The sequence below is a fragment of the Acidovorax sp. BL-A-41-H1 genome (assembly GCF_051942715.1).
The window spans coordinates 796,131-1,025,614 of sequence record NZ_JBPVJQ010000003.1 but is presented as its reverse complement, the minus strand read 5'-3'; the positions used below and the strand labels follow the sequence as shown (position 1 = coordinate 1,025,614).

The window sequence follows — 229,484 nt, the reverse complement described above, 5'->3', positions numbered from 1 at the left end:
CTTGGCAGTCTCCGGGTCCAGGCCAAGGTTGAACTGGTCCTGCCAGCGAAAATCGAAACGCGCCTGGCTCAGCGCGTCGTCGCGCGCCCGGGCACCCGGGTGACCCTTCGCCACGTCGGCCGCGTGGGCGGCGATCTTGTACGCGATGATCCCCTGCTTCACATCGTCACGGTCGGGCAGGCCCAGGTGTTCCTTGGGCGTCACGTAGCACAGCATGGCCGTGCCCATCCAGCCGATCATGGCCGCGCCGATCGCGCTGGCAATGTGGTCGTAGCCGGGCGCGATGTCGATGGTCAGCGGGCCCAGGGTGTAGAACGGCGCTTCGTGGCAGGTCTTGAGCTGCTCGGTCATGTTGGCCTGGATCATGTGCATGGGCACATGGCCGGGGCCTTCGATCATGGTCTGTACGTCGTGCTTCCAGGCAATCTGCGTCAGCTCGCCCAGCGTGTGCAGCTCGGCAAACTGCGCTTCGTCGTTGGCGTCCGATGCGCAGCCGGGGCGCAGGCCATCGCCCAGGCTGAACGACACATCGTAGGCCTTCATGATGTCGCAGATGTCCTCGAAGTGCTCGTACAAAAAGCTCTCGCGGTGGTGCGCCATGCACCACTTGGCCATGATGGAGCCGCCGCGCGAGACAATGCCGGTGCGGCGCTGGGCCGTGAGGTGGATGTACGCCAGACGCACTCCGGCGTGGATGGTGAAGTAGTCCACGCCCTGCTCAGCCTGCTCGATGAGGGTGTCGCGGAAGATTTCCCAGGTCAGGTCTTCGGCCACACCGCCCACCTTCTCCAGCGCCTGGTAGATCGGCACGGTGCCGATCGGCACGGGGCTGTTACGCACGATCCAGTCGCGCGTGGTGTGAATGTTCTTGCCGGTCGAGAGATCCATCACGTTGTCGGCGCCCCAGCGGATGGCCCACACCAGCTTTTCCACCTCTTCCTCAATGCTGGACGTGACGGCCGAGTTGCCAATGTTCGCGTTGATCTTCACCAGGAAGTTGCGGCCGATCGCCATCGGCTCCACCTCGGGGTGGTTGATGTTGGCGGGGATGATGGCCCGGCCGCGGGCCACTTCATCGCGCACGAACTCGGGGGTGATGATGCGCGGGATGCTCGCCCCCATGGGGTTGCCCATCAGGCGCTTTTCACGAGCCTCATCGGCCATGTACTGCTGCATCCACTCGCGCTTGCCGTTTTCGCGGATGGCCACGTATTCCATCTCGGGCGTGATGATGCCCTTGCGGGCGTAGTGCATTTGCGTGACGTTGGCGCCGGCCCTGGCACGCATGGGCTTGCGCTGCAGGGCGGCAGCCTCGGCGCGCAGTTGCGCCAGGCGGGTGGCGTCTTCGCTTTTTTGCCCGTCATCGAGCGCCACGGGTGCACGGCCCTCATAGTGCTCCACATCGCCTCGGCCGCTGATCCAGCCGCCGCGCACGCTGGGCAGGCCTTGGCGCACGTCGATCGTTGCATTCGGGTCGGTGTATGGGCCCGAGGTGTCGTACACACTGACGTGTTCGCCGTTGGTCAGCGCAATGTCGCGCACGGGTACGCGAATGTCCGGCCGGGTGCCGACAAGGTAGCTCTTGGTGGATGCGGGGAAGGGTTCGCGGGTACGCGCGAGCAGCTGGGCAAACTTGTCAGGAGCGTGGATGGGGGCATTCATGGCGGGCACTTTCCTATCGTGGTGGATGGATACGTGCTCCGCAATCGGCCCGATGGTCCGCAAGGCGAAGGGCCGGAGGGCCCCGCCCCATTCGCGTCCGTGGTGAACGCATGGGGTGCCATGGCCAGAGGGCTGCGCATGCGCGCGTGCCTCCTGGGCGGAAATCATGACTGCAGCTCTTCTTACGCTGGTACTAACCAGATCAAGTTCGCGGTTCCGGCGGTAAGGTCCGCCGTCTCAGCACGCCCAAAACCCAAAAAGGTTCTACGTGCACCCCGGAGCAGGCCGGAGTATAGGGCAGGGCAATCCGCACCCGCCCGGGGGCTTTTAGCGCAGCCGCTCGATCAGCAGGACCGTGAAAAATCCCACGCCAGCAATCACCGTCCACTTGAAGATGGCAAAACCGATCCGCTTGTAGCGCGCCTGGCCCGTGAGTGCATAAAGGCCAAAGCAGACCGCAGCGGCAAGCAGCAGCGCCAGGGCAAACCACCGGATGATCAGCATGTCACCAGGCCCGCACTGGCTGGGCAAAGCCGCCCGGCGCCCGGCGCTCGTCTTCAAACGTCACCTCTTCCCAGGCGTCACGCTGCGAAAGCAGTTCGCGCAGGAGCAGGTTGTTCATGCCGTGGCCCGACCGGAAGGCGCTGTAGGCGGCCAGCAATGGCCTGCCGACGAGGTACAGGTCGCCCATCGCATCCAGGATCTTGTGCTTGACGAACTCGTCGTCGTAGCGCAGCCCGTCGCTGTTGAGCACCTTGTAGTCGTCCATGACGATAGCATTGTCGAGGCCCCCACCCAGGGCCAGGCCGTTCGAACGCATCATTTCCACGTCGCGCGTGAAGCCGAAGGTGCGTGCGCGGGCAATGTCCCGGCTGTAGTTGCCGGTCCCCATATCGAACTCGACGCGCTGGCCGGTGGAGTCCACGGCCGGGTGGTCAAAGTCGATCTCAAAGCTCAGTTTGTAGCCGTGATACGGCACAAGACGCGCCCACTTGGCGTTGGCGCCCTCGCCTTCGCGCACTTCCACGGGCCGCAGGACGCGGATGAACCGCTTGGGCGCTTTTTGCAGCTCGATCCCTGCGCTTTGTAGCAGGAACACGAATGAAGCCGACGAGCCATCGAGGATGGGCACTTCCTCCGCCGTGATGTCCACGTACAGGTTGTCAATACCGAGGCCCGCACAGGCTGACATGAGGTGCTCGACGGTGTGGACCTTGGCGTTGCCCACGGCAATGGTCGACGCCAGCCGCGTGTCGGTGACGGCCTCTGCCCGGATGGGGATGTCTACCGGCTGAGGTAAATCGACGCGTCGGAACACGATGCCGGTATCGGGCTGGGCGGGCCGCAACGTCAGCTCCACCCGCTGTCCGCTGTGCAGGCCGACGCCTACGGCGCGGGTCAGAGTCTTGAGGGTGCGTTGCTGGAGCATCCGCGCATTTTAGTTGCCCCGTCGCAGACGCGCCTGAAGCAGGCCTCCCGTTGACATTCATCAAGTCCGACGAGCGGTCGCACCTCCGTTACACCAGGGCCGTGTTTTTACCTACAGTAACCCTGCAATATGCCGAAGCACAATGACACGGTAGCGTCGGCCTATCAGGGGGGCAAACACCCCGTCGGCCACGCATTCATATCGCAGGGGACAAGACTATGAACAAGCTCAGCTTCAAGATGAAAATCATGCTCATGATCGGCACGGCCCTTGCGGCCCTGGTGATCATGGCCCTCGCGTCACTGCTGAACGAGCGCCGGTTGATCATCGAATCGCGGCGGGAACTGCTCACCACGGCCGTGCAGTCGGCACACAGCGTCGTGACCGGCTTCCAGGCCAAGGCTGCCAGTGGCGCCATGAGCGTGGACGACGCACAAAAAGCCGCCAAGGACGCACTGCGGCTGTCCCGCTTCGGCGGACCCGAGGGCAAGACGGAATACTTCTACATCTGGACGCTGGACTCCAAAGGGGTGATGCACCCCATCAAGCCCGAATGGGAAGGCCAGGACATGGCGGGCAAGGTCAAGGACGGCTCGGGGACCGACATCCTCAAGCAGATCTCGGATGCCCTGCGCGCCAGCCCCAACGGCCGCGTGTTTGTCCCCACCATGTTCGCCCGCCCCGGCCAGCAGGAGCTGGTGCCCAAGCTGCAGTACGTGATCCGGGTGGATGGCTGGAACTGGATGGTGGGCTCGGGCCTGTACACCGACGACATCGACGCCATCGTGCGCAAGACGCTGCTCTCGGGCCTGGTCGCCATCCTGGCCGTATTTGCGGTGGTGGGCGGCATCGGCATGGTCGTGGCCCGCTCGGTGTTGCGCCAGATCGGCGGCGAGCCGACCGAAGCGATCGGCATCATGTCGCAGGTGGCAGAAGGCAATCTGGACACTCCAATGCCCAACGCCCCCGAGGGCTCGATGCTGGACGGCCTGTCCAAGATGGTGACGTCGTTGCGGCAGCTGGTGACCGAAGTGCGCACCGCCACCGACAGTATTGCCACCGCCTCCAGTGAAATCGCTCAGGGCAACAACGACCTGGCGCACCGCACCGAAGACACGGCCAGCAACCTGCAGTCCACCGCAAGCTCGATGGAAGAGCTGACCAGCACTGTCAAGCAGACATCGGATTCGGCGCACACCGCCAACCAGATGGCCAATTCGGCCGCCGAAGTGGCAGCGCGCGGCGGCGAGGTGGTATCCAAAGTCGTGGCGACCATGCAGGACATCAACGCCAGCAGCAACCGCATCAGCGACATCATCGGCGTGATTGATGGCATTGCCTTTCAGACCAACATCCTGGCGCTGAATGCCGCGGTGGAAGCCGCGCGCGCGGGCGAGCAGGGTCGTGGCTTTGCCGTGGTGGCGGGCGAGGTGCGCAGTCTGGCCGGTCGCAGTGCTGAAGCTGCCAAGGAGATCAAGTCGCTGATCGGCGCATCGGTCGAGAAGGTCGAATCGGGCACCCAGCTGGTCGGCAATGCAGGCGCCACCATGACGGAAATCGTGGCCAGCGTGCAACGCGTGACGGACATCATCGGCGAGATCCGCGCCGCTACCTCGGAGCAGAGCCAAGGCATTGCGCAGGTCAACACCGCCATGAACCAGCTCGACCAGATGACCCAGCAAAACTCTGCGCTGGTGGAGGAATCCACCGCGGCGGCCGACAGCCTGCGCGAGCAGGCCATGCGCTTGACCCAGGTGGTGGCCCGCTTCCGGGTGAACGGCAGCAACGCCTCTGCGCAGAGCTCGGGGGCCGCCGGCTGGAGCAACGGCCCCGCGCCTTCGCCAGCGGCGCTCCCGGCCCGCGCGGCTGCGCGCGCACCGGCGCCCGCTGCACGGTCCGCCCTGCCCAAGGCTGCGCCGCGGCCTGCAGCTCCCGCAGCGCAGCGCCCCGCGGCAGCAGCCCTGCCCCGCGAGGCCAAGCCTGCGACGAGCGCCCCAGCCGCTGCCCCTGCCAAGGCTGGCGGCGACGACAACGGCGACTGGGAATCCTTCTGAGATCGCTGCGCCTGCTGCGCAGGGGCCCCGCGCAGCCCCATCACCGGTCCTTTCAGTAACGGCGGCTGCGCACCGAGGGCTGCCAGCTTGCCCGATGGACGCAGCCACCAACGACCCGCGCTCCGTCGCACGCTCCTTCAAGGCAACAAAAAACCCTGCCAGTTCGCACTGGCAGGGTTTTTTGTGAGGGTACCGATCTTCGCGCGGCACCTGGGCTGCGCCCTACCGGAACTTGCCGTAGCGTCGGCCCGGCCGCGCAGGCCGGTCCAGATCAGTCCGCCTGTTTGCGCAGGAAAGCCGGGATCTCCAGATCGTCCATGCCGCCGGACGAGAGCGCGTCCACACGGGCCGCGGCCTGGGTGCGGTTGGTGCGCCACACACTCGGCACCGACATGCTGCCGTAGTCGGTTTGCGAACCGCCAACGTGGCCACCTGGCACGCCAGCGGCTACGCCCATCGCGCCGACGCCCGACACGGGGATCTGATAAGCCATGTTGTCGGTGCCGGTACGCAGGCCACCCTGCACCACGGAAATGGGCTGGCGGCGTGCGCTGGCACGCGACAGGCCGGTGGCCACCACGGTCACGCGGATTTCGTCGCCCAGGTTCTCGTCGTAGGCTGCGCCGAAGATGACATGTGCGTCGGTGGATGCGTAGGCATTGATGGTGTTCATGGCCTGGCGCGACTCGGACAGCTTGAGGCTGCCCTTGCTCGCCGTGACCAGCACCAGCACGCCCTTGGCACCCGACAGGTCGATGCCTTCCAGCAGCGGGCAGGCAATGGCCTGCTCTGCAGCAATGCGGGCGCGGTCGGGGCCGCTGGCGGTGGCCGTGCCCATCATGGCCTTGCCGGGCTCGCCCATCACGGTGCGCACGTCTTCAAAGTCGACGTTCACCTGGCCGTATTCGTTGATGATTTCAGCGATGCCGCCCACTGCGTTCTTGAGCACGTCGTTGGCGTGCGCAAAGGCTTCGTCCTGGGTGATGTCGTCGCCCAGCACATCCAGCAGCTTTTCGTTGAGCACCACGATCAGCGAGTCAACGTTGGCTTCCAGCTCGGCCAGGCCTTCGTCGGCGTTCTTCATGCGGCGGCCGCCTTCCCAGTCGAAAGGCTTGGTGACCACGCCCACGGTGAGGATGCCCATCTCCTTGGCCACGCGCGCAATCACAGGCGCGGCGCCGGTGCCGGTGCCGCCGCCCATGCCGGCCGTGATGAACAGCATGTGCGCGCCCTGGATGGCGTCGCGGATGTCTTCCACGGCGGCCTCGGCGGCATCACGTGCCTTTTCGGGTTTGCCGCCTGCGCCCAGGCCACTGCCACCGAGCTGGATGACGCGGTGGGCCGAGCTGCGCGTCAAGGCCTGAGCGTCGGTGTTGGCACTGACGAATTCCACGCCCTGCACAGAGCGCGCAATCATGTGCTCGACGGCATTGCTGCCGCCGCCGCCCACGCCGATCACCTTGATCTGGGTGCCCTGGTTGAATTCTTCGGCTTCGATCATTTCGATGGTCATCTTGGAGCTCCTGGTTCTAGATACTGTTGCAATTGCCAAATGTTGGAGGTGTGTCTTGGAGGTCGGGCGCGTGGCGGGCCAGTGCACCGCCATCGCTCCCGCGGTTGGTGCGGGCTGCCACGGGCAAGCCAGAGGGGATGTTTCATGGCTAGAAATTCCCCACGATGAAGTCTTTGAAGCGGCCAAAGGCGGTCTTCATGGAGCCGCTCTTTTGCGCCACCTTGAAGCCGCGCAGCCGTGCCAGGCGGGCTTCTTCGAGCAGGCCCATGACGGTGGCTGCACGGGGCTGTGCCACCATGTCCGACAGGGCGCTGGAATACTTGGGGATGCCGCGGCGCACGGGCTTGAGGAAGATGTCCTCGCCGAGTTCGATCATGCCGGGCATGACCGAGCTGCCGCCCGTGAGCACGATGCCCGACGACAGCACTTCCTCGTAGCCCGACTCGCGGATCACCTGCTGCACGAGCGAAAAGATTTCTTCCACGCGGGGCTCGATCACGCCCGCCAGTGCCTGCTTGCTCAGCATGCGCGGGCTGCGGTCGCCCAGCCCCGGCACCTCGACCTGGCTCTCGGGGTCGGCCAGCAACTGCTTGGCGTAGCCGCTTTCGACCTTGATGTCCTCGGCGTCCTTGGTGGGGGTGCGCAGCGCCATGGCGATGTCGCTGGTGATGAGGTCGCCCGCGATCGGGATCACCGCCGTGTGGCGGATGGCGCCCCCGGTGAAGATGGCCACGTCCGTCGTGCCTGCACCAATGTCCACCACCACCACGCCGAGCTCGCGCTCGTCGTCGGTCAGCACAGCCTGGCTGCTGGCCAGCGGGTTCAGCATGAGCTGCTCGACCTCCAGGCCGCAGCGGCGCACGCACTTGATGATGTTCTCGGCCGCGCTCTGCGCACCGGTCACGATGTGGATCTTGGCCTCCAGGCGGATGCCGCTCATGCCGATGGGCTCTTTCACATCCTGCCCGTCGATCACAAACTCTTGGGGCTCCACCAGCAACAGGCGCTGGTCGCTGCTGATGTTGATGGCCTTGGCCGTCTCCACCACGCGTGCCACGTCGGCCGAGGTGACTTCCTTGTCCTTGACGGCGACCATGCCGCTTGAGTTGAGGCCGCGAATGTGGCTGCCCGTGATGCCGGTGTAGACGCGCTGGATCTTGCAGTCGGCCATCAGCTCGGCTTCTTTCAGCGCCTGCTGGATGCTCTGCACGGTGGCGTCGATGTTGACCACCACGCCGCGCTTGAGGCCGTTGCTCGGGGCCACGCCAAGACCAGCCAGCTTGAGCTCGCCATTGGGCAGCACCTCTGCCACCACAGCCATCACCTTGGCCGTGCCAATGTCCAGCCCCACCACGACGTCTTTGTATTCTCTTGCCATATTCAGCCTCTGCACTTGTCTGTTCTGTCCGGCTGCGCCGTGGGCGCAGGTACCCGGAAGCCCTGCGAGCGGATCGTCTGCCGGGCGTCAGCGCCACCCCGCGTTGTGTGTTGTGGTCTCATCGCCATCACCTCCTGCGCACTCCGGCCACGGCAGCGGGCGCATCGCCCACCGTCACGGTGGTCACGCCGCGCATGCGCAAGGCGTATCCGCCGGCATGGCGCAAATCGGCCGATTCCAGCGCGTCCACCCGGCGGCCATACTGGGCCGCCACCTGCGTCAGCGTGCGCGTGAAGCGCTGGGTGCGCTGCACCACTTCTTGCGGTGTGCCGCCGCCCAGCTCCACCACGGCATCAGTGTCCAGCGTGACGCGCCAGCCGCCGCGGCCGGTGAGCTCCAGCGTCTCGACCACCAGTCCGAGCGACTTGAACACGGGCCTGAGCAAGCCGTGCATTTCCAGCACGTCCATCGAGCTGCCCGCCGGCCCCAGCAAGCGCGGCAGGCCTTCCTGCTCCACATCGCCGGTGTTGGCCTCAAACACCTCGCCAAAGCGGTTGACCAGTGCCGAGCCCGACTCGGGGCCCCAATACGCCACGGCTTCGTGCTCCTGCAACTGCACCGCCAGGCTGCCGGGGTACACGCGGCGCACTTCGGCGCGGCGCACCCATGGCACCTGCTCGAAGGCATCGCGCGCGGCGCGCAGGTCCACCGTAAAGAAGTTGCCTGCCAGGTGTGGTGCCACGTTGGCACGCAGCGTGACGGCGTTGTTGTGAACCAGATCCCCATGCACCACGATGCGCGCCACGGCAAAGCCCGGGTAGCGCAGCACCCACCAGGCGCCCGCTGCCAGCACGAGCAGGACGCCGCCCACGAACAGGACCGAAGCAGTCAGGTTCATGAGCTTGACGTCCAGCGGTGCGGGCAGCGTATGGGCCATCAGGCAGCCTTTGGCCTTGCGGGCGTGTCGAGGGCGGCATCCGCCAGGATGCGCAGGCACAGTTCCTCGTAGCTGATGCCCGAGGCACGCGCCGACATGGGCACCAGCGAATGGCCCGTCATGCCCGGCGACGTGTTCATCTCCAGCAGAAAGGGCTTGCGGTCGCTGGCGCGAATCATCAGGTCGGCGCGGCCCCAGCCGCGGCAGCCCAGCGTGCGGTAGGCCTCCAGCACGATGCGCTGGATCTCGCGCTCCTCGGCTTCGGGTAGCCCGCTCGGGCACTGGTACTTCACGTCGTCGGTGAAATACTTGTTCTGGTAGTCGTATGCGCCGTCGGGGGCCACGATGCGGATGACCGGCAGCGCGCGCGCCTGGGCGCCATGGCCCAGCACCGGGCAGGTCACTTCCTCGCCGTCAATGAACTCTTCACACAGCACATCGGCGTCGTACCTGGCAGACAGGTCTACCGCAGCCTGCATGTCGGACGGGCCGCGCACCTTGGTCACGCCGATGGACGAACCCTCCCGAGGGGGCTTCACGATCAGCGGCAGGCCCAGCTCATCAGGCACTGTACGCACCACTTCAGGCTGCTGGCGCTCAGGGGCCAGCCAGACGTAGCGCGGCGTGGGCAGGCCTTCTGCCAGCCACACCCGCTTTGTCATGACCTTGTCCATGGCGATGGCCGATGCCATCACGCCCGGGCCGGTGTACGGAATACCCAGCAGTTCGAGCGCGCCCTGTACGGTGCCGTCTTCGCCATGGCGGCCATGCAACGCGATGAAGCAGCGCGCATAGCCATCGCGCTTGAGGTCGCTCAGCGCATGGGTGGCAGGGTCGAACGCATGGGCGTCCACGCCGCTGGCACGCAGGGCCTGCAGCACACCGCTGCCGGACATGAGCGACACCTCGCGCTCGGCCGACTCGCCGCCCATCAGCACGGCCACCTTGCCCAGGGCCTTGATGTCAATTTTGGATTCTGGAAGGGTCATAGCGCGCTCCCTTCAAGCGCTTTCAGCTCACTATTTTGTAGCATTTCAACCACCTTGCCGGGCACCGCACCGATGGAGCCTGCGCCCATGCACATCACCACGTCGCCGTCACGCGCGTTGTCGGCAATGGCCTGGGGCAGATCCGCCACGTTGTCCACAAACATGGGCTCCACGCGACCCGCCACACGCAGGGCGCGGGCCAGCGAACGGCCGTCGGCGGCCACCACGGGCGCCTCGCCAGCGGCGTACACCTCGGTCAGCAGCACGGCGTCGGCATTGCCGATGACCTTGACGAAGTCCTCGAAACAGTCGCGCGTGCGGCTGTAGCGGTGCGGCTGGAACGCCAGCACCAGGCGGCGGCCCGGAAACGCCCCGCGCGCCGCAGCCAGCGTGGCGGCCATCTCGACCGGGTGGTGGCCGTAGTCGTCGATCACGGTGAACTGGCCACCGCCCTTGGCAGGCAGCTCGCCATAGCGCTGGAAGCGCCGTCCCACGCCCTTGAAGCTGGCCAGTGCGCGCTGCACGGCTTCATCGGGAATGTTCAGTTCCACCGCCACCGCAATGGCCGAGAGCGCGTTGAGCACGTTGTGCTCGCCCGCCAGGTTGAGCACGATATCCATGTCAGGCAGCGTGACGCCGTTGCGGCGCTGCACCGTGAAGTGCATCTGGCCGGCCTGGGCACGCACGTTGATGGCGCGCACCTGCGCGTCTTCCGAAAAGCCGTAGCTGGTGATGGGGCAGGTGACGCTTTGCAGGATGTCGCGCACCGCGGGGCTGTCCACGCACAGCACGGCCGTGCCATAGAACGGCATGCGGTGCAGGAAGTCCACGAACGCGCCCTTGAGCCGGTTGAAATCGTGCCCGTAGGTTTCCATGTGGTCGGCGTCGATGTTGGTCACCACGGCCATCACGGGCAGCAGGTTCAAGAACGACGCGTCCGACTCGTCGGCCTCGACCACGATGTAGTCGCCGCTGCCCAGCTTGGCATTGGCGCCCGCGCTGTTGAGCTTGCCACCGATGACGAAGGTCGGGTCGAGACCCGCCTCGGCCAGCACGCAGGTCACCAGGCTGGTGGTGGTGGTCTTGCCGTGGGTGCCGGCAATGGCGATGCCCTGCTTGAGTCGCATGAGCTCGGCCAGCATCAGCGCACGTGGCACCACCGGAATTTTCTTGGCACGGGCCGCCATCACCTCGGGGTTGTCGGGGGTGACTGCGGTGGACGTGACCACGGCATCAGCGTCCTCGATGTGGCTTGCGGCGTGGCCCAGGCAGGTCTTGATGCCCAGGTCTTTCAGGCGACGCAGCGTGGCGCTGTCGGCCAGGTCAGAACCCGAGATGCGGTAGCCCAGGTTGAACAGCACCTCGGCGATGCCGCTCATGCCTGCGCCGCCAATGCCGACGAAGTGGATGTGGCGAATCGCGTGTTTCATGAACCCACCTTTGCAAGGCACGAGTCGTCGGCAGGCTTCATGGCCGCGACGAAGTGGATGTGGCGAATGGCGTGCTTCATGGTTGTGCCAGCTCCTCGCAGGCAGTCACCACTTCGCGGGTGGCGTTGATTTTTTGCATGTTTTTGGCCTTGAGCGCTTTATCCATAAGGGTAGATCGCTCTGTATTCAATAGCATATCTGCCAGCATCGCGGCAGTCAGGTCGCGCTGCTGCACCAGCCAGCCGCCACCCGCGTCCACCAGGAACTGCGCGTTGGTGGTCTGGTGGTCATCCACCGCGGACGGGAAGGGCACGAACACGGCCGCCGCACCCACGGCGGCGATTTCGGTCACCGTGCTGGCACCGGCGCGGCAGACGATGATGTCCGCCGTGGCAAAGGCACTGGCGGTGTCTTCGATGAAGGGCGTCAGTTCGGCATGGACGCCCGCAGCGGTGTAGTTGGCGCGCAGCGCATCGATCTGGGTGGCGCCACTCTGGTGAACGACCAGCGGGCGACGGTCGGCAGGCATCAGTGCGATGGCCTGGGGCACGATCTCGTTGAGGGCACGTGCGCCCAGGCTGCCACCCACCACGAGCAGGCGTAGCGGGCCACTGCGGCCGGCAAAGCGTTCGGCCGGACCGGACTGCTGGGTGAACGCCGCGCGCAACGGGTTACCCACCCACTGGCCCTTGGGGAACACGTTGGGGAACGCGGTGAACACGCGGTCGGCCACACCAGCCAGCACCTTGTTGGCCATGCCCGCCACGGAATTTTGCTCGTGCAGCACCAGTGGCTTGCCGGCAAGTACCCCCATCATCCCGCCCGGAAAGGTGATGTAGCCGCCCAGGCCCACCACCACGTCGGGCTTGACGCGGCGCACCACCTGCAGGGCTTGCCAGAAAGCGCGCAGCAGCCGCATGGGCAGCAGCGCCAGCGTGACGATACCCTTGCCACGCACGCCGCCAAAGTCGATCAGTTCCAGCGGGAAGCCGTGCGTCGGAACGATGCGCGATTCCATGCTGCCGGGCGCGCCAAGCCAGTGCACGCGCCAGCCGCGGGCACGCAGCTCCTCGGCCACAGCCAGGCCCGGGAAGATATGGCCGCCGGTGCCGCCGGCCATGATCAGCGCCGTCTTCGGAGTCATACGCGGCCTCCGCGCATGAGCAGCTTGTTTTCGTAATCCACTCTGAGCACCACCGCCAACGCCACCAGGTTCATCAGGATCGCTGACCCCCCAAAGCTCATCAGCGGCAGGGTGAGGCCCTTGGTGGGCAGCGCGCCCAGGTTCACGCCCATGTTGATGAACGCCTGAAACCCGATCCAGATGGCCACGCCCTGCGCCACCAGGCCCGAGAACACGCGGTCCAGCGCAATGGCCTGGCGGCCGATGTGCATGATGCGGCGGGTCATCCACAGGAACAGCACGATCAGTGTGAGCACGCCGACCAGGCCGAACTCTTCGCCGATAACCGCAAGCAGGAAGTCGGTGTGGGCCTCGGGCAACCAATGAAGCTTCTCGACGCTGCCGCCCAGGCCCACGCCAAAAATCTCACCGCGGCCAATCGCAATCAGCGAGTGCGACAGCTGGTAGCCCTTGCCGAGCGCATGCGCCTCGCTGAACGGGTCGAGATAGGCAAACACGCGTTCCCGCCGCCAGGGCGAGCTGGCAATCATCAGCGCGAAGGCGCCGACCAGGATGGCCGCGATCAGGAAGAACATGCGCGCGTTGACGCCGCCCAGGAACAGGATGCCCATGGCAATGACGGCTACCACCATGAAGGCGCCCATGTCGGGCTCGGCCAGCAGCAGCACGCCCACGATGGCCACGGCAGCGCCCATGGGCAGTACAGCGCGGAAGAACCGTTCCTTCACTTCCATCTTGCGCACCATGTAGTCGGCAGCGTAGATGAGCACGGCGAACTTGGCGATCTCGGACGGCTGGAAGCCGATGGGGCCAAACGACAGCCAGCGGCGCGCGCCGTTGACGACCTTGCCCACGCCGGGGATCAGCACCGCCACCAGCAGCAGCAGCGCCACGATGAAGAGCCACGGCGCCACGCGCTCCCACAGCGCCATCGGCACCTGAAACGCCAGGAGCGCCGCCACAAAGCCCACCACCAGGTACATCATGTGCCGGGTCAGGAAGTGCGTGGAGGCGTAGTTGGCAAAGCGCGGGTTGTCCGGCATCGCGATCGATGCGGAATACACCATGACCAGGCCCCAGGCCAGCAGCGCCACGACCACCCATAGCAGGGCCTGGTCAAAGCCCAGCACGCTCGCGGGCGTGGTGCCGGTGGCGCGGCGGTATTCGGTGCCCCCCACGCGCACGGGCAGCACTTCGCCGCCCTGGCCCGTGAGTGCAGAGAACCACGCGCTGGTGCGTTGCATGAAGTTGCCCTGGCTGGCGGGAGCGGTCATGCCCTGCCCTCCAGCGAAACGCCTGCATCGTCTGCCAGGCTGCGTACCGTGTCGCAGAAGACCTGGGCACGGTGTTCGTAATCCCTGAACATGTCAAAACTGGCGCAGGCGGGCGACATGAGCACAGCATCGCCATGGTGGGCGTGCCGGGATGCCAGCTGCACGGCCTCGGGCAGCGTGGCTGCATCGACGAGGGCCACGCCGGCATCGGCCAGCGCGGCTCGGATCAGCGGCGCGTCGCGCCCTATCAGCACCACGGCCCGCGCAAAGCGCGCCACAGGCGCGGCCAGCGGGGCAAAGTCCTGACCCTTGCCTTCGCCACCCAGGATGACCACCACGCGGCGCTCGGCGCCCAGACCGTTGAGGGCCGCCACGGTTGCGCCCACATTGGTGCCCTTGCTGTCGTCGAAGTACTCCACGCCGTTGATGATGGCGACGGGCTCCACACGGTGCGGCTCGCCGCGGTATTCACGCAGGCCATACAGCATGGGGGCCAGCGTGCAGCCGGCGGCAGACGCCAGCGCGAGCGCGGCCAGGGCGTTGACCGCGTTGTGCCGACCGCGGATGCGCAGCGCATCGGCGGGCATGAGGCGCTGGATGTGCAGGTCTTCGTCCTGCGCCTGGCGGCTGCGCTTGCGGGTTTCATCGGCATCCATGGCACGCACCAGCCAGGGCATGCCGCTGACCACCTCGATGCCGAAGTCGCCGGGTCGGCGGGGCATGTCGGCACCGAAGGTGATGTGCTCGCGCACCTGGGGCTTTTGCAGCTTGACCTTCAACGGTGGCGGTGATCTTTGCGCCCCCACGCTCGCCACTGCGTGTGCTTCGCTGCCCCCCGAGGGGGCCGCTGCCGCCTTCGGGCGGCCGTGCGGCGGCAACATCTTCATCACCTCGGCATCCTCGCGGTTGAGGATCATCAGCCCGGTTTCGCCAAAGATGCGCGCCTTGGCTGCGGCATAGGCGGCCATGTCGCCATGCCAGTCCAGGTGGTCTTGGGTGATGTTGAGTACCGTGGCGGCCGTGGGCTCAAAGCCTTTGATCTCGTCGAGCTGAAAACTGGAGAGCTCCAGCACCCATGCGTCGGGCAACGTCCCTGCGTCGATGCGGCCTGCCAGTGTGTCGAGCAGCGTGGGGCCAATGTTGCCGGCCACCGCCACACGCTTGCCGGAGCGCTCGACCAGCTGCCCGGTGAGCGAGGTCACCGTGGTCTTGCCGTTGGTGCCAGTGATGGCCAGCACCGCCGGGGCGTAGCCATGCGATGCACGCAGGAAGGCCAGGCCCGCAGAAAACAGGCTCAATTCGCCGCCAGTGCTTATTCCACTTTCCCTTGCCGCTATCAATACAGGAGCAATCACTGCTGGACTGAGGCCTGGCGAGCGGTAGATGGCGTGCAGCTCCCGCCCATCCACCAGGGCAGCGTCAAACGCGCCAGGCACGAAGCGCACCTGCGGCATCTCCTGCTGCAGGGCAGGCAACTGGGGCGGCGCCGCGCGCGTGTCGGCCACCGTGACCTGGCGGGCACCACAGCGCACGCACCAGCGCGCCATCGCCACGCCCGAGGCCCCCAGGCCCAGGATGAGGATGTTCTGCCCTTCGAGCGGGGTCATGCCCTCGCCGGGGCGGCCCACGGGCTGCGGGGGTGCGTCCGGCACTTCGGTTTCGTCCGCAGCGGCATCGCTATCGGGTGGCAGTTCGGGCGGCGCGGCCACATCAGGTGCAGCCACGTCGGCAAAGATCTGTGCCACGAACGCTGCAGCATCCCGCGCCGCTGTCAGCGGTGACTGGGCGACTGCAAACGCGGCCTCTGCAACCGCGGGTTCGGGTTGAGCCACAGGGTCGGCTGGCGTCCCGGGCTCGTCATTCGCGAGCGTGCCTGCTGCGGTGTCTGGAGAGGCGGCGACTTCCACCGCGGCATCGAAGCCCTCTGTCGCGGGTTGATCGGCATGGACCATCTTCGCGTCATCCACGCCGGCTGCCGAATCCACCGCACCGCCATCTTCTGCGCGCTGCAGTTCGCCCGCGTCGATGACCGCGGGCGCAGGCGTGACTACACCCTCGGGCACGGCGGCGCCAAGAGGCGGCAGGGGACGGAGGGAGTCGCCAGCGTTCATCGCAGTTTCAGGGTCGACAGGCCCACCAGGCACAGCAGCATGGTGATGATCCAGAAGCGCACGACGACCTGCGTTTCCTTCCATCCGCTCTTTTCGAAGTGGTGGTGCAGGGGCGCCATCTTGAGCAAACGACGGCCCTCGCCGTAACGGCGCTTGGTGTACTTGAACCACATCACCTGCAGCATCACCGACAGTGCCTCGACCACGAAGATGCCGCCCATGATCGCCAGCACGATCTCCTGGCGCACGATGACGGCAATGGTGCCCAGCGCCGCGCCCAGAGCCAGCGCACCCACGTCGCCCATGAAGACCTGCGCAGGATGTGCGTTGAACCACAGGAAAGCCAGCCCCGCACCGGCCATGGCCGCGCAGAAGATCAGCAGTTCGCCCGAGCCGGGAATGTGCGGGAAGAACAGGTACTTGGAATACACCGAGCTGCCCGTGACGTACGCGAACACGCCCAGGGCCGAGCCGACCATCACCACCGGCATGATGGCCAGGCCATCCAGGCCGTCGGTCAGGTTCACGGCGTTGCTCGAACCCACAATGACCAGGTAGGTCAGGATCACGAAACCGAGCACGCCCAGCGGGTAGCTGATCTCCTTGAAAAACGGCAGCTGCAGGCCGGCCTTGGGCGGCAGGTCGAGCGAGAAGCCCGACTGCACCCAGCTGACGAACAGTTCGAACACGCGGGCATTGGAGTTCTCGGAAATGCTGAACACCAGGTAGAGCGCCGCCACCAGCCCGATCACGGACTGCCAGAAATACTTCTCGCGCGACCGCATGCCCTCAGGGTCCTTGTTGACCACCTTGCGCCAGTCGTCCACCCAGCCAATCGCGCCAAAGCCCAGCGTGACGATGAGTACGATCCACACGAACCGGTTGGACAGGTCAAACCACAGCAGGGTCGAGATGGCGATCGACAGCAAAATGAGCACACCACCCATGGTGGGCGTGCCGCTCTTGGAGAGATGCGTCTGCATCGCATAGCCGCGGATGGGCTGGCCGATCTTGAGCGACGTGAGCACGCGGATCACCTTGGGGCCCGCCACCAGGCCGATGAGCAGCGCCGTCACCGCAGCCATGAGCGCGCGGAACGTGAGGTACTGGAACACCCGGAAGAAACCGAATTCGGGCGACAGGCCCTGCAGCCATTGCGACAGCATCAGCAGCATGCGTCACCTCGCAGGTCAGTCGTCAACGCGCTGCGGCGGATCGTGTCAGTGGGGTGTGCCATGGGTTCCCTCCAGCGTCTTTTTCTGATCGTTGTTGTTGTTCTGTTGTGCGCTCGTGGTGCCCTGCGGCTGCGCGGTGCAGGCGGCGATCGCCTCGACCACCCGTTCCATCGCCATGAAGCGCGAGCCCTTGACGAGCACGCTGCCGGCATGGGGCAAAACTTCCTTCACGGCGGCCAGTAAGGCATCCATGCTGTCGAAGTGGCGGGCAGCGGGTCCGAAAGAAGCTGCGGTGTGGGCTGATAAGGCACCCATCGCAAACAACTGGTGGATGCCCGCGCCGCGCGCATGCTCACCAGCCTCGGCATGAAACTGCGGGCCCTGGTCGCCCACCTCGCCCATGTCGCCCACCACCAGCCATTGCGGAGCGGGCAGCTCGGCCAGCACGTCGATGGCAGCGCGCATGGAGTCGGGGTTGGCGTTGTAGGTGTCGTCCACCACGGTGATCTCGCGGCCCGCGCACTGCACGCTGAAAGCGCGTGAGCGGCCCTTGACGGGTGCAAAGCAGCCCAGCCCTTCAGCAATGGCGGCAAGCGGCACGCCCGCAGCCAGCGCACAGGTCGCGGCGGCCATGGCGTTGGTCACGTTGTGCCGGCCGGCGATGTGCAGGCGCACGTCCACGTCGCCCTGCGGCGTGCCCAGGGTGGCGGCCCACGCGCCGTTGTTCCACACTGCGCTGCGGCAGGTCACATCGCCGCCCGCACCAAAAGTCATGCAGCGGCGACCCTGCGCCAGGCCGCGCCAAAGTGCGGTGTATTCATCGCCCGCAGGGAACACGGCCACGCCATGGGCAGGCAGGCTCGCAAACACCGAACCGTTCTCGCGCGCCACGGCTTCCACCGTGTGCATGAACTCCAGATGCTCGCGCTGTGCGTTGTTGACCAGCGCCACCGTAGGCTGGGCCATGGCGGCCAGACGGGCAATTTCGCCCGGGTGGTTCATGCCCATCTCGATCACGGCCGCGGTGTGTGCGGCGCGCAGGCGCATCAGCATCAGCGGCACACCGATGTCGTTGTTGAAATTGCCCTGCGTGGCAAAGGCTGCATCGCCCTTCCAGGCTTTGAGAATGGACGCCACCATCTGCGTCACGGTGGTCTTGCCATTGCTGCCGGTCACGCCGATCAGCGGCAGGCTGAAACCGGCACGCCAGCCGGTGGCCAGGGCGCCAAGCGCGGCCAGCGTATCGGGCAACTCAATACCTGCCAGCCCTGCCGCCTCCAGGCCGCCGTGGGCGATGGCTGCCGAAGCACCGCCCGCGCGGGCGTCGGCCAAAAACGCGTTGGCATCGAAGCGTTCACCCTTGAGTGCCACGAACAGGTCGCCGGCTTGCAGGCTGCGCGTGTCGGTGTGCACGCGCGCAAGGGGCGTCGCGCCGTCACCCACCAGCCGCGCGGCGGGCACGCGCTGGCGCACCAGGGCCAGGGCTTCGTTCAGGGTCATCATGTTCATCGCTGCGATTGGGGTCATGCCCATGAGGTGGCTCCCCGGGCACGCAGTGCGGCCTGCGCGTGGGCCATGTCCGAGAACGGCTGGCGCACGCCTGCGGTTTCCTGTGTGTCTTCGTGGCCCTTGCCGGCGATCAGGACCACGTCGTGCGGCGCCGCGGCCGCCACGGCCTGCGCAATGGCGCGGGCGCGGTCCAGCTCGGCACTGACGGTGGTGCCGGCAATCGTGCCCTGCAGCACCTGGTGCACGATGGCAGCCGGGTCTTCGCTGCGCGGGTTGTCGCTGGTCACCAGCACCCGGTCGGCATGCTGCTGCGCCACCGCACCCATCAGCGGGCGCTTGCCGGCATCGCGGTCGCCACCACAGCCGAACACGCACCACAGCTGGCCGCCGCGCTCCTGCGCCAGGGGGCGCAGCGCCTGCAAGGCCTTGTCGAGTGCATCGGGCGTGTGGGCGTAGTCCACTGCCACCAGGGGCTGGCCCGGTGCCACCAGGCGCTGCATGCGCCCGGGTACGGGTTCCAGGCCTGCGCACGCCTGGACGGCAGCATCCAGCGGCACGCCGCGGCTGCGCAGTGTGGCGATCACGCCCAGCAGGTTCTGAACGTTGTAGTGGCCGATGACCTGCGTCTGCAGCAGATGCTGGCCAGCGCCTTCCTCGACCACGGTGAATTTCAGGCCCTGCGCGCCCAGCGTGATGTCTCGCGCCATGAGGCGCGCGGCGCCCTGGGCCGACACGGACCAGAGGTCCAGGCTGCCACCGCGCAACTCGCCATGCAGCTGCAACCCGGCAGCGTCGTCAATGTTGATCACCGCCGCCTGCAAGCCCGGCCAGTCGAACAGCGCGCGCTTGGCCAGCCAGTAGTCGGCCATGGTGCCGTGGTAGTCCAGGTGGTCTTGCGTGAAGTTCGTGAAAACCGCCACGCGGATCTGGCTGCCATCGAGCCGCGCCTCGGCCAGGCCGATGGACGATGCCTCGATGGCGCAGGCCGACAGCCCGGCGACCGCGAACGTGCTGAACGCCCGCTGCAGACGCACCGGGTCGGGCGTGGTCATGCCGGTGGATTCGAGCGCAGGTGGCACCCCAGTGCCCAAAGTGCCTACCAGCGCACATCCATTCTGCCCTGGCAGCTCTGATTTTGATAGCGTATTAATGGCACCAGCGAGCCACCATGCGGTGCTGGTCTTGCCGTTGGTGCCCGTGACCGCGAGCACATCCAGGCGATGGGTGGGGGCGCCGAACCACTGCGCAGCAATGGGGCCCGTGGCCGCCTTCAGGCCGTGCAGCGCAGCCAGGTGGTCGCCCGCAAAACCAAAGGCTTCCACGCCGGACTGCTCTACCAGGCAGGCCGTCGCGCCGCGCACCAAGGCGTCAGTCACGTGAGCACGCCCGTCGGTGGCGGCGCCCGGCCAGGCGATGAAGCCATCACCGGGCCGGATGTGGCGGCTGTCGGTGTGCAGGGTGCCGGTGACGCGTGCGCGCAGCCAGTCGACGGCCGCAGCTGCAGAGCCAAGCGTCGCGATGGCAGGTGCGGCGAGGGTCACAGCGACTCCTCCACGGCGTTGGCGACGATCTGCGGCTTGACCGCCATGTCGGGCTGCACGCCCATCATGCGCAGCGTCTGCTGCACCACCTCGCTGAAAACGGGCGCCGCCACAGCACCGCCGTAATACACGCCGTTGCTGGGCTCGTCGATCATCACCGCCACGATGATGCGAGGCTTGTCGATGGGTGCCATGCCCGTGAACCATGCGCGGTACTTGCCGACGGCGTAGCTCTTGCCCACCTGCTTGCGCGCCGTGCCCGACTTGCCGCCCACCGAGTATCCAAGGGTCTGCGCCTTCTGGCCGGTGCCGCCCGGACCGGCGGCCATCTGCAGCATCTTGCGCACCTGGTCGGCCGTGCGCTCGGAAAACACGGGGACGCCCACGGCCGGCTGGTCGGTCTTGAGCATGGTGGCAGGGATCACGCGGCCGCCGTTGGCGAACACGGTGTACGAGCGCGCCATCTGGAACAGGCTGGCCGACAGGCCATAGCCGTAGGACATGGTGGCCTGCTCTACCGGGCGCCAGCTTTTGTAGGGGCGCAGCCGGCCGCTGACGGCACCGGGGAAGTCGATCTGCGGCTTCTGGCCGAAGCCAGCGGCCGAGAAGGTCTCCCACATCTCGCGCGCGGGCATCTGCATGGCCAGCTTGGTCGTGCCCACGTTGCTCGACTTCTGGATCACGCCCTCCACCGTCAGCACGCCGTAGTTATGCGTATCGCTGATGGTGGAGCCGGTGATGTTGATGCGGCCGGGGTTGGTATCCACGATGGACTCGGGCCGCACGCGGCCGGATTCGAGCGCCAGGCCGATGGTGATGGGCTTCATGGTGGAGCCCGGCTCGAAGGTATCGGTGAGCGCGCGGTTGCGCAGCTGCTCGCCGGTGAGATTCTGGCGCTTGTCGGGCACGTAGCTCGGGTAGTTGGCCAGGGCCAACACTTCGCCGGTGTGGGCATCGAGCACCACCACGCTGCCGGCCTTGGCCTTGTGCGCCGCCACCTGGTCGCGCAGCTTCTGGTAGGCAAAGAACTGCACCTTGCTGTCGATGGACAGCTGCATGTCCTTGCCGTCCACCGGGGGCACGGTTTCGCCCACACCCTCGACCACGCGGCCCAGGCGGTCCTTGATCACGCGGCGCGAACCGGGCTTGCCCCCCAGCGCCTTGTTGAAGGCCAGCTCCATGCCCTCCTGGCCCTGGTCTTCCACATTGGTGAAGCCCACCACGTGCGCGGCGGCCTCGCCCTCGGGATACTGGCGCTTGTACTCCTTGCGCTGGTAGATGCCCTTGATGTCCAGTGCGGTGATCTTCTGGCCCACGTCCCAGTCGAGCTGGCGCTTGATCCAGACAAAGGTCTTGTCCTCGTCGGCCAACTTCTTGTTCAGGTCCGCCAGGGGCATGTCGAGCAGCTTGGCCAGCTGCTTGAGCTTGGCCCGCACCTCGGGCTTGTCCTGGTCCACGTCTTCGGGAATGGCCCAGATACTGGCCGCCGGCACGCTGGAGGCCAGTATCAGCCCATTGCGGTCCAGGATCTTGCCGCGGTTGGCCGGCAGCTCCAGCGTGCGGGCAAAACGCACTTCGCCCTGGCGCTGGAAGAAGTCGTTGCCGATCACCTGCACGTACGCCGCCCGTCCGCCCAGGCCCAGAAAGCCCAGCGCAATCACAGCCACGATGAACTTGCTGCGCCACACAGGCGTCTTGCTGGCCAGCAGCGGGCTGGCGGTGTAGACCACGCTGCGGCTCATGGCTGCGCTGCTCCGTCCGGCCGCGCGGTGGTAGCGGCGGCCGCAGACGACGCCGTGGCCGCGCCCAGCGGGTCGGACACATATTGCGTGATGGCCGGGGTGGCCGTGCGCATGTTGAGCTGGGCACGGGCAATCTTTTCCACCCGCAAAGGGGTGGCCTGCGCGCGCTTTTCGACCTGCAGGCGCTGGTGCTCGGTTTCCAGCCTGCGCGCCTCGGCGGTAGTGCGGTCCAGTTCCGTAAAGAGGCGACGCGACTCGTACTGCACGTGTACCAGGTACAGCGCACTGGCCATCACGGCCATCAGCAGGACGATGTTCAACCGGGTCATTTCAGGCGACTGCCGTGCGTTCGGCCACACGCATGATGGCGCTGCGCGAGCGCGGGTTGCCAGCGACCTCGGCGGCACCGGGCTTGATGCGGTCCAGCGCCACGAGCTTCATCGCCTGGGGGGCGGCAAAGGGCGCGCGCCGGTCGTAGACCTCCTTGGAGTGCTTGGCGATGAACTGCTTGACGATGCGGTCTTCCAGTGAGTGGAAGCTGATCACCACCAGCCGCCCGCCCGGCGCCAGCACCGAAAGGCTGGCATCTAGCGCCTGTTGCAGCTCTTCAAGCTCGGCGTTGATGAAAATCCGAAGAGCTTGAAATGTGCGCGTTGCAGGGTTCTGGCCCGCTTCGCGGGTTTTGACCGCGCCAGCCACGAGGTCGGCCAGTTCGGCGGTGGTGGCAAGAGGACCCCGTTCTTCGCGCCAAGCAACAATCGCCTTTGCAATGGGGCCAGCAAACCGTTCTTCACCGTAGTCACGTATCACCTCTGCAATCTGACCGACTTCGGCCGTGGCCAACCATTCGGCAACACTGGTTCCGCGCGTGGTGTCCATGCGCATGTCCAGAGGGCCGTCGAAACGGAAACTGAATCCCCGCAGCGGGCTGTCGATCTGGGGCGAGCTCACCCCCAGGTCCATCAGCACGCCCGCAGCGCTGCCAGCAGGCAGTTCGGACAGGTTGCGAAAGCCTTCGTGCCGAATGGAAAAACGCGCATCGGTGATGCGCGTTGCTTCGGCGATGGCTTCCGGGTCCTTGTCGAAGGCGACCAGGCGACCCTCGGACCCCAGCCGCATGAGGATCAGCCGCGAATGCCCGCCCCGGCCAAAGGTCGCATCGACAAACGTCCCCGCAGGTTGCGGTCCGGCCCCGCCCAGCAGGGCGTCGACGGCTTCATCCAGCAGGACGGTGGTGTGTTGAAGGGTGCCTGATGTCACTGCGCGCGCCTTAGAAGGAGAAGTCCTTGAAGACATCCGGCATGTCGCCCTGCATGGCCTTGGCCTCCTGCTCGTCGTAGGTGGCCTTGTCCCAGAGTTCGAAATGGTTGCCCATGCCCAGCAGCATGGTGTCTTTGGAAATGCCGGCGGCTTCGCGCAGTTCGGGGGAAATCAGCACGCGGCCGGTGGCGTCCATGTCCACATCCATGGCGTTGCCCAGGAAGATCCGCTTCCACCACTGGGCCGACATCGGCAGCTGGGCGATGCGCTCGCGGAATTTTTCCCATTCAGGCCGGGGGAACACCATCAGGCAGCCGTGGGGGTGCTTGGTGATCGTGAGCTGGCCCGCCGCGGTGGCCGTCAGCACGTCACGATGCCGGGTCGGCACAGATAGCCGACCCTTCGCATCGAGACTGAGCGACGAGGCACCTTGGAACACGGACGGAATCCCCAATCGGTTACTGCCTTCTGACGCCTCCAGACGAGGTCATCAAGGCACTTTTCACCACTTAATTGCACTTTTTTGCACTGTAGCAGGAAAAGACCTTCGGACAAGGGGGTGTCCTACAAACTTTTGCAATGAAATCAAGGACTTAGGCGCTGATCCGGAAGCCAGAACGCGCCAAAAGTCCTTGCAAAAGAAGCACTTACGGAAGCCTATGAATGTGACCTCTCAAGGCTCATCCGTATGGTCACAGGATGTAGCGCGAAAGGTCCTCATCCTGGCTCAAGGTAGCCAGGCGTGCATCCACGTAAGCGGCATCTATCGTGACCGTCTGGCCCTCCAGCCGGGTAGCGTCAAAGCTGACCTCGTCGAGCAGACGCTCCATCACGGTAGACAGGCGACGCGCACCGATGTTTTCGGTGCGCTCGTTGACCTCGAAGGCAATGCGCGCAAGGCGGGTGATGCCTTCGGGCGTGAAGGTCAGTGTGACGCCTTCGGTGGCCAGCAGTGCCTGGTACTGCTTGACCAGCGAAGCATGGGTCTGGGTGAGGATGGCCTCGAAGTCCTGCACAGAGAGCGAACCCAGCTCGACCCGGATCGGAAAGCGCCCCTGCAGCTCGGGGATGAGATCGCTGGGCTTGGACAGGTGAAACGCGCCCGAGGCGATGAACAGGATGTGATCGGTCTTGATCATCCCGTACTTGGTGGACACCGTGGTGCCCTCGACCAGCGGCAGCAGGTCGCGCTGCACGCCCTGGCGGGATACGTCGGCGCCGCTGCTTTCCTGGCGCGCAGCCACCTTGTCGATCTCATCGATGAAGACGATGCCGTTCTGCTCGGCGTTGGCCACCGCGCGGGTCTTGATCTCTTCCTCATTCACCAGCTTGCCGGCCTCTTCCTCGACGAGGAGCTTCATCGCCTCGGCAATTCGCAGCTTGCGCGTCTTGCGCCGGTCCTGGCCCATCTGGCTGAACATGCCGCGCAGCTGCTCGGTCATCTCCTCCATGCCCTGCGGGCCCATGATCTCCAGCGAGGGCTTGGCGTCTGCGACGTCGATCTCGATTTCCTTGTCGGCCAGGGTGCCTTCACGCAGCTTCTTGCGAAACACCTGCCGGGCGGTGTTGTCACCGGCCGGCTCCGCACCGGCAGCCGTGCGGGCGGGCGGGATCAGGGCGTCCAGGATGCGCTCTTCGGCGGCATCCTCGGCGCGCGTGCGCACCTTTTTCATCTCGGCTTCGCGCGTCTGCTTGACGGCCATCTCGGCCAGATCGCGGATGATCGAATCCACATCCTTGCCCACATAGCCCACCTCGGTGAACTTGGTGGCCTCGACCTTGATGAACGGCGCATCGGCCAGTCGCGCCAGGCGGCGCGCGATCTCGGTCTTGCCCACGCCGGTCGGCCCGATCATGAGGATGTTCTTGGGCGTGATTTCCTGGCGCAGGCTGCCCTCGACCTGCTGGCGGCGCCAGCGGTTGCGCAGCGCAATGGCGACGGCGCGCTTGGCACCGGCCTGACCCACGATGTGGTTGTCGAGTTCGGAGACGATTTCCTGGGGGGTCATGGACGACATGCGTGGCCTGCCTTCAAAATCAAAGCGAAATCAGCTGCAAGCGCCTGATGGTCATGCACAAGCAGCTATTAAAAAAATAGCAATCAACCACCGGCGCTCAAAGCGTCTCAATGGTGTGGTTCATGTTGGTGTAGATGCACAGCTCGCCCGCGATCTCCAGAGATTTCTTGACGATCTCCTGCGCCGAAAGGTCGGTGTGGCCCAGCAGTGCCTTGGCGGCCGAGTGGGCATACGCTCCGCCGGAGCCAATCGCAACGATGCCTTGCTCGGGCTCCAGCACGTCGCCATTGCCGGTGATGATCAGCGAAGCACTGGCGTCTGCCACGGCCAGCATGGCTTCCAGGCGGCGCAGCACCCGGTCGGTGCGCCAGTCCTTGGTGAGTTCGATGGCAGCGCGGGTCAGGTGGCCCTGGTGCTTTTCCAGCTTGGCCTCGAAGCGCTCGAACAGCGTGAACGCATCAGCTGTAGCGCCCGCAAACCCGGCCAGGACCTTGCCGTGGTAGAGCTTGCGCACCTTGCGCGCCGTGCCCTTGACCACAATATTGCCCAGCGTGACCTGACCGTCACCGCCAATGGCCACTTGCACGCCCTGCGGGGTTTCGCGGCGCACGCTGATGATGGTGGTGCCGTGAAACACCGGATGGTTGTCGTGTGAAGAGGAATCCATAGCTGCGGCACATGGGGGTTGCGCAGCTATTTGCAAGCGGGAGTATCGCGTGTGCTGGATCGACGCCAGCAGGTCAGCAGGTCCAGGCACTCATCACCGCCGTGCCACGACCGCAGCAGCCGTGCAGCGTTCACTACATACCCCGCATCGCGTTGGACAGCCACCAGCAGGCTGCCCGGCAACCCGCCAGAAATCAGTTCTTGCGGGGCACAACCCGGGCGTGCTCGTTGATGCCGATCACGTTGAAGAACACGGCCACCAGGCGCTGCAGGTTCTGGAACTGGACCACATGACCTGCGCCCTGCTGCGCAGCCGCCCAGTTCAACACCGAGCCAGCGGCTGCAAAGTCCACGCGGATCAGCTTGTCGCACGAAATGGCCAGGGGCATCCCGGGCCGCAGCAGGGCCTCGAAGGGTTCGAGCAGCGACGCTGCGTCACCCTCGATATGCCCGCTCAGTTCGGCCACGGGCGTGGTGTCCAGGGTGCCAATGATCGAATCAAACGTTTCGGACGGACCAAAGTCGCTCTCGACCGCCAGCGGTGCCGAGCCCGAACTAACGCCTTCATTGTCCGAATAGCCACAACGCGGAGACACCCACGACGGGGGCGACACCTCGTAGGTGACGCAATAGTCCAGCGCCACGAGCTCGAACTCGTCGGGCTTGCCCATCAGCCGCATCGCGGCCATGCGCAGTCGCCACCACTCGGGGCTGGTAGACCTGTCGCCCGACTGCGCCCTGGCCTCCAGCAGGGCGTTCAGTTTCTCGACCCCTGAAAACACAAACTGGCCTTCGCGTTCGGCCCACTGGGTGAACTGGTCGGCCAGCAGCGGCACCGCAGCCTCATCGATCGACACCAGGCGGGACCACGAAAGCGTCCAGGGCGATGCCGAGCGTGCCAGCGACGCCTGCAGGGCTGCCACAGAAGATACGGCCAGCGTACCGGGTGCGTTCCAGCTGAAATCGCGGCGTACCGGGGCACCTGGCACGGCTGCGGCGTCACCGGCAGCAGCGGGGCTTGCCGACACCATGCCCAGCAAGGCCGGCATGGAGAACCACAGCGGCGCCGAGCGACCGTACTGGGCGGCAAAGTCGATGGCCAGCGTATCAAAACGATCATGCTGGCCCGTGGCGCGATACAGGTCGAACAGCGTCATCCAGATGTCGAACTGATCCTCCGGAGCATCCTGCTGGTGCTGGGAGAGCACATCCAGCAAACCGGACTCTGCACCTGCATGATCGCCGTTGGCAAACCGGATCGCCGCTTCTTCGAGGTCGGGTTCGTGCACAAATTCCTCCGGTTCGGAGAGTGTCATCGGCACCGTATGGTCGCCCAGGGATGGGGCCGCGGGCAGCAGCGGTTCACGGCCCGCAGGGTGGCCGGGCTGCATCTGCGCATCGGTCCCGCCAAACTGGGCCACGGTCATGCTGTCATCGGCAAACAGCGACTGGACCGCAGGCTTGCCCTGGAGCGGCGCTGGCAGACTGGCAGGTGCCGTGGGCGCGAATGCGCGCGCGTTGGCAGCAGCCGCATCCTCACCCGCCTGTTCACCGGCGATACCGGCGGGCATGGCGCCCACCACCGTGGGCGCATCGGAGCCCTGCTTGCTTTTCCACCATTGCTGCGACATCTGCGCCTCGATCTCGTTGATCTTCTTGAGCGTAACGGCGCGCTCGTCGGGCGAGGCCATGCTGCTCTGGAAGAACGAGGGGCGGGCGGTAGGGTCTTCAGTGCGCTGGCCCTGCAGGGCCTCGCGCTGGCGCAGCTTGCGCAACTGATCGAACTCGCGGCGGCGCACGAAGTCGTTACGCCGCTTGCGCTCGATCATCTCCTTGAGCATCTGCTTGCTGTACTGGCTCTCACGGTCGTCCGTCAGCGAGTCCAGCTCGGTCCAGTTGACCGTGGGATTGCGCACAAACCGCACCACCTTTGACAGCAGCCCGGGAGTGGTTTCTTCCTTGCTCATGGCGTGAATGGGAAGGATGTGCGCATGGGGTGGAGTCCATCAGCCAGGCCGCGGCGCTGGCTGTTGTGCTCAGTCACCAAACATCTTCTGCTTGAGTTCGCGGCGTTGCTGCGCTTCCAGCGACAGCGTGGCCGTGGGCCGCGCAATCAGGCGGCCAACGCCAATGGGCTCACCAGTCTCGTCGCAGTACCCATAGTCGCCCGAGTCGATGCGAGCGATGGATTGCTCGATCTTCTTGAGCAGCTTGCGCTCGCGGTCGCGGGTGCGCAGCTCAAGCGCGTGCTCTTCTTCAATGGTGGCGCGGTCGGCCGGGTCGGGCACCACCACGGTGTCTTCACGCAGGTGCTCGGTGGTTTCACCGGCGCTGTTGTGGATTTCCTGCTTGAGCTGAACGAGCTTGAGGCGAAAGAACGCCATCTGCTTTTCGTTCATGTATTCGCTCTCAGGCATGGCGATCACTTCGGCATCGGTCAGCTCGGCGGCCGACTTGGTCTTCCAGTTGTTCGCCAGCTTGGGGTCTTTTTTCGCAGCGGTGAACGTGGGCTGCGCTTGCACGGTCGTGGGCATGGTGTGTAGGTAACTGGCTTTGGCGGCTGTGGAAGCCACCGACTGGGCCATGGATGGTACGGTCAATTGGGCCAACCGTGAAGAAGGCCGGGTCGTGCGCACAGGTACCTCGGAGCCAGGGCGAAGCACCTGGGCCGGAGCCGGCGCTTCTGCCACGGCAGCCGCTGCGGGTGCCGATGCAACCTTGGCAGCTGCGGCAACGGCAGCTTTGGCGGGAGCCTTGGCAGCAGCTTTGGGCGCCGCTGCGGCACTCTTGGCTGCGGCTGGGGCGGCCTTGGTGGCTGTCCCCTTGGATTTGCTGGTGTCGGCTTTCACTTCCTGGTCTCCTCGCTATACGGGCAGGCCCTGGCGCATGTGCAGCCAAGGGCGGGTGGCAAGCCTTCCGGGGTCTCGAACCCGTTCAGTGTCTGTTGGGAAGTCGTAATTGGGTACAAAGCAGGTTCAGAGGATGCCACGGATGGGCAACCCGACGCCAAAAGCACCTTGCACGACCTCAAAAGGCATTGAACAGGTTCTTGCCGGGGCGCGATTGTATCGACCTGGGCTGACGCAAACGGAAACGTTGCAGATACAACACAAACGGGGCGGATTCGCCCGGAAACTGGTGCGGCACTGCCGGAATTTCACGCTCAGGCCAGGCTCTGCTCCAGCCCTTGCAGGAAGATGTCCTTGGGCAGGTCAATGCCGATGAACACCATCTTGCTGTTGCGCACTTCGCCCTCGGCCCACTGGGGACCCAGGTCGCTGCCCATGAGCTGGTGCACGCCCTGGAAGATGACCTTGCGCTCGGTGCCCTTCATGTACAGGACGCCCTTGTAGCGCAGCATGCGGGGTCCGTAAATGTTGACGATGGCGCCCAGGAAGTCCTCAAGCTTGGCCGGGTCGAACGGGCGGTCCGAGCGGTAGACAAAGCTCTTGACATCATCATCGTGGTGATGGTGGTGGCCGTGACCGCCGTCGCCGTGCTTGTGCGAGGGGTGGTCGCAATGCTCGCCGTGCGCGTGGTCGTGATCATGGCCGTGGTCGTGGTGGTCATGGCCGCCCTCTTCCTTGAGGAAGTCCGGGTCGATGTCGAGCTTGGCGTTCAGATTGAAGCCGCGCAGGTCCAGCACCTCGGCCAGCGGCACCTCGCCAAAATGCACCGCCTTCATGGGTGCGCGGGGGTTCATGTGCTTGAGGCGGTGGATCAGCGCATCCGTTTCCTCGGCACTGACCAGGTCGGTCTTGGACAGGAAGATCTGGTCGGCAAAACCCACCTGGCGGCGCGCTTCCTGGCGGTCGTTGAGCTGCTGGGGCGCGTGCTTGGCATCCACCAGGGTAATGATCGAGTCGATGAGGTACGTTTCGGCGATCTCTTCGTCCATGAAGAACGTCTGCGCCACCGGGCCCGGATCCGCCACGCCCGTGGTCTCGATCACGATGCGGTCGAAGTCGAGCAGGCCCTTGCGCTTTTTGGCCGCCAGCAGCTGCAAGGTTTCGCGCAGGTCTTCGCGGATGGTGCAGCAGATGCAGCCGTTGCTCATCTGCACGATCTGCTCCTTGGACTCGGTCACCAAGATGTCGTTGTCGATGTTCTCTTCGCCAAATTCGTTTTCAATCACGGCGATCTTCTGGCCGTGGGCCTCGCTGAGCAGGCGCTTGAGCAGGGTGGTCTTGCCCGAGCCCAGGAAGCCGGTGAGGATGGTGACGGGAATCAGTGCCATGGAAACGCTCTCTCCAAGAAAACAAATCAGAACCAGAACAGGGGAAGGCAGCCCGGTGGGCAGCCAGCGCCGCAACCAGGCGCGCGGGTGTCGAATTTCAGTGTACAGATCGTGTCAAGCCCCCGCAGGGGCCGGCCGCAATGCCCCGGCCTGTCGAGGTCAGGGCCGGCGGCCATCAGCCCTTGCGCATCACCACGAGGCCCTTGAGGTACTCGCCCTCGGGGAATTCGAGCGTCATCGGGTGGTCCTGCGCACCGCCCAGGCGCTCCAGGATGTAGCCATCGACCCCGGCATCCGCGCCGGCCGATGCCACGATCTTGTGGAACAAATCGGCACTGATGCCGCCCGAGCACGAGAAGGTGAACAGCACCCCGCCCGGCGACAGCAATTGCAGCGCAAGCCGGTTGATGTCCTTGTAGGCCCGGGCCGCGCGTTCGGCGTGGGCCGCAGTCGGTGCGAACTTGGGCGGATCCAGCACGATGGCGTCAAAGCGCTGCCCGTCTTTCAGGAACTGGCGCAGCGATGCGTTCACATCGGCATCCATGAACTGCGCCCGGGCAGGGTCAAAGCCGTTGAGCAACACATGCGCCCGTGCCCGCTCCAGCGCAGGGCCCGATGAGTCGATGGAAACCACCTCGCCGCCGCCCTGCCCGCCCGCCTGCTCTGCAGCCGCCATGCCGGCCAGCGCCGCCACGCTGAAGCCGCCGGTGTAGCAAAAGCAGTTGAGCACACGGCGCAGGTTCAAGCGCTGCACGTAGTCGGCAAAACGCTTGCGGCTGTCGCGCTGGTCCAGGTAGAAGCCGGTCTTGTGGCCTTCGGCAATGTTGAGCGTCAGCTGCCACTGGTGCTCGCGGATGGTGAGTTCCAGCGGTGGCGCGTCCTGCCCTGCCGCGGCCGTGCCACCGCGCAGCCAGCCCGTGGCGGGTTCCAGCCCTTCGAGGGCGCGAACGCTGGCATCCGACCGCTCGTACAGGTGCGCCAGACCAGTTTCCGCAAGCAGCGCGTCCGCAATCACATCCTTCCAGCGCTCGGTGCCGGCACTGGTGAACTGGGCCACGAGGGTGTCACCGTAGCGGTCCACGATAAGGCCCGGCAGGCCGTCCGATTCGCCGTGGATCAGCCGCACACCGTCACTTTTAAGGTCAAAAAGGCCCCTTGCGCTTATTGCATTTGCACATGCAGCTATAAAAAAAGTAGCATCGATGCGCTGTGCCTCGTCAAAGCTCCACACACGGGCCCGGATGCGCGAGGCCGGGCTGAACGCCGCCCAGGCCAGAAACTTCCCGTCGCTGGATTCCACGCGCACGGTCTCGCCGCTGTCGCCGCCACCTTTGGCGATGGCCGACTCGAAGATCCAGGGATGGCGACGCAGGAGCGAGCGCTCCTTGCCAGGGCGAAGTCTGAGGGTTTTCATGCGCAGGATTGTCGCGGCTGGCTGGCAGCGCCTGTGCAGCCCCCGGCAAAAAATCGCCATCGCGAGCGACGCCGGCCCAGCAGTCAGAAACCACGAGCCCCAACGAAATCGGTATTTGCCACACAGCTTGGGCCCCTCAACGCCCTGCTGCACCCTGACCCTGCGCGGTGCATAGCCCCGTCACAAACACCAAAGCCCCCGTGTCCAGGAAAGCCCACGCCCCACGCCACGAAGGGAAATAACGCACTATTGACAAAAATGATTACAAAAACATAGAATTCATCAAACTATCATTTTTATCAAACAAATATGGCATCGCACCCTACCCCCTCTGCCGCTTCGCTTGCCCATGCGGGTTCACGGGGTGCGCAGGTCGGGCTTACCGACATCCGGGAGTTTCTGGCGTTCAAGATCGGCAACGAGGAATACGGCGTCGACATCCTGCGTGTGCAGGAAATCCGCTCGTATGAAAAGCCCACCACCATCGCGAATGCCACAGGCGAACTGAAAGGCGTGGTCAACCTGCGCGGCGTGATCGTGCCGATCATTGACCTGCGCGTGAAGCTGGGCCTGACCGAGGTGCAGTACGACCACCTTACCGTCGTCATCGTCCTGAACATCGGCCACCGCGTGGTTGGCGCAGTGGTGGACGGCGTGTCCGATGTGCTCACTCTGGAGCGCGAGCAGCTGCGCCCCGTGCCCGCCCTGCGCGGCGGTTTTGATCCCGAACACCTGCTGGCCATCGGCTCGGTGGGCGACCGCATGCTCATCCTGCTGGACATTGAGAAGTTCCTGGCGAACACTGCAGCGGCGGAAGTTACATCCGCTCACTAACGGCACTACGCCCGGAGGAACACGCCATGAATTTCAGTGACCTGAAGATTTCGACGCGGATGACACTGGGCTTCGGCCTGATGAGCCTCCTGATCTGCATCATGGGCGGGCTCTCGCTCACCCTGTCCAAGCGCGCCGATTCGGCGTTCCACACCATCATCGACGACCGCTACCCGAAGGTGCTGCACCTGCATGTGGCCAAGGAAGACGTGATAGCCGTGGAACTGGCGCTCACGCAGATCGTGCTTGACCCGCGCCCCGACAACGTGCGCGAGCAGGAATCCCTGATCGGTGCCAAGCGCAAGGAAATCACCCACCTGCTGGAAGACCTCGGCCGGCAGATCACTTCCGACAAGGGCAAGGCTGCGCTGGCTGAAACACTGCGTGCACGCGCTGTGTATGCCCAGCAGATGGAACGCTTCTTTGATCTGTCGCACGCAGGCAAGATTGACGAGGCGCGCAGCGTGCTCACCGGCCCGATGGTGGCGCCACGCAAGGCGTATTTCGACTCACTGAGTGCACTCATCGCATACCAGGAAAAGCTGGCGGACACCGCACAGGCCGAAGCCGTGGCAGCCGGCACGCAGCTGAACGTGCTGGTGCTGGCCCTGACGGCCGTCGCACTGGTGCTGAGCATCCTGCTGGCGGTGCTGATCGTGCGCTCTACTACGCGCCCCCTGCGCCAGGCCGTGGCAGCAGCCCGTGCGGTAGCAGCAGGCGACCTGAGCCAACACATCGCTTTCCGCGGTACCAACGAAACCGCACAGCTGCTGGAGGCACTGCACTCCATGCAGGCATCGCTGGTGCGCTTAGTCGGCCAGGTGCGCCAAAGCTGCCACAGCGTGGCCAACTCGTCGGCCGAAATCGCACAGGGCAACAACGACCTATCGATGCGCACCGAAGAACAAGCCAGCGCGCTGGAAGAAACCGCCGCGTCCATGGAGCAGCTTGCGGCCACGGTGCATACCAGCACCGACAGCGCCCGCCAGGCCAACGCCCTGGCGCTCGAAGCCTCCAACGTCGCCACACGCGGCGGCGAGGTGGTCGCAGAAGTGGTTAGCACCATGAAGGGTATCAACGACGGCTCGCGCCGCATCAGCGACATCATCGGCGTGATTGACTCCATCGCCTTCCAGACCAACATCCTGGCGCTGAACGCCGCGGTCGAGGCTGCACGTGCCGGCGAGCAGGGCCGCGGCTTTGCGGTAGTGGCCACCGAGGTACGTCACCTCGCCGGGCGCTCGGCCGAGGCGGCCCGCGAGATCAAGAGCCTGATTGTCAGCAGCGTGGAACGCGTGGAGGCTGGCACCGTTTTGGTAGACCGCGCCGGGCAGACCATGACCGAAGTGGTCCAGGCCATCCGCCGGGTAACGCAGGTGGTGAGCGAGATCACCGCAGCCAGTGGCGAACAGAGCCAGGGCATGGACCAGATCAATGAAGCGGTGATGCAGATCGACCAGACCACCCAGCAAAACGCCGCCTTGGTCGAGGAAATGGCCGCAGCCGCAGCCAGCCTCAACCAGCAGGCAAACGCGCTCGTGCAAACGGTGGCCGTCTTTCACCTGCCCCACGATGCACCGCTGGACAACGCAGCACACCAGCGCCCTGGCCGAGCCACAGCGGCTGCAGCGCCTGGACCGGCCTTGCCCGCCCCGCGCGCACCCGGGCTTTTGCCTGCCAGCGCCTGAAACTCCGCTCCCATCCACCACGTCGGGCCGGTTCGCACACCACCAACACCATTGAGGGCATCATGAACTTCTTCGCTTCCATCGGTATCGGCAAACGTCTGTATCTGCTTTCATCCCTGCTGGTGGTTGCGCTGGTGCTGGTCACCGCACTGGCTTGGTCCAAGCTGTCGCACGTCAACCTCGAGATGGAGAATGTGGCGTCGGAGCTGGTGCCGCAGCAGCAGCGCCTGGCACTGATCGAGCTGAATGTCACCCGCTCGTCGCTGCAGGTACGCCATGCGCTGCTGGTGCGCACGCCTGCCGATCTAGCGTCGACCCTCGCCGACATTGGTGCGAAAAGGCAAGCCATCGATGCCGACCGCTCGGCGCTGGCAAAGACCGCCATCACCGATGAGGACAAGGCCCAGTTCAATGCGCTGGCGAAGGCGCTCGACAACTTCTGGCTGGTGGCAGGTGAGAACGTCAAGCTGATCGAGCAGAGTCGTAAGGACGAAGCGTTTGACATGCTCGTGGACAAGACCATCCCAGCCCGTAACGTAGTGCTGGAGATGGTGGCCAAGAAAAAGAATCACCAGACCGAGCTGCTGGATGAACACTTGGTGGCTGTCAAAACCGATGTGCGCCAGACGCTGCTGGCGCTCGTGGCCGCCGTCGTGGGTGTGACTGTGGGGCTGATTCTGTTCTCATGGCATATCGCCAGCACATTGCAGGCGCGTGTGTCGCAGGCCCAGCTGGTCGCGGCCCGCGTGCGCGACGGCGATCTGACCGGCATCATCACGGACAAAGCCCGTGATGAGTTCAGCCCGCTGCTGGCCTCGCTGGACGCCATGCAGACTGCGCTGACGCATGTGGTCGCCCGTGTACGCCAGGGCTCTGACAGCGTCGCCAGCGCCAGCGGCCAGATCGCCGGCGGCAACAGCGACCTGTCTACGCGCACCGAAACGCAGGCGTCGGCCCTGGAGGAAACGGCCGCATCCATGGAAGAGCTGAGCTCCACCGTGCGCATGAATGCCGACAACGCACGCCAGGCCAACGAGCTGGCGCAAACAGCCTCCAGCGTGGCCACGCAGGGTGGCGCCGTTGTGGCCGACGTGGTGCGCACCATGAAAGGCATCAACGACAGCTCGCGCAAGATCTCCGACATCATCGGCGTGATCGACGGCATTGCCTTCCAGACCAACATCCTCGCACTGAATGCCGCCGTGGAAGCCGCCCGCGCCGGCGAGCAGGGCCGCGGCTTTGCCGTGGTGGCGGGCGAGGTGCGCAGCCTGGCAAGCCGTTCGGCAGAGGCCGCACGCGAGATCAAGTCGCTGATCGGCGCCAGCGTGCAACAGGTGGAGGCGGGCTCTTCGCTGGTAGACCGCGCGGGCCAGACGATGACCGATGTGGTGGACGCCATCCACCGCGTGACCGACATCATGGGCGCCATCAGCGCGGCCAGCAGCGAGCAAAGCCAGGGCGTGAGCCAGGTCAATGAAGCCGTGACCCAGATGGACCAGGCCACACAGCAGAACGCAGCACTGGTTGAAGAAATGGCGGCGGCCGCCAGCAGCCTCAACACCCAGGCCTCTGAGCTGGTGGAGGTGGTGGCGGCATTCCGTATCAACGGCGACGGGCAACAGCTTGCGCAGCTCCGCGGCCCCACAGACGGAAAGAACGGCCAGGCCCGCGCCCTGCCCCGCGCTGCCCCGCGGCTGGCGCTGGGTTCACGCTAGAACAGCCGGCAAAGAGCCCGTGCGACTGAGGCTGGCAGCCCGGAGCATCAACACGTGGCGCAACTCTTGCATGGCAGCTGATAACGATCAACGAAGAATTTTCTCTCTCCAATTTTTGCGATCAAGAAGGAAAGACCATGGGTTTCGCCCGCCTCAAAATTTCGACCCGCCTTGCGTTCCTGCTGGCGGCAATGGTGCTGCTCACCGTCGCTATCGGCGTCGTGGGACTGTCGGGAATGCGGCAGGCGAACGCGGGCCTCAACACGGTCTACCTGGACCGCGTGATTCCGCTCAAGCAGATCAAGCTGGTATCGGACGCCTATGCGGTCGACGTGGTGGACGCCGCGCACAAGGTACGCGACGGCGGCTTCACCCAGCAGCAGGCACTCGCATCGCTGGAGAAGGCCAAGAAGGACATTGCCGACAACTGGTCGGCATACCTTGCGACCGAACTGGTGCCCACAGAAGTGCACCTGGTCAAGCAGTTCCAGCAGCTCAAGGCCCCCGCCGACAAGGCCGTGCAGACCATTGAGGCACTGGTGCGCGCCAACGATACAGCCGGCCTTACCGCCTACGCCGCCAACGATATGTACCCCGCCATCGACCCGCTGCAGGAAGTGCTGGGCGCCCTGGTGCAGGTGCAGCTTGATACCGCGCGCGCCGAGTACGAAAGCGCCGTCAGCATGTACCAGAGCATCAAGCTCTTCATGATGCTGGCGATTGCATCGGGCGTGGCCTTTGCGCTCGGTTTTGGCTACTACGTGGCGCGCAGCATCATCCGCCAGCTTGGCACAGAGCCTGCCATTGCGGCGGCCCTGGCTACCAGCGTTGCCCAGGGTGACCTGACCGTCGCCATCGACTTGCGGCCCGGCGACGGCACCAGCCTGATGGCGCAGCTCAAGCGCATGCAGCAAAGCCTGGTGCAAATGGTAGGTACGGTGCATGAAAGCTCGGTCAGCGTGGCCAGCGCGTCGCAACAGATCGCGCAGGGCAACAACGACTTGTCAGCCCGCACCGAGGAACAGGCCAGCGCGCTGCAACAGACGGCGGCCTCGATGGAGGAGCTCAATTCCACCGTCCGTCAGAACGCCGACAACTCCCGCAAGGCCAACGAACTGGCCGCGGCCGCGACCGCAGTGGCCATCGAGGGCGGCGCCGCGGTGGCCGATGTGGTGCGCACCATGAAAGCCATGGACGAGAGCAGCGGGAAGATCTCGGACATCATCGGGGTCATTGACAGCATTGCCTTCCAGACCAACATCCTGGCGCTGAACGCCGCTGTGGAGGCGGCCAGGGCAGGCGAACAGGGCCGCGGGTTTGCTGTGGTGGCCTCTGAAGTGCGTAACCTGGCAGGCCGCTCGGCAGACGCCGCGCACGAAATCAAAAAGCTCATCAGCGGCAGCGTCGAGAGGGTCAAGGACGGTACCGCACTGGTAGACCGTGCGGGCGCCAAGATGCATGACGTGGTCGACTCCATCCGCCGGGTCACCGAGATCGTGGGAAAGATCACATCGGCCAGCGGCGAGCAAAGCCAGGGCATGGACCAGATCAACGTGGCTGTCAGCCAGATGGACCAGGCCACCCAGCAAAACGCTGCGCTGGTCGAGGAAATGGCGGCGGCAGCAGCATCGCTCAACCAGCAGGCATCGGAGCTTGTGGCAACGGTCGATACCTTCAAACTGCCGCCTGAGCGCCTGACCCTTGAAGGCGGTGGGCACTTTGCTCCACGGATCGCAGGGGCGCTCTCCTACGCTGGCTGACCGGCTGAGCGAGCCCTGTTACAAAGCCCGCAGCCGTCCGTGCAAGCCCGTGGCGGGGCGGCCCGAGTCCCTGACGACTTGGCAGCGCCTTGCGGCAAGCGGGTCGTGTTCCGTACTCTGTTCTGAAGGCGAGGCGCCCAGCCCTGCCTTTGAGACAGCGTCGTCCTCCCTGGCTGGTGTGTGCACGCCGCCCAATTGCAGCGGGCAGGGCAGCCGCCTAGCGACGCAAGCGGGAGTGTCCGAACGCGAACGCACCCATGAGCATCGACAGGATGATCAGGCCCCATTCAGACAGTGTCGGAATGGACGCCGGCGAGGAAGCAGCCACGGCAGCGACCTGAACAGCAGGGCCGCAGACTTCGGCACCGGGAGACAGGCCGGTGACTGCCACGGGCGTCACGCAGAAGAAAAGGAAGCTGCCGCCATCCGCTGCCACCGTGGTGTAGGAAGTGGCATTGCCCACATCCACTCCGCCCGCCACGCTGTTCGTGGGGCTGCGCACCCACCGGAAGACCGATATGCCTTCCAGATCCGCATTCACATCGCTGTAGGTGTAGTTGCCCGTCAACGACTGGCCGACGGTGGCTGTTCCGCTGACCGACACGCTGGAGGCAACCGGCACGGCTTGCGGAGTCACGGTGATGGTCGCCGTGGCGTTGTCGCACAGCGCGGCATTGGGGGCCGGCAGACACACGCGGTACACGAATGTGTCGGTACCTGCATACCCGGCATTGGGCGTGTAGGTGTACGCACCCGTGGCGGCATTCAGAACCAGATTGCCGTTGGTCGGCGCCGAAATGGTCGAGAACGTCGAGCCAGCCAGTATGAAGTCGTTCGTTGCCACCGAGGCGCTGAGCGGTGTGTTGGTCGCCGTGACCCCGGTATCGTTGACCGCCCGGGGTGCCACCGTCACCTTGACGGAGGCCGATACACACACGGTCTGGTCGGGCGCCGGCTTGCATTGCTGGTAGGTGAAAGTGTCTGCACCCGCGAAGCCGGCATTGGGGGTGTACGTGTAGGCGCCCGTGGACGCATTCAGGGAGACAACGCCATTGGCGGGCGACGAGGTGATCGTGAAGGTCGCGCCAGGCACCGTGGTGTCATTCGTCGCAACATTGCCAGAGACCGCAGTGTCGCGCGCCGTGCTGGCCGTATCGTCCGCGGCTCCGATGGCCCCCGGAGGCAAACTGACGGTGATGGTTCCGTAGTTCACCCACGGGCCGGGCACTGTGGCCGAGTCGCTCACGGCCAGATTGTCCAGCTCGAAACCTCCACCGCCTGCGTGCCGGATGACAATCCGCCGGAAGCTGACCGTTGTACCCTGCAGCAGCAAATTCACGTAGCCGTAGGGCTCGCTGGTGTTGCGCCCTGCCGGAGGATTGGGATTGCCGAAATACGCCGCCTTTGCATACTGGCTGCCATTGATGGCAGTGATGTTGCCGCCGCCGCCAAGCAGCGTGGTCAACGAGTTGGTGGTGAAGGTTGCCAGCAGCGTGTTGGTGTCGTCGTAGAACTCGATGGTGTTCCCGGAGTTTCCCGCGGACCACCAGAACCCTACGTACTTTCGGTCCCCCGTCAGGGTGATGGAGACCTGGCTGCCGGTCGACAGCGCCAGATATGTTCCGGATCCGCCCGCTCCACCAAAGCTGTTGGCGGCAGCCCGCGTGACGCCAGCGGTCGCGCCAGACCAGGGCCCCACGGCAAAATTGCCTGTCGCGCCAATCGCCCCTGTGGCGCCAGAGAAGCCCTCCACGATCGCGCCGGGCCGGGTGGTGTTCTGTTCGCCCGGCGGCGAAAGGAACATGCCCAGGGACTGGGCAGTGACGGCGCTGCTTGCAAGCAGCGCGGCTGCGCCCAACAGCATGGCGGGCACGGCGGCCCTGAAACACGGGACTTTGAAACAGGGCATAAGCGAGGGAAGAAGGGGGTGAATCGAGCGCCTCGGGAAGCTACCCCCTGGCCTGCGCCGAACGTTGGCGCCCTGCGCCCGGTCTTTCGGTCGGGCGCGATTCTATGGACGCCCGTCCTCGCATTCGGGTGTCGCGGCGCCGCCTGACAATTGTTGACAAATCCAGTGGGTTAAACCCAAAAATGGAGGCTCGCCAGGCCGCCTGGACATCGGTCGCAGAGGCAGTGCAGCCCAGGCGTGCCACCCGCATGCCCTTGCGGGACAAGCGCCTCGTTCAGTCAGCCGGGCTTCTTGCGAGCGCGGGGATGTGCCGCGTCGTACACCTTGGCCAGGTGCTGGAAATCCAGCCGGGTGTAGACCTGCGTGGTGGTGATGTTGGCGTGGCCCAGCAGCTCCTGCACCGCGCGCAGGTCGCCGCTGCTTTGCAGCAGGTGGCTGGCAAACGAGTGGCGCAGCATGTGCGGATGCACGGGCGTGGTCAGCCCGGCCTGCTGGCTGCGCTGGCGCAGGCGCAGCCAGATGGACTGCGCGGTCAGGCGCTTGCCGCGCTGGCCTACAAACATCGCTACGTCCAGCCGGGGCGACGCATCGCCACCAAAAGGCGCAGCGCGCTGCGCAAGCCACGCGCGCAGGGCAGTCGTTGCCGCCACGCCCACGGGCACGCTGCGCCGCTTGCTGCCCTTGCCGAACACGTGCGCCTCGCCCGCGTCCAGGTCTACCCAGCCACGGCCCAGGCGCTGGGTGTCTGCGTTCGGAATCGCATCCAGCCCCGCCAGCTCGCCCACGCGCAGCCCGCAGCCGTACAGCAGCTCGACCATGGCGGCGTCGCGCGCCTCCAGCCACGGGTCGCCGCCGGCGTGTTCAAACTCGGCCAGGCGCACGGCATCGTCCACGCCCAGCGCCTTGGGCAGCGGCTTGGGCGCCTTGGGAGCGCGCACGTCTTGCACCGGGTTGTGGCTGATAAGCCCCTGGCGCCCTGCCCACACATAGAACCCGCGCCAGCCTGACAGGATGAGCGCAATGCCCCGCGCGCTGCGCCCCGCGCCGTGCATCTGCGCCGCAAAGCGGCGGATGTGCGCAGTCTGCAATTGCAAGAGCGGAAGGTTCACGCCCGCAGCCATCTGCGCCAGCCGCTGCAGATCCAGCGTGTAGAGCGTGACCGTGCGGTCGGCCAGCCGCTTTTCGACCCGCACATGCTCCAGGTAGCGCAGGACGTGGGGGTCCGTGGGGAGCTGCTCGATGGCGGCGTCGGGCATGGCGTCAGTGGCGCACGGGGTGCCGCGCGCGGCAGCGAAGTGCAATACAACAGCCAGGCGACTGAAACCCGCACGCAGCAGGCGCGGGACGCCGGGCAAGGGCCGCCCCGCAGCGAGGGCGTCGTCCCCCTGCCCGCGCAGCACCGCGAAGCGAGAGCGGGGGGAAGGCGCGCAGCGCCTCAGGGGGGTGTCTCACATCAGGCTGAGGGGGGATCTCATTTCAGGCGGATCAGCGCTGCACTGGCCAGCTCGGCCATGCGCGCCAGGAAGTCGGTGCCCATCGTCGCGTCAAAGCGCTGCGGGTCGGGCGAGCCAAGCACCAGCAGACCAAACGCTGGCGTGGCGCTGTCGATGGCACCCGCGCGCAGCGGCAGCAGGGCGATGGACTGGGCAGGCTCGCCCGCCTCGGCCACCAGCCAGCCGGCAGGCTCGAAACCCAGATTCGGGCCGCAGAACGGCATGGTCAGCGACGAGGCAAAGGCGCGCGCATCGTCGCTGGCACCCTGGGTGAAGTCGGCGTCGATGTACGGCGCAGCCACTTCCCACACGCGCACGGCGGCCTGCGGCACGTCGAACAGGATGCGGATGCCATCCACCACCGCTTGGGGCAGGTCGAACGGGTCCTTGACCTGCAGCAGCGCGCTGGTCCACTGGTGCACCTTCTGTGCAATGGCCGCGTTTTCGGTGCTGTTGCGCACCATGTCCATGATGCGGTGCTCCAGCCCCTTGATCTTCTCGCGCAGCATTTCGGCCTGGCGCTCCTGCAGGCTCACGGCGCGGGCGCCGTGCGGGCTGGTGATCTGCACGCTGGCCAGCACCTCGGCGTGGCGCTCGAAAAAGCCCGGCGTGTTCGTCAGGAAGTGGGCGATGTCGTCTTCGGTGATCGGAGCAATGGAGGACGGAGTGGACGTGGTCATGAGAGGGTGTCAGGTAAATCGATCTGGCCTTCGAACACGGTGGTGGCCGGGCCGGTCATGAAAACGGAGTCGGCCTCGTCGCCGCTCCAGGCGATGGTCAGGCGGCCGCCGCGCGTGTCGACCTGCACGGTGGCGTCCAGCAGGCCCAGGCGGATGCCCGATGCCACGGCTGCACAGGCGCCCGTGCCGCAGGCCAGCGTCTCGCCAGAGCCGCGCTCGAACACGCGCAGCCGCACATGGCCACGGTCCACCACCTGCAGGTAGCCGGCGTTCACGCGCTGGGGAAAGCGCGGGTGGTTTTCTATCAGCGGGCCGGTGAGCGCCACGGGGGCGGTGTCCACATCGTCGACCAGCTGCACGGCGTGCGGGTTGCCCATGGAAGCAACTGCTACTAATACAGTAGCATCAGAGGCAATTAAATCAAGCGCCAGGGGCCATTTCTGTCCTGAGCCATGATCCACGGGCACCAAGCCGGCGGTATCGAACGGCACGCGCGCCGGGTCAAACACCGGGCGGCCCATGTCGACCGTGACCCGGCCATCAGGCGTCAGGCGCGGGGCGATCACGCCACTTTTCGTCTGCACACGGATGGTGTCGCTGGCGGTCAGGCCCTTGTCGCGTACGAAACGTGCGAAGCAGCGTGCGCCGTTGCCGCACTGCTCCACCTCCCCGCCATCAGCGTTGTGGATGACGTATTCAAAATCAAGGCCCTCTGCGGGTGACGGACGTACGGTGAGGATCTGGTCGGCGCCCACACCAAAGTGTCGGTCAGCCAGAAAGCGGTAGTGCGCAGCCGTCAGGCCCAGGCGGCCCGCCGTTTCGTCGAGCACCACGAAGTCGTTCCCGGCACCCTGCATTTTGGTGAAGTGAATCTGCATGGCCGGATTATGGCCGTTGGTGCCTGGAAAGGCATGCCGGGCGGCGCGGCTCGATAATGGCCTGATGCCCCGCACCACCCAACAACTGCACCCCCACCGCGAACCCGTAGCCACCCGCGCGGCTGCCACCGTGCTGCTGCTGCGCGATGCCCCCGCCAGCCCGGGCTCGCCTGGCGGGCTGGAGGTCTTGATGACCCGGCGCTCGGCCACTGCCAGCTTTGCGCCCAATGCCTATGTGTTCCCCGGCGGCGGCATCGACGCGCTGGATGCCGCGCCCGCCACGCACGCCGCGGCCGACCGCCGCCCCACGCAGGACGACCTGCACCTCACGCAGGCCATCGCCGCCATCCGCGAGAGCTTCGAAGAGCTGGGCGTGCTGCTGGCCCGCCACGCCGACGGCGCGCGCAAGGGCCAGTGGGCCGATACCGCAGACATCGCCGCCATCGACCGCCACCAGCCGTTTGTGGCCCAGTGCCAGGCCCGGGGCCTGCGCCCGGCGGCGGACGCCGTGTTCTTGCTGGCGCACTGGACGGCCGACCGCGACCTGGCGCGGCGCTTCGAAGTGCCGTTTCTCGTCGCCCGCATGCCCGAGGGCCAGGAGCCCGTGGCCGACGAGGCCGAGCAGTTCGAGCCCGTGTGGGTGCGCCCGGCCGATGCGCTGGCGCGGCACGAGGCGGGGCAATTCTTCATGATCTTCCCCACCATCCGCACGCTGCGGCGGCTGGCGGCCTTTGCCCGCACGCAGGATGTGTTTGACGCGCTGGCCGATGAGCAACCGCTGTGGGTGAGCTGCCCGCGCGCTGGCATCCTGGCGGGCAAGGAAGCGCGCTACATGGAAGACGAAACGCCCTTTGGCGAGCTGGCCATGGTGTGCCCCGACGGGCAGATCGTGCACCCGCTGGACTGGCAGGCAGAACGCCCCGTGCCGCTGCTGCGCAACGTGCAGCGCCTGACTGCGCCCAACCCCGGGGTGATGACCGGCCCCGGCACCAACAGCTACCTGGTGGGCGACCCCGCCACCGGCTTCATCGCCATCGACCCCGGCCCGGCCGACCCGGCGCACCTGGACAAGCTGTGGCGCGCCGCAGGGGGCGACATCCGCATGATCGTGTGCACGCACTCGCACCCCGACCATTCGCCCGGCGCGGCGCCCCTGCAGGCGATGTGCGAGCAGGCTGGCAGGCCGCGCCCCCCGGTGCTGGGCCTGCCATCGGCCCCCACCGCCCGCGCGGCCAGCGAATTCACACCCGACCGTGCGCTACAAAATGATGAGCTGCTGGTGCTTGCTGGACTTGCGCCAGATGGCCCCGTGACCCATACCCTGCAGGTCATCCACACCCCCGGGCACGCGGCCAACCATCTGTGCCTGCTGCTGATCGAAGACGGACTGCTGTTCAGTGGCGACCACATCCTGAACGGCAGCACCACCGTGATCGACCCGCCCGACGGCAACATGGCCGACTACCTCGATTCGCTCGACCGGCTCGACGCCGCCTGCGCGCTGCACGGTGTGGAATTCATTCTGCCGGCCCACGGCTACGTGCTGGGCGGCCCCTTGCTGGGGGCGCGCCAGTCAATTGCCAAACTCAAGGCGCACCGGCTGGCGCGCGAGGCCAAGGTCATGGCCGCCATGCAGGCCCAGCCCGAGGGCACCATGGAAGACTGGGTGCGCCACGCCTACGACGACGTGCCGCCGCGCATGTGGCCAGTGGCACAGCGCTCGCTGCTGGCACATGTGGAACGAATAAGAACGCTCGCCCCCTGAGTCGCCTGCGGCGCCTTCCCCCACCCGGGGGACGACGCCCTCGCTGCGGGGCGGCCCTTGCTTGGCGTCCCTGGCGAAGAGAGCGCCCACTGCATGCGCAGCGCACAGCAAGCGCCTTTGCCAACCCCATCCATCCAAGACGCATCAAAGAAAACCGCCGCCCACCCATGACCGACAAGCACTCTGACCCTTCCCACATCCGCCTGGCCAAACGCGTGGCCGATCAGCTGAACTGCTCGCGCAGCACCGCCGAACAGTTCATTGAGGGGGGTTTTGTCAGCGTGGACTCCAAGGTGGTCGAGCTGCCCGGCGCCCGTGTGCGCCCCGACCAGGCCGTGGCGGTGGACCCCGATGCCAGCCTTCTGGCGCTCACCCCCGTCACGCTGCTGCTGCACAAGCCGCCGGGGTTTGAAGCCGGGCTGGCCCAGCCCGCCGGCCCGGCAGGTACAGCCGCGCACGGCAGCCGCAGCCAGGGCGCGCCGCAGGCCGTCACGCTGCTTGGGGCGCAGTCGCACCTGGCTGAAGACGCCTCGGGCATCCGGCTGCTGCAGCGGCACTTCCGGCAGCTGGAGTGCTTTACGCCGCTGCCCACCGAGGCCAGCGGTCTGGTGGTGTACACGCAGGACAAGCGCATCGCCCGCAAGCTGGCCGAAGACATCGAGTCGCTGGAGCAGGAGTGCATTGTCGAAGTAGCGGGCACCATTGCGCCCCACGGCCTGCAGCGCCTGTGCCACGGGCTGTCGTTCAACGGCCGGCCGCTGCCCCCCGTCAAGGTGAGCTGGCAAAGCGAGACCAAGCTGCGCTTTGCGCTCAAGGGCATCCGGCCCGGCCAGGTACCGGCCATGTGCGAGGCAGTGGGCCTGCAAGTGGTGGCCATGAAGCGCATCCGCATCGGCCGTGTGCCGCTGTCCAAGGTGCCCGAGGGGCAGTGGCGCTACCTGCAGCCCTGGGAAAAGTTCTAGAAACCTGCCGAGGCCCTGCCGCTGCACTATCAAATAGATAGCTATCCAGGCAATTGAACAAAGGACCCCCGGCCACTTTGATGCCAAAACCCGCCGTCGGGGCTACACTGCGCCCAAAACAGGAGGGAGAGTTCATGCAACAGCAGCCCGCGGCCGGTCAGCCGGCCGGCCCGATGTCGACCTTTGTGCCGCAGAACATCGACGCACACCCCATGGAATTCACCGGCAGCGGTGGCGAGTACTTCCGGGTGTGGATCGTCAACGTGCTGCTTTCCATCGTCACGCTGGGCATCTACACGCCCTGGGCCCGGCGCCGCACGGCGCAGTACTTCTACAGCCACTCGCTCGTGGCCGGCAGCCCGCTTGAATTCACCGCGCAGCAGCGCAAGATGGTGATGGGCTTTGTGCTGCTGATGCTGCTCACCGTTGCCTACAACATCGCGGCCAACACCGGGCAGGACCTGGCCGTGGGGCTGTTCCTGCTGGGTGGCGCGGCGCTGGCGCCCTTCATCTGGGCCAGCGCCATGCGTTTTCGGCTGGGCGCCACGCGCTGGCGCGGCCTGCGGCTGCAATTCACCGCCAGCTGGAAAGAGGTGTACCTGGCCAGCTGGCCCGTGTTTGCGCTGGCCGCCGTGTGGTTTGGCGTGTTCACCGGGCTGCAGGTGCTGTCGCCCGAATTGGCCCAGGCGCTTGACGCTGGCGACGCCCCCCCTGCCGCCAAGATGCCCGCTTTCACGGCCGCCATGGGTGCGCTGGTGACCCTGGGCGTGGTGTTGTCCATCCTGTGCTTCATCGGGCTCGAATACAACTTCAAGAGCCTGCTGGTGCGCAAGGCGCGCATCGGCACCGAAGGGGGCCGCTGGAAGCCGGTGTACATGGATTTCGTGAAAATCTGGCTGGCCACCGTGGCCGTCTTTGTGGTGACGGTGGTGGGCCTGAGCCTGGTGCTCACTGCGCTGGCCGGCGGCTCGCTGGCGTTCTTCGGCAAACCGGGCGGCAACCTGGGCCTGTGGCTGTTCTTGTTGATCATCGTGGCGTTCGTCGGCGTCGTGATCCTGATGTTCCTGGCGTCGGCACCGGCCCGCGCCTACCGCGAGGCGCGCATGTTCCAGCTGATGTGGAGCAACGTGGGCGTGAGCCATGTGGCGCGCTTCCGGTGCCGCCTGCGCACGGGTCGGTACGTGGCGCTGCGCATCAAGAACATGCTGCTCACGCTGTTCACCCTGGGCCTGTACCGGCCGTTTGCCCTGGTGAGCGAGTACCGCATGAAGTTCGAGTCGGTCACGCTGCACGTCAAGGGCGGCGTGGACCAGATCGCCGGCGCCATGGCGCGCCAGCAGCAGGGCGCGCTGGGCGATGCGCTGGCGGATGCGGCCGGGCTTGACCTGATCGGCTGACGTGCAGAGGCATCCCCCTGAGCGGCTTCACCGCTTCCCCCTTCTCTCGCGCTGCGCGCGGGAAGGGGGACACCGCCCGTGCGGCGGGGCGGCCCTTGCACGGCGGCCCGCGCTACGAGCACGCCGGTTGCAAGCCCCGGCAACGGGGCAAGGCATAGCGGGGCAGCGAGCATGAACGTCGCCGCTGCTGCACCCGGCAATCTGCTGCCGGGCCGCTGGTTTGACGGGCGCAGCAGCCAGGCACAGCCGGTGCTGGTGAGTCTGCAGCCCACGGCACAGGGGCCTTCGCTCAGGCTGCACTCTCTGTCGGCGCCAGGCACAGCGCCCGTCGTCTTTGCGTATGGCGACGTCGGCTGGCCCGAGGCCTGGAACGACAAGCGCCCGCAAGTGCGTGTGGTGGTGGACCTGCGGGACCATGGCAGCCTGGAAATCGACGCCGTGGGCCCCTGGCGCGCCGCGCTGGCCGCAGCGGGCGACCGCCCGGGCATCGCCCAGCGCATGCAGACGCGCTGGCCCATGCTGCTGGGCGTCACGCTTGCAGCCGTGGTGGGCCTGGGCCTGTTCTATCGCTATGGCACGCCGTGGGCGGCCACCCAGCTGACGCAGTTCGTGCCGCTGGGCTGGGAAACCAGCATGGCCGACAACGCAATGCGGCAGATGGACCAGGGCACCCTCAAGCCCAGCAAGCTGCCCGCCGCCCGGCAGCAAGAACTGCGGGCGCGGTTTGACGCGCTGGTGCAGCAGGCCTCCGCCACGTCGCACCGCTACCCGGGCTACCGCCCCGCGCTGTCGCTCGATTTCCGCTCGGGCATGGGGGCCAATGCCTTTGCCCTGCCCGGTGGCCGCGTCGTGATGACCGACGGCATGGTCAAGGCCGCTGCCGAAAAGAACCTGCCCGACGAGGCCCTGGTGGGAGTGCTGGCCCACGAGATCGGCCATGTGATGCACCGTCACAGCACGCGCATGGTGGTCGAGCAGGGCGTGCTTAACGTGGGCCTGGGGCTGGCGCTGGGGGATGTGTCTTCAGTCGTGTCCACCGGCGCATCGCTGCTGACCGGGCTGGCCTATAGCCGCAACCACGAGCGCGAGGCCGACTGCTACGCCATTGCCGCCATGCAACAGGCCGGAATGCCCACCGTACCCATGGCGCAGCTGCTGCTGGCCGTGGCGCGGGATGAGGACAGCAAGGCAGGCAAGGATGACAAGGGCAACAAGGGCAACAAGGGCAACAAGGGCTCTGCAGAAAAACAGGGCAGTACGGGCGGTACCGCCGGCAAGCCGAAAACCGGCGATGCACACCCGGTGTGGTCGCTGCTGAGCAGCCACCCCGACACCGTGGAGCGGGCCACCGAACTGGAGCGTGGGCACGCCCCGCATTGCGCCAGAAGCTGAGAGCCTGGCCCGCCCGCATCACCACCGGGGCGGCATGGCAGGCAGGCTGCCGTCGCGAAAAGATAGTGTGAAGCGCGCCGATAAGCCGGATTCTGTGCACCACGGTTGCCCGCAGTGTGACCGCCATTAATCTGGGCCGGGTGTCGCCACCACGGCTCGGTGCTACCTACCCGCCAACTCTGCGGAACCACATCAACGTTGGCCTACTTGGTATTGCTGCGCGTAGAGATTGCCCGTTTCACCCGAAGCGGGCGCCGCCCGCTTCGGGTGGCTATCGTCTTTGCGGCTTTCGCCGCAAACCGTCTGGCTTGCGCCAGCCGTGCCCGCTTGCGCGGGCAACCGATAGAACACCTTCGGTGGCTTGCTGCCTGTTCCGACTCGTCTCTGTTGCTCTGATCCTCACCTCACGGTGGGCAGCCGTTAGCTGCTACGCTGTCCTGTGCAGTCCGGACGTTCCTCCAGTGCCTGGTTTCCCAGATTGCACCAGCGGCGGTCTGGCGTGCTTCACGGGGCGGATTATCGCCCACGGGCTGCACGGGCTGCATATGGATATGCGGCAGCGCACTGAACAGGTAGTTCAGAATGTGCTGACGACCGGGCCACGACGCGCGCCATAGCATCGCAGCCTCCCTTCTTCCCTCTTCCCGCTTCAGGAGACGCCATGAAAGTTGACAGCATTCTGCAGACCATCGGCAACACGCCCCACGTGCGTATCAACCGCCTGTTTGGCGCGGGCGCCAATGTGTGGGTGAAGTCCGAGCGCAGCAACCCCGGTGGCTCCATCAAAGACCGCATCGCGCTGGCCATGGTGGAAGATGCCGAGAAGTCGGGTGCCCTCAAGCCCGGCGGGACCATCATCGAGCCCACCAGTGGCAACACGGGCATTGGCCTGGCGCTGGTGGCGGCTGTGAAGGGCTACCGCCTGATCCTCGTGATGCCCGACAGCATGAGCATCGAGCGCCGCCGCCTGATGCTGGCCTACGGCGCGCAGTTTGACCTGACGCCGCGCGAAAAGGGCATGAAGGGCGCCATCGCCCGTGCGCAGGAGCTGCAGGCGCAAACGCCCGGCGCGTGGATTCCCCAGCAGTTTGAAAACCCCGCCAACATCGACATCCACGTACGCACCACCGCGCAGGAAATCCTGGCGGACTTCCCGGATGGGCTGGACGCGCTCATCACCGGCGTGGGCACGGGCGGCCACCTGACCGGCGCGGCGCGCGTGCTCAAGGCGAAGTTTCCGCAACTGAAGGTGTTTGCGGTGGAGCCTGCGGCCTCGCCCGTGATTTCCGGTGGTGCGCCCTCGCCCCACCCCATCCAGGGCATTGGCGCCGGCTTTGTGCCCAAGAACCTCGACACCAGCCTGCTCGACGGCGTGATCCAGGTCGATGCCGAACCGGCGCGTGAATACGCCCGCCGCTGCGCGCGTGAGGAGGGCATGCTGGTAGGCATTTCGTCAGGCGCTACGCTGGCGGCCATTGCGCAGAAGCTGCCCGAGCTGCCCGCCGGCGCGCGCGTGCTCGGATTCAACTACGACACGGGCGAGCGCTACCTGTCGGTCGAGGGATTCCTGCCGGCCTGACCATGCGTGCGGCGCGCCGGTCAGTCCGGTTTGTGCCGCATTTCCCTCCCAGTGTCGGGGCCCGCCGGCAGGGCCCTTTTCCTTCTTCGGCCACGGCAGCACATGCCAACGGCCCGGCGTCCTACAGCACAGGCCACACGCCGCCAGAACAATCAATGAAGCACCCGGCCCGTCCTTCGCGGCGGCTTCTGGTGCCCTCACAAAGATTGTCTGTCCATGGCCCAAAACCCCTCCCAGCCCATTGCGTTCAAGGTCCTTACCGTGAACGTGCACAAGGGCTTCACCACCTTCAATCGCCGCTTCATCCTGCATGAGCTGCGCGATGCGGTGCGCGCGGTGGGGCCCGACCTGGTGTTCCTTCAGGAAGTGCTGGGCACCCACCACCGCCACGCCAGCCGGTTTGCCAACTTTCCGCAGGTGCCGCACTACGAGTTCCTGGCCGACACCATCTGGCATCAGCATGCCTACGGACGCAACGCGGTGTACGACAACGGCGATCACGGCAATGCGCTGCTGTCCAAATTTCCGATCACGCACTACGAGAACCACGACATCTCCATCAGCGGTCCCGAGCGCCGCGGCATGCTGCACTGCGTGCTGCAGCCCCCGGGCCACCACCTGCCTGTACATGCCATCTGCGTACACCTGGGCCTGCAGGAATCGCACCGCCAGCAGCAGCTCAAGCGCGTGGCGGCGCTGGTGCGCAGCTTTCCGGCCAACGAGGCCGTGGTGCTGGCCGGCGACTTCAACGACTGGCGCCAGCGTGCCCATGGTGTGCTGCAGCGCGATGCGGGCATGCAGGAAGTGTTTGTGCAGGCCTTTGGCCGCGCGGTGCGCACTTTCCCGGCGTCGATGCCGCTGCTGGCGCTGGACCGCATCTACGTGCGCAACGCCGCGGTGCACACGCCGCTGTCGCTGCCCAAAAAGCCGTGGGACAAGCTCTCGGACCACGCCCCGCTGGCGGCGGAGATCCTGCTGTGAACCGCCGCTTCATGCCGCAGCGCTCGTCCCGCTGGGTCCCGGGCAACCATTTCGAGCTGCTGGAAAACGGCGAGGAATTCTTTCCGCGCGTCTTCAGTGCCATCGAATCGGCCCGGCACGAGGTGATGCTGGAAACCTTCATCCTGTGGGAGGACAAGATCGGCCAGGCGCTGCACGCCGCCATGCTGGCGGCCTCCCGCCGTGGCGTGCAGGTGCATGCGCTGGTCGATGGCTTTGGCTCGGCCGGACTGTCGAAGGATTTTGTGGGGAGCCTGGTGGAGGCCGGCGTGCAGCTGCGCATCTTCGACCCCGGCCGAACCATCATGGGCCAGCGGCTGAACCTGCTGCGGCGCATGCACCGCAAGATTGTGGTGGTGGACGGCGAGGTCGGCTTCATCGGCGGCATCAACTACTCGGCCGACCATGTGGCTGACTATGGCCCCGAGGCCAAGCAGGACTACGCCGTGCAGGTGCGCGGGCCCATCGTGGCGCAGCTGCGCCAGTTCACGCACGACGCGGTGCTGGGCCGCGTGCCACGCTGGCGGCGCCCGGCGAAGGCGGCGGCGGTGCCCCAGCCCATGCCAGGCTCCGCTGCACAACCGCCGCACGCAGGGGCCGCCGACGCAATCTTCGTCACGCGCGACAACCACCACCACACCAACGACATCGAACGCCACTACCGCGTCGCCCTGCGCGCGGCGCGCCACCGGGTGGTGATTGCCAATGCGTATTTCTTCCCGGGCTACCGCTTCATCCGCGAGATCCGTCGCGCGGCACGGCGCGGGGTAGACGTGCAGCTGATCCTGCAAGGCCAGCCCGACATGGCCATCGTGCGCACCGCGGCGAGCATGCTGTACGACCACCTGCTGCGGGCCGGTGTGCGCATTTATGAATACTGCGACCGCCCCCTGCACGGCAAGGTGGCCCTGGTGGACGACGAATGGGCCACCGTGGGGTCGAGCAACCTTGACCCGCTGAGCCTGTCGCTGAACCTGGAGGCCAACGTGGTCATCCGCGACCGCGCCTTCAATGCGCACCTGATGTCGCGCCTGTCGCACCTGATGGACAACAGCTGCAAGCAGGTGGAGGTGCCCACGCCCAGCCGGTGGGACGGCCTGCGCCTGCTGCGCAGCTATGCCATGTTCCACCTGATGCGCTGGTTCCCCACCTGGGCTGGCTGGCTGCCACGGCACGAGCCGGTGATCCAGCTGGCGCGCCCCGGCGACGGGGACGAGACCGCGAGCACGGGCGGTGTGCCCCGGGGCGGCGAAGGCAAGCACAACCCGGATACCGGTGCGATGGCCTGACGGTGCTTTGCGCTCAACCCCCAGCCTATCACCCTGCCGTTTTCCACCGCCTGCCGTCGCCGCCTCCTGTTACGCATGGCCGCCCACACTCCCCACGTAAGCCCTGCCCTCGCCGATAACGGCATGGATGGAGCCACACCTGCACGCGGCTGGCGCGGCATCACGCAACGCCCTTGGTGGCCCTGGGTCTCGCGCGGGTTTGCCGTGGCGTTCTTCCTGCTGGTGGCGGGCTTGCTGTTTCGGCAGGCGCGCACGGTGGAATGGTCCGAAGTGCTACAGGCCCTGCGCGCCCTGCCCCCCGGCGCGCTGGCCGTGGCGGGCGCGCTGGCGCTGCTCAGCCACTGCGCGTACGGCACGTTTGACCTGATTGGCCGGCATTGCACCGGCCACCGGCTGGGCCGCAGCACCACGCTGGGCATCGCTATGACCAGCTACGCCTTCACGCTCAACCTGGGCTCGCTGATTGGCGGCGTGGGCGTGCGCTACCGCCTGTATGCGCGCCGCAAGGTGGACCCCGGCACCATCGGCCAGGTGGTGGCCACCAGCGTGCTGACCAACTGGGTGGGCTACCTGCTGCTGGCTGCTGTGCTGCCGTGGGTGTGGCAGCCGCCGCCGCTGGCGGGCTGGACCACAGCGCAGTGGCACTGGCAGGCCGGCGGTGCGGCGCTGGGGGCTGTGGCGCTGGCGTACCTGGGGCTGTGCGCGGTGCGCAGCGGGCGCGCGCTCATGCTGCGGGGCCACGCGTTTCCGCTGCCGCGCTGGCCGGTGGCGCTGTGGCAGCTGGCCATATCCGCCGCCAACTGGATGCTGATGGGCGCCGCGCTGTGGACGGTACTGCAAGGCCAGGTGAGCTACCCGGCGGCGCTGGCCACCGTGCAGCTGGGCGCGGTGGCGGGGCTGGTGCTGCGCATACCCGCAGGCTTGGGGGTGCTGGAGGCCGTGGGTGTGGCGCTGCTGGCAGGCGATGCGCTGGGCCAGGACAAGGTGCTCGCCGCGCTGCTGGCCTACCGCGCGCTGTATTACTTTGTACCGCTGGTGCTGGCCGCCGCCGCCTTTGGCATGGCCGAGCTGCGCTGGCGCGACCGTGAAGCCCATCCCAAGGCACCGCCAGAGGCCTTGGAGGGGTGATTTGGAGCCAAAACGGCCTGTAGCGCTTGCAGAATAATGCCTTGCAGCTATCAAATAAATAGCAATTATCTGACAGGCATCGCTGCAAGCCGCTGAGGGCCGGCGCACGCACTGGCCACGCACCGGGCACTCCCCGTATCATCGTGGCCCTCTGCCATTGCCCTTCGCCCGATAACCACGGGCCTGCAAGACCATGATCCGCCTCTCCGAAATCCGGCTGCCCTTCACCGTGGCCGAAGCGCCCGAAGCGCCCCTGCGCGCTGCCGTCACGCAACTGATGGGCCTCGCGCCCGCAGACATTGCCCACCTCCACGTCTTCAAGCGCAGCTTTGACGCCCGCAAGGCCGACCTGCTGGCGGTGTACATCGTCGACGTGACGCTGGCGCAGCCCGGGCGCGAAGCCGCGCTGCTGGCAAAGTTTGCGGGCAGCCCGCACATCCAGCCCACGCCCGACATGGCTTGGCACCCGGTGGGCCAGGCGCCTGCCGATCTGCCCCTGCGCCCGGTGGTGGTGGGCTTTGGGCCCTGCGGCATCTTTGCCGCGCTGGTGCTGGCGCAAATGGGCTTCAGGCCCATCGTGCTCGAACGTGGCAAGACGGTGCGCGAGCGCACCAAGGACACCTGGGGCCTGTGGCGCAAGCGCGAGCTGCATGCCGAGAGCAACGTGCAGTTTGGCGAAGGCGGTGCTGGCACGTTCAGCGACGGCAAGCTCTACAGCCAGATCAAGGACCCGCGCCACCTGGGCCGCAAGGTGATGAACGAGTTTGTGAAGGCCGGCGCGCCCGACGAAATCCTGTACGCAGCGCACCCGCACATCGGCACCTTCAAGCTGGTGAAGGTGGTGGAGAACCTGCGCGAGCAGATCATTGCGCTGGGCGGCGAGATCCGCTTCGAGCAGCGCGTGACCGACGTGATCGTGGAAGGCACCGGGGCAAACCGCCACCTGCGCGGCCTGAAGGTGCTGAACCAGGCCACGGGCGAAACGACCGAGCTGCGCGCAGACCATGTGGTGATGGCACTGGGCCACAGCTCGCGCGACACGTTTGCCATGCTGTACCAGCGCGGCGTGGCCATGGAGGCCAAGCCGTTTTCCATCGGCTTTCGCATCGAACACCCGCAGGGCGTCATCGACCGTGCCCGCTGGGGCCGCCATGCGGGCCACCCGCTGCTGGGCGCGGCCGACTACAAGCTGGTGCACCACGCCGCCAATGGCCGCGCGGTGTACAGCTTTTGCATGTGCCCCGGCGGCACGGTGGTGGCCGCCACCAGCGAACCGAACCGCGTGGTCACCAACGGCATGAGCCAGTATTCGCGCAACGAGCGCAACGCCAACGCCGGCATGGTGGTGGGGATCGATCCGCGCGACTACCCCACCGACCCCGCCGCATTCGAGGAGCACCTGGGCCAGACCTATGGCGCAGAAAACCTGCCTGCCGGGCAGTTCCACCCGCTGGCGGGCAGCGTGCTGCAGCGCCAGCTCGAATCCAACGCCTTCGTGCTGGGCGGGCGCGACTACAGCGCGCCGGGCCAGCTGGTGGGCGAGTTCATTGCGGGCAAGCCATCGACCCAGCTGGGCAGTGTGGAGCCGTCGTACAAGCCCGGCGTGGCGCTGGGCGACCTGCACGCCGCCCTGCCCGGCTACGCCATCGAGGCGCTGCGCGAGGCGCTGCCGGTGTTCGGCCGCAAGATCAAGGGCTTTGACATGCACGACGCGGTGCTGACGGGCGTGGAGACACGCACCTCGTCGCCGCTCAAGATCCCCCGCGGGGAGAACCTGCAGAGCCTGAACACTGTCGGCCTGTACCCGGCGGGTGAAGGCGCCAGCTACGCGGGCGGCATTCTGTCGGCCGGCGTGGACGGCATCAAGGTAGGCGAAGCGGTGGCGCGCAGCCTGCTGGGCACACGGGCCTGAGCACAGTGTTCAGGCGCTGATCGTCACCTCGGGCCGCAGCGCGGCCTGCGGCAGGTGGCGCACCACGGCGTCTTCAAACGCGCGTGCGGCCACGCTCTGCGGCCGGTCGCGGCGGCGCATGACGAACAGCTCGCGCTCCACCTGCGGCTGCAACGGCACAAAGCGCATGCCGCGCGCCAGCGGGTGCGATGCGCCCAGCGCCGACAGCACGGCCACGCCCACACCGGCATCGGCCAGCGCCAGCTGTATGGCCAGGCTCGATACCTCCACCCCCTGCGACATGGGCGCCAGCAGCGCCGAGCCGTGCATGCGCAGCAGCTGCATGATGCTGGTGTCGGCACTCTCGCGCAGCAGCGGCAGGCGCGGCACGCCCTGCGCATCGGCGTCCGTGATGTCGAAGTGCCCGGGCGGTGCCAGCAGGCCAAGCGGCGCCGTCAGCAGGCGACGGCAGGCCAGCGCATCCACATCGCCCACAGCGGAGCCGATGCCCAGGTCCACATCCGCCAGCCGCACCTTGCGCGCGATGCCTTCGCTGTTGTCGTCCACCACGCGCAGCCGCACACCCGGGTACGCCGCCTGAAACGCAGCGATGGCCCCGGGCAGCACGATGGAGCCAAACGAGCTGCCCACCGCCACGGTCACCTGCCCTTTGATGCCCTGGCCCTGCGGCGCAAACATGCGACCCGCCTCGGCCAGGTCTTCCAGCAGGCGCTTGGCAGTGGGCAGGAACGCCTCGCCCTCGGGCGTGAGCACCACCCGCCGCGTGGTGCGTAGAAACAGCGGCGCCCCCATCTGCGACTCGAACACGGCAATGGCGCGGGTGAGCGCCGGCTGGCTGATGTGCAGCGCCTCGCTCGCCCGCGAGATGTTGCCCAGCGCTGCGGTGGTGACAAACAGGCGCAACTGGCGTTCGCTGAGATTCATGCGTCTGGATTATGAATGCGGCCGCAGTATTCATTGGACGCATCAAATGCGCCTGCCTACATTCGGCCGCAGGAGGAACCCACCATGAACATGACGATGAAGATGACCACCCGCTGGCTCTGCCTGCCCCTGGCGGCAGCCCTTTTCTCAGCCGCATGGGCGCAAGCGCCCGCGGGCAGCACGCAGGGCACAGCTGTAGTGCACACGGCGGAATCGGCCCGCGCCGTCATGGACCGCGCCGCCGTGGTGCTACCGGCCCGGGTGACAGGCGGCGAGGTGTTTACCGGGCTGTGGAAGGACGCCCCCGCCAGCGTGCGCGAGCGCGCCCCGGTGGTGGTGTTCATGCACGGCTCGTCAGGTCTGGCGCTCAAGGCCATTAGCGAATGGCAGCAGTGGCTGGCCACGCAGGGCATTGCCAGCGTGGCGCCCGATTCGTTCGCGCTGCCAGACCGGCTCACCTACAAGTCACCCGTGTCGGCCGAGGTGTACGAGCGCATCCATGCGCTGCGGCTGTCGGAGGTATCACTGGCCGTGCAGGCGCTGGCACAGGCCCCGTGGGCCGACCCCGCACGCTGGGTGCTGGCGGGCACCAGCGAAGGCGCCACGGCCGTGGCGCGCTACCGCGGCAACGAGTTTGCGGGCCGCATCGTGTTCTCGTGGAGCTGCGAGAACAACTACTTCGTGGCCAGCCACAACACGGCGCTGCCCGAAGACAAGCCGGTGCTCAACGTCATCAGCTCGACCGATCCGTTCTTCTCACCCGCCAACAGCTGGGTGGGCAACCCCGCCGCGGCCGGGCATTGCGGCGCTGCGCTGCGCAACCACAAGCAGGCCAGCATCGTGCTGATTCCGGGCGGGCCACATACGGTCATCAACCTGCCCGCGGCGCGCCACCCGGTGGCGGGCTTTCTGCGCGACGTGTTCAAGCTGCCCTGACGCTGCGCGGTGGCTGCCCCGCGCAACGACCTCAGGGCCGCTTCAGGAAATCCACCGCCAGGGCCGCCAGGCTGCGCGCGCCCACCGGGAACTGGTCTTCGTCCACATCGAACAGCGCCGAGTGGTTGGGCGGGGCCTTGGTGAATTCCTTGCCCTTGGGCGGCGCACCCAGGAAGTAGAAGAACCCCGGCGTCACCTTCTGGAACTCCGAGAAGTCTTCTGAGCCGCTGACCTTGGGGATGACCATGGTCTTGCCGCCCATGGCCAGGTTCAGCGCGGGCAATGATGCCTGCGTGAGCGCGGCAGGGTTGGTGGTCACCGGGTAGGCCACCGGCCCAAAGCGCACCTTGGCTTTCGCGCCGCTGGACGCCGCAATGGATTCCGCCGTGGTGGTGATGCGCTGGATGGCCTCCTGGCGCATGCCTTCATCAAACGTGCGCAGGGTGCCCAGCATCTCCACGTTGTCCGGGATGATGTTGTAGCGGGTGCCGCCCTGGATCTGGCCGATGGTGATGACCGCGGGCTCCTGGCTGATGTTGAGCTGGCGGCTGACCACCGTCTGCAGGCCCAGCACCACCTGGCTGGCCGCCACGATGGGGTCGATGGCCGACCACGGCGACGAGCCGTGACCCCCGCGGCCCTCGATCTGGATGGTGATGTTGTCCGACCCCGCCATCAGCGGGCCACTGCGGTAGCCCACCACGCCCGAAGGCATGTTGGCGGTGATGTGCAGGCCGTAGATGGCCTGCACGTCTTTGAGCGCACCGGCTTCAATCATGGCCTTGGCGCCAAAGCTGGGCACCTTGCCGTTGGCATCCGCCTCCACCGGCGCGCCCTCTTCGGCGGGCTGGAAGATGAACTTGACGGTGCCCGGCAGCTGCGCCTTCATGCCCGCCAGCGCCTCGGCCGCGCCCATCAGCATGGCCACATGCGCATCGTGGCCGCAGGCGTGCATCACGGGCACCTCCTTGCCCAGGTAATTCGCCTTCGCCTTGCTGGCAAACGGCAGGCCGGTACCCTCCTGCACCGGCAGCGCATCCATATCGGCACGCAGGGCCACCACCTTGCCCGGCAGGCCGCCGCGCAGGGTGCCCACCACGCCGGTGCCGCCCACGCCGGTCTGCACGTCCATGCCCAGCTTCTTCAGGTGCTCGGCCACCAGCCGGGCGGTGCGCACTTCTTGACCGGACAGCTCGGGATGCTGGTGGATATCGCGGCGCCACTGCACCATCTTGGGCGCCACGGCGCTTACGGCCGCATCCAGGGCCTTGAGGCCCTCGGCATCAAGCCCCTGGGCATGGGCGGGTAGCGCAAGGGACGCAGCAGCGGCCACCAGGCTCGCAGCAATCGACAGGGCAGACAGGACAGGACGCATGGCAACACCGCAAGGTAGTAAGGGAAGCCCCATGCTAGGAGCGACACATCGGTGTCATACAAGCCAAAATGGCCATTAAAAAAGCCAATAACGCCAAGCGCATACGCACACTTCATCCCGCCCCCGCTGCTACCGATGCCTTCAACACCGCCCTGCCACATCGACATCCCGCTGCTGCCCCAGACCGCGCTGGGCCACGCGCTGCACCTGGTGGAGTGCCTGCGCAGTGCCAACCTGCTGGCGAGGTTGCGCAGCGGCTCGGCAGCGCCGGGCATTCGCTGGCGCTTTTGCGATGCGCGCGGCGAGCCCATGGCGCCCGACAGCCTGGGCCCCTTCATGGCGCCCTTGGCCCACGAGGGCGCGTTCACGGGCCCGGCCACCGCACTGCTGCTGGCGCCACTGCATTGCCCCGACATCCCGGCCGTGCGCGCCGCCACGCAGGCGCACACAGCGCTGGTGCGGCGCATCGGTATTGCGGTGGACCAGGGCCAGAAGGTGATCTCGGTGAGCAACGGCGCATGGCTGGCGGCTGCCAGCGCGCGGCTGGACGGCCGCCGCGTGGCGCTGCCCTGGTACTACGTGGCCGGATTTGTGCGTGACTTTCCGGGCATCCAGCCCGCACCCGCGCAATCGCTGGTGGAAGACGGCCCCTGGCTCAGCGCCGATGTGGCCACCGGGTCCATCGGCATTGCGCTGGCCCTTACGCGCGAGGCTATCGGCCCGGAAACTGCCGAGGCCCTGTCTGCCGCGGCCGTGGCCGACCCGGCCCGTTCGCACGCGGCGCACAGCGCAGCGGGGCAGATCCCGAACACGCGTGACAGCACGCTGGCCCGCGCCATCACGCACCTGGAGAAAACGCTGGACCAGCCCTACTGCCTGGCAGACGTGGCGCTGGCCGCCGCCGTGAGCCCGCGCACGCTGCTGCGGCATTTTCGGGAGGCACTGGGCTATTCGCCGCTGGACCACCTGCACGGCCTGCGCTGCGCGCGAGCCCGGGTGCTGCTGGAGATCACGCTGGAGAGCATCCCCAGCATCGCCCAGGCCTGCGGCTACAGCGACCCGGCGGCGTTCCGCCGTGTGTTTGCGCGGCACGCGGGCATGGCGCCCAGCGCCTACCGCGAGCGCCACACCCTGCGTGCGCCGCGCCAGCGCTGGCGGGTAACGCCCCCATTGCCCTGAGGCGCGAAGCAGCCTGCTTCGCAGCGTGGCTGGCTATCCCGACCGGATCATGTCTGCCGCCTTCTCGGCAATCATGATGGTGGGCGCATTGGTGTTGGCCGACGTGATCTGCGGCATGACGGATGCATCTACCACCCGCAGCCCCCGTACGCCATGGACGCGCAGCTGGTTGTCCACCACGGCGTCGGCACCCGGGCCCATGCGGCAGGTGCCCACCGGGTGAAAGATGGTGGCGCTGCTCGCACGGATGTACTGGGTGAGCGCCGCGGGGTCGGTGACGTTCAGGCCAGGCATGGCTTCGGCCGCGAGCAGTTCCCGCAGAGGCGACTGCGCGGCAATGTCGCGCGCGGCCAGCAGGCCCTCCAGCTGCAGCGCCATGTCGGCCGGATGGGTGAGGTAGCGCGGGTCGATCACGGGCGCATCCATCGGGTCGGTCGACCGCAGACGCACCGAGCCGCGGCTCTGCGGACGGCAGGCCTGCACGCTCAGCGCTGCCAGCTTGGCGGTACCCTGCGCACCAGGCAGCAGCGGCGCATACGGCACGGCAAAAAACTGGATGTCCGCCGCGTAGCCGCTGGGTGTACACATGGCGCTCTTCATGAACAGGCCGCCCTCCGCCAGGTTGCTGTGGTGCGCTGGCACCTGGGGCTGCGCGGGCCGGTAAAGCACCGTGGTCATGGGGTGGTCGCACAGGTTGGCGCCCACGCCGGGCAGCGCCACCTGCACCGGCACGCCGTGTTCGGCCAGCTGCGCGGGGTCGCCAATGCCCGACAGCATCAGCAGCTTGGGCGAATCGATGGCGCCCGCGCAGACGATGACCTCGCGCGCGGCCTGCAGGCGCACCACGCCAGCACCGTCAAAGTAGTCGATGCCCGCAGCCCGCCCGGCCTCCAGCACCACGCGCAGCGTGCGCGCGCCGGTGATGACGTGCAGGTTGGGCCGGTGGCGGGCCGGCTCCAGAAACGCCACATCGGTGCTGCACCGCTCCCCGTTGCGCACCGTGACCTGGTAGAGCCCTGCACCCGCAGGGGTGCCGGTATTGAAGTCGGGCGAAGCCGGGTGGCCTGCTTCCACGGCTGCATCGACAAACGCGCGCGCCAGCGGGCTGGGCGACTGCTGGTCTTCCACCCGCAGGCCGCCCCCCACGGCGTGAAACGCGCTGGCGCCGTGCTGCTGGTCTTCGGACTTGAGAAAGTACGGCAGCACATCGCGCCAGCCCCAGCCCGGGTTGCCCTGGGCTTCCCAGTGGTCGAAATCCTGCGCATCGCCCCGCATGTAAATCATGCCGTTGATCGCGCTGGTCCCGCCCAGCACCTTGCCGCGCGGATAGGCGATGGTGCGCAGCGCGTAGCCGGCCTGGAGCGTGGTGGCATAGCCCCAGTTCTCGGGGCCATCCCACAGCACCGGCCACTGGCTGGGCTGGCGTGAGGCCGGCGAACGCTGGGCGCCGCCAGCTTCAAGCAGCGCCACCGTGCAGCCCGAGTCTTCCGACAGACGGGCAGCCAGCACGCAACCGGCAGAGCCGGCACCGACGATGAGGTAGTCGTAGGTCATGCGGCCGCTCCCTGGAGCGCGGCAGAAGCCACCGGGGACCGCGGCGCGCTGCCCGCCAGAAACGTCGCAGCGGCATCCTGCGCCCCAGGATGCACCGCCAGCATGAAGTGATCTGCACCGGCGATCTCCAGGTACTGCCCCCGTGGCAGCGCGCCCGCCAGCACAGGCCCGCGTCCCAGCACCAGATCGCGCTCGCCGCTGATCACCAGCACATCGCTCTGCACACGCCCTGCTTCGGCGGTCGTGCAAGGCGGGTAGGCGGCTTTGGCCGCGGCAGCGCTGGCGGCCCTGTCACCACCGATGGAGGTAGCGAGAGTCCAGTACATGCCAATGTGATCTGGCAGGTCGGCCGGGTGCGCCGGGCGCTCCAGTGCTTCCACCAGCCGGGGGGTGATCTGCGCCATGGAGTGCGGCGGGTGGCCTAGCAACCCATCGCCTGCCGCCACCAGGACGGCGCGGTGGCACCGCGCTGGCTGGTTGTGCAGCAGGTGCAGCGCCACCACGCTGCCCATCGAGTAGCCCAGCAGCGCCGCGCGCGGGATCTGCAGATGATCGAGCAGCGCCAGCGCGTGGCTGGCCAGCTGCACGGTACCGTAGGCGGCAGGGTCGTGCGGCTTGTCGCTCAGGCCATGCCCGGGAAAATCGAGACCCACCACCTGGAATCCGTGGCGGACCAGCGCGGCGACCCAGCCGGGCCGTTCGAAATTACCCTTGAAGCTCACGGTGAGGCCATGGAGCATGAGCACGGGCTGGCCCGTGCCGTGGACTTCGTAGTGGAGCGTGGTGTGGTTGTGCGTGAAAGAGGGCATGGGCGGGGCCTTGTGTGGGTGGCAGTACGGCGGCTGCACACACCGTGGTGTGCTGCAGCCGCAAACCCACGATAGGCCTGCCCGTCCAAGTACGCCGCTGGGCCTGCTACGGTAGTGCGCGGGTGCGCCTACGGGGTGCATACCGTAGTGACGCTCCACGGCTGAGCACACAGCGGCCCAAAGCGTGCTTGGCGGGTACTGCGGCAGCCCGCACCGGGCGACTCACCCGCGCAGCAGGCCCAGCGCACCCGCGCGGTGCACTGCCTCGGCGCGGGTGGCGCAATGCAGGGCTTTGAGCGCACCCGATACGTGCATCTCCACCGTGCGCGGGCTCAGGTCCAGCGCCTTGGCGATGAGCTTGTCGGTATGCCCCTGCGCCACCATGCGCAGTACCTCCGCCTGCCGGACCGTGAGCTGCGCCCGCCCTGCACCCGTGCCCAGGAAGGCCGCCACCTCGGCGCGAAACACCTGCATGGCCGGTTCGGTGGACAGCAGGATGTGCCCCTGGGCCTCCAGGGGCACAAAGCGCGCACCCGGTATCAGCGAGGCGATGCGCAGCCCCTGGTCGAAGCGGATGGTCTCGTCCTGCCGGCAGTGGAAGATCAGCGTGGGCACCTTCACCTGCGCGCACAGGCCCACCACGTCGATCGAATAGTTGGCCCGCAGGTAGGCCGCCGCCACATCGGCCGTCATCGACAGCTGCATGCGCTCTTCCAGCTCGGCTTGCTGGGCCGCGGTAGGGTTGCCCAGCAGCTGCGCCACGAACAGCTTGCGAAAGATGGACTTGACGCTGCCCCACCCGACTTCCGCGCCACGGATCACCAGCTCGGCTTCGTCGATCGCTTTCTGGCTGGCGCCCGGCGTACTGAACACGGAGGCGGCAAACCCGCCCAGCAAGACGAGGTGCGTGACCCGCTCCGGGTGACGCACCGCATAGGCCACCGAGGTAGCCGCCCCCATGGAGATGCCCAGCAGCGCGAACCGCTCCAGGCCCTGTGCGTCCACCACAGCCTCCAGATCGCGCACACCGTCTTCGAAAGTCATGGACGGCGGCTTGCGATCAGACAGGCCACAGCCGCGGGAGTCGTAGCGCACATACGTATGCGACTCGCTCAGGGCACGGATGTAGGCCAGCGGCTCCGAATGCCGGGCGTCGCAGTCCAGATGGCTGAGCCAGGTACCCGCGCGCACCAGTGGTGGCCCCGTGCCCGAGGCGGTATGGGCAATCCGCACGCCATCATGGCTGGTGCAGTACCGGATGTCTTGTGCAAAGGTCATGGATCGCCCGCGTGAAGCAGCGCGCAGTCTGACGCCAAACGGGTCTCACCACGGCTAGTGCGAACCCCAAGCGCCAGCCTCGCCCTGCAACCGTGCGCGCACAAAAAAGCCACCTTCGCTGTGGAGCGAGGCGGCTTGTGTGCACTGCAACCGGGGGCCGGGCGGCAGCCCCGGCACCGTTGTTTCAGCCTTGCTGCTGCGCGTTTTGCAGCCTGGCGATGCGCTCTTCGATGGGCGGGTGGGTGCTGAAGAACTTGCCGATGCCACCGGCAATGCCCATCGCGGCCATGCTCTTGGGCAGCTCGGCGGGGTGCATGCCGCCCAGGCGGGCCAGGGCGTTGATCATGGGCTGGCGGCGGCCCATGAGCTGTGCAGCACCTGCGTCGGCGCGGAACTCGCGCTGGCGGCTGAACCAGGCCACGATCATCGCCGCCACAAAGCCCAGCAGGATGTCGAGCACGATGGTCGTCACGTAGTAGCCAATGCCAGGGCCCGAACTGTTTTCGTCGTTCTTGCGCAGGAAGCTGTCCACCGCGTAGCCAATGACGCGCGACAGGAACACCACAAACGTGTTCATCACGCCCTGGATCAGCGTCATGGTGACCATGTCGCCATTGGCAATGTGGGCCACCTCGTGGCCGATCACGGCCTCGACCTCGTCGCGTGTCATGCCTTGCAGCAGGCCGGTAGAAACGGCCACCAGCGCGTTGTTCTTGAAGGCGCCCGTGGCAAATGCATTGGGGTCGCCTTCGAAGATGCCGACTTCCGGCATGCCGATACCGGCCTGGTCGGCAAACTTGCGCACGGTTTCGACGATCCAGCGCTCGTCAGGCGAACCCGAGCCGTCGATCACGCGCACGCCCGAGCTCCACTTGGCCACGGGCTTGCTGATCAGCAGCGAGATGATGGCGCCGCCAAAACCCATGATGAGTGCGAAGCCGAGCAACGCGCCCAGGTTCAGTCCGTTGGCCGTGAGGAAACGGTTGACCCCGAGCAGGCTCGCAACCACCCCCAGCACCAGCACGACGGCCAGGTTGGTCATCACAAACAAAAGGATCCGCTTCATATGTTCTCCGTGGGGTAAGCATCGACAACTGTCGGTCTGGACCAGATGGGGGCCGCAAGCGGCGCTTCAAGCACCGCAGTGGCAGCCCGGCAGCGCGTGATTTGCCTGCACTGTCTTATCCGGCCAGACCCGTTTACAGCGCGTTATGGTAGGTGCAAACCTGTGTGGCGGTCCTATCACACAGGGCTTGACGGGGATTATTGCGCCGGCCCGCGATGCGCCCGGGCCCACCCACCGGTGCCGTGCATCATCTGCCGACGCCAGCCCGTGGCACCGGTGGCGGGCGAAACACCTGCGCATCGTCATAGAAGTTGGCTTCCGCGTTCGCAGGCCACCAGCCGGGCACGCCCAGCACCGGTAGCGGCGCAAACGGCTTGGCCACCCAGGTGTCCGCCTGCATCGCCGTGGCGAGCCAGCGGTCGATGCATGCTACTGAATCCATAGCATCAGGGGCAGCAAAGACATGCGCCACCATGGGTTTTCGGGGCAAAACCAGCTTTTCCATCAGCGCATGGCCAAAGAGCACAAGGCGGGCCTCGCCCCACAGCGGCCGCAGCTCGACAAAAAGCCGGTGCCAGTCCCGCGCACGCAGCGCGTCCCACAAGGGCGACGGCGCGCACAGTACGGCACCGTTTTCATCGAACACCGTCAGTGCATCGCGCAGCGGGCCGCGCACCGGCTGCACGCCATCGGCGGCAATGGCCTGCGCCTGCAGCTGGTTCAGCCGCCGCTTGGCCTGCGGGAACTGCAGCCACACCAGGCCGTTGAAAAAATCGTGCAGGTTGTCGCGCGTGGGAACGCGGCGCTGGTCAAAGATGAACTGTTCGTAGGCGGTGCCTGCGGGCAGGTCGGACTGGGGACCGAAGCACACTGGCCGCTCTGCTGCCGCGTTCGATGCCGCTGCAGACTGCAGCACCGCATGCACCGCCGCATCGTGCGCCACCGCCCGTTGTGCCAGCGGCTCCCCCAGCTGGCGCCAGGGTTGCAGCCAGGGCGCGCCCCAGTCAACGGCGCTCAGCGGATTTACGCCACCAGCCGCCACGGCAGCGCTTCGCCCGAGCGCAGGGGCTTGAGGTTGGCTTCGCCAAAGGCAAAGCTCTCGGGTGGTGTCCACGATTCGCGGCGCAGGGTGACGGTGCCGGTGTTGCGCGGCAGGCTGTAGAAGTCCGGGCCGTGGAAGCTGGCAAAGCCTTCGAGCTTGTCGAGCGCGCCCACGCTGTCAAACGCCTCGGCATACATCTCGATGGCAGCGTGCGCCGTGTAGCAACCTGCGCAGCCGGTGGCGTGCTCCTTGAGGTGCGCGGGGTGCGGCGCGCTGTCGGTACCCAGGAAGAACTTGGCCGATCCGCCCGTGGCGGCCTGCACCAGCGCCACGCGGTGCGTTTCGCGCTTGAGTACCGGCAGGCAGTAGTAGTGGGGGCGGATGCCGCCGGTGAAGATGGCGTTGCGGTTGTACAGCAGGTGGTGCGCGGTGATGGTGGCGGCCGTGAAGCGGTCGGCGCTGGCCACGTAGTCGGCCGCATCCTTGGTGGTGATGTGCTCGAACACGATCTTGAGCTCGGGGAAGTCGCGGCGCAGCGGGATGAGCTGTTGGTCGATGAACGCGGCCTCGCGGTCAAACAGGTCGATGTCGCTGCTGGTCACCTCGCCGTGTACCAGCAGCAGGATGCCGGCCTTTTGCATGGCTTCCAGCGTCTTGTACGTCTTGCGGATGTCGGTCACGCCCGCGTCGCTGTTGGTGGTGGCACCAGCCGGGTAGAGCTTGCAGGCCACCACGCCCGCATCCTTGGCGCGCGCGATCTCGTCGGCGGGCAGGTTGTCGGTGAGGTACAGCGTCATCAGCGGCTCGAACTGCATGCCCGCAGGCACGGCGGCCAGGATGCGCTGCTTGTACGCCAGCGCCTGCTCGGCCGTGGTGACCGGGGGGCGCAGGTTGGGCATGATGATCGCCCGGCCAAACTGGGCGGCCGTATGCGGCACCACGGTGTGCAGCGCTTCCCCGTCGCGCACATGCAGGTGCCAGTCGTCAGGGCGGGTGATGGTGAGGGTGTCGGTGGGGGTGGAGGTTGCGGCGGTCATGGGCAGCATTGTCCCATCGCGGCAATTACTATTAATTTCATAGCAATCCAGGCATATGAAACGTGCGCCAGAGGCCGTTATGAGTCGAAAATGCCGAAAAAGCGCTCCTGGGAGCGTCGGGACGGACGGCCGATGACTGATACCGGTGTGTCCGCCACCCGCAAAAGAAAAAGCGCCGCAGAGGGCGCTTTCATCGGACCTTAACCTGGGCCCGGGTCAGCCTGGCTCGCGGCGGTTGCAACCGGCGCGGCCCATGCCAGCGGCCGCCGCGCAAGGGCCGCCCCGCCGCGCTGGCGGCGTCCCCCGTGGGGGAAGGCGCCGCAGGCGACTCAGGGGGCAACGTCAGTGCTGCAGGATCTTGTTCAGGAAATCCTTGGTGCGCGGCTGGCGTGCATCCGGATTGTTGAAGAAGTCTTCCTTGGAGCAGTCTTCCAGGATCTTGCCGCCCACGTCCATGAAGATCACGCGGTTGCTCACCTTGCGGGCAAAGCCCATTTCGTGGGTCACGCACATCATGGTCATACCTTCGTTGGCCAGGCCCACCATCACGTCCAGCACCTCGCCCACCATTTCGGGGTCGAGGGCCGACGTGGGTTCGTCGAACAGCATCACGATGGGGTCCATGCTCAGCGCACGGGCAATCGCCACGCGCTGCTGCTGGCCGCCCGAGAGCTGCCCGGGGAACTTGTCCTTGTGCGCCATCAGGCCAACGCGTTCCAGCATCTTCAGGCCGCGCTTCTTGGCGTCGTCCGCGCTGCGGCCTAGCACCTTGATCTGCGCGATGGTCAGGTTGTCCGTGACCGACAGGTGCGGGAACAGCTCGAAGTGCTGGAACACCATGCCCACGCGGCTGCGCAGCTTGGGCAGGTCGGTCTTGGGGTCGTGCAGCGCAATCCCATCGACCGTGATCTCGCCCTTCTGGAAGGGCTCCAGCGCGTTGATGGTCTTGATCAGGGTGGACTTGCCCGAGCCCGAGGGCCCGCACACCACCACGACTTCGCCCTTCTGGATGCTGGCCGTGCACTCGTTGAGCACCTGCACCGGGCCATACCACTTGGATACGTTCTTGAGTTCGATCATTTGTTATTCCTCAATCCAATCTCTTTAGCCTGTACTACCAGTCGCATCAGCGAATGATCGCGATCTTCTGGTGCAGTCGCTTGACCATCCAGGACAGCGCGAAGCACATCGCGAAGTACAGCACCGCCGCAGCCAGGTAGGCCTCAATCGGGCGGCCGAAGTTCTTGCCCGCCACTTCAAAGCCCTTGAGCATGTCGTAGGCCCCGATGGCGTAGACCAGCGACGTGTCCTGGAACAGGATGATGGTCTGCGTGAGCAGCACCGGCAGCATGTTGCGGAACGCCTGGGGCAGCACCACCAGCTTCATGTTCTGGCCATACGTCATGCCCAGCGCCTGGCCGGCATGGACCTGCCCCTTGGGGATGGACTGGATGCCGGCGCGCATGATTTCGCTGAAGTAAGCGGCCTCGAACGCAATGAAGGTGATGACCGCCGACATCTCAGCACCAATGGGTTTGCCAATGATGGCGGGCACCAGCAGGAAGAACCACAGGATCACCATGACCAGCGGAATGCTGCGCATGCCGTTGACGTAGATGGTGGCGGGCACCACCAGCCACTGCTTGCCCGACAGGCGCATGAGCGCCAGCACGGTGCCAAACAGCACGCCGCCAATCGTGGCAACCACCGTGAGCACAAGGCTGAAGTACAGCCCCTTGAGCACGAAGTTGCTGATCAGGTCCCAGTTGTAGAACGAAAAATCGATACTCATCTCAGTGACCTCCCCCGCCTGCGCTGGCCAGGGCCATGCCCGGGATGCGGGCGCGCTTTTCAATGAAGGCCATGATGCGGTTGATGGCAAATGCCGACGCAATGTAGAGCGCCGTCACGGCAAGGTACACCTCGATGCCGCGTGAGGTTTCTTCCTGGGCCTGCATGGCGAACATGGTGAGCTCTGCCACCGACACGGCGAACGCCACGGACGAGTTCTTGAAGATGTTCATCGTCTCGCTGGTCAGCGGCGGAATGATGATGCGAAACGCCATGGGCAGCAGCACATAGCGGTAGGTCTGGAAGGTGGTGAACCCCATGGCCATGCCGGCATAGCGCTGGCCGCGCGGCAGCGCCTGGATGCCGGAACGAACCTGTTCGGCAATACGTGCCGACGTGAAAAACCCGAGGGCAAACACCACCAGAGCGAAGCCTGGCACGCCCTGCAGCACCGGGAAAAAGCTGGGCAGCACGTGGTACCAGAGAAAGATCTGTACCAGCAGCGGAATGTTGCGGAACAGTTCGACCCAGGCGTTGCCCAGCCGAACGATCATCGGGCGGTCCTGCAAGGTGCGCAGCGTGCCGATGACTGAACCAATTACAAGCGCCAGCACCAGGGCCAGCAACGATACGGAAACCGTCCAGCCCCAGGCCGACAGCATCCAGTCCAGGTACGTGATGTCGCCGCCCTTGCCGAAGCAGCTCTGCACGACTTCCCGGTCCATGGTGTCCTGGCAGAACACCTGCCAATCCCAACTCATAGGAGCACCCCTTCACTTCTAGATATACCGGTGGGCGCAACCCTTTGCGAACCCAACAAAAAAGCCCCCTCGAACCGTTTGGCCGAAGGGGCGCAAGCGTCTACAGGATTACTTCTTTGCGTAGTCTTCCATGGGCTTGTCGTTGGGCGCAGCCCATGCAGCCTTGGTAGCGTCAGACAGTGGCAGGCCGATCTTGGTGTTGGTCGGGGGTACAGGCTGCATGAACCACTTGTCGTACAGCTTGGCCAGCGAACCATCCGCGATCTGGCGCTTGATGGAATCGTCCACAGCCTTCTTGAAAGCCGGGTCGTCCTTGCGCATCATGCAGGCAATCGGTTCCACGTTCAGGACTTCGCCCACGATCTTGTAGTCGGCGGGGCTCTTGGACTTGGAAATGTTGGCAGCCAGGATGGAGCCGTCCATCACGAATGCATCGGCACGGCCGGTTTCAAGCATCAGGAAACTGTCAGCATGGTCCTTGCCGAAGACTTCCTTGAAGTCGATGCCGCCAGCGCGCTCATGCTTGCGCAGCGTCTGCACCGAGGTCGTGCCCGTGGTGGTGGCCACGGTCTTGTTGGCCAGGTCCTTCACCGAGGCAATGCCCGATGCGGCCTTGGTGGCAATGCGCACTTCTTCCACGTAGGTGGTGATAGCAAACGCCACGTCCTTCTGGCGGGCGGCGTTGTTGGTGGTGGAGCCGCACTCCAGGTCCACCGTGCCGTTGGTCACCAGCGGAATACGGTTTTGCGACGTGACGGGCTGGTACTTCACTTCCAGCTTGGGCAGGCCCAGCTGCTTCTGGATGTCAGCCAGAACGATTTCGCCCATTTCGGTGTGAAAACCGACGAACTTGCCGTTGCCCAGCGTGTAAGACAGGCCAGAGGATTCACGCACGCCCAGCGTCACGCTACCCGAGGCCTTGATCTTGGCCAGCGTGTCGGTGGCTTGAGCGAAGGCGCTGCCTGCGGCCAGGGCGGTCACAGCAATCGCCAGCAAATGCTTCTTCATCGGTATCTCCTTGAGTATTGAAACGGATAGGGAACAGGGGGATTCTAGGTATTGGCAGGCCGCGCGGTGCCAGCCTGCCAACGCCAAAGAAAGGGGACGCGACCAGGCATTGTTAGTCAGAACGGAACCTGGTCTGTAGGGTATTTCCAGAAGTCGCGCAGCAGATAGCTGACGGGAAGGTTCAGCACGGTGTTATTCGGCGGAATCGGCTTCTGGAACCACTTCTCGTAGATGGGATAGATCTCGCGGCTGGTGATCAGGCGGCGCATTTCCTCGTCGATCAGCTTCTTGAACTCGGGGTCGTTCTTGGGAAGCATGATCGCCAGGGGCTCGGTGGTAATGAAGCGACCCACCACCTTCAGCGCCTTGGGATCGGGGCGGCCAGCGGCCAGGCCGTACAGCAGCACGTCGTCCATCACAAAGGCATCGGCCTCGCCTTTTTCGACCATGTCCACGCCGCGTGCATGGTCCGGCGCTTCGACGATGGTGATGCCCATCAGCCGCTCGCGATTCGCCTGGTCTGCAGCCTTCAGCGGTGTGGTGCCCTTGGTAGATACCAGCTTCTTGCCGTTGAGGTCTTCCACGCGGTCGATGGGGCTCGAAGCCTTCACCAGCAGGCGTGCGCCGGTAATGAAATGCGGGATGGTGAAGGCCACCTTCTGGCGGCGCTCGGCATTGTTGGTGGTCGAGCCACACTCCAGGTCAGCCTTGCCCTGCTCGATCATGGTGATGCGGTTGGCCGGGGTCACGGCCATGAACTCGACTTCCATGTCCTTCTTGCCGGTCTTCTTGCGCACCACGTCGGCCAGGCGCAGGCACAGGTCCAAGGCATAGCCAACTGGCTTGCCAGACTTTGAATCGATGTACGAGAACGGCACCGATGACTCGCGATGCGCGATCACGAGTTTGCCCCCGGCATTGATGCGCTCCAGGACCGATGCCTGGACGGGTAGCGCGATCGCGCAGCACAGGGCAAAAATGCCTTGGCCAAATCGGGTGGAAAAATCGTTCATGCGAACTTTCGGTGGGGTGGGGCGTAAACGGGTTTGCAAGCTTCATGCCATCTCAGCTCGGACCAAGGCGACGCAGCACTGACTCAACCTGTTGACGCCGCGACTGTACGTGTCGTTACGGTGAAACTCCAATGCCGTTTGGGCGCACAACTATGCAAATCGTTTATATCCGTAGTTACCCTTAGCATGGGTTTGCCTGTGCATGGAGGTAGGTCCACAGTGCCTGCGCTGTGCCCTTGGGGGCCTCCTTGCCCGATGGCTTTTCGCGGTACGCGCGCACGTCCATGGTCATTTGCAACGACTCGGCCCCGGGCGGTGCGGCGCTGACCAGCCTGCGCGCACGCAGCTCCTTCTTGACCGCACTGTGCGGCAGGAATGCCACTCCGTGGCCCTCCAGGGCCATGGCCTTGAGGCCCTCGGCCATGTCTGTCTCGTACACGCGCTCCAGGTGAATAGGCGTGCCCGATTCCTTGAGGATGAGTTCCGTCACCCGCCCCAGGTAGGCGCCCGGCGCGTAGCCCAGGTAGGGCAGCGGCTGCCCGGCGCGCCCGGGCAGGCGGTGCACAGGCTGGCCGTCGGCGTCGGCCTTGCTGTAGGGCGAGAGAACCTCCTGCCCCAGGCTCACCATTTCGTAGCGGTCCGCATCGAGCTGAAACGGCTGGGACGGGTGGTGGTAGGCAATGAGCAGATCACACCCGCCTTCCACCAGCCGCATGACGGCGTCATGCACATTGAGCGCAATGAGCCGGCTTTTGAAGGGGCCGAACTTGTCGTGCAGGCTGGAAACCCACGCGGGAAAGAACGTGAACGCCAGCGTGTGCGGTACGGCGAACTCGATCATGTCCTTGCCGGCGCTGGTGTGCGCGCGCAGCATGGCCCGGGTGTTCTGCAGTGCCTGCAGCATTTCAAGGGCCTGGTCGTACAGCGTCTTGCCGGCAGGGGTGAGGCGCGTGGGGTACGAGCTGCGGTCCACCAGATCGGTGCCGGCCCATGCCTCCAGTGCCTGGATGCGCCGCGAGAACGCGGGCTGTGTCACGTGCCGCAGCTGCGCGGAGCGGCTGAAACTGCGCGTTTCCGCAAGACTGACGAAATCTTCAAGCCACTTGGTTTCCATCCCGGGCATTATCCGCGGGGGCCTTTTTTTGTGCTCGCGGCGGCCTCAGGGTTTACACAGGCAGGTAACGACCTCGGCGCGGGTGTTCAGGAAGCCGTCAGCTCCGTAACGCGACGCGCCAGCGCACGGCGCAGATACTGTGCGTGCTTACCATCCAGACGCATAATGCAGGCCGCTGCCCACCACCGCGCGGCACTGTCGCAGCCAACGGTCCACAACGCCGCACGGCCCGCGACACACCCCCTGGCTGCCCACCCGGACACCCTTCGCCGGACAGCCCCGTGACCGACACGTCCGGCGTGTGGTTGCGTGCCTGCCCCCCGCTCTCCTGATTGACCACCCGATGTCCTCACCCCCCCTTCCCGGGCCTGACGAAGGCTCCGCGACGCCGACCGCCAACGGCGGCGCGCCCCGCTCCCTGTGCATTGAAGACTGGCTGACGGTGCTCATCATGGCGGCGCTGGCGCTGATCACCTTTGCCAATGTGCTGGTGCGCTACTTCACCAGTTCATCGTTTGCCTGGACGGAAGAAATCTCGATCTTCCTGATGATCGTGCTGGCCCTGGTGGCCGGCTCGGGCGCCGTGGCGCGTGACCAGCACATCCGCATCGAATACTTTGCCGAAGGCGGCTCTGCGCTGCGCCGCCGGCGCCTGGCGCAACTGGGCGCAGTGGCCGTGGCCGTGCTCTTCGGCCTGATCGCCGTACTGAGCGTGCGCGTGGTGTGGGACGACTATCGCTTTGGCGAAACCTCACCCGGCATCGGCGTGCCGCAGTGGTGGTATTCCATGTGGATGCCGGTGATCTCCGCCCTGATCTGCGCGCGCGCAGTCGGTCTGCTGGTGCGCCGCACCCGCGAGCCGCTGGGGAATGACGATGCCGGGGCCGCCACCGCAGCCGCCGTCAAGGAGCCCCAGCCATGATCGCCACGCTGCTTTTCGTGGCCTTTCTGGGTCTGATGTTCGTGGGTGTGCCCATCGGCGCCGCACTGGGCCTGGCGGGCGCAGCGGCCATTGCCATGGCCAATGCCGACAGCCAGTGGTTCGGGCTGCTGGCCGTGCCGCAGAACTTCTATGCCGGGCTGGGCAAATACCCGCTGCTGGCCATTCCCATGTTCGTGCTGGTCGGGTCGATTTTTGACCGCTCGGGCGTGGCGCTGCGGCTGGTGAACTTTGCAGTGGCCATCGTGGGCCGCGGCCCGGGCATGCTGCCGCTGGTGGCGATTGCAGTGGCCATGTTCCTGGGCGGCATCTCGGGCTCGGGCCCGGCCAACGCGGCTGCCGTGGGTGGCGTGATGATCGCGGCCATGTCGCGTGCGGGCTATCCGCCGTCGTTTTCGGCCAGCGTGGTGGGCGCTGCTGCTGCCACTGACATCCTGATCCCGCCCTCTGTGGCGTTCATCATCTATTCGGTGCTGGTGCCCGGCGCGTCGGTGCCCGCCTTGTTTGCCGCGGGCATGATCCCCGGCATCTTGGCCGGCATCGCGCTGATCGTCCCGGCCGTATGGTTGGCCCGCTCGCACAAAATGGGGGCTCTGGAGGCAGAAATGCCCCGCCCTCCGTTCTGGAAAAGCCTGCGCGAAGCGACCTGGGGCCTGGCCGCGCCAGTGCTGATCCTGGGCGGCATGCGGGCGGGCTGGTTCACCCCCACCGAGGCTGCCGTGGTGGCCGTGTTCTATGGCCTGTTCGTGGGCATGGTGATCCATCGCACGATCTCTGTGCGCGACCTGTTCCCCATCCTGCGCGAGTCCGGCGAGCTGTCGGCAGTGATCCTCATCGTGGTATCGCTCGCGGGCATCTTTGCGTACTCGCTGTCCACACTGGGTGTCATCGACCCGGTGGCCAAGGCCATCGTGAACTCGGGCCTGGGCGAGTACGGCGTGCTGGCCCTGCTCATCGTGCTGCTGATCACCGTGGGCATGTTCCTCGACGGGATCTCGATCTTCCTCATCTTCGTGCCACTGCTGCTGCCCATCATGCAGCACTACAACTGGGACCCGGTGTGGTTCGGCGTCATCCTCACGCTCAAGGTGGCGCTGGGCCAGTTCACCCCGCCGCTGGCGGTGAACCTGATGGTCTCGTGCCGCATTGCCGGCGTGCGCATGGAGTCCACCGTGCGCTGGGTGGGCTGGATGCTGTTTGCCATGTTCCTGGTGATGCTGCTGGTGATTGCCTTCCCGCAGCTGGCGCTGTGGCTGCCGGCGCAGCTGGGTTACTAGGGCCCCATCGATGACTGACTGACCAACCGTTTTCAACAAGGAGACTGAAAAAATGAAACTGCGTACGTTCCTGACCTCTACCGTGGCCGCCGCTGCCGCGCTGGCCTTCTCGGTGCCCGCCGCCATGGCCCAGACCCTGCCTGCAGGCTACAAGGCCGAATACCGCATGTCGCTGGTGCTGGGCCCTGCGTTCCCGTGGGGCAAGGGCGGCGAGCTGTGGGCCAACAAGGTGCGCGAGCGCACCCAGGGCCGCATCAACATCAAGCTGTACCCCGGCGTCTCGCTGATCCAGGGCGACCAGACGCGCGAATTCAGCGCGCTGCGCCAGGGCGTGATCGACATGGCCGTAGGCTCCACCATCAACTGGTCGCCCCAGGTCAAGCAGCTCAACCTGTTCTCGCTGCCCTTCCTTTTCCCTGACTACAAAGCGGTGGACGCTGTCACGCAGGGTGACGTGGGCAAGCAGATCTTTGCCACGCTCGACAAGGCCGGCGTGATGCCGCTGGCCTGGGGCGAAAACGGCTACCGCGAGATCTCCAACTCCAAGAAGGCGATCAAGACCCCGGCAGACCTCAAGGGCCTGAAGATCCGCGTGGTGGGCTCGCCCCTGTTCCTGGACACCTTCACCGCGCTGGGCGCCAACCCCACGCAAATGAGCTGGGCCGACGCACAGCCCGCATTTGCCAGCGGCGCCGTGGACGGCCAGGAAAACCCGCTGGCCATCTTCACTGCTGCCAAGCTGCACACCGTGGCACAGAAGCACCTGACCCTGTGGGGCTACGTGAACGACCCGCTGATCTTCGTGGTCAACAAGGAAATCTGGAACAGCTGGACCCCCGCCGACCGCGAGATCGTCAAGCAGGCCGCCATCGACGCCGGCAAGGAAGAAATCGCCATCGCGCGCAAGGGCGTGATCGAAGCCGACCGGCCTCTGCTCAAGGACATCACAGCGTTGGGCGTGACGGTGACCGAACTGAATGCCGACGAGCGCGCCGCGTTCGTGAAGGCCACCCGCCCCGTCTACGAAAAGTGGAAGGGCCAGATCGGCGCTGACCTGGTGGTGGCGGCTGAAAAGGCGATTGCGGCACGTAAGTAAAAGGTCACTTCAAAAATGAGAGCTGTCAGCGCTTTACGCATAAGCGCTGACAGATCTTTCCACTTATAACTTTGGATATGTAACGCCTTTGCCATCAGGCGACAACACCACGTCCTTGCGCGCCTCCAGCAAGGCGCAAACCTGCTGCGCTATGGACCTCTGGTCGGCGGCCTTGATGGCATGCGTCTCAATGAACTTGAGCAAACCCGTTCGACGCGTGGGCTTGTTCTTGGGCATTTTTTTTAAGCTGGCCAGCACGGCAATGGCAATTTGCGCTGCCGTGGGCTTTGGGGCCACTTTGGCCGGATCCGCCTTTATCGGTGCAGCCACCTTCTTTGCTGCGCTCGCTGGCTTCTTTACGGCTGAGGTGGCGGGCGGGGTGACTGGTGTTGAGGGATTGGGCGGATAACTCGCGCCATTTCCCTTGCGAGTGGTTTTTGCTTTGGAACTGCCGGGTTGTGCGAGCGCCTTGGCGGGTACCTTGCTTTGTACCGGCGACCGTCGGACCGCTTGCCCAACAGGCACGGCGGAGGTGTATTTCTTGTTTGCGGCCGCAGTGTCGGGAGGCAATGCAGGCGGGGAGGTAACGGGTGCCACGACTTGATTGACCAGCAGGTCGCCGCGATCAAGCAGCAGCTTCCAAGCCAGCCGGGCAAGCCACTCTTTGTCCTTTGCATCCATCGGAATGAAAAGTCGCAAATAGGCGAATACTGCATTCTGTTCCCGAGGACGGTTGGCAATGGGCATGAGTCGCAGGTTCGAGAATGCGTTTTCAGCGACTTGTTTCGCCAAGGCTGTGTCCCGTGCGGTAGGTGCAATCGGGGCTTGCACAGAAGACGCCAGGTCTATCGGTAGGGGCGCGGGCGGCACCGCGGTGCGGGGTTTTGGCTTTGCCACAGTCTGCGACCTACGAAACTCGCATCGCTTTGCATCAAAGCCCAACTCGCGCGCATGCTCCAGCATCGGGTCGAAGCCCGTGTCATTCGACACCACAACGAACCGCCCCTGCGGCTGGCGGGCCGAGATGTAGCCGATGTAATAGCTCAGCTGAAAATCCAGTGCGTTCTTCTTGCCCGCGTCTGACCGGGAAATCAAAGTCACATTCTTCGCGCCATACGCCAGCCAATGGCCTGAAGCATCCACTTTCTGTTTCGGGCCGTGGAACAGCCAGACATCGGTTCCCTCGGGCACCAGCGTGCGCAGTTCTTCCCCGCGCGGCTGCACATTTTCCCAATCGATGAGCAGATGCCCCTTCGGTACGGGCACTGGTTTCTCGGGGAGCTTGGCAGGATACTTTTCTGCGTTCTTGCGCAGTTTCCGCTCCACAGCTTCTTCTACATCTACGCCCGTGCTATCCGCCAATTGCAACAGGTACAGCAGCACGTCAGCGATCTCATCGCCCACTCGCTCCTTGTCCGCGGCATCCCGCGTGAGCGTGTTGGACTGCTCTGTGGTTAGCCACTGGAAAAGCTCCAGCAATTCGGCCGATTCCACCATCAACGCCATCGCCAAGTTTTTGGGCGAGTGGAATGGTTGCCAATCACGCGCAGTAGCAAAGTCGCGCAGGCGCGCCTGGAGAGCTTTCAAATCCATAGCCGCCCCCGATTACTTCCGTTTTTATAGCTGCTAGCGCCTAGCGAATAAGCGCAAGAGGCACATTTCACTAATGTCTTTCAGATCAGCGACACCGGGGCCTCGCCCGCCAGGTGGCGCCGGGCGTTCTCCAGGAATCGGTCCACCGAGTTCTGCACCGCCTCGGGCGACCAGCCCGCCACATGGGGTGTGAGGACCACGTTGTCCAGGTCGAGCAGCGCGGCCGGGGGGGCAGGCTCGCTTTCGTACACGTCCAGCCCCGCAGCGGCGATGCGGCCTTCGCGCAGCGCTGCGGCCAGCGCAGCGGTGTCGATGACGCTGCCGCGCGCGATGTTGACCACCACACCGCGCGGGCCCAGCGCATCCAGCACGGCAGCATTGACCAGGTGTTTGGTGCCAGCACCACCGGGGGTGGCAACAACGAGGAAGTCTGCCCACCCGGCCAGCGCCGTCACATCGGCAAAGTAGCGGTACGGAACGTCGGTGCGCGCACTGCGGTTGTGGTAACCCACCTCGATCTCGAAACCCAGCGCGCGCTGCGCGATCTTCTTGCCGATGGTGCCCAGTCCGATGATGCCCAGCCGCTTGTGCGACACGTTGGGCGACAGGGGTAGCGCCGTGCGCCAGACGCCCGCGCGCGTGGCCTTGTCCAGCGGCAGGATGCGGCGTTGCGCCGCAATCAGCAGGCCCCAGGTGTGGTCGGCCACGCAGTCGTCGTTGGTGCCCGCGCCGGTAGCCACCACGATGCCGCGGGCCTTGGCGTGGTCAATGGCTACGTTTTCATACCCCGCACCAAGAACGCATATCAGCGTGAGGGCAGGCAGTGCATCGATCTGCGCTGGCGACAGGCCCGTGGCCCCGATGGTGAGCACCACCCGCGCGCGGTTGCCGTGCTGCGCAATGGCGGCGGCGGCCTGCGCGGCGTCGGGGGCGTAGAGGACTTCAAAGGTCTGCGCCATCTGGACGCGGTGTTCTTCAGACAGGAACGACAGGGCAAGCAGGACGGGTTTCATGGGTTCAGGTTTCGTACGACAGGTTTGTTCAGACGGGGCGCCTACGGCGCACCACTACAGCCACGCATTTCATTGCCTCTATCCAGACCGTTAGCGCTGAACCCGTTGACGCGTTGTGCAGCGCTTCGACAGGCTCAGCGTGAAAGGGTGGGGGTGGGGGTGTACGGCAGGCTGATTTCACACAGGAAGGGCACGACTCACGCCGAAGGGTCGCTTTGCTGCAGTGCCCACATGCTGGCGTAGCGACCGCCTTGCGCCAGCAGTTGCCCATGCGTGCCACGCTCAATGATGCGGCCCGCATCCATCACCAGGATCTCGTGCGCGTCCACCACCGTGGACAGGCGGTGCGCGATCACCAGCGTGGTCTTGTTCTGCGCCACGCCCTGCAGCTCGGCCTGGATGGCGCGCTCGTTGGCCGAGTCCAACGCGCTGGTGGCCTCGTCAAAGATCAGGATGGGCGGGTTCTTGAGCAGGGTGCGGGCGATGGCCACGCGCTGCTTTTCACCGCCCGACAGCTTCAGGCCGCGCTCACCCACGGTGGTGTCGTAGCCCCTCGGCGTGGAGGCGATGAAGTCGTGGATGCGCGCGGACTTCGCCGCTGCTTCCACCTCGGCCTGCGAGGCGCCGGTGCGGCCGTAGGCAATGTTGTAGGCCACGGTGTCGTTGAAGAGCACGGTGTCCTGCGGCACGATGCCGATGGCCTGGCGCACGCTGGCCTGCGTGACAGAGCGGATCTCCTGCCCCGCAATGGTGATGCGGCCGCGCTGCACGTCGTAGAAGCGAAACAGCAGCCGCGCCAGCGTGGACTTGCCCGAGCCCGAGGGCCCCACCACCGCCACCGTCTTGCCTGCCGGAATCTCGAAGCTGATGCCCTGCAGGATGGGCCGCGCCGCGGCGTTGGCGGCGTCGTACGCGAAGTGCACATCCTCGAAGCGCACGGTGGGCTGGTCCAGCCCCGACAGCGGCTGCGCGCCAGGGGCGTCGGCCACCTCGCGTTCCTTGTCCATCAGGGTGAACATCTTGTCCAGATCGGTCAGGCTCTGCTTGATCTCGCGGTAGATCACGCCCAGAAAGTTGAGCGGGATGTACAGCTGGATCATGAAGGCGTTGACCATGACGAGGTCGCCCAGCGTCATGCGGCCATCGACCACGCCCTGCGTGGCGCGCCACAGCATGGCCACCAGGCCCACGGCGATGATGAGCTGCTGGCCAGTGTTGAGCATCGACAGCGTGCTCTGGCTTTTGAGGCGCGCCAGGCGCAGGCGCTCCAGGCTCTCGTCGTAGCGGCGGGCCTCAAAGCCTTCGTTGTTGAAGTACTTCACCGTTTCGTAGTTGAGCAGCGAATCCACCGCCTTGGTGTGCGCGGCCGAGTCGAACTCGTTGGCCTCGCGGCGGAACTTGGTGCGCCACTCGGTCACCAGCACGGTGTAGGCGATGTACAGCACCAGCGCGCCCAGCGTGATCCAGGCAAACCACATGTCGAACTTGGCGCCCAGCACGCTCAGCACCAGGATCACTTCAATCAGCGTGGCGAACACGTTGAACAGCGAGAACGAGATCAGCGACTCGATGCCGCGCACCCCGCGCTCGATGTCGCGCGTCATGCCGCCCGTTTGCCGCTCCAGGTGGAAGCGCAGGCTGAGCGCGTGCAGGTGCTGAAACGTCTGCAGCGCAATCGAGCGCGCCGCACCTTGCGTGGCCTTGGCAAACACCAGTTCGCGCAGCTCGGTAAAGAGCGACGTGGACAGCCGCAGCGCACCGTACGCCAGCAGCAGGCCCACGGGTACCACCAGCAGCGCGGCGGCATCGCCCGGCTTGAAATTCATCGCATCGACCAGCGTCTTGAGCAGCAGCGGCACGCCCACGTTGGCCAGCTTGGCACCCACCATGAAGACGATGGCCGCAACCACGCGCCACTTGTATTGCCACAGGTAAGGCATGAGCCGCCCGAGGGTGGCCCAGTCAGACGGACGGGGAGCGTTGGCGGTGCCTGCGACAGCAGGCGGGGTGGCTTCGCCAAGGTGGCGCATGAGGGACAATTCCTGTTGTTGTAGTTCTACCGACCCGGCTGGCGCCAGGTGGTTTGGCCGGGGCCACGAGCCCGACGAAACGCATGGCGTTTCCCCAAAGCACCCGGTGGCCCGGCCCCAACCCGAGATTGTGCCCATGTCTGCCGTTTTCAGCCCGCCACCCGCCGCATTGCCGACCGACAAGGAGCTGGTGCTCAAGGTGATCCCCATGCCCGCCGACACCAACGGCAATGGCGACATCTTCGGCGGCTGGGTAATGGCGCAGGTCGACCTGGCGGGCTCCGTGCTGCCGGCCCGCTACATCCAGGGCCGCATGGCCACGGTGGCGGTCAATGAATTCATCTTCAAGCAGCCGGTGCGCGTGGGCGACATCCTGTCGTTTTTCTCGTCGATCACGCGCGTGGGCAACACGTCCGTCACCGTGGAGGTCGAGGTGTATGCCGAGCGCTTTTCGGCCCAGGGGCAGTACGTGAAGGTGACCGAAGCCCGGCTGACCTATGTCGCCATCGACGAGCAGGGGCGCCCGCGCCCGGTGCCGCGGCGCACGGCCGCAGACGCCTGAAACGGCGCGGGCCATACATCCCGAATCCAGTAAAAAAGCGGCCCATCCGGGCCGCTTTTGGTGGGGTGGCGATGGGTGATCGCCTGGGTGTCGCAGCCCCTGCCTGGATCAGGCCGCCATGGCCGTGGGCTCGGCCCGCAACGGCGCGTTGCTGCGCTGCGCGGTGCCAGCCGATGAAGATGCCGACGAAAAACCGGATTCGATCTCGCCCGCCAGCTGGCCGCCCTCTTCCACCACCAGCTTGCCGTAGCGGATCTTGCCGTTGACGCGGCCGGTGCTGTAGATCACGAGCTTCTGGCGCACCGTCAGGCTGCCGTTGAACTCGCCATGGATCTCGGCGATGTCGATCTCGGCCGAGCCGCGGAAGGCGCCGTTTTCCGAAATCTGGATCACGCGGGAATCCATGGTGGCCTCGACCGTGCCTTCGACCACGAGCGTGTCGCAGTCGGTGATCTCCACGCCCTTGAGCTTGATGTTGGGGCCCACCGTCAGCTTGCTGCCGGTGCTCTCGCCCGCGGGTTTGGCGGCTGCCTGCGCCGTGGCGGTGCTGCCCGCAGTGGTGGAAGTGGTCGTGGTGCCCAGACCGTTGCTGCCCAGCACGCTGGACGCAGTGGTGGTGTTGCGGGGCTGGAAAGACTCGGGTTCACGCTTGCCAAAGAACGGGTTTTGCACGGCCATCAGATCTCCTTGAAAAGAAGCCATGCTAGGTTTCAGGCGTCAGAAAAGATGCCGTGGTTGCGCAAGAACGGTAACCAAACGGTTCCCCCGTTGCAGCCACTTGCAATGCTTGCCGTACCACACACGCTGGCACCGGTGCACACATTTGCACGCGCCTATGGCGCCGCCACCGTCAGGAGACGATGTAAGCCCCCGCGCCTGCCGACATGATCATGCCGTCAGGCCCCAGGAACTCCATGCGCGTGCTGGCCACGCGCGAGCCCAGCCGCAGCACCTGCGCGCGCAGCTCGAAATGCGTGCCGATACCCGGGCGCAGGTAGTCGATGCGCAGGTCGATGGTGCCCAGCTTGGCGAAGCGGTGCAGGCGCTGCTCGGGGGCCTCGTCCATGTGCCGCGCGCCAATGGCCGCCATCACGGCCAGGCCACCCATCGCATCGAGCCCGGCGCTGATCACCCCGCCGTGGATGCGGTTGTAGGCGTAGTGCCCCACCAGCTCGGGCTTCATGTCGATGCGGCCGACCACGCTGTCGGGCGCAAGGTGGGTGACCTTCAGGCCCAGCACCTGGTTGAACACGATCTTCTCTTCAAAGATGGACTTGAGCCCCGCGATGAACTCGGGCTCGAAGGGCATGGGCTGTGGTGTCGTCGTGGTGGATTTGCTCATGGGGTTCCGGGCAGTTGATGCCGCTTCAGGATGCACGCGCGCCAGACGCTATTTTTTTCATAGCTGTGACGGCAATTGGAACAAGCGCTACCGGCCATTTTGGCTCAAAAGTGCCCCCCATGCGTGTGCTGGGAGTCTGCTGGCACATGCACGCCCTCAGGGCAACAGTCCAGACCGCGGCCTTCCAGGCACGCGGGGAACGAAACCACCGGGTTCCGTCCCGTTCGGCCGCGCCCAGCTACCTCGGGCTGCGCGCAACGCCAGCGCCGTCCAGCACATCCACAGCAGGCCGGCACTCCCAGCGAATAGGGCAGGCTGCGCCCCTCCAAAACCGCCGGCCCATCTAGTCGCCCATGACCTCCTGCACCGTGGGTTCATATGTCGCACCCGCGACAGCGTCGAGCGCAGCGCCACACTGGCAGCCGCTGCGCCGCACGCCGCCCCGACTTCAGAAGGGCGGGTTCATCCGCTGCAACCCTTATTGCGCACGACCGTTCGCTCGTTCAATATCCGCTCGCCTCCGATACCGGGGCGCTCAGGGTTAGCCCCGAGTGCGGTCGGGACCAGGCCCATGCAACATGATTTAAGCAAAGCATTTGCTTTGTAAAAATATTTCGGGGAGCCAGGGTGCAATTTGTGCAACTGTTGATCAGCGGTATCGCCCAGGGGTGCATCTATGGGTTGATCGCGCTCGGTTTCGTGCTTATCTACAAGGCGACCGAGACCGTGAGCTTCGCGCAGGGCGAGCTGATGATGCTGGGGGCCTTTTGCGGGCTGGCGCTGATGACGGTGCTGGGCTTCCCGTTCTGGGTCGCGGTGCTGGCCAGCATCCTGGCCATGGGCATCTTCGGCACCCTGCTGGAGCGTGCGGTCATCCGCCCCATCCTCGGCCAGCCCGCATTCTCCATCGTCATGCTGACCATCGGCATCGGCTACGTGCTGCGCGGGCTCATCACCATGGTGCCCAACATCGGCACCGACACGCACACGCTGCCCGTTCCGTACAAGGACATGTCGCTGCGCCTGGGCGCGCTGGTGCTCAGCGCCGAGCAGCTGGTGGTGATTGGCGCCACCGCCGTGCTGTGCCTGCTGCTGTTTGCCATGTTCCGCTACAGCAAGCTGGGCATTGCCATGCAGGCCTCGTCGCAAAACCAGCTGGCGGCGTACTACATGGGCATTCCGGTGCAGCGCCTCAACGGCTTGGCCTGGGGCCTGGCCGCTGCGGTGGCGGCCGTCGCCGGGCTGCTGCTGGCGCCCATTACCTTCGTGCACGCCAACATGGGGCTCATCGGGCTCAAGGCCTTCCCGGCTGCGGTGGTGGGCGGCTTTGGAAGCCTGCCCGGCGCCATCGTGGGCGGGCTGGTGATCGGTATCGTCGAATCGCTATCGGGCTTTTACCTGCCCGACGGCTTCAAGGACACCGCCGCGTACATCGTGGTACTGGTAATGCTGATGGTGAAGCCCAACGGGCTGTTCGGCGAAAAGCTGCGCAAGAAGGTGTAACCCCATGAGATTCATCTTCAAGACCAGCTACGAGCAAGACCTGCGCCTGGCCAAGCACGGCGGGCACATCTTCTGGTACAGCCTGCTGTGCCTGGCGTTGGTGGCAGCGCCCTGGGTGGCGCCCGAATACTGGCTGGCGCAGCTCACCTTTGTGCTCATCTATTCCATCGTGGGGCTGGGGCTGATGCTGCTGGCAGGCTTCACGGGCCAGTTCTCGCTGGGGCACGCTGCGTTCCTCGGGGTCGGGGCCTACACGCAAGCGGTCCTCACGGGCATGGGCTGGCCATTCATGCTGTCGCTGGCCTGCGCGGCAGGGCTGTCGGCTGCCGTCGGGATCATCGTCGGCCTGCCTGCCTTGCGCCTGAAGGGCATCTACCTGGGCATGGCCACGCTGTCGTTCGGCTTCATCGTCGAGGAAGTATTTGCGCGCTGGGAGTCGGTCACGGGCGGCAACTCGGGCAAACACCTGGTGCCGCCAGAGATTTTTGGCTACTCGTTCGACTCCACGGCCTCGTTTTACTTTCTGTGCCTGGTCATCACGGTGCTGGCCACGCTGGGCATCCTGAACCTGCTGCGCTCGCCCACCGGGCGTGCCTTTGTCGCCATTCGCGATTCGGAAATTTCAGCGCAAAGCATGGGCATCCACCTGGCGCACTACAAGACGCTGTCGTTCGCGCTGTCGGCTGCGCTGGCGGGCGTGGGCGGAGCGCTGTATGCGCACAAGCTGCAGTTCATCTCGCCCGACCAGTTCAACATCCTGCAGTCCATCGACCTGCTGCTGATGATCGTGATTGGCGGCCTGGGCTCGGTACACGGCGCGTTCCTGGGGGCCATCTTCCTCATCTCCATGCCACAGATGATCTCGCTGTCCAAGGACTTCCTTCCCGCCGCCATCGGCCAGGCGCCTGGCCTGCAGGCGGTGGTGTACGGGGCGGTGCTGATTGCGTTTGTGCTGTTCGAGCCCATGGGGCTGTATGGCCGCTGGCTCAAGGTGCGCACCTGGCTGCAGATGTTCCCGTTCTACCGCAAGGGCATGTTCAAGCGGCAGAAGTCCTTTCAAAAGTCTGATCGTCTGAAATGAACGCCATGACCCATGACGTGCTGCTTTCAGCCAAAAACCTCAGCGTGCGCTTCGGTGGCGTGCTGGCGGTCAACAACGTGTCGTTCGACGTGCGCCGCGGCGAGGTGTTCACCCTCATCGGCCCTAACGGTGCTGGCAAGACGACGGTGTTCAACCTCATCAGCCGCATCTACACGCCCACGCAGGGCACCATTGCCTACGCCGGCCCCGGCGGCGCCATGCTGCCGCTGACGGATCTGCCGCCCCACAAGGTGGCGGGCCTGGGCATTGCGCGCACGTTCCAGAACATCGAACTCTTCGAGCATGCCAGCGTGCTGCACAACCTGCTGATCGGCCGCCACACCCGCCGCGAGACGGGCCTGTGGGCTGACATGTTCTTTACCGGCAAGGTGCGCAACGCCGAGATCCGGGCACGCGAGAAGGCCGAGGAGATCATCGACTTCCTGGACTTGCAGCACTACCGCGACACCATGGTGGCAGGCCTGCCCTACGGCGTGCGCAAGGTGGTGGAGCTGGCCCGCGCGCTGTGCACCGAGCCGCAGCTGCTGCTGCTCGATGAACCATCGTCGGGCCTGAACGTGGAAGAAACCGACGACATGGCTTTCTGGATCCAGGACATCCAGCACGAGCTGGGCATCACGGTGCTGATGGTCGAGCATGACATGTCGCTGGTGTCCAAGGTGTCGGACCGGGTGCTGGCCATGAACCAGGGCGAGCTGGTGGCCATGGGCACGCCGCGCGAGGTGCAGTCGCACCCCGGCGTGATCGAGGCTTACCTCGGCACTATCGACGACGTCAGCAACCTGCGCCGCCCGCCGGGCAGCCAGGTCGGAAGGACCGCCGCATGACCACAATGCCCACGGGCCAGCCCGCTGCCGCCAGCGCGGCCAATGACGAAACCCCCATGCTGCGGCTGCAGAACGTGGAAAGCGCCTATGGCCCCATCAAGGCCATCCGCGGCGTGAGCCTGCAGGTGCGCCGCGGCGAAATAGCAGCCGTGCTGGGCAGCAACGGCGCCGGCAAGACCACCATCCTCAAGACCATCTCCGGCATCATCGACCCGCGCAAGGGCACGGTCGAATTCAAGGGCGAGGACATCACCGCCAACGACCCGTCGGCCATCGTGCGCCGCGGCCTCATGCATGTGCCCGAAGGGCGCGAAGTGTTCCCGCTGCTGTCGGTGCGCGATAACCTGCTGATGGGCGCCTACACCCGCCGCGATGGCGATGCGGTGGCGCGCGACATCGAAACCGTGTTCGGCTACTTCCCCATCCTGCGGGAGCGGGCGGCGCAGGACGCGGGCCTGCTCTCGGGCGGGCAGCAGCAGATGCTGGCCATATCGCGCGCTCTGATGGCCAACCCCGAACTCATCCTGCTGGACGAGCCCAGCCTGGGCCTGTCTCCGAAGCTCACCAAGGAGATCTTCGAGATCGTGGTGCGCATCAACCGCGAGCGCGGCACCACCATCTTGCTGGTGGAGCAGAACGCCAACATGGCCCTGAATGCATCCGACTACGGCTACGTGCTGGAGAACGGCCGCATCGTGATGGAAGACAGCTGCGACCGCCTGCGCGAGAAGGACGACATCAAGGAGTTCTACCTGGGCATGAAGGACGAGGGCGTGCGGGGTGAACGGCGCTGGAAGAAGAAGAAAACATGGCGATGAGGACGGTATGAGCAATCTCTGGGACCTCTCTCAAATTCAGCCTTCCGGCACCGACGTGCTGGCGGGCGACACCATTCCCGCCATGTTCTGGAACGCGGTGCAAGCCCGCGGCCCCAACGTGTGGATGCGCCAGAAGGAACTGGGCATCTGGAAAAGCTGGACCTGGAACCAGACCGCCGAGGCCGTGCGCGAAATCGGCGGCGGCCTGATGTCGCTCGGTTTCGAGCCCGGCGAATGCGCGTCCATCCTGTCGAGCACCAACATCGAATGGGTGCTGGCCGACCTGGCCGTGCTCAGCTGCGGCGGCGTGGCCAACGGCATCTACCCCACCGATGCCGCCGCGCAGGTGCAGTACCTGAGCGAAGACTCTGCTACCCGCGTGCTGTTTGTGGAAGACGACGAGCAGCTGGACAAGGCGCTGGAGGTGCGCGACGCCCTGCCCCTGCTGCGCAAGATCGTGGTGTTCGACATGGAGGGCCTGCGCGGCCTGAACGACCCGGGCGTCATCGGCCTGGCGGCACTGCGTGAACTGGGCCGCGCCTGGAACCAGCAAAACCCCGACGCGCTAATGCGCCGTGTGCAGGCCTGCAGCCCGGATGACCTGGCCATCCTGGTCTACACATCGGGCACCACCGGGAAGCCCAAGGGCGCCATGCACACGCATGCGGCCCTGACCTACACGGTGCGCGGCTACAACACGCTGATTTCGCGCAGCGAGGCCGACGAGACGATGTGCTTTCTGCCGCTGTGCCACATTGCCGAGCGCATGGGCGGCGAGTATTTTTCGCTCTACACCGGGGCGAAGCTCAACTTTGTGGAGAACCCCGACACCGTGCCCGAGAACGTGCGCGAGATCGCACCCACGGTATTCACCGCCGTGCCGCGCGTGTGGGAGAAGTTCTATTCGGGCGTGATGATCACGCTCAAGGAATCCACCCGCATGCAGCAGGCGGCCTACGCATGGTCCATCGGCGTGGGCACGCGCATTGCCGACCTGGTGCTGGCCGGCCAGCCGGTGGGCGGGCTGCTGAAGGCGCAGTTCATGCTGGCGCGCTTTCTGGCGCTTAACAACGTGCGCAAGCTCATCGGCATACACCGTGCGCGGTTCCTCGTTACCGGCGCTGCACCCATATCGCCCGACCTGGTGCGCTGGTACCTGGCGCTGGGCCTGCCCATGCTCGAGGTGTGGGGCATGACGGAGACTTGCGGTGCATCCACCGGCGTGCCCGCCACGCGCATGAAGCCGGGCTCCATCGGCCCGGCCGCCAGCTACAACGAGGTGCGCATCGACCCGGCCACCGGCGAGATCCTGGTGCGGGGCCCCAACGTGTTCAAGGGCTACCTCAACCTGCCCGAGAAAACGGCTGAAACCATAGACGCCGATGGCTGGCTGCACACGGGTGATGTGGGCGTGATCGATACCGATGGCTACCTGCGCATCACCGACCGCATGAAGGACATCATCATCACCGCGGGCGGCAAGAACATCACGCCGAGCGAGCTGGAAAACGAGCTCAAGTTCAGCCCCTACGTGACTGACGCCGTGGTCATTGGCGACAAGCTTCCCTATCTCACGGTCATCATCATGATCGACCAGGAGAACGTGGAGAAGTTTGCGCAGGACAACGACGTGCCGTTCAGTAACTACGCCAGCCTGACCCGCACACGCGAGGTGCAGGAGCTGATCCAGGCCGAGATCGACCGCGTGAACGCCAAATTCGCGCGGGTCGAGCAGATCAAGAAGTTCTTCCTGCTGGACACGCAGCTCACGGCGGAAGACGAAGAACTCACGCCCACCATGAAGCTCAAGCGCAAGCTGGTGCAGCAAAAGTACGCGCCGCAGATCGAGGCGATGTATCGCTAGCCGAAGCAGCGGCAGCAGGGGCGTGGCGCGCAGCCCGCATGCCGCCCAAGATAGGGAAAGTGCTGGTGCCCCACCCCGGGCATCGTTCTATAACGAGTGATCGTATTGCGATCCAACCGAAGGAGACGTGCCATGAAACTTCATCACATTGCCGCACTGGCCCTCGTGGCCACGGCCGGTAGTGCCGCGCAGGCGCAACCCAGCCAGGGCGTCAGCAAGGACACCATCACGCTGGGCTCCATCCAGGATCTGTCGGGCCCGCTGGCGGGCTTTGGCAAGCAGATCCGGCTGGGCATGATGCTGCGCGTGGACGAGGCCAACGAGCAGGGCGGCGTCAACGGTCGCAAGCTCGACCTGAAGGTGGAAGACTCTGGCTACGACCCCAAGAAGGCCGTGCTGGCCGCGCAGAAGCTCGTGAACCAGGACAAGATCTTCATGATGATCGGCCACCTGGGCACGGCGCAGAACCTGGCCGCCATGCCGGTGCAGTTCAGCAAGAACGTCATCAACTTCTTCCCCGTGACGGCCGCGCGCGAAATGTACGAGCCCTTCCACAAGCTCAAGTACTCGTTTGCTGCCACCTACTACGACCAGATTCGCCTGGCCGCGCCCAAGCTGATCAAGGAAAAGAACGCCAAGAAGGTCTGCACCATTTACCAGGACGACGAGTTCGGCCTGGAAGTGATGCGCGGCGGCGAGGCCGCATTGAAGACGATGGGCATGGAGTTTGCCGAGAAGACTTCGTACAAGCGCGGTGCCACCGACTTCTCCTCGCAAGTCGCCAAGATGAAGTCGTCCGAGTGCGACTTCGTGATCCTGGGCACCATCATCCGCGAGACCATCGGCACCATTGGCGAGTCGCGCAAGACGGGTTTCAACCCGACCTTCCTGGGCTCCAGCGCTGCCTACACCGACCTGATCCACAAGCTGGGCGGCAAGCCCATGGACGGCCTGTACGCCACCATGACGGTGCAGCACCCCTACCTGGATGAGGCCAGCCAGCCGATCCGCTTCTGGGCCAACAAGTACAAGACCAAGTTCAACGACGACCCGACGGTGTTCTCGGTGTACGGCTACAGCGCCATCGATTCCTTCATCAAGGCAGCGCAAAAGGCCGGCACCAACCTCAACACCGAGAGCTTCATCAAGGCAATGGACACCATGGTCATCCCGCCGGACATGTTCGGCAGCGCGCAGGCCACCTACGGCCCGCAAAAGCGCCTGGGCAGCGACCTCTCGCGCCTGTCGCAGATCACCGACGGCAAGTGGAAGGTGGTGTCGGATTACGTGAAGCCCTGAACCCGCAAGTCTGAACATTGCAACTTCCAAAGCCGCCTCCGGGCGGCTTTGGTGTTTCTGGGGGGTGCATACAGCCGCAACAAGTGGCAGAATTTAACCAAGCAGTCACTTTGTATAAATAGCCGCCCGCCACTGGGCTGACCGACCGAGCCACCGCCATGATCGAACGCACCCTGTACCAGCCCGACCACCAGGCCTTTGCCGACAGCTTTCGCCGCTTTATCGACAAGGAAGTGATGCCCCACCACGCCGAGTGGGAAGACCAGGGCTACGTGGCCCGCGAGGTGTGGAACGCCGCCGGTGCCAACGGCTTTCTGTGCATGAGCCTGCCCGAGGAGTACGGCGGCGCCGGGGCCGACAAGCTGTACTCAGTGGCCCAGATGGAAGAGATCGCCCGCGCAGGGTGCACCGGCATCGGCTTCGGGCTGCACAGCGAGATAGTGGCACCGTACATCCTGCACTACGGCACCGAAGCGCAAAAACAAAAGTACCTGCCCCAGATGGCCACCGGCGCCGTGGTGGGCGCCATTGCCATGAGCGAGCCTGCTGCCGGCAGCGACCTGCAGGGCATCAAGACCAGCGCCGTGAAAAGTGCGGACGGTTCGCACTATGTGCTCAACGGCAGCAAGACCTTCATCACCAACGGCTGGCACGCCGACCTGGTGATCGTGGTGGCCAAGACCGACCCGGCCGCCGGGGCCAAGGGCACCAGCCTGTTCCTGGTGGAGCGCGGCATGCCCGGCTTTGAAAAGGGCCAGCGCCTGAAAAAGGTGGGCATGAAGGCACAGGACACCTCCGAGCTTTTCTTCAACGACGTGAAGGTGCCGGCGGACAACCTGCTGGGCGGCCCCGCCATGGAGGGCCGCGGCTTCATCTGCCTGATGGAGCAGCTGCCGTGGGAACGCCTGCAGATCGCCATCACCGCCGTGGCCGCCGCGCAGGCCGCCATCGACTGGACGGTGGACTACGTCAAGGACCGCAAGGTCTTCGGCCAGGCCGTGGCCTCGTTCCAGAACACGCGCTACACGCTCGCCGAGCTGCAGACCGAAGTGCAGGTGGCCCGCGTGTTTGTGGACAAGTGCTGCGAGCTGGTTTTGAAAGACCAGCTGGACACCCAGACCGCCAGCATGGCCAAGTACTGGACCACCGACCTGCAGTGCAAGGTGATGGACGAGTGCGTGCAGCTGTTTGGCGGCTACGGCTACATGTGGGAATACCCCATCGCCCGCGCCTATGCCGATGCGCGCGTGCAGCGCATCTACGGCGGCACGAACGAGATCATGAAAGAGGTGATCTCGCGCGGCATGGGGCTGGCTGCACGATGAACCCCGCCCCGAACCCGTTCAGGCTGAGCCTGTCGGAGCCAGAGCCTAATCGCACGCAGCCCTTCGAGATGCTCAGGGCGAACGGTTGGACGCGAACGCCTGCGATTCTCTTCAAGCCTTTTCACTACTGAATTCATAGCTGCTTACGCTTATCCATCAAGCGCTAGGGCCACATTTCACTCAAATTTGGAGCCAAACCATGACCGAAGCCTACGTATTCGCCGCGCTGCGCACCCCGCGCGGCAAGGGCAAGAAGGACGGCAGCCTGCACGAGGTCAAGCCGATTGACCTGCTTGCAGGCCTGCTCACCGAGCTACAGGCACGCCACCGCTTTGACACCGCGGCGGTGGACGACGTGGTCATGGGCATCGTCTCGCCCGTGGGCGAACAGGGCTCTGTTTTACCGAAGGTAGCGGCGCTCAAGGCCGGGTGGGACTTTCGCTGCGCGGGCGTGCAGGTCAACCGCTTTTGCGCATCGGGCCTGGAGGCCGTCAACATGGCCGCGCAGAAAGTGCGCAGCGGGTTTGAAGACCTGGTGGTGGCGGGCGGCGTGGAGAGTATGAGCCGCGTGCCCATCGGGTCTGATGGCGGCGCCTGGGCGCAAGACCCCGCCACCAACTCCGCCACGCTGTTCGTGCCCCAGGGCATCGGCGCCGACCTGATCGCCACGCTGGACGGATATACCCGTGCCGACGTGGACGCCTTCGCGCTCGAATCCCAGCGCCGCGCCACCGCGGCGCGTGCAGCGGGCTACTTCAAGAACTCCGTCGTGCCCGTGCGCGACTTCATCGGCCAGACCATTCTGGAAGAAGACGAGTTCATCAAGCCCCACACCACGCTCGAAGGCCTGGGCGCGCTCAAGGCCTCGTTCGAGCAGCTGGGCGGCATGGGCTTTGACGCGGTGGCGCTGCAGCGCTACCCGCAGGTGGAACGCATCCACCATGTGCACCACGCGGGCAACTCGTCGGGCATCGTGGATGGCGCCGCCGCTGTGCTCATCGGCAACGAGGCCGCCGCCAAGGCCCACGGCCTTACGCCCCGCGCACGCATCGTGGCCACGGCACTCAGTGGGGCCGACCCCACCATCATGCTCACCGGCCCCGTGCCCGCCGCGCAAAAGGCACTGGCCCGCGCGGGCATGACCATCGACCAGATCGACCTGTTCGAAGTGAACGAGGCCTTTGCCGCCGTGCCCATGCGCTTCATGCGCGAGCTGGGCGTGCCGCACGACAAGGTCAACGTGAACGGCGGCGCCATCGCCATGGGCCACCCACTGGGCGCCACGGGCGCCATGATCCTCGGCACGCTGATTGACGAGCTGCACCGCCGCCAGCTGCGCTATGGCCTGGCCACGCTGTGCGTGGGCGGCGGCATGGGCATTGCCACCATCGTTGAACGCGTATGAGAAACAACCCCCTGAGCGGCTGCGCCGCTTCCCCCTTCTCTGATCGCTGCGCGAAGGGAACGGGGACGACGCCACTGGCCTGGCAAAGCCAGTTCCACGGCGTCCGCTGGCCTCGGCCACGCTTCTTCTAAGGCCGCGCCCCACAGCTGCGCCATGGCGCATTACAGATTCGGAGACATCAGCATGCAAACCATCCGCTACGAACTCATCCCCGCCCAGGGCACCGAAGGCCAGGTCGCCGTCATCACGTTTGACGAAACCAACTCCCCCGTCAACACCATGTGCCGCACCTGGCAGGACGAGCTGGCGCAGGTCACCGCCCAGGTGGTCGCAGACCACGGCAACGCGGGTACGGCGCTCAAGGGCATCGTGCTGGCATCGGCCAAGACGAGCTTTTTTGCCGGCGCCGACCTCAAGGCCACCATGCGCCTGACGCCCGCCGACGCACCGGCCGCGTTCGCAGAAATCGAGCGCATGAAAAAGCAGTTCCGCACGCTCGAAACGCTGGGTATCCCGGTGGTGGCCTGCCTCAACGGCGCAGCGCTGGGCGGTGGCTGGGAAGTGGCGCTGATTGCACATTACCGCATCGCCGTGGCCGACCCCAAGATCCAGTTCGGCCTGCCCGAAGTGACCCTGGGCCTGATGCCCGGCGCCACCGGCATGACCAAGATGACGCGCCTGCTGGGCCTGTTGGGCGCGCAGCCCTACATCCTGGAGGGCAAGCTCTTCAACCCCGCCGAGGCGCTGGAACTGCAACTGGTGCACGAGCTGGTGGCCACGCGCGATCAACTGCTGCCCGCCGCCCTGGCCCACATCGCCACCCACCCGCACGCCGTGCAGCCGTGGGACGACAAGAACTACAAAATGCCCGGCGGCACGCCCGCCAACCCCAAGATCGCGGGCGCCCTCACCGTGGCCCCCGCCATGCTCAAGAAGACCACCCGCGGCCGCTACCCCGCGCCCGAGGCGGCCCTGGCCGCCATGGTCGAGGGCGCGATGGTGGACTACGACACCGCCCTGCGCATTGAAAGCCGCTATCTCGCCCGCCTGATGACCGGCCCCGTGGCGCGCAACATGATCAACACGTTCTTCTTCGACATGAACGCGATCAAGAGCGGCAAGTCGCGCCCCGGCTCGGCCCCACGCTACAAACCGCAAAAAGTCGGCATCCTGGGCGCTGGCATGATGGGTGCGGGCATCGCCTATGCGCAGGCCAGCCGGGGCATCGCCACGGTGCTGAAAGACGTGAGTGCGGAAAAGGCCGAGGCTGGCAAGGCCTACAGCGCCAAGCTCACCCAGGCCCGCGTGGACAAAGGCCGCATGACAGCCGAGGCGCAGCAAGCCCTGCTGGCCCGCATCACGCCCACCGCCAGCGCGGCCGACCTGGCAGGCTGCGACCTCATCATCGAAGCCGTGTTCGAAAGCCGCGACCTCAAAGCCAAGGTCACGCAAGAAGCCGAGCCGCAACTGGCGCCCGGCGGCTTCTTTGCCAGCAACACCTCCACCCTGCCCATCAGCGGCCTAGCCACGGCCAGCAGCAAACCTGAGAAGTTTGTCGGCATCCACTTCTTCAGCCCGGTGGACAAGATGAAGCTTGTCGAGATCATTCGCGGCAAGCAGACGGATGACGAAACCGTAGCCCGCGCCTTCGACTACGTGCAGGCCCTGGGCAAGGTGCCCATCGTGGTCAACGACTCACGCGGCTTCTACACCAGCCGCACCTTCGGCACCTTTGTGATGGAAGGCGCCGCCATGCTGGGCGAAGGCATCCCCGCCGCCGCCATTGAAAACGCCGCCATGCAGGCCGGCCTGCCCGTGGGCCCCCTGGCCGTGATGGACGAAACCGCGCTGACCCTGAGCGTGCACGTGCTGGACCAGACCCGCGCCGACTACGCCGCCGAAGGCAAGACCTACACCGCTACCCCCGGCGAGCTGCTGGTGGAGCGCATGGTCAAGGAACTGAAGCGCCCCGGCCGCGCCGGTGGCGGCGGCTTTTACGACTACCCCGCAGGCGCCAAGAAGCACCTGTGGCCGGAGCTGAAACCTCTGTTCGAAAAGCCCGGCGTGGCATGGAGCGTGCAGGAGATCCAGGACCGCCTGCTCTACCGCCAAGCCATCGAAACCGCGCGCTGCCTGGCCGAGGGCGTGCTGACCAGCGTGCATGACGCGAACATCGGGTCGATTTTTGGGATTGGGTTTCCGGCTTGGACGGGGGGGGCGATGCAGTTCATCTATGGGACTGGGGTGGAGGCGTTCCTTCAGCGTGCTGATGAACTGGCGGTGAAGTACGGGGCGGGATTTGTTCTGGACGCAAAAACCCGAGATGCCATTCGAGATTTTCAGCCGGCCTATTGACTGACCATAGTTCAGTCAAACCGGATAGCTAAAGGAGCTCGCTTCTGGCACACCCAGCACATCCCCGACCAGCTGCCATATTTGCTGGTTGGGTGTTGTGGAGAACAAAAACCACAGCTCTGCGATGCGCAGAGCGGGAAGCATCAAATCTTCCAGCGAGAAGCGTCCGTCTCTATTGAGAAAGACAGCCACCACCAAATCGTCACCAGAGTATTTGCTCAGTCCATCGACCAACGCCTGGACTGTGGCGCTTGCGTTCAAATGGTCAGGCACCAGCTCTTTGAGCTGGACCGGCGCAAAGTGCCGAACATCAGCGATCTCCCACGTGGCAACGAAGTCATAGTCGCTTGACTCCACGGGAGAAAACAAGACCTGGTGCCCGATGCGCAATGACATGCCATGGCAAAAAAGTGCAGCTTGGCGAAACTCGCGTATGTGTTTGAGGTCATTGGTTCGCAGGTTACGGACTTGTGGAGACAGGTCTGCATCGACGATTTGCATTTCGATTTGCCGGAGCTCTCTCAGTACCGCGACCGGATCACGATACGCCAACGACGCAAATGCTTTCAACGCTGATCGGGACTGTTCCACTCCGTTAATCTTTCCTACCCATTGAGGGCGATAGTCGCACTGTCACCAGCGTCACGCCGCCGAGACTCAAAACCGTAGGGGGTTCTATATCGTCCTTGCAAACTGATCGCTCGGCGATCAATTTGCGAGGATAACGACGCCGCAGGGGAACGCTGATGCTCCCACCAGAGCACATCAGACCATCGTGGGGACCTCAACCGTCGCTTTCAACCCCAACATCCCCCGCGCCTCCTGCGGCGAAGCCACCTCCCGGCCCGCGTTGCGCGCGTACTCCGCCAGTTTCTCAATCAACGGCCCGTTGGACGCCGCCTTCGTCCCATCCGGCAGATAGAACGTGTCCTCCAGCCCCGTGCGCAGGTGCCCGCCCAGCTCGGCCACGCGCTGGTGCACGGGCCAGATCTCGCTGCGGCCGATGACGGTGGCTTGCCAGGGGGCGTCCTTGATCTTCAGCTTGAGCAGGATGGGCAGCAGATCCGGGTCGGCGGGCATGCCGGATTCGACGCCCATCACAAAGTTGTATTCGGGCAGGCGCTCGGTGTACATGCCGGTCTGCACATACATTTCCACGCAGCGCACGATGCCCACGTCAAAGCATTCAAACTCGGGCAGCGTGCCGGTCTCCAGCATCACGTCGATGAAGTCCTTGACCTTGGCGGGCTGGTTGTCAAAGAGCATGGGCGGCCAGGCCCAGGTGCCGTTGCTGCGCACCTTCAGGTAGTTGAGCGAGCCGGCGTTGCACGCGGCCATCTCGGGGCGGGTGGCGCGCAGGCAATCCAGCGGCCCCTGGTAGTGGGGGCCGACGACGCCGGTGGTCTGGTTGATGATCAAACCCGGGCAGGCCTCGCGCATGGCTTGCACGCAGTCGCGTGCGACCTGCGGGTCCCAGCTGGGCAGGTGGCCCTTGCCGGGCTCCTGGTTGCGAAAGTGCACGTGGACGACGGCGGCGCCTGCGTCATAAGCGCGGCGGGCTTCTTTGGCCAGCTGCTCGGGCGTGACGGGCACATGGTGCTGACCGGGGTCCGTCAGCACGCCGGTGATGGCGCAGGTGATGATGGCTTTGTTGCCGTGGTGGGCGCTGTGCATGGGGCCTGTCTCCTTCAAATGCCGAGCTGACGTGCAGCCAGGTCTTTCATGATTTCTTCTGCACCGCCGCCGATCATCATGACCTTGACCTCGCGGTACATGCGTTCACTGACGGTGCCCCGCATAAAGCCCATGCCGCCCAGGATCTGCACGGCCTGGTCGGCGCAGAACTGCATGGTCTGGGTGGCGTGGTTCTTCAGCATGCAGATGTTGGCCACCCATTCCGGCCCGGTGCGGCTCGCATCGGCTTGCGCAGCCACGGATTCGCACCACGCGGCGGTGGACTGGATGCGCATCTGCATGTCCACCAGCTTGTGGCGGATGACCTGGTGCTCCACCAGCGCGGAGCCAAAGGTCTTGCGCTGGCGGGCCCAGGCCAGGGCTTCGTCGTAGCAGGCCTCGGCAAAGCCCAGGGCCGATGCAGCCAGGCCGAAGCGCTCGCCGTTGAAGTTGCCCATGATGATGCGAAAGCCCGCGCCCTCTTCACCCAGCAGGTAGCGGGCGGGCACGCGCACGTTGTCGAAGCGCAGGTGGGCGGTGTCGGAGCAGAGCCAGCCCATCTTGTCGAGCCTGCTGCGCGAGAGGCCTGAACTGTGGCCGGGCATGAGCAGCATGGAGATGCCGCCGCTGCCCTTGCTGCCTGCTTCTCCCGTTCTGACAGCTACCGTGATCCAATCCGCGCGCATGCCCGAGGTGATGAACACCTTTTCGCCGTTGACAAAGTAGTCATCGCCCTGGCGCCGCGCGGTGGTCCGGAGCTGCGCGACGTCGGACCCGCCACCGGGTTCGGTGATCGCCAGTGCGGCGATCTGCTCGCCCGCCAGCACGGGTGGGATGACCTCGGCCCGCACAGCGTCGCTGCCATGCGTCAGCACGGGCGGCAGGCCGATGTTGTGCGAGAGCAGGCTGGCCAGCACGCCTCCGCTGGCACCGTGGCGGCTGAGCGCGCGCCACAGCGGCAGGCGCAGCTGGTAGCTGGCGGGGGTGCCGCCGTACTGCTCAGGGTAGCCCAGGCCCAGCAGGCCCAGCTCCGCCGCGCGGCGGTACAGGCTGCGCGGGAATTCACCGGCTGCATCCCACGCATCCACATGCGGCGCGATCTCGGTGCGGGCAAAGCGGGTGACGGTATCGGTGAGCACGGTGCGGTCCTGCTCGGTTTCGTGGATAGCTGTAGTAGTTGCGGTCATGCGGGGGCTCCTTGCGCGGCGGCTGCAAAGCGCACCAGCACCTGGCCCGGCGACACCTGCTGGCCGGTCGCCACCAGCAGCTCGGCCACGGTGGCGACTGCGGGGCTGGCCAGGCTGTGTTCGAGCTTCATGGATTCGATGACGACCACGGTTTGGCCCGCCGCCAGCGCCTGGCCTGCCGCCACCGGTAGCGCGATGACCTTGCCGTTGAACGGCGCGCGCAGCTCGGTGGCGCCGCCCGCGGCACCTATGCGTGTGGCGGGCTCCCAAGAGGCGTCTTCCACCCAGCCGTCCACACCACCGGCCTGCCAGTGCCAGCGCAGCGGGGCCACGCGCACGGCATGTACGGTGTGGTCGGCCAGCACGCTGCCTTCCGCATCGTCGTGCGTGGTCACCCGCACAGCACCGCCAGGTTGGGGCGTGAGATGTACGGTGGTGATGGCCGTTTCCACCGCACCGGTGGCTGCGTTGGCAGCACCCGTGCGCTCCACACGCAGACGCCCTGCCCCCAGCTCGCGCACGGCCAGCGCCAGCACATTGCCCTGGTGCCGCAGGCGCAGGGGGCGTGCCAGCGGGCACGGCAGGCTCGCGGAGGCTCGCAGAGGCTCTTCTGAAGCAAAAATAGCCGCTAGTCCAGCAGGAATAATGCCCGATAGCTCTCTTTTTGATAGCAAATCCTGCAACTCTCCAGCATGCTCCGCCAGAAACGGCACCAGCGCCTTGCCATCGCGGAACAGCGGGTGGGCCAGGCACGCTGCCAGAAACGCGCGGTTGGTGGGCAGGCCCAGCACGCGGGTGCTGTGCAGCGCGCGCACCAGCGCATCGATGGCTTCCGCCCGCGTGGGCGCATGCACGATGAGCTTGCCCAGCATGGCGTCATAGTGGGGCGTGACCTCGGCGCACTCTTCCAGCGCGTGGTCAAACCGCAGGGCGCCCGGTGCTGCTGCTTCAAACGTCGTGGCCTGCGGCGCGCTGAAATGCAGCACGCGGCCGGTGTGGGGGCGAAAGTGCGCGTCTTCCGCGCACAGGCGCACCTCGATGGCATGGCCTTGCAGATGCACCTGGTCTTGCGCGAGCGGCAGCGGCTCGCCACGCGCCACGCGGATCTGCCATTCCACCAGGTCCAGGCCGGTGAGCGCTTCGGTCACCGGGTGCTCCACCTGCAGGCGGGTGTTCATTTCCATGAGGTAGAAATCGTCCCCGTCGAGCAGAAACTCCACCGTGCCCGCACCGACATACCCAGCGGACTGGGCCAGCGCCACCGCGCAGGTGCCCATGCGCTCGCGCAGCGCGGCATCCACCGCCGGGCTGGGGGACTCTTCAATGATCTTCTGGTGACGGCGCTGCACCGAGCAATCGCGCTCGCCCAGGTGGATGCAGGCGCCGTGCGCGTCGGCAAAGACTTGCACCTCTATATGGCGGGGCTGCAGCAAGGCGCGTTCGATCAGCAGGTCGCCACAGCCAAAGCCCGCCAGCGCCTCTGACCGAGCGCTGGCCAGCGCGGCAGGCAACTGCGCCAGGTCGGTCACCAGCCGCATGCCGCGCCCGCCCCCGCCTGCCACCGCCTTGACCATGAGGGGTGTACCGATGCGCGAGCCCTCTGCCACAAAGCGCTGCTCGCTCTGGTCATCACCCGCGTAGCCGGGCAGGCAGGGCACGCCCTGTGCCACCGCCAACGCCTTGGCCCCGGCCTTGCTGCCCAGCGCGCGGATGGCTTCAGGCGGCGGGCCGATCCACGCCAGCCCGGCATCGACTACGGCCTGGGCAAAGTCGGCGTTCTCGCTAAGGAAGCCATAGCCGGGGTGCACGGCGTCGGCGCCGGTGGCACGCGCCGCGGCCAACAGCTTGTCGGTGCGCAGGTAGGTGTCAGCGCTGGCCGCTCCGCCTAACGCCACCGCCTGCGTGGCTTCGCGCACATGCAGGGCATGGGCATCGGGGTCGGAATAGACGGCGACGGTGTCGATGCCCATGCGGTGGGCGGTGTGGATGATGCGGCGGGCGATCTCGCCGCGGTTGGCGATCAGAATCTTTTTCATACGCTGTGCCCTCGCGGCTCCATCGCCCGCCTGCCCTCTGCGCGTGCACAGGCAATCTGCTTCGCCATGATTTCAGCATGACCGCCTCGGTTAGCAATCAGGATCTTTTTCATCAGGTCGCACTCCACGGCGGTGCCATGCGCGCAGCAAATGCCGCCAGCCCTTGCGGCGCCTCGGGCCCCCGCAGCGCTTGCGCAAAGGCGATAGCCGCGTCATCCAGCAGCGCGGGCAGCGGCATTTCGGGCTGGGCCAGCAACAGGCGCTTGGTCGCGGCAACGGCCTGCGGTGCGGCTGCGGCATGGCGGGCGATAGCGGCCTGCACCGCGCCATCCATGTCGCCCGCGACCACTTCATCGACCAGACCCAAGCGCAGTGCTGCAGTAGCGTCCCACCGTTCGCCCGTCAGCAAACAACGCCGTGCAACCGCAGATCCCAGGCGCCGCACTACAAACGGCGCGATCTGCGCGGGCACGATGCCCAGCGTGACCTCGGGCGTGCCGAACTGGGCGCCGGTGTGGGCCAGCACATGGTCGGCACAGCACACCAGGCCAAAACCACCGCCCATGGCCGCGCCCTCCACCGCCACGATCAGCCACTGCGGCAGCGCACACAGGGCCTGCAGCAGTGCGCCGAAGCGGCGGTTGAGCGGCATGAGCGGGTCAGCCTCACCGGCAGCCAGCGGCTGGCCGATGGTCCTGGCAAAACCACCCAGGCTACCCCCTGCGCAGAAGTGCCCGCCCGCGCCGCGCAGCACCACGCCGCGCAGGCCGGTATCTGCAGCGGCGCGCTCGCACGCGACCAGCAGTGCATCCACCATGGCCTCCGACAGCGCATTGCGGCTGCCGGGGTCGTTCAATGTCCATGTCTCCACACAGCCGCTTGCGAGCGGCGCGCGATGGATCAGCAGCGCATCAGCCATGGGCGTCAGTGCACAGGCCGCTTGGCGATGCCCATAAGTTTTGAGAGGATGCCGAGCATCACCTCATCGGCCCCACCGCCAATGGAAGCCAGCCGTCCGTCGCGGTACATGCGCGAGACCTTGTTCTCCAGCGTAAAGCCCATGCCGCCCCAGAACTGCAGGCACATGTCGGGCACCTCGCGGTTCAGGCGGCCAGCCTTGAGCTTGGCCATGCTGGCAAGCTCCAGCACATCCTGCCCGTTCACGTACAGGTCGCAGGCGCGGTAGGTGAGCGCGCGCAGGCACTCCACCTCGGTCTTGAGCTCGGCCAGCTTGAACTGCACCCACTGCTGGTCGGCCAGCGTGCTGCCAAACAGCTTGCGCTCCTGCGCGTAGTCGATGGTCCACTGGATGCAGTTGTTCAGCGATTCGAGCGTGCTGGCGGCGCACCACAGGCGCTCTTCCTGGAACTGCTGCATCTGGTAGATGAAGCCCTGGCCTTCGGCGCCAATGCGGTAGCGCTGCGGCACACGCACTTCGTCAAAGTAGATCAGGCCGGTATCGCTGCTGTGCATGCCGATCTTGCGGATCTTCTGCGCCACCTCGATGCCCTTGGTGAGCTTGCCGCCGGGGCCGTCACGCATGGGCACCATCACCAGGCTCTTGTTCTTGTGCACCGGGCCTTCGCCCGTGTTGACCAGCATGCACATCCAGTCGGCCTGCAGGCTGTTGGTGATCCACATCTTCTGGCCGGTGATCACGTAGTCGTCGCCATCCTTGCGCGCCACGCTCTTGATGCCCGATACATCGCTGCCCGCCGCAGGCTCGCTCACGCCGATGCAGCCCACCATGTCGCCCGCAATCGCCGGGGCCAGGAAGTCGCGCTTGAGTTCTTCGCTGCCGTAGCGGGCCAGTGCCGGTGTGCACATGTCGGTCTGCACGCCGATGGCCATGGGTACGCCGCCGCAGTGGATCTGACCCAGCGCCTCGGCCATGGCCAGGCTGTACGAATAGTCCAGCCCCTGCCCGCCGTATTCCTCGGGCTTGCACAGGCCTAGCAGGCCCAGGTTGCCCATCTTCTTGAAGACCTCGTGCGCGGGGAAGATCTCGGCCGCCTCCCACTCGTCCACATGGGGGTTGATCTCTTCGTCGATGAAACGCCTCAAGGTTTTCTGGATCTCGCGGTGCTCGTGCGTGAATTGCATGGTGCTTGTCTCCGTGATGGTTTTGGTTTGCGAGCGGGCCGGGTGCGGTGGGCGGCTACATGCGCGCCACCCCGAACTGCATGGGCCGGGGCGTGCGCGCCGCGCCTTCGGCCACGGTGTCGAGGCAAAACGCCAGCACGGCGCGGGTGTCGCGCGGGTCGATCACGCCGTCGTCCAGCAGCAGGCCGCTGGTGGTGAACGCGTCGGCCTGGGCCTCGAACATGGCGACGATCTTGTCGAACTGGGCCTGCGATTCGACCGGGTCGGGCGTGATGCCTTTGCGCGCGAGCGCCGCCTCGGTCACGATCTGCATGGTGCGTGCGGCCTGCTCGCCGCCCATCACCGCCGTCTTGGCACCAGGCCAGCTGAACAGAAAGCGCGGCGCATAGCCCCGGCCGCACATGCCGTAGTTGCCCGCGCCAAAGCTGGCGCCGCACTGGATGGTGATCTGCGGCACGGTGGCGTTGGTCACGGCCTGGATCATCTTGCTGCCGTGCTTGATCATGCCGCCCTGCTCGCTGTCCTTGCCCACCATGAAGCCCGTGGTGTTCTGCAGATAGATGATGGGGTGGCCCAGCTGGCACATCCACTGGATGAAGTGCGTGGCCTTGTTGGCGCCCGCCACATCGATGGGGCCGTTGTTGCTGATGAAGCCCACGGCGTGGCCCTGGATACGCCCCTGGGCGCACAGCGTGGCCATGCCGTAGCGGGCCTTGAACTCCAGCAGCTCTGACCCATCGGCCAGCCGCGCCATCACCTCGCGCATGTCCACGGGCTGGCGCAGGTCGCCCCCCATCAGGGCCAGCAGGTCGTCAGCGGGCAGCGTGGGCGGTGGTGCACTTGCGCGGGGTGCTGCGGCCCAGCCGGTCTGCGCGATCACGTCGCGCGCCATGCCAATGGCCTCGCGGTCGTCCTGCGCCAGATATTCACCCAGGCCAGAGACGGCCGTGTGCATTTCGGCGCCGCCCAGTTCTTCTTCGGTGGCCACCTCGCCGGTGGCGGCCATCAGCAGCGGCGGCCCGGCCAGGAAGGCGCGTGATCGGCCCTGCACCATGATGACCACGTCTGACAGCCCCGGCATGTAGGCCCCGCCGGCCGTGCCCGAGCCGTGCTGCACGGTGATGACGGGCAGACCCGCCGCCGACAGCCGCGCCAGGTTGCGAAACAGGCTGCCGCCATGCACAAAGCCCTCGACCCGGTAGCGCATGAGGTTGGCGCCGGCGCTCTCCACCAGGTGCACGAAGGGCAGGCGCTCCTGTAGCGCGATCTCCTGCACGCGCAGGATTTTCTCCAGCCCCATGGGCTGCACGGCCCCGGCCTCGATGCCGGAATCGCTGGCCACCACCATGCAGCGCACGCCCGCCACAAAGCCGATGCCCGCAATCACGCCGCCGCCCGGCACGGATTTGGCTGGGTCCTTCACGTCTTGCAGGTAGCCCGCCAGGCTGCACAGCGGCAGCCAGGGCGCGCCGGCATCCAGCAGCAGCGCCACACGCTGGCGCGGCAGCAGCTGGCCGCGCTTTTCAAACTGGGGGAGCGAGCGGGCCGACGCAGCCGCGGCGCGGTCTTCCAGCGCGCGCAGGGCATCCAGGCGCGCGGCCAGTGCGGTGCGGCGCCTTTGCGCATCGGGCGCGCCGGGGTTGAAGCGCGAGGTGAACGTGGCGGTCATGCAGCCCCCTGGGTGCTGACGTGTCCACCCGCTGCACCGCTGCCTGCCTGAGGCACAGCGAACACCCGCGGCACCTCGGCGCGGTGAAAGCCGCCGTAGGGCTGGACGGCGGCGCGCTGCTGCGTGGCGGCATCGGGTACGCGCATGGGCCAGCCCATGCGCACCTGCGGCCGTGCGCCGTCTACCCGCAGCGTGGTGCCGCTGATGAAGCTGGCCGCCGGGCTGAGCAGGAAGGCAATGGCCGCCGACACCTCGGCCTCATTGCCAAAACGGCCCAGCGGCACGGTCTGCGGCATGGCGCGCAGCATGTGCGCTGCCTCGGGCGGGTAGTTGTCCATACCGCTGGATGCGATGTAGCCGGGCGCCACGGCGTTCACGCGCACACCGTTGCCAGCCCACTCCAGCGCAGCGGTTTCGGTGAAGCTGACCATGCCTGCACGCGCCGCGCCGCTGTGCCCCATGCCGGGCATCGAGCCCCACATGTCGGCCACGATGTTGACGATGGAGCCGCCGTGCGCGGCCATCCACTGCCGGTAGCACTCGCGCGCCATCAAGAAGCCGCCGGTGAGGTTGGTGTGGAGCACGGCCTCCCAGCCCTTGGCACTGATGGATTCGAGCGGCGCCATGAACTGCCCGCCTGCGTTGTTGACCAGCGCGGCGATGCGGCCCTGCGCGGCCAGCACGTGCTGCACCAGCAGCGCCACAGCGTCTTCAGAGCGGATGTCGCCGGCCTGCCAGCTGGCCTGCCCGCCATCGGCCGCGATCTCGGTCTGCACGGCCTGCAGCTTCTCGGCCTTGCGCCCGACCAGCACCACATGGGCACCCAGGCGCGCCAGTTCGTGCGCCGTGCAGCGGCCAATGCCCGAACCGCCGCCCGTGACGATCACCACCTGCCCGGCAAAGAGGCCGTCGGCAAAGACCGAGGTGTAGCGGCTGTGGGGTTGCACTGCGGTCATTTCGCCTCGTCTTTCTGGATGAACAGCGCCAGCGCCTCGTCGGTCAGCGCATCGAGCGACTTGCCCTTCTTGGGCGAGAACCACTGCACTGCCCAGTTGAGCGCACCAAAGATGAACAGCCGCGCCACGCCAGGGTCCGCCTGCAGCGCGCCCTGGCGGGCAAGCGCCTGCAGAGCGGGCATCCAGGCTGCCTCGTACTCGTCCTTGATGCGCCCGATGGCCTTGCGCTGCGCCGGTGTGAGTGAGCGCCACTCATACAGCATCACCGGGATGAAGCTGCTGCGCGGGCCGAGCAGGATCTCGAAGTGGTGGCGGATGAGCGTGCGCAGCTGCGCACGCGGCGTGGCGGTGGCTGGCAGCGCCTGGAGCGCCGTTTGCTGGCTCTGCACGGCCATGGTCATGCCCTCGCTCATCACCGCAAAGAGCAGCGCATTCTTGCTTTCGAAGTGATAGAAGGGCGAGCCGCTGTGCATGCCCGCGGCCGAGGCAATGTCGCGCGTGCTGGTGGCCGCAAAGCCTTGGGTGCGAAAGAGCTTGGCAGCGCCGTCCATGAGCTTGCGGCGGCGGTTGCCGTCGTCCAGTTCCTCGGCCGTCTTGCGCGGGCGGCCACGGGGGCGGCGGGCGGGTTCGTCAGGGGTTGGGGCTGCGTTGGCTGGGGCGGTGGCGCGGGTGGAGCGGACAGGCGCGGCGGTGGCCTTGCGGGTGGGCCGGGGCGTGGGTTGTATTGGCGCCTCTGGCGCAGATACAGGGGGGCGGGTGCGGGGCACGGGGGAGTCCATGCGGGCACGATAGCAAAGGCGGTTATTTTTAGCAAGCGTGTGCTTGGTGAAAATAGTCTGGGTGCTTTCTTCAGGTGATCTGGTGCTTTTTGATGGATTTTTGGGCTGTAGCGCCGGTTGAATAAGCGATCGGCGCTATCACTTTTGTAGTTTTTTTGCTTTGGCAGGGTTGGGGGTTCGGCGCTGGAAGAGTGGTCGGAGATTCTGAGTGGACGTGCCAGAGGTCCGTCGTCCGCGCCCCGACCGGGTGGGCTGCGCTTGTCGAAGCCTGGTTTTGTTGTGGCTGCCGCGTGCCCTTGCTGAGGGCGGAGGCCGGGAGTCGCCCGGCAGGCGAGTCCCTTTCTTTCGCGTCGCCGAAAGAAAGTCACCAAAGAAAGGGCGACCCCACTGTCTGCGTCCCCAGCGCTGCGCGCCGGGGCAACCTGCGGTGCTCGCGGGCAGGGTGCGCCGCAGAACTCGCTGCGCTGCGTTGCAGCTCCGCTCAAACAGCTGCGGCAAGTCAGTTCACGAAGCGCGTGTGTCCTGCGGCACACGCGCCACCCCGCCCGCTGTGCTCCTCGGCGCATACAGAGGGGATGGGGAGCGGACATCCATTCGGGCCTTTGCTTCGCTCGGCCCCGTCTCGCGGGCGCAGGCGCCTCGCGCTGGGCGCCACCGCTGGCGCCGGGCGCGGCCGCTGCCGGGGTCGAGCGCAGCGACGACCCGTATGGATGTTCGGCTGTTCGGCACCCCACCCCTTCTGGCTGCGCCTGCGCCGGGGCGGTTGCGGGGTGGCAGTCGCGCAGGTGCGCGGCTGCTTCGTGATCTGACTCGCCGTGGCTGTCCGAGCGGCGCGCGCAGCGCAAAGCGAGTTCCACGGCGCACCCCGCAACCGCCCCGGCGCAGGTCTGCCCCCACGCACCGCGTGGGGGTCGCAGACTGAGGGTCGCCTTTTCTTTGCTTACTTTCTTTTGGCGAAGCAAAAGAAAGTGAGTCGCTCGCCGGGCGACTCCCGGCTCCCGCCCTGAATACGGGCATGCCGTAGCCACTGCCAAGCCGCGCTTCGACAAAGCTCAGCACGAACAGATAGCGGTGACAGCAAGGCGTCAACGCGCTCAGCACCGGTAACAGGCCGCACGCCAGTGACTACAAAAACAATAGCTACCAGCGCTTTATATACAAGCGCTAGCGGCCAAAACCATCCAAATCCTGAGCATTGGACCAGCCCTGAATCCGAAACTGCGTTTCGCAGTCCGCACCGCTACGCGGCGACGAGATCTCGGCTCTTGCTGAAATCTGGCTTTCTCTTTTACAGAAAGACCATTCAGCCCGCTTCGCAGTCCGCGCCGCTAACGCGGCTACCCACTTCAGACTGCGCTGAAGTCGGGACGGCGCTTTTAACGAAAGATCATTCAGCCCGCTGCGCGGCCTGCGCCGCTACGCAGCGGCCAGTTTTCAGCTCTTGCTGAAATCTGGCTTTCTCTTTTACCGAAAGCCCGCCGGTCCTGCTTCGCAGTCCGCGCCGCTAACGCGGCTACCCACTTCAGACTGCGCTGAAGTCGGGACGGCGCTTTTCCATAAACGCCGAGAACGCTTCCCGCGCCGCGGGCTCCCGCAGCATCCGCCCAAAGCTCTCCCCCTCTTCCGCCATCACCTCCAGCACCTTCGCCGTCTGCCCGCCCTTCATCAAGCGCTTGGTCTCGATCAGCGACGACAGGGGCTTGGCCGCCAGCTTGCGGGCCTGGGCTTGGGCCACGCCGTTGCATTCGGTGGGCGGCACCACACGGTTGACCAGGCCCACTTCCAACGCGGCTTCGGCCATGAAGGGCTCGCCCAGCAGCAGGGCTTCGGCGGCGCGGTGGTAGCCCATCATCTGCGGCACCAGCAGGCTCGAAGCGGCCTCGGGGCACAGGCCCAGGTTGACAAAGGGCATGGAGAACGCGGCGTTGTCGCCCGCGTAGACCAGGTCGCAATGGAACAGCATGGTGGTGCCAATGCCCACAGCCGGGCCGCAGACGGACGCGATCACGGGCTTGGGAAAGGCCGCGATGCCGCGCAGAAAGCGGAACACGGGCGAATCCTGCGTGGCGGGGGGCTGTTGCAGGAAGTCGCCAATGTCATTGCCGGCGCTGAAGATGGCCACATCGCCCTGGAACACCACCACGCGCACGGCGGCGTCTTCCTTGGCCGCAACCAAGGCGTCGGCCATGGCGGCGTACATGTCGCGGGTGATGGAATTCTTCTTGTCCACGCGGTTGAAGGTGATGGTCGTTACCCCCGCTTCGGTGTGGACGAGGATGTCTTGCGTGGCGACGCTAGTGCTGGTGGCTTCGGTCATGGTGGTCAGTGGGTGAAGATGAAGGTTCGCGAAGGGGAGGTGATGGAAAGGCAACAGTCGCAGCCGCAAGAGCGGGCCGCAGAGCGCGGCTCATTCCTTGTAATAGACGATCTGGTGGCTGGTCGCCAGCATGGTGCCCGCTTCGTTCCAAAGCTGCGCGCTCTGGTCGAAAAACCCGTTGCGGAATTCCTGCCCGCGGGCCTGGCCCAGCAGGTAGCCGGTGCCGGTGGCCTGCAGTTGTGCGCTGCTGGCATGAAAGTACACCGTGATCGACACCGTGCCGGCCGGCACGCGCTGGGCGCGGCGCAGCCAGACGCGGGGGAAGAACACATCCGCCAGCGCGGCCAGTGCACAGAAGTCCAGCGGGCGTGGGGGCGCGTCGCGCATCCACAGCTGGGTGAGGCTGTGGTCGCCTGTGCCGTCCCACTGGCGCGGGATGGCACCAGCCACCGGGCGCATTTCATAGCGGTCGAGCCACTCCACGCCCACGCCACGCGGCATGGCGGGCTGCTCGTCAGGAGCAGGCACAGCGGGCATGGGCACGTCGCCCACGCTCCAGGTTTCGCGGCGCACCGCCGTTACAGCCGTTGCGGTGGTGGTCACCACCGGGGCGCCATCGGCATCGGCCTGCAGGATGGACAAGGTCCAGTGCTGCGTGGAGCGGTTGGTGCGCACTGGCGTGGCCTGCACGGTGAACGGCCCGGTCGCCACAGCGCCGGCGTAGTTGACGGTGAGCGACAGGGGCTCACCGAGCAGGTCGGGGTGGTCCAGCACCGCGCGCAGCAGCGTGGCGGCCGTGACGCCGCCAAAAGGGCCCACCATGTTCCAGTAGCCCGCATGCGTCTGCCCGCCGTACTGGCCGGGCGCGTCGGGAAGCGCAGTCAGCTGGAGCGCTTCGTCCAGCGCGTGCAGAGAGGTCGGGTGCGAGTCCACAGGCGAAGAAGCGAAAGAGGAAAGAGAAGTGTCGGACGGCAAGGGGGTACGGCCGGGGTTGGCAGAATCGGAAGAACGGTTCATTGCGCCAAGTGTGCCGCCAATGTGCCGGTCAGGCCGTCGTACCGGTGACTGGCACCACAGTCGTAGCGGCGGCCCCCAGGCCTGCCAGCGCTGCCGCAGCACGCGGCCAAAGGCTCTGGCGGAACTGGTCGCGAAAGAAGCCGAAGTGCCCGATGCGCCGCACCTGCACGTCGGCGGGGTTGATGCTCTCCACACGCCGCTCGGCATTGGCGTACAGGTTGACCAGGTTGTGCGTGCCGCGCAGCGTCATCAGTTCGTCGTCGGCCATCGACAGCGCCAGCACCGGAAACCGCACCGCCCCGTAGCTTTGTGCCACGCCCGCCCCTTCGGCACCCACGCTGTAGGCAGGATCGAGGCACCAGCGGCGCCACTGCAGGATGACGCCCGCAGGCAGGTCGCCCACCTTCTTCAGCGCCCGCCCCGGAAAGTACCCGCACAGCCGCGTGGCCAGCGGCACCAGCACCCACCAGAAATACGGAACGATGCGCTTGAGCTGCGGCGCGTTGTCGCGCCAGTAGCCGCTTCCAGCCGCCACGCTGAGCAGGCCCGCCACCTGCCCGGGATTTTTGAGCAGCCCCGGCAACTGCGCGCCCAGGCTGTGCCCCAGCAGGTACAGCGGCTGCGACGGCAGCGCAGCCTTGGCAGCAGAGATCACCGCTTCGTAATCGGCGGCCCAGTCAAACAGGTCGGCCTTCACATCGCGCATCGCGCCCTGCAGCGAATCGCCATGGCCCCGGTAGTCAAACGTGGTGACACGAAAGCCCTGCTGCGCCAGCCACAGCGCAAAGGCCTCGTAGAACGACTGCCGCACCCCCATTGCGCCGCCGATGACAACACTGGCGCGTGGCGCGCCTTGGGGTTCATAGACACGCAGTGCCAACGACACGCCACCGTTGGTCACCTGCAGGGTTTGCTTGTCCATGTCTGTCTCCTTGTGTCGAAACCGGTCTGCGCCGGCTTGAATGGAAAACAAAAACAGGCAGTCCACTTCCCCTGCCCCCACACCCCGCCCTTGAGGGCGTAGCGAGCGGGTCAGCTGCTAGGCGGACGGAGCGCAGGAACCGGAACGTACTTGCAGTACGTGAGGATTCCGAGCACCGCCCAACGACGCAGATGGCCCGCGCAGTAGCCAGTTACAACGCCTCGATGATGCCGGCGGCGCCTTGTCCTGTACCTACACACATCGTGACCATCCCGTACTTCAGCTTGTGCCGGCGCAGCGCATGCACCACCGTCGCAGCACGGATCGCACCGGTCGCACCCAGCGGATGCCCCAACGCAATCGCGCCACCCATCGGGTTCACATTCGCAGGGTTCAGCCCCAGCGTGTTGATCACCGCCAGCGACTGCGCCGCAAACGCTTCGTTCAGCTCGTACCAGCCAATGTCATCGCTCTTGAGGCCCGCATACCGCAGCGCTGCAGGGATGGCCTCGATGGGACCAATGCCCATGATTTCGGGCGGCACACCGCGTGCGGCGTAGCTCACAAAGCGCGCCAGCGGCGTCAGGCCAAACTGCTTCACGGCCTTTTCGCTGGCCACGATGAGCGCACCCGCGCCATCGCTGGTCTGCGAGCTGTTGCCCGCTGTGACGCTGCCGCGTGCCGCAAACACGGGCTTGAGCTTGGCCAGGCCTTCGAGCGATGTGTCAGGGCGCGGGCCTTCGTCCAGGCTCACGGTGCGGCGCTTTTCCACCACTTCGCCAGTGGCGAGGTTGGGCGAACGCTCCACGATTTCGAAGGGCGTGATTTCGTCGCTGAACTCACCGGCCTTTTGCGCCTTGATGGCGCGCAGGTGGGATTCGAGTGCGAAGGCGTCTTGCGCCTCGCGGCTCACCTTCCATTGCTGGGCCACCTTCTCGGCCGTCAGGCCCATGCCGTAGGCGATGCCCACGTCTTCGTCGCGCGCAAACACTTCAGGGTTGAAGGACGGCTTGTTGCCGCCCATGGGCACCAGGCTCATGGACTCGGCACCGCCGGCGATCAGCACATCGGCCTCGCCCACGCGAATGCGGTCGGCAGCCATCTGCAACGCGGTGATGCCGGATGCGCAAAAGCGGTTCACCGTAACGCCGCCCACGGGGTGGTTGAACGCCAGGCCCACGGCAATGCGCGCCATGTTCATGCCCTGCTCGCCCTCAGGGAACGAGCAACCGATGATGGCGTCTTCGATCGCCTTCGGGTCCAGCGTGGGCACCTGCAGCATGGCGCTCTTGAGGGCGGCGACCAGCAGATCGTCAGGCCGGGTGTTCTTGAAATAGCCGCGGCCCGAGCGCCCGATGGGCGTGCGCGTGGCGGCAACGATGTAGGCGTCCTGGACTTGTTTTTGAGCCATGGTGGTGAAACTCCTTCAATTCTTGGCGGGGCGGCTGGATGGAACCCAGGCCCACGTAAATGCACATTCGACCGGCTCGATGCCGGCTTCGTCGGTCACGGTGACCTGAACCTGAACCTCACCCTTGTCGCTGGCCTGCATGGCCGCGCGCTGCTCGGCGGTGAGCGTGGCCACGGCCTTCAGGCCGCCCGTGGCCCGCTTCCTGAACGCCATGGTCAGCTCCTTGGCCAGCGGGATGCAGTCGTCGCGCACGTTCATGCCCACAACCATGCCGGTGGCCGTTTCGGCCAGCAGGTTCATGGCCGAGGCATGCACTCCACCGATGTGGTTTTGCACGCGGGGCTGGTTGGAGAGGTGCACCTCGACCCGCTCGGGCGTGAGCGACACGAACCGCACCCCGGCCGTGCCGGTGAAGGGCACAGCCCGGCGCAGGATGATGTTCTGCACGAAGCCGCGCATGAAGGCGGGGGCCTCGTCCAGGCGCATCAGCGAGCGCTGGAGTTTGTTGGGGGCCTGGCTCGTCATGGCGAGGCGGTCAGTTGCGAACCGGCTTGCCGGTCGAGAGCATGCCCAGGATGCGCTCGTGCGTCTTGGGCTGGGCAATCAGGTGGCAGAACACCTTGCGCTCCAGGGTGAGCAGGTATTCCTCGCTCACCAGTGCGCCCGCGTCCACATCACCACCACAGACCACCTCGGCGATCATGGCGCCGATCTTGAAGTCGTAGGCGCTGATGAAGCCGCCGTCGCGCATGTTGACCAGCTGGGCCTTGATGGTGGCCAGGCCGCTGCGGCCCGCCACGGGGAACAGGCGCTTGTGGGGCGCGCGCCAGCCGCTTGTCGCCATCGACTTGGCTTCGTTGATGGCCACAAACAGCAACTCGTCCTTGTGCGGCACGACGATGTCGCTGTCCAGCAGAAAGCCCAGCTTGCGCGATTCCAGCGCGCTGGTGCCCACCTTGGCCATGGCCGCTGCGGTGAAGCCCTCAGTCAGGAAGGGCAGGATGTCCTTGCCGGTGGAGGCCGCCATGTTCTCGGCCGCGCGGCGGGCGATGTAGGTCAGGCCACCGGCGCCGGGCACCAGGCCCACGCCCACTTCCACCAGGCCGATGTAGCTTTCCATGTGGGCCACGCGCTTGGCCGAGTACACGGCCAGCTCGCAACCACCGCCCAGCGCCATGCCGTGGATAGCCGCGACCACGGGTACCTGGGCATAGCGGATGCGCAGCATCAGGTTTTGCAGCTCCTGCTCGATGCTTTCGACCGCAGGGGCGCCACCGACCATGAAGGCGGGCATCGTGGCTTCCAGGTCCGCACCCACGCTGAAAGGCGCGTCGCCGGACCAGATCACCATGCCCTGGTATTCGGACTCGGCCAGTTCCAGCGCTTCCATCAGCGCTTCCATCACCTCGGGGCTGATGGCGTGCATCTTGTTCTTGATGCTGGCAATGAGCACCTGGCCATCCAAAGTCCAGGTGCGCAGGGCTTTCGATTCCGCAATGGTCGTGCCAGCGGTACGCCAGTCGGGCAGGCTGGTTTCACCCAACAGGGCCTCGGGGAAGATCTGGCGCTCGTACACAGGCAGCTGGCGGCGGGCCACAAACTTGCCTTGAGACGCGCTCCACGAGCCTTGCGCCGTGTGCACGCCACCGGCTTCGGCCACAGGGCCCTTGAAGACCCACTCCGGCAGCGGCGCCTTGCACAGCGCCTTGCCGGCGTCGATGTCTTCCTGGATCATCTTCGCCACTTCAAGCCAGCCAGCTTCCTGCCACAGCTCAAAGGGGCCCTGCTTCATGCCAAAGCCCCAGCGCATGGCCTGGTCCACGTCGCGGGCGTTGTCGGCAATGGTGCCCAGGTGCACGGCGGCGTAGTGAAAACTGTTGCGCAGGATGGCCCAGAGGAACTGGCCCGGCGCGCCTTCGGCGTTGCGCAGCAGGCGCAGACGCTCGGCAGCGGGCTTCTTGAGCATGCGGCCGTACACCTCGTCAGCCTTCTGGCCAGCGGGCACGTACTCTTCGCTGTCGAGCTCGAAGCGCATCACCTCGCGGCCCACCTTCTTGAAGAAGCCGGCCTTGGTCTTCTGGCCCAGGTTGCCCAGCTCCAGCAGCTTTTTCAGCACCGCGGGTGTGCCAAAGCTTTCGTAGAACGGGTCGGTCTCCAGGCTCAGGTTGTCCTGCAGCGTCTTGATCACGTGGGCCATGGTGTCCAGGCCCACCACGTCAGCCGTGCGGAAGGTGCCGCTCGATGCACGGCCGAGCTTCTTGCCCGTGAGGTCGTCCACCACATCGTAGGTCAGGCCGAAGTTCTCGACCTCTTTCATCGTGGCCAGCATGCCGGCGATGCCGACGCGGTTGGCGATGAAGTTGGGCGTATCGTGCGCGCGCACCACGCCCTTGCCCAGGCCGCTGGTCACAAAGGCTTCGAGCTGGTCCAGCACTTCGGGCTGGGTGGTGGGGGTGTTGATCAGCTCCACCAGCGTCATGTAGCGCGGGGGGTTGAAGAAGTGGATGCCGCAAAAGCGCGGCTTGATGCTCTCTGGGAGCACTTCGGAGAGCTTGGTGATCGACAGGCCCGAGGTGTTGGACGCCAGGATGGCGTGCTTGGCCACGTGGGGAGCGATCTTGGTGTACAGGTCCAGCTTCCAGTCCATGCGCTCGGCAATGGCCTCGATCACGAGGTCGCATTCCTTGAGCAGGTGCATGTGCTCTTCGTAGTTGGCCTGCTGGATCAGTGCCGCATCATCGGCCACGCCCAGGGGCGATGGCTTGAGCTTCTTGAGGCCTTCGACGGCCTTGGTGACGATGCCGTTCTTGGGGCCTTCCTTGGCGGGCAGGTCGAACAGCACCACGGGCACCTTGACGTTGACCAGGTGCGCAGCAATCTGCGCGCCCATCACGCCTGCGCCGAGCACGGCGACTTTCTTGACTTGGAATCGGGACATGGGATGAATTCGGTTGTTTCAATCCGTTCGGGCTGAGCTTGTCGAAGCCGTGGCGAGGGGTGGTTCGAGGCCCTGCGACAAGCTCAGGGCGAACGGGTGTTGGATGGGAGTTGCGACTACTGGATGCGGACCCAGGTCTGCGTGCGGCCAAACGGCCCGATGGAGCCGCGCACTTCCAGCTTCTTGCCGCCTTCGATGGGGGTCATGCGCAGGGTGTAGTTGCGGCCGTTCTCGGGGTCGAGAATCTTGCCGCCTTCCCACACATCCTTGCCGTCGGCCTTTTTGGCGCCACGGATGATCTCCAGCCCCAGAATGGGCTTGCCCTTGCGGTCATCCGAGCATTCATTGCACACCTCATCGGGCTTGGCATCCTTGGCCAGACGCTTTTCCAGCGCGCCATGCAGCACTCCGCCGCCGATGTCACGGATGCGGATTTCAGCCTTGGCCTCGCCCGTCTTGTCGTCCACATTGCGCCACAACCCCTCGGGAGTCGTTTGCGCGAGGGCAGATACCGATGATGCTACAAAAATAATAGCTGCGACGGATTTCAACATGTGGGCTCCAGGGCAAAAAGGCTTGAAATCTGCATCCAGGGGACCGGATCAGGCGAGCGCCAGGTCTGTGTCCATCAGCACCTTGCTGCCGCTGCGCGCCGTGCGCATCAGCGTCGCGGTCTCGGGGAACAGCTTGGCAAAGTAAAAGCGTGCCGTCTGCAGCTTGGCACCGTAGAAGGGGTCGGTGTTGCCAGCCGCGATTTCGCGCAGGGCCACCTGGGCCATGCGGGCAAACAGGTAGCCGAACACCAGGTGGCCGGCCACACGCAGGTAGTCCACAGCGGCAGCGCCCACTTCGTCGGGGTTCTGCATGCCCTTGAAGCCGATCTCGGTGGTGAACTTGGTCATCTGGTCACCCAGCATCGCCACGGGGTTGATGAACTCGGCCATCTTCTCGTTCACGCCTTCTTCTTCCACCAGCTGGCCGATCAGCTTGCCCAGCTTCTTCAGCGTGGCGCCGTTGTTGCCCAGCACCTTGCGGCCCAGCAGGTCCAGCGACTGCACGGTGTTCGTGCCTTCGTAGATCATGTTGATGCGGTTGTCGCGCACGTACTGCTCCATGCCCCATTCCTTGATGAAGCCGTGGCCGCCGAAGACCTGCAGGCACGCGTTGGTGCTGATGTGGCCGTTGTCGGTGATGAAGGCCTTGACGATGGGCGTGAGCAGCGCCACGAGTTCTTCGGAGTCCTTGCGCACCTTTTCATCAGGGTGGCTGTGCACCTTGTCGAGCAGCAGCGTGCAGTACAGCTGCAGCGCGCGGGCGCCTTCGGCGTAGGCCTTGGCCGTCAGCAGCATCTTGCGCACGTCGGGGTGCACGATGATCGGGTCGGCGTCCTTGTCCTTGGCCTTGGTGCCCGACAGGCTCCGGGACTGGATGCGGTCCTTGGCGTAGGCCAGGGCGTTCTGGTAGGCCACTTCGGTCAGGCCCAGCGACTGGTTGCCCACGCCCAGGCGGGCGGCGTTCATCATCACGAACATGGCGGCCAGGCCCTTGTTGGGCTGGCCCACCATGGTGCCGATGGCGCCGTCCAGCGCGATCTGCGCCGTGGCGTTGCCGTGGATGCCCATCTTGTGCTCCAGGCCCGTGCAGAAGATCGGGTTGCGCTCGCCCAGCGAGCCGTCGGCCTTGACGTGGAACTTGGGCACCACGAACAGGCTGATGCCCTTGCTGCCCTTGGGCGCATCGGGCAGGCGTGCCAGCACCAGGTGCACGATGTTGGCGGCCATGTCATGCTCGCCCGCGCTGATGAAGATCTTGTTGCCGGTGATCTTGTAGGTGCCGTCGGCCTGGGGCTCGGCGCGGGTGCGCATCATGCCCAGGTCGGTCCCGCAATGGGGTTCGGTCAGGCACATGGTGCCGGTCCACTCGCCGCTGGTGAGCTTGGGCAGGTACAGGGCCTTCTGGTCATCGGTGCCGTGGGCATGCAGGGCCTCGTAGGCGCCGTGCGACAGGCCGGGGTACATCGTCCAGGCCTGATTGGCCGAGTTCAGCATTTCGTACAAGCACTGGTTCAGCACGAAGGGCAGGCCCTGGCCACCGTAGGCAGGGTCGCAAGACAGCGCCGCCCAGCCACCTTCGACGTACTTGGCATAGGCATCCTTGAAGCCCGTGGGGGTCTTCACTTCGTGCGTGGTCTTGTCGAGCACGCAGCCTTCGGTGTCGCCGCTGATGTTCAGCGGAAACGCCACTTCAGCCGCAAACTTGCCGGCTTCTTCGATCACGGCGTTGATGGTGTCCACATCCACTTCGGCGTGGGCGGGCAAGGCCTTGAATTCATCACTGACCTTGAGCACTTCGTGCATGACGAATTGCATGTCGCGCAGGGGCGGCGTGTAGGTAGGCATGGGTTTACTCCTTGGATGTGGTGGTTTGGGTGGAAACTTTGCGGCGCCCGGCCGCAGCGGCCCGGGCGACAGGTGCAGGGGCGGCCATCGCAGGCGCGCCGTAGCGCGACAGGATGTTGTGAAAACCGGTCACGGCGCGGGACAGCGAACCGGGGTTGCGCAGGAAACGGGCTTCGTAGTGCAGGGCCAGGATGAGGCCGTGGATCTCGAACAGCATCTGCTCGGCATTGACGTCGGCCTGGATCTCGCCGATCTCCTTGCACTGCTCGATGGCGCGGCGCATGGCACCGTGCCAGGTCATCACCGAGCTGGCCAGCGCATCGCGTACGGGGCCGGTGCGGTCGTCAAACTCGACGGCGCCGCTGATGTAGATGCAGCCCGAGTCGATTTCGATCGAGGTACGCTTCATCCAGTTGTCAAACAGCGCATGCAGGCGCGGCAGGCCCCGCGCGGCGGACATGGCGGGGTAGAAGACTTCCTGCTCAAAGCGGGTGTGGTATTCGCGGATGACCGATATCTGGAGTTCTTCCCGCGAGCCAAAATGGGCGAACACTCCCGATTTGCTCATGCCGGTAACATCGGCCAGCGCGCCAATGGACAGCCCCTCCAGCCCGATGTGCGTGGCCAGGCCCAGCGCCGCCTCGACGATGGCGGCCTTGGTCTGCTGGCCCTTTTGCAAGGCCCGGCCAGTGCCGCTGCGGGATCGCGGGATGCGGGTGACCAGGGATTCGGAGGAAGCGGGCATGTGCACAAATAAAAACGAACGTTCGTTCTATTCTGCAACAGATTCGCGCTGCGGCCAAAATCCACTCAAAAAATAGGGAGCCCCACCCAAGGGTTACGTTGCTGCCTTGCAACCGCGCTTGCGGCGCCCGGGCTTGGCAGGGCGGCCGCCGTGGCGACCGTACCCATCACCCCTACAGGATGCGCGCCAGGCTTGCCTCAAGGTGCTCTGTGGGCAACCGGCGAAACCCCGAGCGTGCGTAGCGCTGCAACCGCCCCACTGCAAACGACGTGAGCACGCTGGCAGCCACCTGTGCATCCACGGTGGGCGTACCGGACTGCGCGGTCACCAGCCGCAGGGACTGGCGCAGCGTGGACTCGATGCGGTCGAAGAACTGGTTCATGCGCTGCTGCAGCCGTTCGTGTTCGAACACCAGCGCATCACCCACCATCACGCGCACCATGCCGGGGTTGCGCTCGCCAAACTGCAGCACCAGCGCCACGATGCGCGCGGCCTCGCGGGTGCCCTCTTCGGCCGACTGGGCCGCGGCGGGGTCTGGCAACTCACGTCCGGTGATCTGCTGCACCAGCGAAAAAACCGTGTGCTCGATGAAGTCGATCAGGCCTTCGAACATCTGCGCCTTGCTCGCAAAGTGGCGGTACAGAGCCGCCTCGCTCACCGAAAGACGTGCAGCCAGCGCCGCGGTGGTGATGCGCTCTGCGCCTGGCTGCTCCAGCATGGCAGCCAGCGCCTGCAATATTTGCTCGCGCCGCTCGCCGGGCTTGGGGCGTTTGCGCCCTGCCGCGGGCGCGTCATCTGACGCAGGGACAGCCACGGCGGCGGATTCGGGATCGGTCGAAGCGTCGGACATGCGGGCAGTGCCTTGTGAGTGAAGACGGGGCGGCGTCACCGGTTTCGCCCCGCTGCGCAGGCGTAAATCATGTGTGCAAAAGATTCTCGCACAGGGTCCGCAGGCGATTTGACGGTCGGCAACCAGTCTACCCCCCCCGGCTGCTGCACATGCTGCGTACGCAATCTGCACGCCCATGCGCGGTTCAGAAGGGAAAGACTACCGTGACACGCAGCCCCCGGTCCTGCGGCCCTGTGCCGAGTGTGAGCGCAGCGCGGTGCACGCGGGCAATCTCATCGGCAATCGCCAGGCCCAGCCCCGTGCCCTCGCCCACCGTACCGGGCACGCGGTAGAACCGCTGCATCACTCGCGCGCGCTCCGGGACCGGAACGCCCGGCCCATCGTCTTCCACCTCGAGAAACACGCGCGCGGGCCCGGAGCTGGCCGTACGGATGCCGCAGCGGATGGTGACCACCCCGCCCGGGGGCGTGTACTTGATGGCGTTGTCGACCAGATTGGACAGCAGCTCACGCACCAGCCAGCCATGGCCAGTCACGTGTACGGGCTCAACCTCCAGCCCCAGATCCAGCCCCTTTCCGGTGGCGGCGTCCAGAAAGGACTCCAGCAACGTCTCACACAGGTCCTTCAGATCCACGCGCTGGGAAGGCTGGGCGTCCAGGCTGCGCGCATCGGCCCGCGACAGTGCAAGCAGCTGGTGTGCCAGCTGCGAGGTGCGTCGCGTAGCATTGCGCAGCTTCTCGATCTGCTCGACGCTGAGCATGATGGCACCCGGGGCTGTGCCTTCTGGAGCGGGTGTCATGGCATGTCCGTCGCTGCGCGCTGCGGCTGGGCTGCGGGGCGGGGCCAGTGCCTTGGCCATCATGGCCCAGGCTTCCACCTGGGCCTGCAGCCCGGCCAGGGGCGTCCGCAACTGGTGGGCGGCATCCGCCACGAACCGGCGCTGCCCCTCGGCCTGCGCGTTGACCAGAGCAAAAAGCCGGTTGAGCGAATGCACCAGCGGGCGCACCTCGGCGGGCGAAGATGCTTCATCAATGGGGCTCAGGTCACGCGGCGAGCGGTGTTCCACCGCATCGGCCAGGTCCACCAGCGGCTTGAAAGCGCGGCGCACCGCCCAGTGAATGGCCAGCGCCGCAGCGCCCACCAGCACCAGGTTGGGCAGCAGCACGCGCATCAGCAACTGCTGCGCCCATTGCTGGCGCGGATCAGAGCCATCGGCCAGCGCCACCACGAGCTCGCCAGCCCCCGTACGACCACGCTGCACGGCGACCCGGTATGTCACGCCATTGAATTCGACGCTGTGAAACTCCGGCGCGCTGGTGGTCGGTACGGCCTCGTGTACCCAGGCATTGCCCAGCAGCAGCCGGCCCTTGGGGTCCCGCACGCTGAAGCCCGCAAAACCAGCGTTCTGTCGCAAAAAATCCTCGATGGGTGGCGCCATCAGCAGCAAGGGCGGCTCGTTTTCGCGCAGGGGCGGCGCCAGCACTGAATCGGCCAGTGCGGGCAGCAGACGCACCAGGCGCTGGTCGTGCTGGGCGGCAGCCTCGTCGGCCGAGCGGTAGTCCAACCACACTCCGACCATCGCCAGCGCACACAGCGGGAGTACCAGCAACAGCAGCAGCCGGTTGCGCAGATCGGAGGTCATGAGCACCAAACCAGGGCGCTGGCGTGCGGCAGGCTGGTCTGGCATGGCTGTCTGTCGGTGCAAAAGAGCGCTGCGTGCGGCGCCAGCTAGCCGCCCTGCAACTCCAGCCGGTAGCCAAATCCGCGGATCGACCGCAGCGCCACGCCATGCGGCTCCAGCTTGCCCCGCAGCCGCGATACATACACCTCGACCGCGTTGGGCGTGATCTCCTTGTCCCAGCCGGTCAGGGCCTGCAGGAGCTTGTCCTTGCTGGCAGGCTTGGGGGCGTTGATGAGCAGGTATTCGAGTACGGTCCACTCGCGCGGACCCAGCTCGATCACCTGCTCGCCTTCGGCCGTGCGGATGCTGGCGCGTCGGCCTGCCGTGTCCAGCTCCAGCGGACCAAAGCTCAGCACCGCCGATGTCGCAGCTTGCGACCGACGCAGCAACGCGCGCAGCCGGGCCAGCAGTTCAGGCAGTTCAAAAGGCTTGACCATGTAGTCATCTGCCCCCAGGTCCAGCCCCTGCACCCGGTCGTGCAAGGCATCGCGCGCCGTGAGGATGAGCACCGGCATCGCAGGGCTGGCCATCTGCGGGCGGCGCAAACGGCGCGTCAGCTCCAGGCCATCCATGCCCGGCAGGCCGATGTCAATGATGGCCGCATCAAACGTCTCAGCGCGCAAGACCTCTTCGGCACGCTCGCCGCTGCCCACCCAATCCACGGCATAGCCCGCATCGGCCAGGCCGAGCTTGATCCCGCTGGCGACCATCAGGTCGTCTTCCACCACAAGCAATCTCATGAAACCTCCCGGTGTGGCGTGGCTGAACATGGCACCGCGGCGCATGCTGACCATGCAGCGCAGTGCAAGGGCCGCTGTGTAGGCACGAAAGATGCCAAAGCCATGGTGCGACTGCCCTGAGTACAGATAGGTTGTGGTCGGGTGCGAACAGCGCCGCAGTGCGATGCCGCGCGGTGGCCGCTCAGTGCGACCGGATCATCGTGCCGTAGGCCTGCTCCGTCAGGATCTCCAGCAGCATGGCATGGGGCACGCGGCCATCAATGATGTGTACCGCATTGACGCCAGCCTTGGCCGCGTCAAGGGCACCGGCAATCTTGGGCAACATGCCGCCCGAGATGGTGCCATCGGCAAACAGTTCATCAATGCGGCGCGCCGTCAGGTCGGTCAGCAGGTTGCCCGCCTTGTCGAGCACGCCGGGCGTGTTGGTCAGCAGCATCAGCTTCTCGGCCTTGAGCACTTCGGCCAGCTTGCTGGCCACCACATCGGCGTTGATGTTGTAGCTCTCGTTGTTTTCACCGAAACCGATGGGGCTGATGACGGGAATGAAAGCATCGTCCTGCAGCGCCTTGACCACACTGGGGTCGATGGAAACGATGTCGCCCACCTGCCCCACGTCGTGTTCGATGCTCGGGTCCTTGCTGTCCACCATCTTGAGCTTGCGCGCGCGGATCATGCCGCCGTCGCGGCCCGTCAGGCCCACAGCCTTGCCGCCCGCCTGGTTGATGAGGCCCACGATGTCCTGCTGCACCTCGCCTGCCAGCACCCACTCGACGACCTCCATTGTCTCGGCATCGGTCACGCGCATGCCCTGGATGAACTGGCCCTTCTTGCCCAGGCGGTTCAGGGCTGTTTCGATCTGGGGGCCGCCGCCATGCACCACCACCGGGTTCATGCCCACCAGCTTGAGCAGCACGACGTCTTCGGCAAAGTCAGCCTGCAACGCGGGGTCGGTCATGGCGTTGCCGCCGTATTTGATCACCATGGTCTTGCCATGGAACTTGCGGATGTAGGGCAGCGCCTGGGCCAGGATTTCAGCCTTGTCGCGTGGTGCAATCGAAAGAAGGTCGGTCATGGGGGCGGGCTACCGGAGAAAACTGTAAGGGGCAAATTGTGCCGCATCCCGCGCGCACTCTGCCGCCCTCCGGCATGACAGCCAGTCAGTGGCGCAACCAGGGCGGCACCTTGAACCGCACAATGGCAAAGTACGCCATCACATAGCTGACGACAAACAGGCCGCAGAACGCCATCAGCAACGCAGTGTTGCTCCAGAAGAGCACAGCTGGCACCACCGTCAGCAGCGTAAAACCCCAGAGATAGGGCGACGTGCGGTTGTTGCGCATCAGCACGCGGCGTGACTCATCGTCGTGGAACACCCCCCGCACAATGCGGCGGTAGATGAGCTGGTGGAAATGCAGCGCATCGGCAACGCCGGGCGAAACGCCGCGCACTGCCTTTCGGTAGATAGAAAAGATCGTCTCCCACACGGGGTAGATGAGCAGCAGCATCGGGAACCAGGGCGAGACCTCCGCATTGCGCTGGACCAGCGAGATGCTGGCAACGGCAATGATCACGCCCCATATATAGGCCCCGCCATCGCCCGCAAACAGCATGCCCCGAGGGTAGTTCCAGATCAGAAACCCTGCAGTGGCCGCCGCGGTAGACACCAGCAACGCCGCCAGAGCCCGGTCGCCCACCTGCAGGGCCACATGCGCCAGCGCCAGACAGACGATCAGTGCCACCATGCCTGCGAGGCCGTTGTAGCCGTCGATGATGTTGAAGGCATGGGGGAGTCCAGCCACGGCCAGAACCACAATCGCAGCGCCAATCCATGGGGCCGCCTCCATCAGGCCATCCAGCCACGCCCAGCCGGTGCGCGGCACACCCAGATTCAGCAACAGCAGCGCCAGCCCGCCCGATGCGCCTGTCAGCATCAAGCGGTAACGCACGGCCAGACGCTGCGTCATGTCCTCGGCGATGCCGCCCAGGGCGGCGGGCAGCAAGACCAGCAGCCAGCTGCCGACCCACCCGCCCAGACGCAGCGAACCAGGATCGCCCCACTGCGTGGATTGCAAAACGCCCAGCCCCCAGCTCACCGCAGCACCAGCCAGCACCGCGGCGCCGCCCAGGCGCGGAATGTCACCCAGATGAAAGCGCTGGGGCATCCCATCGCCATAGGCAGCCGCGTGCTCGCGGCCCCAGCGAACGATGAGGCCGGCCACTATCGTCGCTATCAAAAAACCAAGCACAGACAACCAGATCATTGGGGGCCGATGGTACCTGCGCCACCTGACGGGGCCGTTAGCAACTGTTGCGCCTGGCGATACACCGGCGAACGCCACAACCGCCACAGGCTGCGCACATGCCAAAGCAGATGCTGCAGCCTGCGGTGGCTGGCGCGCTGTCCCGCATGGACCACCTTCACCGGCGCCCGTACCAGCCGGAGCCCTTGCAGCCGCACCCTGAGACAGATATCCACATCCTCGCAATACATGAAGTAGCGCTCGTCAAACCCGCCAACGGCGCGCCAGACCTCCACTGGCAGCACGATGCATGCCGCGTTCACCCAGTCGACCCGCTGCTCCCGCGCCCCCAGGAACCGCCGGCGAAAAAGGGCTGCCGGCGACGGGATTTCGCGCTCGCTGTCTTGTACAGAACCATCCGGCGCCGTTTGAGCAGGGTATGCGCAACCGCTGCCCGGACCCTGGCAAGACTGCACCAGCGCGTCGAAGGGGGGTTGGCCAGGGATCAGCTCCACGTCCGGGTTGATGACACACACATGGCTTTCGCTGACGTTTGCCAAGGCCTGGTTGTGGTTGGCACCGAAACCCACCGGTGTAGCATTCACCGCCACCTCCAGCTCAAAAGGCCAGCCGCCAGACGGCGCGCGCGGGTGCGGTTCGGGAATGTTCTGGGTTAGCACCACCCGCGAAACCACGGGCTCCCCAGCGCCCGCAATCTGCTCCAGCAGCCGCTGCACCAGTTCACCATGGCCATGACTGACAACGGAAACCACAAGGCGGGCGGGTGGAAAATGGGGGTGGTTCATCGGCCCGTATTGTCGCCGCAGCCCCTGCAGTGACGCCAAACAGCCCCGTCATAATCGGTGGATGACGAATTCAATCGACGACCTGCATGTCTACCTGCGCTCCATCGCCGAGGGCGAACGCACGTCGCTGTCGGTCCTGGCAGGCCTGGTGCTTCCGGGTGCGACGGTACTTGATCTGGGCTGCGGCAGCGGCGCACTGGGGCAGTTCCTCAAGGAAACACGGCAGTGCACGGCCGATGGCGTCACGCTGAGCCAGGCAGAGGCCCGGATCGCGTCACCGCACTATCGCCAGGTGGAAGTGGCAGATCTTGAAACGGCAGATCTGCCTGCAATGTTTCCAGAGCGACGGTATGACTTTATCGTGTGCGCAGACGTGCTGGAGCATCTGAAGCACCCGGAACAAGTGCTGAAGGCTTGCCGCGAGTTGCTCGTACCAGACGGCAAAGTTCTGATCTCCGTACCCAACGCGGGCTACAGCGGGTTGGTGGCCGAATTGCTGGAGGGGGAGTTCCGCTATCGCGAAGAGGGCCTGCTCGACCGCACGCATCTGCGTTTTTTCACACGCCGGTCTCTCGTTCGCTTCATGTCGGAACAGCGGTGGCAAATCAACAGCCTTGACACCATCACCCGTGAGCTGCCCGAGTCCGAATTCAAGGTCGCATTCGACAGCTTGCCCGCAGGGGTTGCCCGATATCTTCTGGGCGCAAACGATGCGCTCACGTACCAGTTCATTTGCGCCGCAAGTCCTGCAGAGCAAGCCCTCAACCATGCGTTTGAGCCCGTATCTGCCGCCACCGATGAGCCGCAGGCCCGGTTTACGGCGCAGCTGTACCTGGGGCGTGCCGCTGGGTATGAGGAAGCGAGCAAGCTCACGGCCACAGGCATCATCGGCCACGAACGCCAGACCCTTGTGTTTCGCCTTCCGGCCCGCGCGGAGCCGCTCACACGCTTGCGGCTGGACCCTGCAGACCGCCCCGGGTTTCTCCATCTCTATGGCCTGAGCCTGCGCGACAGCGCTGGGCATTCCATCTGGCACTGGGCGGCAGACCACGACAGCCGTTCGCTGCTGGCCGGTGCGCCACACAGCCAGATCGTGTGGAACGCCCCCCTGCCCCCAGCAGCAGGCGCCACGCTGCTGTTGCTGGCGGGCACCGACCCCTGGTTCACGCTGCCCATTCCGGAAGAAGTGCTCCAGAAACTGGCTGCGGCCGAAGCGTTTCTTGACGTCGAGCTGGGCTGGCCGATGTCGGCGGACTACCTTGCCCTGGCAGGTACAGTGCGCCCGCTCGGCGACCGCATCGACCAGCTCGAACGCGACGCGCGCGAGACCCAGTCGCTGCTGGAAGACCAGCTACAGCACGCCCGCGCCAGCCTTTCATCCACCAATGCACGCAACAGCCTGCTGGAAGAAAACAACACCGCGCTGGCCCGCCAACGCGCCATGTGGCAGCAGGAAGCCACCCGCGTCCAGAAAGACTATGCCGAGCTTGCGGCGCACCTCAAGACCATAGAAAACTCCACCGTGTTCCGTGCTACCCGCCCTCTCGTCCATGCCAAGATGCGGCTGGACCGCCTGCTCGGTCGCGGCCCCGCCGCGACGGCAGCGCCAGCCGCCCTACCTGTGCCATTAGCCGCGCCACCTCATCCGGTGGATGTGATCGTCCCCGTTTACCGGGGCCTGGCCGACACGCGCCTGTGCATCGACTCGGCCCTGGCGAGCACCTGCCAGACACCGTGGCGGCTCATCGTCATCAACGACGCCAGCCCGGAGCCCGAAGTGACCGCCTGGCTGCGCGAGCGCGCGCAGCAGGACAGCCGCATCACCCTGCTGGAAAACGCTGAAAACCTCGGCTTCGTGGGTACCGTGAACCGCGGCATGGCCCTGAGCAGCAGCAACGACGTATTGCTGTTGAACAGCGATACCGAAGTGGCCAACGACTGGCTCGACCGCATCCGCCGTGCGGCCTACTGCGACCAGAAGGTGGCATCCGTCACGCCGTTCTCCAACAACGCCACCATCTGCAGCTACCCCCGGTTTTGCAAGGACAACGATCTGCCCGAGGGGTACGACACGGCCCGCCTGGACGCCCTGTGCGCCAGCACCAACCCCGGCGCGGTGGTGGATGTGCCCACGGGCGTGGGCTTTTGCATGTACATCCGTCGCGACAGCCTCACCGCCGTAGGCCTGTTCGACACCGAAAACTTTGGCAAGGGCTACGGCGAAGAAAACGATTTTTGCCAGCGGGCTGCAGCCGCCGGGTGGCGCAACCTGCATCTGCTCGACACCTTCGTGCTCCACACCGGGGGCGTGAGCTTTGGCGACAGCAAGAGCCCGCGCGAGCGCGCCGCCATGGAGACGCTGCGCCGCCTGCACCCGAGGTACGAACGCGAGGTGATGGCATTCGTCCAGGCAGATCCCGCCCAGCCCTACCGGCTGGCACTGGACATTGCACGTCTGCAGCAAGCCCACCTGCCTGTGGTGCTGGCAGTGCTCCACGACCGTGCGGGCGGTACCCTGCGGCATGTACGAGAGCTGGCCGAACACCTGCGTTCCCAAGCCCGATTCCTGGTGCTCACACCCGCGCCCGACCAATCGGTGAGCCTGCGCATGGCGGGCGAGCATGACGCCTTTGAACTCCGGTTTTCGATCGCCACGCAATACGATGCACTGGTAGAGGCCTTACGGCACCTGGGCGTGGCGCACATCCACTACCACCACCTGCTGGGCCATGACGAACGCATTCTGGACCTGCCCTCCCAGCTGGGTGTGGACTACGACTTCACCGCCCACGACTTCTACAGCTACTGCACCCACATCTCGCTGACCGGGCGTGACAACCGTTACCAGGCAGACCGTGCACCCGGTGAATGCCACTGCTGCGCGCCGGACGATCCGGCGCCGTATGGCGGCTCGGTCCGGCAGTGGCGCCATCGCAACCGCCATTTCCTGACGGGCGCGCGCCAGGTGTTCGCGCCTAGCCACGACACTGCCGCCCGCATTGCGGGTCTGGCGCCCGGCGCGCGGCTTCGCGTCGTCCCCCATACCGATCTGGTCGACGCATCGGGCGACGGTGCGGTGCAAGGCCCGCCTGCCCTGCCCGAACCTCAAGCCAGCCCGCTGCCAAGTGCCAGCGCGCCATTGAAGGTGGTGGTGCTGGGCGCCCTCAGCGCCATCAAGGGCGCGGATCTGCTGGAAGCAGCGGCCACAGAGGCTGCACGACGCAATGCCCCGGTGGAGTTCCATCTGCTGGGCTACGGGTACCGGCATCTGCTGACACAGCCACGCGCACGCCTGACGGTGCACGGCGCTTACGACGAAGCCGATCTGCCACGGCTGCTGGAATGGCTACAGCCAGACATTGCGTGGTTTCCAGCACTCTGGCCCGAGACCTACAGCTATACGCTCAGCGCCTGCCTGCAGGCCGGGCTCCCTGTGTTGGCCCCTGATCTGGGCGCGTTCCCCGAGCGGCTGGCGGGCCGTGCACGGAGCTGGGTGGCGCCATGGGATCAGACTGCGGGGCAGTGGCTGGACAGCATGATGCACCTCCGGGCGAACTTCTTCACGCCCGATGCGGGCAAGTCGCAGGAACCGTCAGGCGCTATGGTGTTTTCACCGCAGCATGCCGCCGCCATGCCGGAAGGTGCGGCCTGGACATATCGCACGGATTACCCGGCAGGCGTTTTGGTTCATCCGCCCATAGAGGTTTCCATCGATTTTCTGCGTACCTATGCTCCCTGCCTGCGCTCCAGCGGAAACGCACGCGGCGTCATGCTGAACGGGTTGGCCCACTTGCGCTCCATGCCGGTGTTGCGCGGACTTGCGCGTGCAATCCCTCCCCACTGGCAGAGAAAAGTTAAAAACTGGCTGCAAGCCTAGATACACACATCATGAACATTACCGCTGATCCAAACCTGCCGCTGATTGAAGCGGCCCGCACGTTTATCGACAACGGCCAACTGGCCGAAGCGGCTGCGGCCTTGAACCAGGCACGCGCGCAAATTCCCTCTGATCCCCGGGTCTACATGATGGCAGGGCTCATGGCAGAAAAGGCGGGAAATGTCGACGGCGCATTCCAGCTCATGCAGCAAGGGCTGACATTGGCGCCAGAGTGGGCTCCCGGAATCATCGTGCTGGCTCAGCTTCAAGTGCGGCAGGGGCAGTTCCCCGAAGCCAGCGAGAACGCCGAGCTTGCGTTGCAACTTGATTCCAGGAGTCGTGTAGTGCGGGCCGGTGCGATTGAGGTGGCGCATGCGGTCGGAGCCTTGGAGTTGGCGGTTCGCCACTTGAAGGAGGGTCTGGCTCAGGAACCGCAAGACAAAGAGTGGAGGCTATTGCTCGCCAACGATCTAAATCAGCTTGGCAAGTACGAAGATGCCCTTGCTGCGTGGGGCAATCTGGTGGAGGAGTTTCCTGAGGATGAACAGGTGCTCAAGGGCCAGATGCACACGCTCCTGGCTGCTGGCAAGCTGGACGAAGCTGCCGTGGTCACGAGAACGCTTTTGTCGCTTGTACCAGGTGATCCAATCTACATGTACTACGACGCCCGGGCACGTGGTCAGACGCCAGCCCACCAGCCTCCGGAGTTGAACCGTGCACTCTTCGACAGGGCCGCGCAGCTTTTCGACCAGCAGTTGGTGTCCGGCCTTCGTTACCGGCTTCCGCACCTGACAGCTCAGAAGATTCAAAAAAGATACCCGAATCGGCAACTGAGCCTGCTCGACCTTGGCTGCGGCACCGGGCTGCTGGCAGCGCAACTCGGGAAGATCAGTGGACGACTGGTGGGTGTTGACGTTTCTCCAAAGATGCTTGACCAGGCAAAGCGCCTCGGCCTCTACGACTCGCTCGAAGTTGGGGATCTTCACGAGACGCTCCGCGACACGCCCGCGGCTTCGTATGACATCGTTGCTGCGTTGGAGGTGTTCGTCTACATCGGCGATCTGAGTGAGGCCATTCCAGCTTCATGCAAGGTTCTCGTGCCCGGCGGGTATCTGGTGCTTTCGTGCGAGATCGGCGCAGACAATGGCCCGGATCTGTACCTTGACCCACTGACCGAACGGTACGTGCACAAGCGCAGCGCTGTCGAGGCTCTTTGCCGGGCATCCGGCTTTGTGATCGAGACCGAGCTGGCGGTCTTGCGCTATCAGAAGGGAAAGCCTGTCCAGGGGTTCGTGGTGTGGGCGCGTAAGCCTGCCTGAACGCCAGGGATAGACCTGACCGAGCCCGGCTAGGGTCTCTGCAAGAGCAAGAAGATCTCGTTGTTCAGCAGTAGCTCTTCCGGGTAACGCCCCTTCAATGGTTCAGGGATGGGCAAATCCACCTGACGGCGCTCTTGGCGAACCACGTTGAAGCCCGCCGCCACGGCAAGGTCCAGCAGCTCGTCGGCCGTGAGCCGGTTCAGTGCCTGGTATTCCTTGAACACAAACCGCTTGTACCCCTCCACGCCGAAGTCAGCAAAGCCGAAGTCGACCTCGGCGGCGTCGATGGGGCCCTCGTGGTCCCGGACAATCTTCCAAAGTTCGTCCTCGCTCACCAGCAGATGGTGCCAGGGCACGTCGTCGTAGCGTTTGAGGTGTGAACCGAAGGGCGAGAAAAACAGCGGCTCGATCTGGATGAAAAAGTAGCCACCCGGGCGCAGGCAATCCCGCAGGTCAGCCAGGATGGGGGCCAGCTGGTCCCGCTGCACATGCTCGAAGGTGGACCAGCTCATGATGCCGTCCACCGGCTTGCGCCGCCCTGCGAGCGGGCTACCCGGCTGGATGGTTTCAAACGTGAGTGCAGCCGGAATGCGGGCCATGCCCAGTTGCTCGCGTGCAATGCGCGGCAGCTTTGCATACTCCTGCCGAATGTCCACGCCGTGGATGGCCGTGGCCCCGTAGCGCAGCACCAGCGACAAGTCGGTAATGCCGTCGCCGCAGCCGAAGTTCAGGAGCCGTGCCGTGCGCACGTCCAGCACGTCGCCCACCCAGTGGTTCACCACGTCTGCAGCGTAATCAAAATGCGCACGGAACCACTCGTCCGAAATGTGGCGTGCGTCCCACGGGGCAAGCCCGCGAAAGCGTTCCTGCAAAGCTGTCCACCAGTGAGCGCTCATGGGTGTGTGGTTGTGTTGGGTAAAGGATGCCCCCGCAGGGGATGGGTAGATGGGCGTCGATTCAACCGCTAGCGGCACGGGGAGCCGTTGCACCGGCCGCCATGCGGCAAGGGCAGCAAGGGCAGCAGGCGCATTAAGGCTTTCGCAGGACGTACGCGTCCTGATGGTTCCAGAAATGCGTTTCCGCCTGGTGCGCAAGGTTCTCTGCACCCGCCACTTCTGCGATGCGGGCCAGCACGAATTCGGGTGCGGTGAACGTGGTCCCGTACTCATGCACATCAATGGCATGGGATTCGCTGGAAGGCGCAAAGAAGAATCCTTCAGCATCGAGCGTGACGTTGTCAAAGCGCGCCGCCTTGTGCCCATGCGTGCTGAACACCAGCAGCCCACCGGGCGCCACTGCCCCATACAGCGCCTGCAGCCAGCGGCCCCAGGTCGAGCGCGGCAGGTGGCTGAACAGTGACAGCACGAACACCAGGTCGTACTGGCGTGGCCACTGCACGCTTTCGGGCGCGCTGGCCGACAGAAAGCCTTGCACTCCAAACGTCTGGCGTGAGAACTCCACCGCGCTCGGCACCACGTCAGACACCACCACCCGCTCGGGCCCCAGGGCTTTGACCAAGTGCCTGGTAAACCGGCCATGGCCACTGGCGAACTCCAGCACGCTGGCGGTGTGCAGCAGCGGCCGGTTGACTGCCTCAAGCAGCAGCATCAGTTCTGACAAGGTGCGCCAGCCGTCTGCCAGGTAGTCGCGCAGGGGGTTGCGGCTGGAGTGGTGGCCGCGAAAGAAACCAAAGATATCGTCCTGGTCCGAAATGCTGCAGTTCAACCCCATGACGTTGTGGAAGGAGCCCACCAGGTCGTACTGTTCGATCAGCGCATGGGCGGCTAGCACCACGTCGCGCTCGTCGCGGGCGCGTACCAGTACCTGCGCGGCCGCGGTGCGGTTCCCGGCGGCCAGCAGGTCCCGACCTTCCTGCAGCAGTTGCTGGCCTAGCGTGGGCAATGTATCTGTCTTGACGTTCATGGTGACTCGGTGATCCAGAAGGCAGGATTATCCGTTCTTGGGCGGCTGCACTGCCGAAGCGGGACCGGGGCGCGGCGTTGTGCACGGCTTCGACAAGTTCAGCCCGAATGGGGGACCCGGCGCCCAGTTCGTCTCGGCCTGAATGGGAGATGTGGTTGGAGGGCGTTCAAGCCCAGTGGTGCGGCAACCGCACCAGGCCGGGTAGCGGCTTGGGGAAAATGAAACGGAAATGCATGAACTGGAACCACTCGTCGTACACCGCCAGACCCGTTTCATCGAACAGGAAGGCGCTGATGACGTAGTCGCCGCTGTGCAGGGGCAGGTCGGGAAACGTCAGCACCGAGCGCCAGGTTCCATCGCCCTGTTGCACGGGGTGCGCGCCATCCTCATGGGTGGCCAGTGACGTGATGCCCACACCTTTCGACTGTTCGATCATGAACCCGATGTGCGGGCGCTCCGTGCCACGGCCCCGGGCGGTGATGGTGACCACGAGGTCCTGCCCCTGCAACACGGGTGGCTGGGAACCCTCTGGCTCCGCCAGATTGGCAACGTCCACCGAGAGGATGCAGGCCGCACCACCATCGTGACTGGCGGCGGCGGATGTCGTAGCGCTCGCACCTGGTGGTGCCGTGGCGGCATCGGCGCCAGCAGCTGCTTCTGCAACGGCTGTGGCCGTGGTGTTCTCGGGGGCATCCGCATGAAAGGCGTGCTGGGCAGCCGCTTCACGATCGCGGGTGTGCACGTCGTAGGCGGCAAGCACCGCTTCGGTGTCGCCAAACTGCTCTACACGCCCACCCTTGAGCCACAGGGCGCGGTCGCACAGGTGCCGCACGTGGTACGGGCTGTGCGAGCAAAACAAAATGGTGCAGCCGTTGTTGCGAAACGCGGTGATGCGCTCCACACACTTCTTCTGGAAGTTCTGGTCGCCTACCGCCAGGGCTTCGTCGATGATGAGTACGTCAGGCTGCACGGCGGTAACGAGCGCAAACGCCAGGCGGACCGTCATACCCGATGAATAGGTCTTCACCGGCCTGTCGAGTGCCTCGCCCAGTTCGCAAAACGCGATGATTTCAGGCTCCAGGCGCGCCATTTCGTCGCGGTGAATGCCGATCAGGCTGCCTGCAAAGTACAGGTTGTCGCGCCCGCTGAAATCGGGGTGGAAGCCGGCCCCCAGCTCCAGAATGGCCGTGACGCGACCTACCCGGTCTATCCGGCCATGGCTGGGCTGCAGGGTGCCCGCCAGCAACTTCAACAGGGTGCTTTTGCCCGCGCCGTTGTCACCAATGACGCCAATGCATTCGCCGCGCGTCAGTTCAAACGACACATCGTTCAAAGCCCAGTGGCTGCGGTGGGTGGCCTTGCCCGTGACCAGCGCCTTGAGGCGCGCGCGTGGCGTGGGGTACAGCTTGTATTCCTTGCCAACGGCCTGCACGCGGAGTACGGGGGCAGGGGCTGCCGGTGCAATGCCCGCAGGGGGCGTGGGTGCAGGGTGCGTCATAGCCAATCCACCAGCTGGTCACGGCTGCGGGATACCGCCACATTGAGCAGCACCGCTGCCAGCGCAATCCACGCGATGGTGGCCCACCAGACCCCGGCAGAGGGCCAGGCGCCCTGCAGCAGCACCTGCTGGTAGCCCTGCACCAGCCCTGTCATAGGGTTGAGCCACAGCACCCAGCGCCAGCGCTCGGGGAACAGGGTGATGGGGAACAGGATGGGCGACAGGTAAATGCCGACCGACAGCAGAAAGCCCACCAGTTGCACCGTGTCGCGCAATGCTGCTGCCAGTATGGCGAGCAGATAGCCCATCAGCAGGCACAGTACCAACTGCAGTGCGAGAAGCGGCACCATGCTGAGCACCGCCGGCGCAAAGCCGTGCAATGGCGCATAGGCCACTGCCACCAGCGCAAGCAAGGGGCCGTAGATGAGGGCGCTGGCCAGCACGGCACGTGCGGTAAACAGTACGGCGGGCAGCGGGTTTTTCTGCAAGAGGCCGCCCGCATCCAGCAAGCTGCCCATGCCGCGGGACACGGCATCGCAGAACGCCATCCAAGGCAGCGCCCCGACGATGAGGTAGGTGCCCACCGCATGGGTGGGCGCGCCTTCGCCCAGCCGCATCGCAAACACGATGTCAAACACCAGGTAGAACGCAGCCACGGTGAGCAGCGGCTGCAGGTAGGGCCACACCACCCCGGCAGCGGTACCGCTGTGACGTGCGGCCAGCTCGCGCTGCGTGAGCACCCATACCAACGCATGTGCGCTCACGGCCGCTTTCACCTCACATAGCAATGCACGCATCGAGGCTCCGAAGGTGACTTACAGCCCCGAGTGCTTCTCCTAAGAAGCCGTGATGTGGATCAGCTATCAGCCTCAAGCTAGCGCATTTCAAAGCGCTACTTGGTAGCGGGCTTGTATCCCGACGAAAACGCTTCAATCGCGGCTTGATTGAACTTTGCATTGGCTTGAAATTTTTGTGCCTCGGCTGCGCGGGCGTCTTGGAGCACGCTGGCTGTCAGCTCTTTCACGATCTCGGCCTTCACTTCGCTAAAGTCTCGCAAACGTGGCAGGCGTCGATCATTCAATTTTATTATGTGAAATCCAAATTTGGTCTGAATGACATCGCTCACCGATCCCGGGCGATCTAACTGAAATGCTGCAACTTCGAATTCGGGAACCATACGCCCTCTTCCGAAAAATCCCAAGTCGCCACCTTTGCTGGCCGTTGCAGCATCAGTCGAGTTGTCTTTCGCGAGCCGAGCAAAGTCTTCGCCCCCTCGGATCTGCTTCAGCAAAGCCTCTGCTTTGCTGCGTGCTTCAGCATCAGATCCACCGATCAAGATATGACTAATTCCTACTTCCTCAGAAGTCTTGTATTTTTCGGGATTGGTTTTATAGACGTTTAGCGCCATTCGCTCCAAAGCGGATGGATTGGGCATCGATTGCTTGTCGATAGCCTCAAGCATCGCATCCGACAGTACCTTGTCACGCGCCACCTTCAACAGCGCCTGTACGGATGGTTGTTTGTCCAGCCCTTGCTCCTCCGCGCGGACTGCCAAGGCGCGACGTGCGTAAAGATTGCTGGCGATCTGAGACACCGTTTGCGGTTTTGATAGTACCAGCCCCTGCATTTCCGGAGGCATTCGCTGTGCGTCTGCCCGCATGTCATCAGCAGTAATAACGATGCCTGCACCCTCCACTAACGGCGCCTGCTCCGCATGGACGCTGACAGCAGAAAAGGCTCCCAAAGCCACAACAGCGGCGAGTTGAATAAAAGTCTGGTTAGCTTGTTTCATATGCGGATTAGAAAAAGAAAAAGCGGGGACAACCCCGCTTTTTCTGATCGCCTAGCGGCGATTAAGTGCCACGAATTACTTCGTGAAACGGTGTGGCCAAGTGATACCGTACGTACCGGACATGCCTGCTGCAGCTTGGGGGTTGCTCAACTTGATGAAAGAAGAACCCAGAATTGGCAGACCCAGACCAGCGTTGGTGGTATCCAGCACGCCCCAACCGTTTTGATACGTACCGGTCGTCACAGTGCGACGAGCAACGGAAGCACCCAGCACTGAAGTACCAGTATCAGCAAAAGCCAACACACTCACTTCACCGCAGAACTGTACGGAAGTAGCAGTGCCTGGAGAGAACACTGGGGTGGTGCCGCCCGTAGTTTCTTCACGGTCAAAGAAACGCTGGCCGTCTGCACGCACGCAGATGTTACCGTTGGCATCAACAGTGGTGTTGCCTTGGGCAAGCGATGCACCCACAACGGTACCGGCAGGGTAGAACTGATCGTTAGCATGGCCAGCCGTGCCCAAGTCCGTAAACAGACGGTAGGCGACAGTAGCTGCTGCAGTTGCAGTGGTCAGGCTCGTCGCTGCTGCGTAGTTCGCCGCAACGTTATAGCGACGGGTAGGCATGGAGAACACCCAGTCGGTCTTAGCCGAGATCGAGGCGTCGTTGGCATACTGGTTCGTGACCGACTTAACCTGCAGTGCCGCTGCCAGGCGCTGAGCTTGGTCAAGAGGCGTAGCAACCGCAGCTGCGCCGTTGTAAGGCGTCGACAAGTCTGGCACGTCGAAGTTCAGCAGACCAATCGAAGCGGTGGTCACGGCGGTACCGGCAGCGTTGAAGACGTTTGCCGTACGGAACAGCGGGTCAGCTGTCAGGTCGTTGGCGTTGCCTGCAGCAGCGGTGTCCAGTTGTGGGAAGTGCACGAAGTTGCCGCGCAAATTGCCGCCTGTAGCGCGCACAGCAGTTGCCGCACCGGAGAAAGTGGTCGTCTGGGCAACGTTGATGATGTACCAGTCGCCCATCAGGCCGGTGGTTGGCGTTTGCAGACCAGCTTCAGCACCAGTCGCCTCGGTGAACGTCGTGGTTGCGACAGTGTTCACGCGAGTGCGAGCGGCAGAGCCAGCAACCGAGCAAGGCGCAACCGCATTCACGTGCTTAACAGCCGTGAACAGGGGAGACTTTTGCGTGTCGCCAGTAGCAGACGTACCATCCGTACCCCAGGCGTTAGTGCCAGTGATATCAGCCATGTTGAAAATCTCAACATAACCTTCGCGGGTCAGGTTAGCGCGAGCAGCAGCATCCAGATAGGAAGGCAGACGATTCTGCACGAAAGGCTGAGCAACGTCCTTGGTCAGCGCAGGCACAGTGCAAGTGTTGTCGCTGGTAGTCAGCTGAGCAACGCCGTCGGCGCCGGCCGTGACAGCAGCGGTCCAAACGTCACCGGGCGACATGAACACTTGGAAGTCCAGCACGTCGTCAGAGTTGGCAGCACTGCGGAAGCGAACCTTCACCAGCTTACCGTTCGTTTGATCAGTGTTGGTAACGTGCAGAACGGTCATGTTGCCGTTTTGAGCGTTGTAGTAAGGCACCACAAGCGCGTGACCCACGCCGCCTTCGGAAACAGCCAGGTCAGTGCTGGTGGACTTAACAAATGTACCCGCGTCAATGATAGCTGCACCAACTGCATCGCCAGCGGCACCAGCAGCACCAGCACCGACGATCACAGCCGCAGAAGCAGCACCTGCAAAGCCCAGGCCACCAATCATGGCAGCAATGCTCAAGGCCATCACATTTTTCTTCATATCAAGAACTCCAGTTAAAAAGTTTGTAAGCGCAACTACCACGATTGATTACGCTTAGGCATCGTAGCACAGCGCATAAGGGGCTTGTACAGCGGGCGGCCGGTGAAACCGCCTGTTGTTGATGAAAAGCAACAGTTGTCAGAGCGGTGTGGCAGAACCTCCTTCGCAGGGACCAGCAACAGCGCAGAAGAACCTTTTTGCAATCACAGGTCCTGGTGGCGCCACCACTTGCCGTCTTCGAGCAACCATGTCTCGTCCACGTACGTGTCAATCGTACCCAGTTTCATACCCAAAAGGGCAGGCGTTGCGCTCAATTTCATGCGGGCCGTGCACTTTTCGCCACTCTCGCAAGTCACCTTGAAAGGCGTTGCTGCCTCTACCGTTGCGCCCGAGCCAAACTGCATGCGGAACTGCTCGGCCGTCTTGATGGACCGGTAAGCAGGCGTGGACAGGGCCCAGGCCTTTTCGTACTGCCCGGCGATGCGCGCCTTCCAATACTCGGTGGCCCGCTGGCCAACGATTTCTTCGGGGGTGGATGCGCCCAAGCTTGCGCAACCAGCAACAAGCATGGCCGCCGACAGAGCGATGGCGGCCGCGCCCAGGCGGCGGGTGGTCTGATAGATTGGCATGGTGTTTTGAAGGTCCTTCAAATAAAACGCTACTGAAAATTTGCCGCCACCGCCCCCGGCGTACCGGGGGCGAACGCCTGGCGGTGCAACCGGGGGCAGCGCAGAGACACGGACTAGCCTGGCCGGGCCTTAGTTCCTGTCGGCGGTGCCCACGCCACGCAAACCACGCAGCCGGTCGCGCAGGTCTTCGCTGACTTCGCGGATGTCGATGTCGGTACGCACCACGCGGGGTGTCAGCACCACGAGCAGTTCGGTCCGCGTGTTTTCGGCCCGGTTGGTACCAAACAGTTTGCCCACCAGGGGCACATCCTGCAGCAACGGGACGCCGGTTTTGCCCGAGGTGCTGTTGTCGCGGATCAACCCGCCCAGAACGATCGAATCACCGGAGCGCACGGCCACCTTGCTGCTGATCTGGCGCTGCAGAAAGGCTGGCTGGTTGTTGGCGCTACCGCGGTTGTCGCCCCTTTGCGTCACGGTCTGGTCCACCTGCATGGTGACGAGGTTGCCCGAATTGACCGAAGGGGTCACCGTAAGGCCCACGCCGGTATCCTTGTACTGGATGGTGTTGGTGGTGGTGTTGTTGGCGTTGTCGCTGGTGATGGTGGCCGTGGCAATGGGCTCCTGGTCGCCCACGGTGATCGCAGCGGTGTGGTTGTCAAGCACCATCAACGATGGGCTTGAAATGACCTTGAGTTGCGACTTGTCGGCCAGCGCCTGGAGAACGGCGCGCGGGCTGCCGCCCTTGCTCAGGATGTAAGAGAAGCCCTGGGCCACACCGCCCAGTGCTCCGCCTTCGAGGCCACTGATCCGGCCAGCCCCGGTAAAACTGCTGCTTTCGGAGCCATCCTTGAAGCCCCACTGCACGCCGTACTTGAGTGTGTCGCCCAGCGTCACCTCCACGATGGTGGCCTCGATCAGCACCTGGGTGGGCGGCAGATCCAGACGCTTGAGCGTCGCCTCCAGTTTGTTGTATTCAGCACGTGTGGCCCAGACCAGGATGGAGTTGTTCAGCTCGTCGGCCATAACCCGGATGTTGCCGATGGCGGCAACGGCCGGACCAACCGCCTGCTGGCCCACCTGCTGGCCCTGGCCGATGCCACCGATTTGCCCGGTGGTACGCCCGCCGATGCCGCCCAGCGCAGAAGAACCGCCCAGGCCTGTGCCCAGGCCGGTTCCGGTACGGTTGTTACCCAGCGCACCGCCCAGCAGCGACCCGGAGTTGCCAAACGCGTTGGGCACACCACCCTGCCCATATGTGTTACCCACGGCGGAGGTCAACCCCGGCGCAATGCCCGTGCCGCCCACTGGCGATGCGCCCCCGGCCATGCCGCCAAAGATGCCACTGAGCACGGACGCCAGGTGGCGCGCATTGCCGTTTTGGACCTTGAAGATATGCAACTGCGCCTCGGCACCGTTGTCGCTGGGCTGGTCCAGCCGCTCGATCCAGCGGCGGGCTTCCTCCAGATACGAAGCGCGCGGGGTGACCACCAGGATGCTGTTGAGCCGCTCGATGGGCATGACACGCAGGGCACCAAAGAGCGGATTGCCCTCGGCCAGCGCTGCTGCCGTAGCAGCACGGGCACCACCTGCGGCGTTGGGCGTGGTGGCGGTGGCAGTACCGGGGCGGGCTGCGTTGTTGCCCTGCGCTGCAGGCGCCGCTGCGCCACTGCCGCCGCCAACCAATGCCAGGGCGGCCTCGACCTCCTGGATGGATGCGTGCTTGAGCGGGAACACGCCAACGGACATGCCCTTGAGCAGGTCCACATCAAAGGTGTTGACCATGTCGAGCCACCCCTCTGCCTGGGTGCGCGTGCCCGACAGCACCAGCAGGTTGCGCAGGTTGTCCACGCGCACGATGGCATCGGGCGGCATCATGGGCCGCAGGATGGTGGCCATTTCTGCGGCGCCAATGTACTGCAAAGGCACCACGATGGCACCCTGGCCTGGCGACATGCTCGCGCCGGCGGTAGCCTGGCGCACCGCACCCATGCCGATGGCGCGCAGCGCCTCCGGGCGGCCCACCTGGTAAACACCCCGCGCGTCGCGAACCATGCTCAGGCCATTGGCCTGCAGCGCGCTTTCAAGCAGGAAGGCCGCCTGGTCTGGAGACACCGCATTGCGGGTGGCCAGCGTCACGGTGCCCGCCAAGGGCGGGTGCAGAACATAGTCGAGCTTGAGGATGTCGCCCAACACGGTCCTCACGACCTGGGCCACGGGCGCTTCTTCGAAATTGAGGGAGACAGGCGGGCCTTCGAGCGCTGGAGTGGCCTTGGGGGCATTGGTCACGCGGTCGTTGCCCCGGATGATCCTGGGCTCGTTGGCAGAAGGCGCATCGTCGGGCCTGCTGCGCAAGGATGGGTCGGCAGCAGGCGCTGCAGCAGCAGCGGCAGGCGCAGAAACATTGGGCGCAGGAATGGGCGCAGCCTGCGGCTGAACCACGGTGCCGGTAGCAGGCGCGCCGAATGTGACCTGGGGCTGCCCCGGGCTTTGGGCGAAGCCGATGGATGCGTGGCACAGCGCCAATGCCGTTGCGGTGAATGCGTGTTGGTATCTTTTCATGATGGGCTGCTGTTCGGCGAAATCACAGGATGCGAATGCACCCGCAACTCCGGCACGGTTTGCTGAGCGTGTAACGGCCTGGCGGCCATGGCCAGGTCCGGATTCAAATCCACTGCAAAGTGGCGCATGGCGATCATCGCGCGCTGCCGCCGAACACGGCACGTGGCGCCGCGGGTCGTGCGGCACCGGCCGCGCCCGTGGGCGCAGGGGCGGTGCCCGCTTCGGCTGCCGGTGGCAGGCTCGGAGCCCTGGGCGGCTGGACATCGGGCGGTGGCGGAGCCACAGCAGGAGACGGGGCCGGCGCTGCGGCTGGCGGCAGCCCCCCTCCGCCTGTGGTCAGGCTGGCGCGTTGCAGGGTGAGCGTACGTGTCTGCCCCTGGCCAGCAAACGTCACGGTGTTGCCCGCAATGGACTGCAGTGTCCAGCCTTCGATGGATTCGTTGACGCGCAGGCGCTTGTCGGCACCGCCCATCTTGATGATGACGCCACCCCCGCCCGAAGACTGGAAGACGCCCATGAGTCTGGCTGTGCTCAGGTTGTCCACCAGCGCAGCCACGACAGGCTCGGGCGGTGGAGGCGGAGGTGGCGGGCGTCGGTTGGCAGCGAAGAGAGGGCGCTCGAGCAGCACCACAAACTGGCTGGTGTTCACGGGCAGGCTGTCGCCCACTGGCGGGAGCATGGCCCGGTAGTCTGTTTTTTGTGGCCGCGGGGGTTCCCAGTGGCTGTTGCGCAGCCCACCACCCGGGTTGTACCAAAGCGCCGCCAGCAGGGCGACAAGCGCTGCATTGAGCAACAACAGGGTCAGAAAGGTGGCACGCCTCATGGTTTCTCTTTCAAGGCGCTAAAAGAAAAATTGACGGCGAGTTTCGGCTGGAACTTGGGGTTGGTATTGCCTAGCCCCCCCACAAGCTGAATATCGAAATCTTCGAGCACCACCACCGGGGTCTGGGTAGACAGAACGGCCAGAGCACTCTGTACTGCCAGCCATTCACCTTCTGCGCGCACAGTAATGGGTATGCGGTCGTAGCCCTTGCCCGCCTTGAGCGGCAACACCTGGCTGCTGCTGATCTGCAATCCTGCCCCGCTCAATATGTCTCGCAGCTTTTGCTGTGCAGCATTGCCAGCCTGCGTGGCGTCCTGGTCGGCAGGGTAGGCGTACTTGCCACGCAGACCGCGCGCTTGCGCCAGCACTTCGGCAACTTCCGTACGCTGGGCATCCAGCCCCACCATGCGGGCGTAGCGCGGCTCGAGTTCTTGCAACCGGGCCTGAGCCCACTGGTGCTTTTGAAACGTGTACAGGCCGATACCTCCCAACGGAAGCAGCAGCACGAGGGCAACAACGCCCATTGCAAGCATTTCGGCAGATGGTTTGCTTTTCATGCGCATGTCAGGGTTTGGCGGCAGGCAGCGCTGCGCTGCCTTTGCCAGCGGGCGCAGAGGCACCGGGAGACGCAGCGGGAGCACCACCAAACGTGGCTCCCCCAAAAGTGGCGCCCCCCGAAGGCGCCGCTGCCCGGGCCGGCACCGGGGGCGCGGCTACGGGTGGTGGTGGCGCTGCTGACGTACCGGCCTGCACTGGCGTCGGCGGAGCCGTTGAGGATGCCGGGGGGCTTGCATCGCTTGCTGTGCCTGCGGAAGCAGTGCCCGCCGCGGGCTGCACCGCAGTCTGGGCCAATGCGACTCCGTATTGTTGCGGGTCCAGCGCGAATTCGATGACGAAGGTTTCCTTGGCGGTACCGGGCATGCGCGTGGCTGCAGTCGGGGCCTTGACGTCACGAATGCCGGGTTGCTCGCTCAGGACCTGCATCAGGGCCGACGAATTACCCGTCTGCCCTACGATCGTCACCTTGTTGCCCTGGAGCTTGAATGTCTGAAGCGCAGCATCGTCCGGCAACGCGTGGGTCAGCCGTTCGATCACCTTCAAAGGTTCGATGCGGCCCTGCAGTATTTCAGCTAGCGCATTCAATTGCTCAGTTGTCTTCAGCAGCTCTTCGCGCTGTGCCACAACGGGGCGCGCCACGGCCACGGCTTTGTCGTAGGCATTTACTGCCTCGACCGCTCGAAGGCGCAACTGGGCAGTAGGGGTGAGCAGGACACCCCCCAGCAAGACAATGGCGCAAAAAACCATTGCGTAAGCGCCCCACAGCTTTTTACGTCCGGCTTGCTGGCGGGCCTCTTCCCCAAAACCCCTGAAAACGATCGCAGTGTTGCGGGCAGACCGCGCCCACACCTCCGGCGTTTGAACCTTGGGTTGCACCCGCGCCAGACGGTCGGACTGCGTCGCAAGAAACTGCTCTACCTGGCGGCGAGAGGCTATCGCCACCTCAACCTGTACGGAGCCATCCGCGTTTGCCCGCGCGTCGTGGCCGAACACGACGTCCGAAGGCCCGAACGGGCTGACCGATTGAACGTCGAGTTCGATCGCTCCTGCAAGGTCTGCATCGGAGAGTGCGGGCAATGTCAGTTGCCTGCGCAGCAAAAGATCGTCCGGAACCTCTACCGCAACACAGCTGGCAGAGGCCGCGGCAGCGGTACCCGAAGCAGGCGCACCATCGCGCCACACCGCATCGCTCCCATCTGCCTGAACAAGAATGACAGGTACCGACGGCGTTAACCAGACCAGAGGGGCGTGCCGGTGCAGCCGCTGCCAGCCGCTGAGGACAAGGCTCCCAGCCGAACGAAGGTCCATGCCAAAAAATCGCGCTTCAGGGGATAGGGTTGGCATTTTGGCTATTGGGATACCCGGGGTAGGAATGTTTGCAAATTGCTGGACTGGAGAGTGCGCCAGGGCAATCCATCCCGAGTGCTGGTACCTACATCCACGACGCGAACCATTTGCAAAGTGCCGCCCTCCGCAAGCGGCACGGCAGCCTCAAGACGGTAACGACGGGAGGGAGAGATTGCGACGAATGCGGGATCCAGCGCGGTAGTGTCGACCTGATCGCCCCCCGCCCCACGGTCCTGGATGACACGCAGCGCGACCGCTTCATTGCCGCCCGAGAGTACCGCCAGCACTCCAGCAGGCGCCGCCAAGGGGTTCACCCGGCCCGACGCGCCCGAGTAGACGGTCACGAGCGGAGAAAGTCTAGCATACAGGTCGTAATCGACACCTGGCACCCTCAACAGCTCTTCCGAGGCCTCAAAACGCTGCGCCTGACCTTGCCCATCCCTTTGCTCGCGCACCTCCACAGTCAACTGGGCCAATCGCTGCGCCGCATCAGGGGCTACGCCGCCAGCGGTTTCGTAAAGACGCGCCAGCAAAGGCTGAGGAGCGGTGTTCAGGTCTATCCAGCCATTGAGCGGCGCGACAGCCACCCTGACAGAGACCCCCTGGTAGGCAAGATCCGCTACCAAGGCGCGGGTGGTGCGCACCTGCTGCCCGGCTAGTTCCTGCAGCGCAAGGTTGATGGCTGCATCGCCAATGGCACGCGCTTGCAGCATCTGCTTTTCAGCTGCGACAGTGCGGACTTCGCTCCTGCTCGCACGACTCATGCCGGTGACCAGCACCGACAAGGCGGCCACGACCCAGAGCACCGCAATGAGCGCCATACCTGAAGACAAGGAGGCTGGATACTGTCGGGGAGACGTCATTTCACGAACTTCCACCGAACACGGCTTCACCACCGCCGATTCCCCGGAGTCCCTTCGGGGTGGAGCGCATAGGAATCACCAGCAGCGGCAACGGCCCGGCAGGCGACGAAATGGACAGTGAAATCCGGTCGGGCGCCGCATCTGGCATGGTCTCTGGCGCCTGCCAAGCCGGCATCCAGCGAAACGGCTCGACGGATGAACTTGCGTATTGGAGCGCCAAACCGGTCACCCCGGGGAGAAGCAGGCGAACCTGCTCCCGGCTCCAGTCCGGGCCCGGCTGATCAGGCGACCACGGCGTAAAGGCGAGCAACAGCCCGGTCTCTCCGTTGCTCTGGCCCAGCGCAAGCCGGAAGTAGTAGCGTCCGCCCAGCCCATGCCGGGCGGGCATGATCCCGATCCATGTGACTTGATCCGGCCGCCCTTCAAAGAAGAATGGCGACTGCCCGACGGCCGAGGGTTGATTTGGGCGCTGGAAATAAACGCGCCCCAGTGCAGAACGCAGAAATCCGGACATCACCCGGACTTCGTCGGTGTGCAGCAGTCGCAGATCGATTTTTTCCCCGGTTTGTGCCGTGGTTCGCAATGCGGAGCCCATGCCCAGAACGATCAGGGACAGCAACGACATGACGACCAGCATTTCCAGCAATGTGAAGCCGCGACGCCGACCTGACGGGCTCCGCGAAAGCAGCCCTCCCCTGCCGGGCAGCCAAGGTGCCGCGCTCTGCTGGCCCGATTGCGCCCGCCTCATCGGCTTCCCCCTGGAAGTCCGTCCACCCGTCGCTCGGGGAGCAGCGTCGCCAGCGCTAGTTGCCGGGGTGTCACCCCATCTGTCCAGCTGACCAGCACCTCAATCTCATGCAATCGCGGAATGTTGGGGCCAGTTTGCGATGTGACAAATGGCGCGCTGCGAAGGGTCCATTGGTAGCCCGCGGACTCCCCCTGGTCACGCCAGCCGTCTGGCGGCACACCGTCACGTACAGAAAGCAACGACTCGGCCAGCATGACTGCGCCCTGCTGGCGCTCGGCCACCCCGGTGGCACGGGCACTGGAGCCTGATGCCTTGTAGAGCATGGTCAACGACATCGCCATGATGACGAAAGCAACCAGGAGTTCGAGCAGCGAAAAGCCTTGCTGGCTGCCATCTCGAAAGCGACTCATGGCCCGGCCACCGGTTCCTGCTCCACCCGGCCAGAGAGCCAATCCACACGCAGCCTTGTCCCGCCTGCACCAGAGGTGCGAAGCACGTCGATGCTGCCGCCTGTGGCGCCACCATCTGGCAAAAACCGGATCGACGCAACGCCATCAGCGGCAAGCTCGGTCCCGGCGACCGTTGCGCTGACCGTCAGCGATTCCGCCAGCTGATACTGCGTCTGACCCAGGATGCCGTAGGTACGATCGCGCAGGTTGATACCAAACCTGGTTTCCGCACGGCCCGACGCCGCCTGCTGGCGGGCAGTACGCAGTTCGGACACCATGGTGCGCAAGGTATCCCGGTACTGGGCTGTTTCGCGCATTTTCTGGTAAGCCACAGGCACGATGGCAATGAGGATCGCCATCACGGCAAAAACCACCAGCAACTCCACCAGCGTGAAACCGGATTCACGCTTTCCTGTTGCCGACATGTTCAATCCCTGCTGCCGTGGTCAGTCACGAAGGCCGTCAAGGCAGCTTAGGGCGTGTTGCGCACGTCAGCGTTTTCACCTTCGCCACCGGGCGCACCATCAGCACCCAGCGAAAGAATTTCCAGACCGCCATTGGGGCCCGGGTTGGCGTAGCGATAAGCACGACCCCATGGATCCTGTGGCACGCCACCCTTCAGGTAGGGACCGGCCCAGCCATTGACACTGCCTGGCCGCTTGACCAGAGCATCGAGGCCTTCTTCCGAGGTGGGATAGCGTCCGACATCCAGCTTGAACAGCTCCAGAGACTTGTCGAGGTCACTGATCTGTACGCCCGCCGTCTTGGATTTTGCTCCCCCGAGCTGATTCAGGACACGAGGGCCGACCAGGCCCGCCAACAGCGTGAGGATAGCGAGCACGACCAGCAGTTCGATCAGCGTGAAACCCCGTGCGGCCCGCACTTGCGAGGTGGAGCGGCCAAAACGGGCAGATCGGTAAGCAGCAGAAAAATTGAACATGAAAGAGCAGATCCTTAAAAAACTCATCCAGCCAGGTCATTGATGGACAGGATGCCCAGCAGGATGGAAACGATGATGGCAGCGATCAGAACACCGAGAACAAGAATCAAGGCGGGCTCCACCAGCGTCAGAAGACGTTTGATACCCGTTTCCACTTCGCGGTTCAATATGTTTGCCAGTTCCAGCATCATCGGCCCGATCCGGCCCGTCTCCTCGCCGACGCGGATGAGGTTGATCGCCAAGGGCTCGAAGATTCCCGTGGCAGAAATCGCCTGCACGACCTTGCCCCCCTCCTTGACGACAGGCGCGACCTTGATGAGCTCTTGCCTCAAGATCATGTTTCCGACCGTTTCCGTGGCGATGTGCAACGCGGTCAACATGGGCACGCCGTTGCCGAGCAAGGTGCCGAGAGACCTTGCAAAAAGGGTCAGTTGATATTTCAGCGCCAGTTGGCCGACCATTGGCGTGCGCAAAAGCATGCCTTCCCACCATTGGCGTCCGCTGGGTGATTTGAGCCATCGCATCAGAGCAGCAGCCAGCAAGAAGGCGCCGATAGCGAAAAACAGACCATAGTTGGTGAATGCCTGTCCCAGATTCATCACAAGGCGCGTAGGGGTCGGCAGGGCATCGCCCATGTCGAGAAACAGCTTTTCAAACTGGGGGACGACAAAGCCCAGCATGGCGATCAGCGACAAAACGGCTACACCCAAAAGGATCGCTGGGTAGATAGTGGCCGAGATGACGTTGTCGCGCAGGGCGCGCTGGCGCTCCATGTGCTCGACAAGGCGGTCCAGCACCGCAGACATCTGTCCGCTGGCCTCGCCCGAGCGGATCATGTTGATGTAGAAATCCCCAAACAAGTTTCCATGCTGCGCAAGGGCCTTGCTGAGGGGCGTTCCGCCTTTGACCGCGTCCAAGGTGGATTGGACTAACACTGCCACGCTGGGCTTGTGGCTCATGTCGATAAGCACCCGTAGCGCATTGTCCAGGGCAAGCCCCGCCCTCAGCATGATCGCGAGCTCCGAAGTCAGCGCGAGGACATCGGCCGACGACACCCGGCTCTTGTCGACCCGCCGGTGACCCAGCGAGCGCCCAGCCACTTTGCCTGCAATCTTCAACGCACCCGGGCCGCCACCCATGCTACCGTCGGCCTCCTGGATGCTCAAGGGTGTGAGGCCTTGGTCGCGCAGCGCCTTTGTGACAGCAGCAGGGCCGCTGGCGGCCATCGTGCCTTGCTGTGTTTGCCCCTGGGGCGATGCAGCCCTCCACGCGTAATCACGCATCTGACTGATCCTGCGTCACCCGGGCCAGTTCATCCAGCGATGTCACGCCAGCCGCGACCTTGCGCAGCCCGTCCTCGTAAAGGCTCAGCATCCCGTGCTTTGCAGCCAGACTGTTCAGCAGGTTTGCATCCTGTCCTTCGATGATGGCCCGGCGCATGGCCTCATCAAGCACCATCAGCTCGTGGATACCCGTACGCCCGCGGTAGCCCGAATGGCGACACTCTGGGCACCCCACGGCGCGATAAATGGTGCGTTGCCCTGCGCCCAGAAAACGCTGCAATCCCGATTGCGCAAGTAGCGCCGACTCCGGTTCGTAGGGCTCTTTGCAATGGTCACACAGCGTGCGCACCAGGCGTTGCGCGAGGACACCGTTGACCGAGGACGTAATCAGGTAGCGCTCGACGCCCATGTCCTGCATGCGGATGACTGCCCCGGCTGCAGTGTTGGTGTGAAGCGTAGACAGGACCAGATGCCCCGTCAGCGCGGATTGAACGGCAATCTGCGCCGTTTCGCCATCGCGCATCTCCCCGATCATGATGATGTCGGGATCCTGTCGAAGGATGGAGCGCAACGCGTTGGCGAACGTCAGATTGATCTGCGCATGGACCTGGATCTGGTTGATACCGTCGAGCTGGTATTCCACCGGGTCTTCGACCGTGATGATCTTTTGCTCACTGGCATCGATCTTGGCCAAGGCCGCATAAAGCGTCGTTGTCTTGCCGGACCCGGTGGGCCCGGTCACCAGCAGGATTCCGTGCGGCTTGGCAAGCAGCTGGTTGAAACGCGCCAGCGTATCGGGGGCAAAGCCCATCTTTTCCAGTTCAAGCCGCACGCTTGCACGATCCAGGACGCGCATCACAACGCTTTCCCCATGGACAGTAGGAACGGTCGAGACCCGCAGGTCCAGTTCGCGGCCCTTGACCCGGGTCTTGATGCGGCCGTCTTGTGGAAGCCGACGCTCGGCAATGTCCAGGTGCGCCAGCAGCTTGACGCGCGAACTGACAGCTGCGCTCAGTCGCGGGGGCACCACCTCGCCGGGGTGGATGACACCGTCAACCCGGTACCGTACGTGCAAGCCGTCGTCAAATGGCTCCAGGTGGATGTCCGAAGCCCGCAAGTCGATAACGCGACCGATGATGGCGTTCACCAAGCGGATCACCGGTGCCTCGCTGGCGAGGTCTTTCAGATGCTCGACGAAGTCTCCACTATCGGTCACATCGCCGAAACCATCGTCGCTTGCAGCCTCCTCGATCGGGGCGGTGAGCGCCTTTTCGATATCGGCCTCAAGCGCCAGCAGCGGGCGTATGTCGAGACCGGTGGCGAGCCGCAGTGCCTTGACCACAAAGGCATCTTGGGGCCGGGCCATTGCAATGTGCAGCGTCGTCCCTTCGACACGCAACGGACAGACGTTGTGCGCATGAAGGAACTCTGGCAGCAGCCCTTCGACTTCAGGCACGAGATCCGGAAAATCGGACGCCTTGGCCAAGGCCAGCCCCAGCTGGCCCGCGAGGATCTGAGCGACATCTGCGTCTGACACCAGCCCAAGCCGCACCACGACACGACCCAGCATCCCACCCATTTCCTGCTGCGCCAGCAAGGCGCGTTCAAGATCTCGAGGGGTCAGCTTTCCGCTGGCAACCAGCAATTCGCCAATTCGCACGCGGGCCGGAGCGGTCGGTTCCACAGACGCAATGGGGGAAAGTTCGGAGAAGGTCGTCATTTACGCAGGTAGCTGTGACGCAAGCGTGGCCTGAAATCCAGGCACGTCAGGGCGCAGGGTGCTGAGTGTATCCGTCCCGCCCAAGTGGCTTAAAGTCACCGTGATACCGAACAAATGGGCATCCCTGCCCTCCAAAACCTACGATGCATCCCTCGCAATCCGGCAAACCAACGGCCGCCACCCACCCCCGGTTCATGTTTGCACTCCTGGTCGCCGCAGGGCTCCTGCCAGTGTTGGCCGGATCATGGGGCATCCATCAGTGGATAGGCCACGCTGCCACAACAACGCCAGGCCGCCAGAACATGCTTCTCGCTCCGATGATTGGGGTGATGGAGCCGTGCATTACCGTGCAGGACAGAGGGATGCAATCCGATTACCCCACCGATCTGGTGCAATCGTGCGTCGGTGAGCGCGGGTCGGCGGCGGCACTGATCGAGGCAACGCTCAAGCAGCTGGAGCCTGCAGGCACTGGCCAAGACGCTCATCAAAAGCTGGGCTACACCCTGGCTGTGCCCCTGCTGGAACTGCTGCGCCTGCGTGGAGCGGAGTGGGAAATCGATACAGCCATGGTCCGCCGGTTCGTGCGGACCATTGAGGACAGCCCACGTTCAGTCATCCTGTATCTCTTTTCTACCCACTTCGCCAGCGGAGGTGCAGCCGAGCAGCAGCTCGCGAACGACAAGCAAAACATTGCGCAGAACCGGAACGGTGCGTTGCCTCAAGGCAGTTACTACGGCGCACCCATTTACAACTGGAGCGTGGCCTCAACCGGGAACGCGCTGACGGAGTTGCGGCTCAAGGCCATTGAAGCCCTGGCGAACGAACTCTGCAGGCTGCCACCTGCCCACCTTGCCAAAATCAAGGGCGTAACCCTGCTGGGTGAAGTCCATCACCTGTTTCCGGAGTTTGAACAAGGGATGGGCTTTGACCTGCCATATCTGGCGACGGACTACAGCGAAGCCGCAGATTCCGGTTTCAGACGTTACCTCCAACAGCTTTTTCCGTCGATCGACCAGCTGAATCAGCAACTTGGCTCTTCGTTTGCCTCATTTGCGGAGGTCAAACCGCCTTCGAAAGACATCCGCTCCGAGCCACTGCGGAACTTTTTTGAACACATGGACAGCTTCGCCCATGGCGTACTTCCAGTCTCCGGATGGGTCGACCCGCGCAAGCACCCACGGGCTACCAGTGTCCACATCTACCTTGACGGCAAGCCACATGCCCAGGTGCCCGTATCACAGCGACGACAGGACGTGCTGGAAGCGCATCCTGCACTGGGTACCGCTGATACAGGGTGGCGATATGACCTGGATTTTCGGCAGTTGGCACCCGGCTTCCATCAGATCGACATCTTTCTGAAAGAGTCCTCCGGGCCCCTCGTGCGGCTGGATACACGCAAGATCACCGTGATGGATGCATCGCAGCGCTCACCGGTCGAGCATGCACAGGCCGAAATTCCAACGCACCTTCCCAAGGAGCCTCAGCGTCTCGCCCATGTGGACGAACCCAAAGACCTTAGGTCCTACTACTACAACCCGCTTGCCCCGCTGTGGCTCGCGTTTCGCGAGCGACAGGTCCAGGCGTATATCGCCCACTTTGCGCGCGCAGTTCAGTCCACTTGCCTGACCCGCAACAACCTGTACTCGCACCAGATCTACCCGTACGCAAACCCCAGCTGGGACCACAACAAATTCGGGGTTGGACAGTCGCTCAGACCCAACAACCTGTACACGCCAGGTGTCAGCCTCTACGGGGAAGCCGCTTACGGCCATGACTTTTTGCGATGGACGCAGGCGCAGCGCATGCAGCGCTACGGTGTCACAGAGTTCCACCCGCTCAAGCCGATGGAAGCGGGAGAACTTGGAGAGGTGTTTCAGCGCCACGAAAGAAACGGAGCCCGGTTCCTATCGTTCTTTCTGGAACCGCGCTGGCATGGCAAGCTGATGCCGAGAGAACACAACATTTTCTCGCTGGACCCGGAAAATTCCAGATTCGGCTCGGATCGCCTGTACGGGGCGGTGTATGAATACCTCGCCAAAGCACCCGGCTCGAAGCAGCAGGATACGAAGGTGAGGCAATCCAGCAAGGCCGACGACCGGTGAGGACACCGGCTCCGTTCAGCCCATCAAGGGAACAGCTCTGCCTGCCCGATGTTCAGCCCAGCTGCATCTTTGGCAGACAGCGCCGGAACAATCCCTGCAACCGGCCATTGGATGCCGATCTCAGGATCGTTCCAAGCAAGACAACGCTCATGGGCAGGGGCGTAATAGTCCGTCGTCTTGTAAAGGAACTCAGCCTCGTCACTCAGGACCAGAAATCCGTGCCCGAACCCTGGGGGAACCCAAAGCTGACGCTGGTTCTCGGCGCTGAGAACCTCGCCCACCCACCGGCCAAATGTCGGGGATGAACGGCGCAAATCGACAGCCACGTCGAAAACAGATCCGGAAACCACACGCACCAGTTTCCCCTGCGGCTGCTGGATCTGATAGTGCAAGCCCCGCAGTACCCCCTTGGCGCTGCGGCTGTGGTTGTCCTGCACGAACTGGTGGTTGGTGCCAGTGGCCTCATTGAAGGCACGCTGGTTGAAACTCTCGAAGAAAAATCCGCGCGCATCGCCGAACACCTTGGGTTCGATGAGCATCACATCCGGAATGGCCAGGGGCGTTACTTGCATGGGTGACAGGGATCAGTAGATTTTTTCTTTGAGCAGCCGCATCAGATACTGGCCGTAGCCGCTCTTGATGAGGGGTTGCGCCATCTGAGCCAGCTGGGCCTCGTCGATCCAGCCGCTGCGCCACGCGATCTCCTCGGGGCAGGCGATCTTCAGGCCCTGCCGGTGCTCCAGGGTGGCGATGAACTGCCCGGCTTCGAGCAGGCTTTCGTGCGTGCCGGTGTCCAGCCATGCGTAGCCGCGGCCCATGATTTCCACGCGCAGCTGCCCACGCTCCAGGTAGAGGCGGTTGAGGTCGGTGATTTCGTATTCGCCGCGGGCAGAGGGCTTGAGGCTTTTGGCGAGCTCCACCACCTGGCTGTCGTAGAAATACAGCCCTGTGACGGCATAGCTGGATTTGGGGGACGCTGGTTTTTCCTCGATGGACAGCACCTTGCCCTGGGCGTCGAACTCGGCCACGCCATAGCGCTCGGGGTCTTGCACGTGATAGGCAAAGACGCTGGCACCCTCGGAACGCGCCATCGCGTGACCCAGGATTTCATGAAAGTCGTGGCCGTAGAAGATGTTGTCGCCCAAGACCAGCGCACTGGGAGAACCATCCAGGAATTTTTCGCCGATCACAAACGCCTGCGCCAGGCCGTCTGGCTGCGCCTGCACGGCGTACTCCAGCCGGATGCCCCACTGGCTGCCATCGCCCAGCAGTTGCTGAAAGCGCGGGGTGTCTTGCGGGGTGCTGATGACCAAGATCTCGCGGATGCCCGCCAGCATGAGGGTGCTGAGCGGGTAGTAGATCATGGGCTTGTCATACACAGGCAGCAACTGCTTGCTGATGGCCAGCGTGGCCGGGTGCAGGCGAGTGCCGGAGCCCCCGGCGAGGATGATGCCTTTGCGTGCGGTCATGGTGCAATGATGTATGTGGTGGGCGCAGCGGCTCAGAGGATTTCAGTCAGCATGCGGGCCACGCCCGTCTGCCAGTGCGGCAGGGTGAGGCCAAACGTCGCCTGCAGCTTGCGGGTATCCAGCCGCGAATTGCCGGGGCGGATGGCGGGTGTGGGGAATGCGCTGGTGGGCACAGGCGCGATATCGGTGGCCACGATGCTGCTGCCCGATGGCGAACGGCGGGCCTGGTCGATCACAAAGCGGGCGTAGCCGTTCCAGGTGGTCTCGCCGGCTGCAGCCAGGTGGTAGAGCCCCGCGTCCTGCGGACGGTGCTGCAGATGGCGGATGGCGTGGGCGGTAACGTCGGCCAGCAGCTCTGCGCCCGTAGGCGCGCCCCACTGGTCGTCAATGACTGTCAGGCGCTCGCGCTCCCGCGCCAGGCGCAGCATGGTCTTGGCGAAGTTGCCGCCGCGTGCCGCGTACACCCAGCTGGTACGCAAGATAAGGTGGTGCGCGCCGGACTGCTGCACCAGCTGCTCGCCCTCCAGCTTGGTTCGGCCATACACGCTCAGGGGCCCGGGAGCGTCGGCTTCGGTCCAGGGGCGCTGCCCGCTGCCGTCAAACACGTAGTCGGTGCTGTAATGCACCAGCAGCGCGCCGATGCGCGCGGCTTCCAAGGCCAACGCGCCGGGCGCCAGGGCATTGAGGCTGCGGGCCAGCTCTGGCTCGCCCTCGGCCTTGTCCACAGCAGTATGGGCGGCAGCGTTGACGATGATATCGGGCCGCAAGGCCCGCACCGTGTCGGCCACGCCTGCAGGGTTTGCAAAATCGCCGCAGTGGTCGGTACTGTCAAAGTCCAGCGCCGTCACATTGCCCAGCACGGCCAGGCTGCGCTGCAGTTCCCAGCCGACCTGGCCGCCACGGCCGAAAAGCAGAATGCTCTTCATGCGGCAGCGCCCTGTGCAGCCGACGCGTACTGGGTCTGCACCCACTCGCGGTAGGCACCGGTCTGCACGTTGGCCACCCAGTCGGCATTGGCCAGGTACCACTCCACTGTTTTGCGGATGCCGGTGTCAAACGTTTCGGCGGGCTTCCAGCCCAGCTCGGCCTCCAGCTTGCGGGCGTCGATGGCGTAGCGGCGGTCGTGGCCGGGGCGGTCGGTGACGTACGTGATCTGGCTGGCGTAGCTCTGGCCATCGGCGCGGGGGCGCAGCTCGTCGAGCAGCGCACACACGGTGTTGACGATCTCGATGTTGGGCTTTTCGTTCCAGCCGCCGACGTTGTAGGTCTCACCGAGGCGCCCGCCTTCCAGCACGCGGCGGATGGCGCTGCAGTGGTCTTTCACGTAGAGCCAGTCGCGTACCTGCATGCCGTCGCCGTACACAGGCAGGTTCTTGCCTGCCAGGGCGTTGACGATCATCAGCGGGATGAGCTTTTCGGGGAAGTGGTACGGGCCGTAGTTGTTGCTGCAGTTGGTGGTGAGCACCGGCAGGCCGTAGGTATGGTGCCAGGCGCGCACCAGGTGGTCGCTGGCGGCCTTGCTGGCCGAGTACGGGCTGTTGGGCTCGAACGCATGCTGTTCGGTGAAGGCAGGCGCAGTGGCGGCCAGCGAGCCATAGACCTCGTCGGTCGAGACATGCAGAAAGCGGAGTGCTCCTTTTTCAGGAGCATCAAGTCCAGACCAGTATTGCCTGACCGCCTCCAGAAGCCTGAAAGTGCCGACCACATTGGTCTGGATGAAGTCTTCGGGCCCGTGGATGGAGCGGTCAACATGGGATTCGGCAGCGAAGTTGACCACCGCACGCGGCCTGTGTTCGGCCAGCAGGCGTGCCACCAGAGCAGTATTGCCAATATCGCCCTGCACAAAGACGTGGCGGGCATCGCCCTCCAGCGCGCGCAGGTTGTGCAGGTTGCCTGCGTAGGTGAGCTTGTCGAGGTTGACGACCGGCTCGCTTGAGGCCGCAAGCCAGTCCAGAACAAAATTTGCGCCGATGAAACCTGCGCCGCCGGTAACCAAGATCATAGGGGTGGGCTGTAGGGGTGTGCCTTGCGGCAAAGCCTTGGATTATCCCACCCACCCCGCTGCCGAAGTAACACTTTCCTTCGGGCAGCCGGCAGGTGCGCGCGACGACGCCAGCCTCAGAAGTGAATGCCCCGCATCATCTGCTGCAGCGCTACCGCCTCGGCCGACAGCTGGGGCTTGGCGTTCTTGTCGCCCTTGGCGGCCGTCGAATCGGGGAACATGCGGAAGCTGGTGTTCATGGATATCTGCGCAATCCGCGGCACCAGCGCATGCAGGATCTGCCCGGTGATGCCCAGGCGGGTGGCGATGCGCACGGGCTTGAAGATGCAGGCCTGCGCGATCATGTCGGCGGCCTCTTCCGGACTCAGCGTGGGCACGTTGTTGTAGATCTTGGTCGGCGCGATCATGGGCGTGCGCACCAGTGGCATGTTGATGGTGGTGAAGGTGATGCCCTGGTCGGCGAACTCGCTGGAGGCGCAGCGCGTCCAGGCATCCAGCGCCGCCTTGCTGGCCACGTAGGCCGAAAAGCGCGGGGCATTGGTCAGCACGCCGATGGAGCTGATGTTGACCACGTGGCCCTTGCGCTTTTCGACCATGCCGGGCAAAAAGCCCATGGTCACGCGCAGGCAGCCAAAGTAGTTGAGCTGCATGGTGCGCTCGTAGTCGTGGAAGCGGTCGTAGCTCGACTCGATGGCGCGGCGGATGGAGCGACCCGCGTTGTTGATGAGGAAGTCCACCCCGCCGTGGTTCTCGATGAGCAGCTTCACGAACCGGTCGCAGTCGGTCATGTCGGCAATATCGGCCGGGTAGGCAATGAAGGCATAGCCCTTGGCCTTGGCCTCGGCGCAGGCTTCGTCAAGCTTGTCCTGGTCGCGCCCACAGATGATGGTCGTGGCACCTGCCTCGGCAAACTTGTGCGCTGCTGCCAGGCCGATGCCCGAAGAGCCACCGGTGACCAGCACCACCTTGCCGGCGACGGTGCCCTTGAGCGTGCGGTCGATGAACAGCTCGGGATCAAGGTTGCGCTCCCAGTAATCCCACAGGCGCCAGGCGTAGTCCTTGAGGTTGGGGCAAGACACGCCAGAGCCCTTGAGCGCCGCCAGCGTCTCGCGGCAGTCAAAGCGCGTGGGGTAGTTCACAAACGTGAGCATGTCTTCGGGCAGGCCCAGGTCCTTCATCACGGCGTTGCGCACGCGGCGCACGGGCGCCAGCGCCATCAGGCTCTTCTTGATGCCCTTGGGGATGAAGCCCAGCAGCGCGGCGTTCACAAACAGGTTCATGCGGGGGGCGTGCGCAGCGCGGCTGAAGATGTCCAGCACATCCCCCACGCGGTAGCCCACGGGGTCGACCAGGTGGTAGCACTTCTTGCCGATGTCCTTGCCGTGGCTGATGACGTTGATCGCATTGACCACGAAGTCCACCGGCACGATGTTGACGCGCCCGCCCTCGAGGCCCACCACGGGCATCCACGGCGGCAGGATTTCGCGCAGGCGCTGGATCAGCTTGAAGAAGTAGTACGGGCCGTCGATCTTGTCCATCTCGCCGGTCTGGCTGTCGCCCACGACCATGGCCGGGCGGTACACCGTCCACGGCACCTTGCAGTCCTGGCGCACGATCTTTTCGCTTTCGTGCTTGGTCTGGAAGTACGGGTGGTCCAGGCCCTCGGCTTCCTCGAACATGTCTTCGCGGAACACGCCTTCGTACAGGCCTGCTGCCGCGATGGAAGACACATGATGAAAGTGCCCGGCATCGATGGCCTTGGCCAGCTCGATGGTGTTGCGCGTGCCTTCGATGTTGACGGCGACCTGCGTTTCCTCGTCGGCACCCAGGTCGTACACCGCGGCGAGGTGGTGGAAATGCTCGATCTGGCCCTTGAGCTTCTTGATGTCTTCCGAAGCCACGCCCAGCTTCTTCGCGGTCAGGTCGCCAAACACCGGGATGGCACGCGTGGCGCCCACGCCCCAGAAGCTGCGCAGGTCAGCCACCTTGTTGGCGCTTTCCTTGCGGATCAGGAAATGCACCACCGAACCCTTGCGCTCCAGCAGCTTCTTGACCAGCCGCTTGCCAATGAACCCCGTTGCCCCCGTCACGAAATACTGCATGTAATGACTCCTGTGAGAGCGCACATTCTTGCGCAGCAGGTCGCCGCCCGGGTTCAGCAGAAACCCGCGGCAGCGCAGCGACAACCTAGACCCCGCCCTCTACGTTTTTAGGAGCGCGCGCCTACACCCTGGCAGCCGTGCAGCGTACAGTCACGGCATGCGTCAGGGGCAGGGAGCTTCTGACAACGCCAACCCCAGCCAACCGGAGGCCACATGGTCAAGAAACTGCAAAAACTCAGCGCCGACAGCAAGAAGAGCAACGCCCAGCTGTCCAGCACCATCAAGGACTCCGCACAGCAGATCTGGCTGGCTGGCCTGGGCGCCTTTTCCAAGGCTCAGGAAGAAGGCGGCAAAGTGTTCGAGTCGCTCGTCAAGGAAGGCCTGACCATCCAGCGCAAGACCCAGGCCGTGGCCGAAGAGCGCATCTCCGAAGCCACCAGCCGCGTGACCAACATGGCCACCGACATTGGCTCCAAGGCCCAGGGCCAGTGGGACAAGCTGGAAACGATTTTTGAAGACCGCGTGGCCAAGGCACTGTCGAAGATGGGCGTGCCCTCTGCGCGTGACCTGCAGGCCCTGAGCGACCGCGTCGATGCGCTGGCCAAGGGCCAGGGCGCCCGCGCCAGCAAGCCCGCAGCCACCAAGCCAGCGGCCAAGGCCCCTGCCCGCAAGGCTGCTGGCAAGGCAGCCACGGCCAAGCCCGCTGCGGTGAAGCCTGCCGCCAAGCCCGCCAGCAAGGCCGCGCCTGCCAAGAAGCCCGCCGCCCGCAAGCCGGCAGCGCGTGCTTCTGCTGCAGCAGCGCCTGCAGCGACCACGCCGTCGGCAAACTGATCGCCCGGCGATTGGTGGGGCCCGTCATCAGGCCCGCCGCTAAAACGGCCGACACGCCCCGCGTGCCGGCCGTTTTTGTTTCGCAGCGCGGCAACGCCCCGCGCTTTCATGACGCAATGCAGCAATTGCGCGTGGGTTAGAGTATCTGGCAGGGATACTCAAAACAACGCCGCAAACCGACGCGAAGGGGACCGCATCCATGGTCAAGAAGGCGCCACGCCGCACCGCTGAACGCATTCTCGAAGTGACGCTCGACCTGTTCAACCGGTTTGGCGAACCGAACGTCTCCACCACCCTGATCTCGGCTGAGTTGCGCATCAGCCCCGGCAACCTGTACTACCACTACCCGGCCAAGGACGAGCTGATCAATGCGCTGTTCGACCGGTACGAAACCGCGCTGAACGAACTGCTGGCCGCCAGCGACGGCGTGCGCAATGTGGAAGACGCCTGGTTCTTCACGCACACCCTTTTCGAGCTGATCTGGCAGTACCGATTCCTGTACCGCGACCTGAACGACCTGCTGTCGAAAAACCGTCGCCTGGAAACGCATTTCCAGACCATCCTGATCAACAAGACCCGCGCCGTGCGCGCGGTGCTCGACGGCATGGGCCGCGCGGGCAGCCTGCACATCGACAGCCGCGAGCTGGAAGCCACCGCCACCAGCATGGTGGTGGTGCTGACCTACTGGCTCAGCTTTGAATATGTGCGCGACCCGCGGCGCGCGCTGGAACCCGACAGCGCACAAGCAGCGCTGGTGCGCGGCGCACACCATGTGCTCAACCTGCTGATGCCCTACCTGGAGGCGGGGCAACGCTTGCACCTGCTGCACCTGGCAGGCGCCTATGCGCCGCGCCCTGCTGAAGGCTGACGCATCGCCAGCACGGCACCACATCACCAGACACCGATTTCCACCACAAGAACGACAGGAGACTCTCCATGGCCAAATGGACCCCTTTCCCGCACGCCGACGAGTACGCTTTTGACGCTGCCGCCGCCAAGAAGCACTGGGCCCGCCTGCACAACGGCGATGCCGAGCCCTGCCCCAAGGATGCCGCCGTACTGAGCGCATGGGCGCTGTTCCACAGCGGTGACTTTGCCGGCGCCACCGCTGCCGGGCTGGCTGCCGGGGGCGCGGGCGTCACGGTGGCCAACAAGGCCACTTCCATCTACGCCAACTACCTGGAGCCCAAGGAGAAGACGCGCCTGGACCTGTTCATGCAGGTCGCCGAGCGCGCCGAAGCCCAGGCCGCCGCCGAGCCCGGCAACGCCAACGCCTGGTACTGGCATGCCTACGCCCTGGGCCGCTACAGCCAGGGCATTAGCGTGGCCAAGGCGCTGGCGCAAGGGCTCGGCGGTAAGGTCAAGGATTCTCTGGAAAAAGCCATCGCGCTGTCGCCCAAGCATGCCGATGCGCGCATTGCCCTGGGCGCGTTCCATGCCGAGGTGATCGACAAGGTGGGCTCGCTGATTGGCGGCATGACCTATGGCGCCAAGAAGGACGTCGGGCTCAAGCTCTTCCAGGAAGCGCTCAAGCTCAACCCCGGGTCGGCCATTGCGATGGTGGAATACGCCAACGCCCTGGTCATGCTGGAAGGCGACAAGAAGATGAAGGAAGCTACGGCTCTGTACGAAAAGGCCGCTGCGTGCGAGCCGGCTGACGCCATGGAGCGGCTGGACGTGGACATGGCACGGGCTGAGCTCGAAGAGGAATAGGTGTACATCCCCCCTGAGGCGCTTCGCGCCTTCCCCCTTCTCTCGAATCACTGCGTGATTCGGGAAGGGGGACGCAGCCCTCGCTGCGGGGCGGCCCTTGCTTGGCTGCTCTGACATTGAGACAGCGCCGGTTGCGAAGGTAGCGACGAAACGGCGTCCCTGAAGGCGGCTCTTCGAACGGTACGCACCTCCCGTTCGGGCTGAGCTTGTCGAGGCATTTCAGGGCGCATCGTCGTGTCTATCCCAGCCCGTGAAAGAGCCTGGTTGGCCCGGCTTTCGTAGCCCAAGAGGCCAAATCGGAACGCCCGCGTTCTGGCACTCGAACGTAGCCCTCAGCCCCCAAACCGCCGCGCGGCAATCTCCAGCAGGCCGTCAAAAATCAGGTTGTCCAGCAGCTCGAACGGACGCGTCATGCTGGGTGCCATCTTCCAGCCTGCGCCGCCGGTCATCAGGCACACGGGCTCTTCGCCGCAGTGCTGGATCACGTGCTGCACCATGCGCTCCACTGCGCCGGCAATGGCATAGGTGCCGCCGCTGGTCAGCGCATCGCTGGTATTGGTGGGGAACATTCGCACCTCGCCGGTGGGTACATGCAGGCCGGCGGTGCCGGATTCGAGCGCGCGCAGCATGATGCCGTGGCCCGGCAGGATGAGGCCGCCCAGAAAGCGCCCCTCGGCATCGATGCATTCGACCGTGACGGCCGTGCCCACCATCACCACCACCAGCGGCCGCGCGGGCCCGCGGGCCAGCACATGGTGGCGCGCGCCGATCATGGCCACCCAGCGGTCCGAGCCCAGGCGCGAGGGGTGGTCGTAGCCGTTGGTCAGGCCCGCCTCGGCGGCAGACGACACCACCCACGACGGCGACACATCCCAGATCTCCATCTGCTCTTCGACGCGGCGCTTGATGGCATCGCCGGCCACCACGCAGCCCAGCATGCGATCGGGCTGCTGCGCCACCTGCGCCCAGCTGCCTTCGGCCAGCTTCTCGATGTTGTCCAGGAACTCTGCGCCTTGGGACAGCAGCAATGCGCCAGGACGGGGGGCGTCGTAGAGCGCCCATTTGAGACGCGTGTTGCCCACGTCGATGGCCAGAAAAGTCATGCGGCGGATTATCCCGAGTTTTGCGCGGCGCGCCTGCGGGCCCGGCGCAAGGCTCATGCAACCGAGCGGGCGCCGTCGCGGCCACTGGAGAGTTGGCGGCATCACCCATCACCGCCGTCCCACCACCCCGGTACCGGCTACATGCCGCCCGCACCCGCCAGATCTGTCAAGAATCGTTTCGCGGGCCTGTCCGACACCCTCGTGCCACGGTTTGGCTCTACAGTGGTCCATTGCGTTTGTTCATCCACTACAGGAGGTATTCCATGGGTCTTTTCACGTTCATCAAGGAAGCTGGCGAGAAGCTGTTTGGCAGCAAGGATGCGCAGGCCGCAACGCCCACGGCTGCAGCGCCGTCCCAACAGGACCTCAATGCCAAGGCGGCCAAGGCCATCGAGGCCTACATCGCCTCGCAGAACCTGGGCGCGAGCAATGTGCAGGTGGCTTTTGACGGCACGCAGGGCAAGGTCACCGTCAAGGGCACGGCACCCACGCAGGGCGCCAAGGAAAAAGTCACCCTGTGCTGCGGCAATGTGGCGAGCGTGACCAGCGTCGAGAACCTGATGGACGTGACCACCCCCGAGCCCGAAGCCCAGTACCACGACGTGGTGCGCGGCGACACGCTGTCGGCCATTGCCAAGAAGTTCTATGGCGATGCCAACAAGTACCCTGCCATCTTCGAGGCCAACAAGCCCATGCTGAGCCACCCCGACAAGATCTACCCCGGCCAGAAGCTGCGGATTCCACCGCTGGCCAAGTAAACAGCGTTTTGGGGTCAAAACGGCCGGTAGCCCCCCGTTTTGATTGCCTTGGTTGCTATGCTTTTTAAAGCAACCTAGTTCTGCCGCCAGGGCAGTCCCTGAAAGCGCCAGCCGCCGCGACGCCCGCGGTGGCCCTCGGTGTCCGCATCGCCCTCAAACCCTTCGAGGATATTGAAGGCCTCGATGCCCAGTTCGGTGGCACGCCGGGCCGCGGCAATGGAGCGCACGCCACTGCGGCACAGCAGCACCGCACGGCCACCCTGCGGCACGGCGGCGGTGATCTGCGCATCGAACGCGGCGTTCATTGCCATGCCGGGCCACTGCTTCCAAGCCACCGGCACGGCGCCGGGCACAAAACCCACCCATTCGCGCTCGGCGTCGCTGCGCACGTCGATCAGGACGGCCTCGCCCGCCTGCACCCACTGCCAGGCCTGCTGGGGGGTGATATCGCCGGCATAGCCCTCGGCAGGGGACACATGGGATGGAGTGACAGACATCAGAAGCTCTCCTTGGTGATCAGCGAATGGTCATGGTCGTCAACGGGCGCCCATTTTTTACCGCGTTGCGTGCGGCGCGGTGCAGCGCCATGCGCAACTGGCAACGATAAGGCACAGCCGCGCGCACCATGCTGCTCATGCCCAGCCCATGCCCAGGGCCACTCTGCCGCCCCGCAGCACTGCAGCACGGCTCGACACCCCTACTCCCACGGCGGCACCGGTTCCTTGCGCAGATGCCTGCGCAGGTCGGCATAGTCGGGCACCACGGTGGCCACGGTGTCCCAGAAGCGCGGGCTGTGGTCCATCACGCGCAGGTGGGCCAGCTCGTGCACCACCACGTAGTCGATGATGGCCGGGCGGTAGTGCAGCAGCCGCCAGTTCAGGCGGATGGAGCCGTCGGACTTGGCACTGCCCCAGCGCGTCTGCGCGCTCGATAGCCGCAGGCTGGCCCACTGCACACCCAGCTGCGGCGCAAAGTGGTTCAGCCGCTCGGTGAAGTGGCGCTTGGCGTCGCGCATCAGCCAGGCCTGCACGGCATCGCGGATCTGCGCCGGGCTGGCGCTGTGCGGCAGGCCGATGTGCAGGGCGCGCCGGACACCTTGCACGGCGGATATTTCGGGCTTTGCGGCTTCGTGCGACGGTGTGGCCGCAGGCTCGGCCGCTGCATCCAGGTCGACCAGCGCCCCGCCCTTGCCCGCAAACCGGTGGCCCGGGTCCAGCACCACGCGCAGCGGCTCGCCCAGGTACGGCAGCTCGGCCCCATCGGCCCACACGACCCGGTCGCCCTGCAGCCGCTCATGGCGCTCGCGCGTTTCCGACAGCTTGCGAAGAATCCAGTCGGCCTTGCCGCGCAGCGCCGCATCGACCGCCCCGAGAGTGACCCAGCTGGGCGCGCGCACCGACAGACCATCCGTCCCCACGGTGAAGCCGATGGTGCGGCGGCGTGCGCGCTGCAGCGCATAGGCCACCACGGCATCGCCCAGCAGGACCTCGCGGTTGGCTTTGGGGTGGCGGAACTCGGCGGGGGACAGCAGTGACGGCAGTGGCGCTGCGGGGAGCGCCGGTCGTGCCAAGGTCTTGTTTGCTATGCCTTCAATAGCATTCGGGGATGTATCTTCCTGGACTTGCGGCCGATTTGACCTGAAAACCTGTTCTGAAGGCCCGCCCACCGCCACCGGCGGCGCAGCCGGCGTGGACGGCGCTGGCGGATCGAATAGGTCCAGCGCCAGTTGCACCAGTCGCTGCATCACGCTGGCCTCACCCGTTTGCGTTCAGCTGCCGTCCGCGGCGCGCGGTGCTCGCGCCGCGACAGGCGCGGGGTAGGCATCCGGATCCAGGCGGCGCATCTCGGCCTCGATCCAGTCTTCCACCTCGCGCATCAGCTCCTCGGGCTGGCGGCCGGTGCTGGGGATGGGCTTGCCGATGGACACCTCGACCACGCCCGGGCGCTTGATGAACGCCTTGCGCGGCCACGCCTTGGCGGACGTGACCGCGATGGGAATCACCGGTGCGCCGGTATCGATCGCCAGGCGCGTGCCGCCGGTCTTGTACGTGCCCTTTTGCCCGCGCTCGATGCGCGTGCCCTCGGGGAACATGATGATCCAGATGCCCTTGGCCAGCAGGTCCTTGCCTTGCTGCACCACCTTGTTGAAGGCCTGCGCGCGCTGGTTGCGGTCGATGTGGATCATGTCGAGCCGGCCGATGGCCCAACCAAAGAACGGTACGTGCAGCAGCTCCTTCTTGAACACGTACGCCAGGGGGTGCGGCATGATCACCGGCATCAGAAACGTCTCATACGTGGACTGGTGTTTGACCAGCAGGATGGCGCCCTCGTTCACGCCCTGCGGCAGGTTTTCCATGCCGATGATGTGGGGGCGAATGCCCAGCACCACCCGCGCGCCGCTGATGCACAGCGACAGCCACGCCCGCGCAATGCGGTACAGCGGCAGGCCCCGCACCCCCAGCAGCGTGCCCAGCATGATGGCCAGCGCATACGGCACCACGGTGATGCCCATCCAGATGAGGTGAATGACAGAGCGGATGAAAGCCATGGATTTTGAGTGTTTTATGCCTCTGGCGCTTGAATTACATGCACCAGACGCTATGAAATGGATATCAAACTGATTGAAGGTCCATCAGGCCGGCACCGGCGGCCTGGAACCAGGCGCGGTCGGAAGAAGGCGGCTTGCAAAATCGCCCAGGCTGGCGTGCATGCGGGTGCCGGGCGGCACACCAGCTGGCAGCGCGGTCGCTGCGGCATCCACGTCTGCCGAGCGGCCCGTGCACACCAGGTGCAGCTGTGCGCCCAGGGTTGCGCCCGCCTGCAAATGGGCGGCACAGCTGCCCACCACCTGGACCTCGGAACGCTCGGCGCCATAGCGCTCGCAGATCTGCTCCAGCAGGCCCGGCGCCGGCTTGCGGCACGTGCACTCCTCGTCCGCCGCGTGCGGGCAGTAAAAGACGGCGTCGATACGCCCGCCCAGCGCAGCGAGCTGCCGGTGCATCTTGGCGTGGATGGCGTTGAGCGCCACCACGTCAAACAGCCCGCGCCCCAGCCCCGGCTGGTTGGTGGCCACCACCACATGCCAGCCCGCATGGTTGAGCCGCGCGATGGCCTCCAGCGCGCCAGGCACGGGCGTCCACTCCTCGGGCGAGGTGATGTACTCGTCGCCCAGCGGGTTGAGCGTGCCGTCGCGGTCGAGGATGGCGAGTTTCATGGGGCGTGTCCCGGAGTAAGGCGCCAGTGTGGCACGCCGGTGCCGTCAGGCCACCAGGCGCGACAAGTCGGCCACGCGGTTCATGGCCTTGTGCAGGCTCTTGAGCAGGCCCTGGCGGTTCAGGCGCAAGTCCAGCTGCTCGGCGTTGACCATCACGTCGTCAAAAAACGCATCCACCGGCGCGCGCAGCACGGCCAGGGTCTGCAGGCTGGCTGTGTAGTCGCCGGCGTCGTACTGCGCATCGGCCTCGGGCACAAAGCGCTGCAGCGCGACGAACAGGTCTTTTTCAGCCTGCTCGGCCAGCAGCGCGGGGTTGACGTGGGCATCCACCGGACCTTCGACTTCAGCCTTTTTCAGGATGTTACCCACGCGCTTGTTGGCAGCGGCCAGGGCCGGAGCTTCGGGCAGCGAGGCGAAGGCGCGCACGGCGGCCAGCTGCTTTTCGATCAGGGCCAAGCGCTGCGGGCGCAGGGCCAGCACGGCGTCGACTTCCTGGGCGCTGTAGCCTTGCTCGCGCAGGCTGCCGGCCAGGCGGTCGTAGATGAAATCAGCCAGCGCGGCAGACGCGTCGGTGATCTTGTCGCCGAAGGCAGGCACGGCACCAGCCAGCAGCGCGCTCAAGTCCAGCGGCAGGTCTTTTTCAACCAGCATGCGGATCACGCCCAGCGCATGGCGACGCAGCGCAAACGGGTCGCGGTCGCCGGTGGGCAGGTTGCCGATGCCGAACATGCCCACCAGGGTTTCGAGCTTGTCAGCCAGCGCCACCACCACGCCCGCCATGTTGCGCGGCAGGGCGTCGCCCGCAAAGCGGGGCTTGTAGTGGTCTTCAATGGCGTGGGCCACGGTTTCGCCCAGGCCGTCGTTCAGGGCGTAGTAGCCGCCCATGATGCCCTGCAGCTCGGGGAACTCGCCCACCATGTCGGTCACGAGATCGGTCTTGGCCAGTTGCGCGGCCTTGTCGGCGTCCTGCACCAGTTGCGCATCGCCCAGCTGCGTTGCAATCGCCTTCGCGATGGCCCGCACGCGCTCCACGCGCTCGCCCTGCGTGCCCAGCTTGTTGTGGTATACGACCTTGCCCAGGCCTTCGACGCGCGAGGCCAGCGTCTTCTTGCGGTCCTGGTCGAAGAAGAACTTTGCGTCGGCCAGGCGCGGGCGCACCACGCGCTCGTTGCCGCCGGTCACAAAGCTGGTGTCTTCGGGGCTGATGTTGCTGACCACCAGGAACTTGTTGGTCAGCTTGCCAGCGGCGTCCAGAAGCGGGAAGTACTTCTGGTTGGCCTTCATCGTGAGGATGAGGCACTCCTGCGGCACGCCCAGGAATTGCTCTTCGAACTGGCAGATGACCACGTTGGGCCGCTCGACCAGCGCGGTGACTTCGTCGAGCAATGCCTCGTCTTCAATGGGGCGGGCGCCGTTGCCGACCTTGGCGGCGGCAGCAGCCAGCTGGCGCGCGATTTCGGCCTTGCGCTCGGCAAACGATGCGATCACGGCACCGTCCTTGCGCAGCGTGGCGGCGTAGCTGTCGGCGTCCGCCAGCACCACGGGCGACACGGCGGCTTCAAAGCGGTGGCCCTGCGTGCTGTTGCCAGCCGTGAGGCCCAGCGCCTTGACGGGCACCACGGTGCTGCCATGCAGCGCCACCAGGCCGTGCGCGGGGCGCACAAAGTTCACACTGGTCCAGCCGGGCAGCTCGCAGTCGGTTTCGAGCTGGTAGCTCATGACCTTGGGGATGGGCAGCTTGGCGATAGCTTCATCCAGGGCCTTTTGCAGGCCTGCCTGCAGCGTCGCGCCGGGCACCACGCTGTCGTAGAACAGCGCCTCCGCCTTGCCGTCCTGCGCGCGCTTCAGTGCGGCCACGGCGGCTGCCGGGTCAGACACATCCGCACCCAGCGCCTGCAGCTTTTTCAGCAGGGCGGGCGTGGCGTTGCCGTCAGCCTGAAGGCCTACGGTCACGGGCATCAGCTTTTGCTGCACGGCTTTGTCGGCCGCCTTGTCGGCCACAGCCGTCACATGCGCGGCCAGGCGGCGGGGCGAGGCAAAGGGCGTCACGGCCGATGCTGCGGTGGCAAGGCCCAGAGCCTTGAGCTGGTCGGCCAGCACAGTCGCGAAGGCATCGCCCAGTTTCTGCAGCGCCTTCGGGGGCAGCTCTTCCACAAACAGTTCAACGAGGAGATTTTGGGTGGTCATGGGATCGATCAGCTCAAAGACGGCGTGACCGCGCTGTAGTGCAGCACGGTGGGAAAGGGGTCGTAGAAATGGTGCAGCAGCGTGCGCCATTCCTGGTATTGGGCAGAGCCGCGAAAGCCCTCGGTATGGTCCTGCAGCGTGGCCCAGCGCACCAGCAGCACGTACTGGTGGTCGTCTTCCAGGCAGTGCTGCAGCTCGTGCCCCAGGTAGCCGGGCATGGACGCAATGATGCGCTGCGCCTGCGCAAAGGCCTGCTCAAACGCGGCCGTCTGGCCGGGCTTGATCTGCAGGGTGGCAATCTCGAGAATCATCAGGCGGCCTTTTTGGCCGTGGGGGCCATCTGCTCGACCCACTCGCGCGGAGCCATGGGGAAGCCCAGGCGCTCGCGGCTTTCGTAGTAGCTTTGCGCCACGCTGCGGGCCAGGTTGCGGATGCGGCCGATGTACGCAGCGCGCTCCGTCACGCTGATGGCGCCGCGCGCATCCAGCAGGTTGAAGCTGTGCGCCGCCTTGAGCACCTGCTCGTACGCGGGCAGGGCCAGTTGCTGCTCCATGAGGTACTTGGCCTGCTTTTCGTGCGCGTTGAAGGCGGTGAACAGAAAGTCGGCGTCCGAGTGCTCGAAGTTGTAGGTGGACTGCTCCACCTCGTTTTGCTTGTACACGTCGCCGTAGCTCAGGGTGTCGGTCCACTTGAGGTTGTAGACGTTGTCCACGCCCTGCAGGTACATGGCCAGGCGCTCCAGGCCGTAGGTGATTTCGCCGGTGGCGGGCTTGCAGTCGATGCCGCCCACTTGCTGGAAATAGGTGAACTGCGTCACCTCCATGCCGTTGAGCCACACCTCCCAGCCCAGGCCCCAGGCGCCCAGAGTGGGGTTCTCCCAGTCGTCTTCCACAAAGCGGATGTCGTTCTTCTTGAGGTCAAAGCCCAGGGCTTCGAGGCTGCCCAGATACAGCTCCAGGATGTTGGCTGGCGCGGGCTTGAGCACCACCTGGTACTGGTAGTAGTGCTGCAGGCGATTGGGGTTCTCGCCGTAGCGGCCGTCCTTGGGGCGGCGGCTGGGCTGCACGTAAGCAGCCTTCCAGGGCTCGGGGCCGATGGCGCGCAGGAAGGTGGCGGTGTGCGAGGTGCCTGCGCCCACTTCCATGTCATAGGGCTGCAAAAGCGCGCAACCCTGCGCGTCCCAGTAGGACTGCAGCTTCAGGATGATTTGCTGGAAGGTCAACATGGTCAGAAATGGTGGGCACTGGCAAGCCAGGCCGAACTTGGAAGTGTGGAAACAGGGACTGCGGCGCACCGACATCGGCGGCCCCGCAGAAGCCGCGCGCAATGGAGAACACGCAAACCGTTGATTTTACGGCGCCGCCGCAGGCCGCCCGCCATGTGGCACAGCGGCCAGCCGCCCATGAAAAAAGGCCGGAGCCCTTTTGGAGCCCCAGCCTTCCCAACCAGCCACGCAAGCGGTAAGCCGTTGCGCACCAGTGACCACCGTTTCAGGCAGCCTGTCGGCGCACATGTAGTGCGCCAAGTTCTCTCAAATACTCTCCGCGCCAGATGGGCCCATGCCCGCATCAACGAGCGCTGCCTGTGCCAGCGCCCCCGCGCAAGGGCCGCCCCGCCGCGCTGGGGGCGTCCCCCCCAGGGGGGAAGGCGCGAAGCGACTCAGGGGGGGATCAATACTCCCAGAAGATCCGCTGCAGTTCCTTGCTGTCATTCGTCCGGGTCAGCGCCACCATCGCCAGAATGCGGGCCTTTTGCGGGCGCAGGTCGTGGGCCACCACCCAGTCATACTTGTCATCGGGCTGCTCGGCATTGCGCAGCACAAAGCCATCGGGCACGCGGGCCGAACGGACGATCTGCACGCCCTGGCCGCGCAGGGTCTTGAGCGATTCGACCGCTTGCGCCGCCACCGAGCCGTTGCCGGTGCCCGCATGCACCAGCGCCTTCACACCGGCCTTGCCATAAGCCTCGATGCCGGTCGTATTCATGTTGGCGTAGCCGTACACGATGTCCACGGCGGGCAGCGCCTTGATGTCGTCGATGTTGAACTCGGATTGCGTGGTGTGGCGCTTGACCGGGGCGCGGAACCAGTAGTTCTTGCCCTCGACCACCATGCCCAGCGGGCCCCACTGGCTCTTGAAGGCCTCGGTCTTGATGTTGATGGACTTGCTTACATCGCGGCCGGTCTGGATTTCGTCGTTCATGCTGACGAGCACACCCTTGCCGGCGGCATCCTTGCTGGCGGCCACGCCCACCGCGTTATAGAGGTTCAGCGCGCCGTCGGCCGACAGGGCCGTACCGGGGCGCATGGAGCCCACCACCACGATGGGCTTGGACGTGCGCACCACCAGGTTCAGGAAGTACGCGGTTTCTTCCAGCGTGTCGGTGCCGTGGGTGATGACGATACCGTCCACATCCTGCTGCTTGGCCAGGGCCGAAACGCGCTGCCCCAGCTTGAGCAGGTGGTCGTTGGTGAAGCTCTCAGAGGCGATCTGGAAGACCTGCTCGCCCGTGACCTTGGCCACGTTGGCCAGCTCGGGCAGGCCAGCCAGCAGCTTGTCGACCGGCACCTTGGCGGCAGCGTAGGTGGCGCTGTTGGCTGCCGATGCACCGGCGCCAGCAATGGTGCCCCCGGTGGCCAGCACGACCACATGGGGCTTGGCCGCCTGGGCCAGCGCCACAGACGACAGGGCCGAGAACACCACGCCCGCAAACCAGCGGCGCGTGATGGACGTTGAAGAAGAAGCAAAAGACAGGTGCATGAACGAGGTCTCCGGTTTTTTGTGCGCGGCGCCCGCGGATGGCGGGACGCCCGGCGCCGCCCTGTTGAGGCGGTGCCGGATGGTATGAGACATCCAGACACAATCGGATGGAATAATCGCTGCATGCCTATGAGCGAAATTCACATCTCAGCTGCCGCGTGATAACGCACCCATTGCCATGAACCTGCGCCAGCTTGAAGTCTTCCAGGCCGTTTTCCAGACTGGCAACATGAGCGCTGCAGCGCGCCTGCTGTGCATCACCCCGTCGGCCGTGAGCAAGGCGGTGGCACATACCGAGCTGCAACTGGGCTACCGCCTGTTTGTGCGCACCCCGGCCGGTCTCACGCCCACGCCCGAGGCACAGGTGCTGGCATCGGAATCCACTGGCATCTACCGCCAGCTCGATGCCTTGAAGCGCACTGCCCGCAACCTGGCTACCAGCGATTCGGGCGATGTGCGGCTGGCAGCCATTCCTTCGGTGAGCCACGAGTTTTTGCCGCGCCTGCTGCATCAGCACGCGGCGCAGCACCCGCAGGTGGGGGTGGAGGTGCGCACCCTGCACCAGGACCAGATGACGCAGGCGCTGCTCACGCGCAGCGTGGACTTTGGGCTGGGTTTCTTCAAGCACCCGCACCCGCAGGTGGGCAGCGAACTGCTGGTGAGCGGACGCATGTACCTGGCTGTGGCGCCCGCGCTGTGGAGCCGCGCGCCGCGTGCCGCCACGCCCGCCGCGCGCCTCGCCCGCGTACCCGTGATCCGCCTCGTGGGCGACGATCCGATGCGGCAGGCCATTGACGACCTGGCCCAGCGCATGGCCGCGCCGGACGGCCCGGGCGTGCAGGTGCAGACCTCGCGCCTGGCGCTGGAACTCGTGAAGCTGGGCATGGGCTGGACGGTAGTGGACTTTTTCACCGCTGCCCGTCTGGACCCGGCGCAGTTCGTCACGCTGGAGCTGCATGAGCTGCCGCCCATGTCGCTCTACAGCTACCAGGCCCGCGCGCATCCGCCGGGCCTGCACGCCACGCGCATGCTGGCGATGCTGCCGGGGCTGCTGCACTCTGCGCTCTCGCCGCGAACGCCTGCCGCAGAAAAGAAAAACCCGCCTCCGCGTTAGCGGGGCGGGCTCACGACCGAGGCGCAAGGCGCGCCAGCAGATCGCTCAGTCTGTCCAGCGGCGCAGCACCAGGCTGGCGTTGGTGCCGCCAAAGCCGAAGCTGTTGGACAGCACCGTGGTCAGCTGCGCATCGCGCGTTTGGGTGACCAGCGGCATGTCGCCCAGCGCCGCGTCGGGCGTTTCAACATTGGCCGACCCCGCAATGAAGCCCTTGTTCAGCATGATCATGCAGTAGATGGCTTCCTGCACGCCGGTCGCGCCCAGCGAGTGGCCGGTGAGCGACTTGGTGGACGAGAACGGGGGCACCTTGTCGCCAAACAGCGCACGCATGGCGCGTACTTCCTGCATGTCGCCCACGGGGGTGGAGGTGCCGTGGGTGTTGATGTAGTCGATGGGGGCATCGAGCCCCTCCATCGCTTGCTGCATGCAGGCAATGGCGCCGTCGCCGGAGGGGGCCACCATGTCTTCGCCGTCGCTGGTGGCGCCAAAGCCCACCACCTCGGCCAGGATGTTGGCGCCACGGGCCAGGGCATGCTCCAGGCTTTCCAGCACCACGGCACCGCCGCCGCCGGCAATCACGAAGCCATCGCGGTTGGCGTCGTAGGCGCGCGAGGCTTTCTCGGGCGTTTCGTTGTACTTGCTCGACATGGCGCCCATGCCGTCAAACAGCAGCGACATGCCCCAGCTCAGCTCTTCGCCACCGCCCGCAAACATCACGTCCTGCACGCCCCAGGCGATCTGCTGCGCAGCTGCGCCAATGCAGTGGGCCGAGGTGGAGCAGGCCGAAGTGATGGAGTAATTGATGCCCTTGACCTTGAAGTTGGTGGCCAGGCAGGCAGACACTGTGCTGCTCATGCAGCGCGTGACCTGATAGGGCCCCACGCGGCGGATGCCCTTTTCGCGCAGCGTGTCGGCCGCTTCGATCTGGTTGGCGGGCGAGCCGCCGCCCGAGCCCATGATGAGCCCGGTGCGCGGGTGGCTCACCTGCTCAGGCGTGAGGCCGGCCTGCGCGATGGCGTCTTCCAACGCAATCTGGGCATAGGCCGCCGCATCGCCCATGAAACGCAGCTGCTTGCGGTCGATGCGCGCTTCGATGTCGATCTCGGGTGCGCCGCCCACCTGGCTGCGCAGGCCCAGTTCCTTGAACTTTTCCACGGCCTTGATGCCGCTGGTGCCCGCGCGCAGCGCGGCTTCCACGGTGGCCAGGTCGTTGCCAATGCACGAGACGATGCCCGCGCCGGTGATGACTACGCGCTTCTTGGAGGTCATGCTGCGTCCTTGCCGTCTTCCTCGCGCTTGAACAGGCCCACACGCAGGTCGTTGGCTACATAGATTTCCTTGCCATCGGCCAGCAGGCGGGCATCGCCAATGGCCATGACCAGCTTGCGCTTGATGACGCGCTTGATGTCGATTTCGTAGGTGACCAGCTTCACATCAGGGCCCACCTCGCCGGTGAACTTGACCTCGCCTGCACCCAATGCGCGACCACGGCCCGGCAGCTGCAGCCAGGTCAGGTAAAAGCCGATCAGCTGCCACATGGCATCCAGCCCCAGGCAGCCGGGCATGACCGGGTCGCCCTGGAAGTGGCAGGCAAAGAACCACAGGTCCGGTTTCACGTCGAGTTCGGCGCGGATCATTCCCAGCCCGTGGGCACCGCCATCGCCGTCGATGTGCGTGATGCGGTCGAACATCAGCATGGGCGGCAGCGGCAGGCGGCCACTGTCGGCGCCGAACAACCGGCCTTCGCCCGAGGCAATCAGTTGTTCGTAGGAAAAGGAATCAGCCATCTTCAATCGTGCTCCAGAACCGCGGTGTACCCGCTTGAATTCATCATTTTTCGACCGCAAGCCCCCGCCTGCGGGGCTCCATTATCAAGGCATAGGGAGCCGCCTCTAAACACGGGGCGGCGCAGGCACCCGCGGGGCCGGGCCGGGTGCCTGACCTGGATCAATGTCCACGCCCCCGGCGCCCCCTTGCAGCGCGGGCGGCGAACATCGCCCCCGCCAGCGCCAGTACCCCCAGGGCCCACAGCGGCCACAGCCCCCACCGGGATACCCACCATGCGTAAGGCGTGATCGCCCAGCCGCTGGCGGCATCCACTCCGCGGCCGTGCACCTCGGCCCGCAGCACACCGCGTGTGTGGCGCTGCAATGCGTGGGTGACCACGCCGCGGTGGTCGATGACGGCGGTGGCACCGGTGTTGGTGGCGCGCACCATCGGCCGCTCGAACTCCATCGCCCGCATGCGGCTGATGTGCAGGTGCTGGTCGATGGCCAGCGAATCGCCAAACCAGCCGATGTTGCTGAAGTTGAGCAGCACTGTGGGGGCCTGCGCCGGGTCGATGAAGCGCGCACCGATTTCTTCACCAAAGAGATCCTCATAGCAGATGTTGGGCGCAATACGCTGCCCTTTCCACTCAAATGAAGGCTGCCCCACCGCACCGCGGTTGAAGTCGCCCAAGGGGATGTTCATCATGGCCGTGAACCACCGGAAGAAAGGTGGGATGAATTCGCCAAAGGGCACCAGATGGTGCTTGTCGTACCGGTAGGCCGATGCCGCATCGCCCTGCCCCGGGCCCATGCCCAGCACCGAGTTGGTGTAGCCCTGCGCCTCGTCCCCCATGGGGATGCCCAGCAACACGGCGCGGCCCGACTGTGCAAAGTGCACGCCAATGCCTTCGAGGTAGCCGGGTATCAGCTGCTGGGGCAAGAGCGGAATGGCGGTTTCGGGGGCCACCACCAGGTCGGCCGTGGCGGCCTTGAGGGTGTCGGCATACCACTTGAGCGCCAGGGGCACGCCGCTGCCGGGCTGGAACTTCTCATCCTGCGGGATGTTGCCCTGCAGCAGCTCCAGCGTAAGGGGCGCGGCAGCGGGGGCTGCAGGTGTGTGGCACAGCTCGACTGCGCAGTGGCGCTGCACGGCCGCCGCACCCCACACCGCCACCAGCCCGACCGCCAGGGCCCAGGCCCGCGCGCTGCGCAGATGCGCGGGGCGGCACTCCACCAGCAGCATGGCCAGCGCTGCTGCCACCGCGCCCACGCCGTACACGCCCACGCTGCGCGCCAGCACACCCAGAGGTCCATCCACATGGGCGTAGCCCACAGCGCCCCACGGGAAGCCCGTCCACCACGTGGCGCGCGCCAGCTCGGCCAGCATCCAGAATGCTCCGAAAACGATAGCTGATAAGGCACGATTGACGGGGGCCAGGCTGCAAAAAAGCCCCAAAACGACTGCGTAGTAGCTGCCCAGGAAGGCGGCCAGCCCCAGTACCGCAGCCACCGCCAGCGGCGCCGCCAGCCCGCCGTAGGTATGCATCGATATGAACAGCCACCAGAACGTGCCCGCGAGCCAGGCGGTTGCAAATATGCCGCCCAGCAGAGCCCCGCGCCGAAACGGCGCCGCGTGCCGCTGTGCGTGTAGCAGCAGCGCGGCCAGCACCATCATCGAGAGCATCTGTAGCCACCACAGCGGCCGCCCTGTGCCCGGCCACGCCAAGGATGCGGCCTGGGCCAGACCCGCGACCAGCGCCAGCGCGCACTGCAGGGTCAACGGCAGCCCCGCCAGGGATCGGCTGCGCGCCATCAGCCGTCAGCGCTGGTGTCGTCGACCCGCGATACCTTGAACCAGCGCACCGATCCGCCCTTGGCATGGAGCACCACAAACTGCAGCCCGCCGAGCTGCACCAGTTCGCCGCGGCGCGGCAGGTGGCCCATCTCGTGGGCAATCAACCCGCCGATGGTGTCGAAATGCGCATCGGGGTCGCTGCCCTGCAAGGTCACTTCAAACGCTTCGGCCACGCGCTCCACCGGCGTGTCGCCGCTCACGCGGTAGGTGCGGTCGGCCAGGCCGAAGATGTCGCCGTTGTCCTCGGGAATGTCGAACTCGTCCTCGATCTCGCCCACGATCTGTTCGAGCACGTCTTCGATGGTGACGAGGCCCGCCACGCGGCCGAACTCATCGATGACGATGGCCAGGTGGTTGCGGTTGCCGCGGAATTCGCGCAGCAGGTCGTTCAGGCCCTTGCTCTCGGGCACGAACACCGCCGGGCGCAGCAGCGCGCGGATGTTCAGCTCAGGCGCCCGCTGCAGCTTGAGCAGGTCCTTGGCCATCAGGATGCCGATGATGTTGTCACGCTCGCCCTGGTAGACCGGAAACCGCGAATGCGCGGTGGTGATCACCAGATGCAGCAGGTCTTCAAAGGGCGCGTCGATGTTGACCAGATCCATGCGCGGGGTGGCCACCATCACGTCGCGCGCGCTCATGTCGGCCATGCGGATGACACGCTCGAGCATCACGCGGGATTCGGCGCCGATGACGTCGTTGTCTTCGGCATCGGCCAGGGTTTCGATGAGCTCTTCCCGGGAATCAGGCCCCGGGTGAATGAACTCGGCCACTTTTTGCAGGAAGGTGCGCTTGTCTTCCCGTTCGGGCGGTCGCCCGGGGTGCGCGGGGTGCGGGTCAGACACTGGAGTGCACGACGTGCGGTAGTGAATCAGGCCCCTAGGATAGCGGATCGCCATGACAGGGTGCCGTCAGACGCGGACTGCACGTCCCGCGGCTACCACGCTGCCCTGCCTGACGCGGCAGGGCGCCCCAAAGGCGGGACTACTCCGCGGACTTGTGGCGGGCGTCCTGCACGCCGCTGCGCACTTCCTGCACGCTGGCCAGGAAATCCCAGAACTGCTTGGCCTGCCGCTTGAGCTGGTAGTCCACCTCGGCAATCTGCTGCTCGACCATCTCGGTCATGCGCGTATCCAGGCTGGCGGGCGGGAGTTGCAGGTAAGCCTCTGATTCGGACCCGTCGCGGCGCACGGTGGCACCCGCATTGCGGGCAATCTTGAGCATGGCCGTGTTTTCCGACAGCGCATGGATGAACACCATGTTCACGCCCTCGTTGCGGGCGTGCATTACCGCGCGCTCGAACAGCCGGGCACCAAAGCCACGGCCGCGTGCCTGCTTGAGCACCGACACGCCAAACTCTGCACAGTGCTTGTGCTCGGGGTGCTCGGAAAACGCCAGGTGCGCCATCGCAATGAGTTCGAGGCGGCGGTTGTAAATGCCAAAAATTTCGTCGCGGTCAAAGTCCAGCTGCTCGGCGTAACGGCGGATCTGCTCGTCATTGGCGGCGTAGCCAAAGCGCAGGTAGCGGTCGGCAGGCTCGAGCTGCAGCAGGTGCTGCGTGATCCGCTCGCGGTACGAGGGACCCAGGGAACGGATGGGAACCATCACGGGAGCCTCCTTTGACCGTTCGCCCTCATCCGAGGCACGGGCCGTCACAGGGTGCAAGAGGCCCCTGCCGGCTTCCCAGGAGGCCTTGAACCAGTCTTTTGTTGCGATCATGGCTCGAAATATAAGGGTTATCCCTGATCATTTCCAGACCTGCTTGCTGCACTGCAACAATTTAGTGAGGGGGCTCCATTGGGGCATAAATCGGCCTCCGGGCTGGGTGCTCATTGGGTTTGCGCTATGAAATGCGAAGCGCATCAAGTAGTTCTACCTACCGCATGCGGCGCCCGCAGTCCGTGTCGGCGGGCCGCGCGACCCGAGAGATCGCAGGGTATCGCCCGAGGCCGCGCAGATCAACCCTGCGGCACCTCAACCTTGTTGCCCATGCGACCCGACGCCGACACACCCACGCCCCGGCCAGAGCAAGCAAGCATGACCCACGCCGCGCTACACCGGCACAGCCGTGGTCGCCTTCACCCGGTCCAGCACAAAGCTGGTCTTGCAGTCCTGCACGCTCGGGTGCTTGAGCAGGGTGTCCATGATGAAACGGCTGTAGTGCGCCATGTCGGCCACCACCACGCGCAGGAGGTAGTCCATTTCGCCGGTGAGGGACGCGCATTCCACCACCTCGGGCCAGGTCTGCACGCTGGCGCGAAACAGGTCCATGGGGTTGCGTTTGTGACTTTCGGTGTGCTTTTCGAGCCGCACGTTCAGGTAGGCCGTGAGGCCCAGGCCCACGGCCTCGGGCGGCACGAGGGCCACGTAGCGGCTGATGATGCCGGCCTCTTCGAGCCGCTTGACGCGGCGCAGCACGGCACTGGGCGACAGGCCCACCTGCTCTCCGATCACGTCGTAGGTTTCACGGCCATTGTCTTGCAGGCGGCGCAGGATGGCTTTGTCCAGCTTGTCGAGTGCGTTGATCGGTTGCATGACGCAGGATATTACGAATTATGGAAAAAGGCGCGCTTGCCCCGCAGCATGCCCGGGTATGTCCTGATGGTGACAGCGCCGCCTCCGCAGAAAAAATAGTGCTCGCAAAAACGCACGGTCGTTCGTTTTTGCGAGCATAAAAAACCACATTAACGGAGACAACGACATGACCGGATTTTTGAGCCGCTTTCTGCGGCGCCTTGCGCTGGCAGCCACGGCAGGGCTTTTGCTGCTGGGGGCCAGCGCCCATGCCCAAACCGGCTATACCCAGACGCGCTACCCCATCGTGCTGGTGCATGGCCTGTTCGGCTTCGACTCAGCCCTGGGCATCGATTACTTCTACGGCATCCCGGATGCGCTGCGCCAGGGCGGCGCGCGGGTTTACGTGGCACAGGTGTCTGCTGCCAACAGCACCGAGGTGCGCGGCGAGCAGCTGCTGGCCCAGGTGAAGACCATCCTGGCCATCACCGGCGCGCAAAAGGTCAACCTGGTGGGCCATTCGCACGGCGGCCCCACCACGCGCTACGTGGCGGGCGTGGCGCCACAGCTGGTGGCATCGGTCACGTCGATCGGCGGCGTCAACCGCGGATCGCGCGTCGCTGACATCCTGCGCGGCGTGGCGCCTGCAGGCTCGGTATCTGAAGCCGTGGCCAGCGCCGCCGCCAAGGCCCTGGTCGGCCTGATCAACCTCACCTCTGGCGGCAGCGGCCTGCCCCAGATGCCCACCGCAGCGCTTGATTCGCTCACCACCGCAGGTTCGGCCAAGTTCAACACGCGCTTTCCGCAGGGCGTTCCCACATCCGGCTGCGGCGGCGGGGCTGAGCTGGTCAACGGCGTGCGCTACTACTCATGGACAGGCACCCTGCCCCTGACCAACGTGCTGGACGCCAGCGACGGTCTGCTCAGCGTGATGAGCCTGGTGTTCGGCGAAGCCAATGACGGCCTGGTGTCGGCCTGCTCATCGCGCCTGGGCCGCCACCTGGGTGACTACCGCCAGAACCATCTGGACGAAGTCAACCAGCTGCTGGGCCTGCGCGACTGGTTCTCGACCGACCCCGTCACGCTGTACCGCCAGCACGCCAACCGCCTGAAGGCGCAGGGCCTGTAATCCGTGGCCAGCACCCGCGCTTTCGCCGCCGGCTTGGCGCTGGTGGCGGCCGCGGCCGGCCTGGCCTGGTGGCTGGGCCTGCGCGAACCCTCTGGTGCGGATGTGGGCACCCTGCCGGCGGGGGCGTCTTCGGCCATGCCAGGGATGGCGGGGAGCAACGGCGGCAACGCCGCGCCGCGCCGGCCCATGGAAGACAGCTTTTTTGCCGCGCGCCGCAGCGCCAGCCCCGGCCAGGCCACCGACCCCCTGCTGATGCACGGCCTGCGCGACACGCTGGAAGCGCTCCTGATGGAAGCGCAGGACGGCGAAGTGACCGACCCGGCCATGCTCAAGGCCCGGCTGGCGGCGCTGGCCGGCAAACATTTCCCGGCCGACCTGGTGCCGCGCGCGCTCGCCTTGGCGGGCCGCTACGTGGACTACCGCGTGGCCCTGGGGCAGCTGCGCACCCCCAAAGATGCCACCACCGACCCCGGCGCGCTGCGCGAAGCGCTGGAGGCGCGCCACAAGGTGCGCCAGCAATTCTTTGATGGCGACGAATACGACGCCCTGTTTGCCCGCGAGGCGGACCTGGACCGCTACACGCTGGCCCGGCTGGAGATAGCGCGCAACACCGCGCTCACGCCAGAGCAGCGGGCCAAAGCCCTGCGCGATGCCGAGGCCGAACTGCCCGCAGACCGCCGGGCCGAGCGCAGCGCAGCCACCGCACACCTGGACGCCGCCGCACAGACCGCCGCGTTCAACGCCCAGAACACCGACGACCCCACGCGCCACGCCACCCGCGCCGCCCAGTACGGCGAAGCGGCCGCGCAAGCCATGGCCCAGCTCGACCGGGAAGAACGCCATTGGCAGCAGCGCCTGGACCAGTACAGCCAGGCCCGCGCCGCGCAGGGCGAAGGTGCGGCGCTCGAGCAACTGCGCCACCAGCTGTTCTCCAGCGAAGAGCAGCAGCGCGTGGATGCTGCGCTGGCCCTGCGGCGCACGCAGGCCGGCTCCTGACCGCAGCGCCCACCGATTGCGTCGCTGCAGCTGCGCAGCGCGCAGGATTTGCGCCACCCATTGATGATTCGCAACAATCCTGCAAATCAGCACCCGAAGGCTCTTGATTTCGCCCAAAACATGAGGCAGGCCGCGCCTAAAGTCCGAGACATTCATCCATCCATCACGAATGCCGGAGACAACCCCATGACCGCCGCCCTGCCGCAACAAGCCGCCGCCCAGATCGAAGCCTGGGACAACCCCATGGGCCTGATGGGGTTCGAGTTTGTCGAATTCACCTCGCCCACGCCCGGTGTGCTCGAAAACGTATTTGAAAAGCTGGGCTTCACGCTGGTGGCTCGCCACCGCTCCAAGGACGTGGTGCTGTACCGCCAGAACGGCATCAACTTCATCATCAACCGCGAGCCCCACAGCCAGGCGGCCTACTTTGGCGCCGAGCATGGTCCCTCGGCCTGCGGCCTGGCGTTTCGCGTAAAAGACGCGCACAAGGCCTACAAGCGCGCGCTGGAGCTGGGCGCCCAGCCCATCGAGATCCCTACCGGCCCCATGGAGCTGCGCCTGCCTGCCATCAAGGGCATTGGCGGCGCGCCCCTGTACCTGATCGACCGCTTTGAAGACGGCAAGTCGATCTACGACATCGACTTTGAATTCATCGAAGGCGTGGACCGCCGCCCCGCGGGCCATGGCCTGAACGAAATCGACCACCTCACGCACAACGTGTACCGCGGCCGCATGGGCTTCTGGGCAGGCTTTTATGAAAAGCTGTTCGGCTTCCGCGAGATCCGCTACTTCGACATCCAGGGCGAATACACGGGCCTGACCTCCAAAGCCATGACCGCGCCCGACGGCAAGATCCGCATCCCGCTGAACGAAGAGTCCAAGCAGGGCGGCGGGCAGATCGAAGAGTTTTTGATGCAGTTCAACGGCGAAGGCATCCAGCACATCGCGCTGATCTGCGACGACATCCTGGCCACCGTGGACAAACTGGGCCTGGCCGGTGTGCCCACCGCCCCGGCGCCCAACGACATCTACTACCAGATGCTCGAAACCCGCCTGCCCGGCCACGGCCAACCCGTGGGCGAGCTGCAGTCGCGCGGCATTCTGCTCGACGGCACCACGGCCGACGGCACGCCGCGTCTGCTGCTGCAGATCTTCTCGACCCCCATGCTGGGCCCCGTGTTCTTTGAATTCATCCAGCGCAAGGGCGACTACCGCGATGGCTTTGGCGAAGGCAACTTCAAGGCGCTGTTCGAATCGCTGGAGCGGGACCAGATCGCCCGCGGCGTGCTCGACACCACGAAGTAAACGGAGCAGACGCCATGGCCACCGAACCGGTTGTCAAACCTGTCGTGTATGGCGCCAGCGAGCGCCCGCCCCGCGGCGACTACAGCCGCGCCAGTGCCGACTACACCTGCCCGCAGAACTTTGCGGCCTACACCGAAGCCGACCACGACACTTACCGCCGCCTGTACGAGCGCCAGCGTGCATTGCTGCCCGGCCTGGCGAGCGAGGCCTTCATCCAGGCCCTGCCCTCGCTGGGCGCGAGCGACCGGATTCCGCGCTTTGAAAAGGTGAACGAGCGCCTGCAAAAGGCCACCGGCTGGGAGCTGGTGGGCGTGCCGGGGCTGATCCCCGAGGTGCCGTTTTTCACCCTGCTGGCCAACCGCAAGTTCCCGGTGACGGACTGGATCCGAAAGCCCGAGGAGTTCGACTACATCGTCGAGCCCGACATCTTTCACGACCTGTTCGGCCATGTGCCGCTGCTGTTCAACCCGGTGTTTGCCGACTATGTGCAGCGCTACGGCCAGGGCGGGCTGAAGGCCCAGGGCCTGGGCGCGTGCGAGATGCTCAGCCGCCTGTACTGGTACACGATCGAATTCGGCCTGATCCGCGAGGCGGGTGGGTTGCGGGCGTATGGCGCGGGCATTTTGAGTTCTGCCGGGGAGCTGGCGTATTCGGTGCAAAGCCCTGAACCGCAGCGGATTCCGCTGGCGCTGGCACGCACCATGCGCACGCGCTACAAGATCGATACGTACCAGCAGACGTACTTTGTGATCGACAGTTTTGAGCAGCTGTTTGACATGACGGCGGCGGACTTTGCGCCGATTTATGAGGAGCTGCAGGGGCTGCCGGAGTTTGCGGCGGATGAGCGGGATGGGGTGGTCGTTGCCGCTTGATTTTTGTACCAAATCGGGCTGTAGCGCTTGATTTATTTGCCTGTATTGCTATTTTATTTATAGCATTTTCTTGAGTTGGGTTGGGGACTAGTGCAGTGCAGGTTACTGCTGCGGAGACTGGGCGCGTGGATTGCTGCGCCCAGTCGTCTGTTCGGGCTGAGCTTGTTGAAACTGAAGCGCACTCCCAGCCGTTCGGGCTGAGCTTGTCGAAACCTGGCTTGGCGATGGCTACCGCGTGGTTGAGTTGAGGGCGGAGGCCGGGAGTCGCCCGGCGTGCGAGTAACTTTCTTTTGGGTCGCCAAAAGAAAGTCACCAAAGAAAAGGCGACCCCGCTGTCTGCGTCCCCGGCGCTGCGCGCCGGGGCAACCTGCGGTGCTCGGGTTTGGCGGGGTCTCGCTCGAACTCGCTTCGCTCAGACAATCGCGAGCCCTGATCCGCCAAACCCTGCGCTCCTCGGCGCATACAGAGGGGAGGGGGAGCGGACATCCGTTCGGGCCTTTGCTTCGCTCGGCCCCATTTCGTGGGCGCAGGCGCCTCGCGCTGGGCGTGGCCGATGCCGGGTCGAGCGCAGCGACGACCCGTGTGGCTGTTCGGTTGTTTGGCCCCCACCCCCTTCTGGCTGCGCCTGCGCCGGGGCGGTTGCGGGGTGGCAGTCGCGCAAGTGCGCGGCTGCTTCGTGATCTGACTCGCCGCGGCTGTCCGAGCGGCGCTGCGCAGCAGCACAGCGAGTTCCGCGGCGCACCCCGCAACCGCACCGGCGCAGGTCTGCCCCTTCGCACCGCGAAGGGGTCGCAGACTGAGGGTCGCCTTTTCTTTGCTTACTTTCTTTTGGCGAGCCAAAAGAAAGTTACTCCCTTGCCGGGCGACTCCCGGCTCCCGCCCTGAACACAGGCATGCGGTCGCCACATCAAACGAAGCCGAGACAGACTCAGCCCAAACAGATCAAACACCACACCCGACGCCAAGCGCCAACCATCAAAAACAATAGCAACCAGACATTAAAAAACCTGGACTACAGCCCGATTCGACCCAAAATCACCCCCGCCCCACCTCCTCCAGACACGCCCGCATCACCCCCCCATCCAGCGCCATCTCCACATGCGCCACCCCCTGCACCAGCCGGTTATCTGCCCCCACCAACGTGGCCGTGCTCGCAGGGAACACGATGTTGTCGCAGCTGGAAAACCAGCACACGAACTTGCCCGCCAGCACCTGCGGTTCTGAGCGCTGCAGCGCCACCACCCAATCCCCCGCCAGACTCATCTGACGCCCGTTCACCGCCGTACTGAAGCGCCCCAGCCACGTACCGCCGTGGGGCGTGCCCAGCGTCAGCACCCGGTGCACGCGCGCCTGGGCGTCCGGGTGCGCACGCAGCCACGCACGGGCCGCCAGCCCGCCCATGCTGTGGCACAGCAGCACGGGCGGCATGCCGGTGGCAGTGGCCACGCGCTGCACGGCTGCGTCGATGATGTGGGCATAGTCGTCAATGGAGCCCATCGGCGGCTCCAGGTTGACTGCAATGTGGGTATGCCCCCGCTCGCGCAGCAGCGGCAGCCAGGGCAGCCACAGGCCGCGGTTGCACATGAACCCGTGCACCAGCACCACGCCACGCTGGCCGGTGGGCGCTGGCGGCAGCCAGTCGGGTATCGCCCGGTGGCGAAACGGCTGGCGCCAGCCGAACACCAGCAGCGCCACGCGCAGCTCGGCCCACCAGGCCGCCACCACCTGGGCCAGCCGGGCCCGGGGCGCGGGGTCGCGCCGGTTGGCGTGGTGCATCAGGGCAAATTCCACCGTCATCACCAGCACAAAGACCGCCAGCGGCACCAGCGCACCGGCCAACGCCCGCACGGGCGACTGCGGCCACTGCCAGACCAGCCAGGCGGCCACGCCCAGCCAGTGGATGAAAAAAAGGGTTTGTTGCCAGCGCGCGATCATGGTGGAGGTGCCCGGTGGGGATGATGTAATTTGGCAGACTGCGACAGCGAAGCCGTCCGCCACGCCATTGTGCGGCGCCAGCCTTCATTGTTCCGCCCGCGCCACCGCCTCAGGAGAACCCGCCCCATGGATGCCGCCCAGACCATCCGCGACAGCATTGCCGATGTGAACGCCATGCGCCTGCACCGCCGGGGCGACCCGGCACTGGGCGAGGCCGTGGGCCGGGTCAAGGCGCTGCAGGCAACGCGGTTTCGCGGCACGTATGCCGACCTGATGGTGTCGCCCGCGTTCGGGCCAGCCACCCGGTTCTTTCTGGAAGAGCTGTACAGCGACGCCGACTACACCGACCGCGACCAGCAGTTCAGCCGCATCGCCGGCACGCTGCAGACGGTGTTTCCGCAGCCCGTGGTGGCCACGGCCGTGGCGCTGGCCGTGCTACATGCGCAGACCGAGGGACTGGACCAGGACATGGGCCGCGCCTGGGCACCAGCCACACCCGCTGCCGCCACGGACACCCACGACGCCGCAGCGCGCTACGTGGCCGCATGGCGGCAGGTGGGCCAGCGCCACGCCCGCGAGCAGCAACTGCAACGCGTGCTGGCCATGGGCACCGACCTGGCGCGGCTGACCCGAACGCCCGGCCTGCGCATGATGCTGCGGATGATGCGCGGCCCCGCCCATGCGGCGGGCATGGGGGCGCTGCAGCAGTTTCTGGAGGCAGGGTTTGACACCTTTGGCCAGCTGGCGCGCCAGCGCGGTGCGGTCGAGCGGTTTTTGCAGATGATCGAGCAGCGCGAGTCGGCGCTCATTGCCAGCCTGTTCGATGCAGCCCCTGTCACTTGCGGGACGCAACTGGCCGCCACCCTAGGACAAGCCCGGTAACCGCGCGGGGCCCCGCGCTTCCACAATCTGTGGCCCACCGGCGGCCGGGCAGCGCACCTCAGTGCTGCCCGCGTTCGCTGACAGTGGCCCGGCTGCGGTGGCCCTGGAAAAGGCCGCCACTGGCCCCGTATTCCCCTGAAACGAGCGAGCACAAGGAACAAGCGCATGGAAAAGATCTGGCTCAAGAGCTACCCCCCGGGCGTACCGCACGAAGTGCAGCCCGAGCAATACCGCTCCGTGGCCCATCTGCTGGAAGAGTCCTTCCGCAAACACGCCAGCAGCCCGTTTTCGGTCTGCATGGACCAATGGATGAGCTATGGCGAGCTGGAACGCCGCTCGGCTGCGCTCGGCGCCTACCTGCAGAGCCTGGGCCTGGAGCCGGGCGCGCGCGTGGCGATCATGCTGCCCAACATCCCGCAGTTCGGCGTGACCATGGCCGCCGTGCTGCGCGCCGGCTACACCTGCGTCAACGTCAACCCGCTGTACACCGCACGCGAGCTGGAGCACCAGCTCAAGGATTCGGGCGCCACCGCCATCGTCATCCTGGAAAACTTTGCGCACACCCTGTCTGACGTGGTGGACCGCACCGCCGTCAAGCATGTGGTGATGGCCTCGATGGGCGACCTGCTGGGCTTCTGGTACGGCCAATGGATCACCTTCGCCGTGCGCCACCTGGCCAAGATGGTGCCTGCGTACGAACTGCCCCTGTCGGGCGGGCGCAAGGTCGTCACCTTCAAGAAGGCGCTGGCAATGGGCGAAGGCAAGTCGCTGTCGCCCAGCCAGGCCACGCTCGACTCCATCGCGTTCCTGCAGTACACGGGCGGTACCACCGGGCTGTCCAAGGGTGCGGTGCTGACCCACCGCAACATCGTCGCCGCCACGCTGCAGGCCGAGGCGTGGTTCTCGCCCGCCCTCTCGAAGGTAGGCGACCTGAGCAAGGCCAACTCCATTGCCGCGCTGCCGCTGTATCACATCTTTGCGCTCACGCTGTGCCTGCTCGCCATCCGCCAGGGCTCCAGCCTCACGCTGATCCCCAACCCGCGCGACATCCCCAAGTTCATTGCCGAGCTGAAAAAGCGCCCATTTCACATGCTGCCCGCGGTGAACACGCTGTTCAACGCGCTGCTGCTGAACCCGCAGTTCAAGACGCTGGACTTCTCGCACCTGTGCGTGTCGCAGGCCGGCGGCATGGCCGCCAGCGAGGGCACGGCCAAGGCCTGGCAAAAAGCCACGGGCAGCACCATGATCGAAGGCTGGGGCATGAGCGAGACCTGTGCCATCGGCACCAACAACCCGGTCATCAGCACCACCTTCAGCGGCAACATCGGCCTGCCGCTGCCCAGCATCGACATTGCCATCAAGGACGATGACGGCAACAGCGTGCCCCAGGGCGAGCCGGGCGAGATCTGCATCCGCGGCCCCAACGTGATGACGGGCTACTACAACCAGCCCGAAGAAAACGCCAAGGCCTTCACGGCCGACGGCTTCATGCGCACGGGTGACATCGGCATCATGGACCCGCAGGGCTACACCCGCATCATCGACCGCAAGAAAGACATGATCCTGGTGAGCGGCTTCAACGTGTTCCCCAACGAGCTCGAGCAGGTCATCAGCCTGTGCCCTGGCGTGGTCGAATGCGCGGCCATCGGCATCCCCGACGAGAAGCAGGGCGAGGCGATCAAGGTGTTCATCATCAAGAGCGACCCGGCCCTGACCGAGGACGAAGTGGCCAACTACTGCCAGCAGAACCTCACCGGCTACAAGCGGCCCAAGTACATCGAGTTCCGCGACGAGCTGCCCAAGAGCAACGTGGGCAAGATCCTGCGGCGCGAACTGCGCACCCAGAAGTAGCCCCCGCGGGCAGGGCGCACGCACGCCGTGCTGCGCCCGCCCGCCCCCATCTTGCGGGGTACGGGTTTTGGAGGACGCCGGCCACCTTCGGGCTGGGGTAGGCTGACCCCGCGCAGGCCCGTGGATTGCCCGCGGGCCGCCACTGCCCCGTCGACTGCGACAGCGTTATTGCCCATGCCCGCCATGTCACCTTCCCCCGCCCACACGCTGCTGCCGCCAGAGATCACCGTACTGGAGCGGGGCTGGCTGTCGGCCAACAACATCCTCTTCACCGGCCAGCGCGATACGGCGCTGGTCGATACCGGCTACTGCAGCCATGCAGACCAGACGGTCGAACTGGTGCGCGCCTGCCTGGGCGACCGCCCGCTGGACCGGGTTCTCAACACCCACCTGCACAGCGACCACTGCGGCGGCAACGCGGCCCTGCAGCGGGCCTGGCCCGCCCTGCGCACAGCCATCCCCCCCGGCCAGGCGACCCATGTGCGCCACTGGGACCCCTATGCCCTGAGCTACACCCCCACGGGCCAGGAATGCCCACCTTTTCGCTTCGACACGGTGCTGGAACCTGGCTCATGCGTGCTGCTGGGCGACAAGCCCTGGCAGGTGCATGCCGCGCCGGGGCACGACCCGCATTCGGTGGTGCTGTTCGAGCCCCGCGCACGCCTCATGATTTCGGCCGATGCGCTGTGGGAAAACGGCTTTGGTGTGGTGTTCCCCGAACTGGAGGGCGACCGCGCCTTTGCCGAGGTCGCGGCCACGCTCGACCTGATCGAAAGGCTCTCGCCTTCGGTGGTCATTCCGGGGCACGGTGCCGTGTTTGCCGACGCGCCGCGGGCGCTGGAGGTGGCGCGCCGCCGGCTCGACGGCTTTGTGCGCAACCCCGAGAAACACGCGCTGTATGCCGCCAAGGTGTTGCTCAAGTACAAGCTGCTCGAGTGGCAGCAGATCAGCATGGCCGACCTGTCGGCCTGGGCGGCCGCCACCCCGTACTTCGGGATGCTGCGAGAGCGCCATTTTGGCGACCAGCCCGAGCCCGAGTGGCTGGGCAGCCTGGCGGGTGAGCTGGTGCGGTCAGGGGCCGCGGTGCGCCAGGGCGACGTGCTGCACAACGCCTGAGGCACCTGCGCACTGCGCGGGTAGCACGGGGACGGGGGCAGGTCAGTGCTTGTACTGCTTGTCGCAACCGGTCACATGGTTGCGGCTGCTGGACATGCACTGGTAGAAGCTCTTCTTGTTGCCGCTGGCACCCTGGCAGTCCGCCACGCTGTATTTGCCCTTGGCCTCACGGATCTTGGGTGCGGTGCTGTCGAACGAGGCCTGCGTCATGTAGCCGTCCCGCACGTTCTTTTGCCCCACCTCCAGCATCAGGTCGGCCTGGTGGTGGATGTTGTCCACCGCCACGCTGCAGTTGAGCGGCACCTGCTTGCTGTCCACCGTGCCCAGCGACTTCTTCAGGCCTTCGCCGAACTCCTCGACATCCTTGGACACCTTCTTGGTGCCATCGGCGTTGTACTGCTGGGTTTTGCCCGCAGAGGCCTTGCTGTTGCCGGAACTGCCGGTTCCGTTGGTGCTCTGGATCTTCAAGGGGGCGGCCTCGGGGGCGGTCGGGGGTGGCTGCGAACCGTAGTGCGTCTTGCCGTCGGCATCCACCCATTTGTAGACCGGCTGTGCCTGCGCGCCCATGGCGAACACGAGCCCCACACCCACCAGCGCAAACCTGGCCATTGCGGTCAGTCTTTTCATGGCATCTCCCTCATTTTCAGATCAAACCGGGCTGTAGTGCTTTTCGCATTTGCACCTTCAGCTATTATTTTAGTAGCACACCCGAGCCAGCGGCCGCCGCGGCCTCAGGGCAGATCCTTGTTGACCTCAGGCTGCGCGGCATCGCGCGGGCCCACCGTGCCCAGCCGCGCCTTGAGCGACTGCGGCTGGCCGGTGAGGATGGCTGCGTAGTTGGTGGTGTTGGCCAGCACCTTCTTCACGTAGTCGCGGGTTTCGGCAAAGGGCACGTTCTCGGCCCAGATGGCGGCCTCCAGCACAGGGCCGTTGCGCCAGTTGCGCGGGCGACCCGGGCCGGCGTTGTAGGCGGCTGCGGCCAGCGGCATCGAGCCCGCAAAATCATCGAGCGCCAGCTTGAGGTACGCCGTGCCGATGGTGATGTTGGTCTCGCGGTCGTTGATCTGGTCAGGTGTGAAGTTGTTCAGACCGATCTTCTTGGCCGTCCAGCGGGCTGTGGCGGGCATCACCTGCATGAGGCCCGAGGCCCCCACATGCGAGCGCGCATCCATGATGAAGCGGCTTTCCTGGCGGATCAGGCCATAAACGTAGGCCGGGTCGAGCCCGATGGCCTGCGCACGCTCGACGACGCTGCGGCGAAAAGGTGTGGGAAAGCGCTGCGATGCATCGATGACGCCCTTGGTGCGCTCGCTGGTGTTGATGCAGCGGTCCCACACCTCGCGCTGGCAGGCAAAGTCGGCCGCGGCCAGCAGTTCGCGCTCGGGCATGCCGCCGCTCTGGTGCAGGTTGGTGGTGTAGTTCCACTCGCGAACGCCATCAGCGCGCAAGCCCAGCAAGATGGCGTACAGGGCACGGTTGAGCCCGGGGTTGGCGCGCGCAGCGGCCTTCTCTTCGGCGGTGAGCGGCGCTGGGGCGGGCGGCGTGGTGATGCGCTGGCCCAGCTCTTCCAGTGCCAGCTGCTCGTAAAAGCCTTGGGTGCCGGCGATGGCCTCCAGCAGCTTCGTCGCCTCGGCGCGGTCTGCATCGCCGGGCTTGCCCGCCAGCAGCGAGCGCGCCTTCCAGTACGCCCAGGTGCTGTCCTGCCGCGCCTGCGGGCTCATGGCGTCAATCGCCTTGCCCACCACCCTCCACTGACCAGCACGCAACGCGGCGCGCACCTTCCAGCCCAGCAGATCGTCGTTGAGATCGCTGTCCCGGGTGATGTTGGCAAAGTAGCCCGCTGCACTGGCGCTGAGCTTTTGCGCGGCGTTCTTGCCGATCACGCCCCACACCCAGTTGCGCTCTTCAGGCGACAGGTGCACGCCCCACTTGCTGTCGAGCTGCTGCGCGGCGTTGTCGGCATCGCTGGTGGCCAACCGGACCAGCGCCAGCGTGACCAGCTCCTGACGCACCGTGCCTCGGGCCGTGGTGCGCGAGAGCAGGTATTTGGTGGGCGAATCCAGCACGTCCTTGAGCTGGGGCAGCGCATCGGTTGAGACGATTTCGACCGCAGCGCGCATCGCGCGCGGGCGATTGGCCTCGGCCGCCAGGCGCGCCTTGCGCCAGATGTCCAGCGGCGCCAGCAGCTTGTAGCTGTAAAGCTCGCCTGCCGCATGGGTGCAGCCGTCATCCGCATCGCGCTGGGCGTACCAGTTGCTGCGCACATCCTCGGCCACGGTGGCGGGCGCCGTGCCCTTGATCTGATCGATGAGCAGTGCATAGCAGCGCACCTCGCGGTCGTCCGACATGCGGAACAGCGGGTGCTGTTCGGCAAAGCGCGGCCAGTCGCGGCGCTGGCCCAGCAGCAGCAGCCAGTCGTTGCGCAGGCGGTCTTCCTGGTACGTACCTGCGTAGCGCTGCAAAAAGCCCTGGATTTCCTGCGGGGATGCTTCGGACAGGCGCGCCCGCAGTTCCCAATACGCAGCCCAGGGCTCCAGCGCGTGGCCGCGGGCAGCGGGCAGCAGCTGTTCGAGCCTCTTGCGGTCGCCCTTGCGGAACGCCTGCTGCATCTCCAGCAAGGTCTCGTCGCCCCGGTTTTGCGCCATGACAAGGGGCGCGGCAGCAGCCAGAACCGTGGCTGCAACAAGGGGTGTCAAAATCGCTCTGAGCAAATGCATGGGGGAATTATCTGATGGACAAAGCAGCCCTTCGGCGCGCGTTGGTAGAAGAACGTTTGAACCTGCCCGACCGCCTGCAGCGTTCCGACCTGTTGCAGCAGGTCATGCGCATCTGGCTCATCAACCGGCCCGACACGGTAATCGGCGCCTACTGGCCCATCAAGGGCGAGTTCGACCCCTTGCCCGCCCTGCACCGCTGGAAGGAAGACGGCGAGCTGCTGGACGAGCCCCAGCGCCGCCGCATCGGCCTGCCGGTGGTCAACAAGCTGCACAAGACCCTGACCTTCCACGCCTGGTACCCCGGCTGCCCCATGGAGGAAGACGCCTACGGCATCCCCAAGCCCAAGGACACCGAGGTCATCGTGCCCACACTGCTGTTTGTGCCCTGCGTAGGGTACGCCGCCGGGGGCTACCGGCTGGGCTACGGCGGCGGTTTTTACGACCGCACGCTGGCCACGCTGCAGCCCAAGCCGTTCACGGTGGGGCTGGGCTTCACCCACGGCTACCTCGATGAGTTCGAGCCCGGGGAACACGACCTGCCCCTCGACGCGATCCTGAACGACAACGGCGTGGTCTGGCCTTTTTGAGGCTGCACCCGCCGCGGCACTGCACGGTGGGTGATGCGCAGCACGCATCAATCGGCCCGCGCATCGGCATCGCTCACGCCGGGGGTTGCCGCTAGCATGGAGGCTTCATTGCTCTGAACAGGTGCCCCATGCCCAAGCTCTACATCGGCAACAAAAACTATTCATCCTGGTCCATGCGCCCGTGGGTGCTGCTGCGTCAGGCAGGTATCCCGTTCGACGAAGTCATGGTGCGCTTTGACAGCTTTGACGCCGACTCGGAATTCAAGCGCGCCATCGGCTCCGTCAATCCCACGGGCAAGGTGCCGGTACTGGTCGATGGTGATCTGGTGGTGTGGGACACGCTTGCCATTGCCGAGTACGTGGCAGAAACCTGGCCCGACAAGCAGCTGTGGCCCGCCGACCGCAAGGCGCGCGCCCGCGCCCGCAGCATCTGCGCCGAAATGCACAGCGGCTTCACGGCCCTGCGCGGCAACTGCCCCATGAACATCGAGGCCAGCCTGCCCGGAACTGGCGCCCTGATCTGGCGCGACAAGGCGGGCGTGCGCGCCGATGTGCAGCGCCTGGTCGACATGTGGAGCGCGCTGCTGCACGAGCACGGCGGCCCCATGCTGTTCGGCGAGTTCACCGTGGCCGACGCGTACTTTGCGCCGGTGTGCATGCGCCTGGCCACCTACGCCCTGCCGCTGCCACCGCATATCGCGGCCTACGTGGACCGCGTGCGCGCGCTGCCCGGTGTGAAGGCCTGGATCGATGAGGCGCTGGCGGAAAAGGACTTTCTGGACTTTGAAGAGCCCTACCGGCTGAGCGCCGCGGACTGAACGGCCCGGAACTGCGGCGGCGCGTATCGCAGCGGGGCAGATCGCGTCGCTCTGGCTTCTTGAACACATGGCATGGGGCGCCTGGAATCCCGTCCTGCCCTCACCAGCCGCCGGCCACCGAGACACTTGTTTGTCCAAGCAGGCCATGCCCTTTGCGCCCTTGCGGGCGGCGAGCCGTGTTGAGCGTCGGCCACAGCAGATCTTTCGACCCGCACTTGTTTCTTGCCAAAGTAGAGGTCTTGCTCTGCGAGCTCAGGCGGGTTTCGAAACCGATGGGAACCGAGAATCGCGCTCGCTGGGCTCGGATGTCTTTACCTGTCCGCAGACCCCATGGATTCACGGACGGTGGCACGTCGCGTAGCGCGCGTTCCATCGCCCACGGTCGACCGATCGAAACTCGCTGAATGGCGTGAACGCGAGCATCGGCACGGGCGCGTAGCCATACGCTGTACGCCCCGCACAAACTCATAAGGGGCGGCGCAATCAACGCGCTGACCCGCGCTTTCAAGTGTCCAGTGTCCTCGTGCATAGGACCACGACTGCAAGTGCCCGAGACCCCGTTCGTGGCGATCAGGCCGCACTGCTTGCAAGGTTTTCCTTCGCCATCCCTTCCAGCCTTCGCATATCCAACGTAAGATGTTGTTTCAATGATAGAAACAACTTAAATGCAACGTCGCCCAACGCTTATTGGCGGTTTTTCGTTGATAGAGCTGATGTTAGTGGTGACTGTCATGGGCATCTTCGCGGCTGTTGCTTACCCCTCGTACATGGACCAAGTACGGAAGTCGCGCCGCGCAGAGGCGCAGTCCGTCCTCATGCATCTGGCCAACCTGCAGCAGCAACGCCTGCTGGATGCGCGCACTTACGCGTCCACAATCTCCGCCCTGCCATCGTTCAGCCTACCTGCACAGGTACCCGGCTTCTACGCTATTTCTGTAAGCGCACCGAACAGCACCCCCCCGGCCTTCACAGCAACAGCGACTCCCCAGAACGATCAGACCAAAGACAAGTGCGGCACTCTTTCCATCACACAAACAGGCATCAAGGCGGCGGCGAAAGACGGCGTTACCCAGACGGGTTGCTGGTAATTCGGAAAAAACGATGTCTCATCAATTTCACCCTTTCCCAGCCAAACATCAGCAGGGGCTGACTTTGATAGAACTGATATTTGTTGTCATGGTTATGGCGGTCTTGATGGGGCTGGCCGCGCCGTCGTTTCGTTCTCTGCTGGAGGCGCAGCGCATTCGGGCGGCGGCCTTTGATTTGATGGCCGACCTCTCGTTCGCGCGCAGTGAGGCGCTCAAGCGAGGAGGCCCCGTCACCCTCACCCGGAGCGCCAATAACGGCACGGGCCGCTGGGACGCGGGCTGGACTGTGACGGCCGAACTCGACGTGCTCACACAAAAAGACCGTCTGGGCAGTGGCGTGGTGCTCACGGGACCTTCTTCCATCGCCTTTGACCGGAACGGGCGCGTTGCCAACGCCACGACCGTGGCTCGTTTCTCGATGGTAGACAGCAGAGGCAAGGCGCTGCGCTGCGTGTCCCTCGATCCGTCGGGCAGGCCCAGAAACTCAACCGACGCGTGCCCGTCATGAAGCCCCTTTGCCGTTCGCAGCGCGGTGCTGCCCTCATCGAATCGCTGGTTTCCATGCTGATCGTTGCTTTTGGCGTGCTCGGCTTCGTGGGGCTGCAAGGTCGCACCGCCGTTGCCAACCTTGAAGGCTACCAGCGGTCCCAGGCCCTCATCCTGGTGAACGACATGGCCGAGCGCCTGCGTCTGAATCCAGGCAACGCAGCCATGTACATCGTCGAGAACGTTGGCGCCGCAGAACCCAGCTTCTGCGCGAACTCAACCGTCCGGGCCCAGCAGGACGTTTGTGCCTGGCGTCAGTCCATCCTCGGCGCTGGAGAGAAGGAAGGCAACGCGCTCGTCGGGGCCGTTGCCAATGCACGCGGTTGCATCTCCAGCCCGGCATCCGATCAGTACCTGGTTGCGCTGGCCTGGCAGGGTCTGCAAGCGACAGGCTCACCCGCCGCCAGCTGCGGGAGGGATACGTATGCCCGCGAAGACACCCGCCGCGTCGTCTCGGTGGTGGTCCAGATCGCGAGGCTTGGCAATGCGCCCTGATACCCTCGCGCGCGTTTCGAGGCCACGCCTGCGTTTACCGCAGCGGCGACAGCCAGGTTCAGCGGGTTTTTCGCTGGTGGAACTGATGATTGGGCTGGCCATTGGCCTTCTCCTGGTGGCCGGTATCACACTGTTGTTCGCAAAAAGCAGTCAGTCCGGCAACGAACTCGAAAAAAGCATTCGACAGATCGAAAATGGCCGATTCGCCGTGGAAACGCTGCGTGAAGAGCTTCGTCACGCGGGCTATTACGCGGAAGTGCCGGCCGATGCCCTGGGTTACACAAGCCCGGCGGTCTGCGCTACCGTTTTGACCGAGCTTGGCTGGGACAAGTCATCGCCGGCTGAGCCACGCCTTCCGCTGCCGATTGTGGGCCTCACCGCAACCGAAGCGCACGCGCTGCCCTGCCTGGTCAATCACAAGGAGGGCACGCCAGCTTTTGCCGTACGGAGGCTGAGCGTGGACACGATTGCGCCCACTGCAGTAGCGGGCGATAGGGCTTTCGTGCAAACGTCGCGCTGCAGCACGGACCCGCTAGCAGACCCGTTCATTGTGTCTGCCACAGCCGCGGATTTCGTGTTGCGCACCTTGCGGTGCGACGCCGCCAATGCGGTCCGCCAATACGTATCTCGCGTCTACTACATCGCTGATTGCAGCGAATGCGGACGGGATTCGATACCGACACTGAGGATGGCGGAACTCCGGGGTGGCCAGATGATTTCGGTGCCATTGGCAGAAGGCATTGAAAACTGGCTGGTCGAATATGGCTTCGACACCACGGACCCCGTCAACCCCGCAGCAAGCGCGGAAGCCAACCCGGGCACACCCGACATTTTCCGCACCAGCCTGAGCGGTACCGCTGGCGCACGCGACAACGACTGGGCAAATGTGGTGGCGGTGCGCTTTCATCTGCTGGCTCGTACCACCGAAAAATCCGCTGGTTACACCGACAGTGCGAAAACCTATGTGCTCGGCACCGCGGGCAACGCTGTCAGCATCGCAGGCGACAACAGCGGGTTCAAGCGAAGGGTGTATTCCTCCACGGTACGGCTTTCCAACGTGGCGGGCTTGCGCGAAGCAGCGCTGCCGCCTGCTGTCGCTGCATCAGGGGCTGGATCATGATGCAGCGCAATGCCCGTCAGCGCGGTACCACGCTGGTGATCGTGCTTATCTTTCTGGTGCTACTGAGCCTGTTTGCCATCAGCGCGTTCAACAGCTCCAGCGGCACGCTGCGCATCGTGGGCAATAGCCAGGCGCATCAGGAAAGCCTCTCTGCGGCACAAATGGCGCTAGAGCAGGTCATCAGCACCTCGCAGTTCCACAAGGACCCAGCCGCGGTCGCAGCGGTCCCGGTTTTGGTGGACATCGACGGCAGTGGCAGCGTCGACTATGCCGCCACCGTGCAATTGCCAGAGTGCATCCGTGTCAAACCTATCCTGAATATCGAATTGCCACCCGCGTCCAAGTCGGGAAGCAGCGACCTCGACCCGTACCGCGACTGCCGCGGCTCGTTCGAGGGTGATTGCGTAAACATGGAATGGAGCGTCACCGCTTCTGTCAGCGACCCCAAGACTCGCACGCAAGTCGCGGTCACCCAGGGAGTCGGTGTGGTGGATTTCGTCAACGAGGTGCCTGATGTCTGCAAGTGAAAAAACCCCTGTGAGCGGTTCCGCGTTGGGCCGTCTTCGTCAGCTGCGCCATTGGACGGCACTCGTGCTAGGGCTGGCGGTGGCGCTGCCCACGATGGCGCAGTTCACCAGCGACATCGACGTGTACAGCGGCACAGCTGGGGGCGGCGCCCCCAATGTGCTCATCTTGCTCGACAACACCGCCAACTGGAACACGGCTTTTTCCAACGAGCGCGCCGCGCTGACGAACACGATCAACCAGCTGGTCCAGGCCTCAACGATCGGCAGGTTCCGCGTCGGTCTCATGATGTTTACCGAGAGTGGCACCGGGAACAGCAACGTGGACGGTGGCTATATGCGCGCGGCAATCCGCACGCTGGACAGCACCAATGCGCCTCCCTTTATCGGCCTGTTGGAGAGCATGCACGTCCAGAACGATGTGTCCAACGGCGGCAAGCTGGGAAAGACCATGGCGGAGGCGTACTACTACTTCACGGGAGCGGCGCCCAATTCCGGGCGAGACAAAGTCAAAACCGACTACACCGGCAATACACAGGGCACGGCGCAGTCGCGTGCAATCTATGCATTGCCGGGCAATGCGCTCACCGGTGTTGCCGGTGCGGCCTACCAGCGCCCTGGGGTGGACGGGTGCGCGGGCAGCTACATCATCTACATCAGCAACGGTGCGGCGCAGGACAACCAGAGTGACAACACGGACGCGTCCAACCGCCTGTCGGCCGCCTACACTGCCGCGGGCCTGACCCGTCCAGCCGACATCACCAACCTGAGCCCCAACGGGTCGATCAGCAACGTGGCCGATGAGTGGGCGCGTTTCATGAAGGTGTCTCCCAGCTCCATCACCACTTTCACGATGGACGTAGATCCTGGAACTACCGGACAGGCGCCCGGGTGGAGCGCGCTGCTCAAGAGCATGGCGCGCAGCAGCGGTGGCGAGTACTTTGCCGTTAGCTCTTCAGGCACACAGATCGCCGAAAAGCTCGCTGGCATCTTCAGCCAGCTCCAGGCGCGAGACAGCGTTTTCGCGTCCGCGAGCCTGCCGGTAAGCATGAGCTCCCGTGGCACGTATGAGAACCAGGTGTTCATGGGCATGTTCCGGCCGGACGGTAACAGCTGGCCCCAGTGGCGCGGCAACCTCAAGCAGTACAAGTTCGGCTACGACCCTGCCACGGACACGCTCGCGCTGGTCGACGCAGCCGGCAACGACACCGTCAGCAGTGCATCGGGCTTTCTGTCCCCCACCGCCACGTCGTTCTGGACGTCGCCCAGCACCTTCTGGAGCAATGAGCGCATGGGTACGCCGCCCAGCGCGTCCGACTCGCCCGATGGTGAAGTCGTCGAAAAAGGTGGCATCGCCCAGCTGATCCGCAGTGCGTACGCGACCAACCAGGCAAGCCGTAGCATCTACACCTGCGTCGGCTGCAGCGCTATCACCAACCTCGCCACGGCAGATGCCGCAAAGTTCCGCGTCGGCAACAGCGCACTGCCATCCACACTGGATGCTGCCACCATCAATTGGGTACGCGGAACCAACACCGAGGCCGACACGGCACCTTCGACCACCCCGGCCACCACCATACGTCCAGGTGTCCACGGCGATGTCTTGCACTCCCGCCCTGCAGTGGTCAACTACGGGGGCACCACCGGTGTCGTCGTTTTCTATGGCGCAAACGACGGCATGCTGCGCGCCATCAGCGGCAAACAGACGGGTACAGGAGCGGGCAGTGAACTGTGGGGGTTCGTACCGGAGGAACACTTCGACAAGCTGCGCCGCCTGCGGGATAACAGCCCGCCCATCAGGATTTCGACCACTGTCGTAGGTGACGAAACTGCCGCAAGCAGGCCCCGCCCACGCGACTACTTCGTGGACGGTCCCATCAGCATTCATCGCGTGGCAGGAACCGGTGGCGCCGCCGACCAGGTGTACCTGTACGTCGGTATGCGGCGGGGTGGACGGTTCATGTACGCGCTGGACGTCTCTGATCCGCTGCAGCCCCGGTTTCTCTGGAAGAAAAGCAACACCGATACCGACATGGGCAAGCTGGGTCAAACCTGGTCTGAAGCGAAGGTGGCCAGGGTCAAAGGACGCACGAACCCGGTGCTGGTAATGGGTGGGGGCTATGACGCTGCGGCGGAGGACGCCGCAAGCCCTGGCACCACAACAATGGGCAACGCGGTGTTTGTGCTGGACGCCATTACGGGCGCTGTGCTCAAGCGGTTCGACACGGACCGCAGCGTGGCGGCTGACGTGAGCCTCATGGACCTGGACAACGACGGGTTCACGGATCGCGCTTACGCAGTAGACACCGGCGGCAATGTCTACCGGCTTGACCTGGAGACGCCCACGGGTACCACTACCGCCAACTGGTCCATCTACAAGCTGGCGGCGCTGGCTGGCTCCGGTACGCGCAAGTTCTTCTTCGCCCCGAACGTCGTTGTGACAAAGACCTTCACCGCGGTACAGGTGGGCTCGGGCGACCGCGAGAAGCCTCTGACAACCAGCAGTGCAGGGGCCGATGCATTCTTCACGGTGTTTGACGACAGGCAAGTGAAGGGCGCACCGACGGAGACGTTCACGGCCATGCGCGCGAGTGACCTGGGCTTGTCCGGGTCCACCGCAGACATGGCAAAGGGGTGCTACATCCCCATGGCCGCTGGTGAAAAAGTGGTCAACGCAGCCACCAGCTTCCGTGGCAACACCTACTTTGGCACCAATCGGCCGACGCCGCCTTCAGAAAGCTGCTCTGCCAACCTGGGTGAGGCCCGGGGATACGCGGCCCCGCTGTTTTGCGCAGCGGCCACCAGCGAAGTCTTCAAGGGAGGCGGCCTGCCACCGAGCCCCGTGGTGGGCTATGTGACGGTGACCTACGTGAAGACGAACGCGGACGGGACGACCAGCAGCGCGGAAAAGCGGGTGGAGTTCGTGATTGGCGCACCCAACGCCAGACAGTCTGGCATCGAAGGGGCCAAACCGGGAGCACGCATCAATGTGCCGCGCAAGCGACGTTTCTGGCACCAGACCGGCGCACGCTGATCGCATGGCAGGTATTGCAACTCTGTGAGGGCAGTTTCTCCTTGTTTGGACGTTGGTGCGCGGGAACCCAGCGGTGTATCCCGATACAGGCTCAGCCAAGGGCAATGCCAGAAAGTCTTGATGCGTCTTGCGCTTCAGCCCGGTGTATTGATGGGCAGGTGCGGTTTGATCGTCGAGGGCGAACGTGCGCGCATCCCGGCGCAAACACCCTCATTGCAGCCAGCGACTTCCATGTCTGCGGCCCGCAATGGCCTGGGCTCAACCCCAACCGAGCGCAGCAGTCGACCAGATGGCCGACGGTCAGCTTCCCTCAGCTGTCAAGCCGCAGCAAGGCGCAGCCGTCATCCCATCGGGTCTGAATCAGGCGTGACGCTGTGGACGGCCTTGACCAGCCCCTTGCCGCTGAACGGCTTGACCAGATAAGCGTTCGCCCCGGCCGCCATCGCGGCCTTGCGGTCTGCCGGCTGCGAGCGGGCGGTGAGCATGATCACTGCAGCATGGCGCGTGCGCGGGTCCGCCTTGATCAGGCGGCAGACATCCACCCCGTTCAGCGCGCCCGGCATGGTCACATCCAGTAGCACGATGTCGGGCTGCAGTGCCTGCGCGGCCTCCCAGCCGGCGCCGCCGTTGTCTGCCTCGTGCAGAGCCAGGGGCTGGTCTTCCAGCGTCAGCCTTATCAGCTGCCGGATGTCCGCCTGGTCTTCGATGATGAGTACTTTTCTCAAGATGATGTGAGCCGGTGGGGCGCGTGCTGGTACTGACCGGTGACGCCTGCAAGGCTCGGATCCTGCACGGCGACCAGGGTTCCGCGGACGGGCACCCGTGTCGAAGCAGCGTTCACATCAGCAGCACCGATGTCCCGGGCGGGGCCGGCAATAGCCAGGCCACTGCGCGTGCTGCCCCCGCAAAGCTTGCAGCTAGGGTGCCCCGGCGCCGTCAGGCTCCTGCAGCTGGTAGATCACGTCGATCAGTTGCACGGCGCTGAACGGTTTTGCCATGTACACATCGGCGCCTTCGGCCAGCCCGGCCTCCTTGTCTTCCGACAGGGCACGCGCAGAGATCATCACCACTTTGGTATGTTTGAGCGAAGGCTCAGCTTTGATCAGGCGGCACACCTCCAGCCCATTGAGCTTGCCGGGCAGCATCACGTCGAGCAGGACGATGTCGGGGCGCATTTCGGTCGCCATGGCCCAGCCAGCGTCGCCCGTCTCGGCTTCGCGGATTTCCGAGACATCGAACTCCAGCGTCATGCGCAGGAGCTTGCGGATGTCGAGTTGATCTTCAACGATCAGGATACGGGTCATAAAAGGCTCGTCAATTCAGGTAACTGGGGCATTTTTCTCTTCAGCACTACCGCCACACTTGCCAGTAGACCACCGGCATGGCGGCTCCGCCCCGACGAGCATCAAGTCCGGCTCAGTCTGGCTCAGCATTCCCTGTTGCTTGCGCAAGGTTGCGCCGCAGTTGCACTGCATCGGTCCGCGAAAGCAACTGCCCTCCCGATACCGGGCAAAACAGCCGCGTGGAATTGCCTGCGCTACAGACCTGACGATAAACCGATTGTGCGGCCACCGCCAGTTCGGCGCCCGAAGCTCGATTTTGCTGCGTTATGGAATCCTTGTGGGCCACTGCCTCATTCATCTGGGCGCCCCCCCGGTTTCTCCCCACATGCTTTGGCGCTGTTTTCGTGCAGGAATCCTTTGGATCTGCGAGTGGAAGCCCGGAAATCAATGCCCTCTACGGGCTCCAGGTACCTAGTGCATCGCCGCGATCCATCGGTTCCTTCCATGGTCCGCGCCACAGACCCCTGCCGGGGTACAGTGTGCGCGTGGCCGGGCAGCCCATGGCGCTGAAACCCGCCCGCAGGCAAAGAGACACGGTTGCAGCACGTGGTGTGATCTTTCGCATCAGCGACGGATACCGGGGTGTTGTGCACCGCAAAGGCGTACACGCACGGTGTGATGGGCAGATGGCTGTGCATGGTTCAGTGCTCCGGTACTGTGTGCATCACGGTCGTGTCACGCCACCAATGCAGGCAACCAGCGCGCAGTGATGTCGTCGCCAGACATGGGCTTGCCCACGTAGTACCCCTGGGCCTGGTCGCATTGCAGGCCGCCCAGGATCTGCAGCTGCTGCGCGGTTTCCACGCCCTCAGCCACGGTCTGCATGTGCAGGGCCTTGGCCATGCTGATGACCGCGTTCACGATGGCAAGGCTGTCCTCGTTCTCGATCATGTCGCGCACGAATGACATGTCTACCTTGAGCTTGGACACCGGAAAAGACCGCAGCCGCGCCAGCGACGAATACCCCGTGCCGAAGTCGTCTATCGACAGCGAGAAGCCGGCCCGCGTCAGGCGCAGGGCCACGTTGCGCGCCTTGTCCGGGTCCTGCATCAGGGCTGATTCGGTGATTTCGAACTCGATCCACTGGGGCTGCACGCCACAGCGCAGCACGGTGCGCAGTGCCCGCTGCGGAAAATCCTCGTCGGCAATCTGCGACGGCGCCACGTTGACCGCGATGGGAGGCATGGGCGAGACGCCGCGCGCCTGCCATTGCGCGAGCAGTGCGCAGGCCTCCGTCAGCGCCCAGTCGCCCAGCTGCGAGATAAGCCCGCGGCTCTCGGCAATGGGGATGAATTCCGACGGACTGACGCTCCCCAGCTCGGCGTCATCCCAGCGCGTAAGGGCCTCGACACCTACCAGCGCGCCTGTCTCGATGTCCACCTTGGCCTGGAAGTGCAACTTCAGATGCGACGATGTGATGGCGTGACCGAGCTTGTTGCCGATGCTGGTGCGGCGGTGGATCTCGTCGCGCATCTCGCCGGTGTACTGCAGCCAGCCACCCCCGCGCGCCTTGGATGCATACATGGCGATGTCGGCGTTCTGCAAGAGCAGGTCGATGCTGTCCGCGCGCGATTGGTACAGCGCGATGCCGATACTGGCGCCCACGTCGAGCGAGAGGTGCCCCACATTGATCGGACCCGCAATCACGCCGTGCAGCCGCTCGGCGAATGCGGACACGGATTCGGCCTCATCCAGCAGGTGCACACACATGAATTCGTCGCCGCCCATGCGCGCTGCGGCATCGTGCTCGTCCAGCACGGCTTCGCAGCGGCGCGCCACTTCGACCAGCACATGGTCTCCCACGGTGTGGCCCTGCGAGTCATTGATGTCCTTGAAGCGGTCCAGGTCTATGAACATCACCACGGCGCGCCGCCCCTTCTGATGGGCCCGCTCCAGCGCGTTCTTGGCCAGGACCACACCGTGGGCCCGATTGGGCAAACGGGTCAGCGTGTCATAGAACGCCAGCTGCTCCATGGCCTTCTCCGCGGCCTTGCGCTCGGTGATGTCCAGCACCGTGCCGTAGGCATGCACCGGGTTGTCGGCCTCGTCCCGTACGATTTTCCCGCGCGCTTCCACCCAGACGATCCCGTTGGTCCGCTGCACCCTGAACTCCGCGTGCAATGGCCCACCACGCGAGGCGGCCTCCCAGCGCGTCATTACCCGCTCAAAGTCTGTCGGGTGGATCTGCGTGAGGATCTTCTCGAACGTCACGGTCTCGCCACGGACGCCCATGATCCGGGCGGCCTGGGGTGTGAGCGACATGGAGCCATCAAAGTAGGTCTGCCACGTACCGATGCGCGCCACCGACTGCGCATCCAGCAGGTCACGCAGCAGCTTTGTCTGCTCCCGCAGGTCTTCAAACACGAACAGCAGCCGGACCTCATCACCCGGCAGTTGCGACGGAAGGCAATGGACCGTGACGCTGACCTGAACCCCCAGGGAGCTGTGAACCGGCAGCAGCTCGATGGACTCCTTGACCATGGCGCCCTTGAGTGCGCGGCGGGTCAGCTTCTCCAGCGCCTTGATGTTCATCAGGTTGTGGAGCAACGTTCCCCGCACGCTCTGGGGCGCAAAGCCAAACAGCTTCTCGAAGGCCTGGTTGGCAAATACCACCTTCAGGTCATCGGTGGTGACCAGGGTGCCGTACGGCAGGTGCGCAAAGGCGGCTCCGTAGTCGCGCAGGTCTGCAATGAGGTCGTCGCGGTGGGCGATGTAGGCGTCGAGTGCCACGCCAATGTCAAGGAACACCACCTTGATGAGCGCCCGGAACGCGTCAATAAACTCGGGCTGCCTGCCGCCGGTGCTTTCCACTACCAGTGGCAGCAGTCCCGAAAGGTACTGGCTGTACGCGCCAAGGTACCAGCCGGGGGAGAGCCCTACCCGGGCGTGTGCCAGCCCCACCTTGCTGCGGTCCTCCAGGTAGTCGGCATCGTAGGGGCCGGCCGTGAGCTTGCCGAAGTACACCGCCTGGGTCTTCTTCAGCTGGGCAAGCATGTCATCGCCCTTGATGAGCGCCCTTGTTTCGCTGAAGGAAAGCAGATGCTCGTACAGCGCGTCGACAAACGCCGTCATGTCGCCGCCCATCGCATCGTGCAACTTGCGCAAGGCAGCCTCGTCTTCGGGGGTCAGCGAGAGAAAGGCCTTGCGACGCTCGAACTCGCGGACGGACTGGATGCTTTTCATGACGGGGCAGTGGTGGGCGAGCCAAAAGGCTGCGGGTTGGCGTATCCAAAATGTGAACTGATGCAGATGCTTAGCAGATCCCGCGCCAACATCATTCTTGCAGCGATGTTACCAAAGGTATATCGTTAATTTGATTTATATAACCCCTTTGTACCCTTGTTTTATTAACAAAAATGATGTATTGCCAACCTCTCCCTACCTTGTGCTTGGCAATTTCTTCGGGTCATGGGTGGGGCGGCCCAGGCACTGCGGTCGGAACCAGGTGCGTACGACAACCACTGGCACCCAGGGCGGATACGCCCCGGCGGGTGGCAGACAGAATGAGCAGGGCCGGGCTTCAGCACATGGCCGTGTGGGCAGCGTGAACGGCCTCGATGAGACGCGCGGTGCTGAAGGGTTTGACGAGGTAATGGTCTGCACCCGCCGCCATCCCAGCTGCGCGCTCTGCAGCATGCACGCGGGCACCACTCACAATGATCACCCGCGCCCCGCATGTGCGGGGGTCCGCCTTGATGAGCCTGCAGACATCCAGCCCACCCAGTCGCCCGGGCAGCAACACATCCAGCAGCACGATATCGGGCCGGATCTCGCAAGCCAGCTCCCAGCCAGCATCGCCCGTCTCGGCCTCATAGAACCGGAAGGGCCCGTCTTCGAGCGCCAGTCGGAACAGATCGCGCACAGGAGCGTGGTCCTCGTTGATCAATATTTTTTCATCTTTTTCACTTTGTCCAGTAGTTGCAAGCAGCAGGCTTTGAATGAAGGAAAGCTGCAGGTATTTGCATATATATCAAATAAGCAAATTTATCGAACGAAGTCCTGCGTTGATCGAATAGTGACCGTGCAAAGGCGTGCACAGCGACACCGGTGCAGACAAGCCTGTTGCGCCGCATTGCTGAGCACCACGGGCAGTGAAGGAAGGTTTCGCCAGCGGTGGGCGCCCCATGGATAAAAGAGTGCCGATGAAGGGCGCTTCGTGGCACGCCGCCCGGTATAAGGCGGGCCGAGTGACGCAGCGCGAGGGGCGCGTTCAGCGGATTGGCCGCACAAGCAACCACTGGCCCCCCTTACGGGCCGGGCAGTGGCGCAGGCTCCTAGACCACCGTGAGCGGTACGGTCAGGCGGTAGCCGATGCCGCGCACCGAGCTGATGGCGCCCGCAGGCGCACCAGAGCGCACCAGCTTGTGGCGCAGCCGGACGATGCGGACCTCCAGTGCGGCCTGCGCATACGACTGCGGGTCTTCGCCCAGCAGGGTCATGATCTCCGCATACTCCAGCCGGCCCGTCTGCGCACTGCCCAGCCCCACGAGAATGATCACTTCGCTCTCTGAAAGCGGCACCTCGGCCACCGGGCCGGTCAGCAACCGGGCGGCCGGAGCCAGCCGCAGCCTGGCACGTGTGCCGGCGGGCTGTTCGGCCGGCATGGTCTGGCGAAGCCGCCGCCCCAGCGACTCGACCGCCGCAAGCAGCTCCGACGGGTCGACCGGCTTGGGCAGGTAGATGTCTGCCCCGCTGTGGTAACCCGCGAGCCTGTCGCCCAGCAGCGTGCGGGCCGTGACCATGATGATCCCCACCAGGGGCTGCATGGCGCGCAACCGCCGGGCCAGGCTCAGCCCGTCTTCGCCGGGCAGGTTCAGGTCCACCACAAACAGATCTGGCTGCGGAACAAGCTGTACGTCGACCAGGTCTTCCGCGCAGACCAGGCCGCTTGCCCAGTGACCGTTGCGCACCAGCATGGCCACCGTGGCCTGGCGCAGGTTGTCGTTGTCCTCGATGACGATGACGTTCATGCGGGCCCCCCGTCGGATGCCAGGGCCTGCAACCCGTCATCGGGCAGCCAGCAGACAAACACCACCTCGGTGTCGGTAGGCACATAGTCGACATAGCCGCCCAGAAGACGCGCGAGGCTGTCCACCAGGAACAGCCCCAGCCCCGCGCCCGACTGGCGCTGCGCATGGGGCGCCCGGTAGTACTTCTGGAACACACTCCTGCGGTCGGGCCAGCCCGCATGGCCTGGCAGATTGGCCACCCGGATGGCATGGCCGGGCGCCGATGCCTGGGCCTGCGGCGCCACTGACACCCGGACGCGCGAGCCCGGCGCACTGTACTTGGCTGCGTTGTCGATGAGGTTGTCGATGATGATGCGGACCATTTGTCCGTCACTGTGCGCTACGGCACGCGCTTCAGGCAAGCGCGTGTCCACGTCGTTCAGCCAGCGGCCCGACTGCACGGCCTGCGCCAGGAGGTCGCCCAGATCGCACTTTTCGCGCCGCGGCACCATGCGGCCATCATTGAGCTGGCCCGACTGGACGCAGCGCTCGATCACGTCGTTCATGTCGCGCACTGCGCTCGCAATGGTGGTGGCAGGGCTGCCCGGGAGGCTGGCCGCCACCATGCGCACGGTGGCCAGTGGCGTCTTGAGCTCGTGCGCCAGCATGGTGAACAGGCGCTCCTGCTCCTCGCGCAGGGTGCGTTCGGTGGCGGCCTGCTGCTGTGCCACGTCGGCCAGGCGCGCCAGTTCGCGGTTGGCCGCCACCAGTTGCTGGTTGGCCGCTGCCAGCTGCGCATGGGCATCGCGCAGTTCGTTCTCATAGCGCTTTCGCACGTTGATGTCGCGCGTCATGCCCAGCAGTTCGATAAAGCTGCCGTCGCTGGCCAGCAGGGGAAAAGCCCGGACTTCGGTCCAGATGGTGGACCCGTCCTTGCAGTAGTACTCCTGCTCGTCCAGGTACACCGGCGGGGTCTTGCCCGCTGCAATCGCCTGCAGCATTTCGCCAAAGTACGCCATGGCGCTGGCCTGCGAGGAAGGCGTGATGATCTCCTCCATCGGCTGTCGCATGGCCTCTTCCTGCGTGAAGCCACGCACCCGGTAGACGGCCGGGCTGACGTACGTGATCGATCCATCGGCAGCCATGGTCCAGATGACGTCATTGGCGTGGTCGGCCAGCAACCGGTGGCGGATGCCGCTGACACGCAGGTCCTCTGCGGCCTTTCTTCGCTGCGTGATGTCACGGGCGAGTCCGTAGGCCTCCAGCCGACCGGTGTCAGGGTTGCGCTGGTAGTGGCTTATCAGTTCGGCGTACACCGTCGATCCGTTTTTGTGCTCCAGTTCCAGTTCATCCAGAAAGCGGTGGTTCTCGGCGATTTCGCCGCACTGGACCCCCGCTGCGCGTTCGGCCATGCGCGCAAAAAACCATTGCAACGAACCGCCACCCTTTTCCGGAGTGGCAGACTCGGCCATGGCGTCCTGCGGGGAGATACCGCGCAGCTCGGCGATGGAAGGGCTGATGTAGGTCAGCTGTGCGGAGTCAACATCCACCACCCACAGCACGTCCTTCAGGCTCTCGACAAGCAGCCTGTAATTCACGGCAATCGCCGTTGATGGCACGTTTGCCTGCTCTTGCTGCATGCCGCCGTCCCCTTGATAAAACTCCTGCCCGTGACCGCGTGATGGTCTCGCAGGATGTTACCAGTTGTGTCAAAAAAGCCGCAACTCGGTGCCGTTACCGCACGGGGCAGAAGTTGCGACGAAGGCGCACGATGGGCTCGCCATCGCCATCGCCATCGCCATCGCCATCGCCATCGCCGTGTCGCAGAGCGCCCACGCCGCCCTACCGGAACTGCTTGCGCAAAAACGGTTTGTGCCGCGCGATGTGCGCCATCTGCGCTGGCGCAATGGTGCCGCCCAGGTCTTCGCCGTCCCCGTTGAGCACGTTGTTGGCGTAGGTCAGCGCGCGGGCCACCACGTCTTCGTCGCTGACGCCCTGCTGGGCGGCCAGGTCCAGGGCCACGCGCTTCATGGCACGCTGCGACAGCATCCACATCGCGCCAAAGGCATCCCAGGCAGCGGTAGCCTCCTTGAACCGGTCATGCTCGGCCAGGATCTCGGTCAGGGGCTTGGCCAGAATCTCCTGCAGCTCATCCAGCTTTGCCTGCATGGCGTCCATTCGCGCCTCACGCTGCAGCGCCTCGGCGGCGGCGTTGGCAGCAGCATCGGGCGCAGCGGGTATGGGCAGGCTGCCGTCAGGGTTGGGCTGCGCAATGGTGAGGGAAGTGAGAGACGGTGGAAGTGCCATGGTGGCCACAGGATAACTGCCATGCGGCGCCCGCAGGCCGCGCGCATTCCAAGGCCCCGCGCGCTGGTTCTACACTGCGCCCCATGCAAATCTACATGGTGGGCGGCGCCGTCCGCGACAAGCTGCTGGGCCGCCCTGTGAACGACCGCGACTGGGTGGTGGTGGGCGCAACGCCCGAGCACATGCTGGAGCTGGGCTACCTGCCGGTGGGGCGCGACTTTCCGGTGTTCTTGCACCCCGAAACGCGCGAGGAGTACGCACTGGCGCGCACCGAGCGCAAGAGCGGCAAAGGCTACCGGGGCTTTGTGGTGCAAAGCTCGCCCGACGTCACGCTGGAGCAGGATCTCTCGCGGCGCGACCTTACTATTAATTCAATAGCAGAAGGACCAATTGAACCGGGGGCTACAGCCATTTTTGACCCATATTCCGGCTCCAGAGACCTCCAGGCGCGTGTTCTGCGCCATGTGACCGATGCCTTCCGCGAAGACCCGGTGCGCATCCTGCGGGTGGCCCGCTTTGCCGCGCGCTTTACCGACTTCACGGTGGCGCCCGAGACCATGGGACTCATGCGCGAGATGGTCGAGCATGGCGAAGCCGACCACCTGGTGGCCGAGCGCGTGTGGCAGGAACTGGCCCGCGGGCTGATGGAAGACAAGCCCTCGCGCATGTTCGAGGTGCTGCGCGAGTGCGGCGCGCTCCAGGTGCTGCTGCCCGAGGTGGACCGCCTGTGGGGCGTGCCCCAGCGTGCCGAGTACCACCCCGAGGTGGACACCGGCGTGCACCTGATGATGGTGCTGGACATGACCGCCCGGCTGCAGGCGCCGCTGGTGGTGCGCTTTGCCTGCCTGGCGCACGACCTGGGCAAGGGCACCACGCCCCCCCATGTGCTACCACGCCACATCGGCCACGAGGAGCGCAGCGCGCGCTTGCTGAAAGCCGTGGCCGAACGCATGCGCGTACCGCTCGACTGCCGCGAGACCGCAGACGTGGTGGCCCGGGAGCACGGCAACATCCACCGCAGCGGCGATCTTTCAGCCGCAGCCATCGTGCGGCTGCTGGAGCGCTGCGACGCCATCCGCAAGCCCGAGCGGTTTGCCGACATCCTGCTGGCGTGTGAATGCGATGCGCGCGGACGACTGGGGTTTGAAGAAGCCGCCTACCCGCAGCGCCCGCGCCTGCTGGCGGCGCTGGGCGCCGTGCAGGACGTGGTCACGCGCGACATTGCGGCCGACGCAGCCACCCGCGGCATGAGCGGCCCGCAGGTCGGCACGCTCATTCACCAGGCGCGGGTGGCGGCGGTGGGGCAATGGCTGCAGGGCGCAGCGGCGGACTGAACGAAAGGCCTCAGCGGGCCGCAGTGGACCGACGCGCGAGGCGTCAGCCCGCTTGCGTCAGAACGCGTAGGTAACGGCCAGCACGCCGTTGACGCCAGCCCGGTCCCGCACGATGGGGCTGTTGGCTGCATCGCCCTGCAGGCGGCTGTACGACAGCCCTGCCGTGGCCGATGCGCGCGGCGAGATGGCATAAGTGGCGGACACCGACACGCGTACATCGCGCACCCCGGCGCTCGCCTGGTACAGGCCGAGGCCACTGCGGGCGGACTGGGCGGCATCCACGCCAAAGTACGACTGCGTGTACTCCGCGTTGGCCCAGGTAGCGGCCACACCCGCGCCCACGCGCCATGCGGGGGACAGCGGTGCCGTCACGCCGGCGCCCACGTCGATCAGCAGCCCGTCGCGCCCCTGGCCCGAGCCGTAGCGCAGGGATGAGGTCAAAAAGGTGTTGGCCGTGGGCTGCAGGTTGTAGAACGCGCCCAGCTCTGGCCGCGCATCCACATCGCCCAGGCCGCGCAGCACCGGAGACCGGCTTTCGTCGCGCCCGAAGTCCGCCGTCATGCGCAGGCCGTACTGCACGCCCGGCTGGCGCGAGAAGTTGTAGCCAATGCCGTTAGTGGTGCCTGCAAACCAGCCGTTGGCCCAGCGGTAGTCGATGGCCGGGTAGGCCCGCGTGCGGCGCTCGTCCGAACCCATATATTCATGCCCGGCCACCACGGCAAGCCCCACCGTGCCGCCATTGCGCTCCGGCACCGCGCCGTACAGGCGCACGGCGTCAAAGGCCTGGGCACGGGCGCCGAAGGACAGCGCTGCGCCCAGCACGGTGACGGTCAGAAAGGCTGCTGCGCGGACAACAGCAGGCGAAAGTGCAAGCGCGGCAGTGGGCATGATTGACTCCAGGACATTATAGTTACAAAGTGACTGAATAGTATGTTTTTAGAACGAATCAGTCAAAACCCAGAGCAAAGCATGGGAAAAGCGCCGCACGCCGTGGCGTGGCGTGGCGCCGCACCTTCGGCGGCCCGTTTTTTTCAGACCACTGAACGCACCCAGCGCACGATGTCAGCCGCTGGCAGCGCGCCCGAGATGCGCGACACCTCGCGCCCCTGGCGGAAAAGGATCATGGTCGGGATGCTGCGGATGCCGTAACGCCCCGCAATCTCCGGCTCGGCCTCGGTGTTGAGCTTGGCCAGCCGCACGGCGGGCTCCAGCTCGCGCGCGGCCTGCGCGTAGGCGGGGGCCATCTGGCGGCAGGGGCCGCACCATGGTGCCCAGAAGTCCACCAGCACCGGCCGGTGGTTGCGCCCGATGTGGCGGTCGAACGCATCGCCCGCCAGCTCCAGCGGCGCGCCTGCAAACAGCGGCTGGTGGCACTTGCCACAGTCGGGTGCGTTGGCCATGTCTGCGCTTTGCACGCGGTTGGTGGTGTGGCAGTGCGGGCAGACGATGTGAAGGGGTTCGGACATACGCGAAGGGCTCAGATAGGAGTGACAGGCGGTATGCAGAGGGTGCGGCTGGATCGGGTGATTTCAAGGGCTGAGCACGGTGCAAACCCGACACGCCCGGTCTACACAAAGTTACGCGCAAACAGGCACTGAAACGGCGCGCAGAGGCTTTAGAGCCGATGCGCTCTGCTAAGGTCCCCGGCCATGCAGCTGCTCCCGATACTGACCACTGCCCATGCGCTTTTTCTCGACTTTGACGGCACCCTGACCGAACTGGCGCCGCGGCCCGAAGCGGTGCGCATTGCCTCGGGCCTGGTGCCCACGCTGGCGGCCATGCAGGCCCACCTGGGCGGTGCACTGGCCATTGTCACGGGTCGGCCCGAAGCCGATATCGACGGCTTTCTGGCACCCCTGCGGCTGCCGCTGGCCAGCGAGCATGGTGCGCAGTACCGCCTGTTTGGCGAGTCCCTTCCCTCCGTCGCCACGCCCGACCTCACGCAGGTGCTGCACGCAGCGCAGGAGCTCGCAGCGCGCCAAGCTGGCCTGCTGGTGGAAACCAAGCGTGCCAGCATCGCACTGCACTACCGGCAGGCACAGCATCTGGAGGTGCACTGCCTGCGCGCGATGGAGCGCGCCGTGCAGGGCCTGGATGGCCTGGAGCTGCTGCGCGGCAAGTGCGTGCTGGAGGTCAAGCCGCGTGGGGTGCACAAGGGCCAGGCCATCATCGACTTCATGACGCAGCCGCCCTTTGCCGGGCGCATGCCAGTCTTCGTGGGGGACGATGTCACCGACGAGGCGGGCTTTGCCGCCGTACACGCGCTGGGCGGCTGGGGCATCAAGGTCGGCGAAGGCGCCACCATGGCCCAGTACCGCTGCATGACACCGGCTGCGTTGCGTGGATGGCTGTCGGCCGCGCGCACCAGCTGGGACCGCGAACGGTAGGTAGGCAGGCACCAAGTTTTGCCCGCAAGAGGGCGGCTGATGCCACACAGGCCTGCAGCCACGGTTCTCTGCATGCGCCTTCTGGCCCCGGGCATTCGCGCATTTGTCCGACACGGCTGCTGCAGGGCGGACGCAATGATTTACAGATGAGCCGTCTCGTAGTCATTTCCAACCGCATCGCCGATCCCCGCAAACCCGCCGCAGGGGGCCTGGCAGTCGCATTGGGCGACGCGCTGAGCCAGACAGGAGGCCTGTGGTTTGGCTGGAGCGGCAACATCACCGAAGACGGCACACCGGGCGAGGGCGACCTGCGCGTGCGCCAGGCCGGGGCCGTGACACTGGCCACGGTGGACCTCTCGCGCGAAGACCACGACAGCTACTACCTGGGCTATAGCAACAGCGTGCTGTGGCCGGTTTTCCACTACCGGCTGGACCTGGCCGACTTCAACGCCAGCTACATCGCCGGCTACCGCCGCGTGAACCGGATGTATGCCCAGAAGCTGCTGCCGCTGCTGAAGGACGACGACATCATCTGGGTGCACGACTACCACCTGATTCCGCTGGCCGCCGAGCTGCGCGCCATGGGCTGCAAGCAGCGCATCGGCTTTTTCCTGCACATCCCCGTGCCCCCACCGCTCATCATGGCCGCCATACCGCAGCACGAGTGGCTGATGCGTTCGCTGTTTGCCTACGACCTGGTGGGGCTGCAAAGCGAATGCGACGTGGCGCATTTCACCCGATACGTGCGCAACGAGGCCAGTGCCGAGGAGCTGGAAGACAGCCGCGTGCGCGCTTTTGGCGCCACGGTGGTCGTGCGGGCCTTCCCCATCGGCATCGATGTGGACGAATTCACACGCTTGGCCAACGCGCCCGAGGCCATTGAAACCTGCGAACGCATGCGCGAGGAATACTCGCGCCGCCGCCTGCTGATGGGCGTGGACCGGCTCGACTACTCCAAAGGCCTGCCGCACCGTGTGCGCGCGTACCGCGAACTGCTGGACCGCTACCCGGAAAACCGCAACAGCGCCACGCTGATCATGATTGCGTCCCCCTCGCGCGACGATGTGAACGCCTATTCAGACCTGCGCCAGGAGCTGGAGGGCCTGTGCGGCGCCGTCAACGGCGACTACGGCGAGCTGGACTGGATGCCCGTGCGCTACATCCACCGCATGGTGGCGCGCAAGCGCGTGCCCGGGCTGTGCCGGGCAGCGTCGGTGGGGCTGGTGACGCCGCTGCGCGACGGCATGAACCTGGTGGCCAAGGAATACGTGGTGGCGCAAGACCCGGAAGACCCCGGGGTGCTGGTGCTGTCGCGCTTTGCGGGTGCAGCCGAGCAGCTGAAAGAAGCGCTGCTGGTGAACCCGTATGACACGCAAGGCATGGCCGACAGCATTCAGCAGGCGCTGCAGATGCCGCTGGCCGAGCGGCAGGAACGCCACCAAAAGCTGATGGCGGGCATCCGCGAGCACGATGTGCACTGGTGGCGCCGGGAATTTCTCAGCGCGCTGGAAACCGCCGGAGCCTGAACAACAGCGCTCAGATCAGCTTCATGATCAGGCTGACCAGGAAGCTCAACAACAAGGTCGAAGCCAGCGGCACATCCCAGTCTCGCCCCAGCCACCGAAAACGCAGATCGCCCGGCAGTTGGCCAAACCCCAGGCGCCGCAAAAAGGGTGACAGCCAGCTCAGCAGCATGAGCGCCAGAAACATCACGATGAGCCAGCGGAGCATGTGCGATCGGTAAAGAGGGCGGGTCGGGCCTGGCCAGCAGTTCAGAGGCGGTGCGAGCGGTCGCCGTGCGCAAAGCCCAGCGGCTCCCACGGCTCGCCAGCCCCCAGCGCCAGTACCTTGAACAGCTCACCCATTTCATGTTCCATGATCAGTTTGGCCGCAGTGGCACGCTCTGCCTGGGGTAGATGCTCCATTTTTGGTAGCAAGCCGCAATTGATGAGGAAGTGCGCCTGCGTGGTGTAGCCCAGCACCTGCATGCCTGCATCCTGCGCCGCCAGCGCCATGGCGGTGAAATTGACGTGGGCGGTAATGTCCTTGAGCCCCACGTTCACCAGCGGATCGCCATCGGCCATGTGGCCCTGGTGGCACATCACCGTGCCCATGTGGCGCTGCGGGTGGTAGTACTCGTCCTCGCCAAAGCCATAGTCCAGCAAAAAGGCCGCGCCGCGTGTGAGCCGGTCGGCCAGCATGCGGATGAACCCTTCGCCCTGCGCGTGCGTTTCGGTCAGGTAGTCCTGCGGGCCTTCGATGGCGATCGGCGGGCGCAGGTGCGTGGGGCGGTCTGCCCAGGCAAAGCTGCCGTCATCGGCCACCACCACGCCGCGCTCGTGCCATACCCCGGTCTGCTGGCCGCCGTGGCGGGCCAGCAGCTGCACGGGCATGGCGTCCAGCACCTCGTTGCCCACCACCACACCGCTGAAGGTTTCGGGCAGCGCATCCACCCAGCGCAGCTTGTGGGCGTGCGCCACCAGCTTTGCCTGCTGGCGCGCCCGCAGGCTGCCCGACAGATCCACAATGGTGTAGCGCTGCACCTGGTCGCCCAGTGCGTCGAGCAGCTGCAGCGCCAGCGCGCCTGAGCCCGCACCAAACTCCCACACCTCGTCTGTGCCGGTCTGCGCCAGCGCCTGGCCCACCTGCACGGCCAGCGTCTGGCCGAACAGGGGTGTGAGCTCGGGCGCGGTCACGAAGTCGCTGCCAGAGTCCGGCATGGCACCGAACTTGGTGGAATCGTTGGCGTAGTAGCCCAGCCCCGGGGTGTACAGGGCCAGTTCCATGAAGCGGTCAAATCCCAGCCAGCCACCGGCGGCGGCAATGGCCTCGCAGATGTGCGCGTGCAGGGCGGTCGTTAAACTCTCGGGTCTTTGGGTCACGGCCCGCATTGTCCCTTACATGTCCACCCCTCCCCTTCACACACGCCCCCGCACGGTGCTGGTGACCGGCGCTGCAAAGCGCCTGGGCCGCCACATCGCACTGGCCCTGGCCGCAGGCGGCTGGCAGGTGGCGGTGCACTACCGCTCGTCGGAGCAAGATGCTATCAATACAGTAGCTGAATGTGCATTACTGACAAGCGCTAGCGCCCATTTCGAGGCTGATTTTGACGACGAAGCCGCCGTGCGGGCCCTTCTGCCCCGCGTGGTGGCGCATTTCGGCAGCGTGGATGCCGTGGTCAACAGCGCCTCGCTGTTCGAGCACGACAGCGTGGACACCTTCGGCTTTGACGCGCTGCAAAAACACCTGCGCAGCAATACCGGGGCGCCCGTGCTGCTGGCCCAGGCGCTGCACCAGCACATCGCCGAGCGCGCAGCCCAGGGCGAAACCGATGCCCAGGGCGCCGTGGTCAACCTGCTGGACCAGAAGCTCTGGAACCAGAACCCCGACTTTCTGAGCTACACGCTGTCCAAAGCCGCGCTGGAAGCCGCCGGGACCATGCTGGCCCTGGCGCTGGCACCACGGGTGCGCGTGGTGGGCGTGGCCCCGGGCCTCACGCTGACGAGCCACATGCTCAGCGACGACAAGTTTGCCCAGCTCCACTCCCTGAGCCCGCTGGGCCGCTCGTCCACCCCCGAAGACGTGGCAGCCACGGTGAAGTTCGCGCTGGAAAATCGTTCCATCACCGGCACTACGCTGCTGGTCGACGGCGGCCAGCACCTGATGAAGTTCGACCGCGATTTTTCGTTGATGTGAGCGCGCGCAAGCCGCCACTCCATCCAGGACCCTTTTCATGACAGACGCTGCAGGCACCCAGATCCTCACGCTCACCGGTTTGCGCTTTGATGCCAACCTGGGCATCCTCGACCACGAGCGCACCGCGCCCCAGCCCATCCAGGTCGATGCCGAGCTGAACCAGGGCCTCCAGCCGCTGTTGCCGCACGACGATGACATCAGCCACGTGCTGGACTACCGCAAGGTGCGCCAGATCATCATCGACGAGTGCACGGCCGAACACGTGAACCTGCTCGAGAGCCTGATCGGCAAGCTCGCCAAACGCCTGATGCAGCTGCCCGGCGTGCAGGGGGTGCGGGTGAAGATTGCCAAGCTGGAAATTTTTGACGACTGCGAAGTGGCGATTCGCGTCGAGACAGGACAGTGGTGACCCCATGAGCGCAGTACTGAATGAAGCCCCAACCTCCGCCCAATCCACGGGCTGGACGGAGGAAAGCACCGAAGCCACCAGCGGAGCTGCCCGCATGAAGATCGAGCGCGAAACCCACAAGCTTGAAAAGCGCTTGTGCCGCGAGGTGGGCAAGGCCATCGTCGACTTCAACATGATCGAAGAAGCCGACAAGGTGATGGTGTGCATGTCGGGCGGCAAGGACAGCTATGCGCTGCTGGACATCCTGCTCAAGCTCAAGGCCCGCGCGCCCATTCACTTTGACCTGGTGGCGGTCAACCTCGACCAGAAGCAGCCCGGGTTCCCCGAGCATGTGCTGCCCGAATACCTAGCCAGCACCGGCGTGCCGTTCCACATCGAGAACGAGGACACCTACAGCATCGTCAAGAAGCTGATTCCCGAGGGCAAGACGACCTGCAGCCTGTGCAGCCGCCTGCGCCGGGGCATTCTCTACCGCGTGGCCGATGAGCTGGGCTGCACAAAAATAGCGCTGGGCCACCACCGTGACGACATTTTGCAAACGCTGTTGCTCAACATGTTCTTCGGCGGCAAGATGAAAAGCATGCCGCCGAAGCTGGTCAGCGACGACGGCAAGCATGTGGTGATCCGCCCGCTGGCCTACGTGGCCGAGAAAAACACCACCCGCTGGGCCGCGCACCGCAACTTCCCCATCATCCCGTGCAACCTGTGCGGCAGCCAGGAGAACCTGCAGCGCAAGCAAGTGGGCGAGATGCTGCGCGAGTGGGAAAAGCGCTTCCCGGGCCGCGTGGAAAACATGTTCAACGCGCTGCAGAACGTGGTGCCCTCGCACCTGCTAGATGGCAGCCTGTACGACTTCAAGAACGCCCGGGCCACCGGCATCGCCAGCGAAGACGGGGACAAGGCTTTCGACAAGGAAGAGTTCTCGGCCCCGTCACCTTCGTTACCAGGTGTTCAGGTAGTGCAGCTGTCGTGAACCTGCGGCGGCGGACCGTGTCTCACCATGATCGTCCCGTTGCGGACATCACCGAGGACTGACTGCCATGAACCTTCGCCGCCTCACCCCCGCTCTGGTGGCAGCGCTTGCCGCCGTGGTGCTTGCAGGCTGCAGCACCGGTCCGCGCATCGTGGACGGGCGCGTGCAGAGCTTTGCCACACCCGGCGCGGTGACCACACCCGCCACCTACCGGCTGGAGCGCCTGCCGTCGCAGCAGGGCCTGGCGTTCGACACCATTGCCGCCCTGGCCGATCAGGCCCTGGCGCGCGCTGGCTTGCAGCGTGACGATGCTGCACCGCAGCTGCTGGCCCAGATCAACGTACAGGCCGATACCGTGCCCCGGGCAGACCCGTGGGGCTACCCCTACGGGCCCTACGGCGGGTTTGGGCCGTCGCCCTGGGCATTTGGCGGCGGCTGGCATGGCCGCGGCTGGGGCGTGGGCGGCCTGTGGGGCATGGGCGTACCCACGCCGCTGTACCGGCGCGCCGTCAGCGTGGTGCTGCGCAGCGCCCGCGACCAGGCCGTGGTGTACGAGACCTCGGCAGTGCACGAGGAAGTGTGGGTGAGCGACCCGGGCGTGTACGGCGTGCTGTTTGATGCGGCGCTGCAAGGGTTTCCGGCACCGCCCGCCGGCGTACGGCAGGTAAAGCTGCCGCTCTTGGCGCCGCCAGCGCAAGGCACTCGCACCGGCAATTCGGCGGCCACACCCGGGGTGGTAGTACCCTCCCCGGGCGCATCTTCGCCCCCCGGAGTCCCGGCAACGCGGTAAGCTTGCGCGGCGCCAGGGCCAGCGGGCCGGGCGCAGACCACATGGCGGCCTCGCGGGCGGTCGCGCATGGGCGGCCGGGCAACCGGCTGCCTTGTCAGCCCCACACCGACACCCCACACGCCCGCATGGACGCCACCCGCATCGTCGCCATCCGCCACGGAGAGACCGCCTGGAACGTGGACACGCGCATCCAGGGCCATCTGGATATTCCGCTGAACGACACCGGGCTGTGGCAAGCCCGGCAGGTTGCCCGGGCGCTGGCGTCCGAACCTGTGGCCGCCGTCTACACCAGCGACCTGCAACGTGCCCACGCCACCGCACAGGCTGTGGCCCATAGCACCGGCGCGCCGCTGGTCACGCACACGGGTTTGCGCGAACGCAGCTTTGGCCACTTTCAGGGCCGCACGTTTGCAGAGATCGAAACCGAACTGCCCGAAGATGCCCTGCGCTGGCGCAAGCGCGATCCGCACTACGCGCCCAACGGCGGCGAGTCGCTGCTCACCCTGCGCGACCGCATCGAGCGCACCGTCACGGCGCTGGCACGCGAGCACGCGGGCGAGCAGATCGTGATGGTGGCGCACGGCGGCGTGCTCGATGTGCTGTACCGCCTGGCCACGCGTCAGGACATCCAGGCGCCGCGCACCTGGCAACTGGCCAACACCGCCATCAACCGTCTTTTGTGGACCCCTGACGGCCTGACCCTGGTCGGGTGGGCCGACACCCAGCACCTGGACAACGCAGCGCGCGATGAAACCCATACCTGACTCTCTCAAATCCGCCGTCGGCCAGCGCGTGGACCTGATCGACACGCCTGCACTGGTGATCGACCTTGACGCGATGGAGCGCAACATCCAGCGCATGGCCGACTTTGCGCGCAAGCACCAGGTGCGCTGGCGCCCCCACGCCAAGATGCACAAGAGCGCTGCGCTGGCGCTGCAGATGCAGCGTGCCGGTGCGCAGGGCGTGTGCGTGCAGAAGGTGTCCGAAGCCGAAGCACTGGCCGACGGCGGCGTGACCGACATCGCCATCACCAACGAGGTGGTGGCCATGCCCAAGCTGCAGCGCGCCGCGCGGCTGGCGGCACGCCTGGCTGCGCAAGGCGGGCGCCTGGCGATTGCGGTGGACCACGCCGAAGGCATTGCCCGCCTGGCCGAAGCCATGGCGCAGCATGGCAGCGATGCGGGCATTGACGTACTGGTGGAAATTGACGTGGGCCAGGGCCGCTGCGGCGTGCCGCCCGGCGAGGCCGCCGTGGCACTGGCACAGGCCGTGGCACAGCATGGCCGGCTGCGGTTTGCAGGCCTGCAGGCTTACCACGGCCGCGCCCAGCACATGGCCAGCACGGTGGGCCGCAGGTCGGCTATTGCCGATGTGGTGGCCGCCGCGCGGCACACGCGCCAGCTGATCGAGGCCGCGGGCCTGCCGGTGCCGCTGGTCACCGGCTCGGGCACCGGCACGCTGGTGCACGAGGCCGCCAGCGGCGTGTTCAGCGAGCTGCAGGCGGGGTCCTTCCTGTTCATGGATGCCGACTACGCCCGCAACGAGCGCGAGCCCGCCCAGCCGCAGTTCGAGCACGCGGCCTTCATCAAGACGCAGGTGATCTCGGTGCACGAAGGCCACGCCGTGTGCGACGCCGGCCACAAGAGCCACGCCATCGACTCGGGCCTGCCCACCGTAGCCCTGCTGCCGCCAGACTACGCGCTGCGCTACGCCAACGCGGGTGACGAGCACGGTCTGCTGTACGCCCAGGGTCCGCAAGCCCGGCTGCCCGCGCTGGGGCAGATGCTGTGGCTCATCCCGGGCCACTGCGACCCCACCGTGAACCTTTACGACTTCATGATCGGCGTGCGTGGCGGCCTGCTGGACGGCGTGGTGGAACGCATCATCAGGGTTGATGCCAGAGGCGCGCTGACCTGATCGGCGCAAGAATGGCACTGCGTACGCTCCACCCGGCGCGCCCGTGTTGACCCATGAGCCCATCCCAGATCATTGTTCTTGCCACGCCGGTCTTTCTGCTGCTGATCGCAGTCGAGCTGACCGTGGGCTATCGGCGCCAGCGCAACACCTACCGGCTGGCCGATGCGATGAGCAGCATCAGCCTGGGCATGCTGAGCCAGACCAGCGCGGTGTTCACGCGGCTGCTGCGCATCGGCATCTACACGGCGCTGTTCGAGCATGTGGCACTGTGGCGGAACGACGCCTTCTGGACCAGCCTGCCCGGCTGGCTGCTGGCGCTGGTGTTCTACGACTTGTGCTACTACTGGCTGCACCGCATGGGGCATGAATCGGCCGTGCTGTGGGCCGCGCACGCGGTGCACCACCAGAGCCAGGACTACAACCTCAGCACCGCCCTGCGCCAGACCAGCTCGGGCGCATTGCTGGGCTGGGTGTTCTATGTGCCCATGGCGCTGGCGGGCGTGCCACCGCTGGTGTTTGCGGTGGTGGCGCTCATCGACCTGCTCTACCAGTTCTGGGTGCACACCGAGCAGGTTGGCACGCTGGGCTGGTTTGACCGGTGGTTCTGCAGCCCCAGCAACCACCGCGTGCACCACGCCGTGAACGATCCGTACATCGACAAGAACTACGGCGGCATTCTCATCGTGTGGGACCGGATCTTCGGCACCTTCAAGGACGAGGACCCGCACGAAAAATGCGTGTACGGCACGCGCGGCCTGCTGGGCAGCTGGGACCCGCTCTGGGCCAACGCGCAGGTATATGCCGGGCTGGCGCACGACAGCTGGCACGCGCGCAGCTGGCCTGACAAGCTCCGGGTGTGGATCAAGCCGCCGGGCTGGCGGCCAGCGGATGTGGCACGGCGCTTTCCCAAACCAGCCTTCCGCATGGAGCAGATGCAGCGGTACCAGCCACCCATGTCGCGCGCGGTGCAGTGGTTTGCGCTGGTGCAGTTTGCGGTGCTGCTGGCGGGCGTGGCGGTGTTTCTGTGGCGGGCCGATGCGGCGCCGCTGGCGCACAACGCCATCTGGTTTGCAGTGCTGCTGACGGCCCAATGGTCGCTGGGCGCCGTGATGCAGGGGCGCATCGGCATGCTGATGGCGCTGATGCTGCAAAGCGCGGCGCTGGCCACCGCCACCAGTGCGTTGGGGCTGACCCAATGGCACCTGCTATGCAAGCCGCTGACCATGGTGATTGCTATTATTTTAATAGCTGCAAGTGCAAATAAAACAAGCGCTATCGGCCAGTTTGGCACCAAAAGCCGTGTTTTCATGCTGGCAGCGCTCGCCGGATCGCTGGCGGGCGATGTGTTCCTGATGCTGCCCGGCTTCTTCATCCCGGGCCTGGTGAGCTTTCTGGTGGCGCACCTGTTTTACGTGGCGCTGTTCAAGGGCGGCCAGCAGTGGTTTCCGCACCGTGGGGCCCTGGCCGCCACACTCGGTGTGGGCGCTGCGATGTTTGCCTTTTTGTGGGCGGGCGGGCTGCCTCCGGGGCTGCGCGCGCCCGTGGCAGCGTACGTGCTGGTGATTGCGCTGATGGCGGCGCAGGCGATCGGCCGGGCAACGGTGCTGCGCGATGCACCTTCGTTGCTCGTGGCGCTGGGCGCCGGGTTCTTCATGCTTAGCGATTCGCTGCTGGCCACCAACCGTTTTGTGACGCCGCTGCCGGGGTCACAGGTCTGGGTGCTGGGTACGTACTACGCGGCGCAGGCGTTGATCGTCAGCGGGTGGCTGGCCGGCCTGGCCCACAGCAGCGCAGCACAGCGCGCAGTGGAGGGCGTGGCCCGCACGCACACGCCCGCGGACATGAGCCCCGAGGCGGCAGCACACCCATCCTGAAAAGCCCGGTGCGTCCGGCGTTTTCAATGCCAAATTAGCCTGTAGTGCTTATTCCAATTGGCCTGTCAGCTATTTCTTCAATAGCATCCCGGCAGTCTTGCGCTCACCCGGCATGGGCAGGCTCCACGCCCCCGGTGATGGCTTCGTCCCGCGCGATGCGGCCATCCACCAGCTCTACCAGCCGGTCGCAGCGCGCGGCCAGACGGGGGTCGTGCGTGACCACGACAAAGCTCGTGCCCCGCTCGGCATGGATGCGGCGCAGCAGGGCAAACACCTCGGCCGACGAGGCGGTATCCAAGTTGCCCGTGGGCTCGTCGGCCAGCACCAGCGGCGGGTTCATCACCAGCGCGCGGGCAATCGCCACGCGCTGCTGCATGCCGCCCGACAGCTCTGCTGGGCGCTTGTGCATGGCCTGGGCCAGGCCCACGGCATCGAGCAGGCTGCGGGCATGCTCCAGGTGCGTGGTGCTCACCCGGCCTTCGGCCATGAGGGCGGGCAGCGTGACGTTCTCCAGCGCCGAAAACGCGGGCAGCAGGTGGTGGAACTGGAAGACAAACCCCAGCGTGCTGCGCCGGCGCAAGGTCAGCGCAGCATCATCGAGGCCCTTGACTTCTTCACCGCCCAGCGCGTAGCTGCCCGACGTCATTCGTTCGAGCAGCCCGAGGATGTTGAGCAGCGTGCTCTTGCCCGAACCCGAGGGGCCCATCAGCGCGATGAACTCGCCGCGGTCCACGCGCAGGTCAATGCCGTGCAGCACCTCGGCCTCGCTGGGGCGGCCGATGTTGTAGCTCTTGCGTACAGAGCCCAGCGCGATCAGTGCATCGCCGTTGCCGGTAGCGGGGCGGGTGGCAGCGGCGTGGGTCATCACAGCCTGATGGCCTGGGCCGGATCCAGCGCGGCGGCGCGCCGCGCGGGCGCCACCGCGGCCAGCACGCCGCAGACCGATGCGATCAGCGCCACCTGCAGCGCCATGGCGGGCGGCAGCGATATCGAAAACAAGGGCAGCCCGTCCGAGCCACGCACGAAGTGGGTAAACACCCAGATCAGCGCCACGGCCAGCAAGAGCCCCAGCACCGAGCCCAGCGCGCCCACCACGGCGCCCTGCACCAGAAACACCCGCAGCACCTGGCCACGGGTTGCGCCCATGGCCCGCAGGATGCCGATCTCGCGGCCCTTTTGCACCACCGACACCACCAGCACACTGGCCATGCCCAGCACCACCACCGCCAGCACCACGCCGCGGATGATGGCCGTGCTGATGGACTGCGCATTGAGCGCAGACACCAGCTGTGCGTTGCTCTCCTGCCAGCTTTCAATCTTGTAGGGGAAGCGGCCCTGCAACTCGCGCGCCAGCGCCTGTGCCACCCACACGTCGTGCAGGGTCAGGTCGAGCTGGCTGGCACCGCCGGGCAGCGCCAGCAGGCTTTGTGCAGCGCGCAGGGGCACGATCACGGTGCGGCGGTTCAGGTCCTTCACGCCCAGGTCCACCAGCGCGGTCACGCGCACCGAATCACTGACCGTGCCACTGGCGCTGCCGGTCTGCACCGTGAGGCGGTCGCCCACGCGCACGCCCAGGTCGGCCGCCAGCTCGCGCCCCACAATCGCCTCGCCGGGTGACAGGCGCGCGCTGCCGCTGATGACCTTGGAGCGCAGCCCCACCACACGGTCGTAGCGGTCCAGATCCACACCCATCAAGGCAATGGCCTGCGTGGCCTCGCCGCGCAGCGCAAGGCCTGCACCCGACACCATGGGCGAAACGCCAGCCACCTCGGGCAGGGCCTCCAGCAGCGGCACCAGCGCCTGCCAGTTGGCCACCGAGCGCAGGCGCTGGGCGCGCGGCTGTGTTTCCGTCAGCACGGCAACGCCAGGCGCTGGCGAGGCTGCGGGCGTGACGAGGTCGTCAGGCGCCCGCAGGGTGATGTGAGCCTGCGCGCCCAGGGTCTTGTTCAGCGTGTTGGACTGCAGGCCGCTGATGAGCGCCGAGATGTAGGCAATGACCGCCACGCCTGCCGCCACGCCCACGATGATGAGCACCGTCTGCATGCGGCCCTCGCGCAGAAAACGCAGCGCTACGCGGAACTCGAAGCCGGGCCAGATCAGCATGAGGCCTGCTCAACGGCCCATGGCGTTGGTGAGGGCCGCGCCTGCATCGGCTCCGGGCTGCTGGCCTGCGGTCGCAGCCGTGCCCGACGCCCACTGCACCGTGCGGGGCCGTACCCGGTCACCAGGTTCAAGGTCGCCGCCGCGCAGTACGGTGTCGCCTTCTTTGAGGCCGTCAAGCACCTCGACCGCATCGAGCGTACGCAGGCCCAGCCGCACACCGCGCGCCAGGGCACGGCCGTCCTGCAGCACCAGCACAGTAGCTGTGTCCGCACCTCCGGTGCTGCGCAGGGCGGCCTGCGGCAAGACGAGTGCCTTGTCGCGCCGGGCAGTCTCCACCTCGACCGACAGGGTCATGTCCTCGCGCAGGAACGCAGGCGCCTGCTGCTCCAGCGCAAATTTCACTTCGATGGCGCCGCGCTGGGCGTCCACCGCCGGGGCAATGGACAGCACGCGCGCTGCAAAGCGCTGGCCGGCAAACGCATCCGCCACCACCGATGCCTTCTGGCCCGGCTGCAGCTGGTCCAGAAAGCGCTCATCCACCGGCGCCACCAGCTGGGTGGGCCCGGCCAGCGCCAGGCTGAGCAGGGCCTTGCCGGGTTGCACGATCTGGCCGGGCTCGACCTCGCGCACCAGCACGCGCGCATCGGCCGGCGCCCGCAGCACGGCCTGCGCCAGCCGTGCCCGCGCCGCCTGCGTGGCGGCCTGTGCCAGTGCCAGCTGCGCCTGCGCCTGAACCATGTCGGTGCCGGCATCGGCATTGGCCTCGATCTGCGCCTGCGCGCTTTGCTGCTGGGCTCGCGCCACGTCCACGGCGCGCCGGGCATCGTCGAGCTGCGCCGGGCTGTAGAAGCCATCCGCCACCAGCTTTTGCACCCGGGCCAGGCTGGCGCTGGCGGCCTGCAGCGTGGCATCGGCCTGCGCGCGAGCGGCCTGTGCGGCGCTGCGGCCACTGCTGCGCAGGCCCGCCAGCCGCGCATGTGCCTGCCGCTCCGAAGCCGCCGCCTGCGCCAGTGCGGCGCGCAGCTCATCGGCTTCAAGTTCGATCAGCACATCACCCTGGCGCACCTGCGCGCCTTCGGCCACTCGCACCTGCGCCACCCGGCCAGTCACAGTGCTGCCCACATCCACCCGCGACAAGGTGGCCACGCGGGCTGAAAACTGCAGGGTGCGTACGAGCGGAGCAGACTGCACTGCCAGCGCATCGACCTGCGGGCCGCGCAGCGCCACGGCACCGATGGCAGCGGCGCCCGCCAATACGACAGCGCCCAGCGCAAGGGCTACACGGCGGGCATTCATTGCACCAACCCCCAACTGGTGAATGCAAGGAATGTCATGGGTGCCGTTGGTGCCGGATGGGTGCTATTCAGAAAACAGCCCGCCCGCCGCCTGCGGTGGTGCCACCCCCAGGTGCCGGAACGCCGCCAGCGTGGCAATGCGCCCGCGCGGCGTGCGCTGCAAAAAGCCCTGCTGGATCAGATAGGGTTCAATCACATCCTCGATGGTGCCGGCCTCTTCGCCAATGCTGGCGGCAATGTTGTCCAGCCCCACCGGGCCCCCGTCAAAGCGGTGGATCACGGCTTCGAGCAGCTTGCGGTCCATCACGTCAAAGCCCTGCGGATCCACGTCGAGCATGGCCAGGGCCTTGTCGGCTATTGTTTTGGTGATGCGCCCGTCGCTCTTGACCTCGGCATAGTCGCGCACCCGGCGCAGCAGGCGGTTGGCAATGCGGGGCGTGCCGCGCGAGCGGCGGGCGATCTCGAAACCGCCCTCATCGTCCATGGGCGCGTTGAGCAGCCCGGCGCTGCGCTTGACGATGCGCGCAAGCTCCTCGGCCGTGTAGAACTCCAGCCGCGCCACGATGCCGAAGCGGTCGCGCAGCGGGTTGGTGAGCATGCCCGCGCGGGTGGTCGCCCCCACCAGCGTGAAGGGTTGCAGGTCCAGCTTGATGCTGCGCGCCGCCGGGCCCTCGCCGATCATGATGTCGATCTGGTAGTCCTCCAGCGCGGGGTAGAGGATTTCCTCGACCACGGGCGAGAGGCGGTGGATCTCGTCGATGAAGAGAACGTCGTTCTTTTCCAGGTTGGTCAGCAGCGCGGCCAGGTCCTTGGGCTTTTCAAGCACCGGGCCACTGGTCTGGCGCAGGTTCACACCCAGCTCGGCCGCGATGATGTGGCTGAGCGTGGTCTTGCCCAGGCCTGGTGGGCCGAACAGCAGCACATGGTCCAGCGCCTCGCCGCGCTTTCGGGCCGCACCGATGAAGATCTCCAGCTGCTCGCGCGCCTTGGACTGGCCCACGTACTCCTGCAGCAGCTTGGGGCGCAGGGCCCGTTCGATCGCTTCTTCCTGTGGAGAAGCGGGCGCGGCGGAGATGACACGTTTGGCAGGAGCGGGGGCGAAGTCGTCGGTCTGGATGGTCATACGGTCGGCGCGCGCCCTGCCTTACTGGCTGGTCCAAGCGTAGTACGCAATGTTTTCGTACTGGAAGTCCCGGTAGTTGGCGATGATGAAATCGCGCTCGGCAGCGCTCACGGTGTAGAAATGGGTGCCGGTGGCTGGCTTGTAGAAGCGGTAGATGGGCGTGGTGCCCGCAGCGGCCGATGCCTGGGCATACCAGATCGGGCCTTCGTAGTTGAAGACGGGATAGTTGGCCCGGACGAAGTCGCTTTCAGCCTGGTTAATGGTGTAGAAGTGGGCGCCGTTGCTCGTGTTGAAAAAGCGGAACACGGTGCTCTGGCCTGCGGTGGGCTGGGCATAGGCGTAGAAGGCGATGTTTTCGTACTGGAACTGCGGATACGTCTGGATGACAAAGTCGCGCTCGGCAGCGCTGGCCGTGAAGAAGTGCGCGCCGGTCTGTACGTTGAAAAAGCGGTAGATGGCAGTGCGCGCAGACGGCTGTGGCGAAGTGACCGAGCCAGCCAGCCAGGTCTTCAGCGCAGCGTTGTAGGCCACATCGAATCTGCCGTAGTAATCCAGCGATGCGCGATTGCTGCAGATGGCGGCGCCCCCGTACAGCGTGCCGATGACCTTGCCTGCGCGGAAAATGGCCGAGCCGCTGCTGCCGCCCTCGGTCGTGCCCTGGCTCCACGTCACCCTGTAGAAATTGCCGGTGCTGCCCACACACTGGAACTGGGTGGAGGAGATGCTGGAGCAGCTCGACTGACCCGCCACCGCCCCGATGCTGAGCTTGAGCAGATCGCTGCTCGGATGGTGCAAGCCGATGATGGACGAACCCGCAGCGACGCTGGTGGCATCCCACCCTGCAAACACGGCACCTGCGGGTGGCGTGTCATTGAGCTGCATGAAGGATATATCGGTGTCTGTACTGGCATACAGCAGGCGCGCACCGCCGACCTTGCGGGTGGACGAGCTTTGCAGCGCGCCACTGTTGCAGCTCGATGAGCGGAAGAACCAGTTGGTCTGAAGCGTGGAGGCCACGGTCTGCTCGGAGATGCAATGGTTGGCGCTCAGGAAATACGGGGTCCCCGAAGTATTGCCGTCGTTGAGCAAGGTGCCCGTGCACGAGTAGGTCAAGCCACTTTTCACAAAGACCATTCGGGCCACCGCGTTGCGCTCGCTGGCACCATCGTTGTAGCAAGTAGCGTCGAGGTTGCAGAGGTCGGCGTCACCAATGTTTTTTGTGCCCAGTCGCGCGGCATCCGCCAGGTCAGCTTCCGTGGGCAATGACAGGTTCTCAAAAATGTGCGACAGCTGCGGCACCGAAATGCGCAGTGCGCTCACCGGCACGCCGGGTGGCAGCTCGACCTCCAGCGTGGCCTCGCCTTCGCCGGTGTCGGGTGTCCACCAGGTGCGCGCGGCGTCGCTGCGGTCGCCAGCGGCCTGGTTGCGCTCGATGATCTGCAGGATCTCCTGCCCGGCCACCTGGTAGGGCTTGGCAGCAGCGGCCTGGGTGTACACGCGCAGCAGCGCACTACCCGGTAGCTGGTCGACCAGCACACCGAGGCGCACGCCATACGCGCCCTTGGCCTGGAAACTGATGGCGGCCACCTTGCCGCCCGCGGCGGTGTCGGCCCACTTCCACTGGGCCTGGGTGGCAGACGCGCTCTTGGTGGCGCCCACTTCGCGCCCCACACCCACCAGGCGCGGGCCGACGGTAGGGGCTGCAGCGGCAGTCTTGGCCATATCCAGCTCAGCCAGGTTGACCACCACGGCCCGGGGAGCAGCCTCTGCGCTGCGGGACTTGATGCTTGCCACATCCTGGACTGCGCTAGCGGGTTGCACCCGCGACGCCATCGAGGTGACGGGCGCGCTGAGTACAGGCGCCGAGGCAGCGTCACCAGCAGACCCGCCGCCGCATGCAGACAGCAGCGCGGCAGCCACCACCGTGAAACCGGCGGCCCATCGCCCGGAGAAAATTCGCTTCATTTCCAGTCCTTTGCTTAACGTTGCAACGCTGCACATTCCCATCGCGTCGACGACCGCGGCGAGGCGCGGCAAATCCCATGCACGAGCGATCGATTATCAGCGCGCCAGCGCCTTGAGCGCCAGCTTGATCCCGTCGCTCACGCCCACGTCCGCAGGCAGCGCCTTGAGCGCAGCAGCCGCTTCCTTGTCGTTGTAACCGAGGGCCAGCAGGGCCTGCAGGATGTCGGCCTGCGCATCGCTGTGCATGGCGCCGCCACCGGTGGCCCCCATGTCGGCGCCCAGCTTGCCCTTGAGCTCCAGCAGCAACCGCTCGGCCGTCTTCTTGCCGATGCCGGGCACCTTCACCAGGCGGCCCGCCTCCTGCAGCGTGACGGCCTGGGCCAGATCGGTCACGCCCATGCCCGACAGCACCGACAGCGCCGTGCGCGGCCCCACGCCCGATATCTTGATGAGCTCGCGAAACGCCTGCCGCTCAGGCGCGGTGGCAAAGCCGTAGAGCAGCTGCGCGTCTTCCCGCACAATGAACTGGGTGAGCAGGCTCACGCGCTCGCCCAGGGCCGGCAGGTTGTAAAACGTGCTCATGGGCACATAGACCTCGTAGCCGACGCCGTGGCAGTCCAGCAGCACCTCGGGGGGATTCTTCTCCAGCAGGGTGCCGGTCAACTTGCCTATCATTGGGTGTCCTTTGCCGGCGACCGCACACGCTGCAGCGCCCTTTTTCTAGCCAGACTGGAATTATCAGCGTGATCCTGCGCCACACCTTCACCCCCCACAACAACACCCGCCTCACCCACCTGTGTGGCCCGGCCGATGCGCATCTGCGCACCATCGAGACGGCCTTGCAGGTGAGCATTGCGCACCGGCACGAGCAGTTCAAGGTCGATGGCCCCAAGGCCAAGGCCACGCAGGCCATGGAGCTGCTGCAGGCGCTGTACGAGATGGCCGAGCGGCCTATTGCCGAAGACCACCTGCAGCTGATGCTGGCGGGCGACAGCGAACTGCTGGATGCGCCCGCAGACGCCATCGTGCTCAACACGCGCCGGGCCGACCTGCGGGGCCGCACGCCCACGCAAAACCTGTACCTGCAGAACATCGCCAGCCATGACATCACCTTTGGCATCGGCCCGGCCGGCACCGGCAAGACGTACCTGGCCGTGGCCTGCGCGGTGGATGCGCTGGAGCGCAGCAGTGTGCAGCGCATCGTGCTCACGCGCCCGGCGGTCGAGGCCGGTGAGCGCCTGGGCTTTCTGCCCGGCGACCTGGCCCAGAAGGTGGACCCCTACCTGCGCCCGCTGTATGACGCGCTGTACGAACTGATGGGCCACGACAAGGTGCTCAAGGCGTTCGAGCGCAACGCCATCGAGATCGCCCCGCTGGCCTTCATGCGCGGGCGCACGCTCAACAACGCCTTCGTGATCCTGGACGAAGCCCAGAACACCACGCCCGAGCAGATGAAGATGTTCCTCACCCGCATCGGCTTCGGATCGCGCGCGGTGGTGACGGGCGACGTGAGCCAGATCGACCTGCCCAAGGGCGCGATGAGCGGCCTGGTGGACGCCGAGCGCGTGCTCAAGCGGGTCAAAGGGATTTCGGTCACGCGCTTTACCAGCGCCGACGTGGTGCGCCACCCGCTGGTGGCCCGCATCGTGGACGCCTACGACGCGCCACGCCGCGCGGTAGCGGCACGCACGCGCGACTGAGCCCTTCGATCGCACTCCTGATTTGATAGCTGCAGGCGCTTTCATATCAAGCACCAGAGGCCGAAAACACTCAAAATATGCCCCTGAACCAACTCTCCCTGTCGCTGCAGTTCGGCACCTTTGACGGCGCCGCCGCCCACCGGGCCGTGCTGCCACGCCACAAGGTCACGCGCTGGATTCGCCACGCGCTGGCGACCGACGCCGAGATCACCGTGCGCATCGTGGGCGAGGAAGAAGGCCGCCAGCTCAACCGCGAGTACCGCCAGAAGGACTACGCCACCAACGTGCTCACCTTCGACTACACGCAAGAGCCCGTGGTCACCGCCGACCTGGTGCTGTGCGCCCCCGTGATCGAGCGCGAGGCGCAGGAGCAGAACAAGACCCTGGAAGAGCACTACGCCCACATGCTGGTGCACGGCACACTGCACGCGCAGGGCTGGGACCACGAGACCAGCGAGGCCGATGCCAACGAGATGGAGGAATACGAAACCGCCATCCTCCAGGAGCTGGGGTTCGAAGACCCGTACGCCACCTGAGAGGCCGCAGCGCGCTGGCAGCGCAGTCGGCCGACCCTGCAAAGCAGTCACACCTTTTACAGTCGCAATCACGACTGGCCACCCCTCCACCTGCACCTAAGATCGGTGCAATGCCGCGTGCGCAATGCCGCGGCCAAGGAGATGTTGTGGATACCGCCCTGCTGCTCGCCGCCGCCTTCGTCGCGGGGGCCCTCAATGCCGTTGCCGGAGGCGGCAGCTTTCTGACCCTGCCTGCACTGGTGTTCACCGGCGTGCCGCCCGTGGTAGCCAACGCCACGGGCACCGTCGCCCTGCTGCCGGGCTACATGGCGGGCGCGTGGGGCTTTCGCGAAGACATGCAGCCGCCGCCCGGCCTGTCGATGCGTGCCATCGTGCTGCTGGCCCTGATCGGCGGCTCGGCGGGGGCGGCGCTGTTGCTCATCACGCCCGACGCCACCTTCCGCAAGGTCGTGCCCTGGCTGCTGCTGGCGGCCACGGCCATGTTTGCCTTTGGCCCGCGGCTGCGCCAGTGGGCAGGCGCCTCGGCCCAGGGCCCCGCCGCGCCCTGGAAAGCCGCCCTAGGCATGCTGGCCGTGGCGGGCTACGGCGGGTACTTCAATGGCGGGCTGGGCATCTTGCTGCTGGCGCTGTTCGGCCTGCTGGGGCAGACGCAGCTCAACGCCATGAACGGCATGAAGAACCTGGTCTCGGCTCTGCTCACCGCGATTGCCGTGGCCATCTACGCCGCGGGCGGCATCGTGCTGTGGCCGCAGGCGCTGCTGATGATGGTGGCCGCCACCGCAGGCGGCTACGGCGGCGCGCGCGTGGCGCGCAAGCTGCCGGCCCATGTGCTGCGCTGGGGCATCGTCGCCACCGGGCTGGTGATGGCGGCCGTGTTCTTCTGGCGCCAGTGAACGGCAGCCCCCAAGTCCCGTCTTCCACGCAGGTGCCCACGCACGGCGTTGCGGAGGGTGGTCGCCCGCCCACCCGTGCGCTGTGGGCCATGCTGCTCACGCTGCTCAGCGGCTTCGCGCTCAGCCAGGCGTTTCGCACCACCACAGGCATGGTGGCGCAGGGGCTGATGGCGGATTTTGGACTGTCTCCCGGGGCGCTGGGCGCGTTCGCCGGGCTGTTCGGCCTGTCGTTCGGCGTGGCGCAGCTGCTGATGGGCGTGGGGCTCGATCTGTACGGCCTGCGGCGCACGGTGCTCACCGCGTTCCCGCTGGCGGTGGCGGGCTCGGCCCTGTCGGCGGCTGCGCCCAGCTACCCGTGGCTGATGGCGGGGCAACTGTTGATCGGCGTGGGCTGCTCGCCCGCCTTCCTGGCCTGCACGCTGTTCATCGCGCGGCAGTTTCCGGCCGAGCGGTTTGCGTATCTCTCGGGCGTGGCCATGGGCGTGGGCGGGCTGGGCCTGCTGTTCACCGGCACGCCGCTGGCCTGGCTGGTGCAGCACGGTGGCGGCTGGCGCACGGGGTACGCCGTGCTGGCGGTGCTCAGCGCGCTGTCGTGGATGCTGATCTGGCTGCGCGTGCACGAGCCCGCCCCGCTGGTGCCGCCCCCGGCGCAGCGCGAAACCTGGGGCCAGGCGCTGCTGGGCTTTGGCCAGCTGCTCACGGTGCCGCACAGCTGGGGCATCCTGCTGCTGGGCATGTCGGGCTACGCCGCATTTTTGTCACTGCGCGGGCTGTGGCTGGCGCCGCTGCTGATGGACCGCTACCACCTCTCGCTGGTGGACAGCGGCAACGTGGCGCTGGGCCTGTCGCTGATTGCGCTGTTTGCACCGGGGCTGGCAGGCCGACTGGACCCGGGCATTGCCCGCCGCCGGCGCTGGATCGGCAATGCCTCGCTGCTGATGGCCGGGATGTTCGCGCTGCTGGCAGTCTTGCGCGTGCACCCTGCCGCCAGCGTGGTGCTGATCCTGCTGATGGGGCTGCTATCGGGCTACGGGGTGCTGCAGTACGCCGATGTGCGTGCTTCGTACCCGCCCGCGCTCACGGGCCGGGCGCTGTCGGCCTACACGATGGCGATGTTTCTGGGCGTGGCGCTGATGCAATGGTTCACCGGCATCGTGGCCACGGGGGCGCAACAGCGCGGCTGGGACGCACACACGGCCGTCATGCTGAGCATTGCAGTCTGGCTGGCGCTGGCCGCAGTTGCCTTCCGGGTGCTACCAGCGTCGCCGCTGCTCCCCAGCCGAAATAAAGGTAAAAACGGGCTGTAGCCCTTGCATCATTTGCCCCCATAGCTATATTTTTGATAGCTATTGAACCACCGGAGCCATGCGCAACGGGATCGTCACCGGTCCGTCGTTGATCAGGTGCACCTGCATGTCGGCCGCAAACTGGCCGGTGGCCACCACCGGGTGCAGCGTGCGGGCCCGGGCCACCACGTAGTCGTACAGCCGCCGACCTTCATCGGGCGCCGCAGCCTGGGTGAAGCTGGGGCGGTTGCCGCCCGCCGTGTCGGCCGCCAGCGTGAACTGGCTGACGAGCAGCAGGCCGCCCCCGACATCCTGCACGCTCTTGTTCATCTTGCCCGCGTCGTCGCTGAAGATGCGCAACTTGAGCAACTTGGCCAGCAGCCGGTCGGCCTCGGCCTCGGTGTCGTCGCGCTCGGCGCACACCAGCACCAGCAGGCCCTGGCCGATGGCCCCCACGGTCTGGCCGTCCACATCGACGCGGGCTTCGCGCACGCGTTGCAGCACGCTGATCATGGAATGGCTCCCTGGGGGTTGTCGCGCGGGTCGTCACGGGGGTCGTCGAAGTGCGCCTCCACATCGGTGGGCAGCAGCTCGATGGTGGCGCGCAGGCCCGGCACGGCCGCCATCAGCGCCCGCTCGACCTGGCCGCGCAGTTCGGCCGCGTGGCCCAGCGTCCAGTGCGCCGGCATGTGCAGGTGCATGTCCACAAACTGGCGCTGGCCGGCGCGGCGCGACGAGACATGGTCAAAACGCAGCGCGCCGGGCGGCTGGGCCTGCTGCACAAACTGCTGCAGCGTGGCGTCGATCCGGGCCTGCACCTCGGGCTCCACGGCCGAGTCCATCAGCCCCTGCGACGAGCGCCACACCAGCTCGACGCCTTCCTTGAGGATGTTGAGCGCCACCGCCATGGCGGCCACCGCATCGAGCCACAGCCAGCCCGTGAGCGCGGCGCCCGCAATGCCGACCAGAACGCCGGCCGACGTCCACACATCGGTGACGAGATGCCGCGCATCGGCCTCCAGCGCAATGGAGCGGTGCGCGCGCGCCGAGCGGAACATCACCCAGGCCAGCAAGCCGTTGAGTGCCGAGCTGAAGATCGACAGCCCCAGGCCCCAGCCCAGCTGCTCGATGGGCTGCGGGTCGAACAGGCGGTGCCCGGCGGCCCAGAAGATGCCCGCCGACACACCGATGATGAGGATGCCCTCGAACCCCGACGAGAAATACTCGGCCTTGTGGTGGCCGTAGGGGTGGTCATCATCCGCGGGGCGCTGGGCCACCGTCACCATGGCCAGGGCAAACACGGCGCTGGCCAGGTTCACAAACGACTCCATCGCGTCTGACAGCAGGCCGACCGAGCCGGTGACGTACCAGGCCAGCGTCTTGAGCACGATGGTGGCCACC

The 229,484-nt window shown here is 65.5% G+C and carries 196 protein-coding genes, 1 other RNA gene, 2 pseudogenes and 1 riboswitch (2 of these 200 cut by a window edge); of the genes and pseudogenes, 66 read left to right on the top strand and 133 right to left on the bottom strand.

Annotated features, from left to right (window positions below; genetic code table 11):
• From thiC to lpxC, 3 genes are all read right to left on the bottom strand, one after another.
• Positions 1-1,650: the 5' portion of a phosphomethylpyrimidine synthase ThiC gene (thiC, locus tag ACTPOI_RS05605; RefSeq protein ID WP_440108270.1), read on the bottom strand. Its footprint begins 225 nt before the window's first position; 1,650 of the gene's 1,875 nt are visible here — the first part of the coding sequence; it begins with the start codon at positions 1,648-1,650; its stop codon lies beyond the left edge, outside the window.
• A gap of 174 nt (positions 1,651-1,824) precedes the next feature.
• Positions 1,825-1,950, bottom strand: a riboswitch (TPP riboswitch).
• Positions 1,951-1,989: 39 nt separating this feature from the next.
• A complete protein-coding gene (locus ACTPOI_RS05600; protein WP_440107224.1) occupies positions 1,990-2,166 on the bottom strand; it encodes a hypothetical protein in 177 nt (58 codons plus the stop codon).
• Position 2,167: 1 nt separating this feature from the next.
• The gene (lpxC, locus tag ACTPOI_RS05595) at positions 2,168-3,091 is read right to left on the bottom strand and encodes a UDP-3-O-acyl-N-acetylglucosamine deacetylase (protein ID WP_440107222.1); all 924 of its coding nucleotides are present in this window, start codon (positions 3,089-3,091) and stop codon (positions 2,168-2,170) included.
• Between the two features lie 218 nt (positions 3,092-3,309).
• On the opposite strand from lpxC, the gene ACTPOI_RS05590 reads away from it, so the two are divergent.
• On the top strand, positions 3,310-5,145 hold the full coding sequence (locus tag ACTPOI_RS05590) for a methyl-accepting chemotaxis protein (RefSeq protein ID WP_440107220.1): 1,836 nt from the start codon (positions 3,310-3,312) through the stop codon (positions 5,143-5,145).
• Positions 5,146-5,416: 271 nt separating this feature from the next.
• On the opposite strand, the gene ftsZ is transcribed toward ACTPOI_RS05590, so the two are convergent.
• The 21 genes from ftsZ to ACTPOI_RS05485 form a co-directional block, all read right to left on the bottom strand.
• Positions 5,417-6,658 carry a cell division protein FtsZ gene (gene ftsZ, locus ACTPOI_RS05585; RefSeq protein WP_440107218.1) on the bottom strand — a complete coding sequence of 414 codons (1,242 nt, stop codon included), beginning with the start codon at positions 6,656-6,658 and terminating at the stop codon, positions 5,417-5,419.
• Positions 6,659-6,806: 148 nt separating this feature from the next.
• Entirely contained in the window at positions 6,807-8,036 is a 1,230-nt protein-coding gene (gene ftsA / locus ACTPOI_RS05580) for a cell division protein FtsA (protein ID WP_010462329.1), read from the bottom strand.
• Positions 8,037-8,163: 127 nt separating this feature from the next.
• Complete coding sequence (locus tag ACTPOI_RS05575) at positions 8,164-8,973, bottom strand: cell division protein FtsQ/DivIB (RefSeq protein ID WP_440107215.1); 810 nt, start codon at positions 8,971-8,973, stop codon at positions 8,164-8,166.
• A complete protein-coding gene (locus tag ACTPOI_RS05570; RefSeq protein WP_440107213.1) occupies positions 8,973-9,962 on the bottom strand; it encodes a D-alanine--D-alanine ligase in 990 nt (329 codons plus the stop codon). Before ACTPOI_RS05570 ends, ACTPOI_RS05575 begins: the two co-directional genes overlap by 1 nt.
• Entirely contained in the window at positions 9,959-11,392 is a 1,434-nt protein-coding gene (gene murC / locus ACTPOI_RS05565; protein WP_440107211.1) for a UDP-N-acetylmuramate--L-alanine ligase, read from the bottom strand. The genes ACTPOI_RS05570 and murC overlap by 4 nt, the downstream gene beginning before the upstream one ends.
• A 76-nt stretch (positions 11,393-11,468) precedes the next feature.
• Positions 11,469-12,536 (bottom strand): undecaprenyldiphospho-muramoylpentapeptide beta-N-acetylglucosaminyltransferase, encoded by a 1,068-nt coding sequence (murG, locus tag ACTPOI_RS05560; protein ID WP_440107209.1) that lies wholly within the window; start codon positions 12,534-12,536, stop codon positions 11,469-11,471.
• Positions 12,533-13,810, bottom strand: a complete 1,278-nt coding sequence (gene ftsW / locus ACTPOI_RS05555; RefSeq protein ID WP_440107207.1) for a putative lipid II flippase FtsW — start codon at positions 13,808-13,810, stop codon at positions 12,533-12,535. Before ftsW ends, murG begins: the two co-directional genes overlap by 4 nt.
• Entirely contained in the window at positions 13,807-15,921 is a 2,115-nt protein-coding gene (locus ACTPOI_RS05550; protein WP_440107204.1) for a Mur ligase family protein, read from the bottom strand. The genes ftsW and ACTPOI_RS05550 overlap by 4 nt, the downstream gene beginning before the upstream one ends.
• Positions 15,918-17,096 carry a phospho-N-acetylmuramoyl-pentapeptide-transferase gene (gene mraY, locus ACTPOI_RS05545; protein WP_440107202.1) on the bottom strand — a complete coding sequence of 393 codons (1,179 nt, stop codon included), beginning with the start codon at positions 17,094-17,096 and terminating at the stop codon, positions 15,918-15,920. Before mraY ends, ACTPOI_RS05550 begins: the two co-directional genes overlap by 4 nt.
• Positions 17,097-17,141: 45 nt before the next feature.
• The gene (locus tag ACTPOI_RS05540) at positions 17,142-18,605 is read right to left on the bottom strand and encodes a UDP-N-acetylmuramoyl-tripeptide--D-alanyl-D-alanine ligase (RefSeq protein ID WP_440107200.1); all 1,464 of its coding nucleotides are present in this window, start codon (positions 18,603-18,605) and stop codon (positions 17,142-17,144) included.
• Positions 18,606-18,619: 14 nt separating this feature from the next.
• On the bottom strand, positions 18,620-20,146 hold the full coding sequence (locus ACTPOI_RS05535; protein WP_440107198.1) for a UDP-N-acetylmuramoyl-L-alanyl-D-glutamate--2,6-diaminopimelate ligase: 1,527 nt from the start codon (positions 20,144-20,146) through the stop codon (positions 18,620-18,622).
• Entirely contained in the window at positions 20,143-21,888 is a 1,746-nt protein-coding gene (locus tag ACTPOI_RS05530) for a peptidoglycan D,D-transpeptidase FtsI family protein (protein WP_440107196.1), read from the bottom strand. Before ACTPOI_RS05530 ends, ACTPOI_RS05535 begins: the two co-directional genes overlap by 4 nt.
• Positions 21,885-22,217, bottom strand: a complete 333-nt coding sequence (ftsL, locus tag ACTPOI_RS05525; protein WP_440107194.1) for a cell division protein FtsL — start codon at positions 22,215-22,217, stop codon at positions 21,885-21,887. Before ftsL ends, ACTPOI_RS05530 begins: the two co-directional genes overlap by 4 nt.
• A 1-nt stretch (position 22,218) precedes the next feature.
• Positions 22,219-23,148 carry a 16S rRNA (cytosine(1402)-N(4))-methyltransferase RsmH gene (gene rsmH, locus ACTPOI_RS05520; protein ID WP_440107192.1) on the bottom strand — a complete coding sequence of 310 codons (930 nt, stop codon included), beginning with the start codon at positions 23,146-23,148 and terminating at the stop codon, positions 22,219-22,221.
• 10 nt (positions 23,149-23,158) lie between these two features.
• Positions 23,159-23,587 (bottom strand): division/cell wall cluster transcriptional repressor MraZ, encoded by a 429-nt coding sequence (gene mraZ, locus ACTPOI_RS05515; protein ID WP_440107190.1) that lies wholly within the window; start codon positions 23,585-23,587, stop codon positions 23,159-23,161.
• 253 nt (positions 23,588-23,840) lie between these two features.
• A complete protein-coding gene (gene hslU, locus ACTPOI_RS05510; RefSeq protein ID WP_440107188.1) occupies positions 23,841-25,166 on the bottom strand; it encodes an ATP-dependent protease ATPase subunit HslU in 1,326 nt (441 codons plus the stop codon).
• A 97-nt stretch (positions 25,167-25,263) separates the two neighbouring features.
• Positions 25,264-25,833, bottom strand: a complete 570-nt coding sequence (hslV, locus tag ACTPOI_RS05505) for an ATP-dependent protease subunit HslV (RefSeq protein ID WP_069104783.1) — start codon at positions 25,831-25,833, stop codon at positions 25,264-25,266.
• Between the two features lie 193 nt (positions 25,834-26,026).
• Entirely contained in the window at positions 26,027-27,799 is a 1,773-nt protein-coding gene (locus ACTPOI_RS05500; protein WP_440107186.1) for an STAS domain-containing protein, read from the bottom strand.
• Between the two features lie 69 nt (positions 27,800-27,868).
• Positions 27,869-28,681 (bottom strand): RNA polymerase-binding protein DksA, encoded by an 813-nt coding sequence (gene dksA, locus ACTPOI_RS05495; protein WP_440107184.1) that lies wholly within the window; start codon positions 28,679-28,681, stop codon positions 27,869-27,871.
• 314 nt (positions 28,682-28,995) lie between these two features.
• Positions 28,996-30,069, bottom strand: a complete 1,074-nt coding sequence (locus ACTPOI_RS05490) for a CobW family GTP-binding protein (RefSeq protein ID WP_440107182.1) — start codon at positions 30,067-30,069, stop codon at positions 28,996-28,998.
• A 175-nt stretch (positions 30,070-30,244) separates the two neighbouring features.
• Positions 30,245-31,483, bottom strand: coding sequence for a class I SAM-dependent rRNA methyltransferase (locus ACTPOI_RS05485; RefSeq protein ID WP_440107180.1), 1,239 nt, complete (start codon positions 31,481-31,483; stop codon positions 30,245-30,247).
• Positions 31,484-31,792: 309 nt separating this feature from the next.
• Between ACTPOI_RS05485 and ACTPOI_RS05480 the strand changes: the two genes are divergently transcribed.
• The 4 genes from ACTPOI_RS05480 to ACTPOI_RS05465 all read left to right on the top strand — a co-directional run bounded on the left by ACTPOI_RS05480 (position 31,793) and on the right by ACTPOI_RS05465 (position 37,480).
• Positions 31,793-32,317, top strand: a complete 525-nt coding sequence (locus ACTPOI_RS05480; RefSeq protein ID WP_440107178.1) for a chemotaxis protein CheW — start codon at positions 31,793-31,795, stop codon at positions 32,315-32,317.
• A 26-nt stretch (positions 32,318-32,343) separates the two neighbouring features.
• A complete protein-coding gene (locus ACTPOI_RS05475) occupies positions 32,344-34,005 on the top strand; it encodes a methyl-accepting chemotaxis protein (RefSeq protein ID WP_440107176.1) in 1,662 nt (553 codons plus the stop codon).
• Positions 34,006-34,067: 62 nt separating this feature from the next.
• Entirely contained in the window at positions 34,068-35,720 is a 1,653-nt protein-coding gene (locus ACTPOI_RS05470; protein ID WP_440107174.1) for a methyl-accepting chemotaxis protein, read from the top strand.
• 137 nt (positions 35,721-35,857) lie between these two features.
• Entirely contained in the window at positions 35,858-37,480 is a 1,623-nt protein-coding gene (locus tag ACTPOI_RS05465) for a methyl-accepting chemotaxis protein (RefSeq protein ID WP_440107172.1), read from the top strand.
• A gap of 217 nt (positions 37,481-37,697) precedes the next feature.
• Here ACTPOI_RS05465 and ACTPOI_RS05460 read toward each other — a convergent pair whose 3' ends face one another.
• From ACTPOI_RS05460 to dapF, 4 genes are all read right to left on the bottom strand, one after another.
• Positions 37,698-39,344, bottom strand: a complete 1,647-nt coding sequence (locus tag ACTPOI_RS05460; RefSeq protein WP_440108269.1) for an IPTL-CTERM sorting domain-containing protein — start codon at positions 39,342-39,344, stop codon at positions 37,698-37,700.
• 323 nt (positions 39,345-39,667) lie between these two features.
• A complete protein-coding gene (locus ACTPOI_RS05455; protein ID WP_440107170.1) occupies positions 39,668-40,645 on the bottom strand; it encodes a tyrosine recombinase XerC in 978 nt (325 codons plus the stop codon).
• Positions 40,646-40,860: 215 nt separating this feature from the next.
• Entirely contained in the window at positions 40,861-41,562 is a 702-nt protein-coding gene (locus ACTPOI_RS05450; RefSeq protein ID WP_440107168.1) for a DUF484 family protein, read from the bottom strand.
• The gene (gene dapF, locus ACTPOI_RS05445) at positions 41,559-42,440 is read right to left on the bottom strand and encodes a diaminopimelate epimerase (RefSeq protein ID WP_440107166.1); all 882 of its coding nucleotides are present in this window, start codon (positions 42,438-42,440) and stop codon (positions 41,559-41,561) included. Before dapF ends, ACTPOI_RS05450 begins: the two co-directional genes overlap by 4 nt.
• 64 nt (positions 42,441-42,504) lie before the next feature.
• On the opposite strand from dapF, the gene ACTPOI_RS05440 reads away from it, so the two are divergent.
• The 4 genes from ACTPOI_RS05440 (at position 42,505) to ACTPOI_RS05425 (ending at position 47,956) form a co-directional block, all read left to right on the top strand.
• A complete protein-coding gene (locus ACTPOI_RS05440) occupies positions 42,505-44,205 on the top strand; it encodes an MBL fold metallo-hydrolase (protein ID WP_440107164.1) in 1,701 nt (566 codons plus the stop codon).
• 167 nt (positions 44,206-44,372) lie between these two features.
• Positions 44,373-45,167 (top strand): rRNA pseudouridine synthase, encoded by a 795-nt coding sequence (locus tag ACTPOI_RS05435; RefSeq protein ID WP_440107162.1) that lies wholly within the window; start codon positions 44,373-44,375, stop codon positions 45,165-45,167.
• Between the two features lie 134 nt (positions 45,168-45,301).
• On the top strand, positions 45,302-46,564 hold the full coding sequence (locus ACTPOI_RS05430) for a YjgN family protein (RefSeq protein ID WP_440107160.1): 1,263 nt from the start codon (positions 45,302-45,304) through the stop codon (positions 46,562-46,564).
• A gap of 171 nt (positions 46,565-46,735) precedes the next feature.
• Entirely contained in the window at positions 46,736-47,956 is a 1,221-nt protein-coding gene (locus ACTPOI_RS05425) for a M48 family metallopeptidase (RefSeq protein WP_440107157.1), read from the top strand.
• A gap of 65 nt (positions 47,957-48,021) precedes the next feature.
• On the opposite strand, the gene rnpB is transcribed toward ACTPOI_RS05425, so the two are convergent.
• An RNA gene (rnpB, locus tag ACTPOI_RS05420) (RNase P RNA component class A) lies at positions 48,022-48,462 on the bottom strand.
• Positions 48,463-48,617: 155 nt separating this feature from the next.
• On the opposite strand from rnpB, the gene cysK reads away from it, so the two are divergent.
• The 5 genes from cysK (at position 48,618) to ACTPOI_RS05395 (ending at position 54,863) form a co-directional block, all read left to right on the top strand.
• Positions 48,618-49,535: a cysteine synthase A gene (cysK, locus tag ACTPOI_RS05415; protein ID WP_440107155.1), complete on the top strand. Its 918-nt coding sequence runs from the start codon at positions 48,618-48,620 to the stop codon at positions 49,533-49,535.
• Positions 49,536-49,751: 216 nt separating this feature from the next.
• A complete protein-coding gene (locus ACTPOI_RS05410) occupies positions 49,752-50,516 on the top strand; it encodes an endonuclease/exonuclease/phosphatase family protein (protein ID WP_440107153.1) in 765 nt (254 codons plus the stop codon).
• Between the two features lie 11 nt (positions 50,517-50,527).
• Positions 50,528-51,823: a cardiolipin synthase ClsB gene (clsB, locus tag ACTPOI_RS05405; protein ID WP_440108268.1), complete on the top strand. Its 1,296-nt coding sequence runs from the start codon at positions 50,528-50,530 to the stop codon at positions 51,821-51,823.
• Between the two features lie 123 nt (positions 51,824-51,946).
• Positions 51,947-52,951 (top strand): lysylphosphatidylglycerol synthase domain-containing protein, encoded by a 1,005-nt coding sequence (locus ACTPOI_RS05400; protein WP_440107151.1) that lies wholly within the window; start codon positions 51,947-51,949, stop codon positions 52,949-52,951.
• A 193-nt stretch (positions 52,952-53,144) separates the two neighbouring features.
• Positions 53,145-54,863 carry an NAD(P)/FAD-dependent oxidoreductase gene (locus ACTPOI_RS05395; protein WP_440107149.1) on the top strand — a complete coding sequence of 573 codons (1,719 nt, stop codon included), beginning with the start codon at positions 53,145-53,147 and terminating at the stop codon, positions 54,861-54,863.
• 9 nt (positions 54,864-54,872) lie between these two features.
• Here ACTPOI_RS05395 and ACTPOI_RS05390 read toward each other — a convergent pair whose 3' ends face one another.
• Positions 54,873-55,787, bottom strand: a complete 915-nt coding sequence (locus ACTPOI_RS05390) for a LysR family transcriptional regulator (protein ID WP_440107147.1) — start codon at positions 55,785-55,787, stop codon at positions 54,873-54,875.
• A gap of 84 nt (positions 55,788-55,871) precedes the next feature.
• Between ACTPOI_RS05390 and ACTPOI_RS05385 the strand changes: the two genes are divergently transcribed.
• Positions 55,872-56,723, top strand: coding sequence for a dienelactone hydrolase family protein (locus ACTPOI_RS05385; RefSeq protein ID WP_440107145.1), 852 nt, complete (start codon positions 55,872-55,874; stop codon positions 56,721-56,723).
• Positions 56,724-56,754: 31 nt separating this feature from the next.
• Here ACTPOI_RS05385 and ACTPOI_RS05380 read toward each other — a convergent pair whose 3' ends face one another.
• Complete coding sequence (locus ACTPOI_RS05380) at positions 56,755-58,098, bottom strand: amidohydrolase (protein ID WP_440107143.1); 1,344 nt, start codon at positions 58,096-58,098, stop codon at positions 56,755-56,757.
• 135 nt (positions 58,099-58,233) lie between these two features.
• Here ACTPOI_RS05380 and ACTPOI_RS05375 point away from each other — a divergent pair, with 135 nt between their 5' ends.
• Complete coding sequence (locus tag ACTPOI_RS05375; RefSeq protein ID WP_440107141.1) at positions 58,234-59,277, top strand: GlxA family transcriptional regulator; 1,044 nt, start codon at positions 58,234-58,236, stop codon at positions 59,275-59,277.
• Positions 59,278-59,310: 33 nt separating this feature from the next.
• On the opposite strand, the gene ACTPOI_RS05370 is transcribed toward ACTPOI_RS05375, so the two are convergent.
• The 12 genes from ACTPOI_RS05370 to ACTPOI_RS05315 all read right to left on the bottom strand — a co-directional run bounded on the left by ACTPOI_RS05370 (position 59,311) and on the right by ACTPOI_RS05315 (position 71,750).
• Positions 59,311-60,831: a GMC family oxidoreductase gene (locus tag ACTPOI_RS05370; RefSeq protein WP_440107139.1), complete on the bottom strand. Its 1,521-nt coding sequence runs from the start codon at positions 60,829-60,831 to the stop codon at positions 59,311-59,313.
• Entirely contained in the window at positions 60,828-61,640 is an 813-nt protein-coding gene (locus ACTPOI_RS05365; protein WP_440107137.1) for an alpha/beta fold hydrolase, read from the bottom strand. The genes ACTPOI_RS05370 and ACTPOI_RS05365 overlap by 4 nt, the downstream gene beginning before the upstream one ends.
• A gap of 222 nt (positions 61,641-61,862) precedes the next feature.
• Positions 61,863-62,918 (bottom strand): alpha/beta fold hydrolase, encoded by a 1,056-nt coding sequence (locus tag ACTPOI_RS05360; RefSeq protein ID WP_440107135.1) that lies wholly within the window; start codon positions 62,916-62,918, stop codon positions 61,863-61,865.
• Between the two features lie 184 nt (positions 62,919-63,102).
• A complete protein-coding gene (gene htpX / locus ACTPOI_RS05355; protein WP_440107133.1) occupies positions 63,103-63,984 on the bottom strand; it encodes a protease HtpX in 882 nt (293 codons plus the stop codon).
• Between the two features lie 247 nt (positions 63,985-64,231).
• On the bottom strand, positions 64,232-65,026 hold the full coding sequence (locus ACTPOI_RS05350) for a DUF3025 domain-containing protein (protein ID WP_440107131.1): 795 nt from the start codon (positions 65,024-65,026) through the stop codon (positions 64,232-64,234).
• Positions 65,008-66,063, bottom strand: a complete 1,056-nt coding sequence (gene pyrC / locus ACTPOI_RS05345; RefSeq protein ID WP_440107129.1) for a dihydroorotase — start codon at positions 66,061-66,063, stop codon at positions 65,008-65,010. The genes ACTPOI_RS05350 and pyrC overlap by 19 nt, the downstream gene beginning before the upstream one ends.
• Before the next feature lie 342 nt (positions 66,064-66,405).
• Entirely contained in the window at positions 66,406-67,143 is a 738-nt protein-coding gene (locus tag ACTPOI_RS05340; RefSeq protein WP_069104762.1) for an amino acid ABC transporter ATP-binding protein, read from the bottom strand.
• A gap of 46 nt (positions 67,144-67,189) precedes the next feature.
• A complete protein-coding gene (locus ACTPOI_RS05335) occupies positions 67,190-67,855 on the bottom strand; it encodes an amino acid ABC transporter permease (protein ID WP_440107127.1) in 666 nt (221 codons plus the stop codon).
• Between the two features lies 1 nt (position 67,856).
• Positions 67,857-68,615 carry an amino acid ABC transporter permease gene (locus tag ACTPOI_RS05330; protein WP_291518157.1) on the bottom strand — a complete coding sequence of 253 codons (759 nt, stop codon included), beginning with the start codon at positions 68,613-68,615 and terminating at the stop codon, positions 67,857-67,859.
• Positions 68,616-68,723: 108 nt separating this feature from the next.
• Entirely contained in the window at positions 68,724-69,623 is a 900-nt protein-coding gene (locus ACTPOI_RS05325; protein ID WP_440107125.1) for a transporter substrate-binding domain-containing protein, read from the bottom strand.
• A gap of 116 nt (positions 69,624-69,739) precedes the next feature.
• Positions 69,740-70,636, bottom strand: a complete 897-nt coding sequence (locus ACTPOI_RS05320; protein ID WP_440107122.1) for an amino acid ABC transporter substrate-binding protein — start codon at positions 70,634-70,636, stop codon at positions 69,740-69,742.
• A gap of 181 nt (positions 70,637-70,817) precedes the next feature.
• Entirely contained in the window at positions 70,818-71,750 is a 933-nt protein-coding gene (locus ACTPOI_RS05315) for a LysR family transcriptional regulator (RefSeq protein ID WP_300460772.1), read from the bottom strand.
• A gap of 343 nt (positions 71,751-72,093) precedes the next feature.
• Between ACTPOI_RS05315 and ACTPOI_RS05310 the strand changes: the two genes are divergently transcribed.
• From ACTPOI_RS05310 to ACTPOI_RS05300, 3 genes are read left to right on the top strand one after another with little or no spacing between them, the layout of a single operon-like run.
• On the top strand, positions 72,094-72,672 hold the full coding sequence (locus ACTPOI_RS05310; RefSeq protein ID WP_440107119.1) for a TRAP transporter small permease: 579 nt from the start codon (positions 72,094-72,096) through the stop codon (positions 72,670-72,672).
• Positions 72,669-73,967, top strand: a complete 1,299-nt coding sequence (locus tag ACTPOI_RS05305) for a TRAP transporter large permease (RefSeq protein WP_440107117.1) — start codon at positions 72,669-72,671, stop codon at positions 73,965-73,967. Before ACTPOI_RS05310 ends, ACTPOI_RS05305 begins: the two co-directional genes overlap by 4 nt.
• Before the next feature lie 52 nt (positions 73,968-74,019).
• A complete protein-coding gene (locus ACTPOI_RS05300) occupies positions 74,020-75,063 on the top strand; it encodes a DctP family TRAP transporter solute-binding subunit (RefSeq protein ID WP_440107115.1) in 1,044 nt (347 codons plus the stop codon).
• 63 nt (positions 75,064-75,126) lie between these two features.
• Here the strand turns inward: ACTPOI_RS05300 and ACTPOI_RS05295 are convergent.
• The 4 genes and pseudogenes from ACTPOI_RS05295 to ACTPOI_RS05280 form a co-directional block, all read right to left on the bottom strand.
• Positions 75,127-76,293, bottom strand: a pseudogene (locus ACTPOI_RS05295) (PIN domain-containing protein); the annotation flags it as partial.
• 57 nt (positions 76,294-76,350) lie between these two features.
• Positions 76,351-76,656 (bottom strand): annotated as a pseudogene (locus ACTPOI_RS05290) (nucleotide pyrophosphohydrolase); the annotation flags it as partial.
• A gap of 80 nt (positions 76,657-76,736) precedes the next feature.
• Positions 76,737-77,669, bottom strand: a complete 933-nt coding sequence (locus ACTPOI_RS05285; protein ID WP_440107113.1) for a 2-hydroxyacid dehydrogenase — start codon at positions 77,667-77,669, stop codon at positions 76,737-76,739.
• Between the two features lie 197 nt (positions 77,670-77,866).
• Positions 77,867-79,699 (bottom strand): ABCB family ABC transporter ATP-binding protein/permease, encoded by a 1,833-nt coding sequence (locus ACTPOI_RS05280; RefSeq protein ID WP_440107111.1) that lies wholly within the window; start codon positions 79,697-79,699, stop codon positions 77,867-77,869.
• A gap of 136 nt (positions 79,700-79,835) precedes the next feature.
• Here ACTPOI_RS05280 and ACTPOI_RS05275 point away from each other — a divergent pair, with 136 nt between their 5' ends.
• Complete coding sequence (locus tag ACTPOI_RS05275; protein WP_440107109.1) at positions 79,836-80,261, top strand: acyl-CoA thioesterase; 426 nt, start codon at positions 79,836-79,838, stop codon at positions 80,259-80,261.
• 108 nt (positions 80,262-80,369) lie between these two features.
• On the opposite strand, the gene ACTPOI_RS05270 is transcribed toward ACTPOI_RS05275, so the two are convergent.
• On the bottom strand, positions 80,370-80,939 hold the full coding sequence (locus ACTPOI_RS05270; protein WP_440107107.1) for a bactofilin family protein: 570 nt from the start codon (positions 80,937-80,939) through the stop codon (positions 80,370-80,372).
• Positions 80,940-81,111: 172 nt separating this feature from the next.
• The gene (locus tag ACTPOI_RS05265) at positions 81,112-81,603 is read right to left on the bottom strand and encodes a thioesterase family protein (RefSeq protein WP_440107105.1); all 492 of its coding nucleotides are present in this window, start codon (positions 81,601-81,603) and stop codon (positions 81,112-81,114) included.
• A 627-nt stretch (positions 81,604-82,230) separates the two neighbouring features.
• Here ACTPOI_RS05265 and ACTPOI_RS05260 point away from each other — a divergent pair.
• The 9 genes from ACTPOI_RS05260 (at position 82,231) to ACTPOI_RS05220 (ending at position 94,101) form a co-directional block, all read left to right on the top strand.
• On the top strand, positions 82,231-83,106 hold the full coding sequence (locus tag ACTPOI_RS05260) for a branched-chain amino acid ABC transporter permease (protein ID WP_440107103.1): 876 nt from the start codon (positions 82,231-82,233) through the stop codon (positions 83,104-83,106).
• 4 nt (positions 83,107-83,110) lie between these two features.
• Positions 83,111-84,187, top strand: coding sequence for a branched-chain amino acid ABC transporter permease (locus ACTPOI_RS05255; protein WP_440107101.1), 1,077 nt, complete (start codon positions 83,111-83,113; stop codon positions 84,185-84,187).
• Positions 84,188-84,192: 5 nt separating this feature from the next.
• Complete coding sequence (locus ACTPOI_RS05250; protein WP_300460912.1) at positions 84,193-85,035, top strand: ABC transporter ATP-binding protein; 843 nt, start codon at positions 84,193-84,195, stop codon at positions 85,033-85,035.
• A complete protein-coding gene (locus ACTPOI_RS05245) occupies positions 85,032-85,853 on the top strand; it encodes an ABC transporter ATP-binding protein (protein WP_440107099.1) in 822 nt (273 codons plus the stop codon). The genes ACTPOI_RS05250 and ACTPOI_RS05245 overlap by 4 nt, the downstream gene beginning before the upstream one ends.
• A gap of 7 nt (positions 85,854-85,860) precedes the next feature.
• Complete coding sequence (locus ACTPOI_RS05240) at positions 85,861-87,717, top strand: AMP-dependent synthetase/ligase (RefSeq protein ID WP_440107096.1); 1,857 nt, start codon at positions 85,861-85,863, stop codon at positions 87,715-87,717.
• Between the two features lie 132 nt (positions 87,718-87,849).
• Positions 87,850-89,016, top strand: coding sequence for an ABC transporter substrate-binding protein (locus tag ACTPOI_RS05235; RefSeq protein ID WP_440107094.1), 1,167 nt, complete (start codon positions 87,850-87,852; stop codon positions 89,014-89,016).
• Positions 89,017-89,174: 158 nt separating this feature from the next.
• A complete protein-coding gene (locus ACTPOI_RS05230) occupies positions 89,175-90,341 on the top strand; it encodes an acyl-CoA dehydrogenase family protein (RefSeq protein WP_440107092.1) in 1,167 nt (388 codons plus the stop codon).
• Between the two features lie 199 nt (positions 90,342-90,540).
• The gene (locus ACTPOI_RS05225) at positions 90,541-91,746 is read left to right on the top strand and encodes an acetyl-CoA C-acetyltransferase (RefSeq protein ID WP_440107090.1); all 1,206 of its coding nucleotides are present in this window, start codon (positions 90,541-90,543) and stop codon (positions 91,744-91,746) included.
• Between the two features lie 183 nt (positions 91,747-91,929).
• Positions 91,930-94,101: a 3-hydroxyacyl-CoA dehydrogenase NAD-binding domain-containing protein gene (locus tag ACTPOI_RS05220; RefSeq protein ID WP_440107088.1), complete on the top strand. Its 2,172-nt coding sequence runs from the start codon at positions 91,930-91,932 to the stop codon at positions 94,099-94,101.
• A 15-nt stretch (positions 94,102-94,116) separates the two neighbouring features.
• On the opposite strand, the gene ACTPOI_RS05215 is transcribed toward ACTPOI_RS05220, so the two are convergent.
• The 24 genes from ACTPOI_RS05215 to ACTPOI_RS05100 all read right to left on the bottom strand — a co-directional run bounded on the left by ACTPOI_RS05215 (position 94,117) and on the right by ACTPOI_RS05100 (position 122,571).
• Positions 94,117-94,602, bottom strand: a complete 486-nt coding sequence (locus tag ACTPOI_RS05215; protein ID WP_440107086.1) for a hypothetical protein — start codon at positions 94,600-94,602, stop codon at positions 94,117-94,119.
• 264 nt (positions 94,603-94,866) lie between these two features.
• Positions 94,867-95,775 carry a 3-keto-5-aminohexanoate cleavage protein gene (locus ACTPOI_RS05210; protein ID WP_440107084.1) on the bottom strand — a complete coding sequence of 303 codons (909 nt, stop codon included), beginning with the start codon at positions 95,773-95,775 and terminating at the stop codon, positions 94,867-94,869.
• A 14-nt stretch (positions 95,776-95,789) separates the two neighbouring features.
• Positions 95,790-96,962 (bottom strand): acyl-CoA dehydrogenase family protein, encoded by a 1,173-nt coding sequence (locus ACTPOI_RS05205; protein WP_440107082.1) that lies wholly within the window; start codon positions 96,960-96,962, stop codon positions 95,790-95,792.
• Positions 96,959-98,998 (bottom strand): ATP-binding protein, encoded by a 2,040-nt coding sequence (locus ACTPOI_RS05200; protein WP_440107080.1) that lies wholly within the window; start codon positions 98,996-98,998, stop codon positions 96,959-96,961. Before ACTPOI_RS05200 ends, ACTPOI_RS05205 begins: the two co-directional genes overlap by 4 nt.
• Before the next feature lie 112 nt (positions 98,999-99,110).
• A complete protein-coding gene (locus ACTPOI_RS05195; RefSeq protein ID WP_440107078.1) occupies positions 99,111-99,917 on the bottom strand; it encodes an enoyl-CoA hydratase/isomerase family protein in 807 nt (268 codons plus the stop codon).
• Positions 99,918-99,922: 5 nt separating this feature from the next.
• Entirely contained in the window at positions 99,923-101,101 is a 1,179-nt protein-coding gene (locus ACTPOI_RS05190; RefSeq protein WP_440107076.1) for an acyl-CoA dehydrogenase family protein, read from the bottom strand.
• 55 nt (positions 101,102-101,156) lie between these two features.
• Complete coding sequence (locus ACTPOI_RS05185; protein ID WP_440107074.1) at positions 101,157-102,770, bottom strand: acyl-CoA carboxylase subunit beta; 1,614 nt, start codon at positions 102,768-102,770, stop codon at positions 101,157-101,159.
• Positions 102,767-103,726: an SDR family oxidoreductase gene (locus ACTPOI_RS05180; protein WP_440107072.1), complete on the bottom strand. Its 960-nt coding sequence runs from the start codon at positions 103,724-103,726 to the stop codon at positions 102,767-102,769. Before ACTPOI_RS05180 ends, ACTPOI_RS05185 begins: the two co-directional genes overlap by 4 nt.
• Positions 103,723-104,505 carry a TetR/AcrR family transcriptional regulator gene (locus ACTPOI_RS05175; protein ID WP_440107070.1) on the bottom strand — a complete coding sequence of 261 codons (783 nt, stop codon included), beginning with the start codon at positions 104,503-104,505 and terminating at the stop codon, positions 103,723-103,725. The genes ACTPOI_RS05180 and ACTPOI_RS05175 overlap by 4 nt, the downstream gene beginning before the upstream one ends.
• Positions 104,506-106,027: 1,522 nt before the next feature.
• Positions 106,028-106,822, bottom strand: coding sequence for an enoyl-CoA hydratase (locus ACTPOI_RS05170; protein ID WP_440107068.1), 795 nt, complete (start codon positions 106,820-106,822; stop codon positions 106,028-106,030).
• A gap of 90 nt (positions 106,823-106,912) precedes the next feature.
• Positions 106,913-107,755, bottom strand: coding sequence for an acyl-CoA thioesterase (locus ACTPOI_RS05165; RefSeq protein ID WP_440108267.1), 843 nt, complete (start codon positions 107,753-107,755; stop codon positions 106,913-106,915).
• 112 nt (positions 107,756-107,867) lie between these two features.
• Positions 107,868-108,761 (bottom strand): alpha/beta hydrolase family protein, encoded by an 894-nt coding sequence (locus ACTPOI_RS05160; RefSeq protein WP_440107066.1) that lies wholly within the window; start codon positions 108,759-108,761, stop codon positions 107,868-107,870.
• Between the two features lie 211 nt (positions 108,762-108,972).
• The gene (locus ACTPOI_RS05155; RefSeq protein WP_440107064.1) at positions 108,973-110,172 is read right to left on the bottom strand and encodes an acetyl-CoA C-acyltransferase; all 1,200 of its coding nucleotides are present in this window, start codon (positions 110,170-110,172) and stop codon (positions 108,973-108,975) included.
• A 15-nt stretch (positions 110,173-110,187) separates the two neighbouring features.
• The gene (locus tag ACTPOI_RS05150; protein WP_440107062.1) at positions 110,188-110,697 is read right to left on the bottom strand and encodes a DUF4442 domain-containing protein; all 510 of its coding nucleotides are present in this window, start codon (positions 110,695-110,697) and stop codon (positions 110,188-110,190) included.
• A gap of 10 nt (positions 110,698-110,707) precedes the next feature.
• Positions 110,708-113,110 carry a 3-hydroxyacyl-CoA dehydrogenase NAD-binding domain-containing protein gene (locus tag ACTPOI_RS05145; RefSeq protein WP_440107060.1) on the bottom strand — a complete coding sequence of 801 codons (2,403 nt, stop codon included), beginning with the start codon at positions 113,108-113,110 and terminating at the stop codon, positions 110,708-110,710.
• A gap of 116 nt (positions 113,111-113,226) precedes the next feature.
• Positions 113,227-113,664: a DUF2147 domain-containing protein gene (locus ACTPOI_RS05140; RefSeq protein ID WP_440107058.1), complete on the bottom strand. Its 438-nt coding sequence runs from the start codon at positions 113,662-113,664 to the stop codon at positions 113,227-113,229.
• A 48-nt stretch (positions 113,665-113,712) separates the two neighbouring features.
• Positions 113,713-115,509: an acyl-CoA dehydrogenase C-terminal domain-containing protein gene (locus tag ACTPOI_RS05135; protein WP_440107056.1), complete on the bottom strand. Its 1,797-nt coding sequence runs from the start codon at positions 115,507-115,509 to the stop codon at positions 113,713-113,715.
• Between the two features lie 4 nt (positions 115,510-115,513).
• The gene (locus tag ACTPOI_RS05130) at positions 115,514-116,254 is read right to left on the bottom strand and encodes a TetR/AcrR family transcriptional regulator (RefSeq protein ID WP_440107054.1); all 741 of its coding nucleotides are present in this window, start codon (positions 116,252-116,254) and stop codon (positions 115,514-115,516) included.
• 172 nt (positions 116,255-116,426) lie between these two features.
• The gene (slmA, locus tag ACTPOI_RS05125; protein ID WP_440107052.1) at positions 116,427-117,104 is read right to left on the bottom strand and encodes a nucleoid occlusion factor SlmA; all 678 of its coding nucleotides are present in this window, start codon (positions 117,102-117,104) and stop codon (positions 116,427-116,429) included.
• 184 nt (positions 117,105-117,288) lie between these two features.
• Positions 117,289-118,746 (bottom strand): ATP-binding protein, encoded by a 1,458-nt coding sequence (locus ACTPOI_RS05120; protein WP_440107050.1) that lies wholly within the window; start codon positions 118,744-118,746, stop codon positions 117,289-117,291.
• An 86-nt stretch (positions 118,747-118,832) separates the two neighbouring features.
• On the bottom strand, positions 118,833-119,525 hold the full coding sequence (locus ACTPOI_RS05115) for a response regulator transcription factor (RefSeq protein WP_440107048.1): 693 nt from the start codon (positions 119,523-119,525) through the stop codon (positions 118,833-118,835).
• Positions 119,526-119,706: 181 nt separating this feature from the next.
• The gene (gene argB, locus ACTPOI_RS05110) at positions 119,707-120,597 is read right to left on the bottom strand and encodes an acetylglutamate kinase (protein WP_291517002.1); all 891 of its coding nucleotides are present in this window, start codon (positions 120,595-120,597) and stop codon (positions 119,707-119,709) included.
• Between the two features lie 85 nt (positions 120,598-120,682).
• The gene (locus ACTPOI_RS05105) at positions 120,683-121,786 is read right to left on the bottom strand and encodes an MraY family glycosyltransferase (protein WP_440107045.1); all 1,104 of its coding nucleotides are present in this window, start codon (positions 121,784-121,786) and stop codon (positions 120,683-120,685) included.
• A complete protein-coding gene (locus tag ACTPOI_RS05100; protein ID WP_440108266.1) occupies positions 121,783-122,571 on the bottom strand; it encodes a glycosyl transferase in 789 nt (262 codons plus the stop codon). The genes ACTPOI_RS05105 and ACTPOI_RS05100 overlap by 4 nt, the downstream gene beginning before the upstream one ends.
• Positions 122,572-122,632: 61 nt before the next feature.
• Here ACTPOI_RS05100 and ACTPOI_RS05095 point away from each other — a divergent pair, with 61 nt between their 5' ends.
• Together ACTPOI_RS05095 and ACTPOI_RS05090 are read left to right on the top strand one after the other, a co-directional pair.
• Positions 122,633-126,448: a methyltransferase domain-containing protein gene (locus tag ACTPOI_RS05095; protein WP_440107043.1), complete on the top strand. Its 3,816-nt coding sequence runs from the start codon at positions 122,633-122,635 to the stop codon at positions 126,446-126,448.
• An 11-nt stretch (positions 126,449-126,459) separates the two neighbouring features.
• Positions 126,460-127,767, top strand: coding sequence for a tetratricopeptide repeat protein (locus ACTPOI_RS05090; protein WP_440107041.1), 1,308 nt, complete (start codon positions 126,460-126,462; stop codon positions 127,765-127,767).
• 29 nt (positions 127,768-127,796) lie between these two features.
• On the opposite strand, the gene ACTPOI_RS05085 is transcribed toward ACTPOI_RS05090, so the two are convergent.
• From ACTPOI_RS05085 to gspE, 18 genes are all read right to left on the bottom strand, one after another.
• The gene (locus ACTPOI_RS05085) at positions 127,797-128,663 is read right to left on the bottom strand and encodes an SAM-dependent methyltransferase (protein WP_440107039.1); all 867 of its coding nucleotides are present in this window, start codon (positions 128,661-128,663) and stop codon (positions 127,797-127,799) included.
• Between the two features lie 133 nt (positions 128,664-128,796).
• Positions 128,797-129,690 (bottom strand): class I SAM-dependent methyltransferase, encoded by an 894-nt coding sequence (locus tag ACTPOI_RS05080; protein WP_440107037.1) that lies wholly within the window; start codon positions 129,688-129,690, stop codon positions 128,797-128,799.
• A gap of 166 nt (positions 129,691-129,856) precedes the next feature.
• The gene (locus ACTPOI_RS05075; RefSeq protein ID WP_440107035.1) at positions 129,857-131,188 is read right to left on the bottom strand and encodes an ABC transporter ATP-binding protein; all 1,332 of its coding nucleotides are present in this window, start codon (positions 131,186-131,188) and stop codon (positions 129,857-129,859) included.
• Entirely contained in the window at positions 131,185-131,985 is an 801-nt protein-coding gene (locus tag ACTPOI_RS05070) for an ABC transporter permease (protein ID WP_440107033.1), read from the bottom strand. The genes ACTPOI_RS05075 and ACTPOI_RS05070 overlap by 4 nt, the downstream gene beginning before the upstream one ends.
• 95 nt (positions 131,986-132,080) lie before the next feature.
• Positions 132,081-132,980 (bottom strand): peptidylprolyl isomerase, encoded by a 900-nt coding sequence (locus tag ACTPOI_RS05065; protein WP_440107031.1) that lies wholly within the window; start codon positions 132,978-132,980, stop codon positions 132,081-132,083.
• Between the two features lie 75 nt (positions 132,981-133,055).
• Positions 133,056-134,780, bottom strand: a complete 1,725-nt coding sequence (locus tag ACTPOI_RS05060) for a cell surface protein (protein ID WP_440107029.1) — start codon at positions 134,778-134,780, stop codon at positions 133,056-133,058.
• Positions 134,781-134,983: 203 nt separating this feature from the next.
• The gene (locus ACTPOI_RS05055) at positions 134,984-135,409 is read right to left on the bottom strand and encodes a hypothetical protein (protein ID WP_291516993.1); all 426 of its coding nucleotides are present in this window, start codon (positions 135,407-135,409) and stop codon (positions 134,984-134,986) included.
• Positions 135,410-135,538: 129 nt separating this feature from the next.
• Complete coding sequence (gspD, locus tag ACTPOI_RS05050; RefSeq protein WP_440107026.1) at positions 135,539-137,968, bottom strand: type II secretion system secretin GspD; 2,430 nt, start codon at positions 137,966-137,968, stop codon at positions 135,539-135,541.
• A 133-nt stretch (positions 137,969-138,101) separates the two neighbouring features.
• Positions 138,102-138,791: a hypothetical protein gene (locus tag ACTPOI_RS05045; RefSeq protein ID WP_440107024.1), complete on the bottom strand. Its 690-nt coding sequence runs from the start codon at positions 138,789-138,791 to the stop codon at positions 138,102-138,104.
• Positions 138,788-139,348, bottom strand: coding sequence for a type II secretion system protein GspM (gene gspM, locus ACTPOI_RS05040; RefSeq protein ID WP_440107022.1), 561 nt, complete (start codon positions 139,346-139,348; stop codon positions 138,788-138,790). The genes ACTPOI_RS05045 and gspM overlap by 4 nt, the downstream gene beginning before the upstream one ends.
• A 7-nt stretch (positions 139,349-139,355) precedes the next feature.
• Positions 139,356-140,426 (bottom strand): PilN domain-containing protein, encoded by a 1,071-nt coding sequence (locus ACTPOI_RS05035; RefSeq protein WP_440107020.1) that lies wholly within the window; start codon positions 140,424-140,426, stop codon positions 139,356-139,358.
• Positions 140,427-140,698: 272 nt separating this feature from the next.
• Positions 140,699-141,559, bottom strand: a complete 861-nt coding sequence (locus ACTPOI_RS05030; RefSeq protein ID WP_440107018.1) for a general secretion pathway protein GspK — start codon at positions 141,557-141,559, stop codon at positions 140,699-140,701.
• Between the two features lies 1 nt (position 141,560).
• On the bottom strand, positions 141,561-142,307 hold the full coding sequence (locus ACTPOI_RS05025) for a PulJ/GspJ family protein (RefSeq protein WP_440107016.1): 747 nt from the start codon (positions 142,305-142,307) through the stop codon (positions 141,561-141,563).
• The gene (locus ACTPOI_RS05020; protein WP_440107014.1) at positions 142,304-142,717 is read right to left on the bottom strand and encodes a type IV pilus modification PilV family protein; all 414 of its coding nucleotides are present in this window, start codon (positions 142,715-142,717) and stop codon (positions 142,304-142,306) included. Before ACTPOI_RS05020 ends, ACTPOI_RS05025 begins: the two co-directional genes overlap by 4 nt.
• Positions 142,714-143,181: a pilus assembly FimT family protein gene (locus ACTPOI_RS05015; protein ID WP_440108265.1), complete on the bottom strand. Its 468-nt coding sequence runs from the start codon at positions 143,179-143,181 to the stop codon at positions 142,714-142,716. The genes ACTPOI_RS05020 and ACTPOI_RS05015 overlap by 4 nt, the downstream gene beginning before the upstream one ends.
• 47 nt (positions 143,182-143,228) lie before the next feature.
• Positions 143,229-143,696 (bottom strand): type II secretion system major pseudopilin GspG, encoded by a 468-nt coding sequence (gspG, locus tag ACTPOI_RS05010; RefSeq protein WP_440107012.1) that lies wholly within the window; start codon positions 143,694-143,696, stop codon positions 143,229-143,231.
• Between the two features lie 23 nt (positions 143,697-143,719).
• Complete coding sequence (locus tag ACTPOI_RS05005) at positions 143,720-144,979, bottom strand: type II secretion system F family protein (protein WP_440107010.1); 1,260 nt, start codon at positions 144,977-144,979, stop codon at positions 143,720-143,722.
• A complete protein-coding gene (gene gspE, locus ACTPOI_RS05000) occupies positions 144,972-146,699 on the bottom strand; it encodes a type II secretion system ATPase GspE (protein WP_440107008.1) in 1,728 nt (575 codons plus the stop codon). Before gspE ends, ACTPOI_RS05005 begins: the two co-directional genes overlap by 8 nt.
• 194 nt (positions 146,700-146,893) lie before the next feature.
• Between gspE and ACTPOI_RS04995 the strand changes: the two genes are divergently transcribed.
• Positions 146,894-148,801, top strand: a complete 1,908-nt coding sequence (locus ACTPOI_RS04995) for a hypothetical protein (protein WP_440107006.1) — start codon at positions 146,894-146,896, stop codon at positions 148,799-148,801.
• A gap of 23 nt (positions 148,802-148,824) precedes the next feature.
• On the opposite strand, the gene rfbC is transcribed toward ACTPOI_RS04995, so the two are convergent.
• The 5 genes from rfbC to ACTPOI_RS04970 form a co-directional block, all read right to left on the bottom strand.
• Entirely contained in the window at positions 148,825-149,373 is a 549-nt protein-coding gene (gene rfbC, locus ACTPOI_RS04990; protein ID WP_440107004.1) for a dTDP-4-dehydrorhamnose 3,5-epimerase, read from the bottom strand.
• Between the two features lie 12 nt (positions 149,374-149,385).
• Positions 149,386-150,270: a glucose-1-phosphate thymidylyltransferase RfbA gene (rfbA, locus tag ACTPOI_RS04985; RefSeq protein ID WP_440107002.1), complete on the bottom strand. Its 885-nt coding sequence runs from the start codon at positions 150,268-150,270 to the stop codon at positions 149,386-149,388.
• Between the two features lie 32 nt (positions 150,271-150,302).
• Positions 150,303-151,196 (bottom strand): dTDP-4-dehydrorhamnose reductase, encoded by an 894-nt coding sequence (rfbD, locus tag ACTPOI_RS04980; protein ID WP_440107000.1) that lies wholly within the window; start codon positions 151,194-151,196, stop codon positions 150,303-150,305.
• Complete coding sequence (rfbB, locus tag ACTPOI_RS04975) at positions 151,193-152,272, bottom strand: dTDP-glucose 4,6-dehydratase (protein ID WP_440106998.1); 1,080 nt, start codon at positions 152,270-152,272, stop codon at positions 151,193-151,195. Before rfbB ends, rfbD begins: the two co-directional genes overlap by 4 nt.
• A gap of 116 nt (positions 152,273-152,388) precedes the next feature.
• Entirely contained in the window at positions 152,389-154,374 is a 1,986-nt protein-coding gene (locus tag ACTPOI_RS04970) for an SDR family oxidoreductase (protein ID WP_440106996.1), read from the bottom strand.
• Between the two features lie 213 nt (positions 154,375-154,587).
• Between ACTPOI_RS04970 and ACTPOI_RS04965 the strand changes: the two genes are divergently transcribed.
• From ACTPOI_RS04965 to ACTPOI_RS04955, 3 genes are all read left to right on the top strand, one after another.
• Positions 154,588-155,205 carry a phasin family protein gene (locus ACTPOI_RS04965; protein ID WP_440106994.1) on the top strand — a complete coding sequence of 206 codons (618 nt, stop codon included), beginning with the start codon at positions 154,588-154,590 and terminating at the stop codon, positions 155,203-155,205.
• Positions 155,206-155,404: 199 nt separating this feature from the next.
• Entirely contained in the window at positions 155,405-156,073 is a 669-nt protein-coding gene (locus ACTPOI_RS04960) for a TetR/AcrR family transcriptional regulator (RefSeq protein ID WP_440106992.1), read from the top strand.
• Positions 156,074-156,141: 68 nt separating this feature from the next.
• Positions 156,142-156,918, top strand: coding sequence for a hypothetical protein (locus ACTPOI_RS04955; protein WP_440106990.1), 777 nt, complete (start codon positions 156,142-156,144; stop codon positions 156,916-156,918).
• 332 nt (positions 156,919-157,250) lie between these two features.
• On the opposite strand, the gene ACTPOI_RS04950 is transcribed toward ACTPOI_RS04955, so the two are convergent.
• Positions 157,251-158,021, bottom strand: coding sequence for a type III pantothenate kinase (locus ACTPOI_RS04950; RefSeq protein WP_440106988.1), 771 nt, complete (start codon positions 158,019-158,021; stop codon positions 157,251-157,253).
• Positions 158,022-158,284: 263 nt separating this feature from the next.
• On the opposite strand from ACTPOI_RS04950, the gene lysM reads away from it, so the two are divergent.
• The gene (gene lysM, locus ACTPOI_RS04945) at positions 158,285-158,779 is read left to right on the top strand and encodes a peptidoglycan-binding protein LysM (protein WP_440106986.1); all 495 of its coding nucleotides are present in this window, start codon (positions 158,285-158,287) and stop codon (positions 158,777-158,779) included.
• A gap of 74 nt (positions 158,780-158,853) precedes the next feature.
• On the opposite strand, the gene ACTPOI_RS04940 is transcribed toward lysM, so the two are convergent.
• From ACTPOI_RS04940 to ACTPOI_RS04905, 8 genes are all read right to left on the bottom strand, one after another.
• Positions 158,854-159,276: a rhodanese-like domain-containing protein gene (locus tag ACTPOI_RS04940; RefSeq protein WP_440106984.1), complete on the bottom strand. Its 423-nt coding sequence runs from the start codon at positions 159,274-159,276 to the stop codon at positions 158,854-158,856.
• 200 nt (positions 159,277-159,476) lie between these two features.
• Complete coding sequence (locus ACTPOI_RS04935) at positions 159,477-160,523, bottom strand: M48 family metallopeptidase (RefSeq protein ID WP_440106982.1); 1,047 nt, start codon at positions 160,521-160,523, stop codon at positions 159,477-159,479.
• Positions 160,524-160,547: 24 nt separating this feature from the next.
• The gene (locus tag ACTPOI_RS04930) at positions 160,548-161,327 is read right to left on the bottom strand and encodes a lysophospholipid acyltransferase family protein (RefSeq protein WP_440106980.1); all 780 of its coding nucleotides are present in this window, start codon (positions 161,325-161,327) and stop codon (positions 160,548-160,550) included.
• An 84-nt stretch (positions 161,328-161,411) separates the two neighbouring features.
• Positions 161,412-161,993, bottom strand: coding sequence for a D-glycero-beta-D-manno-heptose 1,7-bisphosphate 7-phosphatase (gene gmhB / locus ACTPOI_RS04925; protein ID WP_440106977.1), 582 nt, complete (start codon positions 161,991-161,993; stop codon positions 161,412-161,414).
• 45 nt (positions 161,994-162,038) lie between these two features.
• Complete coding sequence (gene glyS / locus ACTPOI_RS04920; RefSeq protein ID WP_440106975.1) at positions 162,039-164,180, bottom strand: glycine--tRNA ligase subunit beta; 2,142 nt, start codon at positions 164,178-164,180, stop codon at positions 162,039-162,041.
• Between the two features lie 8 nt (positions 164,181-164,188).
• The gene (locus ACTPOI_RS04915) at positions 164,189-164,491 is read right to left on the bottom strand and encodes an antibiotic biosynthesis monooxygenase family protein (RefSeq protein ID WP_440106973.1); all 303 of its coding nucleotides are present in this window, start codon (positions 164,489-164,491) and stop codon (positions 164,189-164,191) included.
• Positions 164,491-165,405 (bottom strand): glycine--tRNA ligase subunit alpha, encoded by a 915-nt coding sequence (glyQ, locus tag ACTPOI_RS04910; RefSeq protein ID WP_300474139.1) that lies wholly within the window; start codon positions 165,403-165,405, stop codon positions 164,491-164,493. The genes ACTPOI_RS04915 and glyQ overlap by 1 nt, the downstream gene beginning before the upstream one ends.
• Positions 165,406-165,850: 445 nt before the next feature.
• On the bottom strand, positions 165,851-166,939 hold the full coding sequence (locus ACTPOI_RS04905) for a type II asparaginase (RefSeq protein ID WP_440106970.1): 1,089 nt from the start codon (positions 166,937-166,939) through the stop codon (positions 165,851-165,853).
• Positions 166,940-167,117: 178 nt separating this feature from the next.
• Between ACTPOI_RS04905 and ACTPOI_RS04900 the strand changes: the two genes are divergently transcribed.
• A complete protein-coding gene (locus ACTPOI_RS04900) occupies positions 167,118-168,053 on the top strand; it encodes a LysR family transcriptional regulator (protein ID WP_440106968.1) in 936 nt (311 codons plus the stop codon).
• 45 nt (positions 168,054-168,098) lie between these two features.
• Here the strand turns inward: ACTPOI_RS04900 and fabB are convergent, their stop codons facing one another.
• From fabB to ACTPOI_RS04870, 6 genes are all read right to left on the bottom strand, one after another.
• Positions 168,099-169,322 (bottom strand): beta-ketoacyl-ACP synthase I, encoded by a 1,224-nt coding sequence (gene fabB / locus ACTPOI_RS04895; RefSeq protein ID WP_440106966.1) that lies wholly within the window; start codon positions 169,320-169,322, stop codon positions 168,099-168,101.
• Positions 169,319-169,840 (bottom strand): 3-hydroxyacyl-[acyl-carrier-protein] dehydratase FabA, encoded by a 522-nt coding sequence (gene fabA, locus ACTPOI_RS04890; protein ID WP_069106530.1) that lies wholly within the window; start codon positions 169,838-169,840, stop codon positions 169,319-169,321. Before fabA ends, fabB begins: the two co-directional genes overlap by 4 nt.
• A 160-nt stretch (positions 169,841-170,000) precedes the next feature.
• Entirely contained in the window at positions 170,001-171,635 is a 1,635-nt protein-coding gene (lnt, locus tag ACTPOI_RS04885; RefSeq protein ID WP_440106964.1) for an apolipoprotein N-acyltransferase, read from the bottom strand.
• Entirely contained in the window at positions 171,635-172,519 is an 885-nt protein-coding gene (locus ACTPOI_RS04880) for an HlyC/CorC family transporter (protein ID WP_440106962.1), read from the bottom strand. The genes lnt and ACTPOI_RS04880 overlap by 1 nt, the downstream gene beginning before the upstream one ends.
• Positions 172,520-172,658: 139 nt before the next feature.
• Positions 172,659-173,393, bottom strand: coding sequence for an N-acetyltransferase family protein (locus ACTPOI_RS04875; RefSeq protein WP_440106960.1), 735 nt, complete (start codon positions 173,391-173,393; stop codon positions 172,659-172,661).
• A gap of 333 nt (positions 173,394-173,726) precedes the next feature.
• Positions 173,727-174,209, bottom strand: coding sequence for an Lrp/AsnC family transcriptional regulator (locus ACTPOI_RS04870; protein ID WP_069104681.1), 483 nt, complete (start codon positions 174,207-174,209; stop codon positions 173,727-173,729).
• Between the two features lie 166 nt (positions 174,210-174,375).
• Between ACTPOI_RS04870 and ACTPOI_RS04865 the strand changes: the two genes are divergently transcribed.
• The 4 genes from ACTPOI_RS04865 (at position 174,376) to phhA (ending at position 178,490) form a co-directional block, all read left to right on the top strand.
• The gene (locus ACTPOI_RS04865; RefSeq protein WP_440106958.1) at positions 174,376-175,317 is read left to right on the top strand and encodes a lipase family alpha/beta hydrolase; all 942 of its coding nucleotides are present in this window, start codon (positions 174,376-174,378) and stop codon (positions 175,315-175,317) included.
• A 3-nt stretch (positions 175,318-175,320) separates the two neighbouring features.
• Positions 175,321-176,313, top strand: a complete 993-nt coding sequence (locus tag ACTPOI_RS04860) for a lipase secretion chaperone (RefSeq protein ID WP_440106956.1) — start codon at positions 175,321-175,323, stop codon at positions 176,311-176,313.
• 186 nt (positions 176,314-176,499) lie between these two features.
• Complete coding sequence (hppD, locus tag ACTPOI_RS04855; protein WP_440106954.1) at positions 176,500-177,618, top strand: 4-hydroxyphenylpyruvate dioxygenase; 1,119 nt, start codon at positions 176,500-176,502, stop codon at positions 177,616-177,618.
• A gap of 14 nt (positions 177,619-177,632) precedes the next feature.
• The gene (gene phhA, locus ACTPOI_RS04850) at positions 177,633-178,490 is read left to right on the top strand and encodes a phenylalanine 4-monooxygenase (protein ID WP_440106952.1); all 858 of its coding nucleotides are present in this window, start codon (positions 177,633-177,635) and stop codon (positions 178,488-178,490) included.
• 1,035 nt (positions 178,491-179,525) lie between these two features.
• Here the strand turns inward: phhA and ACTPOI_RS04845 are convergent.
• Positions 179,526-180,425: an esterase/lipase family protein gene (locus ACTPOI_RS04845; protein WP_440106950.1), complete on the bottom strand. Its 900-nt coding sequence runs from the start codon at positions 180,423-180,425 to the stop codon at positions 179,526-179,528.
• Between the two features lie 126 nt (positions 180,426-180,551).
• Between ACTPOI_RS04845 and ACTPOI_RS04840 the strand changes: the two genes are divergently transcribed.
• From ACTPOI_RS04840 to ACTPOI_RS04830, 3 genes are all read left to right on the top strand, one after another.
• Entirely contained in the window at positions 180,552-181,307 is a 756-nt protein-coding gene (locus ACTPOI_RS04840; RefSeq protein WP_440106948.1) for an FFLEELY motif protein, read from the top strand.
• Positions 181,308-181,472: 165 nt separating this feature from the next.
• On the top strand, positions 181,473-183,158 hold the full coding sequence (locus ACTPOI_RS04835; RefSeq protein ID WP_440106946.1) for an AMP-binding protein: 1,686 nt from the start codon (positions 181,473-181,475) through the stop codon (positions 183,156-183,158).
• A gap of 174 nt (positions 183,159-183,332) precedes the next feature.
• Positions 183,333-184,274 carry an MBL fold metallo-hydrolase gene (locus tag ACTPOI_RS04830; protein WP_440106944.1) on the top strand — a complete coding sequence of 314 codons (942 nt, stop codon included), beginning with the start codon at positions 183,333-183,335 and terminating at the stop codon, positions 184,272-184,274.
• A 42-nt stretch (positions 184,275-184,316) separates the two neighbouring features.
• Here ACTPOI_RS04830 and ACTPOI_RS04825 read toward each other — a convergent pair whose 3' ends face one another.
• Both ACTPOI_RS04825 and ACTPOI_RS04820 read right to left on the bottom strand, forming a co-directional pair.
• Entirely contained in the window at positions 184,317-184,901 is a 585-nt protein-coding gene (locus tag ACTPOI_RS04825; RefSeq protein WP_440106942.1) for a DUF4124 domain-containing protein, read from the bottom strand.
• Positions 184,902-185,005: 104 nt separating this feature from the next.
• A complete protein-coding gene (locus ACTPOI_RS04820; RefSeq protein ID WP_440106940.1) occupies positions 185,006-186,991 on the bottom strand; it encodes a transglycosylase SLT domain-containing protein in 1,986 nt (661 codons plus the stop codon).
• A 14-nt stretch (positions 186,992-187,005) separates the two neighbouring features.
• On the opposite strand from ACTPOI_RS04820, the gene ACTPOI_RS04815 reads away from it, so the two are divergent.
• From ACTPOI_RS04815 to ACTPOI_RS04780, 8 genes are all read left to right on the top strand, one after another.
• On the top strand, positions 187,006-187,578 hold the full coding sequence (locus tag ACTPOI_RS04815) for a 5-formyltetrahydrofolate cyclo-ligase (RefSeq protein ID WP_069104671.1): 573 nt from the start codon (positions 187,006-187,008) through the stop codon (positions 187,576-187,578).
• 128 nt (positions 187,579-187,706) lie between these two features.
• Positions 187,707-188,396 carry a glutathione S-transferase family protein gene (locus ACTPOI_RS04810; protein WP_440106938.1) on the top strand — a complete coding sequence of 230 codons (690 nt, stop codon included), beginning with the start codon at positions 187,707-187,709 and terminating at the stop codon, positions 188,394-188,396.
• A 665-nt stretch (positions 188,397-189,061) separates the two neighbouring features.
• Positions 189,062-189,484 (top strand): type IV pilin protein, encoded by a 423-nt coding sequence (locus ACTPOI_RS04805; protein ID WP_440106936.1) that lies wholly within the window; start codon positions 189,062-189,064, stop codon positions 189,482-189,484.
• Between the two features lie 13 nt (positions 189,485-189,497).
• Complete coding sequence (locus ACTPOI_RS04800; protein ID WP_440106934.1) at positions 189,498-189,992, top strand: GspH/FimT family pseudopilin; 495 nt, start codon at positions 189,498-189,500, stop codon at positions 189,990-189,992.
• Entirely contained in the window at positions 189,989-190,525 is a 537-nt protein-coding gene (gene pilV, locus ACTPOI_RS04795; protein ID WP_440106932.1) for a type IV pilus modification protein PilV, read from the top strand. Before ACTPOI_RS04800 ends, pilV begins: the two co-directional genes overlap by 4 nt.
• A gap of 28 nt (positions 190,526-190,553) precedes the next feature.
• Positions 190,554-191,645 (top strand): PilW family protein, encoded by a 1,092-nt coding sequence (locus ACTPOI_RS04790; RefSeq protein WP_440108264.1) that lies wholly within the window; start codon positions 190,554-190,556, stop codon positions 191,643-191,645.
• On the top strand, positions 191,642-192,172 hold the full coding sequence (locus tag ACTPOI_RS04785) for a pilus assembly PilX family protein (protein ID WP_440106930.1): 531 nt from the start codon (positions 191,642-191,644) through the stop codon (positions 192,170-192,172). Before ACTPOI_RS04790 ends, ACTPOI_RS04785 begins: the two co-directional genes overlap by 4 nt.
• Positions 192,159-195,203, top strand: coding sequence for a pilus assembly protein (locus tag ACTPOI_RS04780; protein ID WP_440106928.1), 3,045 nt, complete (start codon positions 192,159-192,161; stop codon positions 195,201-195,203). Before ACTPOI_RS04785 ends, ACTPOI_RS04780 begins: the two co-directional genes overlap by 14 nt.
• Positions 195,204-195,544: 341 nt before the next feature.
• On the opposite strand, the gene ACTPOI_RS04775 is transcribed toward ACTPOI_RS04780, so the two are convergent.
• The 7 genes from ACTPOI_RS04775 to ACTPOI_RS04745 all read right to left on the bottom strand — a co-directional run bounded on the left by ACTPOI_RS04775 (position 195,545) and on the right by ACTPOI_RS04745 (position 203,802).
• Positions 195,545-195,928: a response regulator gene (locus tag ACTPOI_RS04775; RefSeq protein WP_440106926.1), complete on the bottom strand. Its 384-nt coding sequence runs from the start codon at positions 195,926-195,928 to the stop codon at positions 195,545-195,547.
• A 192-nt stretch (positions 195,929-196,120) separates the two neighbouring features.
• The gene (locus ACTPOI_RS04770; RefSeq protein WP_440106924.1) at positions 196,121-196,507 is read right to left on the bottom strand and encodes a response regulator transcription factor; all 387 of its coding nucleotides are present in this window, start codon (positions 196,505-196,507) and stop codon (positions 196,121-196,123) included.
• 714 nt (positions 196,508-197,221) lie between these two features.
• Positions 197,222-199,729 carry an EAL domain-containing protein gene (locus ACTPOI_RS04765; RefSeq protein ID WP_440106922.1) on the bottom strand — a complete coding sequence of 836 codons (2,508 nt, stop codon included), beginning with the start codon at positions 199,727-199,729 and terminating at the stop codon, positions 197,222-197,224.
• A 337-nt stretch (positions 199,730-200,066) separates the two neighbouring features.
• Positions 200,067-200,432 (bottom strand): response regulator transcription factor, encoded by a 366-nt coding sequence (locus ACTPOI_RS04760; RefSeq protein WP_440106920.1) that lies wholly within the window; start codon positions 200,430-200,432, stop codon positions 200,067-200,069.
• 388 nt (positions 200,433-200,820) lie between these two features.
• Positions 200,821-201,516, bottom strand: coding sequence for a response regulator transcription factor (locus ACTPOI_RS04755; RefSeq protein ID WP_440106918.1), 696 nt, complete (start codon positions 201,514-201,516; stop codon positions 200,821-200,823).
• Positions 201,513-203,135 (bottom strand): PAS domain-containing sensor histidine kinase, encoded by a 1,623-nt coding sequence (locus ACTPOI_RS04750; RefSeq protein ID WP_440106916.1) that lies wholly within the window; start codon positions 203,133-203,135, stop codon positions 201,513-201,515. The genes ACTPOI_RS04755 and ACTPOI_RS04750 overlap by 4 nt, the downstream gene beginning before the upstream one ends.
• A gap of 202 nt (positions 203,136-203,337) precedes the next feature.
• Positions 203,338-203,802, bottom strand: coding sequence for a hypothetical protein (locus tag ACTPOI_RS04745; RefSeq protein WP_440106914.1), 465 nt, complete (start codon positions 203,800-203,802; stop codon positions 203,338-203,340).
• 83 nt (positions 203,803-203,885) lie between these two features.
• Between ACTPOI_RS04745 and ACTPOI_RS04740 the strand changes: the two genes are divergently transcribed.
• A complete protein-coding gene (locus tag ACTPOI_RS04740; protein WP_440106912.1) occupies positions 203,886-205,136 on the top strand; it encodes a multifunctional CCA addition/repair protein in 1,251 nt (416 codons plus the stop codon).
• Between the two features lie 57 nt (positions 205,137-205,193).
• Here the strand turns inward: ACTPOI_RS04740 and ACTPOI_RS04735 are convergent, their stop codons facing one another.
• Positions 205,194-206,024 (bottom strand): MipA/OmpV family protein, encoded by an 831-nt coding sequence (locus ACTPOI_RS04735; protein WP_440106910.1) that lies wholly within the window; start codon positions 206,022-206,024, stop codon positions 205,194-205,196.
• A gap of 143 nt (positions 206,025-206,167) precedes the next feature.
• Complete coding sequence (trxC, locus tag ACTPOI_RS04730; protein WP_440106908.1) at positions 206,168-206,602, bottom strand: thioredoxin TrxC; 435 nt, start codon at positions 206,600-206,602, stop codon at positions 206,168-206,170.
• Between the two features lie 183 nt (positions 206,603-206,785).
• On the opposite strand from trxC, the gene otsB reads away from it, so the two are divergent.
• Positions 206,786-207,523, top strand: a complete 738-nt coding sequence (gene otsB / locus ACTPOI_RS04725; protein ID WP_440106906.1) for a trehalose-phosphatase — start codon at positions 206,786-206,788, stop codon at positions 207,521-207,523.
• Positions 207,524-207,669: 146 nt separating this feature from the next.
• Positions 207,670-209,049, top strand: a complete 1,380-nt coding sequence (gene otsA, locus ACTPOI_RS04720; RefSeq protein WP_440106904.1) for an alpha,alpha-trehalose-phosphate synthase (UDP-forming) — start codon at positions 207,670-207,672, stop codon at positions 209,047-209,049.
• 10 nt (positions 209,050-209,059) lie between these two features.
• Here otsA and ACTPOI_RS04715 read toward each other — a convergent pair whose 3' ends face one another.
• The gene (locus tag ACTPOI_RS04715) at positions 209,060-209,254 is read right to left on the bottom strand and encodes a DUF2905 domain-containing protein (protein WP_440106902.1); all 195 of its coding nucleotides are present in this window, start codon (positions 209,252-209,254) and stop codon (positions 209,060-209,062) included.
• A gap of 41 nt (positions 209,255-209,295) precedes the next feature.
• A complete protein-coding gene (locus tag ACTPOI_RS04710) occupies positions 209,296-210,414 on the bottom strand; it encodes a class I SAM-dependent methyltransferase (RefSeq protein WP_440106900.1) in 1,119 nt (372 codons plus the stop codon).
• A 10-nt stretch (positions 210,415-210,424) separates the two neighbouring features.
• On the opposite strand from ACTPOI_RS04710, the gene ACTPOI_RS04705 reads away from it, so the two are divergent.
• From ACTPOI_RS04705 to ACTPOI_RS04675, 7 genes are all read left to right on the top strand, one after another.
• Positions 210,425-211,219 carry an SDR family oxidoreductase gene (locus ACTPOI_RS04705; RefSeq protein WP_440106898.1) on the top strand — a complete coding sequence of 265 codons (795 nt, stop codon included), beginning with the start codon at positions 210,425-210,427 and terminating at the stop codon, positions 211,217-211,219.
• 37 nt (positions 211,220-211,256) lie between these two features.
• A complete protein-coding gene (locus ACTPOI_RS04700; RefSeq protein ID WP_440106896.1) occupies positions 211,257-211,628 on the top strand; it encodes a dihydroneopterin aldolase in 372 nt (123 codons plus the stop codon).
• Positions 211,629-211,632: 4 nt separating this feature from the next.
• Entirely contained in the window at positions 211,633-212,601 is a 969-nt protein-coding gene (gene ttcA, locus ACTPOI_RS04695) for a tRNA 2-thiocytidine(32) synthetase TtcA (protein ID WP_440106894.1), read from the top strand.
• 67 nt (positions 212,602-212,668) lie between these two features.
• A complete protein-coding gene (locus ACTPOI_RS04690; protein ID WP_440106892.1) occupies positions 212,669-213,391 on the top strand; it encodes a DUF4136 domain-containing protein in 723 nt (240 codons plus the stop codon).
• Between the two features lie 125 nt (positions 213,392-213,516).
• The gene (locus tag ACTPOI_RS04685) at positions 213,517-214,155 is read left to right on the top strand and encodes a histidine phosphatase family protein (protein WP_440106890.1); all 639 of its coding nucleotides are present in this window, start codon (positions 213,517-213,519) and stop codon (positions 214,153-214,155) included.
• Positions 214,139-215,308: a DSD1 family PLP-dependent enzyme gene (locus ACTPOI_RS04680; protein ID WP_440106888.1), complete on the top strand. Its 1,170-nt coding sequence runs from the start codon at positions 214,139-214,141 to the stop codon at positions 215,306-215,308. Before ACTPOI_RS04685 ends, ACTPOI_RS04680 begins: the two co-directional genes overlap by 17 nt.
• A 53-nt stretch (positions 215,309-215,361) precedes the next feature.
• Positions 215,362-217,182 (top strand): lysoplasmalogenase family protein, encoded by a 1,821-nt coding sequence (locus tag ACTPOI_RS04675; protein ID WP_440106886.1) that lies wholly within the window; start codon positions 215,362-215,364, stop codon positions 217,180-217,182.
• Positions 217,183-217,285: 103 nt separating this feature from the next.
• On the opposite strand, the gene ACTPOI_RS04670 is transcribed toward ACTPOI_RS04675, so the two are convergent.
• From ACTPOI_RS04670 to ruvA, 6 genes are all read right to left on the bottom strand, one after another.
• Positions 217,286-218,047: an ABC transporter ATP-binding protein gene (locus ACTPOI_RS04670; RefSeq protein WP_440106884.1), complete on the bottom strand. Its 762-nt coding sequence runs from the start codon at positions 218,045-218,047 to the stop codon at positions 217,286-217,288.
• Positions 218,047-219,285: an ABC transporter permease gene (locus ACTPOI_RS04665; RefSeq protein ID WP_440106881.1), complete on the bottom strand. Its 1,239-nt coding sequence runs from the start codon at positions 219,283-219,285 to the stop codon at positions 218,047-218,049. Before ACTPOI_RS04665 ends, ACTPOI_RS04670 begins: the two co-directional genes overlap by 1 nt.
• A gap of 9 nt (positions 219,286-219,294) precedes the next feature.
• The gene (locus tag ACTPOI_RS04660; protein ID WP_440106879.1) at positions 219,295-220,581 is read right to left on the bottom strand and encodes an efflux RND transporter periplasmic adaptor subunit; all 1,287 of its coding nucleotides are present in this window, start codon (positions 220,579-220,581) and stop codon (positions 219,295-219,297) included.
• Between the two features lie 63 nt (positions 220,582-220,644).
• A complete protein-coding gene (gene ruvB, locus ACTPOI_RS04655) occupies positions 220,645-221,703 on the bottom strand; it encodes a Holliday junction branch migration DNA helicase RuvB (protein WP_440106877.1) in 1,059 nt (352 codons plus the stop codon).
• Between the two features lie 21 nt (positions 221,704-221,724).
• Entirely contained in the window at positions 221,725-223,668 is a 1,944-nt protein-coding gene (locus ACTPOI_RS04650) for a trypsin-like peptidase domain-containing protein (RefSeq protein WP_440106875.1), read from the bottom strand.
• 96 nt (positions 223,669-223,764) lie between these two features.
• Positions 223,765-224,343, bottom strand: a complete 579-nt coding sequence (gene ruvA / locus ACTPOI_RS04645) for a Holliday junction branch migration protein RuvA (RefSeq protein ID WP_440106873.1) — start codon at positions 224,341-224,343, stop codon at positions 223,765-223,767.
• Between the two features lie 68 nt (positions 224,344-224,411).
• On the opposite strand from ruvA, the gene ACTPOI_RS04640 reads away from it, so the two are divergent.
• The 4 genes from ACTPOI_RS04640 (at position 224,412) to ACTPOI_RS04625 (ending at position 228,104) form a co-directional block, all read left to right on the top strand.
• A complete protein-coding gene (locus tag ACTPOI_RS04640) occupies positions 224,412-225,368 on the top strand; it encodes a PhoH family protein (protein WP_440106871.1) in 957 nt (318 codons plus the stop codon).
• Between the two features lie 77 nt (positions 225,369-225,445).
• Positions 225,446-225,904, top strand: coding sequence for an rRNA maturation RNase YbeY (ybeY, locus tag ACTPOI_RS04635; protein ID WP_440106869.1), 459 nt, complete (start codon positions 225,446-225,448; stop codon positions 225,902-225,904).
• Positions 225,905-226,014: 110 nt separating this feature from the next.
• Positions 226,015-226,797: a sulfite exporter TauE/SafE family protein gene (locus tag ACTPOI_RS04630; protein ID WP_440106867.1), complete on the top strand. Its 783-nt coding sequence runs from the start codon at positions 226,015-226,017 to the stop codon at positions 226,795-226,797.
• Positions 226,794-228,104, top strand: a complete 1,311-nt coding sequence (locus ACTPOI_RS04625; RefSeq protein ID WP_440106865.1) for an MFS transporter — start codon at positions 226,794-226,796, stop codon at positions 228,102-228,104. The genes ACTPOI_RS04630 and ACTPOI_RS04625 overlap by 4 nt, the downstream gene beginning before the upstream one ends.
• 39 nt (positions 228,105-228,143) lie before the next feature.
• Here ACTPOI_RS04625 and dtd read toward each other — a convergent pair whose 3' ends face one another.
• Complete coding sequence (dtd, locus tag ACTPOI_RS04620) at positions 228,144-228,596, bottom strand: D-aminoacyl-tRNA deacylase (RefSeq protein ID WP_440106863.1); 453 nt, start codon at positions 228,594-228,596, stop codon at positions 228,144-228,146.
• Positions 228,593-229,484: the 3' portion of a cation diffusion facilitator family transporter gene (locus ACTPOI_RS04615; RefSeq protein WP_440106861.1), read on the bottom strand. It continues 80 nt past the right edge of the window; 892 of the gene's 972 nt are visible here — the last part of the coding sequence; its start codon lies beyond the right edge, outside the window — the gene reads right to left on this strand; it ends in the stop codon at positions 228,593-228,595. Before ACTPOI_RS04615 ends, dtd begins: the two co-directional genes overlap by 4 nt.

Coding starts and splice junctions, on each gene's coding strand:
- ACTPOI_RS05170 (WP_440107068.1), bottom strand. CDS start 106,822: ATGACCGAAGCCACCAGCACTAGCGTCGCCACGCAAGACATCCTCGTC.
- ACTPOI_RS05305 (WP_440107117.1), top strand. CDS start 72,669: ATGATCGCCACGCTGCTTTTCGTGGCCTTTCTGGGTCTGATGTTCGTG.
- ACTPOI_RS05470 (WP_440107174.1), top strand. CDS start 34,068: ATGAACTTCTTCGCTTCCATCGGTATCGGCAAACGTCTGTATCTGCTT.
- ACTPOI_RS05265 (WP_440107105.1), bottom strand. CDS start 81,603: ATGAGCAAATCCACCACGACGACACCACAGCCCATGCCCTTCGAGCCC.
- ACTPOI_RS04660 (WP_440106879.1), bottom strand. CDS start 220,581: ATGAATGCCCGCCGTGTAGCCCTTGCGCTGGGCGCTGTCGTATTGGCG.
- ACTPOI_RS05390 (WP_440107147.1), bottom strand. CDS start 55,787: ATGAATCTCAGCGAACGCCAGTTGCGCCTGTTTGTCACCACCGCAGCG.
- ACTPOI_RS05250 (WP_300460912.1), top strand. CDS start 84,193: ATGACCCATGACGTGCTGCTTTCAGCCAAAAACCTCAGCGTGCGCTTC.
- ttcA (WP_440106894.1), top strand. CDS start 211,633: ATGAGCGCAGTACTGAATGAAGCCCCAACCTCCGCCCAATCCACGGGC.
- ACTPOI_RS04705 (WP_440106898.1), top strand. CDS start 210,425: ATGTCCACCCCTCCCCTTCACACACGCCCCCGCACGGTGCTGGTGACC.
- pyrC (WP_440107129.1), bottom strand. CDS start 66,063: ATGACCGCCGCAACCTCCACCCCCACCGACACCCTCACCATCACCCGC.
- ftsZ (WP_440107218.1), bottom strand. CDS start 6,658: ATGACCATCGAAATGATCGAAGCCGAAGAATTCAACCAGGGCACCCAG.
- ACTPOI_RS04970 (WP_440106996.1), bottom strand. CDS start 154,374: ATGCAGTATTTCGTGACGGGGGCAACGGGGTTCATTGGCAAGCGGCTG.
- ACTPOI_RS04830 (WP_440106944.1), top strand. CDS start 183,333: ATGCCCGCCATGTCACCTTCCCCCGCCCACACGCTGCTGCCGCCAGAG.
- ybeY (WP_440106869.1), top strand. CDS start 225,446: ATGCCCCTGAACCAACTCTCCCTGTCGCTGCAGTTCGGCACCTTTGAC.
- slmA (WP_440107052.1), bottom strand. CDS start 117,104: ATGTCCGACGCTTCGACCGATCCCGAATCCGCCGCCGTGGCTGTCCCT.
- ACTPOI_RS05570 (WP_440107213.1), bottom strand. CDS start 9,962: ATGACCCTTCCAGAATCCAAAATTGACATCAAGGCCCTGGGCAAGGTG.
- ACTPOI_RS05005 (WP_440107010.1), bottom strand. CDS start 144,979: ATGCGTGATTACGCGTGGAGGGCTGCATCGCCCCAGGGGCAAACACAG.
- ACTPOI_RS04915 (WP_440106973.1), bottom strand. CDS start 164,491: ATGATTCTCGAGATTGCCACCCTGCAGATCAAGCCCGGCCAGACGGCC.
- ACTPOI_RS05435 (WP_440107162.1), top strand. CDS start 44,373: ATGACCGACAAGCACTCTGACCCTTCCCACATCCGCCTGGCCAAACGC.
- ACTPOI_RS04785 (WP_440106930.1), top strand. CDS start 191,642: ATGATGCAGCGCAATGCCCGTCAGCGCGGTACCACGCTGGTGATCGTG.
- ACTPOI_RS05490 (WP_440107182.1), bottom strand. CDS start 30,069: ATGGCACTGATTCCCGTCACCATCCTCACCGGCTTCCTGGGCTCGGGC.
- ACTPOI_RS05185 (WP_440107074.1), bottom strand. CDS start 102,770: ATGACCGCCACGTTCACCTCGCGCTTCAACCCCGGCGCGCCCGATGCG.
- ACTPOI_RS05410 (WP_440107153.1), top strand. CDS start 49,752: ATGGCCCAAAACCCCTCCCAGCCCATTGCGTTCAAGGTCCTTACCGTG.
- murG (WP_440107209.1), bottom strand. CDS start 12,536: ATGACTCCGAAGACGGCGCTGATCATGGCCGGCGGCACCGGCGGCCAT.
- lysM (WP_440106986.1), top strand. CDS start 158,285: ATGGGTCTTTTCACGTTCATCAAGGAAGCTGGCGAGAAGCTGTTTGGC.
- gmhB (WP_440106977.1), bottom strand. CDS start 161,993: ATGAAACTCGCCATCCTCGACCGCGACGGCACGCTCAACCCGCTGGGC.
- ACTPOI_RS05255 (WP_440107101.1), top strand. CDS start 83,111: ATGAGATTCATCTTCAAGACCAGCTACGAGCAAGACCTGCGCCTGGCC.
- ACTPOI_RS05090 (WP_440107041.1), top strand. CDS start 126,460: ATGAACATTACCGCTGATCCAAACCTGCCGCTGATTGAAGCGGCCCGC.
- ACTPOI_RS04900 (WP_440106968.1), top strand. CDS start 167,118: ATGAACCTGCGCCAGCTTGAAGTCTTCCAGGCCGTTTTCCAGACTGGC.
- otsA (WP_440106904.1), top strand. CDS start 207,670: ATGAGCCGTCTCGTAGTCATTTCCAACCGCATCGCCGATCCCCGCAAA.
- ACTPOI_RS05025 (WP_440107016.1), bottom strand. CDS start 142,307: ATGAGGCGGGCGCAATCGGGCCAGCAGAGCGCGGCACCTTGGCTGCCC.
- ACTPOI_RS04905 (WP_440106970.1), bottom strand. CDS start 166,939: ATGCACCTGTCTTTTGCTTCTTCTTCAACGTCCATCACGCGCCGCTGG.
- ACTPOI_RS04805 (WP_440106936.1), top strand. CDS start 189,062: ATGCAACGTCGCCCAACGCTTATTGGCGGTTTTTCGTTGATAGAGCTG.
- lnt (WP_440106964.1), bottom strand. CDS start 171,635: ATGGCGCGCAGCCGATCCCTGGCGGGGCTGCCGTTGACCCTGCAGTGC.
- rfbA (WP_440107002.1), bottom strand. CDS start 150,270: ATGACCGCACGCAAAGGCATCATCCTCGCCGGGGGCTCCGGCACTCGC.
- ACTPOI_RS05315 (WP_300460772.1), bottom strand. CDS start 71,750: ATGGAAACCAAGTGGCTTGAAGATTTCGTCAGTCTTGCGGAAACGCGC.
- ACTPOI_RS05135 (WP_440107056.1), bottom strand. CDS start 115,509: ATGCCTACCTACACGCCGCCCCTGCGCGACATGCAATTCGTCATGCAC.
- ACTPOI_RS05395 (WP_440107149.1), top strand. CDS start 53,145: ATGATCCGCCTCTCCGAAATCCGGCTGCCCTTCACCGTGGCCGAAGCG.
- ACTPOI_RS05145 (WP_440107060.1), bottom strand. CDS start 113,110: ATGTCCCGATTCCAAGTCAAGAAAGTCGCCGTGCTCGGCGCAGGCGTG.
- ACTPOI_RS05210 (WP_440107084.1), bottom strand. CDS start 95,775: ATGCACAGCGCCCACCACGGCAACAAAGCCATCATCACCTGCGCCATC.
- ACTPOI_RS05015 (WP_440108265.1), bottom strand. CDS start 143,181: ATGTCGGCAACAGGAAAGCGTGAATCCGGTTTCACGCTGGTGGAGTTG.
- ACTPOI_RS05105 (WP_440107045.1), bottom strand. CDS start 121,786: ATGATCTGGTTGTCTGTGCTTGGTTTTTTGATAGCGACGATAGTGGCC.
- ACTPOI_RS05195 (WP_440107078.1), bottom strand. CDS start 99,917: ATGGCTGATGCGCTGCTGATCCATCGCGCGCCGCTCGCAAGCGGCTGT.
- ACTPOI_RS04710 (WP_440106900.1), bottom strand. CDS start 210,414: ATGCGGGCCGTGACCCAAAGACCCGAGAGTTTAACGACCGCCCTGCAC.
- rfbB (WP_440106998.1), bottom strand. CDS start 152,272: ATGATCTTGGTTACCGGCGGCGCAGGTTTCATCGGCGCAAATTTTGTT.
- ACTPOI_RS05485 (WP_440107180.1), bottom strand. CDS start 31,483: ATGAAAACCCTCAGACTTCGCCCTGGCAAGGAGCGCTCGCTCCTGCGT.
- ACTPOI_RS05480 (WP_440107178.1), top strand. CDS start 31,793: ATGGCATCGCACCCTACCCCCTCTGCCGCTTCGCTTGCCCATGCGGGT.
- ACTPOI_RS05075 (WP_440107035.1), bottom strand. CDS start 131,188: ATGACGCACCCTGCACCCACGCCCCCTGCGGGCATTGCACCGGCAGCC.
- ACTPOI_RS05155 (WP_440107064.1), bottom strand. CDS start 110,172: ATGGCTCAAAAACAAGTCCAGGACGCCTACATCGTTGCCGCCACGCGC.
- ACTPOI_RS05530 (WP_440107196.1), bottom strand. CDS start 21,888: ATGAGCCGCAGCGTGGTCTACACCGCCAGCCCGCTGCTGGCCAGCAAG.
- ACTPOI_RS05220 (WP_440107088.1), top strand. CDS start 91,930: ATGCAAACCATCCGCTACGAACTCATCCCCGCCCAGGGCACCGAAGGC.
- ruvA (WP_440106873.1), bottom strand. CDS start 224,343: ATGATAGGCAAGTTGACCGGCACCCTGCTGGAGAAGAATCCCCCCGAG.
- argB (WP_291517002.1), bottom strand. CDS start 120,597: ATGACCGACCTTCTTTCGATTGCACCACGCGACAAGGCTGAAATCCTG.
- hslU (WP_440107188.1), bottom strand. CDS start 25,166: ATGTCGTCCATGACCCCCCAGGAAATCGTCTCCGAACTCGACAACCAC.
- ACTPOI_RS05130 (WP_440107054.1), bottom strand. CDS start 116,254: ATGCCCGCTTCCTCCGAATCCCTGGTCACCCGCATCCCGCGATCCCGC.
- ACTPOI_RS05150 (WP_440107062.1), bottom strand. CDS start 110,697: ATGACGAGCCAGGCCCCCAACAAACTCCAGCGCTCGCTGATGCGCCTG.
- ACTPOI_RS05385 (WP_440107145.1), top strand. CDS start 55,872: ATGAACATGACGATGAAGATGACCACCCGCTGGCTCTGCCTGCCCCTG.
- ACTPOI_RS05550 (WP_440107204.1), bottom strand. CDS start 15,921: ATGAACGCTGGCGACTCCCTCCGTCCCCTGCCGCCTCTTGGCGCCGCC.
- ACTPOI_RS05430 (WP_440107160.1), top strand. CDS start 45,302: ATGCAACAGCAGCCCGCGGCCGGTCAGCCGGCCGGCCCGATGTCGACC.
- ACTPOI_RS05215 (WP_440107086.1), bottom strand. CDS start 94,602: ATGCAAATCGTCGATGCAGACCTGTCTCCACAAGTCCGTAACCTGCGA.
- ACTPOI_RS05475 (WP_440107176.1), top strand. CDS start 32,344: ATGAATTTCAGTGACCTGAAGATTTCGACGCGGATGACACTGGGCTTC.
- ACTPOI_RS05070 (WP_440107033.1), bottom strand. CDS start 131,985: ATGCGTGCATTGCTATGTGAGGTGAAAGCGGCCGTGAGCGCACATGCG.
- ACTPOI_RS04715 (WP_440106902.1), bottom strand. CDS start 209,254: ATGCTCCGCTGGCTCATCGTGATGTTTCTGGCGCTCATGCTGCTGAGC.
- ACTPOI_RS05085 (WP_440107039.1), bottom strand. CDS start 128,663: ATGAGCGCTCACTGGTGGACAGCTTTGCAGGAACGCTTTCGCGGGCTT.
- ACTPOI_RS04940 (WP_440106984.1), bottom strand. CDS start 159,276: ATGTCTGTCACTCCATCCCATGTGTCCCCTGCCGAGGGCTATGCCGGC.
- ACTPOI_RS05590 (WP_440107220.1), top strand. CDS start 3,310: ATGAACAAGCTCAGCTTCAAGATGAAAATCATGCTCATGATCGGCACG.
- ACTPOI_RS05540 (WP_440107200.1), bottom strand. CDS start 18,605: ATGAACATGATGACCCTGAACGAAGCCCTGGCCCTGGTGCGCCAGCGC.
- ACTPOI_RS05285 (WP_440107113.1), bottom strand. CDS start 77,669: ATGAAACCCGTCCTGCTTGCCCTGTCGTTCCTGTCTGAAGAACACCGC.
- ACTPOI_RS05055 (WP_291516993.1), bottom strand. CDS start 135,409: ATGCCAATCTATCAGACCACCCGCCGCCTGGGCGCGGCCGCCATCGCT.
- ACTPOI_RS05375 (WP_440107141.1), top strand. CDS start 58,234: ATGCCTTCAACACCGCCCTGCCACATCGACATCCCGCTGCTGCCCCAG.
- ftsW (WP_440107207.1), bottom strand. CDS start 13,810: ATGACCGCTCCCGCCAGCCAGGGCAACTTCATGCAACGCACCAGCGCG.
- ACTPOI_RS04815 (WP_069104671.1), top strand. CDS start 187,006: ATGGACAAAGCAGCCCTTCGGCGCGCGTTGGTAGAAGAACGTTTGAAC.
- otsB (WP_440106906.1), top strand. CDS start 206,786: ATGCAGCTGCTCCCGATACTGACCACTGCCCATGCGCTTTTTCTCGAC.
- ACTPOI_RS05370 (WP_440107139.1), bottom strand. CDS start 60,831: ATGACCTACGACTACCTCATCGTCGGTGCCGGCTCTGCCGGTTGCGTG.
- ACTPOI_RS04995 (WP_440107006.1), top strand. CDS start 146,894: ATGTTTGCACTCCTGGTCGCCGCAGGGCTCCTGCCAGTGTTGGCCGGA.
- ACTPOI_RS04745 (WP_440106914.1), bottom strand. CDS start 203,802: ATGGCACTTCCACCGTCTCTCACTTCCCTCACCATTGCGCAGCCCAAC.
- cysK (WP_440107155.1), top strand. CDS start 48,618: ATGAAAGTTGACAGCATTCTGCAGACCATCGGCAACACGCCCCACGTG.
- fabA (WP_069106530.1), bottom strand. CDS start 169,840: ATGGCTGATTCCTTTTCCTACGAACAACTGATTGCCTCGGGCGAAGGC.
- ACTPOI_RS04700 (WP_440106896.1), top strand. CDS start 211,257: ATGACAGACGCTGCAGGCACCCAGATCCTCACGCTCACCGGTTTGCGC.
- ACTPOI_RS04865 (WP_440106958.1), top strand. CDS start 174,376: ATGACCGGATTTTTGAGCCGCTTTCTGCGGCGCCTTGCGCTGGCAGCC.
- ACTPOI_RS04930 (WP_440106980.1), bottom strand. CDS start 161,327: ATGGCTTTCATCCGCTCTGTCATTCACCTCATCTGGATGGGCATCACC.
- glyQ (WP_300474139.1), bottom strand. CDS start 165,405: ATGTTGACCTTCCAGCAAATCATCCTGAAGCTGCAGTCCTACTGGGAC.
- ACTPOI_RS04670 (WP_440106884.1), bottom strand. CDS start 218,047: ATGACCCACGCCGCTGCCACCCGCCCCGCTACCGGCAACGGCGATGCA.
- ACTPOI_RS05240 (WP_440107096.1), top strand. CDS start 85,861: ATGAGCAATCTCTGGGACCTCTCTCAAATTCAGCCTTCCGGCACCGAC.
- mraY (WP_440107202.1), bottom strand. CDS start 17,096: ATGCTGCTGATGCTGTCGCAATGGCTGCAGGGCCTGTCGCCCGAATTC.
- ACTPOI_RS05450 (WP_440107168.1), bottom strand. CDS start 41,562: ATGACCACGTCCACTCCGTCCTCCATTGCTCCGATCACCGAAGACGAC.
- ACTPOI_RS04665 (WP_440106881.1), bottom strand. CDS start 219,285: ATGCTGATCTGGCCCGGCTTCGAGTTCCGCGTAGCGCTGCGTTTTCTG.
- ACTPOI_RS05330 (WP_291518157.1), bottom strand. CDS start 68,615: ATGAGTTGGGATTGGCAGGTGTTCTGCCAGGACACCATGGACCGGGAA.
- ACTPOI_RS04680 (WP_440106888.1), top strand. CDS start 214,139: ATGAAACCCATACCTGACTCTCTCAAATCCGCCGTCGGCCAGCGCGTG.
- ACTPOI_RS04820 (WP_440106940.1), bottom strand. CDS start 186,991: ATGCATTTGCTCAGAGCGATTTTGACACCCCTTGTTGCAGCCACGGTT.
- gspD (WP_440107026.1), bottom strand. CDS start 137,968: ATGAAAAGATACCAACACGCATTCACCGCAACGGCATTGGCGCTGTGC.
- ACTPOI_RS05340 (WP_069104762.1), bottom strand. CDS start 67,143: ATGATCGAACTCAAGAACGTATCCAAGTGGTATGGCCCGGTGCAGGTG.
- ACTPOI_RS04750 (WP_440106916.1), bottom strand. CDS start 203,135: ATGCAGCAAGAGCAGGCAAACGTGCCATCAACGGCGATTGCCGTGAAT.
- ACTPOI_RS04780 (WP_440106928.1), top strand. CDS start 192,159: ATGTCTGCAAGTGAAAAAACCCCTGTGAGCGGTTCCGCGTTGGGCCGT.
- ACTPOI_RS05500 (WP_440107186.1), bottom strand. CDS start 27,799: ATGAGCAAGGAAGAAACCACTCCCGGGCTGCTGTCAAAGGTGGTGCGG.
- ACTPOI_RS05325 (WP_440107125.1), bottom strand. CDS start 69,623: ATGAAGAAGCATTTGCTGGCGATTGCTGTGACCGCCCTGGCCGCAGGC.
- ACTPOI_RS04630 (WP_440106867.1), top strand. CDS start 226,015: ATGCCGCGTGCGCAATGCCGCGGCCAAGGAGATGTTGTGGATACCGCC.
- ACTPOI_RS04845 (WP_440106950.1), bottom strand. CDS start 180,425: ATGATCGCGCGCTGGCAACAAACCCTTTTTTTCATCCACTGGCTGGGC.
- ACTPOI_RS04935 (WP_440106982.1), bottom strand. CDS start 160,523: ATGCAGCGACTGGTGCAACTGGCGCTGGACCTATTCGATCCGCCAGCG.
- murC (WP_440107211.1), bottom strand. CDS start 11,392: ATGAAACACGCGATTCGCCACATCCACTTCGTCGGCATTGGCGGCGCA.
- ACTPOI_RS05175 (WP_440107070.1), bottom strand. CDS start 104,505: ATGGACTCCCCCGTGCCCCGCACCCGCCCCCCTGTATCTGCGCCAGAG.
- ACTPOI_RS04955 (WP_440106990.1), top strand. CDS start 156,142: ATGGCCAAATGGACCCCTTTCCCGCACGCCGACGAGTACGCTTTTGAC.
- ACTPOI_RS05065 (WP_440107031.1), bottom strand. CDS start 132,980: ATGAAACAAGCTAACCAGACTTTTATTCAACTCGCCGCTGTTGTGGCT.
- ACTPOI_RS05190 (WP_440107076.1), bottom strand. CDS start 101,101: ATGCAATTCACGCACGAGCACCGCGAGATCCAGAAAACCTTGAGGCGT.
- ACTPOI_RS05270 (WP_440107107.1), bottom strand. CDS start 80,939: ATGGCCGTGCAAAACCCGTTCTTTGGCAAGCGTGAACCCGAGTCTTTC.
- ACTPOI_RS04755 (WP_440106918.1), bottom strand. CDS start 201,516: ATGAACGTCATCGTCATCGAGGACAACGACAACCTGCGCCAGGCCACG.
- clsB (WP_440108268.1), top strand. CDS start 50,528: ATGCCGCAGCGCTCGTCCCGCTGGGTCCCGGGCAACCATTTCGAGCTG.
- ACTPOI_RS05425 (WP_440107157.1), top strand. CDS start 46,736: ATGAACGTCGCCGCTGCTGCACCCGGCAATCTGCTGCCGGGCCGCTGG.
- ACTPOI_RS04675 (WP_440106886.1), top strand. CDS start 215,362: ATGAGCCCATCCCAGATCATTGTTCTTGCCACGCCGGTCTTTCTGCTG.
- ACTPOI_RS05300 (WP_440107115.1), top strand. CDS start 74,020: ATGAAACTGCGTACGTTCCTGACCTCTACCGTGGCCGCCGCTGCCGCG.
- ACTPOI_RS05205 (WP_440107082.1), bottom strand. CDS start 96,962: ATGACCGCAACTACTACAGCTATCCACGAAACCGAGCAGGACCGCACC.
- gspG (WP_440107012.1), bottom strand. CDS start 143,696: ATGTTCAATTTTTCTGCTGCTTACCGATCTGCCCGTTTTGGCCGCTCC.
- lpxC (WP_440107222.1), bottom strand. CDS start 3,091: ATGCTCCAGCAACGCACCCTCAAGACTCTGACCCGCGCCGTAGGCGTC.
- ACTPOI_RS04690 (WP_440106892.1), top strand. CDS start 212,669: ATGAACCTTCGCCGCCTCACCCCCGCTCTGGTGGCAGCGCTTGCCGCC.
- ACTPOI_RS04870 (WP_069104681.1), bottom strand. CDS start 174,209: ATGCAACCGATCAACGCACTCGACAAGCTGGACAAAGCCATCCTGCGC.
- ACTPOI_RS05225 (WP_440107090.1), top strand. CDS start 90,541: ATGACCGAAGCCTACGTATTCGCCGCGCTGCGCACCCCGCGCGGCAAG.
- ACTPOI_RS05045 (WP_440107024.1), bottom strand. CDS start 138,791: ATGAGGCGTGCCACCTTTCTGACCCTGTTGTTGCTCAATGCAGCGCTT.
- ACTPOI_RS05020 (WP_440107014.1), bottom strand. CDS start 142,717: ATGAGTCGCTTTCGAGATGGCAGCCAGCAAGGCTTTTCGCTGCTCGAA.
- fabB (WP_440106966.1), bottom strand. CDS start 169,322: ATGACCTCCAAGAAGCGCGTAGTCATCACCGGCGCGGGCATCGTCTCG.
- ACTPOI_RS04875 (WP_440106960.1), bottom strand. CDS start 173,393: ATGATCGCAACAAAAGACTGGTTCAAGGCCTCCTGGGAAGCCGGCAGG.
- ftsL (WP_440107194.1), bottom strand. CDS start 22,217: ATGACCCGGTTGAACATCGTCCTGCTGATGGCCGTGATGGCCAGTGCG.
- ACTPOI_RS04685 (WP_440106890.1), top strand. CDS start 213,517: ATGGACGCCACCCGCATCGTCGCCATCCGCCACGGAGAGACCGCCTGG.
- ACTPOI_RS05440 (WP_440107164.1), top strand. CDS start 42,505: ATGCCCCGCACCACCCAACAACTGCACCCCCACCGCGAACCCGTAGCC.
- dapF (WP_440107166.1), bottom strand. CDS start 42,440: ATGCAGATTCACTTCACCAAAATGCAGGGTGCCGGGAACGACTTCGTG.
- ACTPOI_RS05465 (WP_440107172.1), top strand. CDS start 35,858: ATGGGTTTCGCCCGCCTCAAAATTTCGACCCGCCTTGCGTTCCTGCTG.
- ACTPOI_RS04810 (WP_440106938.1), top strand. CDS start 187,707: ATGCCCAAGCTCTACATCGGCAACAAAAACTATTCATCCTGGTCCATG.
- ACTPOI_RS05030 (WP_440107018.1), bottom strand. CDS start 141,559: ATGACGTCTCCCCGACAGTATCCAGCCTCCTTGTCTTCAGGTATGGCG.
- ACTPOI_RS05320 (WP_440107122.1), bottom strand. CDS start 70,636: ATGAACGATTTTTCCACCCGATTTGGCCAAGGCATTTTTGCCCTGTGC.
- phhA (WP_440106952.1), top strand. CDS start 177,633: ATGGCCACCGAACCGGTTGTCAAACCTGTCGTGTATGGCGCCAGCGAG.
- hslV (WP_069104783.1), bottom strand. CDS start 25,833: ATGGATTCCTCTTCACACGACAACCATCCGGTGTTTCACGGCACCACC.
- glyS (WP_440106975.1), bottom strand. CDS start 164,180: ATGACCACCCAAAATCTCCTCGTTGAACTGTTTGTGGAAGAGCTGCCC.
- ACTPOI_RS04765 (WP_440106922.1), bottom strand. CDS start 199,729: ATGAAAAGCATCCAGTCCGTCCGCGAGTTCGAGCGTCGCAAGGCCTTT.
- gspE (WP_440107008.1), bottom strand. CDS start 146,699: ATGACGACCTTCTCCGAACTTTCCCCCATTGCGTCTGTGGAACCGACC.
- hppD (WP_440106954.1), top strand. CDS start 176,500: ATGACCGCCGCCCTGCCGCAACAAGCCGCCGCCCAGATCGAAGCCTGG.
- rfbD (WP_440107000.1), bottom strand. CDS start 151,196: ATGAAGAGCATTCTGCTTTTCGGCCGTGGCGGCCAGGTCGGCTGGGAA.
- ACTPOI_RS04735 (WP_440106910.1), bottom strand. CDS start 206,024: ATGCCCACTGCCGCGCTTGCACTTTCGCCTGCTGTTGTCCGCGCAGCA.
- dtd (WP_440106863.1), bottom strand. CDS start 228,596: ATGATCAGCGTGCTGCAACGCGTGCGCGAAGCCCGCGTCGATGTGGAC.
- ACTPOI_RS05310 (WP_440107119.1), top strand. CDS start 72,094: ATGTCCTCACCCCCCCTTCCCGGGCCTGACGAAGGCTCCGCGACGCCG.
- ACTPOI_RS05160 (WP_440107066.1), bottom strand. CDS start 108,761: ATGGACAAGCAAACCCTGCAGGTGACCAACGGTGGCGTGTCGTTGGCA.
- ACTPOI_RS05575 (WP_440107215.1), bottom strand. CDS start 8,973: ATGGCCCATACGCTGCCCGCACCGCTGGACGTCAAGCTCATGAACCTG.
- htpX (WP_440107133.1), bottom strand. CDS start 63,984: ATGAAGCGGATCCTTTTGTTTGTGATGACCAACCTGGCCGTCGTGCTG.
- ACTPOI_RS05245 (WP_440107099.1), top strand. CDS start 85,032: ATGACCACAATGCCCACGGGCCAGCCCGCTGCCGCCAGCGCGGCCAAT.
- ACTPOI_RS05095 (WP_440107043.1), top strand. CDS start 122,633: ATGACGAATTCAATCGACGACCTGCATGTCTACCTGCGCTCCATCGCC.
- ACTPOI_RS05455 (WP_440107170.1), bottom strand. CDS start 40,645: ATGCCCGACGCCGCCATCGAGCAGCTCCCCACGGACCCCCACGTCCTG.
- ACTPOI_RS05365 (WP_440107137.1), bottom strand. CDS start 61,640: ATGCCCTCTTTCACGCACAACCACACCACGCTCCACTACGAAGTCCAC.
- ACTPOI_RS04965 (WP_440106994.1), top strand. CDS start 154,588: ATGGTCAAGAAACTGCAAAAACTCAGCGCCGACAGCAAGAAGAGCAAC.
- ACTPOI_RS05280 (WP_440107111.1), bottom strand. CDS start 79,699: ATGCGCCACCTTGGCGAAGCCACCCCGCCTGCTGTCGCAGGCACCGCC.
- ACTPOI_RS05600 (WP_440107224.1), bottom strand. CDS start 2,166: ATGCTGATCATCCGGTGGTTTGCCCTGGCGCTGCTGCTTGCCGCTGCG.
- ACTPOI_RS04825 (WP_440106942.1), bottom strand. CDS start 184,901: ATGAAAAGACTGACCGCAATGGCCAGGTTTGCGCTGGTGGGTGTGGGG.
- ACTPOI_RS05200 (WP_440107080.1), bottom strand. CDS start 98,998: ATGAAAAAGATTCTGATCGCCAACCGCGGCGAGATCGCCCGCCGCATC.
- rfbC (WP_440107004.1), bottom strand. CDS start 149,373: ATGCAAGTAACGCCCCTGGCCATTCCGGATGTGATGCTCATCGAACCC.
- ACTPOI_RS05380 (WP_440107143.1), bottom strand. CDS start 58,098: ATGCGTCCTGTCCTGTCTGCCCTGTCGATTGCTGCGAGCCTGGTGGCC.
- ACTPOI_RS05120 (WP_440107050.1), bottom strand. CDS start 118,746: ATGACCTCCGATCTGCGCAACCGGCTGCTGCTGTTGCTGGTACTCCCG.
- ACTPOI_RS04650 (WP_440106875.1), bottom strand. CDS start 223,668: ATGAAGCGAATTTTCTCCGGGCGATGGGCCGCCGGTTTCACGGTGGTG.
- ACTPOI_RS05100 (WP_440108266.1), bottom strand. CDS start 122,571: ATGAACCACCCCCATTTTCCACCCGCCCGCCTTGTGGTTTCCGTTGTC.
- ACTPOI_RS04835 (WP_440106946.1), top strand. CDS start 181,473: ATGGAAAAGATCTGGCTCAAGAGCTACCCCCCGGGCGTACCGCACGAA.
- ACTPOI_RS05060 (WP_440107029.1), bottom strand. CDS start 134,780: ATGAAGAAAAATGTGATGGCCTTGAGCATTGCTGCCATGATTGGTGGC.
- ACTPOI_RS05230 (WP_440107092.1), top strand. CDS start 89,175: ATGATCGAACGCACCCTGTACCAGCCCGACCACCAGGCCTTTGCCGAC.
- ACTPOI_RS04770 (WP_440106924.1), bottom strand. CDS start 196,507: ATGACCCGTATCCTGATCGTTGAAGATCAACTCGACATCCGCAAGCTC.
- pilV (WP_440106932.1), top strand. CDS start 189,989: ATGAAGCCCCTTTGCCGTTCGCAGCGCGGTGCTGCCCTCATCGAATCG.
- ACTPOI_RS05400 (WP_440107151.1), top strand. CDS start 51,947: ATGGATGGAGCCACACCTGCACGCGGCTGGCGCGGCATCACGCAACGC.
- ACTPOI_RS04840 (WP_440106948.1), top strand. CDS start 180,552: ATGGATGCCGCCCAGACCATCCGCGACAGCATTGCCGATGTGAACGCC.
- ftsA (WP_010462329.1), bottom strand. CDS start 8,036: ATGGCAAGAGAATACAAAGACGTCGTGGTGGGGCTGGACATTGGCACG.
- ACTPOI_RS04950 (WP_440106988.1), bottom strand. CDS start 158,021: ATGACTTTTCTGGCCATCGACGTGGGCAACACGCGTCTCAAATGGGCG.
- ACTPOI_RS05180 (WP_440107072.1), bottom strand. CDS start 103,726: ATGACCGCAGTGCAACCCCACAGCCGCTACACCTCGGTCTTTGCCGAC.
- ACTPOI_RS04960 (WP_440106992.1), top strand. CDS start 155,405: ATGGTCAAGAAGGCGCCACGCCGCACCGCTGAACGCATTCTCGAAGTG.
- ruvB (WP_440106877.1), bottom strand. CDS start 221,703: ATGACCATCCAGACCGACGACTTCGCCCCCGCTCCTGCCAAACGTGTC.
- ACTPOI_RS05335 (WP_440107127.1), bottom strand. CDS start 67,855: ATGAGTATCGATTTTTCGTTCTACAACTGGGACCTGATCAGCAACTTC.
- ACTPOI_RS05275 (WP_440107109.1), top strand. CDS start 79,836: ATGTCTGCCGTTTTCAGCCCGCCACCCGCCGCATTGCCGACCGACAAG.
- ACTPOI_RS05235 (WP_440107094.1), top strand. CDS start 87,850: ATGAAACTTCATCACATTGCCGCACTGGCCCTCGTGGCCACGGCCGGT.
- ACTPOI_RS04740 (WP_440106912.1), top strand. CDS start 203,886: ATGCAAATCTACATGGTGGGCGGCGCCGTCCGCGACAAGCTGCTGGGC.
- ACTPOI_RS05140 (WP_440107058.1), bottom strand. CDS start 113,664: ATGTTGAAATCCGTCGCAGCTATTATTTTTGTAGCATCATCGGTATCT.
- ACTPOI_RS05460 (WP_440108269.1), bottom strand. CDS start 39,344: ATGCTGTTGGGCGCAGCCGCGCTGCTTGCAAGCAGCGCCGTCACTGCC.
- gspM (WP_440107022.1), bottom strand. CDS start 139,348: ATGAAAAGCAAACCATCTGCCGAAATGCTTGCAATGGGCGTTGTTGCC.
- trxC (WP_440106908.1), bottom strand. CDS start 206,602: ATGTCCGAACCCCTTCACATCGTCTGCCCGCACTGCCACACCACCAAC.
- ACTPOI_RS04800 (WP_440106934.1), top strand. CDS start 189,498: ATGTCTCATCAATTTCACCCTTTCCCAGCCAAACATCAGCAGGGGCTG.
- ACTPOI_RS05115 (WP_440107048.1), bottom strand. CDS start 119,525: ATGAGATTGCTTGTGGTGGAAGACGACCTGATGGTCGCCAGCGGGATC.
- ACTPOI_RS05080 (WP_440107037.1), bottom strand. CDS start 129,690: ATGAACGTCAAGACAGATACATTGCCCACGCTAGGCCAGCAACTGCTG.
- ACTPOI_RS05360 (WP_440107135.1), bottom strand. CDS start 62,918: ATGACCTTTGCACAAGACATCCGGTACTGCACCAGCCATGATGGCGTG.